146 protein-coding genes, 2 tRNA genes, 2 rRNA genes and 1 pseudogene (1 of these 151 running past the window's edge) are annotated in these 182,424 nt (G+C 42.2%); 81 read left to right on the top strand and 70 right to left on the bottom strand.

Annotated elements, in window-relative coordinates; all coding sequences use genetic code 11:
- A 23S ribosomal RNA gene (locus HMPREF1532_RS19095) occupies positions 1 to 1,568 on the top strand; the annotation flags it as partial.
- Between the two features lie 82 nt (positions 1,569 to 1,650).
- Positions 1,651 to 1,761, top strand: a 5S ribosomal RNA gene (rrf, locus tag HMPREF1532_RS19090).
- A gap of 185 nt (positions 1,762 to 1,946) precedes the next feature.
- On the opposite strand, the gene HMPREF1532_RS19085 is transcribed toward rrf, so the two are convergent.
- On the bottom strand, positions 1,947 to 2,831 hold the full coding sequence (locus HMPREF1532_RS19085) for an NAD kinase (RefSeq protein WP_005933699.1): 885 nt from the start codon (positions 2,829 to 2,831) through the stop codon (positions 1,947 to 1,949).
- Between the two features lie 103 nt (positions 2,832 to 2,934).
- On the opposite strand from HMPREF1532_RS19085, the gene HMPREF1532_RS19080 reads away from it, so the two are divergent.
- The 14 genes from HMPREF1532_RS19080 (at position 2,935) to folE (ending at position 14,823) form a co-directional block, all read left to right on the top strand.
- Complete coding sequence (locus tag HMPREF1532_RS19080) at positions 2,935 to 3,648, top strand: pyridoxine 5'-phosphate synthase (protein ID WP_005933696.1); 714 nt, start codon at positions 2,935 to 2,937, stop codon at positions 3,646 to 3,648.
- Positions 3,648 to 4,370, top strand: coding sequence for a MotA/TolQ/ExbB proton channel family protein (locus HMPREF1532_RS19075; RefSeq protein ID WP_005933693.1), 723 nt, complete (start codon positions 3,648 to 3,650; stop codon positions 4,368 to 4,370). Before HMPREF1532_RS19080 ends, HMPREF1532_RS19075 begins: the two co-directional genes overlap by 1 nt.
- A gap of 29 nt (positions 4,371 to 4,399) precedes the next feature.
- Entirely contained in the window at positions 4,400 to 4,819 is a 420-nt protein-coding gene (locus tag HMPREF1532_RS19070) for an ExbD/TolR family protein (protein WP_005933690.1), read from the top strand.
- Complete coding sequence (locus HMPREF1532_RS19065; RefSeq protein WP_005933687.1) at positions 4,819 to 5,655, top strand: TonB family protein; 837 nt, start codon at positions 4,819 to 4,821, stop codon at positions 5,653 to 5,655. Before HMPREF1532_RS19070 ends, HMPREF1532_RS19065 begins: the two co-directional genes overlap by 1 nt.
- 134 nt (positions 5,656 to 5,789) lie before the next feature.
- Positions 5,790 to 6,341, top strand: a complete 552-nt coding sequence (locus HMPREF1532_RS19060; protein ID WP_005933684.1) for a DJ-1 family glyoxalase III — start codon at positions 5,790 to 5,792, stop codon at positions 6,339 to 6,341.
- A gap of 4 nt (positions 6,342 to 6,345) precedes the next feature.
- The gene (locus tag HMPREF1532_RS19055) at positions 6,346 to 7,008 is read left to right on the top strand and encodes a 2-C-methyl-D-erythritol 4-phosphate cytidylyltransferase (protein ID WP_005933681.1); all 663 of its coding nucleotides are present in this window, start codon (positions 6,346 to 6,348) and stop codon (positions 7,006 to 7,008) included.
- Positions 7,001 to 9,097: an ATP-dependent DNA helicase RecG gene (gene recG, locus HMPREF1532_RS19050; RefSeq protein ID WP_005933678.1), complete on the top strand. Its 2,097-nt coding sequence runs from the start codon at positions 7,001 to 7,003 to the stop codon at positions 9,095 to 9,097. Before HMPREF1532_RS19055 ends, recG begins: the two co-directional genes overlap by 8 nt.
- Before the next feature lie 220 nt (positions 9,098 to 9,317).
- Positions 9,318 to 9,782 carry a nucleoside-diphosphate kinase gene (gene ndk, locus HMPREF1532_RS19045; RefSeq protein ID WP_005933677.1) on the top strand — a complete coding sequence of 155 codons (465 nt, stop codon included), beginning with the start codon at positions 9,318 to 9,320 and terminating at the stop codon, positions 9,780 to 9,782.
- An 18-nt stretch (positions 9,783 to 9,800) separates the two neighbouring features.
- Positions 9,801 to 10,679, top strand: a complete 879-nt coding sequence (locus tag HMPREF1532_RS19040) for a M23 family metallopeptidase (RefSeq protein ID WP_025818993.1) — start codon at positions 9,801 to 9,803, stop codon at positions 10,677 to 10,679.
- A gap of 109 nt (positions 10,680 to 10,788) precedes the next feature.
- Positions 10,789 to 11,331 carry a DUF1599 domain-containing protein gene (locus tag HMPREF1532_RS19035; RefSeq protein ID WP_005933673.1) on the top strand — a complete coding sequence of 181 codons (543 nt, stop codon included), beginning with the start codon at positions 10,789 to 10,791 and terminating at the stop codon, positions 11,329 to 11,331.
- Entirely contained in the window at positions 11,321 to 12,724 is a 1,404-nt protein-coding gene (locus HMPREF1532_RS19030; protein ID WP_005933671.1) for a BT_3928 family protein, read from the top strand. The genes HMPREF1532_RS19035 and HMPREF1532_RS19030 overlap by 11 nt, the downstream gene beginning before the upstream one ends.
- Before the next feature lie 161 nt (positions 12,725 to 12,885).
- A complete protein-coding gene (gene tpiA / locus HMPREF1532_RS19025) occupies positions 12,886 to 13,641 on the top strand; it encodes a triose-phosphate isomerase (RefSeq protein WP_005933667.1) in 756 nt (251 codons plus the stop codon).
- 147 nt (positions 13,642 to 13,788) lie between these two features.
- Positions 13,789 to 14,235 (top strand): SPOR domain-containing protein, encoded by a 447-nt coding sequence (locus tag HMPREF1532_RS19020; RefSeq protein WP_025818994.1) that lies wholly within the window; start codon positions 13,789 to 13,791, stop codon positions 14,233 to 14,235.
- 6 nt (positions 14,236 to 14,241) lie between these two features.
- Positions 14,242 to 14,823, top strand: a complete 582-nt coding sequence (gene folE, locus HMPREF1532_RS19015; RefSeq protein ID WP_005933661.1) for a GTP cyclohydrolase I FolE — start codon at positions 14,242 to 14,244, stop codon at positions 14,821 to 14,823.
- A gap of 36 nt (positions 14,824 to 14,859) precedes the next feature.
- Here folE and dnaG read toward each other — a convergent pair whose 3' ends face one another.
- The 10 genes from dnaG to HMPREF1532_RS18965 all read right to left on the bottom strand — a co-directional run bounded on the left by dnaG (position 14,860) and on the right by HMPREF1532_RS18965 (position 27,687).
- Complete coding sequence (gene dnaG / locus HMPREF1532_RS19010; RefSeq protein ID WP_005933658.1) at positions 14,860 to 16,881, bottom strand: DNA primase; 2,022 nt, start codon at positions 16,879 to 16,881, stop codon at positions 14,860 to 14,862.
- 110 nt (positions 16,882 to 16,991) lie between these two features.
- The gene (locus HMPREF1532_RS19005) at positions 16,992 to 17,438 is read right to left on the bottom strand and encodes a chitobiase/beta-hexosaminidase C-terminal domain-containing protein (RefSeq protein WP_224203425.1); all 447 of its coding nucleotides are present in this window, start codon (positions 17,436 to 17,438) and stop codon (positions 16,992 to 16,994) included.
- Positions 17,439 to 17,643: 205 nt separating this feature from the next.
- On the bottom strand, positions 17,644 to 18,417 hold the full coding sequence (locus tag HMPREF1532_RS19000; protein ID WP_005933653.1) for a prephenate dehydrogenase: 774 nt from the start codon (positions 18,415 to 18,417) through the stop codon (positions 17,644 to 17,646).
- A 231-nt stretch (positions 18,418 to 18,648) separates the two neighbouring features.
- On the bottom strand, positions 18,649 to 19,710 hold the full coding sequence (locus HMPREF1532_RS18995; RefSeq protein WP_005933649.1) for a bifunctional 3-deoxy-7-phosphoheptulonate synthase/chorismate mutase type II: 1,062 nt from the start codon (positions 19,708 to 19,710) through the stop codon (positions 18,649 to 18,651).
- Positions 19,711 to 19,821: 111 nt separating this feature from the next.
- Positions 19,822 to 21,003, bottom strand: coding sequence for a pyridoxal phosphate-dependent aminotransferase (locus HMPREF1532_RS18990; protein WP_005933647.1), 1,182 nt, complete (start codon positions 21,001 to 21,003; stop codon positions 19,822 to 19,824).
- On the bottom strand, positions 20,978 to 21,826 hold the full coding sequence (locus HMPREF1532_RS18985) for a prephenate dehydratase (RefSeq protein WP_005933644.1): 849 nt from the start codon (positions 21,824 to 21,826) through the stop codon (positions 20,978 to 20,980). Before HMPREF1532_RS18985 ends, HMPREF1532_RS18990 begins: the two co-directional genes overlap by 26 nt.
- A 390-nt stretch (positions 21,827 to 22,216) precedes the next feature.
- On the bottom strand, positions 22,217 to 23,179 hold the full coding sequence (locus tag HMPREF1532_RS18980; RefSeq protein WP_005933641.1) for a tetratricopeptide repeat protein: 963 nt from the start codon (positions 23,177 to 23,179) through the stop codon (positions 22,217 to 22,219).
- Between the two features lie 109 nt (positions 23,180 to 23,288).
- A complete protein-coding gene (locus HMPREF1532_RS18975; protein WP_005933639.1) occupies positions 23,289 to 25,187 on the bottom strand; it encodes a RecQ family ATP-dependent DNA helicase in 1,899 nt (632 codons plus the stop codon).
- Between the two features lie 159 nt (positions 25,188 to 25,346).
- On the bottom strand, positions 25,347 to 27,065 hold the full coding sequence (recJ, locus tag HMPREF1532_RS18970) for a single-stranded-DNA-specific exonuclease RecJ (RefSeq protein WP_005933637.1): 1,719 nt from the start codon (positions 27,063 to 27,065) through the stop codon (positions 25,347 to 25,349).
- A gap of 184 nt (positions 27,066 to 27,249) precedes the next feature.
- The gene (locus tag HMPREF1532_RS18965; protein ID WP_005933635.1) at positions 27,250 to 27,687 is read right to left on the bottom strand and encodes an acyl-CoA thioesterase; all 438 of its coding nucleotides are present in this window, start codon (positions 27,685 to 27,687) and stop codon (positions 27,250 to 27,252) included.
- A gap of 78 nt (positions 27,688 to 27,765) precedes the next feature.
- Here HMPREF1532_RS18965 and HMPREF1532_RS18960 point away from each other — a divergent pair, with 78 nt between their 5' ends.
- The 11 genes from HMPREF1532_RS18960 (at position 27,766) to glmM (ending at position 39,394) form a co-directional block, all read left to right on the top strand.
- Positions 27,766 to 28,329 (top strand): L-threonylcarbamoyladenylate synthase, encoded by a 564-nt coding sequence (locus tag HMPREF1532_RS18960; protein ID WP_025818995.1) that lies wholly within the window; start codon positions 27,766 to 27,768, stop codon positions 28,327 to 28,329.
- Entirely contained in the window at positions 28,330 to 28,899 is a 570-nt protein-coding gene (locus HMPREF1532_RS18955) for a sugar transferase (protein WP_005933629.1), read from the top strand.
- Positions 28,900 to 28,906: 7 nt separating this feature from the next.
- A complete protein-coding gene (locus HMPREF1532_RS18950; RefSeq protein WP_005933626.1) occupies positions 28,907 to 30,697 on the top strand; it encodes a chloride channel protein in 1,791 nt (596 codons plus the stop codon).
- 184 nt (positions 30,698 to 30,881) lie between these two features.
- A complete protein-coding gene (gene fmt, locus HMPREF1532_RS18945; RefSeq protein ID WP_005933623.1) occupies positions 30,882 to 31,850 on the top strand; it encodes a methionyl-tRNA formyltransferase in 969 nt (322 codons plus the stop codon).
- Between the two features lie 304 nt (positions 31,851 to 32,154).
- Positions 32,155 to 32,748, top strand: coding sequence for an RNA polymerase sigma factor (locus HMPREF1532_RS18940; protein WP_005933619.1), 594 nt, complete (start codon positions 32,155 to 32,157; stop codon positions 32,746 to 32,748).
- Positions 32,749 to 32,826: 78 nt separating this feature from the next.
- Positions 32,827 to 33,000 (top strand): hypothetical protein, encoded by a 174-nt coding sequence (locus HMPREF1532_RS21580; RefSeq protein WP_005933617.1) that lies wholly within the window; start codon positions 32,827 to 32,829, stop codon positions 32,998 to 33,000.
- A 69-nt stretch (positions 33,001 to 33,069) separates the two neighbouring features.
- Positions 33,070 to 33,720 (top strand): ribulose-phosphate 3-epimerase, encoded by a 651-nt coding sequence (rpe, locus tag HMPREF1532_RS18935; protein ID WP_005933615.1) that lies wholly within the window; start codon positions 33,070 to 33,072, stop codon positions 33,718 to 33,720.
- Between the two features lie 6 nt (positions 33,721 to 33,726).
- Positions 33,727 to 35,835: a ComEC/Rec2 family competence protein gene (locus HMPREF1532_RS18930; protein WP_005933613.1), complete on the top strand. Its 2,109-nt coding sequence runs from the start codon at positions 33,727 to 33,729 to the stop codon at positions 35,833 to 35,835.
- Between the two features lie 45 nt (positions 35,836 to 35,880).
- On the top strand, positions 35,881 to 36,915 hold the full coding sequence (locus HMPREF1532_RS18925; protein ID WP_005933610.1) for a DHH family phosphoesterase: 1,035 nt from the start codon (positions 35,881 to 35,883) through the stop codon (positions 36,913 to 36,915).
- 321 nt (positions 36,916 to 37,236) lie between these two features.
- Positions 37,237 to 37,935, top strand: coding sequence for a BamK family beta-barrel-assembly machinery protein (bamK, locus tag HMPREF1532_RS18920; RefSeq protein ID WP_005933607.1), 699 nt, complete (start codon positions 37,237 to 37,239; stop codon positions 37,933 to 37,935).
- A 46-nt stretch (positions 37,936 to 37,981) separates the two neighbouring features.
- Positions 37,982 to 39,394 (top strand): phosphoglucosamine mutase, encoded by a 1,413-nt coding sequence (gene glmM / locus HMPREF1532_RS18915; RefSeq protein WP_005933605.1) that lies wholly within the window; start codon positions 37,982 to 37,984, stop codon positions 39,392 to 39,394.
- Between the two features lie 209 nt (positions 39,395 to 39,603).
- Here the strand turns inward: glmM and HMPREF1532_RS18910 are convergent, their stop codons facing one another.
- Entirely contained in the window at positions 39,604 to 40,125 is a 522-nt protein-coding gene (locus tag HMPREF1532_RS18910) for an NUDIX hydrolase (RefSeq protein ID WP_005933603.1), read from the bottom strand.
- 50 nt (positions 40,126 to 40,175) lie between these two features.
- On the bottom strand, positions 40,176 to 41,396 hold the full coding sequence (locus tag HMPREF1532_RS18905) for an S-adenosylmethionine:tRNA ribosyltransferase-isomerase (protein WP_005933601.1): 1,221 nt from the start codon (positions 41,394 to 41,396) through the stop codon (positions 40,176 to 40,178).
- A gap of 80 nt (positions 41,397 to 41,476) precedes the next feature.
- Here HMPREF1532_RS18905 and HMPREF1532_RS18900 point away from each other — a divergent pair, with 80 nt between their 5' ends.
- Positions 41,477 to 42,529, top strand: a complete 1,053-nt coding sequence (locus tag HMPREF1532_RS18900) for a DUF2027 domain-containing protein (RefSeq protein ID WP_005933599.1) — start codon at positions 41,477 to 41,479, stop codon at positions 42,527 to 42,529.
- Between the two features lie 84 nt (positions 42,530 to 42,613).
- Here HMPREF1532_RS18900 and HMPREF1532_RS18895 read toward each other — a convergent pair whose 3' ends face one another.
- The 10 genes from HMPREF1532_RS18895 to HMPREF1532_RS18850 form a co-directional block, all read right to left on the bottom strand.
- Complete coding sequence (locus HMPREF1532_RS18895) at positions 42,614 to 42,970, bottom strand: hypothetical protein (RefSeq protein WP_005933596.1); 357 nt, start codon at positions 42,968 to 42,970, stop codon at positions 42,614 to 42,616.
- Positions 42,971 to 43,218: 248 nt separating this feature from the next.
- Complete coding sequence (locus tag HMPREF1532_RS18890; protein WP_005933593.1) at positions 43,219 to 43,821, bottom strand: LysO family transporter; 603 nt, start codon at positions 43,819 to 43,821, stop codon at positions 43,219 to 43,221.
- On the bottom strand, positions 43,818 to 44,099 hold the full coding sequence (locus tag HMPREF1532_RS18885; RefSeq protein WP_005933591.1) for a LysO family transporter: 282 nt from the start codon (positions 44,097 to 44,099) through the stop codon (positions 43,818 to 43,820). Before HMPREF1532_RS18885 ends, HMPREF1532_RS18890 begins: the two co-directional genes overlap by 4 nt.
- A gap of 81 nt (positions 44,100 to 44,180) precedes the next feature.
- The gene (locus HMPREF1532_RS18880; RefSeq protein WP_005933589.1) at positions 44,181 to 45,209 is read right to left on the bottom strand and encodes a DUF4249 domain-containing protein; all 1,029 of its coding nucleotides are present in this window, start codon (positions 45,207 to 45,209) and stop codon (positions 44,181 to 44,183) included.
- Positions 45,210 to 45,214: 5 nt separating this feature from the next.
- On the bottom strand, positions 45,215 to 47,857 hold the full coding sequence (locus HMPREF1532_RS18875) for a carboxypeptidase-like regulatory domain-containing protein (protein ID WP_259029340.1): 2,643 nt from the start codon (positions 47,855 to 47,857) through the stop codon (positions 45,215 to 45,217).
- 165 nt (positions 47,858 to 48,022) lie between these two features.
- Positions 48,023 to 48,898, bottom strand: a complete 876-nt coding sequence (locus HMPREF1532_RS18870) for a FecR family protein (RefSeq protein ID WP_005933585.1) — start codon at positions 48,896 to 48,898, stop codon at positions 48,023 to 48,025.
- A 6-nt stretch (positions 48,899 to 48,904) separates the two neighbouring features.
- Positions 48,905 to 49,330 carry a hypothetical protein gene (locus HMPREF1532_RS18865; protein ID WP_005933583.1) on the bottom strand — a complete coding sequence of 142 codons (426 nt, stop codon included), beginning with the start codon at positions 49,328 to 49,330 and terminating at the stop codon, positions 48,905 to 48,907.
- An 87-nt stretch (positions 49,331 to 49,417) separates the two neighbouring features.
- On the bottom strand, positions 49,418 to 49,972 hold the full coding sequence (locus HMPREF1532_RS18860) for an RNA polymerase sigma-70 factor (RefSeq protein ID WP_005933581.1): 555 nt from the start codon (positions 49,970 to 49,972) through the stop codon (positions 49,418 to 49,420).
- Positions 49,973 to 49,980: 8 nt separating this feature from the next.
- Positions 49,981 to 51,114, bottom strand: a complete 1,134-nt coding sequence (hemW, locus tag HMPREF1532_RS18855) for a radical SAM family heme chaperone HemW (RefSeq protein WP_005933578.1) — start codon at positions 51,112 to 51,114, stop codon at positions 49,981 to 49,983.
- 273 nt (positions 51,115 to 51,387) lie between these two features.
- Positions 51,388 to 55,464, bottom strand: coding sequence for a hybrid sensor histidine kinase/response regulator transcription factor (locus tag HMPREF1532_RS18850; protein ID WP_005933577.1), 4,077 nt, complete (start codon positions 55,462 to 55,464; stop codon positions 51,388 to 51,390).
- Between the two features lie 365 nt (positions 55,465 to 55,829).
- On the opposite strand from HMPREF1532_RS18850, the gene HMPREF1532_RS18845 reads away from it, so the two are divergent.
- The 6 genes from HMPREF1532_RS18845 to rprY all read left to right on the top strand — a co-directional run bounded on the left by HMPREF1532_RS18845 (position 55,830) and on the right by rprY (position 66,712).
- Positions 55,830 to 56,081 (top strand): hypothetical protein, encoded by a 252-nt coding sequence (locus HMPREF1532_RS18845; RefSeq protein ID WP_005933574.1) that lies wholly within the window; start codon positions 55,830 to 55,832, stop codon positions 56,079 to 56,081.
- Positions 56,082 to 56,088: 7 nt separating this feature from the next.
- The gene (locus tag HMPREF1532_RS18840) at positions 56,089 to 59,217 is read left to right on the top strand and encodes a glycoside hydrolase (protein WP_005933572.1); all 3,129 of its coding nucleotides are present in this window, start codon (positions 56,089 to 56,091) and stop codon (positions 59,215 to 59,217) included.
- A 56-nt stretch (positions 59,218 to 59,273) separates the two neighbouring features.
- A complete protein-coding gene (locus tag HMPREF1532_RS18835) occupies positions 59,274 to 61,766 on the top strand; it encodes a glycoside hydrolase family 2 TIM barrel-domain containing protein (protein ID WP_005933569.1) in 2,493 nt (830 codons plus the stop codon).
- 267 nt (positions 61,767 to 62,033) lie between these two features.
- Positions 62,034 to 64,190, top strand: coding sequence for an elongation factor G (locus HMPREF1532_RS18830; RefSeq protein WP_005933566.1), 2,157 nt, complete (start codon positions 62,034 to 62,036; stop codon positions 64,188 to 64,190).
- Positions 64,191 to 64,455: 265 nt separating this feature from the next.
- Entirely contained in the window at positions 64,456 to 66,006 is a 1,551-nt protein-coding gene (locus tag HMPREF1532_RS18825) for a sensor histidine kinase (RefSeq protein ID WP_005933563.1), read from the top strand.
- 4 nt (positions 66,007 to 66,010) lie between these two features.
- Positions 66,011 to 66,712, top strand: a complete 702-nt coding sequence (gene rprY, locus HMPREF1532_RS18820; RefSeq protein WP_002562540.1) for a response regulator transcription factor RprY — start codon at positions 66,011 to 66,013, stop codon at positions 66,710 to 66,712.
- Positions 66,713 to 66,775: 63 nt separating this feature from the next.
- Here rprY and HMPREF1532_RS21575 read toward each other — a convergent pair whose 3' ends face one another.
- Positions 66,776 to 66,952, bottom strand: a complete 177-nt coding sequence (locus HMPREF1532_RS21575; RefSeq protein WP_005933561.1) for a hypothetical protein — start codon at positions 66,950 to 66,952, stop codon at positions 66,776 to 66,778.
- Positions 66,953 to 67,083: 131 nt separating this feature from the next.
- Entirely contained in the window at positions 67,084 to 67,530 is a 447-nt protein-coding gene (locus HMPREF1532_RS18815) for a MarR family winged helix-turn-helix transcriptional regulator (protein WP_005933559.1), read from the bottom strand.
- Positions 67,531 to 67,691: 161 nt separating this feature from the next.
- Here HMPREF1532_RS18815 and rpsF point away from each other — a divergent pair, with 161 nt between their 5' ends.
- Genes rpsF through rplI form a run of 3 tightly spaced genes read left to right on the top strand, consistent with a single transcriptional unit; the run spans position 67,692 to position 68,769 of the window.
- Positions 67,692 to 68,036, top strand: a complete 345-nt coding sequence (rpsF, locus tag HMPREF1532_RS18810) for a 30S ribosomal protein S6 (protein WP_002562537.1) — start codon at positions 67,692 to 67,694, stop codon at positions 68,034 to 68,036.
- A gap of 2 nt (positions 68,037 to 68,038) precedes the next feature.
- Entirely contained in the window at positions 68,039 to 68,311 is a 273-nt protein-coding gene (gene rpsR, locus HMPREF1532_RS18805) for a 30S ribosomal protein S18 (protein ID WP_002562536.1), read from the top strand.
- A 14-nt stretch (positions 68,312 to 68,325) separates the two neighbouring features.
- Entirely contained in the window at positions 68,326 to 68,769 is a 444-nt protein-coding gene (rplI, locus tag HMPREF1532_RS18800; protein ID WP_005933552.1) for a 50S ribosomal protein L9, read from the top strand.
- A 205-nt stretch (positions 68,770 to 68,974) separates the two neighbouring features.
- Here rplI and HMPREF1532_RS18795 read toward each other — a convergent pair whose 3' ends face one another.
- Together HMPREF1532_RS18795 and HMPREF1532_RS18790 are read right to left on the bottom strand one after the other, a co-directional pair.
- Entirely contained in the window at positions 68,975 to 69,190 is a 216-nt protein-coding gene (locus HMPREF1532_RS18795; RefSeq protein ID WP_005933549.1) for a hypothetical protein, read from the bottom strand.
- Positions 69,191 to 69,347: 157 nt separating this feature from the next.
- Positions 69,348 to 71,021 carry a long-chain fatty acid--CoA ligase gene (locus HMPREF1532_RS18790; RefSeq protein WP_005933546.1) on the bottom strand — a complete coding sequence of 558 codons (1,674 nt, stop codon included), beginning with the start codon at positions 71,019 to 71,021 and terminating at the stop codon, positions 69,348 to 69,350.
- A gap of 204 nt (positions 71,022 to 71,225) precedes the next feature.
- Here HMPREF1532_RS18790 and mtaB point away from each other — a divergent pair, with 204 nt between their 5' ends.
- Genes mtaB through HMPREF1532_RS18775 form a run of 3 tightly spaced genes read left to right on the top strand, consistent with a single transcriptional unit; the run spans position 71,226 to position 74,104 of the window.
- Positions 71,226 to 72,545 (top strand): tRNA (N(6)-L-threonylcarbamoyladenosine(37)-C(2))-methylthiotransferase MtaB, encoded by a 1,320-nt coding sequence (gene mtaB / locus HMPREF1532_RS18785; protein WP_005933542.1) that lies wholly within the window; start codon positions 71,226 to 71,228, stop codon positions 72,543 to 72,545.
- A complete protein-coding gene (locus tag HMPREF1532_RS18780; protein WP_005933540.1) occupies positions 72,546 to 73,577 on the top strand; it encodes a glycosyltransferase family 2 protein in 1,032 nt (343 codons plus the stop codon). It abuts the gene before it with no gap.
- Positions 73,578 to 73,582: 5 nt separating this feature from the next.
- Positions 73,583 to 74,104: a methylglyoxal synthase gene (locus HMPREF1532_RS18775; protein WP_005933538.1), complete on the top strand. Its 522-nt coding sequence runs from the start codon at positions 73,583 to 73,585 to the stop codon at positions 74,102 to 74,104.
- 425 nt (positions 74,105 to 74,529) lie between these two features.
- Here the strand turns inward: HMPREF1532_RS18775 and HMPREF1532_RS18770 are convergent, their stop codons facing one another.
- The 5 genes from HMPREF1532_RS18770 to HMPREF1532_RS18750 form a co-directional block, all read right to left on the bottom strand.
- Positions 74,530 to 75,489 carry a hypothetical protein gene (locus HMPREF1532_RS18770; protein WP_044097587.1) on the bottom strand — a complete coding sequence of 320 codons (960 nt, stop codon included), beginning with the start codon at positions 75,487 to 75,489 and terminating at the stop codon, positions 74,530 to 74,532.
- A gap of 283 nt (positions 75,490 to 75,772) precedes the next feature.
- Entirely contained in the window at positions 75,773 to 76,144 is a 372-nt protein-coding gene (gene folB / locus HMPREF1532_RS18765) for a dihydroneopterin aldolase (protein ID WP_005933534.1), read from the bottom strand.
- 56 nt (positions 76,145 to 76,200) lie between these two features.
- Positions 76,201 to 77,211 carry an acyltransferase family protein gene (locus HMPREF1532_RS18760; protein ID WP_005933530.1) on the bottom strand — a complete coding sequence of 337 codons (1,011 nt, stop codon included), beginning with the start codon at positions 77,209 to 77,211 and terminating at the stop codon, positions 76,201 to 76,203.
- A 124-nt stretch (positions 77,212 to 77,335) separates the two neighbouring features.
- Positions 77,336 to 80,038, bottom strand: a complete 2,703-nt coding sequence (locus tag HMPREF1532_RS18755; protein WP_025818998.1) for a 4-alpha-glucanotransferase — start codon at positions 80,036 to 80,038, stop codon at positions 77,336 to 77,338.
- Positions 80,039 to 80,806: 768 nt separating this feature from the next.
- The gene (locus HMPREF1532_RS18750; RefSeq protein ID WP_005933524.1) at positions 80,807 to 83,344 is read right to left on the bottom strand and encodes an adenosylcobalamin-dependent ribonucleoside-diphosphate reductase; all 2,538 of its coding nucleotides are present in this window, start codon (positions 83,342 to 83,344) and stop codon (positions 80,807 to 80,809) included.
- Positions 83,345 to 83,630: 286 nt separating this feature from the next.
- Here HMPREF1532_RS18750 and HMPREF1532_RS18745 point away from each other — a divergent pair, with 286 nt between their 5' ends.
- On the top strand, positions 83,631 to 84,371 hold the full coding sequence (locus tag HMPREF1532_RS18745) for an NADPH-dependent oxidoreductase (RefSeq protein ID WP_005933522.1): 741 nt from the start codon (positions 83,631 to 83,633) through the stop codon (positions 84,369 to 84,371).
- Positions 84,372 to 84,422: 51 nt separating this feature from the next.
- Here HMPREF1532_RS18745 and dnaA read toward each other — a convergent pair whose 3' ends face one another.
- From dnaA to HMPREF1532_RS18730, 3 genes are all read right to left on the bottom strand, one after another.
- Positions 84,423 to 85,844: a chromosomal replication initiator protein DnaA gene (gene dnaA, locus HMPREF1532_RS18740; RefSeq protein WP_005933520.1), complete on the bottom strand. Its 1,422-nt coding sequence runs from the start codon at positions 85,842 to 85,844 to the stop codon at positions 84,423 to 84,425.
- Between the two features lie 348 nt (positions 85,845 to 86,192).
- Positions 86,193 to 87,086 (bottom strand): MlaD family protein, encoded by an 894-nt coding sequence (locus tag HMPREF1532_RS18735; RefSeq protein ID WP_005933518.1) that lies wholly within the window; start codon positions 87,084 to 87,086, stop codon positions 86,193 to 86,195.
- Positions 87,087 to 87,095: 9 nt separating this feature from the next.
- A complete protein-coding gene (locus HMPREF1532_RS18730; protein ID WP_085930825.1) occupies positions 87,096 to 88,313 on the bottom strand; it encodes an N-acetylmuramoyl-L-alanine amidase family protein in 1,218 nt (405 codons plus the stop codon).
- 147 nt (positions 88,314 to 88,460) lie between these two features.
- Here HMPREF1532_RS18730 and HMPREF1532_RS18725 point away from each other — a divergent pair, with 147 nt between their 5' ends.
- Positions 88,461 to 89,357: a bile acid:sodium symporter family protein gene (locus HMPREF1532_RS18725; RefSeq protein WP_005933514.1), complete on the top strand. Its 897-nt coding sequence runs from the start codon at positions 88,461 to 88,463 to the stop codon at positions 89,355 to 89,357.
- A 141-nt stretch (positions 89,358 to 89,498) separates the two neighbouring features.
- Positions 89,499 to 91,040 carry a Gfo/Idh/MocA family protein gene (locus tag HMPREF1532_RS18720; protein ID WP_005933511.1) on the top strand — a complete coding sequence of 514 codons (1,542 nt, stop codon included), beginning with the start codon at positions 89,499 to 89,501 and terminating at the stop codon, positions 91,038 to 91,040.
- A gap of 463 nt (positions 91,041 to 91,503) precedes the next feature.
- Here HMPREF1532_RS18720 and HMPREF1532_RS18715 read toward each other — a convergent pair whose 3' ends face one another.
- Positions 91,504 to 92,667 (bottom strand): exo-beta-N-acetylmuramidase NamZ family protein, encoded by a 1,164-nt coding sequence (locus HMPREF1532_RS18715; RefSeq protein ID WP_005933509.1) that lies wholly within the window; start codon positions 92,665 to 92,667, stop codon positions 91,504 to 91,506.
- Between the two features lie 74 nt (positions 92,668 to 92,741).
- Between HMPREF1532_RS18715 and HMPREF1532_RS18710 the strand changes: the two genes are divergently transcribed.
- Entirely contained in the window at positions 92,742 to 93,278 is a 537-nt protein-coding gene (locus HMPREF1532_RS18710; protein WP_005933506.1) for an HD domain-containing protein, read from the top strand.
- A gap of 88 nt (positions 93,279 to 93,366) precedes the next feature.
- Complete coding sequence (locus tag HMPREF1532_RS18705) at positions 93,367 to 96,087, top strand: putative LPS assembly protein LptD (RefSeq protein ID WP_005933503.1); 2,721 nt, start codon at positions 93,367 to 93,369, stop codon at positions 96,085 to 96,087.
- 116 nt (positions 96,088 to 96,203) lie between these two features.
- Here HMPREF1532_RS18705 and ung read toward each other — a convergent pair whose 3' ends face one another.
- A complete protein-coding gene (gene ung, locus HMPREF1532_RS18700; protein WP_005933500.1) occupies positions 96,204 to 96,866 on the bottom strand; it encodes a uracil-DNA glycosylase in 663 nt (220 codons plus the stop codon).
- A gap of 14 nt (positions 96,867 to 96,880) precedes the next feature.
- Entirely contained in the window at positions 96,881 to 97,918 is a 1,038-nt protein-coding gene (gene asnA / locus HMPREF1532_RS18695; protein ID WP_005933498.1) for an aspartate--ammonia ligase, read from the bottom strand.
- 214 nt (positions 97,919 to 98,132) lie between these two features.
- Here asnA and HMPREF1532_RS18690 point away from each other — a divergent pair.
- The 3 genes from HMPREF1532_RS18690 to HMPREF1532_RS18680 all read left to right on the top strand — a co-directional run bounded on the left by HMPREF1532_RS18690 (position 98,133) and on the right by HMPREF1532_RS18680 (position 99,591).
- A tRNA-Arg gene (locus HMPREF1532_RS18690) sits at positions 98,133 to 98,204 on the top strand.
- Between the two features lie 491 nt (positions 98,205 to 98,695).
- Positions 98,696 to 98,974: a LysO family transporter gene (locus tag HMPREF1532_RS18685; RefSeq protein WP_005933496.1), complete on the top strand. Its 279-nt coding sequence runs from the start codon at positions 98,696 to 98,698 to the stop codon at positions 98,972 to 98,974.
- The gene (locus HMPREF1532_RS18680) at positions 98,971 to 99,591 is read left to right on the top strand and encodes a LysO family transporter (protein WP_005933494.1); all 621 of its coding nucleotides are present in this window, start codon (positions 98,971 to 98,973) and stop codon (positions 99,589 to 99,591) included. Before HMPREF1532_RS18685 ends, HMPREF1532_RS18680 begins: the two co-directional genes overlap by 4 nt.
- A gap of 51 nt (positions 99,592 to 99,642) precedes the next feature.
- Here the strand turns inward: HMPREF1532_RS18680 and HMPREF1532_RS18675 are convergent, their stop codons facing one another.
- The gene (locus tag HMPREF1532_RS18675) at positions 99,643 to 100,335 is read right to left on the bottom strand and encodes an inorganic diphosphatase (RefSeq protein WP_005933492.1); all 693 of its coding nucleotides are present in this window, start codon (positions 100,333 to 100,335) and stop codon (positions 99,643 to 99,645) included.
- Between the two features lie 154 nt (positions 100,336 to 100,489).
- On the opposite strand from HMPREF1532_RS18675, the gene HMPREF1532_RS18670 reads away from it, so the two are divergent.
- Positions 100,490 to 100,966 carry a DUF5035 family protein gene (locus HMPREF1532_RS18670; RefSeq protein WP_005933490.1) on the top strand — a complete coding sequence of 159 codons (477 nt, stop codon included), beginning with the start codon at positions 100,490 to 100,492 and terminating at the stop codon, positions 100,964 to 100,966.
- Between the two features lie 84 nt (positions 100,967 to 101,050).
- On the opposite strand, the gene HMPREF1532_RS18665 is transcribed toward HMPREF1532_RS18670, so the two are convergent.
- The 3 genes from HMPREF1532_RS18665 to lysS all read right to left on the bottom strand — a co-directional run bounded on the left by HMPREF1532_RS18665 (position 101,051) and on the right by lysS (position 105,378).
- A complete protein-coding gene (locus HMPREF1532_RS18665; protein ID WP_005933489.1) occupies positions 101,051 to 102,388 on the bottom strand; it encodes a glucose-6-phosphate isomerase in 1,338 nt (445 codons plus the stop codon).
- A gap of 177 nt (positions 102,389 to 102,565) precedes the next feature.
- Complete coding sequence (locus HMPREF1532_RS18660) at positions 102,566 to 103,561, bottom strand: NAD(P)H-dependent glycerol-3-phosphate dehydrogenase (RefSeq protein ID WP_005933488.1); 996 nt, start codon at positions 103,559 to 103,561, stop codon at positions 102,566 to 102,568.
- Between the two features lie 89 nt (positions 103,562 to 103,650).
- Entirely contained in the window at positions 103,651 to 105,378 is a 1,728-nt protein-coding gene (lysS, locus tag HMPREF1532_RS18655; RefSeq protein WP_044094122.1) for a lysine--tRNA ligase, read from the bottom strand.
- A gap of 204 nt (positions 105,379 to 105,582) precedes the next feature.
- Here lysS and HMPREF1532_RS18650 point away from each other — a divergent pair, with 204 nt between their 5' ends.
- Positions 105,583 to 106,941 carry an MATE family efflux transporter gene (locus HMPREF1532_RS18650; protein ID WP_005933486.1) on the top strand — a complete coding sequence of 453 codons (1,359 nt, stop codon included), beginning with the start codon at positions 105,583 to 105,585 and terminating at the stop codon, positions 106,939 to 106,941.
- A 213-nt stretch (positions 106,942 to 107,154) separates the two neighbouring features.
- Here the strand turns inward: HMPREF1532_RS18650 and HMPREF1532_RS18645 are convergent, their stop codons facing one another.
- Together HMPREF1532_RS18645 and HMPREF1532_RS18640 are read right to left on the bottom strand one after the other, a co-directional pair.
- Entirely contained in the window at positions 107,155 to 107,733 is a 579-nt protein-coding gene (locus HMPREF1532_RS18645) for a Crp/Fnr family transcriptional regulator (protein ID WP_044097586.1), read from the bottom strand.
- Positions 107,720 to 109,102, bottom strand: coding sequence for an MATE family efflux transporter (locus HMPREF1532_RS18640; RefSeq protein ID WP_025818999.1), 1,383 nt, complete (start codon positions 109,100 to 109,102; stop codon positions 107,720 to 107,722). Before HMPREF1532_RS18640 ends, HMPREF1532_RS18645 begins: the two co-directional genes overlap by 14 nt.
- Positions 109,103 to 109,514: 412 nt before the next feature.
- Between HMPREF1532_RS18640 and HMPREF1532_RS18635 the strand changes: the two genes are divergently transcribed.
- Positions 109,515 to 110,144 carry a cytidylate kinase-like family protein gene (locus HMPREF1532_RS18635; RefSeq protein ID WP_005933481.1) on the top strand — a complete coding sequence of 210 codons (630 nt, stop codon included), beginning with the start codon at positions 109,515 to 109,517 and terminating at the stop codon, positions 110,142 to 110,144.
- Positions 110,145 to 110,839: 695 nt separating this feature from the next.
- On the opposite strand, the gene HMPREF1532_RS18630 is transcribed toward HMPREF1532_RS18635, so the two are convergent.
- On the bottom strand, positions 110,840 to 112,507 hold the full coding sequence (locus tag HMPREF1532_RS18630) for a putative transporter (protein ID WP_005933479.1): 1,668 nt from the start codon (positions 112,505 to 112,507) through the stop codon (positions 110,840 to 110,842).
- Positions 112,508 to 112,738: 231 nt separating this feature from the next.
- Here HMPREF1532_RS18630 and mutA point away from each other — a divergent pair, with 231 nt between their 5' ends.
- Both mutA and scpA read left to right on the top strand, forming a co-directional pair.
- Positions 112,739 to 114,637 carry a methylmalonyl-CoA mutase small subunit gene (gene mutA / locus HMPREF1532_RS18625; RefSeq protein WP_005933476.1) on the top strand — a complete coding sequence of 633 codons (1,899 nt, stop codon included), beginning with the start codon at positions 112,739 to 112,741 and terminating at the stop codon, positions 114,635 to 114,637.
- Positions 114,638 to 114,680: 43 nt separating this feature from the next.
- Positions 114,681 to 116,828, top strand: coding sequence for a methylmalonyl-CoA mutase (scpA, locus tag HMPREF1532_RS18620; protein WP_005933475.1), 2,148 nt, complete (start codon positions 114,681 to 114,683; stop codon positions 116,826 to 116,828).
- A gap of 253 nt (positions 116,829 to 117,081) precedes the next feature.
- On the opposite strand, the gene HMPREF1532_RS18615 is transcribed toward scpA, so the two are convergent.
- Complete coding sequence (locus tag HMPREF1532_RS18615) at positions 117,082 to 120,441, bottom strand: exo-alpha-sialidase (RefSeq protein ID WP_244266446.1); 3,360 nt, start codon at positions 120,439 to 120,441, stop codon at positions 117,082 to 117,084.
- 561 nt (positions 120,442 to 121,002) lie between these two features.
- On the opposite strand from HMPREF1532_RS18615, the pseudogene HMPREF1532_RS18610 reads away from it, so the two are divergent.
- From HMPREF1532_RS18610 to HMPREF1532_RS18600, 3 genes and pseudogenes are all read left to right on the top strand, one after another.
- A pseudogene (locus tag HMPREF1532_RS18610) lies at positions 121,003 to 122,884 on the top strand (DNA topoisomerase 3); the annotation flags it as partial.
- Positions 122,885 to 123,306: 422 nt separating this feature from the next.
- Positions 123,307 to 125,280, top strand: coding sequence for a PorE family type IX secretion system protein (porE, locus tag HMPREF1532_RS18605; RefSeq protein WP_005933469.1), 1,974 nt, complete (start codon positions 123,307 to 123,309; stop codon positions 125,278 to 125,280).
- Between the two features lie 175 nt (positions 125,281 to 125,455).
- Positions 125,456 to 126,511 carry a linear amide C-N hydrolase gene (locus tag HMPREF1532_RS18600; protein ID WP_005933468.1) on the top strand — a complete coding sequence of 352 codons (1,056 nt, stop codon included), beginning with the start codon at positions 125,456 to 125,458 and terminating at the stop codon, positions 126,509 to 126,511.
- A 142-nt stretch (positions 126,512 to 126,653) separates the two neighbouring features.
- On the opposite strand, the gene HMPREF1532_RS18595 is transcribed toward HMPREF1532_RS18600, so the two are convergent.
- The 3 genes from HMPREF1532_RS18595 to HMPREF1532_RS18585 all read right to left on the bottom strand — a co-directional run bounded on the left by HMPREF1532_RS18595 (position 126,654) and on the right by HMPREF1532_RS18585 (position 130,148).
- Entirely contained in the window at positions 126,654 to 128,015 is a 1,362-nt protein-coding gene (locus HMPREF1532_RS18595) for a dipeptidase (protein ID WP_005933467.1), read from the bottom strand.
- 123 nt (positions 128,016 to 128,138) lie between these two features.
- Positions 128,139 to 129,215, bottom strand: a complete 1,077-nt coding sequence (aroC, locus tag HMPREF1532_RS18590) for a chorismate synthase (RefSeq protein WP_005933466.1) — start codon at positions 129,213 to 129,215, stop codon at positions 128,139 to 128,141.
- A gap of 75 nt (positions 129,216 to 129,290) precedes the next feature.
- A complete protein-coding gene (locus HMPREF1532_RS18585; RefSeq protein ID WP_005933465.1) occupies positions 129,291 to 130,148 on the bottom strand; it encodes a helix-turn-helix domain-containing protein in 858 nt (285 codons plus the stop codon).
- Between the two features lie 229 nt (positions 130,149 to 130,377).
- On the opposite strand from HMPREF1532_RS18585, the gene HMPREF1532_RS18580 reads away from it, so the two are divergent.
- A complete protein-coding gene (locus tag HMPREF1532_RS18580) occupies positions 130,378 to 134,718 on the top strand; it encodes a fibronectin type III domain-containing protein (protein ID WP_005933462.1) in 4,341 nt (1,446 codons plus the stop codon).
- 217 nt (positions 134,719 to 134,935) lie between these two features.
- Here the strand turns inward: HMPREF1532_RS18580 and HMPREF1532_RS18575 are convergent, their stop codons facing one another.
- Genes HMPREF1532_RS18575 through HMPREF1532_RS18560 form a run of 4 tightly spaced genes read right to left on the bottom strand, consistent with a single transcriptional unit; the run spans position 134,936 to position 138,673 of the window.
- Positions 134,936 to 136,156, bottom strand: a complete 1,221-nt coding sequence (locus tag HMPREF1532_RS18575; protein ID WP_005933457.1) for a lipoprotein N-acyltransferase Lnb domain-containing protein — start codon at positions 136,154 to 136,156, stop codon at positions 134,936 to 134,938.
- Between the two features lie 56 nt (positions 136,157 to 136,212).
- On the bottom strand, positions 136,213 to 136,914 hold the full coding sequence (locus HMPREF1532_RS18570; protein ID WP_005933455.1) for a calycin-like domain-containing protein: 702 nt from the start codon (positions 136,912 to 136,914) through the stop codon (positions 136,213 to 136,215).
- Between the two features lie 25 nt (positions 136,915 to 136,939).
- On the bottom strand, positions 136,940 to 137,713 hold the full coding sequence (locus HMPREF1532_RS18565; protein ID WP_005933452.1) for a porin family protein: 774 nt from the start codon (positions 137,711 to 137,713) through the stop codon (positions 136,940 to 136,942).
- Between the two features lie 12 nt (positions 137,714 to 137,725).
- Positions 137,726 to 138,673, bottom strand: a complete 948-nt coding sequence (locus HMPREF1532_RS18560) for a PCMD domain-containing protein (RefSeq protein WP_244266445.1) — start codon at positions 138,671 to 138,673, stop codon at positions 137,726 to 137,728.
- Between the two features lie 660 nt (positions 138,674 to 139,333).
- Here HMPREF1532_RS18560 and HMPREF1532_RS18555 point away from each other — a divergent pair.
- On the top strand, positions 139,334 to 140,620 hold the full coding sequence (locus HMPREF1532_RS18555; protein WP_005933446.1) for an L-cysteine desulfidase family protein: 1,287 nt from the start codon (positions 139,334 to 139,336) through the stop codon (positions 140,618 to 140,620).
- A 97-nt stretch (positions 140,621 to 140,717) separates the two neighbouring features.
- On the opposite strand, the gene HMPREF1532_RS18550 is transcribed toward HMPREF1532_RS18555, so the two are convergent.
- Entirely contained in the window at positions 140,718 to 141,293 is a 576-nt protein-coding gene (locus HMPREF1532_RS18550; RefSeq protein WP_005933444.1) for an FKBP-type peptidyl-prolyl cis-trans isomerase, read from the bottom strand.
- Positions 141,294 to 141,754: 461 nt separating this feature from the next.
- Here HMPREF1532_RS18550 and ilvD point away from each other — a divergent pair, with 461 nt between their 5' ends.
- From ilvD to ilvC, 5 genes are all read left to right on the top strand, one after another.
- Positions 141,755 to 143,554, top strand: a complete 1,800-nt coding sequence (ilvD, locus tag HMPREF1532_RS18545) for a dihydroxy-acid dehydratase (RefSeq protein ID WP_005933441.1) — start codon at positions 141,755 to 141,757, stop codon at positions 143,552 to 143,554.
- Between the two features lie 24 nt (positions 143,555 to 143,578).
- On the top strand, positions 143,579 to 145,273 hold the full coding sequence (gene ilvB / locus HMPREF1532_RS18540) for a biosynthetic-type acetolactate synthase large subunit (RefSeq protein WP_005933438.1): 1,695 nt from the start codon (positions 143,579 to 143,581) through the stop codon (positions 145,271 to 145,273).
- A gap of 44 nt (positions 145,274 to 145,317) precedes the next feature.
- On the top strand, positions 145,318 to 145,887 hold the full coding sequence (gene ilvN / locus HMPREF1532_RS18535) for an acetolactate synthase small subunit (protein ID WP_005933435.1): 570 nt from the start codon (positions 145,318 to 145,320) through the stop codon (positions 145,885 to 145,887).
- The gene (locus tag HMPREF1532_RS18530) at positions 145,880 to 146,623 is read left to right on the top strand and encodes an acyl-[acyl-carrier-protein] thioesterase (RefSeq protein WP_005933433.1); all 744 of its coding nucleotides are present in this window, start codon (positions 145,880 to 145,882) and stop codon (positions 146,621 to 146,623) included. The genes ilvN and HMPREF1532_RS18530 overlap by 8 nt, the downstream gene beginning before the upstream one ends.
- Positions 146,624 to 146,685: 62 nt before the next feature.
- The gene (ilvC, locus tag HMPREF1532_RS18525) at positions 146,686 to 147,732 is read left to right on the top strand and encodes a ketol-acid reductoisomerase (RefSeq protein WP_005933431.1); all 1,047 of its coding nucleotides are present in this window, start codon (positions 146,686 to 146,688) and stop codon (positions 147,730 to 147,732) included.
- A 76-nt stretch (positions 147,733 to 147,808) separates the two neighbouring features.
- Here ilvC and HMPREF1532_RS18520 read toward each other — a convergent pair whose 3' ends face one another.
- Positions 147,809 to 149,713: an AAA domain-containing protein gene (locus tag HMPREF1532_RS18520; protein ID WP_005933429.1), complete on the bottom strand. Its 1,905-nt coding sequence runs from the start codon at positions 149,711 to 149,713 to the stop codon at positions 147,809 to 147,811.
- Between the two features lie 96 nt (positions 149,714 to 149,809).
- Here HMPREF1532_RS18520 and HMPREF1532_RS18515 point away from each other — a divergent pair, with 96 nt between their 5' ends.
- From HMPREF1532_RS18515 to HMPREF1532_RS18490, 6 genes are all read left to right on the top strand, one after another.
- Positions 149,810 to 152,068 carry an aconitate hydratase gene (locus tag HMPREF1532_RS18515; RefSeq protein WP_005933428.1) on the top strand — a complete coding sequence of 753 codons (2,259 nt, stop codon included), beginning with the start codon at positions 149,810 to 149,812 and terminating at the stop codon, positions 152,066 to 152,068.
- A 44-nt stretch (positions 152,069 to 152,112) separates the two neighbouring features.
- Complete coding sequence (gene icd / locus HMPREF1532_RS18510; protein ID WP_309569259.1) at positions 152,113 to 153,321, top strand: NADP-dependent isocitrate dehydrogenase; 1,209 nt, start codon at positions 152,113 to 152,115, stop codon at positions 153,319 to 153,321.
- Between the two features lie 27 nt (positions 153,322 to 153,348).
- Entirely contained in the window at positions 153,349 to 154,692 is a 1,344-nt protein-coding gene (locus HMPREF1532_RS18505) for a citrate/2-methylcitrate synthase (RefSeq protein WP_005933424.1), read from the top strand.
- A 136-nt stretch (positions 154,693 to 154,828) separates the two neighbouring features.
- The gene (locus tag HMPREF1532_RS18500; RefSeq protein ID WP_005933422.1) at positions 154,829 to 155,590 is read left to right on the top strand and encodes a DUF1295 domain-containing protein; all 762 of its coding nucleotides are present in this window, start codon (positions 154,829 to 154,831) and stop codon (positions 155,588 to 155,590) included.
- A 54-nt stretch (positions 155,591 to 155,644) separates the two neighbouring features.
- Positions 155,645 to 156,901, top strand: a complete 1,257-nt coding sequence (locus tag HMPREF1532_RS18495) for an NADH:flavin oxidoreductase (protein WP_044094148.1) — start codon at positions 155,645 to 155,647, stop codon at positions 156,899 to 156,901.
- Positions 156,898 to 157,746 (top strand): SDR family NAD(P)-dependent oxidoreductase, encoded by an 849-nt coding sequence (locus HMPREF1532_RS18490; protein WP_025819001.1) that lies wholly within the window; start codon positions 156,898 to 156,900, stop codon positions 157,744 to 157,746. The genes HMPREF1532_RS18495 and HMPREF1532_RS18490 overlap by 4 nt, the downstream gene beginning before the upstream one ends.
- A gap of 446 nt (positions 157,747 to 158,192) precedes the next feature.
- Here the strand turns inward: HMPREF1532_RS18490 and pfkA are convergent, their stop codons facing one another.
- The 4 genes from pfkA to porQ all read right to left on the bottom strand — a co-directional run bounded on the left by pfkA (position 158,193) and on the right by porQ (position 161,839).
- Positions 158,193 to 159,173 (bottom strand): 6-phosphofructokinase, encoded by a 981-nt coding sequence (gene pfkA, locus HMPREF1532_RS18485; protein WP_005933413.1) that lies wholly within the window; start codon positions 159,171 to 159,173, stop codon positions 158,193 to 158,195.
- A 98-nt stretch (positions 159,174 to 159,271) separates the two neighbouring features.
- A complete protein-coding gene (locus HMPREF1532_RS18480; protein WP_005933410.1) occupies positions 159,272 to 160,150 on the bottom strand; it encodes a 4-hydroxy-3-methylbut-2-enyl diphosphate reductase in 879 nt (292 codons plus the stop codon).
- A gap of 44 nt (positions 160,151 to 160,194) precedes the next feature.
- Complete coding sequence (cmk, locus tag HMPREF1532_RS18475; protein WP_005933406.1) at positions 160,195 to 160,884, bottom strand: (d)CMP kinase; 690 nt, start codon at positions 160,882 to 160,884, stop codon at positions 160,195 to 160,197.
- A 16-nt stretch (positions 160,885 to 160,900) separates the two neighbouring features.
- On the bottom strand, positions 160,901 to 161,839 hold the full coding sequence (gene porQ / locus HMPREF1532_RS18470; RefSeq protein ID WP_005933403.1) for a type IX secretion system protein PorQ: 939 nt from the start codon (positions 161,837 to 161,839) through the stop codon (positions 160,901 to 160,903).
- A 141-nt stretch (positions 161,840 to 161,980) separates the two neighbouring features.
- Here porQ and HMPREF1532_RS18465 point away from each other — a divergent pair, with 141 nt between their 5' ends.
- The 9 genes from HMPREF1532_RS18465 (at position 161,981) to HMPREF1532_RS18425 (ending at position 167,912) form a co-directional block, all read left to right on the top strand.
- Complete coding sequence (locus tag HMPREF1532_RS18465; protein ID WP_005933401.1) at positions 161,981 to 162,667, top strand: energy transducer TonB; 687 nt, start codon at positions 161,981 to 161,983, stop codon at positions 162,665 to 162,667.
- An 86-nt stretch (positions 162,668 to 162,753) separates the two neighbouring features.
- Entirely contained in the window at positions 162,754 to 163,728 is a 975-nt protein-coding gene (locus HMPREF1532_RS18460) for a polyprenyl synthetase family protein (RefSeq protein ID WP_005933399.1), read from the top strand.
- 15 nt (positions 163,729 to 163,743) lie between these two features.
- Complete coding sequence (locus HMPREF1532_RS18455) at positions 163,744 to 164,445, top strand: hypothetical protein (RefSeq protein WP_005933397.1); 702 nt, start codon at positions 163,744 to 163,746, stop codon at positions 164,443 to 164,445.
- Between the two features lie 12 nt (positions 164,446 to 164,457).
- Entirely contained in the window at positions 164,458 to 165,234 is a 777-nt protein-coding gene (locus HMPREF1532_RS18450) for a TatD family hydrolase (RefSeq protein WP_005933395.1), read from the top strand.
- A 121-nt stretch (positions 165,235 to 165,355) separates the two neighbouring features.
- Positions 165,356 to 165,443 (top strand) — tRNA-Ser (locus HMPREF1532_RS18445).
- An 85-nt stretch (positions 165,444 to 165,528) separates the two neighbouring features.
- Positions 165,529 to 166,326 (top strand): MotA/TolQ/ExbB proton channel family protein, encoded by a 798-nt coding sequence (locus tag HMPREF1532_RS18440; protein WP_005933393.1) that lies wholly within the window; start codon positions 165,529 to 165,531, stop codon positions 166,324 to 166,326.
- A gap of 6 nt (positions 166,327 to 166,332) precedes the next feature.
- The gene (locus HMPREF1532_RS18435) at positions 166,333 to 166,821 is read left to right on the top strand and encodes a hypothetical protein (protein WP_005933390.1); all 489 of its coding nucleotides are present in this window, start codon (positions 166,333 to 166,335) and stop codon (positions 166,819 to 166,821) included.
- A gap of 36 nt (positions 166,822 to 166,857) precedes the next feature.
- Entirely contained in the window at positions 166,858 to 167,448 is a 591-nt protein-coding gene (locus tag HMPREF1532_RS18430) for an ExbD/TolR family protein (RefSeq protein ID WP_005933387.1), read from the top strand.
- Entirely contained in the window at positions 167,448 to 167,912 is a 465-nt protein-coding gene (locus HMPREF1532_RS18425; protein WP_005933384.1) for an ExbD/TolR family protein, read from the top strand. The genes HMPREF1532_RS18430 and HMPREF1532_RS18425 overlap by 1 nt, the downstream gene beginning before the upstream one ends.
- A gap of 99 nt (positions 167,913 to 168,011) precedes the next feature.
- On the opposite strand, the gene HMPREF1532_RS18420 is transcribed toward HMPREF1532_RS18425, so the two are convergent.
- Complete coding sequence (locus HMPREF1532_RS18420; RefSeq protein WP_005933381.1) at positions 168,012 to 168,548, bottom strand: GNAT family N-acetyltransferase; 537 nt, start codon at positions 168,546 to 168,548, stop codon at positions 168,012 to 168,014.
- A 32-nt stretch (positions 168,549 to 168,580) separates the two neighbouring features.
- Entirely contained in the window at positions 168,581 to 169,861 is a 1,281-nt protein-coding gene (locus HMPREF1532_RS18415; RefSeq protein WP_005933379.1) for an IgA Peptidase M64, read from the bottom strand.
- Between the two features lie 151 nt (positions 169,862 to 170,012).
- Here HMPREF1532_RS18415 and HMPREF1532_RS18410 point away from each other — a divergent pair, with 151 nt between their 5' ends.
- Complete coding sequence (locus tag HMPREF1532_RS18410) at positions 170,013 to 170,489, top strand: Lrp/AsnC family transcriptional regulator (RefSeq protein ID WP_005933376.1); 477 nt, start codon at positions 170,013 to 170,015, stop codon at positions 170,487 to 170,489.
- A gap of 9 nt (positions 170,490 to 170,498) precedes the next feature.
- Here HMPREF1532_RS18410 and HMPREF1532_RS18405 read toward each other — a convergent pair whose 3' ends face one another.
- From HMPREF1532_RS18405 to HMPREF1532_RS18380, 6 genes are all read right to left on the bottom strand, one after another.
- Entirely contained in the window at positions 170,499 to 170,996 is a 498-nt protein-coding gene (locus tag HMPREF1532_RS18405; RefSeq protein WP_005933374.1) for a dihydrofolate reductase, read from the bottom strand.
- Between the two features lie 288 nt (positions 170,997 to 171,284).
- Positions 171,285 to 172,079 carry a thymidylate synthase gene (locus HMPREF1532_RS18400; protein ID WP_005933372.1) on the bottom strand — a complete coding sequence of 265 codons (795 nt, stop codon included), beginning with the start codon at positions 172,077 to 172,079 and terminating at the stop codon, positions 171,285 to 171,287.
- 175 nt (positions 172,080 to 172,254) lie between these two features.
- A complete protein-coding gene (gene cls, locus HMPREF1532_RS18395; protein WP_005933370.1) occupies positions 172,255 to 173,529 on the bottom strand; it encodes a cardiolipin synthase in 1,275 nt (424 codons plus the stop codon).
- Between the two features lie 475 nt (positions 173,530 to 174,004).
- A complete protein-coding gene (locus tag HMPREF1532_RS18390) occupies positions 174,005 to 174,334 on the bottom strand; it encodes a DUF5056 domain-containing protein (RefSeq protein WP_005933368.1) in 330 nt (109 codons plus the stop codon).
- The gene (locus HMPREF1532_RS18385; RefSeq protein ID WP_005933366.1) at positions 174,318 to 174,866 is read right to left on the bottom strand and encodes an RNA polymerase sigma factor; all 549 of its coding nucleotides are present in this window, start codon (positions 174,864 to 174,866) and stop codon (positions 174,318 to 174,320) included. The genes HMPREF1532_RS18390 and HMPREF1532_RS18385 overlap by 17 nt, the downstream gene beginning before the upstream one ends.
- Positions 174,863 to 175,507: a DUF6249 domain-containing protein gene (locus HMPREF1532_RS18380; protein WP_005933362.1), complete on the bottom strand. Its 645-nt coding sequence runs from the start codon at positions 175,505 to 175,507 to the stop codon at positions 174,863 to 174,865. The genes HMPREF1532_RS18385 and HMPREF1532_RS18380 overlap by 4 nt, the downstream gene beginning before the upstream one ends.
- Positions 175,508 to 175,616: 109 nt before the next feature.
- On the opposite strand from HMPREF1532_RS18380, the gene HMPREF1532_RS18375 reads away from it, so the two are divergent.
- Both HMPREF1532_RS18375 and HMPREF1532_RS18370 read left to right on the top strand, forming a co-directional pair.
- Complete coding sequence (locus HMPREF1532_RS18375) at positions 175,617 to 176,072, top strand: ORF6N domain-containing protein (protein WP_005933359.1); 456 nt, start codon at positions 175,617 to 175,619, stop codon at positions 176,070 to 176,072.
- A 5-nt stretch (positions 176,073 to 176,077) separates the two neighbouring features.
- Positions 176,078 to 177,559, top strand: a complete 1,482-nt coding sequence (locus HMPREF1532_RS18370; RefSeq protein ID WP_005933356.1) for a methyltransferase RsmF C-terminal domain-like protein — start codon at positions 176,078 to 176,080, stop codon at positions 177,557 to 177,559.
- 39 nt (positions 177,560 to 177,598) lie between these two features.
- Here HMPREF1532_RS18370 and HMPREF1532_RS18365 read toward each other — a convergent pair whose 3' ends face one another.
- The 3 genes from HMPREF1532_RS18365 to HMPREF1532_RS18355 form a co-directional block, all read right to left on the bottom strand.
- Positions 177,599 to 178,417, bottom strand: a complete 819-nt coding sequence (locus HMPREF1532_RS18365) for a hypothetical protein (RefSeq protein ID WP_005933353.1) — start codon at positions 178,415 to 178,417, stop codon at positions 177,599 to 177,601.
- A gap of 92 nt (positions 178,418 to 178,509) precedes the next feature.
- Complete coding sequence (locus HMPREF1532_RS18360) at positions 178,510 to 179,688, bottom strand: TolC family protein (protein WP_005933350.1); 1,179 nt, start codon at positions 179,686 to 179,688, stop codon at positions 178,510 to 178,512.
- Between the two features lie 135 nt (positions 179,689 to 179,823).
- A protein-coding gene (locus HMPREF1532_RS18355) for an efflux RND transporter permease subunit (protein WP_005933348.1) crosses the window boundary here: on the bottom strand, positions 179,824 to 182,424 show its 3' portion. It continues 480 nt past the right edge of the window; only the last 2,601 of its 3,081 coding nucleotides appear in the window; its start codon lies off the right edge, out of view — the gene reads right to left on this strand; its stop codon occupies positions 179,824 to 179,826.

The following is a 182,424-nucleotide window of genomic DNA, read 5'->3' as shown; positions in this document are numbered from 1 at the left end:
CCCCCTCGCCGAAAGACTAAGGTTTCCTGATCAACGCTAATCGGATCAGGGTTAGTCGGGTCCTAAGGCTCAGCCGAACGGTGATGCCGATGGCAGAACAGGTTAATATTCCTGTACTACCTTAAGGAGTGACGTGGAGACGGAGTCGTGACAGCGCCGCGGACTGACGGAATAGTCCGTTGAAGGGTGTAGATGTTGATTGCGGCAGGCAAATCCACCGCAAGAGTCGAACCTGATAGTATGGAGCGTTCTTCTGAACAATCCAATAGTGCGTGTAAGCATACTCCCAAGAAAATCCGCTAAACTTAATCCTTGAGGTACCCGTACCGTAAACGGACACACGTAGTCGGGTTGAATATACTAAGGCGCTTGAGTGATTCACGGTTAAGGAACTAGGCAAATTGACCCTGTAACTTCGGGATAAAGGGTCCCTGCTGAGAGGTAGGGCGCAGAGAATAGGTCCAGGCAACTGTTTAACAAAAACACAGGGCTGTGCAAAATTGAAAGATCACGTATACAGCCTGACACCTGCCCGGTGCTGGAAGGTTAAGAGGAGATGTCATCGCAAGAGAAGCATTGAATTGAAGCCCCAGTAAACGGCGGCCGTAACTATAACGGTCCTAAGGTAGCGAAATTCCTTGTCGGGTAAGTTCCGACCTGCACGAATGGTGTAATGATCTGGACACTGTCTCAACCGTGAGCTCAGTGAAATTGTAGTATCGGTGAAGATGCCGATTACCCGCGATGGGACGAAAAGACCCCGTGAACCTTTACTATAGCTTAACATTGAATTTGGGTAATTGATGTGTAGGATAGGCCGGAGACTTTGAAGCGGGTACGCCAGTATCTGTGGAGTCGCTGTTGAAATACGGCCCTTTGATTATTTGAGTTCTAACTCGTTGTTACGAGGACACTGTTTGGTGGGTAGTTTGACTGGGGTGGTCGCCTCCAAAAGTGTAACGGAGGCTTCTAAAGGTGCCCTCAGGACGATTGGTAACCGTCCGCAGAGTGTAATGGCATAAGGGCGCTTGACTGGGAGACTCACAAGTCGATCAGGTAGGAAACTAGAGCATAGTGATCCGGTGTTTCCGCATGGAAGGGACATCGCTCAAAGGATAAAAGGTACTCCGGGGATAACAGGCTGATCCCTCCCAAGAGCTCATATCGACGGAGGGGTTTGGCACCTCGATGTCGGCTCGTCACATCCTGGGGCTGGAGAAGGTCCCAAGGGTTGGGCTGTTCGCCCATTAAAGTGGCACGCGAGCTGGGTTCAGAACGTCGTGAGACAGTTCGGTCTCTATCTATCGTGGGCGTATGAAATTTGCGTGGCTCTGACACTAGTACGAGAGGACCGTGTTGGACTGACCTCTGGTTTACCGGTTGTGCCGCCAGGTGCATTGCCGGGTATCTAAGTCGGGATTGGATAAGTGCTGAAAGCATCTAAGTACGAAGCCAGCCACAAGATTAGATTTCTCAGGGTCGTCAGAGACGATGACGTTGATAGGAGGCAGGTGTAAAGGTAGTAATATCAAAGCCGAGCCTTACTAATTGCCCGTTGACTTTCTTTTTGTCACGATGGTTTCATATATACGTTTAGCCTGCTGCTGCTGCGGCTTTTGAATTTACTTTTTTCCGTCATGTCTACCTTATTCAGGTGACTATAGCACCGGGGTTCCACCTCTTCCCATTCCGAACAGAGAAGTTAAGCCCGGTCACGCCGATGGTACTGCGTAACAGTGGGAGAGTAGGTAGTCGCCGTTTTTTTTGAAGGATCCCCTTGCAACCCGGAATACGGGGGCAAGGGGATTTCTGTGTTTAGGGGTATTGGAAGGAATTGGGGGGGAGAGAAGAAGGATGGGAGATGTGAGAATGGAGAGGGGAGAAATGCTATGCAGCGTGACAGCGCAGCCTGCTTCTCACATCTCAATTCTCACATCTCCCTTTAATTAATTCTTCCTCCCTTCTCTCGTGTCCGCCCCCCACATTAATTTAGAGCGGAGTGTATCGAAAAATATATGGTCGTAACGTTTAACGACTTTTATTGCATAGGAAGCTTTACGGATGGTTAAGCGAGTGGTTTCTTTACATGTTTCGCTCCGTCCGTCAATGGCTATGAGAAAGTTGTGGCTACGGCTTTCCACATCAAGGGTTATTTCCCAATCATCACGAATGACGATTGGTCTTACATTAAGACTGTGTGGAGCGACGGGAGTAATGGCTATTGTTTTTGAATGCGGCACAATGATAGGACCTCCTACACTTAATGAATAGGCAGTAGATCCGGTAGGAGTGGCGATAATCAATCCATCCGCTTGATAAGTAGTGAGGAATGCACCGTTTATTGCAGTTCGTATACTTATCATAGACGAGCTATCACGTTTTAGTACGGCTATTTCATTCAATGCAAACGGGGAACATTGTAGATGTTTATCTTCACAGATTAATTGGAGCACACTTCGTTCTTCTACCGTATAGTGTCCGGCATAAATTTCCTCGAAAGTGGCTTCCATTTCTGCCGGAGATATATCAGCTAAAAAACCTAAACGTCCGGTATTTATACCCAAAATGGGAATATTCTTGTCACCTACTCTGCTGGCAGCCTTCAAGAAGGTACCATCTCCCCCAATACAGATAACCATGTCTACAGAAAAATTGTTTCCATCAAACAAACCGGCCGGATGGATGTTAAGTTTCATATCCGACACCAGAAAGCGATAGAATTCTCTGCATAAATACACCTCTGCTCCATGTTTTTCTAATATATGAAACAGAGTTTCTGCATGTGATGATTTTTTGGCTTGGTATGTGTTTCCGAAGATAGCAAATTTCATACTGAACAACATTAGTTAGGGTGCAAATTTGGGATTTTTTTTCCGTATTGCTGTTATGGTGTTACTAATATTTGTATTTTTGCAGCAAACAATTCATGTAATGATGACCAGATTAAGTGTGAACATAAATAAAGTGGCTACTTTAAGAAATGCTCGTGGAGGGGATATCCCTAATGTAGTAAAAGTGGCACTTGATTGTGAGACTTTCGGAGCGGATGGGATAACTGTTCATCCTAGGCCGGATGAACGGCATATCCGTAGAGCCGACGTATATGATTTACGTCCGTTATTACGGACAGAGTTTAATATTGAAGGATATCCTTCTCCTGAATTTATCGATCTTGTATTGAAAGTGAAACCTCATCAGGTGACTTTAGTGCCCGATTCTCCTACTCAGATTACTTCAAATTCCGGTTGGGATACAAAGACCAATATTGATTTTCTGACAGACGTACTTGATCAATTTAATACTGCCGGTATCCGTACCTCTGTGTTTGTTTCGACAGATACGGAGATGATAGAGTATGCAGCTAAAGCCGGAGCCGACCGGGTTGAACTTTATACTGAACCTTATGCCACAGCTTTTCCTAAAGATCCGGAGGTAGCAATAGCTCCTTTTGTAGAAGCTGCGAGGGTGGCACGCAAATTGGGACTGGGATTGAATGCCGGTCATGATTTGAGTCTGTTGAATCTAAACTTCTTTTATAAAAACATACCTTGGCTGGATGAAGTGTCTATTGGACATGCTTTGATTAGCGATGCACTTTATTTGGGACTTGAGCGTACTATTCAAGAATATAAAAATTGTCTCCGTTAATGAATACACTGTTGTTATTGGCCCAAGGGGCTGCAAATATGGCTGATTCACTGGCAACAGCCAATCCGGTGCTTACCACTGTAAATGCACCGGCAGAAATGAATATGCTTGATATGGCTGTGAAAGGCGGCTGGATCATGATAGTGCTTGCAGTATTATCTGTGGGATGTTTCTATATTTTATTCGAGCGTATGTATGCTATTCGGAAAGCCAATAAGGAAGATCCGATGTTTATGGATAAAATCAAGGATTATATTCATAGTGGGGAGATCAAATCGGCCATTAATTATTGCCGTACGGTAGACACTCCTTCGGCACGTATGATCGAGAAAGGGATTAGCCGGCTCGGCCGTCCGGTGAATGATGTGCAGGCTGCTATTGAAAATGTCGGGAATATCGAAGTGGCAAAATTGGAAAAAGGTTTGCCTGTGATGGCTACGATTGCCGGCGGTGCTCCGATGCTCGGTTTCTTAGGTACAGTTACCGGTATGGTGCGTGCTTTTTATGAAATGGCCAATGCAGGTAGCGGTAATATTGATATTACCCTTCTTTCCGGAGGTATCTACGAGGCTATGATTACTACTGTAGGAGGTTTGATAGTGGGGATCATTGCTATGTTTGCTTATAACTATCTTGTAATGTTGGTGGATCGTGTGGTGAATAAGATGGAAACGAAAACGATGGCATTCATGGATTTACTTAATGAACCTGCGCAGAAATAAGGTATTAAACACCTATTGAATAAATTAATATGGCATTAAAACGAAGAGCTAAAATATCGCCCAACTTTAGTATGGCCTCCATGACGGATGTGATATTTTTGTTGTTGATCTTTTTTATGATTACTTCCACTGTGGTATCACCCAATGCTATTAAAGTACTGTTGCCTCAAGGAAAACAGCAGACTTCTGCAAAACCTCTGACAAGGGTGATCATTGATAAGGATTTGAACTTTTATGCAGCTTTCGGAAATGAGAAAGAGCATGCTCTGACGTTGGACGAATTGACTCCTTTTTTGCAGAGTTGTGCAGAAAGAGAACCGGAAATGTATGTAGCACTTTATGCAGATGAGACGGTACCTTACCGTGAAATAGTAAAAGTGTTGAATATTGCGAATGAGAATCATTTTAAAATGGTGCTGGCTACACGGCCGCCCGAAACAGGTAAGTAATGAGCGGAAAGAGAAAGGGTGAATACGTAGGAGTGCTGGGTGCGCTGTTGGTGCATGTGGCGATTATTGCTCTTTTGATTTTGGTGAGTTTTACTGTTCCCAATAATCAGGATGAGGGAGGGGTGCCTGTCATGATGGGGGATGTGGATGTCGCACAAGGAAATTATGATCCTGCCACAATGGTGGATGTGGATGTACTGCCCCCGGAGGAAGTTCCGGAAGTAGAGCCACAGGAAACAACAGAGCAGGAAATGATAACACAGACGGATGAAGAGACTGTTGCTATAAAACCTAAAACGGAGCCGAAGAAAGAAAAACCTAAGGAGGTGAAAAAGCCTGAGAAAACAGCTGCGGAAAAAGCGGCGGAAGCGAAGAAACTTGCAGAAGAGAAAGCTGAAAGAGAACGGAAAGCTGCTGCGGAAGTCGCTGCCAAACGGGTGTCAGGAGCTTTCGGTAAGGGTGCACAGATGGAAGGAAGCAAGGGAACTTCTGATAGCGGAACGGGTGTGGAAGGTAGTAAAGACGGAAATTCTTCAACGGGTTCTAAAACAGGAACAGGCGGTTATGGAACATTTGACCTTAATGGACGTTCTATAGGAGAAGGAGGGTTACCTCGCCCTGTATATAATGTCCAGGAAGAGGGACGTGTAGTCGTTTCTATTACTGTGAATCCTGCCGGACAAGTGATTGCTACAAGCATTAACCGGCAGACAAATACGGTTAATGCCGCTTTGCGTAAAGCAGCGTTAGATGCGGCCAAGAAAGCTCGTTTTAATGCAGTCGAAGGCGTAAACAATCAGACAGGAACAATCACCTATTATTTTAATTTGCGATAAAAATCTTGATGCAATGAGTGGATTGCCGGTGTATCAATGAAAGAGAATAAATTTGATTTATTAGATATAAACTAATTAACGTGCCGATTGGCCGGTGTTTTTTATCATTGGCGTATTGACACATCATTAACATTATGGGAACTGTATATGCCTTTTTTGCAGACGGTTTTGAGGAAATTGAAGCCTTTACTGCCATTGACACGCTGAGACGTGCCGGATTGAATGTAGAGATTGTATCTGTGACACCGGATGAGATTGTCGTTGGTGCACATGATGTTTCTGTACTTTGTGATGTGAACTTTGTAAATTGCGACTTCTTTGATGCTGAATTGTTGCTCTTGCCTGGTGGTATGCCCGGCGCGTCGACTCTTGATAAGCATGAAGGCTTGCGTAAACTAATTCTGGATTTTGCAGAAAAGAATAAACCGATAGCTGCTATTTGTGCGGCACCGATGGTGCTTGGAAAATTAGGACTTCTTAAAGGCCGTAAGGCGACTTGCTATCCGAGCTTTGAACAATATCTGGAAGGTGCCGAATGCCTTGATGAGCCGGCTGTAGTAGATGGGAATATTATCACAGGTATGGGACCGGGTGCTGCTATGGATTTCGCATTGGCAATCGTAGAAAAACTTGTAGGCAAAGAGAAAGTGGATGAGTTGGTAGAAGCAATGTGCGTAAGACGCTGATAGAATGACTCGTACCGCCTTGATCGTAGCCGGTGGCAAGGGTTTGCGTATGGGAAGCGATCTTCCTAAACAATTCCTTCCTATTGGTGGGAAACCTGTGTTGATGCATACCATCGAAGCGTTTTATCGTTTCGATGAAGAAATGAAAATCGTCCTTGTGTTGCCGCAAGAACAGCAGACCTATTGGAGAGAACTTTGTCAGAAGTATCATTTCTCGATTGGACATGTGCTCGCCGATGGCGGTGAGACTCGCTTCCATTCGGTAAAGAACGGTTTGGCATATGTTGAGCCGGGACTGGTAGGCGTGCACGATGGAGTACGCCCGTTCGTTTCACGACAGGTCATCGAGCGTTGTTATCAATTGGCTGAAACAAAAAAAGCGGTAATTCCTGTCGTTGACGTGGTGGAAACGATTCGTCATCTTACGGATACGGGGAGCGAGACTGTATCTCGCAGTGATTACAAGTTGGTTCAAACTCCGCAAGTTTTTGATGTGGAGCTATTGAGACGAGCTTATGCACAGGAATATACTTCGTTTTTTACGGATGATGCTTCTGTGGTGGAAGCGATGGGAGAGTCTGTTTATCTGGCGGAAGGCAATCGTGAGAATATCAAGATTACCACTCCTTTTGATTTGAAAATAAGTAGTGTTCTGGTGAATGTTTGATTTAACTACACGTGACATAAAATATATATCCGGCGTAGGGCCACAGAAAGCGGGTGTACTCAACAAAGAGTTGGAGATATATTCCGTACATGATCTTATTTACTATTTCCCTTATAAATATGTAGATCGCAGCCGTATCTATTATATTCATGAAATAGACGGGAACATGCCTTATATACAACTTAAAGGGCAGATCTTGGGTTTTGAGACTTTTGGTGAAGGACGTCAAAGACGATTAGTCGCTCATTTTTCGGATGGTACCGGTGTGGTGGATTTGGTGTGGTTTCAAGGAATCAAATTCATTTTCGGTAAATATAAAGTTCACGAAGAATATATCGTTTTCGGTAAACCGACGGTTTTTGGCGGACGAATTAATGTGGCGCATCCCGATATAGATAAGACGGCAGAGCTTAAGTTGACGGCTACCGGTTTGCAGCCTTATTACAATACGACGGAGAAGATGAAGCGGAGCTTTCTCAACTCTCATGCAATAGCCAAAATGATGGCGACGGTGCTTCAACAGATACAAGAACCGCTTCCTGAAACTTTATCCTCAAAGATATTAGCCGATCATCACCTGATGTCACTTACGGATGCTTTGCAAAATATTCATTTCCCTGTCAATCCGGAGTTCTTAAGAAAAGCACAGTATCGTTTGAAGTTTGAAGAACTTTTTTACGTGCAACTTAACATCCTGCGATATTCTAAAGATCGGCAACGGAGATATCGGGGCTTTGTTTTTGAGACGGTAGGCAAGGTATTCAATACCTTTTATTCCCGCAACTTACCTTTTGAATTGACAGGAGCCCAAAAACGAGTGTTGAAGGAGATTCGGCAGGATGTAGGTTCGGGACGCCAGATGAACCGTTTGTTGCAGGGAGATGTAGGTAGCGGTAAGACCTTGGTAGCATTAATGAGTATGTTGATGGCACTTGATAATGGTTATCAGGCTTGTATGATGGCCCCTACGGAAATTCTTGCCAACCAGCATTACGAAACGATAAAGGAGCTTCTTTTCGGTATGGATATCCGTGTGGAATTGCTTACCGGTTCGGTGAAAGGGAAGAAACGTGAAGCCATCTTTTCCGGTTTGCTCACAGGGGATGTACGTATCCTGATCGGTACTCATGCCGTCATAGAGGATACTGTCAATTTTTCTTCCCTCGGTTTTGTCGTTATCGACGAACAGCATCGTTTTGGGGTGGCACAACGTGCCCGCCTATGGAGTAAGAATATCCAGCCTCCCCATGTGCTTGTGATGACGGCTACTCCTATACCGAGGACTTTGGCTATGACTCTTTATGGTGATTTGGATGTTTCTGTCATTGATGAGTTACCTCCGGGACGGAAGCCGATTACTACTATTCATCAATTTGATAATCGTCGCGAAAGTCTTTATCGTTCCGTACATAAGCAGATAGCTGAAGGACGCCAGGTTTACATTGTCTATCCGCTTATAAAAGAAAGTGAAAAGATTGATTTGAAAAACCTTGAAGAAGGGTATTTGCAAATATGTGAAGAGTTTCCGGATTGCAAAGTCTGTAAAGTGCATGGAAAGATGAAACCGGCTGAAAAAGACGGGCAAATGCAGCTTTTTGTCTCGGGAGAGGCACAGATAATGGTGGCTACTACGGTGATCGAGGTAGGAGTAAACGTACCGAATGCCTCTGTGATGATTATAGAAAATGCCGAACGGTTCGGATTGTCGCAGTTACATCAGCTTCGGGGACGTGTCGGCCGTGGGGCGGAACAGTCTTACTGCATTTTGGTGACTAATTATAAGTTGACGGAGGAAACACGGAAGCGCCTTGAAATAATGGTGCGTACCAATGATGGTTTTGAGATAGCGGAAGCCGATTTGAAATTGCGTGGCCCCGGAGATTTGGAAGGCACTCAGCAGAGTGGCATTGCTTTTGATTTGAAAATAGCCGATATAGCACGGGATGGACAATTGCTGCAATATGTTCGTAATATTGCTCAAGACATTGTGGACGCTGATCCGGAAGCATGCCATCCTGAAAATGATATATTATGGCAACAGCTTAGGGCACTTCGCAAGACGAACGTTAACTGGGCTTCGATAAGTTGAAAAACGGTTAAACATGCAGCTTATTTGCAGAATATGTTGCAAAACATATATTCTTCATAGACCTCCTATTTATAGTACTTTAAAGCCTGTTTTTCTCGTTTTTCCTTTCGGAGGATACAAAAAAAAGTTAAGAGACTACCCAGTATTTCGAAGGAAAATACTATCTTTGGAAGAATTTTATAATAAATGTATCGTTTAACACTTTGATAACAGTCATATTATGATTGAAAAAACACTGGTGATCTTGAAGCCCTGCACCGTACAACGGGCGTTGGTAGGTGAGATTCTTCACCGTTTCGAACGTAAAGGTTTACGCTTAGCCGGGATGAAGATGATGCAGTTGACAGATGAAGTGTTGAGCGAACATTACGCCCATCTCAGTACAAAGCCGTTCTTTCAACGTGTAAAGGATTCTATGATGACAGCTCCTGTTGTCGTTTGTTGTTTTGAGGGTGTAGATGCAATTCAAGCAGTCCGTACGTTGGCAGGTCCTACTAACGGACGTCTGGCAGCACCGGGAACTATTCGGGGAGATTACAGCATGAGTTTTCAAGAAAACATTGTTCATGCTTCTGATTCACCGGAGACCGCGGCGGCCGAATTAAACAGATTTTTTAAACCGGAAGAAATATTCGACTATAAGCAGGCTGTATTCGACTACCTGTATGCAAATGACGAATATTAATTGAATTTGACGAAGCGAATGAATTTCAATTGTATTAAAACCGTAATGATTGCCGCGGCGGCTATGATCAGCCTGAATTCTTTCTCTCAGGATTTGATCGCCCGACAGGCACCGATCGATAAGAAATTAAAATCAGTAGACTCTCTCGCATTGCAACGGCAGATCCGTGCGGAGCAATCCGAATATCCTGCATTAAGTCTTTATCCTAACTGGAGTAATCAGTATGTACATGCATATGGTAAGGAAGTCATCATTCCGGAATCATATACAATTGATTTGACAGGCTTTCATATGCCGACTCCGAGCACACGCATCACTTCGCCTTTCGGTCCCCGTTGGAGAAGAATGCATAATGGATTGGATCTGAAAGTAAATATCGGTGATACGATTGTCGCTGCATTCGATGGAAAAGTACGTATTGTGAGATATGAACGTCGCGGGTATGGTAAGTATGTAGTCATTCGCCACGATAATGGATTGGAAACCATATACGGGCATTTGTCAAAACAGCTGGTAGAAGAAAATCAATTGGTAAAAGCTGGTGAGGTTATTGGTTTGGGCGGTAATACAGGACGTTCTACCGGTTCACATCTTCACTTTGAAACCCGCTTCTTGGGAATTGCTATCAATCCGGCTCTTATGTTCGATTTTCCTAAGCAGGATATTGTGGCAGATACTTATACATTTAAAAAGACAAAAGGTTATCAGCGTGCTGCCGGTTCGCATGACACTCAGTTGGCAAGTGACGGAACGATCCGGTATCATAAAGTAAAGAGCGGAGATACGCTTTCGCGCATTGCTAAGTTGCGTGGAGTTTCTATCAGTACGCTTTGTAAGCTGAACCGTATTACAACAAAGACCATTCTTCGTCCCGGACAGGTTTTGCGCTGTTCTTAACGAAATAGACCCTATTTAGATCACAAGTAGCCAGGTAGTTATACATTGCCTGGCTATTTTTTTCTTTTTTCTTCAATTATTGTTACCTTTGTGCTCTATTTGTAAGGATATGAAAGATACCAAGCAACAATTTGAGCATGTCATCGCTTTATGCCGTGACTTATTTTCCAAGAAACTGCATGATTACGGTCCTGCATGGCGTATTCTGCGTCCGGCTTCCGTGACTGATCAGATTTTTATTAAAGCCAACCGTATTCGCAGTATCGAGACCAAAGGTGTGACACTGATAGACGAAGGTATTCGTTCGGAATTTATTGCAATTGTCAATTATGGTATTGTCGGACTTATACAGTTGGAACTCGGTTATGCCGATGTTGCCGATATCAGTAATGAAGAAGCAATGGCCTTTTATGATAAATATGCTAAAGAAGCATTGGAACTGATGCTTGCCAAAAATCATGATTACGACGAGGCGTGGCGTTGCATGCGTGTCAGTTCTTATACCGACCTGATTCTGATGAAGATTTACCGTACTAAACAGATTGAGAGTTTGGCAGGACATACATTGGTTTCGGAAGGTATCGATGCAAATTATATGGATATGATTAATTATTCCGTTTTTGGTTTGATTAAGATTGAATTTGAAGGTTAGGAATTTACATATTATTCAAAAGACGTGGGTCAATGCCTGCCGCTTTTTGTTGGCAGTGGCATTTATATTCTCAGGATTTGTGAAGGCGGTTGATCCTTTAGGGTTCCAGTATAAAATACAAGATTATCTGGAAGCTTTCGGTATGCTGTCTTGGTTTCCCTCTTTTTTTCCTTTGTTGGCAGCGGTTATCTTATCAGCCATAGAGTTCTCCATCGGGGTCTGTTTGTTTTTCGGGATTCGAAAAAAGACGACTACTCTGTTGGCTTTCCTACTGATGATATTCATGACTCCGCTTACCCTTTATCTGGCATTGAAGAACCCGGTTTCCGACTGTGGTTGTTTTGGTGATGCATGGGTGCTGACGAATTGGGAAACTTTTGGGAAGAATATTGTGTTGTTTATTGCAGCCTATTCTACTTTTCGGTGGAAAAAGGAGATTATACGTTTCATCTCGGCTAAGACGGAATGGTTAGTTTCGTTATATACCATATTGTTTGTGTTTGCACTTTCGTTTTATTGCCTGGCTCATTTACCTGTTTTGGATTTTCGTCCTTATAAGATAGGTAAGAATATTCTTCAGGGGATGGAAATACCGGACGGGGCAAAGCCGAATGTGTATGAAACGACTTTTCTTATGGAGAAGGATGGTGAGAAAAAAGAGTTTACACTCGAGAATTATCCGGATAGTACCTGGACATTTGTGGATACACGTACTGTTTTGAAAGAGAAAGGGTACGAACCGCCCATCCATGACTTTTCACTGGTGGAACAGAGTACCGGTGAGGATATAACGGATAAGGTTCTGACAGATATAAATTATACTTTTCTGTTGGTGGCACATCGGATAGAGGAAGCGGATGATAGCAATATCGATCTCATAAATGAAATATATGACTATTCGGTGGAAAACGGTTATGGTTTTTATTGTCTGACCTCTTCTCCGAGCGAAGAGATAGAACTTTGGCGTGACAAGACCGGGGCTGAGTATCCGTTCTGCCTTGTAGACGACATTACGCTGAAGACTATGATACGTTCCAATCCGGGATTGATGTTGATAAGGAACGGTGTGATTCTAAATAAATGGAATGATGCGGATTTGCCGGATGAATATGCCTTGACCGGTAAACTCGAGACTCTTGAGCTGGGAAAACTGAAGAAAGTGACTGATAGTTATACCATTGGTTATGTCTTTTTATGGTTTGCTATTCCTTTGTTGTTCGTATTGGGTATGGATATTCTGGTAGTGAAACGGCGGGAAAAGAAAAGTGAAGCTCTTCGGAGGCGAAATGCTGAACTGCTAAAAGCTGTGAAGCTTTCTACACAGGAAGAGACGCCAAGCGATGAAGGTAGTGATGGCAGTGAGACGAAAAGCGATAGCGATAAATCTTCATAGCGTATGAAACTCTAAATCACTATAATGCAAATCGGAAATAAGGTAGTTTAAGTGGTAATTCATCAATCGTGTAGCCTAATAAGTATATCGTGTAATTTAAATCGTTAAATCGTAAATCGTTAAATCGTAAATATATTAACCCTTTTAATAATAAAAACAAAATGAGAAAGAACATTGTAGCAGGAAATTGGAAAATGAACAAAACCCTTCAGGAGGGTATTGCTCTTGCAAAAGAATTGAATGAAGCATTGGCTGCTGATAAGCCTAATTGTGATGTAGTAATTTGTACTCCGTTTATTCATCTGGCTTCTGTTACTCCTATCGTTGATGCTGCGGTTATCGGTGTAGGTGCAGAAAACTGTGCAGATAAAGTGGAAGGTGCTTATACAGGTGAAGTTTCAGCCGCTATGGTTGCTTCTACAGGTGCAAAATATGTAATCTTAGGTCACTCTGAGCGTCGTGCTTATTATGGTGAAACTGTTGAAATCTTGAAAGAGAAAGTTAAATTGGCCTTGGCTAATGGTCTGACTCCGATTTTCTGTATCGGTGAAGTGTTGGAAGAACGTGAAGCAAACAAGCAAAACGAAGTGGTTGCCGCTCAATTAGCTTCTGTATTCGAATTGTCTGCCGAAGATTTCGCAAAGATTATTCTGGCTTACGAACCGGTTTGGGCTATTGGTACAGGTAAGACTGCTACTCCTGCTCAAGCACAGGAAATTCACGCTTTCATCCGTTCGGTGGTTGCTGAGAAATATGGCAAAGAAATTGCTGATAACACTTCTATTCTTTATGGTGGTAGCTGCAAGCCTTCCAATGCTAAAGAATTGTTCTCAAACCCGGATGTTGACGGTGGTTTGATCGGTGGCGCTGCTTTGAAGGTTGCTGACTTCAAAGGTATCATCGATGCTTTTAAATAATTAGCAGACTATGAGTTACAGGCTGCGGGGATACTCCGATGTAGGGATGTTTCATGGCTTGTAACTCGTAGTTTATAATTATTGTAGTCTTTATCATTTGTGGTTTATAACTGTGTTGCAGTTTACGAACCGCCCAAAACTACTTTTATGAGAAAACTCAGTTTACTTTTGTTGTTATTTGCTTTTACAGGTATAGTTCGGGCTCAGAATATAGTAAAGAGTTTAGAGCGATATGTGCCCGGGCAGGGTAAGGTAACCATTCATCAGGATCCACGGATAGAAGCGTTGTTGGGGACGGAATATGTTGCTACCGGAGAACAGACGATTTTGAAGTCTCCCGGTTATCGTGTACAGGTGTATGCCGGTAATAATTCGCGTACAGCCCGTAATGAAGCGACTAATATGGCTTCAAAAGTGAAAGAATATTTTCCGGATTTGAAAACATATGCCTTTTTTACTTCTCCCCGTTGGCTTTGTCGTGTGGGAGATTTCCGTAGTATCGAAGAAGCGGATGCTATGATGCGGAAGTTAAGAGCGACCGGTGTATTCAAGGAAGTTTCTATTGTAAAAGATCAAATAAATATCCCCTTATAATTTCGTATGTTAGAAAAAGAAGAAATCGTCTCTCCGGCATTGGAGGATTTGAAAAGTCATTATCGTAGTATTATTACTTTGTTGGGCGAAGATGCTGAAAGAGAAGGTCTGCTGAAAACTCCGGAACGTGTAGCCAAAGCAATGTTGAGTCTGACTAAAGGCTATCACATGGATCCTCATGAAGTATTGCGTTCGGCTAAGTTTAAGGAGGAATATAGCCAGATGGTGATTGTGAAAGATATTGATTTCTTCTCTCTTTGTGAGCATCACATGTTGCCCTTCTACGGGAAGGCGCATGTAGCATATATCCCTAACGGCTATATCACAGGTTTGAGCAAGATCGCTCGCGTAGTCGATATTTTTTCTCATCGCCTGCAAGTACAGGAACGCATGACACTGCAAATCAAGGAGTGTATTCAGGAAACTCTCAACCCGTTAGGAGTAATGGTAGTGGTAGAGGCAAAGCATATGTGCATGCAGATGCGTGGGGTGGAAAAGCAGAACTCGATAACTACTACTTCTGATTTTACCGGAGCTTTCAATCAAGCTAAAACCCGGGAGGAATTTATGAATCTGATCAATCGGTGAGTTTAGCGAGTAGTGATAAGTGATTGGCGCTTATCACTAACGAAGCACCACCCTGTCTCCCAGTCTTTTGGCCATTAAGCTTTCTATTTGTTTCATCTCTTTATAGCGTTGCATAAGGGCGGCGCATTTCTCATCATCGGCTTCATTGGCAGGATCTTGCAGGGCATACATGATATGTTTTAACTCTGCAGCTACAATGGCATTCTTAAAGTTGATCATCAGTAGGGGAACTAATTCGAAAAGACGTTCCTCGTCTGTGGTTATTTTCTGTGTTTTTGAGTGGAACTTGCTCAGTTGATACCGGTCACTGGCCAATTCCGTGGCAATGGAACTGAGTTCCGGATCGGAATGAGCTATGAAGTAACGTTCGGCAATGAAGCCCGAATCATGGACATGGGTCATTGCTTCGGTAAGAATACGGCGGTGCATCGGATTATGGAAGGCAAGATCGTCTTCTTTCAAGTCATTGACTACATATTCGATGACGCTAACCGGAATTTCTTTTCCTTCTTCATCTTCCATGTTACACATGATCTTCTCTCCATAACGTATTATTGCCTGGATAACCAAACGTTCATATCGATAAAATTCTTGCCCCTCTTTTCCTTCCTGCGGGATATAGGACCGGTAAGGATCTTCCACATCATCTGGAAGAAACGGCGGCGGGAAATCTCCGCCCGATACATCAGCCGGCATTCCGGAAGGCGCATTGTTGGGGTTATTAAGGGTTGGCTTGTTTTCTTTTTCCGCCTGTATTTCCCTTCGTTTGGCAACTTCCGAAACGAGTAGTTTGTCTTCCACGCGCAATAGTTGTCCGCACTCTTTGATATATACGTCGCGTACAATGGCTTCCGGGATTACCGAGATGCTTTGCACGATGTTGTTTATCAGTTCTGCCCGTTTGATGGGATCTTTACCGGCGTCTTCCAGCAATAGATTGGTTTTAAAGCGGATAAAGTCCGTTTCATGTTCTTTGATGAACTGTTGAAACTCGGTGGCATTGTGTTTACGGGCAAAAGAATCCGGGTCGTCGCCGTCGGGCAGAAGGCAGACTTTAATGTTCATTCCTTCTTCCAGCAGCATGTCAATACCACGGATGGAGGCTTTGATGCCGGCCATGTCACCGTCGTAGAGTACAGTAATGTTATTGGTAAAACGGTGGATAAGGCGTATCTGGCCGGGAGTCAGAGAAGTTCCGGACGAAGCGACCACATTCTCCACACCTGATTGATGCATGGAGATAACGTCTGTATAACCTTCTACAAGGAAACATCGGTCTTGCTTTACAATTGCTTGTTTGGCAAAGTAAATCCCGTATAGTTCGTTGCTTTTATGGTAAATTTCCGATTCGGGAGAGTTTACGTATTTGGCCAGTTTTTTGTTTTCTGTGCTGAGCACACGTCCACCGAATGCTACAACTTTACCCGAAAGTGTATGTACAGGAAACATGACACGTCCCCAAAAGCGGTCGCGCAGACGGCCGTCGTCTGTTTCGTAACAAAGCCCGGTTTTAACGAGATATTCCTTTTTGAATCCTTTACGGATAGCCTCTTGGGCCAGTGCATCGTGGCTTTCCGTACTGAAACCCAATTGGAATTTTTCAATAATATCGTCCCGGAAACCCCGTTGACGGAAATAAGCCATACCGATACTTCTACCGTCTACGTGATTCTTTAGTATATTTTGAAAGTAGTCACGGGCAAAGTTGTTGACAATGAACATACTTTCACGCGTACTTTGCGCTTGTTTCTCTTCATTGGTCAACTCCCGTTCCTTGATTTCGATGTTATACTTTTTAGCCAGATATTTTAGTGCTTCGTAGTACGACATCTGCTCGTGTTCCATAACGAAGTGTACGGCATTTCCTCCTTTCCCGCAGCTAAAGCATTTACATAGCCCTTTCGAGGGGGAAACGCTGAAAGAAGGGGTTTTTTCATTATGGAACGGGCACAAGCCCACATAGTTCACCCCGCGTTTGCGTAGTGTGACGAATTCGGATACTACGTCTACAATTTGTGCAGCATCGAGTATACGGTCTATGGTTGCTTGATCTATCATGGATTCTCCTTTGTTTTTTGCGAACACAAAGGTACAAGATATTTCCGGGATAATCAAGTTAATTAATATTCATACCAGATAAGGAGGGGTTTCCTTAGCTTAAAAATAACTTATGGTTTCCATATCATTTTGTGAGTCTCCAATTGTCCGTCTTCATAGGTTGTGATAACAATATTCATTCCTTCGGTTGGTGAGAATAGGGGGGTACCGGATAGCGGTAGATAGATGCGTGAGATAATCTTTTTATCTGTTTGCTCATTTATAATGCCAGAACCTCCATACATATATTCTGCTATTGGTGAATCAAGATAGCCATCCTTTGTTGTAATGGCTTTTATGGTTACGCTGTGGCTATTACCGGTAATCTCCTCTGTGTAAAGGGGGGATTGTTTGGTAGGAATAGTACCGTCTAATGTGTAGTGGATTTCTGCATCTGCTGTTTCGCAAAACATTGTGATACGCATATATCTTCCTCCATCTGTGCTTGTAGCTACCTCAATAATAGGAGCTGGAAGGGTTTCCGTTGGGAGATTTTCATTGTAATTAGTCGTGACCATTTTTTCTTGAGAATGCCCTTGCATACAGGTAGCCAATAATAGACAACAGTAAATCGTTAGAGAAGTAATATGTTTCATACGCTTGTAAAATATAAGGTGTAGTACAAATGTATGAATATTTTTGATACTATGTTCTTTTTTTACATAAAAAACTCTGGTATCCAATATAAATGACACCAGAGTTGGTCGTTTAAAATTAGATATATTATTTAATCTTTTCCCGTATCTTCGTCAGATATTTCTTCATTCCTTCGGCATCCTTATTCTCTATAATCTCCAGAAGATTCTTCAATTCCGTCCGGATATTGGCTACTTGTGCCGGGGTACGAGGGTTGAAAAGAATTTCCTGCAAGAGATAATCGTCTTCGCTCAGAAGTCCTTTAGCAATGGCCATATGCTTCTTGAAAGTCGTTCCCGGAGCTTCTTGATGCTTCATGACGGCAGCAAATACAAAGGTGGAAACGAAAGGGATGGAGAGTGAATAAGCTACTGTTTCATCATGTTCGTCGAAAGTATATTCGAATATGTTCAACCGGAGACTGTTGTACAAATCCTTGAAGAATACTTTCCCCAAATGATCACTTTCGCTAATGATAATGGCACTCTCACTGCTCAAGTTGCTGAGACTGGCAAAAGTGGGACCGAACATCGGATGGGTGGAGACATAACGGAAGCCGCTCTCTTCATAAAATTTCTTCAGTCCGGTTTTTACGGAAGCAATGTCGCTTAGGATACAGTCTTTAGGCAATACAGGCAGAACTTTGCGGAAAGCGTCCAGCGTATATTTCACTGTAGCTGCATTGATGACTAATTCCGGTTCAAACTCTTTGATTTCTTCCAGAGTTGTGAAACGATACGTGTTGTAGACAAAACGCAACTGATGCGGGTTGACGTCGAACACGGCCGTCTCGTGCTGAAAACTCAGTATGTCAGTAAAAAAAGAGCCCATTTTTCCGGCTCCGAGAATTAAGATTCGCATACGATATGATTGGTTTAAAAAGGCTTTGCTTTCTCTTGACAGTAAAAGAAGCGGAGCCAAAGATGTAGGAACAATTATCGTTTCACAGCTGTGAAACGGTTTTCTCACAGTTGAGAGATACTCGTCTCACAAATGAGAGAAGAGCGTCGCACGAATGTGAAACGCTACATACTCATTATGGTTTTTATCTTTTTCTAACTGTGACGGGTTCTTTTTCTCGTAATGAACTGTCTATTTATTAATAATCTCCATTTGCTGACGAACCGATTCTTCGTGTATCGCTTCGAAGATGGTTTTCATGAATTCGGCTCCCATTCCGCATTGCTCGCCTTGTGCACCGCGTTTTTCCAGAATTTCGTTATAACGTCCTCTTTGGAGTACGGTGATGCCATGCTCTTTTTTGTATGTGCCTATTTCGCGTGCCACGCGCATACGTTTTGCCAGTTCTTGGATGATGTTATCATCACATTCGTCAATCTGCTTGCGTAGCTGGCTCAGGTTTTCAGTAGTTTGTGTTTCCTTACGGATGACGAGCAGGTTCAGGATGTAGTCCAATACATCCGGAGTGACTTGCTGGGCAGCGTCGCTCCATGCGCAATCCGGATTACAATGGCTTTCTACGATCAGACCATCGAAGTTAAGGTCCATCGCCTGTTGGCAAAGCGGTGCTACCAGTTCGCGTTTTCCACCGATGTGGCTCGGGTCGCAGAAGATAGGCAGTTCCGGTAGACGACGGCGCAACTCGATGGGGATGTGCCATTGCGGAAGATTACGGTATAGCTTTTTATCGTAGCTGCTGAAACCGCGATGAATGGCTCCCAAGCGTTTCAAACCTGCGTTGTTGATACGTTCCAGTGCACCGATCCATAGTTCGAGGTCGGGATTTACCGGGTTCTTTACCAACACGGGGATATCTACTCCTTTCAGCGCATCGGCAATTTCCTGTACGGCAAAGGGGTTGGCGGTGGTGCGTGCACCTACCCATAGGATGTCGATACCGGCTTTCAGACATTCGTATACATGTTTTGCAGTAGCTACTTCGGTAGAAACATACATACCGGTTTCTTTTTTCACCTCTTTCAGCCAGCTCAGTCCTTCTACACCGATGCCTTCGAAACCGCCCGGTTTGGTACGTGGTTTCCAAATTCCGGCACGGAATATTTTCATTCCTTTAGAGGCCAGCTCTTTGGCGGTAGTCATTACTTGTTCTTCTGTTTCTGCACTGCATGGACCGGCGATAACGATCGGTCTTTTGGCTTCAACGCCCGGCAATAAAATTGATTCGAGTTCCATAATTTAATAATTTGCTTATAGGTCAATGCGCCGATGTGGTGATTGACTGGAGCTTTTGTTTATTTGTTATTTGTTTTTGTTATTCTCATTCTCTGAACGGATGCGTCGGCATTAAACTGCTTTTCTTATTCTTTCCAATGCTTCTGCAAGTTTGGCGTCTTTGCAACAAAGGGAGATACGGATGTATCTTGCACCATTGCTTCCGAAAATGAATCCCGGAGTGATAAAGACGCGTGCTTCATGTAGAATCCTCTCGGTCAGTTCTTCGACATGGGTGTATGTATCGGGGATTTTTCCCCACAGGAACATGCCTACTTGGTTTTCATCATAACTACATCCTAACGTTTTCATGATCTCTCCGGCCAGATGACGGCGGTTGCGGTAGTTACGATTGTTACTTTCGTACCATTCGGCATCCGCTTCCAAAGCTTTGGCGGCTGCCAGTTGCATGGCACGGAACATACCACTGTCGATGTTGCTTTTCACTTTCAGTATCCATTGTACGAATTGTGCATTGGATGCCAGCATACCGATGCGCCATCCCGGCATATTGTGGCTTTTACTCATGGAGTTGAATTCAATGCAGCACTCTTTCGCTCCCGGTACGCTGAGAATGCTCAACGGATGGTTGTTCAAAATGAAGCTGTAAGGGTTATCGTTCACGATGATAATGTTTTTGCGACGGGCAAAGTCCACCAGGCGTTCATACATTTCTATGGTAGCGTTTGCTCCCGTGGGCATATTCGGATAGTTGGTCCACATCAGTTTCACCCGGCTCATATCCGTTTTTTCCAGTTCATCGAAATCGGGCATCCATCCTGCGTCTTCTTTCAGATTGTAGTTCACGATCTCTGCCCCTAATATTTTGCTCAATGAAGTATAGGTAGGATATCCCGGATTGGGAACCAGTACCTGCTCTCCCGGATTGACGAAAGCCAGTGTTACATGCAGGATTCCTTCTTTCGAACCTATCAACGGCTGTATCTCTGTTGCCGGATTCAGTTCCACATTGTACCATTTCTGATACCAGGCGGCAAAACTTTTACGTAATTCCGGGATGCCGACATAAGGTTGATAGCCGTGTCCGTCCGGATTTTGTGCTTCGTTGCACAATGTCTGCACGGTTTCTTCGGACGGTGGCATGTCGGGACTGCCGATACCCAAACTGATAACGTCTTTACCTTCCGCATTCATTTGCGCTACTTCTTTCAGTTTTTTCGAGAAATAGTATTCGCTTACGCCAGCCAGCCGGTCGGCAGGAGCTACATTATATGTTTGATTTTCCTTCTGCATATTCGCCTAATATTTTAAGTTCTTTCGTTAATGGAGTAATTGCGGTAATTGCCTGTTTATATCTCAAATAGTCGTTGAATGACACGTCTACATAAAATTGATATTCCCATTCCCGGCCGATGATGGGAAGTGACTGTATCTTGGTCAGATTGATGTTGTAGAAAGACAGGATGGAGAGCACTTGAGACAGGCTGCCTTCCGTGTGGGGTAAGGTGAATACCATACTCGCTTTGTTTATATCTGATGACTGACAACGGCGAAGTTCGTCCACTTGCCAGGGATCGGCTACCACGAGGAAACGGGTGAAGTTGTGTTTATTGGTCTCGATGCCTTCTTGTAGAATTTTCATGCCATAGCGTTCGGCGGCTACTTTAGAACAGATAGCGGCGTGTCCTTTCAGGTCTCCGGTTTTTATCATTTCGGCACTTAGGGCGGTGTCTTCGCCTTCCACCACTTTGATGTCGGGATGCTGTTGCAGGAATTCGCGGCATTGCATTAATGCGATGGGGTGGGAGTTGACTTCTGTGATATCGTCCCAGTCCTCTTCGGGCAGGCAGACAAAACTGTGTGATATGCGTAGTTTATATTCTCCCATAATCTGCGTACCGCTTTGACGCAGCAGTTCGTTGTTATGCAGCAGGCTCCCCGCGATGGTATTCTCGATGGCCAGCATACCGATGACCAGGCTGTCTTTGTGAATCGCTTGAAACACATCCTCGAAAGTGGCGCAACAGATTAATTCTATTTCTTCCCCTTCGAAATACTTGTGTGCGGCGATATCATGATAAGAGCCGAGCGTTCCTTGAATTGCTATCTTCTTCATTTCTTTCAGTGTATGATATAAAAAAATCCCGCATCCATTATGGAGCGGGATTTATATGATTACTTTCTTCATTCAGTCCTTAAGCATCACTGTCACTTGATACATACAAACTCCCGCTCTACTTTCTGGCTAAAGTAAAAGTAAAAAAAGAAGTAATATGTAAAGCTAAATGCGTTCATACTAACAGTTGTTTCTGTTTTAATTCGGGGACAAATGTAATACTTTTCTTTTAAACACAAGCAAAAAGAGAGTTTTTTTTGCATTTTCCTAAGAATATGTTTGTTTTTTGCCTTGCCGCCGCAGTGATATGGCTATTTGTCAAAGCTTCCTCTCTTTTTTATTTAATGTTCTCGCCACTTGTCGTAGCTTTCCGAATGGAGGTACGAGGCATCAGAATATGCCGGGCATCGTTTCTTGTTTGGGAGCCAGATTATTGAATTGGCCGTTTACGTTTTCTCCCTCCTTAGGATTGATTTCGAGAGCTTTTTTCATATCTTCGATGGAACCGTCCTTGTCACCGTTCAGCAGTTTGGCACGACCACGTTCGTGATAGGCTTTTCCGAAGTTGGGATTTAATTCGATTGCTTCGTCGAAAAGACTGATAGCCTCTGTCAGTTTCTTCTGTGTGATAAAGAGTTGTCCGAGATAGAGGTAAGCCTGTTCGTTGAATGGATTTACCTCCGTGACTTTCAGATAATCGGTCTCTGCTTCTTCGGGCTTTCCTTCGGCTTCCTGTAGTTTTCCATGTAGCAGGATGGCAGCCTCGTCGTCCGGGTTTTGGGCAAGAACCGCTTCGATGTCTTCGGCGGCTTCTTTGAGTTGGTTCATTTTTACCAAGGCTTCGGCGCGTAACAGGTGCGCTTCTATGAAATCATCTTTCAAAACGATTGCTTTAGTCAGGTGCCCGATAGCCATGAGGTCATCATTCATTCCTTGTGTAGCCTTACCGAGCAGGTAGTGTGCCATGGCGTTACCTTCTTCTATTTCGATAGCTTTTTGGGCGGCAGTCTCCATGCTTTTATAGTCTTCCTGCATGTAGCATACATTGGCCAGAGCAAGATAGGTGCTGGTCAGTGTAGGCTCCAGTTCCACCATGCGGTTCAGTATTTCGCGGGCTTTGTCCAGTTCGGTTAGTTGCACGTAGAGTTGGCTAAGATAACTTAGTGTTTCAAAATCCTCTTCTATGGCGAGGGCTTCGGTAAAACATTTTATGGCATAATCCGGTCTGCCCATACGTTGGGCGCGCAATCCATCGTATTTGAATATCTCAAAGTTCTTTTTGGCAGTTTTCTGTTTCTCGTTTTCCGGGTCTTCGGATTTACCCGAAAAGAATGATTTGAAGAAGTTCGGCATATGTATATGTGTTTATAAGATTATTGATTGCAAATGTAGTAATTCTTGTTTGATTTACCGCATCGAATAGCGTGGAGTTTCGTGTGAGGGGATATTCTCGTGTGTGTCGTCAGCCGATGCTCAGTATACCGTCTTTTATTTTTATCTCCCCTTCTTCGAGCAGATATTGAATGGCATGTGACAGTAGGTCCCGGTCTGCTTCTGTTTTTTCAGCAACTTCGGCAGGGGTGAGAACTTGTTCTTGGAGTATGGTTAATAGTTCTTTTTTCAGCTTTTCGAAAGTATCGGTGGGTAATTCATGGGCTGCATGTCCACTGAGACATACATCGCATTGTCCGCAATTGTTCTCATTCTTTTCACCGAAATATCGAAGAAGCATGCGGCTGCGGCAAGCGGTTTCGGAGGTGACGTAATCTACCATTGCACGGATACGTGCTTCATAACGCTCTTTGCGTTCTTCGTATACGGCGGGGGAGATGTGCAGATGGTTGAGTTCGACACGCTCACGCGTATATATAATATAAGGTGTCTTTTTGCGTGGAATGTAATCAATGATGCGGCGTTTGGACAATGACATTAAAACGTTATAGATTTGTTGGCGTGTCAATCCTGTACGCAAGCTAAGGGCTGTTTCGCTGATATAGGCATAATCGGTGAAGAGGCCGGTATAAGAACGGAGAATGGTTTGCACCAATGCTTCCGTTTCATTTCCCATTTCGCGCAATTTATATAATTCGTCACGGCGGATGGTAAAGATAATGCGTGAAGCATTGTCCTGTTCATCGGTGTATTCTATGTATCCGGCTTGGGTAAGTATTTTCAGTGCACTGTCTGCCGGTACGGGGAAATGTTTGAATTTGCGGCAAAACTCCTCCAGATTAAACTCTTTTGTACAGCCCAATCCATCTCCCATTGCCATCTGATAGTAGTATTGGAGATGTTCGTATACCTTTTTTATGTAATCTTTGTCGGGAAAGGTGTCCGGGATGCGTTTGTGCAGAGTTACTTTGTCCGATTTTGAATACAGGATTACGGCATACGCTTTTTCACCATCACGTCCGGCGCGTCCGGCTTCTTGAAAGTAAGCTTCGGGAGAATCTGGAAGGTCGAGGTGAATCACCAGACGCACATCGGGTTTATCGATCCCCATCCCGAAGGCATTTGTTGCCACCATGACCCGGCATTCGCCATCCTGCCAACGTTTCTGACGGATATCTTTAACGGCATTATCCAGACCGGCATGGTAGAAGTCCGCAGTAATGCCTTCATGGGTTAACAGTTCGGTCGTCTCTTTCGTACGCCGGCGACTACGGACATAAATAATGGCGCTACCCGGCATTCTGCGGAGAATATGCAATAATTCGGCGGTTTTGTTATCTGTCTTTCGTACGATGTAGGCAAGGTTTTTCCGTTCGAAACTCATGCGGAATACATTCTTTTCTCTGAATTTCAATCGGCTTTGAATATCTTGCACTACATCGGGAGTGGCTGTGGCTGTCAAGGCCAGCAAGGGAACACTCGGCAATAATTCGCGTATATCGGCAATCTTGAGATAAGCGGGGCGGAAGTCATATCCCCATTGAGAGATACAATGGCTTTCATCGACAGTAATCATGTTGACTTTCATGGCACGGAGTTTCTGCTTGAAGATATCCGTATCCAACCGCTCAGGAGAGATATAGAGGAATTTATAGTTACCGAAAATACAATTCTCGAGTGCAATGAGTATCTCCTGCCGGGTCATGCCCGAATAAATGGCTACGGCTTTAATTCCTCGTTGCCGGAGGTTCTGCACCTGATCTTTCATCAGGGCGATAAGTGGAGTTATAACAATACACAGACCGTCTTTGGCAAGGGCCGGAACTTGAAAAGTAATGGATTTCCCGCCACCCGTAGGCATGAGGCCCAATGTATCCCGTCCTTCACCGATACTTTTTATGATCTCCTCCTGTATGCCACGGAAAGAGTCATATCCCCAGTACTGTTTGAGTATTTCGTGGTAAAACATTTATTTAGTTGAAAGTTGAGAGTTGAGAGTTGGCTGCGCGATCGTCTTAGTTAAGAGCCTTTTTTTAGTTGAAAGTTTGCTGCGTAATCACGCTGAATAGTAATTTTCAACTTTCAACTCTCAACTTTCAACTGAAAAAGGGCTTTTAACTGAATAAGGTTATTCAATGGGTTTTATATCTTCAATCTGCAATTGCACTTCACCTCGTTTATGAGTATTCTCTTCGATGGTGTAGCAGATGTCAAACGAACGTTTGGTTTTGATATAACGTACGTGTGAACTCTGTCCGAAAGCAATACCGTTCATTACATTGTTCGATTTGTTGTCTACCAGTTCGAGCTTGATGTGTTCCTGATCGCGACCTACCACTTTACTTGTACCATAGTCGTAGACGTGATGTGTGCAGAATATGGGTTTTTGATTATCGGGACCGAATGGGTTGAACTTCTTCAGATCATTAAAGAATTTCGAAGTGATGTCCCGAAAGTCTATCTCTGCATCGATATCTATGACAGCGCTGGTCTGTTCCGGAAGGATGTGTTTTGAAACGAACTCTTCAAAGCGCTGGGTAAATGCCTGTACGTTTTCTACCTTCATGGATAGTCCGGCGGCATAGGTGTGTCCTCCGAAGTTTTCCAATAAATCCCGGCAGTGTTCTATTGCCTTGTATACATCAAAACCGGAAACGGAACGGGCAGAACCGGTGGCCATATCATCGGTTCGGGTTAATACTACGGCGGGGCGATAGTATATTTCCGTCAGTCGCGAAGCTACAATGCCGATGACTCCCTTGTGCCATTCTTCGTTGTAAAGAACGATGGAGCGGCGGTCGGCCAGACCTTCGAGGTTAGCTACGATCTGGTTGGCTTCTTCCGTCATGCTTTTATCCAGGTCTTTGCGGGTTTCATTGTATTGGTTTATCTGGTTGGCTTTTTCCAAAGCCATTGAGAAATCCTTTTCCGTCAACAAGTCTACTGCTTCTTTCCCGTTTTGGATACGGCCGGATGCATTGATACGCGGTCCGATTTTGAATACGATATCACTGACAGTAATGTCCTTCTCTGCCAAACCACATACATCGATGATGGCTTTCATTCCTACACTGGGGTTGCTGTTGAGCTGTTTCAGACCGTGATGTGCCAAGATACGGTTTTCTCCCATAATCGGCACGATGTCCGAAGCGATACTGACCGCTACGAGATCAAGCAATGGGATGAGATGATGAAATTCGATACCGTTGCTGATAGCAAATGCCTGCATAAATTTGAAACCTACCCCGCATCCCGATAAGTGTTCGTACGGATAGGTATTATCCAACCGTTTTGCATTGAGAATGGCTACGGCGGGTGGCAATACATCATCGGGTACGTGATGATCGCAGATAATGAAATCAATACCTCTTTCGCGGGCATATGCAATTTCATCAACGGCTTTGATGCCGCAGTCGAGTACGATTATCAAGCCGACACCGGTGTCGGCGGCATAATCCACTCCTTGGCGCGAAATCCCGTAACCTTCGTTGTAACGGTCGGGGATGTAATAGTCTAAGTTTGAATAAAACTGTTGGATAAACTTATAAACCAGTGCCACGGCTGTGGTACCGTCTACGTCATAATCTCCATAAATCAGAATGCGCTCTTTCTTTCCCATCGCCCTGTTCAGACGTTCCACTGCGATATCCATATCCTTCATTAAGAACGGATCGTGCAGGTCGGGTAGTTGCGGACGGAAGAATTTCCGGGCTTCATGTACCCGCGTAATCCCCCGCTGCACCAAAAGTCGTCCTAAGATAGGGCTAATCCCTAACTCTTGGGCCAATGTCTGGCTTATCTCTACCTGTTCTGATGTGATGGGTTGATAATTCCATTTGTGATTCATTTTATATATTGTTTTTTCTTTTTCTTATCTCAAGGGTGCCGGAGAAGCACTTTTCTCCAACAAGCTGTAAAAGTACGAAAAAAACAGGAAGCACAGATAGAATGTAGCGAAAATATTTCATGGGATGATATTTTCGCTTTGCAGAAACTTTGTCCGGTTGGACGTTTTGAGGTAGCGGAAGATTCTATGCTTTTTTCTTTCTTACATCTCTTCCTTCGTATTCGCAGATGGCATTTATCCACTCTTCCGGCAGTGGTTTGGATTCGTGCTTATCCAGATCAAACGCTACCATGACGGAGGTACAGATGCATTTTACTTCTTCGGTTTCCACATCGATTACCCGTTGGATGAGGTGGAAACTTTTAGTGCCGATTTCCGATACGGCCGTTTGTACGGCAATCCGGTCCGATGCAAAAATCTGAGTGAGGAAGTTTGCTTCGATGTGAACTACTACAATACCATCTTTTTCCCAATCTACTCCTGGGCAGACAGAAGCGAAATATTCTGTTTTTCCAAGATCGTAAAATGAAAAGTAAACCGTGTTGTTGACATGACCGAATTTGTCTACATCATTGAAGCGTAGTTGTATAGGCAGGGTGTGGCGAAATTTAATTTCTTCCATTGTTTTCTCTTAAACTTTGTTATTACCATGCAAAAGTAGTATTTTTGCGCGTTATTCTCATCAGATATGAATCAAGAAATGATAGAAGATATTAAAAAAGCTTGCCAGGTAATGCAGGAGGGGGGAGTCATCCTTTATCCTACAGATACCGTTTGGGGATTGGGGTGCGACGCTACCAATCCGGATGCTGTGCGTAGGGTATATGAGATTAAGCAGCGTGCTGACAGCAAGGCGATGCTGGTATTGGTCGATTCGCCCGTAAAAGTAGATTTCTACGTACAGGATGTTCCTGATGTTGCATGGGATTTGATCGAGGTTGCTGATAAGCCGTTGACTATCATCTATTCCGGTGCACGTAACTTGGCTCCCAATCTGCTTGCTGAAGATGGCAGTGTAGGTATCCGTGTGACCGGTGAAGATTTTTCACGTCGCCTTTGTCAGCAATTTCGCAAAGCCATTGTTTCAACCTCGGCAAATATAAGCGGGCAACCGGGTGCAGCTAATTTCAGCGAGATAAGTGATGAGGTTAAATCACAAGTAGATTATGTTGTCGGTTTTCGTCAGGATGACATGAGCCGTCCGAAGCCGTCGAGTATTATTAAACTCGAAAAAGGTGGGGTAATAAAGATAATACGTGAATAGATGAAGCAGTTGATGGATTATATAGTGGCGGCGTTGGTGTTGCTGCTGTGTTGGCCATTACTGCTCTATATTGCTATTCGTATCCGCATGCAGGGAACGGGTAGTGTTTTTTACCAACAGGAGCGGTTGGGAAAGGGAGGTATTCCTTTTCGGATGGTGAAGTTTCGTACGATGGTGGCGGATGCCGAAGACGGCACTCCTTTGCTCGCTGTCTCCGATGATTGTCGTGTGACACCTTTCGGACGTACGTTGCGTAAACATCATCTGGATGAATTGCCACAATTTTGGAATGTGCTGAAAGGAGATATGTCCATTGTAGGCCCCCGCCCCGAACGTGCTTATTTCGTACAGCAGATTCTAAAGAAAGAACCCCGTTATAAACAGGTGTTCCGTTTGAAACCGGGAATTACTTCTTTGGGAATGGTGAAATTCGGTTATGCTAACACGACAGAGAAAATGGTTGAACGTGCCCGTTACGACCTTTATTATTTAGAACATTATAGCTTTTGGCTCGATATCAAAATTCTGCTGGCAACGGTCCGGGAGGTTTGGATCGGCAAAGGCATTTAAAAATAAGATGGAAAAAGAAAAGATTACTCTGATCCAACGTTTTATCCGTTGGCGTGAAAACAACATTAAGGAGAAACAGTTTATTCTGATTCTCAGTTTTCTTGTAGGTATTTTCACAGCATTTGCTGCACTGATTTTGAAGTTCTTTATCCATTCGATACAGAATTTCCTCACTGATAATTTCAATGCTACGGAAGCGAACTACCTTTATTTGGTTTACCCGGTGGTGGGTATCTTCTTGTCGGGATGGTTCGTGCGGAACATTGTGAAAGATGATATCAGTCATGGGGTGACAAAGATTCTGTATGCTATCTCTCGCCGGCAAGGACGTATTAAACGCCATAATGTGTGGTCGTCTACGATTGCCAGTGCCATTACTATCGGTTTTGGCGGGTCGGTCGGAGCAGAAGCGCCTATTGTACTGACAGGTTCGGCCATCGGCTCTAACTTAGGAAGTGTGTTCAAGATGGAACATCGTACGTTGATGCTGCTTGTGGGGTGTGGTGCTGCCGGGGCCATTGCGGGCATTTTCAAAGCGCCGATTGCAGGACTGGTGTTCACGCTGGAAGTACTGATGATCGATCTTACGATGTCGTCTTTGTTGCCTCTGCTTATTTCTGCCGTAACTGCTGCAACGGTTTCCTATATTGTTACCGGCACGGAAGCCATGTTTAAATTCCATCTCGATCAGGCGTTTGAGCTAGAACGTATTCCTTTCGTTATTTTGTTAGGAATCTTTTGCGGACTCGTTTCTCTTTATTTTACCCGTGCCATGAATTCGGTGGAAGGGGTTTTTGGAAAACTCAACAATCCGTATAAGAAATTAGCTTTAGGCGGTGTGATGCTGAGTGTACTCATCTTTCTTTTTCCTCCGCTTTATGGTGAAGGTTACGACACAATTGAACTGTTGCTGAATGGAACGAGTAATGCCGATTGGGATACGGTACTGAACAATTCTTTGTTTTATGGTTATGGCAACCTTTTGCTGGTCTATTTGTGTTTGATTATCCTATTGAAAGTTTTTGCTTCCAGTGCTACAAATGGTGGTGGCGGTTGTGGTGGTATTTTTGCGCCTTCGCTTTATTTGGGTTGTATTGCCGGGTTTATCTTTTCTCATTTCAGCAATGACTTTGAGTTCTCTGCTTATTTGCCCGAAAAGAATTTCGCACTCATGGGGATGGCGGGTGTGATGAGTGGAGTAATGCATGCCCCATTGACAGGGGTGTTCCTTATTGCCGAGTTGACAGGCGGCTATGACTTGTTTTTGCCGTTGATGATTGTTTCCGTCAGTTCTTATTTGACTATTATCGCTTTTGAGCCGCATAGTATTTATTCCATGCGTTTGGCAAAGAAAGGCCAGTTGCTGACTCATCATAAAGACCGTGCCGTACTCACATTGATGAAGATGGAAAATGTGGTTGAAACAGATTTTGTAACTGTTCATCCGGAAATGGATTTAGGGGAATTGGTGAAAGCGATAGCTTCTTCTCACCGTAATGTTTTTCCGGTAACTGATAAAGAGGGTGTTCTGATTGGCATTGTCCTGTTGGATGACATCCGGAATATAATGTTCCGACAAGAACTTTATCATCGTTTTACGGTTAGTAAATTGATGACATCCGCGCCGGCTAAATTGTTTAATACCGATGGTATGGAGCAGGTAATGCAGACTTTTGATGATACAAAAGCATGGAATTTACCTGTGGTGAACGAAGAAGGTAAGTATTTAGGATTTGTATCAAAGTCGAAAATATTCAATTCATATCGGCAGGTACTGGTGCATTTCTCGGAAGACTAAGAAATAATGTGCCAATATAATAATGTGCCAATGTGGCAATATGCTAATGTGCCAATTGGCTGCGCTATGTAGGGGATATAAAACAAATTGGTGCATTTCTGAATTAGTATATTGGCATTTTATTGGATAATTGTTATTTCATTCCTTAATTGGCATATTAGCACATTATTTAATTATTTATAGTATGAAGAAAGAAGATCTGAGAATCGTTTATATGGGTACGCCCGAGTTTGCGGTGGAAGGCCTGCGTTGCCTTGTAGAAGGCGGATACAATATAGTCGGTGTTATTACGATGCCCGATAAACCTGCCGGGCGTGGACATAAAATTCAATATTCTCCAGTCAAGCAGTATGCATTGGATCATGATCTCCCCCTGTTGCAGCCGGAAAAACTAAAGGATGAGGCTTTTGTACAGGCTTTGCGTGATTGGAAAGCCGATTTGCAGATTGTAGTTGCCTTTCGTATGTTGCCCGAGGTGGTATGGAATATGCCCCGTTTGGGAACTTTTAACTTGCATGCTTCTTTGCTTCCTCAATATCGTGGAGCAGCTCCGATTAATTGGGCGGTGATTAACGGTGATACGGAAACAGGTATTACTACTTTCTTTTTGAAACATGAGATAGATACGGGAGAAGTTATTCAGCAAGTTCGTGTTCCTATTGCCGATACGGATAATGTAGGTGTCGTACACGATAAATTGATGGTGTTAGGTGGCCGTTTAGTTGTAGAAACGGTAGATGCAATATTGAATGATGAGGTAAAAGCTATTCCACAAGACGAAATGGCTGTTGTTGGCGAACTCCGTTCTGCACCGAAGATATTTAAAGAGACCTGTAGAATCGATTGGAATCAACCGGTGAAACGTATTTATGATTTTATTCGCGGACTTTCTCCTTATCCGGCTGCATGGTGTGAACTTACCGACGCTACCGGTGAAGCGGTTGCCGTAAAAGTGTTTGAGACAGAAAAAATACAGGAGACTCATCAGTTGGTTCCCGGCACGATTGTTACAGACGGTAAAAACTATCTGAAAATAGCTGCGACTGATGGTTTTGTAGGTATCCTGACTCTTCAGCTTCCCGGCAAAAAACGACTGAGAACAGATGAACTATTGCGTGGGTATAAAATAGATAAAACGGCATTGATGAGGTAATAATTGGAGAATGAAAGAATTAAGGAATGAAGAGAATGAAGAAATTCATCTGTTGACAATATTAGCCGATTATTCAATTGACATATTTCACGTTATTTTACAACGCAGTCCATTGGCCCACTTTCATTCTTTCATTGATCATTAACTTCGCCAATGAGTTAATATTGTTGTCTCCATTAAAAATATTTCTCTTTTCTTTTGGTTCTTTCATTGGGATTCCTTTTCTTTGTCCCGAGTTATTAATCCTTTAAATATGAATGCCTATAGAAACACGTTACGCTAATTATATCTAATCGCATACGTAATGGACACATGGAATAACAAGGCTGACGAAACGTTGGTCGCTCTCTATGCTAAAGGAGAGAATCAGGCATTTAATGTTCTTCTGAACAGATATAAGGATAAGCTATATACCTATATTTATTATATAGTACGCAACTCCGAGATGACAGAAGACATTTTTCAAGAAACATTTATGAAGGCAATTATCACAATTCGCCAAGGACGTTATAATGAGAATGGCAAATTCTCAGCATGGTTGCGCCGTATTGCCCATAATTTGATTATTGACTCTTTCCGCCAAGAAAAATCCGAGAATCTGGTATCTTGCGATGAACCGGAAGTGAACATTCTGAACAATATAGGCTTGGCCGAAGGTACGATAGAAAATACGATTGTCAACCGGCAGATATTGGCGGATGTACGTCGTTTGATGGAATTTTTGCCGGATGAACAGCGCGAAGTGGTGTATATGCGTTTCTATCAAGATCTTAGTTTTAAAGAGATTGCCGAGCAAACAGGTGTAAGCATTAATACTTCTTTGGGTCGCATGCGCTATGCCATCCTTAATTTGCGTCGTATGGCAGAAAAGAATGGAGTCGTTCTTACCGTAGACTAAATTTAATTGAGTACCTATATACTAAAAGGTTTGTTTCCTACGTTCTAAAGGAAACAAACCTTTTGATATATAAGGCCTATGAATAAAAAAACTACTCCCTCTCATCAGCAGTGTCCCGAAGAAAAGCATTTGCCGGAAAGTAAGAGACTCCGGGTCAGTGAACAAACATTGGCTTTTCTGCGTTCTTTTGCAAGTAACTATTATGTAGAACAGCAATTGCCGCAAGGGTTGCAGGGGATTATTTTGGGATAAATTTGTTACTTCCGTTTATTCCCCCTACTTTTGTATCATTGTACTAAATTCTTAAAAAAAGACGGACTAATGAAACCAATGATATCACCATCTATTCTCTCGGCAGACTTTGCTCATTTGGCTAAGGATGTTGAAATGTTAAACCGTAGTGAAGCCGATTGGGTTCATATCGATATTATGGATGGGGTATTTGTTCCTAACATTTCCTTTGGATTTCCTGTATTGAAATATGTGGCAAAGTTGAGTGAGAAACCGCTTGATGTGCATCTGATGATCGTGCAGCCCGAGAAATTTATTCAGGAAGTGAAGGCATTGGGTGCTCATGTGATGACTGTACATTATGAGGCATGTCCTCATTTGCACAGGGTGGTACAGCAGATTCGGGAGGCCGGTATGCAACCGGCTGTGACCATTAATCCTGCTACTCCGGTGGCAATGCTCCAGGATATCATCCGTGATGTGTACATGGTGCTTATTATGAGCGTTAATCCCGGTTTTGGCGGGCAGAAGTTTATAGAGCACTCGGTTGAGAAAGTTCGTGAACTTCGTGCTTTGATAGAACGTACAGGCTCTAAGGCTTTGATCGAAGTAGATGGTGGTGTAAATGTGGAAACCGGTGCACGTTTGGTGGCTGCCGGAGCAGATATCTTAGTGGCAGGAAACGCAGTATTTGCCGCTGAAGATCCCGAAGGAATGATCCGTCGTTTGAAAGAGCTATAATAAATAATGCTCTTTGCCTGGCTACATCGCTATCCTTTTTTTCGCTTGTTAGGCCCTTTGATTGTGGGCATTTATTGCAGCGATGAACTTATTTTCCAGGGGCAATCCGGTTGGGTTGCCTCTTGTGTTTTTCCGCTATTCTTTTCTTTTCTCGGGATATTGATGCTTTCTTCTTTTCAGAAATGCTATTCCAGACGTTGGATATTCGGTGTTGTTCTTTTTTTCTTTTGCTTTGTTTTAGGTTTTATGAGGATGAATTGTCAAATGCAGGCGGTTGAATTTGCTTTTGGCAGTGAAGAAACGACTTATCGAATGTTTCTTGTAGAAGAACCACAGATAAAAGAACGAAACGTTTTCTGCCGGGTATTATTGACAGAACGGATTGATTCATCTTATCGAAAAACAACGCTGAATCACAAAGCTATTGTTTATTTGAGTAGGGATTCGCTTAGTGAATGTTTAGGTTGTGGTGACGAATTAATTGCCTATACCGGGTTTTCTACTCCTGCCAATAATGGGAATCCGGATGAGTTTGACTATGCCCGTTTTCTTCTTCGGCATCAGGTTAGTGCCATTGGAAATGTTCATACGGGTAAGTGGAGAAGAATTTCACAAGATGCTGTCCATTCGTTTCGGCAAAAGGCATTTGATTGCAGAGAGCGGGTATTGGCCATTTATCGTCATCTGGGATTCCAAGGAGATGATTTTGCGGTACTTTCTGCCCTTACCGTGGGGTATAAAGAGGGGTTGAGTGAGGAAATACGCGAGAGTTTTTCGGTATCCGGTTCCAGTCATGTACTGGCGTTGTCCGGTTTGCATATCGGTTTTTTGTATGCGTTGCTTTGGTTTTGTCTACGGTGGTTGCCGGGGCGTTGGCGGGCAATGGCGGTGTTGCGTACCTTATTGATCATTGCATTTCTTTGGGGATTTGCTTTTTTCACAGGACTGTCTGCTTCGGTGGTTCGTTCGGTATTTATGTTTTCTTTATTTGCTTTGTCGGGGCTGAGCCGGCGAAAGAATTTTTCTTTGAATACGCTTTTTGCGGTGGCTTTCTTTATGCTTCTCTGTCGGCCTGTCTGGCTGTTTGACGTTGGTTTCCAGCTTTCGTTTTGTGCAGTGACGGCTATATTGCTATTACAACCGCGGATATACAGGTGGTTTCCCGGAGTACATTCCCGCATCGGTCATTATCTGTGCAGTTTGATGAGTGTCTCTATTGCGGCGCAGATTGGTACGGCTCCGTTGGTACTTCTGTATTTTTCTCGATTCTCTACACATTTTTTGCTGACCAATTTATTGGTAATACCTCTTGTTTCCTTTATTATGTATGCAACTGTCATCATGTTGTTGTTTACGCCTTATTTTCCTCTTCAATCGATTATTGCGATAGGAGTAAAGTGGCTGATCGGATTGTTGAACTTTTGCGTCCGTTGGGTAGAGCAACTTCCCTGGGCATCCTTTGATGGCATATGGCTTTACGGTACAGATGTATTGGGTATCTATCTTTTTCTCTTTTTATTAGGATACTATTTGAATACATGCAAAGCGAGGAATTTGATTCTTAGTGTTTTCTGTTTGTTGGCTGTTTGTACTTGCCATATGGTACGGCAGGCTAATGATCGTCCTAAACCGGGTTTTGTGTTTTATAATGTTCGTAACTGCCCTGCGGTTCACTGTTTGGCAGCCGATGGGCATTCCTGGCTGATTTATGCAGATAGCATTCCGGATACTTCCCGCTTGCGTAAAGCTGTTTCCGGATATTGGAATCGCTTGCATCTGGAGCCACCACAAGCTATAATTACGGACTATACAGGGGATATGTTGGCTTATCGTGATCATATTCTTTCTTATTCCGGTCAGCGCATTTGTGTGGTTAGTGATAACCGTTGGCGGAACAAATGGGCGGCTCAGCCGTTATCTATAGATTATCTTTATTTGTGTAAGGGGTATGATGGCTGTTTGAAAGAACTGTTGGAGTTGTTTACGGTTCGTACTGTAATATTGGATGCTTCCCTTTCTGATCGTCGCCGGCAGGCATACGGGAAAGAGTGCAGACAGTTGGATCTTCCTTTTATATCACTGCCGGATGAAGGTTCTGTGAGCTTTATGCTTTAAGTATGAAGAAATATCGTAATTTTGCCGTGAAATAATATATAGTATATGTTGACTAAAGTAATTGAACAAGCTAAGATAGATCATTTTACGAAATGGTTTGAACGTGCTGATAAGATAGTGATTGTGTCTCATGTGTCGCCCGATGGTGATGCGATCGGTTCCTCTTTAGGGTTAGCCCAATTTTTGGATTCACAGGATAAAACCGTCAATGTTATTGTACCCAACGCTTTTCCCGATTTCCTGAAATGGATGCCTGGCAGTAAAGATATTCTGCTCTATGACCGCTATAAGGAGTTTGCTGATAAATTGATAAACGAGGCTGATATTATTTGTTGTCTCGACTTTAATTCTTTGAAACGTATTGAGGAAATGGCGGATTCGGTAGCAACTTCTCCCGCCCGTAAAATCCTGATTGATCATCACCTTTATCCGGAAGATTTTTGTCGGATCGTCATTTCTCATCCGGAAATTTCTTCCACTTCCGAACTTGTTTTCCGTTTGATTTGTCGTATGGGGTATTTCAGTGATATTTCTCGTGAAGGTGCCGAATGTATCTATACAGGTATGATGACCGATACCGGAGGGTTTACATATAATTCCAATAACCGTGAGATTTACTTTATTATAAGCGAATTGTTGTCTAAAGGAATTGATAAGGATGATATTTATCGAAAGGTGTACAATACTTATTCGGAGAGTCGGTTGAGATTGATGGGATACGTATTGTCAAATATGAAAGTCTATCGTGAGTACAATTCCGCATTGATTTCTTTGACTAAAGAAGAACAAGGTAAGTTCGACTATATTAAAGGTGATAGCGAAGGATTTGTCAATATCCCTCTTTCAATAAAGAATGTTCGTTTTTCTTGTTTCTTACGGGAAGATACAGAGAGAAGGATAATTAAGATCTCCTTGCGTTCTGTCGGAACATTCCCTTGTAATAAGTTAGCTGCGGAATTCTTCAATGGCGGTGGACATCTGAATGCCTCAGGCGGTGAGTTTACCGGTACGATGGCCGAAGCTAAGCAGGTTTTTGAAGAAGCATTGAAAAAATATAAAACGTTGCTGACGGAAAACTAAAAAAGAGATGAAGAGATTAATGGGAGATGAAAGAAGTAAATGAGCCTTTTAGGCGATGAGTTTTATCTTATTGGAACGATGAGTTTCATTCTGTTGCAACACTAAGTTTCATTCTATCGGAACAATGAGTTCCAATAGAATGAATCATAGTGTTTCTCCCATCTCTCATCTTCCATCTTCCCTTAATCCTCCTTCTTCTCTTAATTCCCTCCTTTCTTTTGAACTAAATAAGTTAAAAGTGTTGAACTTTCAACTCTCAACATTCAATTTTCAACTAAATTGCGGTACATTTGTACGGACATATAGTTAAGATACAGACGAATGAAGAAACTTATATTATTATTTATCTCTCTGCTGGCTGTTGGAGCCGCTTTTCAATCATGTGATAATACGAAGACCTATGCCGAGATGCTTGAGGAAGAGAGAGATGGTGTGAATGATTTTATTAATAAGTATAATATTCAGGTAATCTCCGAAAGTGAATTTCTGGTGGATACCATCACTAAATGTGAACCCGATTATCCGGGATACAATCAATATGTCGGTTTTTCGAATGGTGTCTATATGCAGATTGTGAAACGTTTTGGAACTCCGCGTGCATCATCTGTTCCTTATCCGAATCTGGAGTCTGCTCTTCCTTTTGAAAACAACAATCTGATCCTTGTACGCTTTATAGAGAAAGATATTCTTACGGACTCTATTACATTAGCTTCTAATGTTGATAATCCTTATTTGGATGCTTTGAATATTTATCCGGCAGGCTTCCGCTATACGGTTAGTGGGACTACTATTTACGGGCAGTTTGTGCAGGAGCCGGGGATTTCTTCTTACTATTATTATGACTATACCATAGATGGCATGTATGGTACTTCTGTTCCTGCAGGCTGGCTTATGGCGTTGCAATATGTGAAAGATGGTGCGCACGTAAAGTTGATTGTTCCTTCGAAGAGCGGACACTCGATTGCACAGCAGAAAGTATATCCTTACTTCTATGATATACGGGAACTTTCTATCGATTAATACAACACTGATACAACTAACTTTAATTTTTGATATTTAAATCCTTATGACTCTAATCAAATCTATCTCTGGTATCCGCGGAACGATTGGCGGAGGGGCAGGCGAGGGATTGAACCCGCTTGACATAGTGAAATTCACGTCGGCTTATGCCACTTTGATTCGTAAAACATGTAAATCGACCAGTAATAAAATCGTTGTAGGCCGTGATGCACGTATCTCCGGTGAAATGGTGAAGAACGTAGTAGTCGGTACTCTTATGGGTATGGGTTGGGATGTAGTAGATATTGATCTTGCTTCTACTCCTACTACCGAGTTGGCTGTAACGATGGAGGGAGCTTGCGGAGGTATTATCCTGACCGCTTCGCATAATCCTAAACAGTGGAATGCATTGAAACTTCTCAACGAGCATGGCGAGTTCCTGAATGCAGCCGAAGGAAATGAAGTTCTTCGCATTGCCGAAGCGGAAGAATTTGATTATGCCGATGTAGACCATCTCGGTTCTTATCGCAAAGACCTTACTTATAACACAAAGCATATTGACAGTGTGCTGGCACTCGACTTGGTGGATGTGGACGCTATAAAGAAAGCAGACTTCCGTGTGGCGATCGATTGTGTAAATTCGGTTGGTGGAATTATACTTCCCGAGTTGTTGGAACGTTTGGGCGTGAAGCATGTAGAAAAGCTCTATTGTGAGCCTACCGGAAACTTTGCACACAATCCGGAGCCGCTTGAAAAGAATTTGGGAGATATCATGAATCTTATGAAAGGCGGTAAGGCAGATGTGGCTTTTGTTGTAGATCCGGATGTGGATCGCTTGGCTATGATTTGTGAAAACGGTGTGATGTATGGCGAAGAATATACATTGGTAACCGTAGCCGATTATGTATTGAAGCATACTCCGGGCAATACGGTTTCTAATTTAAGTTCTACCCGCGCTTTGCGTGATGTGACTCGTAAATATGGTATGGAATACAATGCTTCGGCGGTAGGCGAGGTTAATGTGGTGACTAAGATGAAAGCTACCAATGCCGTTATTGGTGGTGAAGGCAACGGTGGAGTTATTTATCCGGCCAGTCATTACGGACGTGATGCTTTGGTAGGTATCGCCCTTTTCCTCAGCCATTTGGCTCATGAAGGTAAAAAGGTGAGCGAGTTGCGTGCTACTTATCCTCCTTACTTTATTGCCAAGAATCGTGTAGATCTTACTCCGGAAATAGATGTGGATGCTATTTTGGCTAAGGTGAAGGAAATCTATAAGAACGAGGAGATTAATGATATCGACGGTGTGAAGATTGATTTTGCCGACAAATGGGTACACTTGCGTAAGAGTAATACGGAACCGATTATCCGTGTGTATAGCGAGGCATCTACAATGGAAGCTGCCGAAGAAATCGGGCAGAAGATCATGGATGTCATTAACGATTTGGCAAAAAATAAAACTGTATTTAGTTTTAGCTAATACAGTATTTATTGTTGTAATCATAAAGTAACTCAGTTAAACTACACATATTAAAATTAAAGAGGAGGTCAGTGACTTCCTCTTTTTTATATATACCTGTAAGAATCTCTTTAGGAAGTATTCTTAGTATACTTTTAAAACGGTTTTTAGTAAAGATAGGTTAGTATATAACGATATGTTTCATTATCGGTTGTGATAACATTTCGCTATTATACTTTGTTCGAAGTGTGTAACGCAATGACTTTCTCTATCTCTCCTTCAAAATTTGGAGTAAACACCTCTTTTCCCAAGTTCTCTTTTATCTCTTCCAAACTCCAGAATCGGCCACCATTTAATTCATCGCTGGGGTGTATTTCTCCGTCGTATATGGTTTTGTGTACGAAGACGAGCTCCCGTTCGCGGGTAGATTCAAAAATATAACTGGTTAACTTTTCCGGCATAAAATCCGTGATACCTAATTCTTCCTGTGTTTCGCGTCTTAGGGCAATATCTACACTTTCCCCCAAGTCGATGTGCCCTCCTACAGAGGTATCCCATTTCCCCGGCTGTATGTCTTTCCAATCCGGACGTTTCTGTAAATATAGTTCTCCTTTACTATTGAAAACATGCAGGTGTATTACCGGATGGAGCAGTTTGCTGCCGTTATGGCATTCGCCACGGGTGGCGGCAGCGATGATGTTTCCTTCTTCGTCTACAACGGGGAACATCTCTTCGTTATTATCGCTTTGCATCTTTATTGTCTTTTAAAAGGTTTAGTTCGCCTTGAATGGCATATGAATGTTTATGGGATCAGCAACGATGAATCTCCGTAACTCAGAAAACGGAAATCGTGACTGAGTGCATAGTCGTATATCGTTCGCCAGTTTCCTTTTACAAATGCTGAAACCAAAAGCAGCAAGGTACTTTGCGGCTGGTGGAAATTGGTTATCATTGCTTTTACTATCTTATAGTCGTATCCGGGGGCGATGATGATCTGTGTACTGGTGTGCAAAGTCTCCATACCGTTGTAATCAAGGTAATCCAGTATTTTCTGAAGCGCCACGACCGGCGGAATCTCATCGTATTTTTCGTAGGGTTGCCATTGGCGTACGTGGAGTTCCTCTTCTGTTGCTTGTGGATTGGCAGCCAGAGTTACTCCGATATGATACAGACTTTCTAAAGTACGTACCGAGGTTGTTCCCACGGCAATGGCACAGGCGTTATGGCCGATCAACTTCCGGAGGGTCGAACGTGAGACGGAAATGTATTCCGTATGCATTTCGTGTCCTTCAATTTCTTCACTTTTTACCGGTTTGAATGTTCCTGCGCCCACATGCAATGTCAGTTCTTCCAGATCGACTCCTTTTTTTCGGAGAGTATCCAGTACCCGTGGTGTAAAGTGAAGTCCTGCTGTCGGGGCGGCTACGGAACCTTTTATTTTTGAATATACCGTTTGATAAGTCTCCTTGTCGCTTTCCTGGGTTTCCCGGTTCAGGTAGGGCGGGATGGGCAACTCTCCGAAAACCTCTAAGATATCGGCAAAGGTGACTTCGGAATTATTCCAAGAGAAGTCTACCCAGTGGCTTGTTCCCCGGCATTCGCCACGTGTGGCGGTAAGTGTGAGCGGATGTCCCTTTACCGTCAGTTCTCTGTGGAGCGGGCCCTCTTTCCATTTCTTCAGGTTGCCGATCATGCAGAGCCATGCTGCATGTTCCGTTTGCTGAAAGTTCAGTGCGTAGTCATTCGGTTGGACAGGCTCGAGACAAAACACCTCTATCAGTGCTCCTGTTTCTTTACGGAAGTGGAGGCGGGCCTGAATGACTTTCGTGTTGTTGAATATCATCAGGCTGTCTTTGGCGAGGTATTTGGGAAGAGAGGTAAACACGTCTTCGGTTACTGCACCTTGACGGTATACGAGCAGTTTTGACTGGTCACGTACGGGAAGGGGAAATTTGGCGATACGTTCCTCCGGCAGGGGATAGTTGTATTCGCTAATACGGATATGTTTAGGGTTTTCTTTCATCTTTTCTTTCATTGCGATCGCAAAAGTAACTATATTTGCCCTAAATTGTAGTTTGTAAACGGTAAATTGTAAATAGAAAAATGAAAATAGGTGATAAAGTGCGCTTTCTCAGTGAAGTAGGCGGGGGAATTGTGAAAGGTTTCCAGGGAAAAGACATTGTGTTGGTGGAAGATGCGGACGGATTTGATATCCCGATGCAGGTTCGTGAGTGCGTGGTGATTGAAACGGACGACTATAACATAAATAGAAAACCGGCTGCGGCTCCTAAAAAGGCTGAAGAACCTGCCAAGCCCGTCAAACCGGAAATTCCTGTTCTGCAGCGTCGACCGGAAATGCGGGGTGGGGATGTTCTGAACGTTTTTTTAGCTTTCGTGCCCGAAGATGTCAAGGCTATCAGCAGCACTGCTTTCGAGGCTTATCTGGTGAATGATAGTAATTACTATCTTTATTATACTTACCTCAGTGCTGAAGGCAAGGCTTGGAAAACTCGCTCTCACGGATTGGCAGAGCCTAATACGAAGCTGTTTCTTGAGGATTTTACCAAAGACGTATTGAATGAATTGGAGCGTGTTTCCATACAGTTTATTGCTTTTAAGGACAGCAAGACTTTCTCTGTGAAACCGGTGGTCAGTGTGGAGCTTCGTATCGATACGGTAAAGTTCTATAAACTGCATACTTTCCGTGAATCGGATTTCTTTGAAGAGCCGGCATTGATTTATGATATCATAACAAATGATGTTCCGGCTAAGCAGGTGTATGTTTCGGCCGAAGAAATACAGGCGGCTCTGTTGCAGAAAAAAGATGTGGAGAAACCTAAATCACAGCCGATCGTGAAACGGGGTGTTTCCAATGGTATTGTGGAGGTAGATCTGCATATCAATGAATTGTTGGATGATACTCATGGTATGAGTAATGCCGAGATATTGAATTATCAGTTGGATAAGTTTCGTGAGGTGATGGAACGGTATAAGACAAAGCGCGAACAAAAAATAGTTTTCATTCACGGTAAGGGAGATGGAGTACTCCGCAAGGCCTTACTCGATGAGTTAAAGCGCAAATATAGCACTTGCCGTTATCAGGACGCTTCTTTTCAGGAATATGGTTTTGGAGCTACATTGGTAACTATCCGTTAGGTTTCGTTACGAAGTAATGATAGAAAAAAAGGTGCCGACGCATAAAACTGTCGACACCTTTTTCACATTTATGTATTAATCAATTTACTTGCTCAGTTCAATGCCTTTATTCTTTAAAGTGATGTTCAGTAAAGCTGTGTATTTGGCATACTGTTCATCGGTGAGCGTTCTTTTCATCAATTTCAGGTTTCCGTAAACGGCGTTGTGCAACTTTGTTTCCTTATTTTTTCTGGCAACAGTAGCACGTCCCATCTGTTCTGTGAAATATTCACAGATATTGGAAACCTCTTCACTTTGTACTGAATTTAAATTCAGATACTGACTCAACTTATTTACGTTGATGTTTCCTTCCCATTTTGCAGTCGTAGGTTGGTTTCCTGCTGCAAAAGTCATAGCAGCCAGGCAGAATGCTGCCACGAATGTTAATCCTAATCTTTTCATAATACCTACTTTTTAATTGTTATACCTAAAAACTAATCCTAAAAACTAAATCTAATACCTATTGAAAACGTAGTTAAGCGCTTAATTTTTCTTTTTACCTATGCAAATATAAGAATATGTTTTATAGCATAAAAATAAAATAGGGATAAAGTGCATATTACACCTGCATTTATTGATGTACATCAATAAATGAGCATTAAAAAGTAGAAGATATGCCTTTAAATGTAATCTATTTGAAATACGTTTGCCTACACGGAACAGAATAGTGTCACAAGAAACGGTACGCTGAAATCTACAATAAAGCCATGAAAGATGGAAATTATGACAAATTCTTTTCCGCAATAGCGGGTAATGATGGGTAGAGTAGTATCCATGGTGGTAGCACCGCCTACGGAGATGGGAGCCAGCCGGCCGAAAAACTTCACGAAAAGTGAGGCACCTAACAGGGCTATAATTTCACGAAGAATATTCGATAGCAATGCAATCGTTCCTAATTCTGCCCCTTTATATTCGGTGATGAAGATACTGGAGAGGGAATAATAACCGAATCCGGCACCTACCGCCATACAATCTGTGGCCGAACGATGGGGCAGGAACAAGCTGGCAACAGCACATCCGGCTAACGTACCCAGTATTGTCATGACAGGTAGAAAGAGCAACCGTGGATTGAGCGAGCGGAAACTTTTCAGGGTATTCGGATCGTTACCGATACTGATTCCGACACAGAACATCAGGCCGCACAGGGCATAATAACTTAGATTGCTGTGAGTGAATTCATACGGAATCAGATGATATAACCCGCAAAAGGTTCCTACGATAAAGAATGAAACGATAATGAGACTCCCTTTCATTGCTTCGCCTCCTTATTCCTTATATATACAAGGTACCACAGTCCCCATGCTGCCAGTACGCTTCCGGCAACGGCGGCGAATGTGATGGCAAGAGCTTCCAGGCCGATGGCATGCAGGCTCCTGATGATCGTTTCGTTTCCTCCTACGTCGATGCCTAATAGAAAAAGCAGCAGCCATATCAGTAGGGTGATCACTTTATGAATCCATAAAAGACGTTTGCTCCGCAACAGATAGCCGACGAGCATTCCTGTGAGCATTATTCCGATAATAGTAAACATGATTTCCGTACTTTTAGGCTGCAAAGATAATGTTTTCTTATGGTGTAGGCAGTGCAAGGTTCATTCTTTGACCGATATTTTTTATCGTTCGTCATACTTTTCATCTGTGAGATTGATCTTTACGCTTGTTTCTGTGCTGATGCTCACGATTCCGAGTCCGCCGTGCACATTACTGGCAAAGACAATCGGTTCCATGATGGTTTCATCGTACACATCGGAGTCGATTAGATTCAGTGCTTTAAAATACAGAAAATCCGTTTCGTTGATACTGAGCAGCCGGACGTGGCAATCGCTGATTTTCCGTTTGACAGTGTGAGGCGGAAAGAGATCCGGCCACTCTTCATAACTTGTAGCATAAACTGTCATCGTATAACTTTGTCCGGCGAAGCGGCTGTTATCGAATACTCCATAGATGTTTTCTGCTTGTTCGAACAGGTCGTTGTCATTGCCCGACATGGATGGGTGTCCGTCAGTAAGGACTACATCTTCGCGAGAAAGCATTCGAAAGTTCTGGCTGGTAAGTATTGTGTCTTTTAGTTCGGGACTGAAAATGGTAGCGTAGATCGTGTTACGGCGATCCAGAACGAGCCGGTAATAATTCCTCGTATTATCAGTGCGGTCAGAAAATGTGATACGGTAACGCAGGCGGTTTGTATAATAGTTGTCGTACTCATTGACCGGGACGGTTGCTGTGTCTACCCGTACGATGGGCATTGGTGGCTGTGGGACAATTACTTCTGCCCAAGCATGATGGACACTGTCTCCGGTCATGGCATCGATACGTACTTTGTCTCCAGGGTGGAACTTTGTGGTAATAAGAAAGCGTTTCTGAAGGGAGGTAAATTCCCCTTCGGGTATCGGCAATGCTTCCGGAGTCTCTACCAATGCGTCATTCACCCGGATCTCTACGCTGGCGTCAGTGACGTGGCTGATTACATTCTGCCCGCTTTTATTGAGATAGAGCACATTGTTTGTGCTGTCGGCATTAATGAGTGCGTTCATTATTAGCTTGGGCGGGTTGGCTTCTTTGTTAAAAGGGATTTCATTTTCACAACTGCTGATGAATGTCGATAGCAGAAAAAGAAGCAACAGGTTCTCTCTTTTTATCATAATGCTTAGAATTTATAAGTGTAAGTGACGGAAGGAATACAGGGTAATATGGTCAGCTTGGTTATTTTCCGTTTCCCGGGTATATATTGATAGTAGACTTTCCCATTTTCCTGATTTTTGATATATGTGGCGTATCCACCGCTTCCGTTACTGTATACCAAGGTCGGATTCATTGCATTATAGGCGTTGTAAAGGCTGATGTTCCAGGTACGGATACCGTGTTTGGTCTTTTTATTGAAATTGACACCTATGTTGAGGCGGTGACTGGCGGGAAGCCTGTAGTTATTGCGATGTTCAACGTAATCTTCCTGCCGGACAAAATTTTCTCCGGGACGGATTACAGCCGTTACCTCTTCGGGAATGGTAGCTGTTCCACCGGTAGCAAATATCCATGAAACTCCTATGTCGATCCGGTTATTGAATTGATGATTGGCTACTAAGGTGAGATTATGCCTCCGGTCATACTTATAGGGAAATCGTATTCCATTATTGATACTGCCCGGAGAGAACTTACGATCGCTTTTCGCCAGTGTGTAGGCTATCCATCCGGTTGTTTTTCCGGTAGCTTTCTGTACCATGAACTCTATTCCCATGGAGCGCCCTTTTCCCATTTCTACCTTGTTCTCCCAGCCGGAAGAAGATCCTAAGAAACTGACTCCTTCTTTATATTCCAGAACATTACGCATTTGCTTGTAGTAACCTTCTACAGAAAACTCCCATCCTTTCAGGCCCGTATAATAACTTCCCAATGAATATTGATGAGCTTGCATCGGTTTGATTTTGCTGGTTACGGGCACCCACAGGTCTGTCGGCATGGAGATGGGAGTTGATGAAAGCAGATGTATATACTGGCTCATTTTGGTATACGACGTTTTCAATGCGATGTCTTTATTCAATTGATAACGGGCGGATACACGGGGCTGTGCGGAGAAATAACTCTTTTTCTGCACATAAAATGTGGATAGGTGTAAACCGATATTCATGCGCAGGCGCGAACCGATATCGAAATTGTCTTCTATGTATGCTGATATTTCGTGTGCCCGGACTGTACTATTGGAGATACTGTTGTAGGTGGTATCCTGTGCAATGTCGCCCTCTTCCTTTTCTGTGATTTTGGAGGTTGCCACTTCCGGGTGAAAATTGTGGCGGAGGTAACCTGCACCGAATTTGATGTGATGCGTGGGAGTCGGATTGTAATCGAAATCCATTTGATAATTCCAGTCGCGGATACCGGAATGATAGTTGGCAAGGTAGCTGTTTTCGTTTACTGCATTGCCAACCCAGTTGCTGCTGTATGTGCCGGAGTTGGCATCCATTTGATATTTGTTGTAAGCGATGGTGGTGTTGCAGAACAATTTCTGGTTGAAGATATAATTCCAGCGGACGGATGCAACAGTGTTTCCCCAGTCGAGCGACATTTTATTTTCATAGGTGTTGCCGAAATCATAATCATTGCCCCATGTGGTGGTAGAAAATACACTTTTACTTTTGAAAGAGTAATGATCTTTTCCTTTATAAAAACTGAGAAAGAGACGGCTTCGGTCTGAAAATTTGTGGTTGACCTTTGCGTTGATATCGTAGAAATAATAACTCATTTTGTCATCTTTGGGCATAAAAGGTTTGGCTACCAGATCTATATAAGAGCGTCGTGCCGAAAGATTGAAGGACGTTTTGTCTTTGATGATAGGACCTTCCAATTGTAGTTTGCTTGCGAGCAGTCCTACGCTGAGCGTACCATGAAATTTCTTCATGTCTCCGTCGTTGCTACGTACGTCTACTACTGATGAAAGGCGGCCGCCAAAACGTGCAGGAAAGGAACTTTTGAAAAATGTTACTTTTTTTACGGCTTCCGGTGTAAAAACCGAGAAGAAACCGAATAGGTGATCTACATTGTATATGGGTATTCCATCCAGAAGAATCAGATTTTGATCCGGACCGCCGCCACGTACGTACAATCCGGCCGAACCCTCGACTCCAGCTTGTACTCCCGGCATCAACTGGATGGTTTTCATTACATCCGCTTCTCCCAAAGCACCGGGTGTATTCTTTATTTGTGCCATCGGGATTTCTATGGCTCCCATTTGTGTGGCAGTAATCCCTGCTTCTGTCTTGTCGGATACAATCACTACTTCTTCCAATTGGTTATTGTCTTGCATGAGGACGTTGAGTACTGTGTCTTTATTCAGTGCCAGCGTGTGATGCTGGGTTTCGTATCCCAAATAAGAGAAACTGAGTTCTGTTTCTCCCATGGGCAGGGTGATGCTGTAAAAGCCGTAAGGATTGGTAGTAGTGCCTTGTTTGTGACGACTCTCAAGGATGTTAGCGCCAATCAACGTCTCGGCGGACGTCCCGTCTGTCACATATCCGCTGATTGTGAACTTGCGGCTTACCGGCTTTTGTTTTTTCTTTTGCAGAAGAATGTGCCGTCCGGCAATCTGATAACCTATCGGTTCATTTTTAAAAGCTTGGTCGAGAATTTCCCGTATCGTCTTTTGTTTTACTTCGAGTGTGATGCGGCGGTTGATTTTCACCTCTTCACCGTAGATGAATGAGAAGCCGGTAGAATTTTCCAAGTATTTGATAAATTCTTCAAGGCTGGCATTACGAATGCTGAATGATAATTGGGTATCGTTTTTTTGCGCTTGCATTTGTAATGAGAAAAAAAGTATTCCGCATGTCAGAATCAGATTCTCGACATACAGGGGTATATGAGATTTGTTCATATTTTCTTGTGAGTGGCTTGTTTTATAAGTCCGTGCATTCATGTGCCGGTCGGGATGTCTGGTGTGATATTACCATGATCCGGTGGCACATCAATTGATTGTTATTCCTTTATCGGTTTGTTTATATTTGAAATCCCTTCCTTGTTGCAACAGATACAGAATGTCTTCCAGGCTTTCTCCATCGGTAAATTTGGCAGTAAGCCGGTAGTTGCGCAGCTTCTCATTTTCTATCTTTATTTTTACTCCGAATGAGTTGCTCAACTCCCGTACGATTTCCTGCAGAGGGAGATGATTGAAAATGAATATACCGTTTTGCCATGCGATTTCTTCAGAAACATTCTTCTCTGCTTCACGGGTCAGACTTTCTTTCTTCTTATTATATATGGCGCTCTCGTTGGGACGTAGTACGATGCCTTCCGGATGACTGGCGGTGCTTACGGCAACGGATCCTTCGAAAAGAGTTGTCTTTACTTCCGGATCACCGGGGTAGGCTTCAATATTGAAGTGTGTGCCCAATACCCGTACTTTGACAGCTTCGGCTTGCACGATGAACGGGTGCTCTTTGCTTTTGCTCACTTCGAAATAGCCTTCACCTTTTAGCGTCACTTTACGATGTTTGCCGCGAAAACGTTCCGGATAAGTGAGTGAAGAAAAATGGTTTAAAGTCACTTCTGTTCCATCCGGCAGTTTTACGTTTTTGCATTCGGTCAGAGTGGAGATCGTATACAGGCCGACCGGGAGCATGTATTCATAGACGACCCATCCCATTGTACAGAATAATGCCACGGTGGCAGCTATTGCGAAAACGCGCACTTTACGCATGCTCAACATGCGTTGTTCTTTTTGCGGAAGCCGTTTTTTTAGCAATGCGTAACTTTTTTCTGCCGAAAAGCGTCCTCTGGGCGAACGGGTGGAGGCGATGAGCTTTTCCAGTATTTTTTCTGCTTCTGTTGCTGTATATTTCATTGTTTTCTATTTGGGTATCAGCTCGATAGACATTTTTGATGTTTGTCCGCCTTCCCATAAAGGTGTACAGACTATCTGGATGATTTCCCCTTTAATGGCCTTTCCCGGAAAAAGTGTGATAGTGGCTTTGGCTTCTTTCTTTCCGGCTTTTATTATTAACCGGTCATTATTTAGCTTGCACACCACGCCTATTCCCGGTATAGCAGACCGGTTGATACTTAATTTAACTTCTCTATCCTCTTTCTTTTTATCAACGGCAATCACTTTTACTTCTATTGTTTCTTCTTTGTCACTTTTGCTGTAGAAGTGAGATTGCATAGAATGCTCGAAGCCTACATAGTCGGTAGGGTAGTTCTTGTTTTTGTCATCACATGCCAATAATAAGAGGCTTACTAACAACGCTACGGTTGTTTGAAAATAGAATCGTTTCATACGTTAGTCTAATAAATAATAAACATTGTTCATTGATAAAGACAGTGGGACGATGATAATTCCCTATCCTTTATCTCTAAATAAATGTTAATCTATTTCGACAGACATAATCATCTCTTTCAATCGCCCGGTGGCTTTCTGCAATTGGGCATCTACTGTTTTAGTACTGATACCTAATTCTTCGGCCACTTGTGCATAGCTCTGTTTTTCTTCCCGTATGCGGATAAATACCTCCCGGCAACGCTCAGGCAGACGGTCCAATGCTTTTACATAGCGGGCGAACAACTCTTCGCTGATAAGTTCGTCTTCGGGGCTATAGTCGCTTTCCGGCGATTCGGGAAGTTCGTTGTCGGTATAAGCACTTCGGCGCATTTCCTTCTCCAGATAGTTGAGGGAAGCATTCTTGGTGATAACAAAGCAATAGTCTTCAATATTTCTGACTTCGGGCAATGTGTTGCGTTGCTCCCAAAGTTTTAGGAAAATATCGAGTACGATTTCCTGTGACCATTCCTCCCGTTTTACGTAATAGTAGGCAATACGAAACAGGCGGTCGTAGGTTAAATCGTAGAATTTGCGGAATGCGGTCTGAGAGTCCCATTCCTTCATTTGTCGCAATAGCTTTCGTACTTCGGATTCGGTCATGGCTCTTTCTACTCCTCTATTTTGAGCAGGTCGCTCATGATACTGTCGGATATGAATATCCCTTCCCGCGTAAGGCGCAAGGCATTGTCTTTCTCGATTAACTTCCCGTTTTTAAGGGATAAGGCAGCCGAGTCGAGGCAATATTGCCACAATCCGGTACCGAATTCTTCTTTTAGTTTCGCGAGAGGAATGCCCCAACAAGTGCGTAATGAGGTAATGATAAACTCATTGTATCGTGTCACTGTGTTCAGATCTTCCGTCTCGTAAATTCGTTTCCCGTTTTCTATGCCGTTTATATAATCATTCAGTGAAGCTATGTTCCATTCTCGTTCCTGGCGGTTGAAAGAGTGCGCTGACGGTCCGCAGCCTAAATAAGGAATGTTTTTCCAATATGCCGTATTATGCTGCGAGTGATATCCGGGGCGGCTGAAATTGGATATTTCGTAATGCTCATATCCGGCGGTCGTTAATTGGTCAATAAGTTCGGAAAAGAACCCGACACTGCTTTCCTCGTCTACTTCGCTGATACGATGCTGCTGTAACATATTATACATGGGGGTACCTTCCTCATATATCAGATGATAGGCCGATATATGTTCCACATTCAAGGCGATAGCCTGCTTCAGATCGTATTTCCAACTTTCTGCTGTTTCTCCGGGGAGTCCGTAGATGAGGTCGATACTTATATTTTGGAACCCTGCTTTCCTGCAATGCTCTACGGCTGCGATGGCTTGCGGGGCGGTGTGACGTCGCTTAAGCAATTGCAAAGTTTTCTCATTGAAAGTCTGTATCCCCATGCTGATACGGTTGAAAGGCAGGGTGGCAAGCATCCGTGTATACTCCGGAGTAAGGTCGTCGGGATTGGCTTCAAGGGTAATCTCGCGTACCTGCTTCATACCATAAACTCTTTCGATTGTTTCGAAAATCTGTAAGAAGTCTTCTTGTGTTAGTTGCGATGGAGTACCTCCTCCTAAATAAATTGTCTCGATGGGGGCACCTTGCAGATAGTCCCGGCGTATTTCCAATTCCCGGCAAAGGGTTTGGATATATCGTCCTTTGAATTCACTGAGGGTAGTGGAATAGAAATCACAATAAATACAACGGGTTTTACAAAAAGGGATATGAATGTAGATACCTGCCATAATCCGGTTATGTTGTTTACTTTTGCAAATGTAAGACTTTAGGTTCAGAAACCGGTTATCGCTTCTGCTTATTTATGTGAACGCTGTAATTTAGTACATTTATTGTGGATAAGGTATTGGAAGAAAAATCTCTTATCATTCGGTATAAACTTCCTGTTGGTAGGTAGAAAGCTTTTATTCTTTCCTACTTGCTTACTACTTAACTACTTAACTGCTTACTACTTAACTACTTAATAACCATTTATTTACTGTTGGTTATGAATTGTTCAGGCTCTAAACTGTTTCTTCTCCTTTCAATCCTTTTAAGTATTCCGATGGCGATATTCCGAATTCCTCTTTAAAACATTGCCTGAAATAGACCGGACTGTTTACTCCCACCTTGAAAGCTATTTCAGAAATGGTATATCTACCTTCCAGTATCAATTTTTCTGCATTCTTCATTTTTATTTTCCGTACATATTCATTTGTTGAAATTCCGGTCAAGGCTTTCACTTTTCGGTAGAGAGTAGATTTGCTCATGCATAGTTTGTCTGATAGATAGGCTACGTCTATTTTTTCCGATTGCAGATTATCTTCAATGATTTGCGTTATCTTTTGTATGAACTCGTCATCCAGTCGGTTCAGAGACTCATGGAGCATTATACATTTATCAGAATTTATATTTAAGTTGGAGTTAAACTGATTGGCTAATTTTCTGCGGGATTCCAATAAGTTGTAGATACGGCTTCTCAATAAACTTGCACTAAATGGTTTTGTCAGATAAGAGTCGGCACCTGCCTGATAACCTTCCTCTTTATTCTGCAAAGAGTCTTTTGCGGTAAGCATTATGACTGGGATATGACTTGTACGTACATCTTCTTTTATGATTTTACAGAAAGTGATACCGTTCATTCCGGCCATCATGATATCCGTTACTATAATGTCGGGGATATGTGCGATGGCGGCACGGCAACCGGCTTCTCCTTCGCTTGCGGTTACTACATCAAATGAGTCGGAGAATGATTCTGATATATATTCGCATATATCAGAATTGTCTTCTACCACCAGCAAGATTGGTTTTTCGCAAGGAATATCATCAGTGGGCACTACCTCTGCCGATTCTATTTCCGTATTGCCTTTCGGGGCCTTTTCACCAGAATCTGTATGTAGGGCATTGGGGTATATGTTATGCATAATAAGAGAAAAGTAGAAGCTGCTCCCTTCACCCGGAACGCTTTCTGCATATATTTCTCCTTGATGTAGTTTGGCAAGGTTTTTAACTAATGCTAAGCCGATACCGGTACCCGATGCCTGGCGGTCACTTCTGGCCTGATAATATCTTTCGAAAATATGTGGTAATTCATCTGCGGATATACCTTGCCCCGTATCAGAAACTTTGATTTCTACATAGTCCGTATCATTTTTTCGGGTAGTATAGAGTGAGATATTGATATAACCTTTTTCAGTATATTTGGCGGCATTGGAAATTAGGTTATCAAGTATCATAGTTACTATTTCTCTGTCGAAATAGAGCGAAAGCGGTTCAGGCTTAATTGTTATGTTAAATTCAACTTCTTTATTCAAGTTCAGTTCTTTATATCTCAGACTGACCTCTGTAACCAGTGCAGCAAGATTGTCTTTACTCACACAAAGTTTTTTATTTTGCGTCTCTGTTTTACGGAATTCAAGTATCTGATTAATCAGGTTTAAAAGCCGAATAGCACTGTTGTGAATGATAGATATTTTCTTACGTTGATGTGGAAGCAGTTCTTTGTCTTCCTGAAAATCTTCCAGTGGTCCCAGAATTAGGGTTAACGGGGTGCGTAATTCATGAGTGATATTGGTATAAAAGCGTAAACGTTCGTTGTTAAGTTCCTGTTCCTGTTCATGATTCTTCTTTTCCAGTTCATAAAAACTTTGCATATCTACTTTTTTCTTATAAAGATTAAGAAGATAGAAAATGATATATCCTGCGAGAATAAAATAAAGCACTTTTGCCCACCATGATAGCCAGATGGGGGGAGTAATGTGAATAGGAAGAATATTGATCTCGCCAGACCATTTCTGATTATGTATCCGTGTTTTCACTTGAAATTCATACTCTCCCGGTGGAATGTTGTGGAACATTACCGTATTTTCGTTGACGGTGTACCATGAGTCATCAAAACCTTTCAAACGGTATGCGTAATCTATCCAATTAGCTTGAGAATAATCAAGAACGCTATATGCCAGATTAAAAGTGTTTTGTTTGTAAGTTAGTTGTATGGTTTCATTGTTTTGGCCATAAAAGTTTATAGTGTTATTATCTTTATGTGCGGATTGTTCTTCGAATATTTTCATCTCGGTGATGATGACAGGAGATACCTCACGGTTACTTAATACGGTAACCGGATCAAAATAGCGGGCACCATTTATTGAGCCGAAATAAATGATACCATTTTCATCTTTTGTTACGGCTGCGCTGGAGAAATTGCCTATTGGCGTTTTGTCGAAATAGTTGTAGTTTATGAATTGTCCGGTTGCCGTGATATAGCAACTGATACCTGCATTGGTGCTAAACCAGATGTTACCCTCACCATCTTCGGTAATGGCACGAATATAGGAGTTATAAATGCCGTCTTGCCGGTTATAAACTTTGTATTCGTGAATTTTATTGGCTGGGAAACAGACTAATCCATCGCCTGTCGCTATCCAGATTCTACTCTCAGAGTCTCTGAAAATATAATTTATGCTATTGGAACAGAAGCCGTTGTATTCATTGAAATGACAGATGGATTTCATTTCGTTGGTGAGGATGGATAATCCTTGTCCGAAGGTACCTATCCAGATTCTTCCTTTTGTATCTTGAATGAGGCTGCGTATGGTATTTTCTGGAAGAGAAGAATTCTCAGTGGTATAATGCATTATGTTTTCATAAGTTTGAGTGTTAACAATAAATATTCCCGAACTGGTTCCTATCCACATATTGTTTTTGTTGTCTTCATAAAAACAACGGGCGTCACAGGAAGAAATCTCTTTAAGGCTGGCATGGGAAAAGTTTTTTTTATTATAATCGTAGATATCTACACCACCCATGAAGGTTCCTATCCATATATTGTTTTGAGAATCGCAATATTCGCTTATAATAGAATTATGGCTCAGTTTCCCATTTTCTTCGTTATAGATGACCGTGCGATTGTCTTTTTCAAAGACATTGATTCCCCCTCCGTCAGTACCGATCCATAACTTATTGTCTTTGTCTGTACATAAACTCAATACGACCCGATTACTAAGACTGTTTTTATAATCTTTAATTGGAGAATAGCTGTGGCTTTTGAAAAAAGGCGGAGTGTGGCCTATAAAATTAATACCGCCCCCATAGGTGCCTATCCAGATGTTTTTGAAAGAATCTTGAAATAAACACCTCGCTGTCGGATTGGATAAACTATAATTATTGCTTCCCACTGTGAGATGTTCTAGATTAAACTGATTTTGCGGGAGGAATAATTGTTGCTTGATATCTACGATAAAGATACCGTTTAGTTCGGTGGCCATCCAGATTTTTTTATTATCCATTTGCCGGATATCGAAAACTGTAGACGTTGAGGGAATATTAGCTATTTGATTTATGGAGAAAAATTGTTCTGTTTGGGTGTCGAATAAAGCAGCTCCCCTTTCAGTTCCTATCCATATATTGTCGGTACTATCTTTGTATATGCAGTGAACATGATTTCCGGGTATACCGTTTTTATTGTCGGGATTATACTTGAAATTCTTTACACGTTTGGTTTTCAATGAAACAATACTCATTCCATGTTCTACGTGGCCAATGTATATTTTTCCATTGCCGTCTTCTACTACCGTCCAAACATTGTTGGATGGTAAATTGGGCAAAGTCGTGGTATTGTAATGAGTAAATTCTCCGGTGTTCTTATTGAAGTATTCTATTCCCCTATGATAAGTACTGAGCCATAAATTGCCGTCACTTGCTGGTGAGATATGTGTAACGTCGTTTGTGATGAGGCTATTAGGATTGGAGTCGTCATGTGTAAATACGGTTAATTCATCTTTTTCATAATTGTATGCATTCATGCCCGCCCGTTGAGTTGCTATCCAGATAATCGGTTCTGTAGGATCGGCATAGATACTGTTAAGTTCATTACCACTAATATGGTTCGTGTGTTTGTAATAGTTAATGAAACGGTTTCCGTCAAATTTATTGAGCCCTTCCTCGGTGGCAAACCACAGAAAACCGTCTTTATCCTGAGTGATGTTTACAACACTGTTATTCGATAAGCCTTGTTCTATTCCCAATTGTTTGACATAATAATTTTGAGAATATAGAAAAGAGGAGAAAATAAGGACGAGACTTGTCAACAGGCTTTTCATCATTTGCATATGTGTTTGGAAATAAGTACTTAACTTCTTTAATTATTGACCGTCAAATATACTATTTAATTTCTATTTCACTGATGATAAAAACTTCTTTGCACGATTCACTGTCTATATTTGAATGATTTGGTATGTTTCAGGGGCGCGATGGGGATGAATCTGATTTCTGAAAGACCGATTCATTTTGTATGCACGATTTAGCGCTTATCGTTGCACGATTTTTGGTCTATTGCTTTGCTGTTAAATACATAGATTTGCAATAATAAAACAGAGGGTGAGGGAGATTAGGTGATCTTGGATTTAAGATAAACTGTTTTGGACAACGCTTTGTTTGAATAAATTGTTTCACTTTAATTTTAATATGTATGAAAAAGAGTTTAGCACTATTGGGGAGACTGACCGGCATTTCTCCTGTAAAAGACATTTGTCCTGTACCGAAATCTGATAGAGATTTCTCTATTGAAGGAGTTGTGATTGAACAGACTGAGCTGTATAATAAAAAAAATGAATCGGGAATTGATGTTTCTGACCTGAATACAGGCATTTGCATTATGTACACTGAGAATATTGATAATATGATAATGTCAGTGAAAATAGTAAACAATATAAATATCTAATACAAATATGACCTTTAAAAAAATACTCATATATCTCGCCTTGGTTTTGCCGCTATGTTTGTCTGCACAAAATTATGCTGATTATAAACTATATGCTTCATATGACTTTGAACAAGGCGTGATCGACAGACAGGCTAATACAAGCTTGGAGTTGAAAAATGGTGCCAGGATTGTGGAAGACGCTGTCCGTGGAAAAGTTCTTTATTTTAGTGGCGATAAGCGTCAACATGCTGTAATGGTGCCCGCACCTGTTATGGGAGACACAATGTCCCTTTCTTTTTGGTATAAGCGTAGTTCACGGGATGATTCTAAGGTTAGTTGGAAACAGATCTTTGAATTCTATAATTCCGTTGACGGTAGCAATATTTATTTTATGCCTGTATATGGATTTGATGATTCGCTAAGTGGTGTTGTTTGCGATGCCAGAACATTCAATTCGGGTGTTTGGGAACCGTTGTACGGTCCGTGTATAGATGCGAATGATGCGTGGCATCATGTTGTCTTAGTAGTACACGAAACCTCTTGGAGTTATTATCTGGATGGTGAGAAAGTGGGAACAAAGAATATTTTTGTCTCTTTATCTCTTATGAATCTGACACATCTGTTTTTTGGAATGAATCCTAACCGTGAGCTACATCCGTCGACTGGTTCGATAGATGATATTAATATTTATCATTATCCGTTGAGCCAGAGTCAGGTTTCCCAAATATATGCAGGTGAAGCTATCACGGAACCACTTGGAGAAGGGCCTCTTACCTTTCATTTTGATAATAATTTGAATGAAGAAGGCAGGCGTATAACTCTTGATGGCTTTAAATATTCATTTGTTCGTGACGGTCAAAGAGGGCCGGCCGTAAAAATAGATGCAGGGGGACAACTGAATTTCTCTGATAATATCTTATCTAACGGTTCGTCAACCATAAACTTTTTGTATAAAAAAGAATCGATTGGTGCCACCGATGATGGAAAATATATCTATCAGGCTTCAAAAGACGATGACAACAGCTATGGTATTAAAATAAAAGTCGATGGTGATGCGGCTTACCTTGTACTGGAAACGATAAAGAATGGTGTAAAGAATGAAACAGTAAGCCAGGAAAAACTTGAATCTGATGAATGGAATGCCATAAGTATTTTCTACTCCATGACTGCCCAGAATAATATGCGAATTTATCAGAATGGCAAACAAATCATTGTAAACGCAGGGGTGGAAACTTATAGTTTGGGATTGAATCAGTGGAGCTTGGGAAGTACCACTGATTCAAAAAGTGCAGGTGGGCTTTATGATGAATTCGTAGTGGAAAATTATGCAATGAGACCGGACGGGGTAAACGAATATTATAAAAGTAATCTTACTTCCTTAAGTATAACTGTTGATTTTGCCAATAAACATCAAACTATACGTAATTTTGGTGCTTCCGATGCTTGGGATGCCGACGTATTAGGTAAGTACTGGCCCGAAGAAAAAAAGAATCGGCTCGCGGAACTGCTTTTCAGCAAAGAATTTGATAACGAAGGAAATCCTAAGGGGATCGGATTGTCTTGCTGGAGGTTTAATATCGGTTCGGGGTCTGCGGAGCAGGGCGAAGAAAGCAAAATAGCGGGACCCAGTAAGCGTACTGAATGTTTCATGAATCCTGATGGTACTTACAATTGGGAGAAACAAAAAGGACAACAATGGTTTCTCAAGAAAGCTGTACTGGATTATGAAGTAGAAGATATTGTCGGTTTCATGAATTCTCCCCCCGTATATTTTACTAAACACGGATATGCTTTCAATCAGGAAAACGGATGGGATTATATTCTTGCATCTGATAAATACGATAATTTTGCATCGTTTACTGCCGATGTCGTAGAGCATTTTGATAAGGAAGGCATTCATTTCGATTATATCAGCCCGATAAACGAACCGCAATATCAATGGGGACCCGGAGGTGACGGATGGGCCGGTCAGGAAGGATCGCCTGCTACTGACCAGCAAATTGCAGATGTTACGAAAAGTATGAGTAGGGTAATTGCTTCCAGAAAGCTCACAACGGAAGTGTCTATTGCAGAAGGCGGTGCGATTGGCAGCTTAATAGCTCAAATACCGAAATTCTGGGGTAACGAAGAACCGGATATGAAAGTAGGTGGGTTACCGAATGTTTCTTATGTGGCATCCGGACATAGTTATTGGAGCGACCGTAATCCGGAAGATATGTATAATAGCCGTGTACATCTTCGGGAAGTAATGGAGGCGACAGATGACAAGCTCGAGTATTTTCAGACCGAATACAGTCTTTTAGACGGCGGTTATACTTGGGGACATCCTGGTGGCATAGTAGGAAACTTTCGTGAGATAGAGTGTGCAATAGCCCTTGCCCGTATGTTGCATGTCGATTTATCAGTGGGTAATGCTACCGGATGGCACTGGTGGACTGCTTTCAGCCAAGGAAAACATTTGGGAGAAAGCCGCTTTGCATTGCTTGAGACGATGACAACAAAAGATATGACAGATGGTTTTTACAACGATACAAAACTTCTTTATACACTTGGGCAGTACTCCCGCTTTGTACGTCCGGGAATGAAACGGGTGGAGGTAAATCGTTCTGATAATTTAAGCGTCATAGCAGCGCTGAGAAATGATATGTATTCTGCATATATTGATGAAGAAACCAATCAGGTTATTATTGTTGCGGCAAATTCAAAGATCACTCAAAGCAGGATTGAGTTGGCAGTAGAAAATCTGCCTGTATCTGCTAATAGCGGTTTAGAATTTACTCCTTATATTACTTCTGATAATGATGATATGAGAGCTTATCCGAAAATCAAGGAAGGGGAAACATTTATCTTGCCTCCTCTTTCTATAGTAACATTTGTTTCGGAATCTACCGTTCCTTCTTCAATAACAGAAGAACCAGAGGAGATAAATATCCATATTTATCCTAATCCTATCGTTGATGAAGCAACTGTCAACAGTAGAAATACGATACGAAATATCACAGTATATGATGTTTATGGAAAAGTAGTTTATCAGCAGGCAGGTATCAATGATAATATGTGCAAGTTGTTTTTGCCGGGATTGTCTGCCGGTATATATATCGCAAATATAGAAACTGATGAAGGCTATAGAATACAAAAGATCGTGAAGAAATAATTTTAAAGATGCGGTTTTAAAAAGAAACCGCATCTTTAGACACAAAAACAATAGGTATGAAAAGAAAATTAAGTGCATTGATATTGATAGTTCTATCAATATTTCTATCTGATGATCTATTTGCCGATCCGATGTTTGGAAAAAAAGAATTAATAACGGACGATTGGCAGTTCATCTTAAATGATTCTCCGGAGCTTCCTGACGCAAATCAGAATTGGTTAAAAGTTGACTTGCCGCATGATTGGAGTGTGCGAGGACAATTGAGTCCTACATTAGCCAGTTGTACGGGATATCTTCCCGGAGGAACCGGCTGGTATAAGAAAAAATTAAAAATAGCAGATGAATTAAAGGGTAAAAAGCTTTATGTATATTTTGAAGGTGTGTACAACAGGAGTGAGGTCTACATTAACGGACACTTATTGGGTAAACGTCCGAATGGTTATATTTCTTTTATGTATGATATTACCTCTTATGTAAAGTATGATTCGGATAACATGCTTACGGTTAAGGTAGATCATAGTCGGCGGGCTGATTCTCGCTGGTACACCGGATCTGGTATTTACCGGAACGTCTATTTGGTGGAGGCCAATCCTGTGCATATTGCTCAATGGGGAGTATATACTTATCCGAAGTCGGTAGCAGAAAAACAAGCTGTTCTTCATGTCGAAGTGGAAGTAGAGAACGAGTCGGACGTAAATTCTACTGTAACTGTAAACAATGAATTGATTGATACTGAAGGAAATACGGTGGCAAGGAAATCTGGGAAATTATCCATACAATCCGGTCTGAGTGAAAAGATCCGGTCTGATTTAAAAGTAAATGCCCCTCGACTTTGGGATATCGACCATCCCAATCTTTATCAACTGAAAACCACTGTTTCTAAAAATGGAGAAATCATTGGTGAAACAGTGGCCAAAGCCGGTTTACGATCTTTCACTTTCGACCCTGATAGAGGATTCGCACTCAATGGCAACTGGATGAAAATGAAAGGAGTGTGCATTCATCATGATGCCGGAACTTTAGGAACGGTTGTTCCACGGGACGTTTGGAGGAAAAGGTTACTGAATCTGAAAGAGATCGGTTGTAATGCCATTCGTACGAGCCACAATCCGCAAGCTCCCGATTTATATGATTTATGTGATGAATTGGGGCTTCTGGTTTTGAATGAGGCTTATGATGAATGGGAGTTTCCTAAACGTAAGTGGATAGAAGGCTGGAACGTAGGCGTACCCGGATTTCAAGGTTCATACGATTTCTTTCGGGAGTGGGGTGAGAAAGATCTTGCCGATATGGTACAACGTGACAGAAATCACGCATCTGTATTTGCATGGAGCATAGGAAATGAGGTTGATTATCCGAACGATCCTTATTCGCATCCCATACTTGATGGAGATGGAGGTTTTACTCAGGCCATGTATGGCGGTTATAAAAAAGATGCACCCGACGCGATGCGTCTTGGGGATATAGCGAAAAGGCTTGTAAAAGTAGTAAAACAGTATGATATTTCTCGTCCTGTTACTGCTGGTTTGGCCGGAGTAGCGATGTCTAACGAAACGGAATATCCCGGTGCTTTGGATATTGCCGGATATAACTATACGGAAAGCCGGTATGATTCAGATCATTTAAAATATCCCGGTCGTGTGATTTATGGAAGTGAAAACCGGCACGATATGGAAGCATGGAGAGCGGTTAGGGATAAAGAACACATATTGGGGCAATTTTTGTGGACTGGTATCGACTATTTGGGGGAATCCGGCAGATGGCCTTCGCGTGGATTCTATTCGGGGCTTTTGGATTTTAGTGGAGAGATCAAACCGCGCGGTTATTTTCGTCAGGCACTTTGGTCGACAAAACCGATGGCTTATATTGGAACTTATCCCACTCCGGGAATGAGAAGCGGGAGTTTGATGAAAGATGTTTGGTCTGGGTTGGAGGCATTGAATAGCGGAAGCGGTTATATCGAGAAGACGCCTTCTATGGATGCGTGGCCCATCTGGAATTATATTGTCGGACAGTCTGTTCGTGTGGTTTGTTACACGAATGCTGCAAAAGCCAGATTGGAATTGAATAATAAAATTGTCGGCCAAACAAAAGATTATGATGATAATACGGGAATTATCTATTGGGATATTCCTTTTGAGTCTGGTAGATTGGAGGTGATAGGGCTGGATGTTAATGGCAATGAAGTCATACGTCATGCGATACAATCTTCAGGCCGGCCTTATGCATTGAAAATTGTACATCAGAATAATGTTATATCCAAAGATAAGGGGCTGGCTCAGGTAAGTTTAGAGGTGGTAGATGAAGAGGGTATTCCGGTGATGATTTCAGATGATGAAATAACGTGTCATATAGTTGGCCCTGCACGGCTTTTGGGATTGGAAGCGAGTAATAACTCTGATATGGGAGATTATACAGATCACGTTCAGCGTGTGTTTCATGGACGGTTGCTGGCATATATACAGGCTTCCGGAGCAGAAGGAATAATAAAAGTAAAATTCACATCCCCCTGGCTTAAGGAAATACAAACTGAAATTGCGACAAAATAGGATAATTGAATGCCTGTTTAAATTTCACATCCTTCGTAGAGGTTGTATGCCATGCACCTCTACAAAAAGTGGTCGTTCGGCATTTAACCTTTTTTACTCTGCGAACAGTTTCTTCCCGTTTTGTTTATTTCCATAACGTGTTACATAACATTGTTTAGTAACACAGTGCTCTTTGTTGCTTTTCCCCTTATTAATTCCTAATTTGCGCCACACTAAAATAATGGTATGCGAGAACATACTGAGTAATTCATTTAAATCTTATATATTATGAAGGTATATCAGACTAACGAAATTAAGAACATCGCCTTATTGGGAAGTTCTGGCTCTGGGAAAACCACTCTCGTGGAAGCAATGCTTTTCGAGAGTGGTGTTATAAAACGTCGCGGAACAATTGCCGCAAAAAATACAGTTAGTGATTATTTCCCTGTTGAACAAGAGTATGGCTACTCCGTTTTCTCTACCGTATTCCATGTAGAATGGAACAATAAAAAGCTGAATATGATAGACTGTCCGGGTTCGGACGACTTTGTAGGAGGCACAGTTACTGCACTTAATGTGACCGATACAGCAATTCTTCTTCTTAATGGCCAATATGGCATCGAAGTCGGTACACAGAATCATTTCCGTTACACTGAAAAATTGAATAAACCCGTTATTTTCCTTGTCAACCAGCTTGATAATGATAAATGCGACTATGATAATATCTTGGAACAGTTAAGAGAGGCTTATGGCTCAAAAGTTGTTCCTATCCAGTATCCTATTGCTACAGGTCCCGGCTTTAACGCCCTTATCGATGTTCTGTTGATGAAGAAGTATTCATGGAAACCCGAAGGAGGTGCTCCTATCATTGAGGATGTTCCGGCCGAAGAAATGGATAAGGCTATGGAATTGCACAAGGCGCTTGTAGAAGCAGCTGCCGAAAATGATGAGGGACTGATGGAAAAATTCTTTGAACAGGATTCATTGACCGAAGATGAAATGCGTGAAGGAATCCGTAAAGGGCTTGCGGCTCGTGGAATGTTCCCTGTCTTCTGTGTATGTGCGGGTAAGGATATGGGTGTACGCCGTTTAATGGAGTTTTTGGGTAATGTTGTTCCGTTCGTTTCTGAAATGCCTAAAGTAACGAACACCGAAGGCAAAGAGGTGGCACCCGATGCTAATGGCCCTACTTCCCTCTATTTCTTTAAAACCAGTGTCGAACCTCATATCGGAGAGGTGTCTTATTTTAAAGTAATGAGTGGAAAAGTGCACGAAGGCGATGATTTGGTTAATGCCGACCGTGGATCAAAAGAGCGTATGGCGCAGCTTTATGTGGTAGCTGGTTCCAATCGTATTAAAGTGGAGGAACTTTTAGCCGGTGATATCGGAGCTACTGTAAAATTGAAAGATGTTAAAACCGGTAATACGCTGGATGGTAAGGATTGTGATTATAAATTTAATTTTATCAAATATCCCAACTCGAAATATTCACGTGCCATCAAACCTGTCAATGAGGCTGATGTGGAGAAGATGATGAGTATTCTAAACCGTATGCGTGAAGAAGATCCGACTTGGGTGGTTGAGCAGTCTAAGGAATTGAAGCAGACGATTGTACACGGACAGGGAGAATTCCATCTGCGTACTTTGAAATGGCGCCTGGAAAATAATGAAAAACTTCAGGTGAAATTTGAAGAGCCGAAGATACCTTATCGCGAAACGATAACCAAGGCTGCCCGTGCCGATTATCGCCATAAAAAGCAATCCGGAGGTGCAGGCCAGTTTGGTGAGGTACATCTTATTGTTGAACCATACAAGGAAGGAATGCCTGTGCCGGATACTTACAAATTTAACGGGCAGGAATTTAAGATCAATGTAAAAGGTACTGAAGAGGTACCATTGGAATGGGGAGGAAAATTGGTTTTTGTCAATAGTATCGTCGGAGGTTCTATCGATGCCCGTTTTTTACCTGCTATCTTGAAGGGAGTGATGGCACGCATGGAGCAAGGGCCGTTGACCGGTTCGTATGCCCGTGATGTACGTGTGATTGTGTATGATGGAAAAATGCACCCGGTAGATTCCAATGAAATTTCTTTTATGCTGGCGGGACGTAACGCGTTTAGTGAAGCCTTTAAGAATGCCGGTCCGAAAATTCTGGAACCTATTTATGATGTGGAAGTATTTGTTCCGTCGGATAAGATGGGTGATGTAATGGGCGATTTGCAAGGACGCCGTGCTATGATTATGGGCATGAGCAGTGAGAAGGGATTTGAGAAACTCATAGCTAAAGTGCCTCTCAAAGAGATGGCTTCTTACTCTACGGCCTTGAGTTCTTTGACTGGTGGGCGTGCTTCGTTTATTATGAAATTCGCAAGTTACGAACTGGTACCTTCCGATGTACAGGATAAGTTAATTAAGGACTTCGAAGCCAAACAGGTAGAGGAGTAATTATTATTCGTTTATAATGCTTTAGCCGCTTTTCTTTCTTTTGAAAGAGAAGCGGCTTTTTTACTTAACAATGATTAAGAAAAGTGGAATTATTCAAGAGAAAGATTTAATTTTTTATTAAATTTGCAAACCAAAGGGTAGAATGTTTTGTTATAGTCGTCAGAACATGAGCTAAATATCGCCTTTCGGTTAATTTACGAGAATGTACGGTTAAAACAGGTTAATGTGTTAGGCGTGTTAATTAGGGAGTGTTAATTTTGTTGCTATGAAAAAGTCAACAATCTGGATATTAGGTATTGTAATGGGTCTTTCCTTCCTCGGATTACTTTACTTGCAAGTGAGTTATATAGAGGCAATGGTAAAGATGCGCAAAGAACAATTTGATAATTCTGTGCGGAATAGTCTGTATCAGGTATCAAAAGATGTGGAATTTGCGGAGACGGACCGTTGGCTGAGAGAGGATATTTCTGAAGCCGAACGGAAAGCACTGACAGCTTCTTCTACTATACAAGGAGAGGATTTGGTTCAGCAGACGCAACGTTTTACGGTGAAATCACCGGATGGAAGAATAATGACGGACTTTGAATTGAAAGTGATGACGAACAAACCGTCGGAGTTACCCAAAATGATGATTTCACGCAGGCATGGTGGAAATACGATTCCGAAAACATCGAAGTCATTGCTCGATGCGGTTAAGAATCGTTATATGTATCAACGGGTTTTGCTTGACGAAGTAGCATTGCAAATGGTTTATCGTGCCAGTGACAAGTCGATAGGCGAACGCGTAAGATTTAAGGATTTGGATGATTACTTGAAGTCGGCCCTACTTAATAATGGTATAGAATTGCCTTACCACTTTACAGTAATCGATAAAGATGGACGAGAAGTATACCGTTGTGCGGATTTTGAAATGAAAGGAAGCGAGGACTCTTATACCCAACCTCTTTTTCAGAACGATCCGCCGGCCAAGATGAGTATTGTAAAAGTGCACTTTCCCGGAAAAAAAGATTATATTTTTGATTCGGTGAGTTTTATGATTCCATCTATGATATTTACTTTCGTGTTGTTGATAACGTTTATTTTCACGTTGTATATTGTTTTCCGTCAGAAGAAACTGACAGAAATGAAGAACGATTTTATCAACAATATGACACATGAGTTTAAGACGCCGATATCGACTATCTCGCTGGCAGCACAAATGCTGAAAGATCCTGCGGTGGGCAAGTCTCCACAGATGTTCCAGCATATATCGGGAGTGATCAATGATGAGACGAAGCGACTGCGTTTCCAAGTGGAAAAAGTGCTTCAGATGTCAATGTTCGACCGGCAGAAAGCAACGCTTAAGATGAAGGAAATCGATGCGAACGAGTTGATAACAGGGGTGATAAATACTTTCACTTTAAAGGTGGAACGATATAATGGTAAGATAACATCGAACCTTGAGGCCACTGATCCTGTTATATTTGCAGATGAAATGCATATCACCAATGTGATCTTCAATTTGATGGACAATGCGGTGAAGTATAAGAAGCCGGAAGAGGACCTGTTGCTAAATGTCAGAACTTGGAATGAACCGGGAAAGTTGATGATTTCTATACAGGATAACGGTATCGGTATAAAAAAAGAAAACCTTAAAAAGGTATTTGATAAGTTCTATCGCGTGCATACAGGTAATCTGCACGATGTAAAAGGATTCGGATTAGGGTTAGCCTATGTGAAGAAGATTATTCAGGATCATAAGGGAACTATCCGTGCCGAGAGCGAATTGAATGTGGGAACAAAATTTATTATTGCATTACCTTTATTAAAAAATTAATGATATGGACGAGAAACTGCGTATTTTATTATGCGAAGATGACGAGAATCTTGGCATGCTTTTAAGAGAATATTTACAGGCAAAAGGTTATTCTGCTGAGTTGTATCCGGATGGAGAAGCTGGTTATAAGGCTTTCTTGAAGAATAAGTATGATTTGTGTGTGTTTGATGTAATGATGCCTAAGAAAGACGGATTTACATTGGCGCAGGATGTACGTGCTGCAAATGCGGAAATTCCTATTATTTTTCTGACAGCAAAAACACTGAAAGAAGATATTTTGGAAGGTTTTAAGATTGGTGCGGATGACTACATAACCAAACCTTTCAGTATGGAAGAACTGACTTTCAGAATCGAGGCTATCTTGAGACGTGTGCGTGGAAAGAAGAACAAAGAAAGTAATATCTATAAAATCGGTAAGTTTACTTTCGATACACAGAAACAAATTCTTGCCTCGGAAGGGAAGCAAACGAAACTGACTACAAAAGAATCGGAATTACTTGGTTTGCTTTGTGCACATGCAAATGAAATCTTGCAACGTGATTTCGCTTTAAAGACTATCTGGATTGATGATAACTATTTCAATGCTCGCAGTATGGATGTATACATCACTAAATTGCGTAAACATTTGAAAGAAGATGACTCTATCGAGATTATCAATATTCACGGAAAAGGGTACAAACTGATTACTCCTGAAGTTGAAAACTAAACGGAGGATAAAATAAAAAAGTCCGGGAATATTCATTCCCGGACTTTTTTATTTCCATTAATATCAATCTGCGATTCTCTTGTTGATTACAATATAAGAGATAAGACCTAAAACTACCAAGACTACAGAAGTTCCTAAGATGGCATTGTTGTTTACATTGCCAGTAAAAGAACAAGCAATCAAGATGATTACTCCAGCCAAGATCAATATTAATCCTAAATTCTTTAATAAGCCTTTCATGTGTGTGTATTTTTATAGATTATTTTATTCTTAGCCACAAATTAAAGCATAATTCTTTAACGGGCGAAATTATTTATGCAAAAAAACTATTATTCAGTGTAAATAGTCAGTTTTTGCATATTTATAAACATCTAATCTTTGGTATTAAAGAATATTTTTCTCAGAACTTCCTGGCTGACGCTTAGCTCTTCAACGGTAATACCTTGTAAGGCTTCCATGAGAGTCCGGTTGGCTATAAGACGTGCCTTTTCTTCCAGTTCCTTACCGGTTTTTGTTAAGTGGATGAGGTTGGTACGGCGGTCTTTCTTGTCTGAGATGCGAACTACAAGATGCTGACGTTCCATATTGTCTATCAGCCGGGTCATGCTTGGCTTATCTTTAAAAGTTGCATTACACAACTCTTGCTGGGTCACACCGTCTTTTTCCCAAAGAAAAATGAGTACGGTCCATTGTTCTGGACTGATTTCCAAACCGCCTTGGCGGAAGTTACGGTACAGCTTTCGGTTAATAGCAGCAGAGACTTTGCCATTCAAAATGGCAAAAATAAGTCGGATGTCAAAGTTAAACTGTTCTATCATGAAATTATTGTTTCAACAACTTTGCAAAGGTAGGATGCTTCTTCGATAAATCCTATTTTCCGGGTATAAAAAAAGATTAAATGTTTGTTGTTCAAAATAAAATGTCTAACTTTGCACCCGCATTTTTAAATCAAATAAATTATTTATTTAATTAAACGAGTATGAATCAATACGAAACCGTTTTCATTTTAACTCCCGTTTTGTCTGATGTTCAGATGAAGGAAGCGGTAGAAAAATTCAAAGGCATTCTTCAGGCTGAAGGGGCTGAGATTATTAATGAAGAGAACTGGGGACTGAAGAAGTTGGCTTATCCTATCCAGAAGAAGTCTACAGGTTTTTATCAGTTGATCGAGTTCAATGCAGATCCTACTGTTATCGACAAGTTGGAACTGAATTTTCGTCGTGACGAACGCGTGATCCGTTTCTTGACTTTCAAGATGGATAAGTACGCTGCAGAGTATGCTGCTAAAAGAAGAAGTGTTAAATCAAGCAAAAAGGAGGATTAATCATGGCACAACAAGTTCAATCAGAAATCAGATATTTGACTCCGCCTTCAGTAGACGTAAAGAAGAAAAAATACTGCCGTTTCAAAAAAAGTGGTATCCGTTATATCGACTACAAAGATCCTGAATTCTTGAAGAAATTCTTGAATGAACAGGGAAAAATCCTTCCTCGCCGTATTACTGGTACTTCTTTGAAGTTCCAACGTCGTATTGCGCAGGCTGTGAAGAGAGCACGTCACTTGGCATTGTTGCCTTATGTAACTGACATGATGAAATAAGAAGGAGGAAAAGTATGGAAATTATATTGAAAGAAGACGTAGTAAATTTGGGTTATAAGAATGACATCGTAACTGTTAAGTCTGGTTATGGTCGTAATTATTTGATCCCGACTGGAAAAGCCATTATTGCTTCTCCTTCTGCAAAAAAAATGTTGGCTGAAGAACTGAAACAGCGTGCTCACAAACTTGAAAAGATCAAGAAAGATGCTGAAGCTATGGCTGCTAAGTTGGAAGGTGTATCTTTGACTATTGCTACTAAGGTTAGCTCTACGGGTACAATCTTTGGTTCTGTAAGTAATATCCAAATTGCTGAGGCATTGGCTAAATTGGGTCATGAAGTAGACAGAAAGATTATCGTAGTGAAAGATGCTGTGAAAGAAGTTGGTTCTTACAAAGCTGTCGTTAAACTGCATAAGGAAGTTGCTGTAGAAATTCCTTTTGAGGTAGTTGCTGAATAATAAGATACTTATTATATAAAAAGAAAAGCCTGTTCTCTCAAAAACAGGCTTTTCTTTTTATATAATCTTTTATTGTGTCCTTTTACACGTTTTTTTATCACTTATTCGTTGTGCTTCCTTGATATTTTATTGGGAAAGGGAACATAAAAAAAGTCTGTCCGTGATTTTTCACGTCAGACTTTCAATTCTCTCTAAACTGTAGAAATTATTCAGCTACAGTTTCTGTTACTGCTACGCTATCAACTACTTCTACTGTATCAATTGCTGCGGCTGCTTCAGCTGCAGCTGCTTCTACTGCTTCAAGTGAATCAGCGATACGGATAGAGTCTGCTTCTGCTTTTGCTGCATCAGCTGCTTTATTACCACAAGATGCCAACGATACTGCTGCGATAGCTGCGAACATTAAAACTAATTTTTTCATTTTCTTTGCTTTTTAATCTATAATACAATCAATTGCTTATTAAAACGCTGCAAAGATATAGACTTTTGGAATACGTTGTTCTCGATATACCAACTTTTTTTATATTTTTTTTCGAAGATCGCTTTCTATTTGTCTCACAATATGTTTTACAACATGGTTAGTTTACTGCTATGCTATTGTATAAGTAGCGTTTAATACTTCTTTTAGGAGTTTTTTCAAATTCCGTGGGATAGAGTTGGATCTGGCTTATCTTCTCATAGTTGGCTACGCTTGCATTTAGATTCTTCAGGTTTTCATCCATGATCGTTTTTAAATTCTCCGGTTGGTTGAGTCCTAACGAATCTAATGATTCATAATCTGCATATACCAAAGCCACTAACTTTTTGTTTCGTTCGATAATAAGGCTTTCAAGAATGAAAGGCAAGTTATTCAGTTTGGCTTCAATTTCTTCCGGGAATATATTTTGCCCGCTTGAACTCAGAATCATTGTTTTCAAACGTCCGCGTATAAAGATATTGCCATTGGCATCCATTGTTCCCAAGTCACCGGTGCGCAACCAGCCATCTTCGGTGAATACCTCTTGGGTTGCTTCCGGGTTTTTGTAATAGCCGGTCATTACATTTTCGCCGCGTACTTGAATTTCTCCGGTTTCCGCTTCCGGATTTTCTTTATAGATGCGTGCTTCCATAATGTCGAGTATCTTACCGGAAGAGGTTGGGATAAATTCGTTCCATGGTGCGTAGCTGATGAGCGGACCACATTCTGTCATTCCGTATCCGATGGTAAACGGAAATTTTATTTTATGGAAAAATTCCTCCACTTCCGGATTCATAGCCGCTCCGCCAATGATTATTTCTTTGAAACGTCCTCCCAGAGCATCGATCAGTTTTTTACGGATCTGTGCATAAATCTGTCCGTCGAGTAGTGGAATGCTGAGTGCCCATTTCATTCCTTTCTTATTAATGAGAGGTTGAATGGTGTTTTTATATATTTTCTCAATAACGAGCGGAACAGTGATAATCAAATTGGGTTTCACTTCTTCGAAAGCTTTCATGATGATTTTCGGAGAGGGGGTTTTGCCGAGCAGTGTGACATGGGTGCCTACAGCTGTAGCTGTCAAGAAGTCGAAAGCACAGCCATAGGCATGTGCCAGTGGGAGGAAAGAAAGTACTTTATCTCCTTTTTTCAGTAGCTCGGTACGGATACCGAAAGTAACGTTGCCTGCCAGATTGTTTCCGGTTAACATTACTCCCTTACTGAAACCGGTAGTGCCGGAAGTATAGTTCAATAGCATTACCTTGTCATTGGAAAGCGTGGTATATTGTACGTTTTCGCGGTGGAATCCTTTGGGATAGGTGTGATGCATCTCTTCATCCAGATGTTTGATGAATTTCTGTATGGTTTCTCCATCCCGCTGATATAGACAGCGGAAGTCTGATAAAGAAAATACTCCACGAAGTCCTGTGAGTTTTTCTTCTTCCAGATTTTCCCAGATGCTGTCACTGGTGAAAAGGAATACGGATTCGGAATGATTGACAATGTGGTGTACGTCGCTCGGATTGAAATCCTGAAGGATGGGAACAATAATGGCCCCATAAGTAATTGTGGCCATGTAAGCAATGCACCAACGGGCATTGTTTTTTCCGATAACCGCAATTTTGTCACCACGTCGCAGGCTACAATGTTTGAACAGCAGGTGAAGGCGGGCTATCTCTTCGGCAACTTGCCCATAGGTATAACTGATGTTGTCACCATAATCGGTATAACAAGGTAAATCCCAATTTTCGTGAAAACTGTTCTCGTATAATTTGATGAAATTCTCTTTTATCATTGCACGTTTTTTAGTAAACTGTGCAAAAATAGGAATAATAATTTAATTAGGAACCAAAAAATAAGATTTAACCACTGTGCGGAGGTTAAATTTTTTAATTTAAGTAAACGCTTAATTCTCTGTTTTTAATCCTTAATTCACATAGAATGCATTACTTTTCTTATATAATATGTAACTTTGTCACAAATATGCGTTTATTAAAATATGATAGATACCACTGTATTTCAAAATAAGACAGCTGTTTACTATACGTTAGGCTGTAAGTTGAATTTTTCTGAGACCTCGACTATTGGTAAGATTTTGCGGGAAGCAGGTGTACGTACGGCTCGTAAGGGAGAACATGCGGATATCTGTGTTGTGAATACATGTTCGGTGACCGAAATGGCGGATAAGAAGTGTCGTCAAGCTATCCATAGACTGGTGAAACAGCATCCGGGCGCTTTTGTTGTGGTCACAGGATGTTATGCACAGCTTAAGCCGGGTGACGTGGCGAAGATTGAGGGTGTAGATGTGGTATTGGGTGCTGAACAGAAAAAAGATTTGCTTCAATATTTAGGTGATTTGCAGAAGCATGGAGAAGGAGAAGCTTATACTACGGCAACCAAAGATATCCGTTCGTTTGCACCGTCTTGTTCGCGGGGAGATCGTACCCGCTTTTTTCTGAAGGTACAGGATGGCTGCGATTATTTTTGTTCTTATTGTACCATTCCTTTTGCTCGTGGGCGTAGCAGAAACGGAACGATTGCTTCGATGGTGGAGCAAGCTTGTCAGGCTGCTGCCGAAGGCGGTAAGGAGATTGTGCTTACCGGTGTGAATATCGGTGATTTCGGTAAGACGACCGGAGAAACTTTTTTTGATTTGGTGAAAGCCCTTGATGAAGTGGAAGGCATTGAGCGCTATCGTATTTCTTCCATCGAACCGAACTTGTTGACAGATGAGATTATAGAATTTGTATCCCGTTCCCGTCGTTTTATGCCTCATTTTCATATTCCTTTGCAATCGGGCAGTGATGAGGTGCTTAAACTGATGCGCCGTCGCTACGATACGGCTTTGTTTGCTTCTAAAGTAAAAAAAATAAAAGAGATAATGCCAGATGCCTTTATCGGTGTGGATGTGATTGTGGGTACACGCGGTGAAACCGGAGAGTTCTTTGAAAATGCCTATGAATTTATTGCCGGGCTGGATGTGACACAGCTTCATGTATTCAGTTATTCGGAACGTCCGGGTACACAAGCGCTGAAAATAGAGCATGTGGTAACTCCCGACGAGAAACATAAACGTAGCCAGAGGTTGCTGACTCTTTCTGATGAGAAAACGCGCTCTTTTTATGTCCGTCATACGGGGCAGGTGATGCCTGTTTTGATGGAAAAGACTAAGGCTGGTTTGCCGATGCATGGTTTTACTACTAATTATATACGGGTAGAAGTTGAAAATGATCCTTCTCTTGATAATAAAGTGGTTAATGTTTTGTTAGGTGAACTTAATGAGGAGGGAACGGCATTGAAAGGCACTATTCTATCATAAATGAAAAAGATATCGATTGTTATATTGAATTGGAATGGCTGTGAGATACTCCGTTCATTTCTTCCGTCGGTAATTCATTATTCGGATGGAGACGATATAGAGATATGCGTGGCAGATAATGGTTCTACGGATACTTCTGTTACCATGTTGCGGGAGGAATTTCCTGCTGTCCGTTTGATTCTGTTGGAACAAAATCACGGTTTTGCAGAGGGGTATAATCTTGCTTTAAATAAGGTAGATGCGGAATATGTCGTTTTGCTGAATTCGGATGTGGAGGTAACGGAACATTGGCTCGAACCACTTGTTGCCTATATGGATACTCATCCCGAAGTGGCGGCTTGCCAGCCGAAAATTCGCAGTTGGCATCAAAAGCAGATGTTTGAATACGCTGGTGCGGCAGGTGGCTACATTGATCGTTATGGTTATCCTTTTTGCCGGGGGCGCATGATGGGGACGACGGAAAGAGATGAAGGACAATATGATACCGTTGTTCCGGTCTTTTGGGCTACGGGGGCTGCTTTGTTTATTCGTCTGACGGATTATACGGATGTAGGCGGGCTCGATGCACGTTTTTTTGCGCATATGGAAGAGATCGACCTTTGTTGGCGGCTTCGTTCGCGGGGAAGGGGCATTGTCTGTATTCCGCAAAGCGTAGTTTATCATGTAGGTGCGGCAACACTGAAAAAAGAGAGTCCGCGTAAGACTTTTCTCAATTTTCGTAATAACCTTGTCATGCTTTACAAAAATCTTCCTTCTGAAGAATTAAGTGAGGTAATGCGTGTTCGTACGATTCTTGATTACATCGCTACCTTTCAATTTTTGCTTAAGGGACAGTTTGGGAATGCCAAGGCGGTGCTTCATGCACGAAAAGAGTATAAGCGGCTTCGTTCTTATTTTAGTAAGGCCCGGGAGGAAAATTTACGAAAAACTTATGTGAATCCGATTCCCGAACAGATAAAAAACTGTATCTTGTGGCAGTTTTATGCGAAAGGGCGCAAGCGTTTTTCGCAATTGTCTAACTTTAAAGGATAGCATAAATGGAAAAAAGGTTGGTTAGAAAGATCGGTTTGGTGGCACATGATGCTATGAAGAGAGATCTTATTGAATGGGTACTTTGGAATTCCGAATTGTTAATGGGGCATAAGTTCTATTGTACGGGGACGACCGGAACACTGATTTTGGAAGCTCTTAAAGAAAAGCATCCCGATGTAGAGTGGGATTTTACTATTTTGAAATCCGGTCCGTTGGGGGGTGACCAACAGATGGGATCACGCATTGTGGATGGGGAAATTGACTATTTGTTTTTCTTTACCGATCCAATGACACTGCAACCTCACGATACAGATGTTAAAGCCTTGACCCGCTTGGCCGGCGTGGAGAATATCGTGTTTTGCTGTAACCGTTCTACGGCCGATCATATCATATCCAGTCCATTGTTTATGGATCCCGACTATGAACGGACTCATCCCGATTATTCCGGATATACCAAGCGGTTCGAGAACAAACCGGTGGTAACGGAAGCAGTGGCATCTGTCAATAAGCGTAAGAAAAAGAAATAACGGATTTGAGAAAAAAGATGTAGCATCTTTTAAAAAAGGATGTAACAGGTTTCAGTAAAAGATGTAACGGGTTTTAAAAAAAGATGTAGCAAGCTTCTTCGGAAAGATGCTATATCTTTTTTTGTAAACGACATTTTGATGTGAAGTAGACAGAATTTATATTCCCAAATAACTTGTTTTTCAGTTTGATTTCCCCCTTTCACCTTCTTCACCTTCTGGTTGTATCCCCTTATTGATGGGTAATACGAGGTGAAAGCTTTCTTGATACTGTTCTTGTGGAAAGCAGTTAGGATGTTTAGTGCACTTGTGTAGCCGATTCAGCCGTCTTAGGCATGATGTATAAGAGACGGGGATACCGCCTTCACCTTGTATTGCCCATCAATAAGGGGATGTAGTGAAATGGTGAAGGAAGTGAAGGGGGTGAATTATAGGGCTGCAATAATGTTTTTCTGTTTTTCAAGAAAAGCGATACGTTGTGTTTCTCCACTTTCTGATATCTGCGTAGAATGTCGTTTCAGAGATTGAATCCATTTCTTTTGCATCTGGCAGATATGAGGATTTTGCGAATCCATGGAATTGAGAGAGTAGATGCTGAAAAGGCTGACCTCAAAGTTCTTTTTGGAGATGTAGCTGTAAGTCGTTTCAAAATTAATGTTTGACAGATAAATGGATAATTTATTACCATTATTGAACTCCCCTTTGACAGACAGATATTCCAGATCGGTGAGCAGTTGTTGCAACTCTTTTTTTAGCTGGATGACATCCTTTGCAGATATTAGCTTTAGTCCGGCAAAGTATTGTATTTCTTTTACGAAAGAATGAAAGATACTGTTGTCCCATATAAAATAGGTCTTTCCACTTTTTTTTGCACTTTCACTTAATCTTTTATGGGCTATAATAAGCTTTTCCGGAATTTGTACTTCAGATAGGGAATTGGGAGCTTTTATTTCTCCGTTTTGGTAAATCCATTGGCACAGGCGGAATTTTGTGAGGTATTCGTATGATGAATAGAGTACAAATGGAATTGTATTGGAGGCAGTATATATTTCAGTATTATCATCTCCTTTTATAAGATAGAGGAGTTGGTGATAGCGCTCTATAATTTCATGATAACTTTCTAACAGATCGGATTTATGTAATAAATTCATATTAAAAGTTACCCGGTTTGCTAAGTGGTTTCCGATAATCTGGTCGATAGATATTCCCAAGTTGCAAGAGATTATGGCTATTTCGTCAAGAGTGAATGCTACTTCTCCCCGTAATCTACGGTAGGCAGCTTCTTTTCCTATGCATAATGTATTTATCAGATAACTTGCCAGACTTTGATCTTGCGGCATTCTATCTTTCATTTCATTAATCAATTCTTTTACGATATAGCTTTTTATCATGTTTTTTTCTTTACTTTTATTAGTAGTCAGGAGATTGTTTATGGGTTGAGACTTGCATTTGCTACAAATTTAGGAATAGAAAATAAAAATTAAATGATTCTTATCATGTGCACAATTAAATACTTTTTCTTATTAAGTAATCCGGAAAAGCAAATTGGTGTAAAGCGAAAAACGGATGCGTAGTTTATCGGGAATTTATAGAGAGAGGAAAAGAATGTTTACCGGATATTCTCTTTTCGTGCATGAAATAAATACTGGAATCATGAAATGGAATGCAAAATTAGCTTCTGGTACAGTGCATTTCTACTCCTGCAGAATCAATGTCTGCTCCCATTGGGGGATTTCTTTTTGACAACTTGATTTCTATCTCTTCAATGCCCGGAAACTCTTGAAATAATCTGGTCGCGATACGTCCGCATACATGTTCTAATAATTTGGACGGTATTTCCATCTCCTGTTTCAGTATTGCATAAATGTCCGCATAACTGATTGTATCGTCTAACTCGTCTGTGACGGCAGCATGTTTGAAATCTGTTTTTAACCTTAGATCGATGTAAAATTCATTACCTGTAACCATTTCCTGCGGGGCCACTCCGTGGTGGGCAAAGAAAAGTACATTTTTCAGGAGTATATGGCAACTGTTTATATTCATGATAATGTTTTTAAGATGATCTTTTTTGCAAAGATATAATAAAACTCGGGTTTTCTTTATCTGATTTTAATCAAATCTTTTTGTGCTACTACTTGCGGCATGACTTTTAGAAAAAATGGGGTCAATACAATACAAATGGCAAGGGTCACGAATAACAAAGTAAAGGCGAGTACCCATTCGTTGTGGATGTATCGCGATACGAATTGTCCGCCAAAGTGGAGTATGGGGCCGTGAATGCCGAGTGTGATGACCGAATAACGTCCGAGATAGGATATTACGGAGATGTGCTTGAGCCGTTTGCAGAAAAGCATGATCATAAAGATGCCGGCAAGCGCGGCTATATAGAATTGAGCGATATTTCCTGTATAGCTGTTGGTACGCATTCCGGGGGTGGTAGCGGTAAAATACATGATGGTAAGGGCCATTGCCATAAACAATGGGATCCATTTATCGAAACGGTGAGGAAATAAGAAGAAATTATAACGCCGTATCCAGAATCCGGCTGCATAAAATGGGAGGGCGGTCATTGCCACATCCATGTAAAATGGCAGTTCGAAGCGATATTTTCCCATATAGAATCCCGCAGCCCCTATGAGCAGGGTAGAGGCAAACATCAAATTCAAATGTTTGTTGCGTAAGAAATGGATCAGGTAAAACAGGATGTTACAGTTAAACAGGGCTATTAGAAACCAGATAGGCGGATTGAATTTAATCAAGTCGTGACCGTGGAAGATGACGAGCATTTCACTCCACTGAACCGGTAAATGGAATACTCCCGGAGCGATTTTCCATACGACGTATTTTAGTAGGAAAGCGGTTATATAGAAGAAAGTGAAAGGGATGAGCAATTTGTTTATTTTGCGGATAAGAAAACCTGCAAACCCTTCATAGGATTTAAAGAAGATGCCGGATATAAAAAAATAAAGCGGCATGCGAAAGCAGGATATCATTGAACTTTCATCGAATTTGGCAAATGCCCCGTCAATGTGTGCCATAACCACCAGAATGATGCAGATCCCTTTGGTAAGGTCTACAAAATCAATCCGTTTATTTGTGTTGTCGTTCATTATCTGCTTTTTAAAGTACACAAAGATACAGGATATCTATTAAAAAACAACGCCTCCTCCGGATTGATTTATCGAGAGAAGGCGTATTGATGATTTTAGAATGAACTTGTTGTTGAACGGACTGTTATTTTTCCGGTTTTCTTCCGGTCTGTTTCACGAGCTCTTTTATTTTTTCATTCAGACTTTCTGCTTTCATCAGTTGTTCTAATGTCAGATGCATGCGGTAACGCCAATAATGGCGCGGGTTGGCAGGTACGTTGATACGTTCTTCTTGTACATTCGGATTGCGCCATCTACCGTCTATCGACAACCAGTCTTGCAACGAGAGGATGCAAAGGATAGAGTTGCTATACAGATGTTTGCGTACTACCTCTTCGCACAATTCCGGAGTGGCTGTCGATGGAGCGGAACCGTAATGTCCGAGCATCGTATTATAATACCTTTGTGTCTGCTGATAGTCCTCTTCCCACCATCCGCGGAGCGTCGACATGTCATGTGTGGAAATGGTACAGACCGAACGATACGGATACTCATCCAGATGTCCGAATTCATAAGCCGGATTTTTAGGCATGCGTTGTATCTCCAAGCTGAGGATACGTAAATCGTTCATCACCCAGGCTACGCAATCAGGAATCATACCAAGATCTTCACCACATACCAGCATGCGGGTGGACTGTGTCAATTGAGGCAACTTCTTCATGGCTTGTTGTTGCCAGAATTGATTGTGACGATGGTAGTAATATTGATCGTACAAACGGTTGAAAGCGGCTTTTTCCCAATCGTTCAAGGAGCGATAGATGAAGTCGTGCTGTACACCGATACGCGGATGATATTTATGGGCTTCTTGTCGGTCCGGTACAAACAATACGTCACTGATAAGTGCATAGAGTCCGTCACGAATCCAGATGCTGTCATCATCGGTTTTTCCGGTGAAGAAAGCTTCTACTTTACGTTGGGTATCGAATTCGGGACGCATGCGGTACACCTCCCACGTTTCGGTAGGCTCGATAAAGGTCTGTTTAACATAATCGGTATGTGGACCGAATAATTGCCCCAGGAAATATTCATGGATATAAGGTTTTAAAAACTCTTCACGGAAAGGCAATCCGTAACTTTCTATCTCTTCGCGGCTCATGGGCAATGAGGGCACAAACTGGCCTAACAATCCATGAACTGCATGCATGGGTATTTCCCAGATGCGGAAGAATCCGAGTATATGGTCGATACGGTAAGCGTCGAAGTATTCGGACATTTTTTTGAAACGCTTCATCCACCAGCTATAACCGTCTTGTTCCATCACTTCCCAATTATAAGTAGGAAATCCCCAATTTTGTCCGTTTACAGAGAAGTCATCGGGCGGTGCACCGGCCTGACCGTTGAGGTTGAAATAATAAGGCTCTGTCCAAGCTTCTACACTGTTGCGACTGATTCCGATAGGAATATCCCCTTTAAGTACTACACCGTTTTCGCGGGCATAAGTGGTTGCTTCCAGCAGTTGAAGATGAAGATTAAATTGGATATAGAAATAGATAGAGATGAATGGATAATCTACTGAATCCGGTTGGCACATCTTTTCTATTTCATCTGCATTGTACGTGGCATGGCGCGGCCATTCACGGAAATTAGGCGTTTGGAATGCGTCACGTAAATAGCTGAAAACAGCATAGGGTTGTAGCCATTCCTTATTGGCATCGAAGAAAGTTTTGAAAGCTTTGGATGCTAATACTTTTTCACCTTCCTGGAGGAAGATAAGGCGGAAATACTCCCATTTTGTCCGATTTACCGCCTCATAGTCGATGGTAGGAAGTGTATTCAGCTCTTTTTGTTTTTTGTTGAAAGCCGAGGCTGCTTCTTTGTTCTTTAACGTACCCATTCTTTTGAGATCGGCGTACATCGGATGAAATGCATAGATGGAGATACTGTTGTATGGATAAGAATCTGTCCATGTATGCGTCATGGTAGTATCGTTGATCGGTAGTATCTGTACTACTTTCTGGTCGGTGCTGACCGCCCAGTCGATCATACGTTTCAGGTCGCCAAAGTCGCCTACGCCGAAGCTCTTTTCTGATTTCAGTGAGAAAATAGGAACGGCTACTCCTGCACCTTTCCAGGCAGGAATATCAAAGTATGCATAACGGTCGGAAATGACAAGTGTCTCGTTGGCTTTTAGTTCCGGCTTTGCCATATAACGGTTGGGATTGTTTTCCCATACTTCGACATGTTTTTCTTTTTTGTTGTAGAGTACGAATTTGTACTCGATAGGGAAACTCAGTTTACCGGCATCCAGTTCTGTTTGCCATTCCGGAAAATTGATATCGCTCATCAATAACGCTTTATCCGGATTCCAGTCCCCCAATATCTTTTGATTACCACAAATAGCCAGGCAATAATCTTCGTTGACACGTGGAGCATATGCTTTTATCATCAGCCCCTTTTTATAACTTTTGGGTATTTCCATTCTGTTTCGGTGCGCCAAAAGTGATTCGGTGAAAGCCGAGCTATAAAAATATTGCTGTTCAGGAAGATTTTTCCAACTGTCATTTATGAGGTATCTCTTTTTGCTGTCTCCTATAAGATAAAGACGACGGGGAAAGCTGTCCCATTCACGACGAACTGCTTTTCCGTCTTGCCAGATGAGATAGCTATAGTCTACTATTCCTCTTTCGGAAATCTGTATTTCAGTTTCTACTGTCCAATGAATCCCATCTACGGTATGGAGAGGAATGGAATGTTCGGGCTGATTATTTCCCAATTCGGGGGCAGAACCTGTAATCCTTACTTCTTCTCCCCAGTTGGTACGGTATTCAATATTAAACGATACTGTCATATATATTAGATTTTGATTATAGACGATTGATTGATAATGCAAGTATAAGACATTCTTTTTATATATTATGTATTGGGATTATTGGAAGTAATTTAAAATGTTATGCAAACGTTTGTGTTGAGGTGTACTTTTCTTTTGTCTTGATACAAAAGAAAAGATACCAAAAGAAAAAATCAAGGCTGCATTTTTTCTCCTACTCTCTTCCTTCGTTTCGCTAAAGGGGCTCGAACTCGCTTTGCTCAGACAATCGCCCCTTTTTACGCTACACTGCGGGCGTTCGCTTGACGGAGAAAAAATGAGGCCGCTGCGGTTACCGTAGAGCAGTGAGGCATTTGCTCGTTTTTTCGATTGTATGTTGTGCATATTTGTTTTTTGTATGATTCTTATATATGATTCCCATATATACTTTTCCTATATGATTCTTTAGTATGACTTATCTATGCTCTTTTATATCAAGTTTTTCCTTTGTTATATTTAATGAAAGGACTTTGCCCTTTTCGTTTTCGATTGTTTTTATATGATAAAAGTTTATTCTTATTATATTCCTGTGCTTATGTCATTATTTTTCATTTCCACGCCGAATGGTTCCCCGGCCTCATTTATGTAGCGTAAAACGGAACTCCGGTAAAAAGCGTAGAAAGGGCGATTGTTTGAGCGAAGCGAGTTCGAGCCCTTTTAGCTTTTTGCCGGAGTGCAGTAGCTACATAAATGCAGCCTTGATTTTTTCTTTGGTTCTTTCTTTTGCATCAAGGCAAAAGAAAGAATAGTTTATCCACAGCGCGATGCCCCACACGTCGTACAAATAAGGCATCCCTCCTGATAGACGAGAGTTTCGTTTCCACAGTTCGGGCATTTCTTACCTTTAGCTTCCGTACCGTCCTGGATATATTTTTTCAACGCACGTTCTACACCATTTTTCCAGGTATTGATATTTTCACTGTCTAACTGTAATGAACTTACCAGTTTGATAACTTGTTCGATAGGCATTCTGTAACGAAGTACTCCTGAAATTAGTTTTGCATAATTCCAGTATTCTTTATTGAACTTTTCGGACAAGCCTTCGATAGTCATTTTATATCCGCGTTTGTTCTCAAACTGGAAGTCGTAGCGCTTGTTTCCATTTTCATCTACATTTTTGATGATACGTCCGCTTACTACGCTTTTCGGGATGAATATCCCTTCGTCGTCGTCTTGCAAACCGGTAAATATCTCGTAAGGATGTCCGTCGAGTAGACCGACCAAGGCTACCCATTTTTCCTTATTGTTTTGAAAACGAACGACGTCTGCTTCAAGTACCGTCGGACGGGTTTCTACAATCGTAGGCGGTTTACATGGAGGTAGTTCTTCTTTCTTATCCGATTTGGTTGAAATCAATACTCCCGAACGTGAGCCGTCACGATAGACCGTACAACCTTTACATCCGGATTTCCATGCTTCTACATATAAACGGTTTACAAGGTCTTCATCCACGTCATTAGGCAAGTTGATCGTAACACTGATTGAATGATCCACCCATTTTTGGATGCGTCCTTGCATTTTTACTTTCATTAGCCAGTCAACATCGTTGGACGTTGCTTTATTATAGGGTGATTGGGCAACCAAATCATCGATCTCTTCCTGTGTGTACCGTTTGGACGGATCGTAGCCGTTGGCTTCCATCCAAGTGACAAATTTATGGTGGAATACGATGTATTCCTCGAAAGCGTCTCCTGTTTCATCCACGAAGTCCACATGTACATTTGTGTCGTTCGGATTTACTTTTCTGCGGCGTTTATATACCGGTAAGAAAACAGGCTCGATACCTGAGGTGGTTTGTGTCATCAAACTGGTTGTTCCGGTCGGGGCAATGGTAAGGCAAGCTATATTGCGGCGGCCGTATTTTTTCATCTCTTCGTAAAGTTCCGGATCTGCTTCGCGCAGGCGATTGATGAATGGATTTTCTTTTTCACGTTCCGTATCGTATATTTCGAAAGCGCCACGTTCTTTTGCCATCTCTACAGAGGAACGGTAGGCACAAAGAGCCACTGTTTTATGGACTTGTTCGGAAAACTCGGTAGCTTCCTCTGTTCCGTATCGCAGTCCCAATGCGGCAAGCATATCACCTTCGGCGGTGATACCTACACCTGTACGTCTTCCCTGACCGCTTTTCTTATATATTTTTTCCCATAACACACGTTCGGTACGTTTTACCTCTTCATTTTCCGGATCTTCATTTATCTTTTGCATGATCCGTTCTATCTTCTCCAGTTCCAGGTCGATGATATCGTCCATGATACGTTGTGCCAATGCTATATGTTTTTTGAAGAGATCGAAATCAAAATAAGCATCCGGCTTGAACGGATTTACTACGTATGAGTATAAATTGATGGCCAACAGACGGCATGAGTCGTAGGGACATAAAGGAATTTCTCCACATGGGTTGGTAGAAACGGTTTTATAGCCGAGATCTGCATAACAGTCAGGGACGGATTCACGAATGATCGTATCCCAGAACAGTACACCCGGTTCTGCTGATTTCCATGCATTGTGCACAATCTTTTTCCACAGAACGGAAGCGTCAATTTCTTTTGTTGTTGTCGGATTAGCGGATTCAATCGGATATTGTTGTACATAAGACTGATTGTCTATGGCAGCTTGCATGAAAGCATCGTCCAGTTTTACGGAAACATTGGCTCCGGTTACTTTTCCTTCCGTCATCTTGGCGTCGATGAATGCCTCAGAGTCTGGGTGTTTGATAGATACGCTTAACATTAATGCTCCCCGACGTCCGTCTTGTGCAACTTCTCGTGTAGAGTTGGAGTAGCGTTCCATAAAAGGAACCAAACCGGTAGAAGTCAATGCGGAGTTTTTGACAGGCGATCCCTTAGGGCGGATATGTGAAAGATCATGACCCACACCACCGCGTCTTTTCATTAATTGTACCTGCTCCTCGTCAATTTTGATAATAGCACCGTAAGAGTCGGCCGATCCGTCTACACCGATTACAAAACAGTTGGATAATGAAGCTACCTGATAGTCATTACCGATACCGGTCATCGGGCTACCTTGTGGAACAATGTATTTAAAATGATCGAGCAGTTTGAATAATTCTTCCGCACTAAGGCCGTTAGCGTACTTGGCTTCGATACGTGCCACTTCGTTTGCAATTCTCCAATGCATATCTTCCGGAGATTTCTCGTAAATATTTCCGAAAGAGTCCTTAACTGCGTATTTGTTTACCCAAACCCTGGCAGCAAGTTCATCACCTTGAAAATATCGTAAAGATTCTTCAAAGGCTTCTTCATAAGAATAAATTTGTTCTTTCACGTTAGTATGTGTCTTAGATTTCTTTATTTAATAAGTAAATGTGTAGAAGCTTACTTATCATTAACAAACGTGCTTGCAAAGCTATGAATGTTTTTTGGTATATCAAAATAAAAATGAGATAATTTATATATAGATTATAAGTTTCCCGTTTTAAAATAGTAAGTTATTGAAAAACAGTACAATGATGATTTTGTCTGCCGCTTGAAGTTTTCTAAAAAGAAAATTAATCTATTTATAGAAATAATGAATTGAATATTCTTTTTGTTATCTTTGCAGGAAAAAAGATATGATTGATACCGTTAAGAACAGAAGAACAATTAGAAAGTATTTACAAAAAGATATTCCATCTGATTTGTTAAATGATTTGCTTGAAACTTCTTCTCGTGCTTCTACTATGGGAGGAATGCAGTTGTACAGTGTCGTTATCACGCGTAATGCTGAAATGAAGGAAAAACTTTCACCGGCACATTTTAATCAACCCATGGTTAAGGGGGCTCCTGTTGTACTTACATTTTGTGCAGATTTTCGTCGTTTTAGTAAATGGTGTGAACAGCGTAACGCAGTGCCCGGGTACAATAATTTGATGTCGTTTATGAATGCGGCAATGGATACATTGTTGGTTGCACAGACTTTCTGTACATTGGCGGAGGAAGCAGGTTTGGGAATTTGTTATTTGGGGACTACCACTTACAATCCTCAAATGGTTATTGATGCTTTGCAACTTCCTGAACTTGTTTTTCCTATCACTACGGTAACGGTAGGTTACCCGGATGGTATTCCTGCCCAGGTAGACCGTTTGCCGTTAGAGGCGACTGTTCACGAAGAGTATTATCATGATTATTCCAAAGCCGATATTGATAAACTGTATGCTTATAAAGAATCATTGCCGGAAAATGAGCAGTTTGTGAAAGAAAACCGGAAGGAAACATTGGCGCAAGTATTCACAGATGTTCGTTATACGAAGAAAGATAACGAGTTCATGTCTGATAATTTATTGAAAGTGTTGCATCAGCAAGGATTTATGTGATTTATCATATGAAAAAAGAGAGACTGGAACTTTCATAGTCTCTCTTTTTTATTAACTGTTTTTCTTTTTCAGTGAAGATTCTATAGTTTCCAGATCGGCACGGAATCCCTTATCGACTTCGCATTGCCCTTTTACGGTTTTGCATGCGTGGAGTACGGTGGCATGATCTTTGTTTCCAATAAATTTCCCAATTTTCGAAGTAGAGAAATCTGTGTATGTCTTTGCCAAATACATCGCTACTTGACGTGCTTGTACCACTTCTCTTTTTCTTGATTTGGTATGAATGGCGTTGGTCTCAAGGCCAAAATGTTTGCAAACAGTATTGATAATGTCGTCAATACTGATACTTTTGGTCTCATTACGGACAACACCGCGAACGATATGTTGCGCCAAGTCGAGATCTATCTCCTTATTGAAGATTGTAGAACGTGCCATAATAGCGATTACGATACCTTCCAGGTCACGAACGCTTTCATTGACATTTTCCGCAATATAGTCTATAACCTCCGGTGGAAATTGCAATCCGTCACGATGGATTTTATTTCGTAAAATATTCTTCCGCAATTCTACTGTCGGTTTTTCCAACTCGGCTACCATTCCCCATTTGAAGCGGGTCAAAAGACGCTCTTCCATTCCTTGTAATAACACAGGAGCACGGTCTGAAGTCAGAATTAATTGTTTGCCGTTTTGATGCAGATGATTGAAAATATGAAAGAAGGTATTTTGAGTCTTGGTGACGCCTGCAAATTCTTGAATATCATCAATAATTAATACATCGATCGTCTGGTAGAAGTTGATGAAGTCATTGGTCGTATTGTTACGTACAGAATCTGTGTATTGCACCTGAAAGAGATGGGCCGATACGTATAACACTCTTTTTTCGGGGTATATCTCTTTGATTCTTGTACCGATGGCGTTGGCAAGATGCGTTTTTCCCACTCCGGATGCACCATGCAGGAATAAAGGGTTAAAAGCTGTACCGGCCGGGTTTTGGGCAACGGCTTCAGCGACGCTTCTTGAAAGTTTATTGCTATATCCTTCGATGAAGTTTTCGAAATTGTAGTTCGGATTCAGATGGGGATCCAAATCTTGAGGAGCCGGAGCGTGTAATATATTCGGTGCTTTATTACCGTTACCGCGAATAATACTTGGTTGCGGTACGGCTATAGAACGGTTACTGGCTTCAAGATTTACCGTTTTATTCGGTATTGAAGTCCGGTCTACCATTACATTATACATCAACTTGGTTCCCTCGCCAATGACTTTATATAACGTTTTTCGTAGCAAGTCCACAAATTTATCTTCCAGAAACTCGTAAAAGAACTGGCTGGGTACTTGTACAATCAACGTTTTGTCCTCATATTTTAATGGTACAATGGGAACAAACCAAGTTTTATATGTCGAATCGGGAACATTGTCTCTAATAATTTCAAGACAGCGGTTCCACAGCCCGACATGATTCGATTCACTCATAACGGCTACAATACATTTATTAATTAAGCAAAACTTCTACGGTTGCAAAATTGGGAATCTTATTTGAGAAAAACAAATCTGTTTTTTCTTGTATTTCTCGTTGGAAGAATAATACCTTTACTTTCAGCTACTTATGATAACCCAATAAAATAGCCCCTTGAAAGAGGCTATTGTTTTTTTATAATGCTCTGTTTACTAATGTTTTAATTTAATTTTGATGCTCTGTTTTTATTTAGGCAAATGCCTCTCTGTTTTATTTCTTTTGGTCTGTATATGCACTTTACGAGACTTTTCAGTTTTCTGTTTTTAAGTTCTGTTATTTAGATGAAATCTATATAATACAGAAAACTACTTCTCTTTTTTCCCGAATAAAGAGAAGTGTACATAGCGTTTGGGATGTTCTTTCAAATCTTCAAGCAAACTTGCTGCATTGGCAGTAGTTGCGTTTAAATTGTTATATAATTGCGGATCATTTAAGAGTAATCCTACGGTGTTGTCTTTACTGTTTAATTTTTCTGTAACGATTTTTACATTAGCCAAGGTCTGTTCTATCTCATTAAAAGTGTTGGCATAATCTATTTTTTTCAAATTGTCGCTAATGCTTATGAAGTTATCTCCCAATGTGTTCAACTTACCGGTTAGCTGTGGAATGTCTCTTCCCATCAATACTTTCAGTTGTCCACTGGTCACTTCAAGATTAGCAGCCATTTTCTCTACGGAATGTAAAGTAGCAGGAATGCTTTGATCTCCCAGTATTGTATTTAATGAAGTCATTATGGAATCGAGTTTTGGGAGCATTTGCTCTATTTGCGGCATGAGAGCTGCCACACTTTCCATCATGCCATTATTTAATTTTCCGGGTATTGTATCTCCTATAGCATATTTTTCGCGAGGATTATTAGCCAGTAGAATGTCCATTCTTACCCCTCCCATCAGTTCGGATGTCAACTCTGCAGAACTTCCTTTGGGGATACGGAGCTCCGTATCCAGTTCTACTTCTACGACTACATTTTCGGCTTGATTGTAATCGTAATAAATATCCCGCACGATACCTACACGTACTCCATCTGCAAAAACAGGACTCGATTTAGCCAGTCCGTTCACATTCTTGAATTTTACATAGAAATAGCTTGAAGGTTTAAACATGTTTATTCCCTTCAAATAATTGATGCCGTAAACAAGTACGCACAAAGCAATAATTCCTGCAATACCTATTCTTACTTCTTTTGTAATGTATTTCATTTCAGTACTTTATTTATTTCGTTTCTTTTTGAATTCTGCAATAGCAGCGTTTATATTTATTTTCTCTCCATCACGGAAAGCAATGATAAAAGCATCTTTAAACTTGTCGGTGATGGTACGTTTGGATCGTAATACTTTATTATAGTCTGATGAAGCACCATAAGTGTATTTATACAATCCTCCTTCTTTATAGTAATCTATATCTGTCAATCCCTTTAAGCGCTTGTCATTTTTGGCTAACGGCTTTGAAGAGGTTAGTATTTGTATTTTAAACGTTATTTCTCCATCATTTGTTGCACTTTCTACTGTAATGGGGCGTTGTGGGGAAGCTTTTGTTGTCGGATTGGTCTTGGTGTTTTCCTGTTTGGGAACGGCGGCTATTACTGTTTCAGGGGTCTCAGTACTCTCTTCCGGAATGATGGTGCGACTGGCACCGGTCAACCGTATTTCTTGCTCCCGTTTATAGGTAAGGAAAGCGCGATAAATTCCTTTTGCCAAAGTGCTGGTTCCTGCTTCCGTATTGAGGTAACGTTCTTCTTCGGGAGTCGATATAAATCCTAATTCCACTAAAATGCTGGGCATGGCACTTGCTTTCAATACGAGGAATCCTGCTTGGTGTACGCCACGGTCCACCCGTTTGCACGTATGGCGGAATTGTTTCTGTACAAGAGAAGCCAGATGTACACTTTGTTCCATATACTTGTCTTGCATGAACTCAAAAATGATGTATGATTCGGCAGAATTCGGGTTGAAACCGGCATAGCGGGTTTTATAATCGCTCTCGTAAAGGATTACTGAGTTTTCGCGTTGGGCTACGGCAAGATTAGCGTCTGATTTGGCAAGACCCAATGTCCAAGTGGATGCTCCTTTGGCAACACGGTTGTTGGCAAGGGCATTGGTGTGTATGGAGATAAACAGGTCTGCTTTTGCGCTATTGGCTATTTCAGCTCGTCGGTCTAATGGAATGAATACGTCCTTACTGCGGGTGTAGATTACTTTTACATCGTCGCAGTTCTTTTTGATCATGTTTCCTAACTTTAATGCCACATTCAGATTTATATTCTTTTCTTTCGAGATTTTGCCGACAGCTCCGGGGTCATGTCCTCCATGACCGGGATCAATGACGACAACAAAATCTTTGGCCCATGCACTACCGATACAAAGCGGAGAGTAGAGCAGTACAAGGCAGACGAATATATATAATATGTAATGTCTATTAAGTTTCATGTTATTGCAATGACGCTGCAAATGTAGTGGAATTTTGCTGAAAACTTGCTATTCGCCATTAAGTTTTGTGTTTTTTTCCATATTTCATGTCGTTTATTTCCGTGATTCGTTGTTACTTTGCATTTCAAAATAATAAATGATATAATAATGCTTAAGTTTCTGAAGAATTGGACATTGCCCATCGCCATGCTGTTGGGGGGCATAGGGTATCCTTTATTTATCAGACTTTCTTTTTTGACTCCGGCACTTATTTTCACGATGTTGCTGCTCACTTTTTGTAAGGTGTCTCCCCGCGATCTGAGACCGAAGCCTTTGCATTTATGGCTACTCTTGATACAAATATTCGGGGCGATAGCTGTTTATTTGCTCCTTTTTCGTTTTAATAAAATTGTGGCTGAAGGAGCGATGGTTTGTATTATCTGTCCTACGGCTACTGCTGCTGCGGTTATTACTTCCAAATTGGGCGGAAGTGCGGCAAGTCTGACAACTTATACTTTGATTGGCAATATAGGGGCGGCTGTTGCTGTTCCGGTTTTATTTCCGTTAATTGAGGTACATGCAGAGATCAGTTTTTTAGATTCTTTTCTGCTGATATTGAGTAAAGTCTTTCCTTTATTGATCTGTCCGTTTTTAACTGCGTGGCTGTTACGGCGGTTTCTCCCTCGTGTTCACCGTACTTTATTAAATTACCATGAACTGGCTTTTTATCTTTGGGCTGTGTCACTGGCTATTGTTACTGCGCAAACACTTTCTTCTCTGATAAATGATCCGGCCGATGGATTTACAGAAATAATGATTGCATTTGCCGCACTTGTAGCTTGTTGTCTACAATTCTTTTTAGGAAAAACTTTAGGTAGTTTGTACAATGATCGTATCAGTGGCGGGCAGGCATTGGGACAGAAGAATACAATTTTAGCTATCTGGATGGCACATACTTATCTGAATCCGCTTTCTTCCGTAGGTCCTGGAAGTTATGTGCTGTGGCAAAACATTATCAATAGCTGGCAGTTGTGGAAAAAGAGGAAGAAAGAGATGGAACAGTAAATAAAAGATCCGGAAATATATGGTTGTTTGTTAATATTGGTTATTTTTTTATTTTCTTTGTTACCTGCTTGTTACGCGAATTGTATGATATTATAAACACATCGTCTCTTATATTACATTTTAAACTATAAATTTTATATCATGAAAGGATTAAAGTTATTATTGTTGAGCTTTTGCGTCGCTTTTGCCGCATGTTCGGTACAATCGCCTTCCGTACAGGTTTCGGACAAGGGTACTAAATGGAGTTGGGATAAAGGAACTATCGTTGTGGAAACTCCTGAACGTCCTGCCGGTCAAACCAGTGTGATTGGTTTGACAGCTCCTAAAATAGAGGCCGTTCGTGTTGGTTTTGTCGGTTTAGGAATGCGCGGTCCCAGTGCTGTGGAACGTTTTACTTATATTCCAGGCGTGGAGATTGTGGCTCTTTGCGATTACGAACAGGAACGTGCCGAGAAGTGCCAGCGCTTTTTGAAGAAAGCTTCCATGCCTAAAGCTGCTGTCTATTCCGGTGAGAAAGGGTATGAAGAATTATGCAAGCGTGACGATATTGACTTGGTTTATATTGCTACTGATTGGTTGCATCATTTTCCTGTAGCCGTCTGTGCAATGGAAAACGGTAAACATGTGGCTATCGAAGTGCCTTCGGCTATGAGCCTGGAAGAGTGCTGGGCATTGATCGATTTATCGGAAAAAACGCGCAAGCATTGTATGATTCTGGAAAACTGCTGTTATGACTGGTTCGAAATGAATACGTTGAATATGGCTCAACAGGGAGTATTCGGAGAGGTAATTCGTGCGCAAGGTGCTTATATTCATAATCTGGAACCTTTCTGGGATCATTATTGGAAAAACGGTGAGGCCGATAAATTAGGATGGCGTCTGGACTATAACATGAAACATCGCGGTGACGTGTATGCCACTCATGGTCTCGGTCCTGTAGCTCAAGCACTGGATATTCATCGTGGTGATCGTATGAAGACGCTGGTGGCTATGGACACAAAGTCGGTAGTAGGTAAGGCACTTGTAGAAGAGAGAACAGGAGCCGGCTGCGATAACTTCCGTAATGGTGACCATACTACTACACTTATCCGCACAGAAAACGGAAAGGTGATCGAAATACAGCACAATGTGATGACTCCGCAACCTTATAATCGCCTGTATCAACTTACGGGAACGAAAGGGTTTGCTAATAAATACCCCGTAGAAGGCTATGCTCTGGATGCTAAACAACTGACTGCTTCCGGTATGGAGCCGAAAGTAGATGATTTAAGTTCACACAGTTTCTTGCCTAAGGATGAAATGAATGCTTTGGTAGAAAAATACCAGCATCCGATATTGAAAAAATATGGTGAAATGGCCAAAGAAGTAGGGGGACATGGCGGTATGGATTTTATTATGGATAGCCGTCTGGTATATTGCTTGCAAAATGGTTTGCCATTGGATATGGATGTGTACGACTTGGCAGAGTGGTGCTGTCTGGCAGAGTTAGGCGAGCTTTCGATGGATAATGGTTGTGCTTCTGTTGCATTTCCCGATTTCACCCGTGGCGAATGGAATAAGATAAAAGGTTATAAACATGCGTATGCTACTCCGGAAGAGGAGGCTGCAATCATGGAAAAAGCAAAAGCCTTTACGCAGAAGTTGAAAGAAAAGGGTGCTGAAGAGTGGGCTGAAGATAAGTAGCCTCATTCCTTCTTTATTCGGATTTACATGAATGTTCCGGAGGGGGCATGCTTGTGAATCCGGGTAAAGAACCCTGTATGTGAGGGATAGACATTGCATGACAGGAAAGTAAAATATTACATCCGGATTAGTAATGATAGAAAATAATCAGGTACAACTGAGATTGCTATTTTGACAAGTACAGGTAGGAGTTGTTCTTCGAACCGATGAAGGACATTTGATACGGAAAGATTATTCCGAAAGATATTAGGTGTTGTATATCAAAGATTTAATTGTTTATTTGATAAACGGATAAACCGATATTCTTAGTCTGCAAGAATACGTTTTTAATGCTGTGTTAAATACAATCTTTTGCCGACAAGAATACGTTTCTTTACAGACAAAGAATTAATGTTTTGCGACGGGAGAAATAATATGCCGGGAACGGAATTAACAATGTTAAAATCAGATGCGCGGTTTCGCGTCAATATAACAAGTACTTTTTTCGCATTTCTTTGTATTTTTGTAATTCTTCTTTCCATCCGGCACGGATAGCTGCTTCGTCTTTACCGGCAAGAATTGCCTTGCGAACCGTATCCGTTCCCATCAACAGGTCGAACCAACGTGCCTGGTCGAAAAAGCCGTTTCCTTCTCCCGATTTCCAGTAGAAACGAAGAAAATAACGCAGTGTGAATCCGTTCACATTGTTGACTCTTCTCAAATCTTCTCCATAACAAGTTTGGTTTTTGTGCATCGGGTTTTTATCGAAACCGGGCAATGCTTGTGGGGTGAAACTAAAATCTCCGTATTTCTTGTTGGGTGCTCCGAGCACTTGAAACGGGAATGTGGTCCCTCGTCCTACACTGATACGAGTTGCTTCGAAAGGGCAGAGGGAAGCATACAGACGGATTGACTGATCGTTGGGTAGGTTAGGAGAGGGTTTGATGGGTGGAGAATAAGGTTGTCCGTGTTCCCATCCCGTCATGGCTACTACAGTCAGCCGGCAAGCTTCCGAGGTTTTATTGATCCATCCTTCGCCGTTGATCATCAGAGCCAGTTCGCCGATCGTACAACCGTGAAGAACGGGGATAGGCAACATACCTACAAAGCTGCGGAAAGAAGGACGCAGTATAGGACCGTCTATGTAATCGCATGGGTTAGGCCGATCGAGTACAATCACTTCTTTGCCATTTTCAGCACAAGCTTCCATCACATAGAACAGGGTACTGATATAAGTGTAGAATCGGGCTCCGACATCCTGTATGTCGAACAAAATAATGTCGACATCCTGCAACTGGCGTACGGTTGGCTTTTTATTGTTTCCGTAGAGTGAGACGATAGGAGTACCCGTCCGGCTGTCTTTTCCGTCTTTTACCGTCTCTCCGGCATCGGCGTCGCCCCGAAAGCCATGTTCCGGAGCGAACACTTTCACCACGTTTATGTTTAAGCTCAACAGGGTGTCGAGCAGACAGGCCTGTTCTTCACCTATGACGGAAGTGGGGTTAATGACCATTCCTACCCGTTTTCCTTTGAGTAATGGCAGGTATTCTTCGGTACGTTCTGCTCCGGTGTTGAGAGTACCTTGTGCAAAAACTATGGTAATTCCAGCCAACAGGCAGGTGAGAATGAGGATTACTTTTCGGCGCATCTCGGTATTTTTTTGTAATATTGCACAAAAATATCCATTTGGATTGATTATTACAAGTTATAATAGATGAAGTTATGAATCCACTCGATTTAATTGATAAATATTATCCGCAGGATAACGAATTGAAACATATTCTGTTAGTACATAGCCGGTCGGTAGCCGATAAAGCTTTATGGATTGCCGCCCGGCATCCGGAACTGAAACTGGATGAGACCTTTCTGAATGAGGCCGCCATGCTTCATGATATCGGCATTTTTCTGACGAATGCCGCTCCCATCTATTGTTTGGGTACGGAACCTTATATTTGTCACGGTTATTTGGGTGCCGATCTGGTGCGTAAGGAAGGTTTCCCACAGCATGCTTTGGTCTGTGAGAGGCATACCGGAGCTGGGCTTTCATTGGAAGAAATCATTAATCAGCAACTTCCTGTCCCGCATCGTGAAATGTTGCCGGTGAGTTTGGAAGAACAGGTAATCTGTTTTTCCGATAAATTTTATTCTAAGACTCATCTTGACAGAGAAAAAACAGTAGATGCTGCCCGGAAGAGCCTGTCCAAATATGGTGAAGAAGGTTTAACGCGTTTTAATCGCTGGTGCGAACTTTTTCTATAGCACTAAAAAATAATTAAAAAGGGGGATTCCGATGTATAATTGGTGAAGATTGTGTACTTTTGCCCCTTCAAGCGTAAACTATTAGTTAATGGCGCCATTGAAAGCAAATACATTAATATCATTCATACTACTGTTTGTCTTACTGATGCTTCCTGATGAGGCACTGTCTCAGCGTCGCCGAAACAGGGGAGTGGAAGGAGGAAGAGAAAATTTTAATCCTCCTACGGTTCTGAACACGGACTCCTTGGGGACAGATTCAGTAAAAACCGATTCATTAGTTGTTGCTAAGCCTGCCAAAAAACAACCTTTGGATGCACCGGTAATTTATTCGGCAAATGACTCTATCGTTTTTGAGGAAGGAGGATATGCACATCTTTATGGGGATGGGAAGGTAAATTATCAAAGTATAGAATTGGGTGCGCAGATCATTACCATGAATATGGACAGCAGTACGGTATTTGCCCGTGGTGTGACGGATTCGTTGGGAGTGGAAACCGGAAAGCCCGTTTTTAAAGACGGTGATACTTCTTATGATACCGAAGCGATCCGGTATAATTTCAAAAGTAAGAAAGGGTATATCAATAATGTAGTCAGCCAGCAGGGAGAAGGATACGTTACCGGTAATAATGCCAAAAAAGGGGCTGAGGACGAACTTTTCATGCAGAATGGTAAGTATACTACTTGTGATCATCATGATCATCCCCACTTTTATCTCCAGTTGACAAAGGCCAAAGTCCGCCCGAAAAAGAATGTAGTGACAGGGCCGGCTTATCTGGTAGTAGAGGACGTGCCTTTACCATTGGCTGTACCATTCTTTTTCTTTCCATTTTCCAGCAGTTATTCTTCCGGTTTTATCATGCCTACTGTTCTTGATGATTCCTCCCGTGGATTCGGTTTGTCGGATGGTGGATATTATTTCGCCATCAGTGACATGATGGATTTAAAGTTGACGGGAGATATTTTCACGAAAGGTTCGTGGAGACTTGGGTTGGAGACGAATTACAACAGACGTTACAAGTTTTCCGGTTCTTTGATGGCCGATTATCAGGTGACAAAAACAGGAGACAAGAATATGCCGGATTATTCGGTTTCTAAGGATTTTAAAATAGTGTGGAGTCATCGGCAAGACTCCAAGGCAAATCCGAACGCTACTTTTTCGGCCAGTGTGAACTTTTCAACCAGTAGCTACGAACGTACCAATATTGGTAACCTGTATAATTCGCAGTTGTTGACACAGAATACCAAGACGTCCAGTATCAGCTATTCACGTACTTTTCCGGATATTGGTCTGACACTTTCGGGAACAACCAATATATCGCAGACGATGAAAGACTCTTCTGTTGCAATAACGTTGCCCGATCTTAATATTACCCTGACCCGACGTTTTCCTTTCAAAAGAAAAAAAGCAGTCGGGGCAGAGCGTTGGTACGAAAAGATTTCGTTTCAGTATACCGGACGTCTGACAAACAGTATCAAGACAAAAGATAATCTGCTGTTTAAATCGAATCTGATAAAAGACTGGAAAAACGCTATGCAACATCAGATTCCAATAAGTGCTACATTTACTCTCTTCAAGTATTTCAATCTGACTCCAACATTTAATTATACAGAGCGTTGGTATACTAATAAAACGGAAAATTATTACGATGAAGAGAAACGGCAATGGGTGGCAACGGATACTATCTATGGTTTCAATCGTGTATCTAATTATAATTTCTCATTGGGGTTGAGTACAAAACTTTACGGTATGTATAAACCTCTTTTTATGAAGAAAAAAGAGATACAGATTCGTCATGTGGTGACTCCGCAGATTAGTATAAGCGGGGCACCGGCGTTTGATAAATATTGGCAGGAGCACGAAGATAAGGATGGTAATATATACTATTTCTCTCCTTATTCCAATCAGCAATTCGGTACGGCACCACGTGAAAAGACGGGGTCGGTGACTTTCGACCTTTCTAATAATATCGAGATGAAATACCGGAATAGAAAAGACTCTCTTACTAAAATTAGTTTGATTGATGAATTGGGAGCTTCTCTTTCTTATAATATGGCGGCTAAAAAGCAACCGTGGAGCGATCTAACTTTACGATTGCGTTTGAAACTGACCAAGAATTATACGTTCAACTTGAGTTCTCGCTTTGCTACTTACGCCTACACGTTCGATAAGAATGGAGAAGTGACTACGGGAGATCGTACAGAGTGGTCTTATGGACGCTTCGGTCGCTTCTCCGGGTGGGGGTCTTCCTTTAATTATACCTTTAATAATGAAACTTGGAAAAAGTGGTTCGGGCCGAAAGATGATAAAGATCAGAAGGATAAAGATAAGGATCAGAATGGGGAGGATAGTGAGGATACGGCGGATACCGGCAGTGGTTCCGGAACAACTTCTAAAACAGTAGAAAAGGCGCAAGCCGATGCGGACGGTTATCAGGTATTTAATATGCCGTGGTCACTGAGTGTGAACTATTCATTTAATATCAGCGAAGACAGGAGTAAGCCCATTAATGTACATTCAATGCGTTATCCTTTTTCTTATACGCATAATCTCAATGCTTCTGGTAATGTGAAGCTTTCGAATAGATGGCAGGTGTCTTTCAGTACCGGTTATGATTTTCAAGCGAAAGAAGTTACTCAGACTTCGATGACTATCACGCGTGATTTGCACTGCTTCAATATGTCAGCCAGTCTTTCACCTTTCGGGCGTTGGAAATATTATAATTTCAAAATTAGTGCCAATGCCAGTATCCTGCAGGATTTGAAGTGGGAACAAAGAAGTCAGACTCAGAGCAATATACAATGGTATTAAAAAAAGGGCGAAAGCCCTTTTTTAGTTGAAAATTGAAAGTTGCTATGCAGCATAATATTTTTCTTATTTTCCTTTTCCCATCTCCATTCTCCCATCTCTCTTTTTTCCTTCTCTTCTTAGAAAATGATTTCTTTTTCTCCGTGTTCTCTTAAATATGCATTGGTCTTACTGAAATGCTTGTTTCCGAAGAAGCCGTTGTAGGCCGACAGAGGTGAGGGGTGGGCCGAACTAAGCACAAGATGCTTACTGCGGTCGATGAATGCTCCTTTACGTTGTGCATAACCTCCCCAAAGGATAAATACAAGATGCTCCCGTTCTTCTGCCAATGCGCGGATAGCTGCATCGGTAAATTCTTCCCATCCCCGGCGTTGGTGCGAGCCGGCTTGATGAGCGCGTACGGTTAATGTGGCGTTGAGTAATAATACGCCTTGTTCGGCCCACCGTGTCAGATTTCCGGTTGCCGGTGCTTCGATTCCCAAGTCGTCTTTTATCTCTTTAAAGATATTGACTAATGACGGCGGGAAAGGTACTCCGTCGTTTACCGAGAAACAGAGTCCGTGTGCCTGTCCTGGCCCATGATAAGGGTCTTGTCCGATAATGACAACTTTTACTTTGTCGAAAGGGCATAGGTTGAAAGCATTGAATATCAGCTTTCCGGGGGGATAAATGGTGTATTGGCTATATTCGCTTTTGACGAATTCTGTCAGTGTACGGAAGTAATCTTTTTCAAACTCCGGTTGCAGATGGGCTTTCCAACTTTCTTCTATTTGTACGTTCATAGTATATAATGTATTTATATAAGATGTATATCGAGTGCTTCACATTCTTTTCGCATGTCTTCTGGCCAGATACTTGCCTGGATTTCTCCGATATGAGCTTTGCGTAAATAGAACATACAGAGACGCGACTGGCCGATACCGCCTCCGATAGACAGGGGGAGCGTGTCGTTCAGCAGGCGTTTGTGGAAATAGAGTTCCAGACGTTGCTCTTGCTTCGCCTCTTTCACCTGGCGTAGCAAAGCTTCTTTATCGACGCGGATACCCATAGATGAAAGCTCGATGGAGCGTTGCAATACATTGTCCCATAAAAGAAGGTCACCGTTCAGGCCGGGTAAATCATTGAGCCCTTTTGTGGTATAATCGTCGTAGTCCGGAGCACGGCCATCGTGTTTCTTTCCATCACTAAGTTGGCAGCCGATACCGATAATAAATACGGCGCCGTACTTCTGGCAAATAGCGTGTTCGCGACATTTAGGTTCTAATGCCGGATATAATTGACGAAGTTCTTCTGCATGGATAAAGTGTAGTTTTTGTGGCAGGCAGGGTTTTATTTGCGGATACATTTCATACACCATGTATTCCGTACGTATCATAGCGGCATAAATGCGGTTTACTATCTCTTTGAGGAACTCTACATTACGTTCTTCTGCCGTCATTACTCGCTCCCAGTCCCATTGATCCACGTACAGCGAATGCAGGTTGCCCAGTTCTTCATCCGAGCGGATAGCATTCATATCGGTATAAATGCCATATCCCGGTTCAATATGATAATCGGCAAGCGTCAATCTTTTCCATTTGGCCAGTGAATGTACAACTTCTGCCTGTGCATCTCCAAGATCTTTGATGGGGAAGGATACCGGGCGCTCTATGCCGTTAAGGTCGTCATTGATACCCATACCTTTGAGTACAAAAAGAGGGGCTGTGACACGGCGCAGACGCAGTTCCGATGATAAATTCATCTGAAAGAACTCTTTGATCTGTTTGATACCGAGTTCCGTCTGTTTCAGGTCAAGAAGGGGTTTGTAATTCTGAGGTTTTATTAGATAACTCATAGGTTTATTATATGTTAATTGTCGACAAAGATAGGAATAATATCTATATATGTATTGGTTTTTGTCTGAAATAATGTCAATATGATAAAGATTTCCTTGAAGTTGGTTTCAAAATAACATATCATTGAGTGGGAAATTGAAGGTTGTATCAACAAAAATAGTAGAAAGATTAGGAAGATAAGAAGTTTTTGTCTATTTTTGTCGTCGCAAAACCGGCCCTGTAGTTCAACGAATAGAATGTAGGTTTCCGGTACCTAAGATAAGGGTTTGATTCCCTTCGGGGCTACTTATGAACGCTTGTAATCTTCGGATTATAAGCGTTTTTCTTATTAAATGCCTGTTCAATAGTGCCTTACGGTATGAGCCAATTTGTGAATTGGTATAAAATTCGGTAATGATGAATCTATTTTATTGAATATTTATTTGGTAAATATTCATAATTGTGCTATCTTTGCTGCCCAATTGATAAAAGCATGAACCGATTATTTACTATATATAGTGTATGTGGCATTGCATGGGATAGCAGAATCTTATGTAATCATTCTATTGTGCACGTACATTGGTTCAGTGGATTTGTTTGAGATACCCCTCCATTTTTTGATCATACATAAAGGACTGTTTAAGTTTTGCTCAGTATTATTTTAAGGGGAAAATTTAAACAGGTTTTAAGACTTTGCCCTTTGTCTGAAATTGTTCGGAGAGATTGAGCTCTGTGGTGACTTTCGGTTTGAAAAGTCATTGTATGGTATTATTGTTCAATTTTTAAGATTTCGCGTTATGTTCACAGTTATATCTATGATGTTTGGAGGAATTGGTATCGGTTACCTGTTTCGTAATTTGAAGTTTCTGCAAAATGTAGAAAAGACTACTTCGTTGACCATCTTTTTGTTACTTTTTATTTTAGGTCTTTCAATCGGATCTAATAGTTTGATAATAAATAATTTGGGGAGATTCGGATGGCAGGCTGTCGTATTGGCGGCATCGAGTATTCTGGGCAGTATGTTAGCTTCATTTCTGGTGTTTCGTCTGTTTTTTAGGAAAGGAGGTAAAAAATGAAAGGGAGTTTGATTGTAGTGGCATTTTTCTGTATAGGTTGTGTAGTTGGGACTTTTAATGATTCCCAACTGGAAGTGCACAATCTTTCTATGTACGTGCTTTATGCCCTTATGCTACAGGTCGGTGTCAGTATTGGCAGTAATAAAAATCTGAAAGTATTGGTTAAAAGTTTGCGTTTCAATATGCTTCTGGTACCTTTGGCTACAATTGTAGGAACCTTGCTTTTTTCTGCTTTTGCCAGTTTGTTGCTGAGTCAGTGGAGTGTGTTCGATTGCATGGCAGTGGGGAGTGGTTTTGCCTATTATTCGCTTTCTTCCATTTTAATTACACAGTTCAAAGAACCTTCCCTCGGGTTACAGCTGGCAACCGAGCTTGGTACTATTGCCCTGTTGGCAAATATCTTTCGTGAAATGATGGCTTTACTCGGGGCACCGCTTATCCGGAAATATTTTGGAAAATTAGCACCTATTTCTGCTGCCGGAGTTAATTCGATGGATGTATTGTTGCCGTCTATCACTCTTTATTCCGGAAAGGAAATGATTCCTCTTGCTATCTTCCATGGAATTCTCATTGATATGAGTGTCCCCGTTTTCGTCTCTTTCTTTTGTAGCTTATAAGAAGGCACCGGGCGGACTCTAAACGGGGATTGGAAAATCTCTCTCTTATTTTTATGCCAGGCTGTTTGTGAAAGTTTCCCATTCTTCGCAAAGAGCTTGCATGGAGGGATAGAGGGCATTTGCTCCCGCATCTTGCAACACTTTATTGTTTAAGGGTCCGGTATTGACAGCTATTGTGAAGATCCCTGCGGCTACTCCTGCTTGTACTCCGAGTGGTGCATTTTCTATGACTACTGCTTCGTTTGCTTCGAATCCTCCTTTTTCAAGCGCCATCAGATAGGGTTCGGGGTTGGGCTTGCCATGCTTTACATCGAAAGCAGTCACCATCAGTTCGCGGTGAAACATGCCGGGGAAGTTATGTTCCAGACGATCGAGCAGGGAGCGCTGTCCGGATCCGGTGACCACCATCGGTGTCAGTCCGGCGTTTTTTATTTTTTGCAGTAGTTCCCAAGCACCGGGCATCGGTTCCGGTTCGGGGAATTTATTGAATTCTTCACTCTTCTCGTGGTAGATGTTCTCTATCTCTTCGGGCGTTGCTTCCCGTCCTAATTGGCGTTGGCTTACAATGTTGATAGTACCGGCTCCTGTACGCCCTTCGTGTAAATAGGCTTCTTCACGGCTGAGGTTAAGGCCGTGAGCTAACATCACTTTGTGCCAAGCTTCTGCATGATAGGGCATGGAGTTGAACAATACGCCGTCCATATCGAATAGTACAGCTTTTAAGTGTATTTCTTTTTGAAACATTGCTTTATGATATTGAGAATTTGTTTAGATTTTCTATAAAAACAGTCTTAGGCAAAAGTCAAACAGACTGTGATTTTTTGCACAAAGTTACGATTTTTTTGCTAATTCGGATATAATGTGTATTTTTGCGGTGTAAACAAGAGATTTGTAATACATGAAAAAGCAACTTCTTGCACCGTTGTTACTACTGCTTTTGGCTGCATGTTCCGGCTCGGCAGAAAGTCCTGTAATTGAAATTACGGGTTTCTTTATTGAAGGTGATACTAAAGATTATAGTGAAGATATGGCTTCCATACCTTCATTAAAGGTGGGCGATGAGGTTACTGTCTCTCTGACACTGGATGGAAATGGAGAGGATCTGAATACATTTATCGTAAAAGAAGATCAGCAGCAATTGGGCATAAAAGATTTTGATTTGCCCAATGGGGTGTCTTCTGAGAAAAATTTCACAAGACCCGAAGAAGGTATTATCAAGTTTGAGGATGGCGTACGGAATACCGTATTGAAAGTGAAGATGCGTGTACAAACCGTGGCTGATGCCGATGCTATACTTTCTTTCTATCTTTCTTCGAAAGCGGAATGTGAAAGTGCGCAGGAAAAAATAGAATTGAAAACAGAAGATAAAGAGTGAGACAATCTCTGATCGGTATAAATCCAAATAATAAGGGGTGAAGCTTTCTAAGCTTCACCCCTTATTATTTGGATTTATCTTTGCTTACAGTTTGGCTTGTATTGCTTTCGATTCTTCTTCGTATCCCGGTTTGTTGAGCAAAGCAAACATATTCTTTTTGTATGCTTCTACACCTGGTTGGTTGAATGGATTGACACCTAACAAATAACCACTGATACCACAGGCTTTCTCAAAGAAATAAAGCAGACCGCCTATGCAATATTCGCTTAGTTCGGGAAGAACAATACGCATATTGGGTACGCCGCCATCCACATGGGCCAGTTGAGTTCCCAATTCCGCCATTTTGTTAACTTCGTCCACACGTTTGCCGGCCAAGAAGTTTAGCCCATCCAGATTTGCTTCATCCGAAGGTACTTCCAGTTTATGGTTTACCTTTTCCACAGAGATTACGGTTTCGAAAATCGTGCGTTCACCTTCTTGAATCCACTGTCCCATGGAATGAAGGTCGGTAGAAAAATCTACAGCAGCCGGGAATATACCTTTGTTGTCTTTTCCTTCGGATTCTCCGTATAGTTGCTTCCACCATTCACTTACATAATGCAGTTTCGGGTTGAAGTTCACCAGAATCTCGATTTTCTTTCCCTTTTTATACAGTTCATTGCGTGTAGCTGCATAAATAGCGGCAGGGTTTTCTGCGAAAGGAACGTTTGCGGCACAAGCTTTTTCCATATCGGCTGCACCGGCTACCAGTTTTTCAATATCGAATCCGGCTACTGCAATGGGTAATAAACCTACCGGAGTAAGTACGGAAAAACGTCCTCCTACATTATCCGGGATGATGAATGATTTGTATCCTTCTTTGTCGGCAGTAACACGTGCTGCACCTTTCCGGGCATCGGTTACGGCTACGATTACTTTCTTGGCCATATCTCTGCCACGTTGATCTTCACATTGTTTTTTCAACAGGCGGAATGCAAGGGCAGTCTCGGTAGTAGTTCCGGATTTGGAGATATTGATAACACCGAATTTCTTGTCTTTCAGATACTCGGTAAGTTCGTATAGATAATCCTCGCCGATATTGTGTCCAGCGTAGATGATGACCGGTGCTGTTTTCTTATCCTGCAACCAAGTGAAACTGTTTGATAATGCTTCAATCACTGCACGTGCACCCAGATAACTTCCACCGATACCGGCTACGATAACTACTTCACAGTTATCACGAAGAACTTGTGCGGTGGCTTTAAGGTCGGCCAGATGTCCCGGAGTGATAGAAGAAGGCAGATGCAACCATCCCAGGAAATCGTTTCCTTTACCGGTACCGTTTTCCAATGCTTCCTGCGCTGCTTTCACTTGAGCGTCGTAAGCGAAAACAGTTTCTTTTGAGATGAATCCCAACGTTTTTTCAATGTTCAAACTAATCATAATATATAAGTTTTTAAAAAGTAGTCAAGTAGGTGAATGACTGAGTAGTCAAGTAGTTAAGTAGTCAAGTAGTAAGTAGGAGTTAGTCCAGTTTATTATTACTAAAGCCATTCTCTACTTACTACTTGACTACTTAACTACTGACTACTTAATTGCCATACTCCTCCATCGCATTCCTCATCTGAATGAATCAGTGAGTAGTTTTATTTCGATCATCGGTGATATGCGTTCATATAGGATATTGTAAACGGCATCGAGTATCGGCATATTAACATGATAATGCTTGTTGATTTCTTTGATACATTTTGTACCGTAGTATCCTTCCGCGATCATTTCCATCTCTATTTGTGCGCTTTTTACCGAATATCCTTTACCGATCATGGTACCGAATGTGCGGTTCCGGCTAAAGTTGGAATATCCTGTTACCAATAGATCTCCCAAATAAACAGATTCATCTACGTTTCTGTTCAATGGATGTACGGTATCAAGAAAACGTCTCATTTCCTGTATTGCATTGGAGATGAGTACCGCCTGAAAGTTATCGCCATATTTCAAGCCACTGCAAATGCCGGCGGCAATGGCATATACGTTTTTCAAAACAGAACTGTATTCAATGCCTACTACATCATCGCTGACGGAAGTTTTGATAAAGCTGCTTCCCAGTCTGCGGGCAAAAATGCGGGCTTTGTCCTTGTCCGGACAAGCGATGGTGAGGTATGAAAGGCGTTCCAAAGCAACCTCTTCTGCATGACAGGGACCTGCCAATACTGCTATATTCTCGGGAGGGACACCATATTCTTTTGTGAAATATTCCGATACGATAAGATTATCGTCGGGTACAATTCCTTTGATAGCGGTGATAATGAATTTGTCTCGTATGCGTGTCTTCAGTTTTTTAAGATGAGCTTTTAAGTAGGGGGAAGGAGTGACGAAGACGAGCGTATCCGATTCCTTTACGATGTCGTTGATGTTCGAGCCGAAATTGATACGTTTCATGTCAAACTTTACACCTGTGAGGTAAGCCGGGTTGTGTCCTAAACGTTTGAAGTCGGCTATACGATCGTCACGACGCATATACCAATTGATGGAATCCTCTTGTGCGAGGAACATTTTGGCAATGGCTGTGGCCCAACTTCCGCCGCCCATTATCGCTATCTTACCGGGTAGTTTCATATATATGAAATTAAAGATTAAAAATTAAAAATTAAAGGGAGAAAGCGAGGGGCGCTCCTCCCAGATATTTAATTCTTAATTTCTCATTTTTAATTGATTTTCTGTATCCATTCGGTTACATCATTTACAGAAGGGTTGGTAAGTTCCAACTTATGCTTCTTATTAAGTCCGCAAATTTCTTGATGCAACTTTTGTGGGTTTACGTCTTTCATCTCCTCTACCAAGTTATAGCCGGCTTTCTGAATTACCGGAACCCAGTCTTCAGGGATGCCCAGTTCCGTATATTTGACAACAGCATCTTTTTTAACAACTTTTTCCGGGCGCATTTGCGGGAAGAACAATACTTCCTGAATCGTTGTTTCTCCGGTCATCAACATCGTCAGACGGTCCATACCGATGCCCATACCTGATGTCGGCGGCATACCATATTCCAATGCACGTATGAAGTCCTTGTCGATAATCATGGCTTCATCATCTCCTTTTTCGCTCAGGCGCATTTGTTCTTCAAAACGTTCCAGCTGGTCGATAGGATCATTTAATTCAGAGTAAGCATTACACAATTCTTTGCCGTTCACCATTAATTCAAAACGTTCGGTTAGTTCCGGATTATCCCGGTGGCGTTTGGTCAACGGTGACATTTCAATCGGATAATCGGTTATGAATGTCGGTTGTATATAATTGCCTTCACAGAATTCACCGAAGATTTCATCGATCAACTTGCCTTTACCCATGGTGTCGTCAATCTCCATATTCAGTTTCTGGCAGATTTCCCGTATTTCGCTTTCGCTTTTACCGTTCAGATCATATCCGGTAAACTCTTTGATGGAGTCGAGCATAGTGACGCGTTTGAACGGAGCTTTGAAACTGATGATGTTATCGCCTACTTTTACTTCGGTAGTACCGTTTACGTCCAGACAGATTTTTTCAATCATGTTTTCCGTAAATGTCATCATCCAGTTGTAATCTTTGTAAGCAACGTATATTTCCATACAGGTGAATTCGGGATTGTGTGTACGGTCCATGCCTTCGTTACGGAAGTTCTTTCCGATTTCGTATACACCTTCAAAGCCTCCTACGATCAGGCGTTTCAAGTATAGCTCACTGGCGATGCGCATGTATAATGGCATGTCGAGCGCATTGTGATGCGTAATGAACGGACGTGCGGCAGCACCACCGGGGATGGCCTGCAAAATCGGAGTTTCTACTTCGATGTATCCTTTCTCATTAAAATACTCACGCATGGAGTTGTATACTTTGGTGCGTTTGATGAAAATATCTTTGATACCTTCGTTTACGGCCAAATCAACATAACGCTGGCGGTAACGCAATTCGGGATCTTCAAAAGAATCGTATGCCACACCGTCTTTGTATTTTACAATTGGCAACGGCTTGATAGACTTTGACAATACGGTGAGTTTCTTGGCGTGAATACTGATTTCACCCATCTGCGTACGGAATACAAAGCCTTCGATGCCGATAAAATCACCTAAGTCGAGCAGGCGTTTGAATACAGTATTGTACATCTCTTTGTTTTCTTCCGGGCAGATATCGTCACGGGTGATATACACTTGGATACGTCCTTTGGAATCTTGTAATTCAATGAAAGATGCTTTACCCATAACGCGGCGGCTCATCATGCGTCCTGCTATGGATACCATGCGGGGTTCGTCTTCATCTTTGAATTCCTGTTTTATATCTGTAGAGAAAGCATTGGTTACATACTCTGCTGCGGGATAAGGTTCGATACCCATCGCGCGAAGCTCATTCAGACTGTTACGTCGGATGATTTCCTGTTCACTTAGTTCTAATAGGTTCATTTCGTTACGTATTAACTCAATATTTGGTGGCAAAAATACGAAACATTTTTAATATTACGGCATGAATAGCTCTCTAATTTGCCCAAAGGAGAGATTGGGACAGGTGAACGGTTGCTAATAAAGAGGAAATTTTAAAGCGGCTTTTCATTTGCCGGGTTCTCGGAAAAACACTAATTTTGCATCCTCAAAATAAAAAGGACGAGTATGACTACAGGACAGAAGACCCCCACGGCGTTGGGGACGGAAAAGATTGGAAAACTTTTGATACAATATGCGGTACCGGCTATCATTGCCATGACGGCATCTTCTCTTTATAATATGGTGGACAGTATTTTTATCGGGCATGGTGTGGGACGTATGGCAATTTCCGGTCTGGCATTGACTTTCCCATTGATGAATCTTGCCGCCGCATTCGGTTCATTGGTTGGAGTAGGAGCGGCCACATTGGTGTCTGTAAAACTCGGTCAGAAGGATTATGACACGGCTCAGCGTGTTCTTGGCAATGTTTTGGTACTGAATATTATTATCGGTTTGGCGTTTACTGTTCTTACGCTTCTATTTCTCGACCCTATTCTCTATTTCTTTGGCGGAAGTGAGGCTACTATCGGTTATGCCCGCGACTATATGGAAGTGATTTTGTTGGGTAATGTCGTTACCCATCTTTATCTGGGGCTGAATGCTGTGCTTCGTTCTGCCGGTCACCCTCAAAAAGCGATGTATGCGACGATTGCTACGGTGGTGATTAACACGATACTCGATCCGTTGTTTATTTTTGTCTTCGATTGGGGGATTCGCGGAGCGGCCATTGCCACCATTGTGGCACAGGTTATTGCGCTGATGTGGCAATTTAAATTATTCAGCAATAAAGAGGAACTGCTGCATTTCCATCGGGGAATCTTTCGTCTGAAACGTAAAATCGTGTTTGATTCATTGGCGATCGGTATGTCTCCTTTTTTAATGAATCTGGCTTCCTGCTTTATCGTGATTCTGATCAATCAAGGTTTAAAACGTTATGGAGGAGATCTTGCTATCGGTGCTTTTGGTATTGTCAACCGGCTCGTGTTCGTTTTTGTGATGATTGTGCTGGGGCTGAATCAGGGAATGCAGCCTATTGCCGGTTATAACTTTGGTGCCCGTCAGTATCCCCGTGTTACCCAGGTGTTGAAACTGACTATTATCGGGGCTACCATTGTTACTACTACCGGATTTTTATTGGGGGTATTTATTCCCGAATTGATTGTATCCATATTTACATCGGATGCGGAGTTGATACGCCTTTCGGCAGAAGGGTATCGCATTGTGGTGATGTTTTTCCCCATTGTCGGTTTTCAAATGGTTACGTCCAACTTCTTTCAAAGTATCGGTATGGCCGGTAAAGCTATATTCCTGTCACTTACCCGTCAGATGTTGTTTCTTGTTCCTTGTCTGCTCATCTTGCCTCATTTCTATGGGCAGACGGGAGTATGGGTCAGTATGCCGGCATCCGATCTGGCAGCAAGTATTGTTTCCGGTCTTATGCTTTGGTGGCAGTTTCGCCAGTTTCGTAAAATGACCAACGGGTAATGCCGGCCGTAGGCATTTGGCTTGAATCATTCATATACAGTAGCGAGTAGCGTTAAGTAGTAAGTGGTGTTAAGTAGTAAGTGGTGTTAAGTAGTAAGTAGTCAAGTAGTAAGTAGTTAAGTAGTAAGTAGTTAAGTAGAAATGATTTGTTTGATGTACTTTCCTTGACTACTTATTGACTATTTACTACTTGCTACTTGACTACTTAACTACTTACCTACTTATTTTTTTTATTTCTGCTCTTATTCTGCTCAGTGATTGTGGGGTTATCCATAAATAAGAGGCGATGTACTTTAGCGGAACGTATTGTAAAAGTTCCGGTGTTTCTTTTATCAGTGTAAGATATCGTTCTTTGGCTTTGGGACTGCCGGCACTGATGAGCCAGTTTTCCGTAGTCAATAATTGGTGTTCCATGAGTCGTCTGCCTAAATTGGCCAACCCTACGGATGTGTAATATAATTCATTTAATTTTGCACCGGAGATACAATAGGCAATGCTGTCGGACATTACCTCTATGCTGATCTGCGAATAAGAATTGTCTGCATATCCCCAGATGGAAAAAGCGGCTTCTCCCTCTGAAGCGAACCAGATAGTCGTATCTATCCCGTCTTTCAGATAATGTGCTCGCCAGATTCCCTTTTTAATAAGATATAAATTAGTATTTCTGGAACCTTCGCGAACAATCACCTCCTTCTTTTTGAAGTATACCTCTTTCATGTGGCTTAATAAAGTCACTACATCTGTTTCGGATAAATGGTATCTGATCCGGAATTTTTCTTTAAATGTGTCCATGCTGCAAAGATACATTTCCCCGGTGGGGTAGGAAACGATCTTTCAGGTAAATTATTACAATATAAATAAATGTTAGTAATTCTGCCAAAGGGACTGCCAGCCATATGCCTCTGACCCCTAAAAAATGAGGTAATACTGTGAATCCGATGAGCATAAATACCACACCGCGCAGCAAGGTGATAACAGTAGCCCGGTGTGCTCGTTCTATACTCTGATAATAGCCTATACTAACCATGTTGAAAGCAAAAAAGAGATATCCGATGGCGAAATACGGAATTCCTGCTACTGCAATGTCGTAAGCACCGTAGCTACGATCGATGAACAATGACACGATGTCCCGATTACATATTACTGTCAGAATGAAAAAACAGATTCCACAGACGAGAGCTGTTTTTATGGATAACCGGAAAGCTTGATGTACCCGATCCTTACTGCCGGCTCCAAAATTATAGCTGATGATAGGCTGTACCGATTGCGCTATGGCATTGTATACCATGAATATAATGGGAAAGAAATAACAGACAATGCTGAAAGCGGCTACTCCGTCTTCACCCAAATGACGGATAAATACATAATTGCCTAAAAACATCATGCATGCTATCGAGGCTTCACTTATGAAGGCCGAAGAACCCAGTTTTACCATATAACCGATGTTACGTAAAGTTAGGCGAATGCTTTTAAGGCTTAGTTTGACAGGATGTAATCTAAATGATCGGGAAAAACACAACAGATAGATCAAGGTCATCAAGCCGCCTATCATCGTACCTATGCTTGTGGCAAAGGCTGCCCCCATCAATCCCCATCCGAAAATGAAGATGAAAATATAATCGAGTACGATATTGGCAATTGCTGCAATGGCATTGCACCACATGGCGTAATTCGGTGCGCCGTCAAGACGGACAAAGAACATCCCTGCATTGAGCAACAGGTAGAATACGAGAAATGGGACATACCAATTCATATATTCTGCAACCAACGGTAACAGCCGGTCCGAACTTCCCAATAATCTGCCGACAGGCTCTATCAGGAAGAAGCAAAAGGCAGATAGCAGGAATATCAGTAACGATGAAAAAACAAGCGCCTGCGTGATGTTGATACCGGCAACTTTTTGTTTCCCGTGCGATAAATGAATGGAAGCAACGACCGATGCTCCTACGCCGAACATCAATCCGATGCCGGTAGTGATCATAAACAGCGGTGCGGTAATGTTGACTGCTGCCAGCGCATCACTGCCTACCCCTTTACCTACGAATATACCGTCCGTTATTACAAATATAGCGGAGAAAACCATTCCCAATACTGTTGGAATCAATAATTTGCGAAACAGCTTGGAAATATTCATCGCTCCGAAGTCAATACTATCTTTCATTTCCATATTTTCTTTCTTTTTCATGTTGCAAAGATACGGCAGGAAATACAGGAAAAAATTACCAATTGGTAATAAATAATATGTCAATTAAATAATGTGCCAATGTACCGATTATTTGATATACCAACTAAGCCATGTACTGATTAGCCCCTATAAAATATCAGTATAGCACAGCCAATTGGCACATTGGCATATTGGCACACCGACACATTATTTAATTGACATATTATTATTTCTTTTTTTCAGAAATAATCCGTATGTTTGCTTCAAAACTAATAAAAATGAAGTCTCTCCCCAACCTTCTCCGTGGGAAAGGGAGTTAAGTTGGTTTTGTAACCGGTTAATAAACAACGGTATCTATCCCCCTCTCCCACGGAGAGGGTTGGGGAGAGGCTTCTAAACAAAATGTATTATGAACAGTAATTATGTTATTAATATCGGTCGCCAGTTGGGAAGCGGCGGAAAAGAAATAGGCGAGAAGTTGGCCGCCCGTTTGGGAATTGACTTTTATGATAAGGAACTGATAAATCTTGCGTCGGAAGAGAGCGGGCTGTGCAAGGAGTTTTTTGAAAAGGCTGATGAAAAAGCTTCTCAAGGTATTATAGGTGGCTTGTTTGGCATGCGTTTTCCTTTTATCAGTGATGGAGCTGTGCCTTGCACAAATTGCTTGAGTAATGATGCCCTTTTCAAAATCCAAAGCGATGTTATCCGTAATCTGGCTGCTACAAAATCCTGTTTGTTTGTAGGACGTTGTGCCGATTACATTCTGCGGGATCATCCGCGTTGTGTGAATATCTTCATATCCGCCTCAAAGGAAGATCGTATAGAACGTCTCCGGAACATGCATGGCATCAGTGAAGAAGACGCGGAAGGGATGATGGAAAAGGCGGATAAGAAACGTTCGGAATACTATAATTACTACAGCTATAAGACTTGGGGAGCGGCGGCTACTTATCATCTCTGTATCGACTCTTCTGCGTTGGGAATCGAAGGTACAGTGAGGTTTATAGAAGAGTTTGTAGTGAGAAAATTGGGATTATAAAACATTTGGCAGGTGTATGCTTTCTGAAAAAAGGAGCGTACACCTTTTTTAAAAGAAAACTTGGTTTGGCTGTCTTTTTGTTCTTATATTGTTCGTTTCTGTGACATGTACTTTTCAAATATAGATGTAATTAGAGAATAAACCGCATAATAAACTGAATAATATTTATTTCTTTATGCATATTGGGGCATTTTTGGGGATAAATATGTGGCTTTTCTCGGTAGGTTATTTCAATTATACCGGTGTGATAAATTCGGTTTCTCTACGAGGAACGACTCGAAACTCTACGAGAAACTATTAGAGACTCTACGGGAAAAATAAAATCTCCTTTAAAGATCGTTTTTGGAAGCTGACTGATGGTTTGCTTTTGATTGCTTTGGAATATTAAAAAGTGAGACGGATGCATGAATCAAGGCTCGTTTGTACGGTGATTTTTTTTAATGAAAGATATTTGTTTGCTATTTGTTTATAAACCGGATAATTTGATTTTATAAGTTTGGAAATGAAGGAGGTTTTAGAGAACATGGTTTAAAGAGTATGGATAGAACGAATTCTGCATGGGGTAGGAATATCTATTTGACATATTGATAAAATGAACTTTACTCGTTTCTCATAAAAATAATAAGAGCGTACATCTTGAACCGTTTCAAAGTGTACGCTCTTATTTTATAAAGAATGGAATGTGGGCGGTTAAGCTACATCATTAAAAGTAAGATCATTTGCCCGGCCAGAATACGCAGGAACATTGTCAACGGATATACGGTTGAGTATCCTACGGCTGGTGCGTCATTGTTTGAAGCCTGAGTAGAGTAAGCCAATGCAGGGGGATCGGTATTACTACCGGCGATAAGTCCCATCAGGGTAAAATAGTTCACCTTATAATACAGACGTGCAATTGCACCGATGATCAATAGTGGGATAACTGTGATGAGGAAACCGTAACCTACATACAACAAACCGTCTCCTTCGACTACTGTATGTACAAAGTTTGCTCCCGCCTCGATACCGACACTCGCAAGAAACAATACAATTCCTATTTCGCGCAACATCAGATTGGCACTCATTGTTGTGTAAGTTACCAAATGAAGTTTATATCCGAAACGTCCGATCAGGATGGCTACTACCAACGGGCCGCCTGCCAGACCTAATTTTACCGGAGTTGGCATGCCGGGGAAAGCAATAGGCAAACTGCCTAAAAAGATTCCTAAGAATATACCGACAAAGATAGTAACGATATTCGGGTGGTCAAGGCGTTTCAGAGAATTACCCAGTACATTGGCAACGCGTTCTACCGCATCCTGCTGGCCTACTACCATCACCCGGTCACCTACTTGCAGGGTCAGATGCGGGTCGGCAAACAGGTCCATTCCCGAACGGTTGACACGGGTGACATTAACACCAAACATGCCACGGAAGTGCATATCTCCCAACTTCTTTCCGTTAATTTCTGATTTGGTAATCAAGATACGGCGTGATACCATCGGCATATCCTGTTTTTCCCAATCCACTTGTACTTCTTTTCCTATGAAAGCGGTAATAGCTTCCGCGTCCTCTTCCGAACAGACGATGAATACTTGGTCGCCCATATGAAAGAGTGTCTCATGGTTGGGGATATTGACATGACCTTCGTGACGAATACGTGAACAAACAAAAGAGCGTCCTAAAAAGTCTTTTACTTGAACCAGGGTTTTGCCGTTGATCGATTCATTGCGTACCTCAAGGCTCATTAAATGCGGCTTGTGCTTCAGATGTTCCGCATCTTGATTTTTAAGCTCGTCTTCTTCTTTTGCCAAGTTGACACGGAAAATGTAACGGATGGCGATGATAGAACCGATAATGCCGACTACGCCTAACGGATAGGCACATGCATATCCCAGTGCAATCTGCGGTCCATTGTAGTTGAGCTGCGTCAATGCTTCCTGGGCGGCACCGAGTCCCGGTGTATTGGTAACGGCGCCATACAGGATACCGACCATCATCGGCAATTCAATACGTCCGTTGGCAAGGAAATAGATAGTCAATGCTACGGCGATGTTCAATACTACAATACCTACGGCGAGCAGATTGAGGGTCATCCCTCCTTTCTTGAACGAAGAGAAGAAGCTGGGCCCTACCTGAAGACCGATACAGAACACGAACAATATCAATCCGAACTCGCGGATGAAATGAAGAATGTGTGTGTCGCCGGTAAAACCGAAATGTCCCATCAGAATACCGGTGAACAGAACAAAGGTGACTCCCAATGACACTCCGAAGATTTTGATCTTACCTAAGAGCACCCCGGCAGCTATCACAAAAGCATAAAGAAAGACTATGTGTGCCACGGAGCTGGAGTCCCACAATAAACTTTGTATCCAATCCATAGTAGTTTTTTTATTAAAATTGCGACAAAATTAGCTATAACAACGGAGGTAATCAAATATTTTCTCTCTTTTATTTGTTGATGACACCCTGCTACCTCCCTGTGCGAATTTTCTCTAAAAAAAGTACCTCATTAGAACTATTTGCCTATCTTTGTCTCTCTAAAAGCAACACTTGGAAAGATTCATTAAGATAAAGATAATACTAATCTTATTTTAAATTTATAATAAACTATGGCAGACAGTAAAGAAAAACTCTTCTCGGATTTTTCTCCGGTATCTACAGAACAGTGGATGGAGAAAGTGACAGCCGACCTCAAGGGCGCTGATTTTGAGAAGAAACTCGTTTGGAAGACAAACGAAGGATTCAAGGTAAAACCTTTCTATCGGATGGAAGACCTTGAAGGACTGAAAACAACCGATGCGCTTCCCGGAGAATTTCCCTACCTGAGAGGAACCAAAAAGGACAATAACGAATGGTTCGTTCGTCAGGAAATTAAGGTGGAATGTCCGCAAGAGGCAAATGCCAAAGCATTGGATATATTGAATAAGGGAATCGATTCTCTTTCTTTCCATGTGAAAGCGAAAGAACTCAACGCGGAGTATATCGAAACTTTGCTGAATGATATCTGTGCGGAGTGTATAGAACTCAATTTCTCTACCTGTCAAGGTCATGTAGTAGAACTGGCAAATCTTCTGGTAGCTTATTTCCAGAAGAAAGATTATGATGTGAAGAAGCTGCAGGGTTCTATCAACTTTGATTATTTTAATAAGATGTTGTCTCGTGGAAAGGAAAAAGGAGACATGATTCAGACAGCAAAAGCATTGCTCGAAGCGATCCAGCCACTGCCTTTCTACCGGGTATTGAATGTAAATGCGCTTTCATTGAATAATGCAGGTGCTTATATTTCCCAGGAATTGGGTTATGCGCTTGCCTGGGGTAATGAATACATGAACCAACTGACTGAAGCCGGATTGCCTGCCGCCTTGGTAGCGAAGAAGATAAAATTTAATTTCGGTATCAGTTCCAACTATTTCCTTGAAATTGCAAAATTCCGTGCAGCACGCATGTTGTGGGCAAATATCGTAGCATCCTACCATCCTGAATGTCTGCGTGACTGTGAAAATAAAGGTCCGAACGGAGAATGCCGTTGTGCTGCGAAGATGAGAATCCATGCGGAGACTTCCACTTTTAATCTGACCCTGTTTGATGCCCATGTTAATTTATTGCGTACACAAACCGAGGCTATGAGTGCCGCTTTGGGAGGCGTTGATTCGATGACCGTAGTACCGTTTGATAAGACTTATGAAACACCGGATGAATTCTCTGAACGTCTGGCTCGTAACCAGCAGTTATTGCTGAAAGAAGAATCACATTTCGACAAAGTGGTGGATCCGGCTGCCGGTTCATATTATATTGAAAACCTGACAGTATCTATCGCAAAACAAGCGTGGGAGCTTTTCTTGGCTGTTGAAGAAGAAGGCGGTTTCTACGCTGCCCTGAAAGCCGGTACAGTGCAGGCTGCTGTAAACGAAAGCAACAAAGCCCGTCACAAAGCAGTAGCCCAGCGCCGTGAAATATTGTTAGGTACCAACCAGTTTCCGAACTTTAATGAGAAAGCGGGCGACAAAAAACCGGTGGAGGCAAAATGTTGTTGTGGTGGACACAATACATGTGAAAAAGAGGTCGCTACTTTGAACTTTGACCGTGCTGCCAGCGAATTCGAAGCATTACGTCTTGAAACTGAAGCATCCGGTAAGCGTCCGAAAGCGTTCATGTTGACAATCGGTAATTTAGCTATGCGTCAGGCACGTGCACAGTATTCATGTAACTTCTTGGCTTGTGCCGGATATGAAGTAATCGATAATTTAGGTTTTAAAACCGTAGAAGAAGGTGTGGAGGCAGCAATGGCAGCCAAGGCTGACATCGTGGTACTTTGCTCCAGCGACGATGAATATGCCGAATACGCTGTTCCTGCATTTGAAGCGGTGAATGGCCGTGCAATGTTTATAGTTGCCGGTGCTCCTGCCTGTATGGACGAATTGAAAGCAGCCGGTATCGAGAATTTCATTCACGTACGTGTCAATGTACTTGATACTTTAAAGGAGTTTAATGCCAAATTACTAAAGTGATTTCAGTCCTGAATCGTAAATCGCTAAATCGTAAATAAACAACATGAGAAAAGATTTCAAAAATTTAGATATATACGCAGCATTTCAGCCCGCTAATGGTGCTGAATGGCAAAAGGCAAACGGAATCGAAGCTAATTGGAAGACTCCGGAACATATCTGCGTGAAGCCTGTTTATACAAAAGAAGATCTGGAAGGAATGGAACATCTGGACTATGCGGCCGGTATTCCTCCTTATCTGCGCGGTCCGTATTCGGTGATGTATACGTTGCGTCCCTGGACAATCCGTCAGTATGCCGGATTTTCTACTGCCGAGGAGTCGAATGCTTTCTATCGTCGTAACTTGGCTTCCGGGCAGAAAGGTTTGTCTGTTGCATTCGACTTGGCTACTCACCGTGGCTACGACCCCGATCACGAACGGGTAGTAGGCGATGTTGGTAAAGCCGGTGTGTCCATCTGTTCGCTTGAAAATATGAAAGTGCTGTTCGATGGCATTCCTTTGAATAAGATGTCGGTATCCATGACAATGAACGGCGCTGTACTTCCGGTGCTTGCTTTCTATATCAATGCGGGGCTCGAACAGGGAGCCAAACTGGAAGAAATGGCAGGGACTATTCAGAATGACATTCTGAAAGAGTTCATGGTGCGTAATACTTATATTTATCCGCCTGCATTCTCTATGAAGATTATCTCTGATATTTTTGAGTATACTTCACGGAAGATGCCAAAGTTCAACTCTATATCTATTTCCGGTTATCATATGCAGGAAGCCGGTGCTACGGCCGATATCGAGTTAGCCTATACTTTAGCCGACGGTTTGGAATATCTTCGTGCGGGTGTGGCTGCCGGAATCGACATCGACGCTTTTGCCCCGCGTCTCTCTTTCTTCTGGGCTATCGGTACCAATCATTTTATGGAAATAGCCAAGATGCGCGCTGCCCGTATGCTATGGGCCAAGATCGTGAAACAGTTCAATCCGAAAAATCCGAAGTCATTGGCATTGCGTACTCACTCTCAGACATCAGGCTGGTCGCTGACAGAACAGGATCCGTTCAATAATGTGGGACGTACTTGTATCGAAGCAATGGCTGCCGCATTGGGACATACTCAATCATTGCATACGAATGCGCTTGACGAGGCCATCGCTTTGCCGACAGATTTTTCGGCACGTATTGCCCGTAATACTCAGATTTATATTCAGGAAGAGACGTATGTTTGTAAGAACGTTGACCCTTGGGGAGGTTCTTATTATGTGGAGAATCTGACGAATGAACTGGCTCACAGTGCTTGGGAACATATTCAGGAGATTGAAAAGTTGGGTGGGATGGCAAAGGCTATCGAAACCGGTATTCCTAAGATGCGTATCGAAGAAGCGGCTGCCCGTACGCAAGCCCGTATCGACTCCGGTTCGCAAACGATTGTGGGTGTGAACAAGTATCGTCTGGAAAAAGAAGCACCGATCGATATTTTAGAGATCGATAATACAGCCGTTCGTATTGAGCAGATTGAGAACTTGAAACGGTTGAAAGAGGGCCGGAATCAAGAAGAGGTTGACAAAGCGCTTGCCGCTATTACCAAGTGTGTGGAAACGAAAGAAGGTAACCTGCTCGAGTTGGCTGTAGAAGCCGCCCGTGTACGTGCCACATTAGGAGAAATCTCTTATGCTTGCGAGAAGATTGTAGGACGTTATAAAGCAGTAATCAGAACTATATCAGGCGTGTATTCATCAGAAAGTAAAAACGATAGCGACTTCAAACGTGCTTGTGAACTCACCGAGAAGTTTGCAAAGAAAGAGGGACGTCAACCTCGTATCATGATTGCGAAAATGGGACAGGACGGTCACGACCGTGGTGCCAAAGTGGTAGCAACCGGTTATGCCGACTGTGGCTTCGATGTGGATATGGGACCGTTGTTCCAGACTCCGGCCGAAGCTGCTCGTGAAGCCGTTGAGAATGACGTTCATGTAGTAGGTGTTTCTTCGCTGGCTGCCGGACACAAAACGCTGGTTCCACAGATCATTGAAGAATTGAAGAAGTTAGGACGTGAAGATATTGTAGTGATTGCCGGTGGTGTTATTCCGGCTCAGGATTACGATTTCCTTTATAAAGCGGGTGTGGCTGCTATCTTTGGTCCGGGTACTCCGGTTGCAAAGGCGGCTTGTCAGATTCTGGAAATCTTGATGGATGAGGAATAAAAGATATATCTTAATGTAGATAGGGTAGGAGTGGGATTGTGGGATATCCTGCTCCTATTTTTTTGTTTTCTTATGCGGGTTACTTCTTTGATTCCGATTTCCAGTGAGATCACTTCTGATTCATATAGTAGAAATCCCCTTACTTTATCCTTTGGACGTTTTAAGGATAAGAGTAAGGGGAAATTCTGATTACAGTCTGTAATTTGTAGGTCAAATATAGGCTATTGTTCTCGTTTTGAGAATCCTATTTCTATTACTTTACAATTACTTTTGCATTGTCTTTTCCATTACGGACAATGTAGAAGCCGGCAGAAAGGGAAACAAACGATCCATTTGCAACTGCTTTCTTTATAATTAGACGGCCTTGTCCATCGTATATGTTGGCTGTACAATCTTGTCCTTGAACCATAATACCTCCGGTTACACCGGTAAATGTTGTTTTCGGAGCGTCTTGTACGTCTTTAACGGCAACATCTCCCGACTCAATTCTAAGGGTGAAATCGACAATAGCTCCTCCATTGCTTGCAATATGGTTTCCGGAAATGACACTTCCACAAGGAGCAAGGCTGTTCCAGTCAATTTTGAAACGGATGCGATAGTCGCCTGCTGAAAGATTTTCCGGCAGAATGAAACGTGGGAGAGCACCATTGGCTCCAACATTATTTTTTTTCTGGTCTCCTAAACTATTTGTACCATCAGCACCTCCGTCTTCTGAATAGAATGTATATGATACTAATTCCCCTTCATTATTACCGTCTGCGTTGAGGGTGATGTCGAACTCTTTATCTTTATTATAATCTACATATACATAAGCATGCATCCATTCAAAGTTCCATACCGTACTCGGATTTAGCGTTGCACCGGCTTTAGTGGAGATTATTTCATCTGTTTTGTCAACGTATACCGGACGGGGAGTTTTTGCAGTCTGAATCTGACTGCTTGTAAATTCATTGGTACCATCGGTAACAGATATAGAGGTCAGATAGCGGGTGTGGTTTGATTCATAATCCGGAGTACAATAGGCAGGATATGTGAATTCTGCTGTTGCAACTTTACTGTTGGTCATACCTTCTTTGATAGCTATTGCTTTGATGGTGACTGCCGAAGATACTAAAATCGGTTCTGTATAGACTTCCGACTGGGCATTAGGCATTGTTCCGTCCAATGTATAATAGATTACGGCATCCGGAGTGCTGCATGTGATTGTAACTTCAGATGTTTCTCCCTCTTCCAAACGCGTACCGGCCGGATCGAAAACAGGAGTTTCTACCTGTTCCAGAATTTCACCGGCAGGAGTGTATACATCTTGGCCATCAGTCAGCCATTCCAGAGAGAAATTCATAAAATAGAGTGAGCAGGCTCCTTCCGGATTTTCTTCTACATATGCTCCGATTGTACCGTCGGGAAGGATGGTGAGAGATGAATATACAGAGTTGTATGGGCATATGGATTTTACTGTCGGCCATGTTTCCCCTTCATCATAACTGATAAATATACTTACGTTCTGGCGTGAAGAAGAATTAGGAATGGAATGTAACAGACGGTCTTTATTGAAGCCTTGATCTGTTGCTGTATAGCGGATGATATCACCGTTGCAGGCATTGGTATTGATTTCGTTCCAGTTTGATTGGGCTCCCCAGGTTTCTCCACCGTCTGTAGAGATGCTGTAACCACGGTAACCGCTTTGACGAACGCTCATTAATACACGGCCATCATTGAGTTCTACCACTTTCGCTTCATCTCCATTGCTGAATGCACGTTCTGATACTGTCCAGGTAGCACCATTGTCGTCTGAATAAACGGCATAATTGTGTAACTGGTTTCCGGAGCCCATTGCTGCAACAAACATGATGCGTCCTGCGTGTTCTCCGCGAGTCAGACGTAAACCGTTTCCGGAACCGAAGAAAGAGTGGGTAAAGGCTTTGCGTTCTGCATTATCACAATTGCTTCCCCATAACAGATCTGTAACGTTTTTAGGCTCTTCCCAAGTACGTCCTTTATCATGACTGATAGTGATATACGACCATTGAGGGTCGGATGCGGAAGAGGCCCAAAGTCCGTTTCCACCAACGAATCCGCACACTACATCGCCGTTGGCTGCCTCAACGATGACTGCATCACCGTATCCTTTTTTATATCCTTTACCTTCAGCAATGGTTACAGGTTCACTCCAAGTGAGACCACCGTCGGTACTATAACGCGAAACGATGTCAATGTCTTCCGGAAGGTCTGTTTCGTTATATTTGCGTTTGTCGGTAGTTGCTAATAATGTGCCGTCTGAAAGTTGAAGTAATGCCGGTATACGCCAGTTCTTTGAATCATAATCACCCGGGGCAAATACCAGGCGGCGTTTCAGCAATATTTCACGACTTCCGGTTGGAGCGGGATTTTCGATTTCGAAAGCTTGGCTTTCAGTGGTTATTTCATGCAGTTCTGCATCGATTTTTGAACCTTCGTTTGCTGTTTCCGATATTTCAGCGCATATCCACAAATAGCTTGTACCGGATTGGATGGTTGCATTTGTAAATTCGCATGTCATATCACCTTCAGCGGGAACAAATTCACCTAATAAAATGGCATCTTGGGCTGTGCGTTCATCGAATTTGTTTTCGGATGTTTTATAGATTTTTATTTTCGTGATATCTGCTAAATTGGTCGTTCCGTTTAAATTCATTTTCACAGAATGTAATGCCTGTGTAGCGTCTGTTCCTCCCATTGTTACAGTTGCTTTAAGGATCTGATCGTATGGATTTCCACGTCCGGTAAATTTGCTGTTCTGGGCAAGGGTTACCGAGGTGATTTCCGGAAGTTCGGTTGTAAAGCCGACTAATGTGCCGGTATGTCCGTTTCCGCTGATATCTGTTACTCTTAATCCTGTAATATTCTGAAAATCATAGGCTGCCACCAATCCGTCTGTCTCAGGGCCTACTTCGGCCGTTGCATCTGCAGTGATTTCCTCTGCCGAAAGAGCCCGTTTGTAGAAATGCAAACCGCCAATAGCACCGTTAAGGAAATAATTAGGTGTGTCTTCTTCAGAGAATCCGGCTCCGACAAGAACGTCATATGTATTAGTGCATTCCCAAGGAGCAATGGGCTTGATTCCGCTGTTGGCAACTGCTGTACCGTTGTGATATTCGTACATGATACCTGCTGTGCGATCAATGACGAAAGCGATGTGGTGCCATTCACCTGCATATCCGGGGATATTTGAATAGACAGATACGGAATTATTGTGGTCTCCTGTATTATTGGGACTATTCACAGCGAAAAATTGACTACTTATGCCATTTCCCCATAATTCATATCCCGATTTGATGGTGGCATTGTTTTTTACACGTTTCACGACGAAACGGGTATCTGCTTCTAAAACATTTCGTTTTACCCAGCATGAAACGGTAAATGATTCAGTAGTCGTTATGTTGAAATCGGCATGATGAGGAATCATCATATACTGATCGGAACCATTAAACTCAATAAAAGAGCTGGGGGCATTGTTTTCTGCCGTGGTTGATTGAGAATTAGTAGCAATACTACTTGTAGTCTGGTTATTGGCCAGGACTACTGGCAATAACGCTGTAAGCGCTGCCATAGTAAACAGTTTTTTTAAATTCATAATATTATATATTAAAGTTATAAAATAAATGACTATAGGTCATCTTGGACATACGTAACAGTCGTTCTCTATATTTTATAGGGTTGATATTTATAATACAGTTTATTGATGAGGGTTACTAAAACAAGAATAAAATTAAAAAGGTAGAATGTTGTTATTGAATACTTGTGTAGGGGATATTGAAGCCTCTCCCCAACCCTCTCCGTGGGAGAGGGCGTACAGATACTCTTGTTTATTAATTAGTTACAAAACCAACTTAGCTCCCTCTCCCACGGAGAGGGCTGGGGGAGAGGCTTCATTATCCACGCTTCAGATGTTAAAATCAGAGGTATATATTGTAAAAAACTCTACTGCTTCTCTTAAATAATGTTGTAAAACATACTTTTTTGCTTGGATTATTTGCAGATATCCTCAAAAGCCGTACATTTGCAATGTGTTTTTCATAGTATTAGATTTAAGGTTAACAAAGGTTGGAGCAAGGCGTTGCTCCTTTTTTTATGTCTATACCTCTCGTAACTTTCCCTGTTTTTGCTAACTTTGCATGATTTTAAAAACAAAAGAATGATAGTTTGTATTGCCGAAAAGCCCTCTGTGGCACGTGATATTGCTGATATTTTAGGAGCCAGAACCCGGAAAGAAGGGTATATCGAAGGAAACGGATACCAAGTGACTTGGACGTTCGGCCATCTTTGCACTTTGAAAGAACCGCATGAATATACCCCCGGATGGAAATCATGGAGCTTGGGTAGTCTCCCTATGATTCCTCCGCGTTTTGGCATAAAACTGATAGAGAATCCTACTTATGAGAAGCAGTTCCATATCATCGAAGGATTGATGCAACAGGCTGATGAGATCATAAATTGTGGTGATGCCGGGCAGGAAGGGGAATTGATTCAACGCTGGGTGATGCAAAAGGCCGGAGCACGTTGTCCGGTGAAACGTCTCTGGATCTCTTCATTGACAGAAGAAGCTATTAAAGAGGGTTTTGCGAAGTTGAAAGATCAATCGGACTTCCAGTCGTTGTACGAAGCCGGGCTTTCCAGGGCAATGGGAGATTGGTTGTTGGGGATGAATGCTACCCGTTTGTATACTATTAAGTACGGGCAGAACAAGCAAGTTCTTTCTATCGGCCGTGTACAGACTCCTACGCTGGCATTGATCGTCAACCGGCAGTTGGAGATTGAAAACTTCAAGCCGGAGCCTTATTGGGAATTGAAAACGGTCTATCGTGAAACTACATTCTCGGTGACGAAAGGAAAATTCACTTCCAAAGAGGAAGGACTGGAGTTTCTGGAAACGGTAAAACAATCGGATTTTGTGGTGACGGATGTTTCGGCAAAGAAAGGGGTGGAGTATGCACCCCGTCTGTTCGACCTTACTTCACTACAGGTGGAATGCAATAAAAAGTTTGCTTATTCCGCTGATGAGACTCTGAAACTGATCCAGTCGCTTTATGAAAAGAAAGTGACTACCTATCCGCGTGTCGATACGACTTTCCTTAGTGATGATATTTATCCGAAGTGTCCGGCTATTCTGAAGGGGCTGAGGGATTATGAAGTTTTGACTGCACCGTTGGACGGTGCCAAGCTTCCAAAATCCAAAAAAGTATTCGACAGTTCGAAAGTGACCGATCACCACGCTATTATTCCGACCGGAGTATATCCGCAGAATCTGACGGATATGGAACGCCGGGTGTTCGATTTGATTGCCCGCCGTTTTATTGCGGTATTCTATCCCGATTGCAAGGTGTCTACTACCACTGTATTGGGAGAAGTGGATAAGATCGAGTTTAAGGTGACCGGTAAACAGATTCTTGAACCGGGTTGGCGGGTTGTTTTTGCCAAAGAACAGGTTGAGGAGAAAGAGGGGGATGAAGAGCGGGTATTGCCGGTTTTCGTGAAGGGAGAGAGCGGGCCGCATGTGCCGGATTTGAATGAGAAGTGGACACAACCTCCGAAACCCTATACGGAAGCTACCCTGCTTCGTGCCATGGAGACTGCCGGTAAATTGGTGGATAACGATGAGTTGCGCGATGCTTTGAAAGAAAATGGTATTGGCCGTCCGTCAACACGCGCTGCCATTATCGAGACCCTGTTCAAGCGAAACTATATCCGTAAGGAGAAAAAGAATCTGATAGCTACCCCTACGGGTGTGGAACTGATACAACTTATCCATGAGGAACTCCTGAAATCTGCCGAATTGACCGGTATATGGGAGAAGAAATTGCGTGAGATTGAAAAAAGAACTTATGATGCCCGGCAGTTTCTGGAAGAATTGAAACAGATGGTTTCGGAGATTGTGACAAGTGTATTGTCTGATAATACCAACCGTCGCATTACCATACAGGAAGCTGCGGCACAAATAGCAGAAGAAAAGCCGAAGAAAGAGCCCAAAAAACGTACCCGCAAACCGGCTGCTCCAAAAGAAAAGAAGCAGGAAGAGAAGAGTGCGGAAAAGGCAGTTGAAGGATCCGGAAAGGAGGGAGTGCCAGTTACCGGTGAGACGGATCTCTTGGTCGGTCAGCCTTGCCCGGTGTGCGGTAAAGGCACTATTATCAAGGGGAAGGCGGCTTATGGTTGTTCTGAATGGAAGAATGGGTGTACTTTTAGAAGGGCATTCGATTGAGATAGCTTTACAATTACTTGGGAGTTTTGCACGTTTCATGGATGTGAGACGTGCGTCTCGCAACTGTGTGACGATCGTTTCATAATTGTGAAACATGCGTCTCTTAATTGTGAAACGCTTTGAAGAAAGGAGCGAATACGGAAAACATCCGGCAGGTATACCGAATGATCACATCGTTATAGCAAAAGATGATAACCGTTTACAATAAACCTCTCTTTTTTCTGTTTATATACTAAGATTATGTGCCGCAAACTTATCTATATACTTCTACTTTTCCTGCTGGCTTCCTGTGGTGCAGGACGCAGTTTGAAGAGAGCCGAGCAAAGTTATGCCCGCGGCGAATACTTTGATGCAGCCAAATATTATCGGAAAGCCTATGCGGCCACTCCCCCGAAGCAACGGAAACAGCGTGGAGAGATCGCTTATAAGATGGCCGGCTGTTATCGTCTCATCAATTATAATGTGCGTGCCAAAGGGGCTTACATGAATGCCATCCGTTATCACTATCCGGATTCGGTAACCCATTTCTATCTGGCAGAGAGTTTGCGGAAGAATGGCGAGTATAAACCGGCTATTGCCTCCTATAAAACCTATCTCCAATATCGTCCTAATGATACATTGGCGTTGAATGGCCTGCAATCCTGCACTTTGGCACAGGAATGGAAGGAGCACCCTACACGACATATAGTGAAACGGGAAGCCGTTTTCTTCTCCCGGCGCAGCGATTATTCCCCGATGTATGCCGGAGACGATACGGATATCATCTATTTTACTTCCACCCGGAATGAGGCAAAAGGAAATGATCTGAACGGTATCACCGGTATGAAAAGTGCCGATATATTCTCTTCCAAACGTGATGAGAAGAAAAACTGGCAAAAGCCCGAACCGTTGGAGTCGGAAGTGAACAGCGAGTTTGAAGATGGTGCCTGTTCTTTCTCGGCGGATGGTAAAACCATGTATTTTACCCGTTGCCGGACATCGCCCGAGGCACCTGTGTATGCCGAGATATTTGCTTCCGCACGTACCGGAGCCAATTGGGGGACACCGACTAAATGTGCCATTCTGAATGATTCTCTTTCTTCAGTGGCTCATCCTGCCATGTCTCCGGCGGGAGATTTTCTTTATTTTGTATCCGATATGCCCGGCGGATTCGGCGGACTTGATTTGTGGCGCATCAATGTAGTGAAGGACGGTTTCGGATATGTGGATAATCTGGGGCCTGATATCAATACGGCCGGTGACGAGATGTTTCCTACGTTCGGCCCTAAGGGGGAGTTATACTTTTCTTCGAACGGGCATCCCGGTATGGGAGGGCTCGATATATTCTGTGCAGTGCTCGACTCTGTATCCGGGCGGTGGAAAGTGGAAAATATGCGTTCGCCTATTAATTCTGCCGGAGATGATTTCGGTATGACTTATGAGCCGGGGCGGCAGCGTGGTTTTTTCTCTTCCAACCGGGGAGATGCGCGCGGATGGGATCATATTTATAGCTTTGAATTGCCGGAAGTGAATCATACTCTTACCGGCTGGGTATATGATAAAGAAGGCGATGCCCTGCCGGAAGCTATGGTAACCATAGTCGGTGACGACGGTACTTATCTGAAAATAGATGTGAAGAGAGACGGGTCATTCGTTCAACGTCTCAATTCCGGACAGCATTATGTAATGTTGGCCTCTTGCCGTGGTTATCTGAACGGGAAACAGGAACTTGTAACGGATACGGCCCAAGTTGACCGCAGTTATGAGGTTGAATTCCCATTGGCCTCCATTACCCGTCCGGTGCTAATCGAGAATATTTTCTATGAATTCGACCGGGCAGACCTTACCCCTGCATCGACTACTGCGCTTGACGAACTGATCGCTTTGTTGAACGATAACCCGAATGTAACCATCGAGCTTGCTGCTCATTGTGACTATAAAGGAAATGACGCTTACAATGAGCGTCTTTCGCAGAGACGTGCGGAATCGGTTGTTCGCTATTTGATTAAAGGAGGTATTTCCGAAGATCGCCTTACGGCAAAAGGATACGGAGAGAGCAAACCGAAAGTTGTGAATAAGTCGGTGCTGAAGACAGCTCCTTTCTTGAAAGAGGGGAATGTGCTGACAGAGGAATTCATTAAGACACTTACTCCGGAGCAGCAGGAAATATGTAATGCGATTAACCGCCGTACCGAGTTCCAAGTATTGCGTACCACCTACGGATTGTATAAATAAAACTATCTTTTCGAAAACTTGTTCTTCCTTCCATTTGTTCTTATTAAAGATAACGTTAATTCGATATAAGGAATCATGCTGCATCGTTTCTCCTCCTTTCCGGAAAGAGGGAAAGCCATGCGGGATAAGAGTTATGTCGGACTCAGGTTAAAGATTTAATAAAGATAGTAAAGTGATGAAGAAATCAAAAAAAGGAATGGCGGCCTTGATGGCGCTTGCTGCTGCATTTTTAATGTTTGCACAGAAGTCCGAAGCATGTACACGTGCGGTGTATCTTGGACCGGATAATATGGTGATAACCGGGCGTACAATGGATTGGAAAGAAGATATCATGTCCAATCTTTATTTGTTTCCACGTGGTGTAAAGCGGGTCAGTTATGATAAGGGAGAGGTGGTGAACTGGACTTCCAAATATGGAAGTATTGTTGCTTCTGCCTATGATCTCGGTATTTGTGACGGAATGAATGAGAAAGGACTCGTAGCAAGTCTGCTTTTCTTGCCGGAATCAATTTATACGCGTCCGAATGATGCACGTCCGGTGATGGGAATCGGGATCTGGACTCAATATGTGCTTGATAATTTTGCTACAGTGAGTGAGGCTGTGGCAGAATTGAAAAAAGAAACTTTCCGTATCGATGCACCTCATCTGCCCAATGGAGCGGCTTCAACGTTGCACATGGCAATTACCGATGAAACGGGTAATACGGCTGTTTTAGAGTATATCGACGGAAATCTGATTATTCACGAAGGTAAACAATATCAAGTGATGACTAATTCACCACGTTATGATCTTCAGTTGGCTGTGAATGATTATTGGAAGGAAGTGGGTGGTCTGCAAATGTTGCCCGGTACCAATCGTTCGAGCGACCGTTTTGTGCGTGCTTCATTTTATGTACATGCCATACCGCAGACTGCCGATCCGAAAATAGCAGTCCCCAGTGTACTGAGCATAATGCGGAATGTATCTGTGCCATTCGGTATTTCTACTCCGGATAAGCCATATATCTCGTCTACCCGTTGGCGCTCTGTTTCCGACCAAAAGGATCGGGTCTATTACTTTGAGTCGACATTGACTCCCAATCTTTTTTGGATTGATTTAAAGAAGGTAGACTTTAGTCCGAAAGTTGGTGTGAAGAAGTTAACACTGACTAATGGCGAAATTTATGCCGGTGAAGCGAATAAGGATTTTAAGGAAAGCAAAGGCTTTAATTTCCTGTTCAGACTTCCGTAGACAGGGAGTAGTTGGTAGTTAGGAGTTGGTAGTAAGTAGTAAGTAGTTAGTAGTAAGTAGTTAGTAGTTAGTAGTAGGCTGCGCTATATGCCGCATGGAACTTCTAACTCCTTACTCCTAACTACCAACTCCTCACTCCTCACTATTTTCCGTATTCCTTATAAAATTCTACTACCGCTTCGATTCCTTTTCGGAAGATATCCAATGAGAAATTTTCATTGGGAGAATGGATGGCATCTGATTCCAAACCAAATCCCATTAATACGGTTTTGATTCCCAATACCTGTTCAAAAGTAGAGATGATAGGAATGCTTCCTCCACGGCGTACTGCTAACGGTTTCTTGCCGAATGCAACTTCGAATCCCTTTTCAGCAGCTTGGTAAGCCGGAAGGGAAATCGGACATACATACCCTTGTCCGCCATGCATCGGAGTCACTTTAACTTGTACTGTTTCCGGGGCAATGGAACGGATGTAATCTGCAAACAGTTCTGATATTTTATGATGATCCTGGTGGGGAACTAACCGGCAGGATACTTTGGCAAATGCTTTCGAAGGAAGAACTGTTTTGGAGCCTTCACCCGTATATCCTCCCCATATACCGCAAACATCGAATGACGGACGGCAGCTATTACGTTCGAGGGTGCTGTATCCTTTTTCACCGAATAATTCTTTCACCCCGATAGCAGCTTTATATTTCTCTTCATTGAATGGGATGTGTGCAATCATTTCCCGTTCTGCTTGAGGTACTTCCTCCACATCGTCATAGAAACCGGGGGCAGTGATACGACCGTCGGCATCTATCACTTTGCTTATCATGCTACAGAGCACATTGACAGGATTGGCTACCGCACCACCAAAATGTCCGGAATGAAGGTCGCGGTTTGGTCCGGTCACCTCTATTTCCCAATAAGCCAGTCCACGTAGGCCGGTGGTTAATGAGGGCAGGTCGGCGCCCAGCATACTGGTATCCGATACCAATATGATATCTGCTTTCAGTAGTTCTTTGTGCTCTTCACAGAAGGCTTCAAGACTGGGTGAACCAATTTCTTCTTCCCCTTCGAAAATGAATTTCACATTGTTTCTTAATAAGTCGTTTTTGACCAGATATTCAAAAGCTTTCACTTGAATAAATGCCTGCCCTTTGTCGTCATCCGCGCCACGTGCCCAGATATGTCCGTCGCGTACTTCAGGCTCAAACGGTTTACTTTTCCACAATTCTAAAGGTTCGGCCGGCATCACATCATAGTGGGCATATACAAGCACTGTTTTTGCATTCGGGTCTACAATTTTTTGTCCGAATACGATCGGGTTTCCTTGAGAAGGCATTACGATAGCTTCATCAGCCCCCGCCTCCAGTAACAATTGTGTCCAACGTTGTGCACATGCCAGCATATCATCATGGTGCTCCGGTAGTGCACTGATACTTGGGATACGGATGAGGCTGAACAAATCTTCCATCATCTTCGGTTCGTTTACTGCAATATAATCTTTAATATAAGCCATTTTTTAGTAGTTAGTAGTTAGTAGCTGGAATTGGTAGTTGGTGGTTAGTAGTTAGTAGCTGGTAGTCAGTAGTTGGTCTTCAAACAACACGCTGCATAGATTCTAACTACCAGCTCCTAACTCCTAAATTTGTGTCATTCTATCCAATAAGTAATAATCGAGTATTGTCATGGCAGCCATTGCTTCCACGATAGGAACGGCACGTGGTAAAACGCAGGGATCATGGCGTCCGCGTGCTTTCAGAGTGGTGTCGATACCATCGATATTTACGGTTTCCTGTTCCATAAGCACAGTAGCTACCGGTTTGAATGCGACACGGAAAAAAATATCTTGTCCGTTGCTTATACCACCCTGAATTCCTCCTGAGTGGTTAGTACGCGTTTCGATGCGTCCGTTATGATTGTAGAATACATCGTTTTGTTCCGATCCTTTTTGTTTTAAGCCTTTGAAACCGTCTCCATATTCAAACGCTTTGGCTGCATTAATACTCAGCATGGCATTACCCAATGCCGCGTGCAGCTTACCGAACACCGGCTGTCCCAGTCCGATGGGGCATCCTTTGATAACACAAGTCAGTACTCCGCCAATGGTATCGCCTTCTCCTTTTATTTTATAGATAAGATCCTGCATCTCTTTTGCTTTTTCCGGATCCGGGCAACGTACCGGATTGGTCTCAATCAAGTCCAGATCGTAATCTGTATAATTCCCTTCCAACTTGATAGGGCCTACTTGTGATGTATAAGCCGTGATATGAATTCCTAATTGGTTTAATGCTAATTTGGCCAAAGCACCGGCTACAACGCGTGAAATCGTTTCACGGGCCGATGAGCGTCCTCCGCCGCGATGATCCCGGATGCCATACTTCACCTTATAAGTATAGTCCGCATGTGACGGGCGATATACATTTTCCAGATTGTTGTAGTCGTTGGAATGCTGGTTTTCGTTCCATACGATAAAGCCGATAGGGCAACCGGTCGATTTTCCTTCAAAGATACCCGACAGGAATTCCACCTTGTCCGCTTCTTTACGCGAGGTAGTGATAACCGATTGTCCGGGACGACGACGGTCGAGTTCCTTCTGTACGAACTCTTCATCGATCCTGATACCAGCCGGAAAACCGTCTATAACTCCACCGATACCTTTTCCATGTGACTCTCCAAAACTGGTTAGCCTGAATATATTTCCAAATGAATTAAACATGATGTTGTGTGATTTAAGAAATTGTATATTGCAAATATAACAATTTATCCGACACTAAAGTTATTACCTTTACTTTTATTTATCGCTGTTCCGATATTGTTGCGGACTCATACCTGTCAGGCGTTTGAAATATTTTCCAAAGAAAGATACGTTCGGGAAATTCAGAGATTCTGCAATTTCGTGTATCGGTATGTTAGTCGATTTCAATTGTGCTTTGGCATCTACTATGACAACTTCCGAGATAATATCCATAACAGTCTTGCCTGTAACATGTTTTACAGTGTTACTCAAGTGAGTAGGCGTTATATTCATTTGTTTTGCGTAATATGTAATATTTCGTTCTTGAGTATAATGCTGGATAACCAGATGACCAAATGTTTTACATATTTCCTCACTTCTGCTTGAACCTGTTTCGCTTCGGATGGGTTGTTCATGATACATATCACTCAACCTATATAGAATGGAAAGAAGCATGCATTTTAAAATTTCAGGATTGTAAGGAGACCGTTTTTTATAATATACTTTCATCATGAGCCAAAAAAACTCTTCGTAGATAGAGGCAAACTCTTCAGGCAGTGACAAAACCGGATGGCTCTTTGTAATATAAATTAGGTCGATAATAGACTTGTTTTTGTTTAACCCATTGATAAATTCAGAAGAAAATACCATGAAATAAAGTTTTAGATCTCCTTCTATTTTGTTTATCTGGATGATACTTCCTGGTGAAAGGGTTACGAAATCATTCTTCTTTATGGTATACTCGGACAAATTAATACTTGCCTCAATGCTACCATTCATGCACAATACAAATATTTCAGCCTTAAGTCTACACGGATATCGTGTGTATAAGTTCAATATATTAAGATCAATATCGGCATTACTACCTATAACAAAATCTTCTGTTATGTCTATTTTAGGTAATTCTTGTTCCATAATCTTTTGGTTTATTGATGCACAAATATAGGTATATTTTTATAAATAGACTACATTACTTGAGTTATAGAACATAAAAGAAGAAAGATATATTTCCATATACTAATGATTTATAGTTTAAAAAAGAAGGGATACTTTAGTAATAGGATATAAATTAGTAGAAATAGACCTTGTTTAAAAATGGAAACTGTTGTTACTTTGCAGCGTTTTTAATCAATAATGAAAGAATATGAATAAAAGAAGATTACTTTTTGTTGTTGTTTCTGTCTTTCTTTGTGCATTCCAGAGCATTTATGCCGGGAATAAAGACTTGACAAACTGGATAGATGGCGGTAAGGACTATGGAAATAAGTATGCTTATGACACAGGATGGTATGATGCTACTGCTTCAGAATATACGATTTCTACTCCGGCAGAAATGGGGGCTTTTGCGGTAGCAAGTGCAACTGATGCATTCGAAGGTAAAACAGTGAAATTAGCAGCAGACCTTGACATGTCGAAATATGGATGGGTGTCTCTCGGTGCAGCAGGCTTTAAAGGTACATTTGATGGTATGGGACATACCATTACTGCTATGTCGTATAAAGATGAAAGCCAGGCTAAGGCTTGGGGGTTATTTCATACGATCGATGGAGGTACTGTTAAAAATATCGTAATAACCGGAAGTACTTTTGCTAATGAAAAATCGGGTACCAGCTGCCCTTCTGTAGGAGGTATTGCTTCTATCTTAAAAGGGAGTGGTGTAATATCTAATTGCGGATTTTCGGGGACTGTGCATCTTCCGTTTGATAAAGGAGCTGATAATTTGGCTAAGCAAAATGGTTTGGTAGGCGGACTTGTCGGTGTTATCGAATCGGGTACGGTTGTCAATAGCTATGTGATAAATAATGAACCTACTCTTCCTGCTTCCAATGATACCATTTATGGAAATATTGCGGGAAAATCTAATGGAACGATTTCCAATTGTTATTATTTGGAAAATGAAATTTATTTGGGAGCAGTAAATTCAAATCAGGAACAAGGAATTCAAGAGCAAGTGCAGGCAAAAGCGGTTGCAAGCTTTGCTTCTGGTGAAGTGGCTTATTTACTGAATGCAGCTGATGGCAATGCAGGAACTTGGGGACAAGGTGAGAGTATGCCAGTATTTGCTGGAGAAAATATTTCTGCTGTTTACAAAATAAGTTATCCGGAAAAACAGGAATATGGAGTTGTGAATGGTCCGGAGTACGCTTCTGCAGGCGAAACTGTGACTTTGACATCTACAGTGGAGGACGGTTATCTTATTAAAGATTTGGCTGTAACTGGTACAAAATTAGTGAATTATTCTACTTTTGTAATGCCTGCCAGCGACGTGAATGTTACATATTCAGTTGAAGCATTCTCTTCCAGTAGTATTGTAGCTTTCCCGGCTGAAGATATAAAAGGTGCTTCGTTCGTTGCAAAATGGAACAAGGTGGATGGAGCGACCGGTTATAAGATCACAGTGAAAAAAGAAGGTGTTGTCTTGGATGCTTACAATGCACTTGCTGTAGGAGATGTTACTTCTGTTATTGTAGAAGGGTTGAGACAAAATACGACTTATACTTATACTGTACAATCTGTAAAAGGTGAAACAACTTCTTTGGCTTCAAATGAAATAGTTGTGACTACGGGTGAAGTGTCTGCAAAAGTGGTTTCGGTAGATGGACGGGAAGTTTTGGTTGCTTGGGAAGTTGTTGAAGGTGCTGATCATTATGGCGCTACCATTACCGGTAAGTCGGGTCTGGTTAGCAGTGTGGAAACAACTGATTGTGAATACTTGTTTAGAGGATTGGATATTTCTGTAACTTATACTCTTGTTGTTGTCGCTTACAATCAGGAAGGTGATGCTATAACTACTTCTTTGCCGGTTGCGGTAACTACTGGAGTAGATTATGGAACTCAGTTAACAAATAGTACTTTTGAAGCTTGGGAAAAAGAAGGGGATGAAGCCGAACCTGTAGGATGGAACTCATTTATGAGTGGTGGTGGTAGTTTGGCTGGATTTACGAAGAATGTGCATATGGAGAAATCTGAGATTGTGCGTCCGGGAAGTAATGGCAGTCAGAGCGTTCGTATTTGGACGAAAGCCGTATTCGGAGTTCCTGCTAATGGTAATTTGACTTGCGGTAAAATCAATTCCGGTAGTATGGTAGCAACTGATCAGGCCAATCATAACAGAACTATAATGGAGGAACCGGAGTTTAATCAACCATTGAATGGTGCTCGCCCAGATTCGTTAACTGTATGGGTGAATTTCTCTTATAGCGGCAGTACTGCATGGACGGCTCGTGTGGCAGCTACGATACACGATGCGTATAATTATGCTGATCCGTCTGCAACATTAGATTCTTTGCACGCTGTGGCAAAAGCGGAGATGAATTATCCGGCTGTGTCTCCAAGTGGTGGCTGGCAACGTCTTTCTATTCCTTTTGATTATGAATTGAAAAATTTTGATGCTTTCTATGAGAAGATGAATAATAGTCAATATTGGAAAGACTCATTGAAAGTAGATAAGTTTGAAAGACCGACTTCTGCTGATTATATGTTGGTTACATTTGCCACAAATTCAACTCCGGGTAAAGGAACAGATGGAGATCAGGTATTGATTGATGATATGTTGCTTATCTATAAACCGGTCTTGAAATTAACGAAGAGTGTTTATCAACCGGGAGAAAAGATAACTGTTGATTATACTTTGGTGGGTACAATGTCTCCTTCCAATATAGATAAGAAGGCTAATGTCGTTTCATTGGAATTGTCTGATGCAACAGGAAGCTTTGCAAATCCGAAAGTTCTGACTGAAATTGTAACAGATAAGAGCGGGCAACTTATTGCTGATATAGAAGAGGATTTGATGGCTGGCAATTATAAAGTTCGTGTGGTTACTACCAACTATCCGATGGTATCTGAAGAGTTTTGTGTTGCTACCGGAGTACCTGCAGTGAATGTGGCAGCTGCTACTGATATTGAAGGAAGTGCATTTGTTGCTAACTGGGAAGTACCTTCCGTAGAACCGACAAAATATTTGTTAACTGTTAAGCAGGGCGATATTATTGTTGGGGAATACAATGATAAAGAAGTAGGAAATGTGACAAGCTACAATGTAGAAGGTTTGACGGAAAATACCACTTATACTTATGTAGTGAAGGCTGTTTATGATAAGGTAACATCAGGTGCTTCACAAGCTATTGAGGTGGTTACTGTTCCTGTTATAAAAGGAGCGGTTGCTACGGACATTGAAGAAAATGCATTTGTTGCTAATTGGGAAGCTCCTGTTTCAATACAACCTACTAACTATTTACTGACAGTGAAAGAAGGGGATGCTGTGGTAGAAGCTTATGTGGAGAAAGAGGTTGGAACTGTTCTAAATTGTAAGGTAGAAGGTCTTAAAAAGAATACAGTTTATACATATACCGTAAAAGCCGTTTATGGTAAGAATGTAGCGAAAGCTTCCGAACCGATTGAAGTGAGAACTTTAGTCGCTACAACGAAAGCATTAGCCGCAACAGATATTGAGGAAAATGCCTTTGTTGCTAATTGGGAAGTTCCCGTTTCTATGGAACCGACAAACTATCTTTTGACGGTGAAAGAGGGGGATGAAGTCGTAGAGGGATATAAAGATTTAAATGTTGCTGCTGTAACAAGCTATAAGGTAGAAGGCTTGAAAGTAAATACGGCTTATACTTATACTGTGAAAGCTGTTTACGGTGAACTTATATCTAAGGTTTCTAATGAGATAACTGTTACTACATTGGTACCTGCAGTGAAAGCATTGGATGCAACTGAAATCGAAGAGAATGCATTTGTTGCTAACTGGACAGCTCCTGATTCTATGGAACCAACCCAATATCTTCTTACAGTGAAAGAAGGTGATGCCGCAGTAGAAGGATACAATGACTTGGAAGTTGGAACTGTAGTAACTTATAAAGTAGAAAACTTGAAAGTAAATACGGCTTATACTTATACAGTAAAAGCTGTTTATGGTGAACAGGTTTCGAAAGAATCTAATAGAGTTGAAGTTACCACTTTGGTGCCTGCTGTAAAAGCATTGGCTGCAACAGAAATAAATATTACAACTTTTGTAGCTAATTGGGAAACTCCTGCTTCTATGGAGCCTACCAACTACTTGCTCACAGTGAAAGAAGACGATGCTATCGTAGAAGGATATAATGATTTAGAGGTTGGAATAGTAACAAGTTATAAAGTTGAAGGTCTGAAATCGAATACTGCTTATACGTATACGGTCAAGGCAGTTTATAATGATAAACTTTCGTTAGCTTCCGAAGCAATAGAAGTGACTACTCTAAAAGCTGTAGGTATTGGAAATATGACGGCAAACAATGCGATTTCCGTTTATCCGAATCCGGCAGTTGAATCTCTTTATATTGATGGAGTAACCGAGAATAGCGAATATGTAATTTATGATATATCCGGTAAAGCTATTGATGAAGGAACTCTTTTAATTAATAAAGTAGATGTTAGTAGTCTTAAGACGGGTATGTATTTTATTGAAACAGAATCAGGTAAAACTAAATTTATTAAAAAATAAAGTAGAAAACTGATTTAGAATCTATATTATAAAAGAAAAATTCCCTCAAGTGCATTTCATTTTTGCACTTGAGGGATATTTTTTGTTGTAATGTATTGAAACCATTCGTTCCATATGGATGAAACTATTCGTTTCTACTATACGGAACCATTAGTTTCATCGTATTGCAACTAATAGTTTCATTACTGCAGAACTGATATGAAAGTTATTGGTAATATTAAATATATGTTTTTAAATCAGATAATATTCTGATAAAGATCGTAGCTGCGAATAGATATATCTCGATAGGGATAATTTGACCACTAATAACAACACTTATGGGAAATGCAAGGAGAGACAAGCAAGTGAGGCTTAGCCATATTTTTATCCATTTGGCAGTACTGTTTCTTTTGAAGACGAATGCCAACATTAAATTAGTAGGTAATGCCCATAAAATGTTGCAATTACTGTTTACTAATTCTATTTCTGAAGTAATGATGAGGCTGATCAAGAGACATCCGAATATTCCACTGAGAAAAAATAACAATCTGTCAAACCATATATATTGTTTTCCTTTTTTTAATTGTAAATAAGAGAGGATGCATGCAATCAATAGCAGTAGAGAAAAAAAACTTTGTGTAATGGCAGTATTGGGTGCTTGTTTGAATACGGTAGGAGAACAAATCTTGTGCGAAGCCATGAGTATTGGTTCATTATTCTGACGTACTTCTTTCAAGAGCTCTATTAGACCGCCAGGATTGAAGGCTGCTTGGTATAAACTTATTGGATCGTCTGCTTTAGGACCGATCACAACGTTAAATAATAGATGTAACCAGCTATTTTGTAATGGATCTGATTGCTCGATGTCTCGATAAGTCTGATTGATGTTATTCACTTGAAAAGCATCCTTATCCCATTTACATTGTTTGAATAACACGTCTCTTAACTGTGTGCTACAATTGTTTGTTGGAACTTTGAATTTGTAAAAGCGATCTCCACTAATGAGGATTCGGTTTAATTCTTCCCATAGGCTTTGTTTTTGTTCTTTGCTGATATTTAAATAGTATTCATTAATGCCTCTTCCATCGTTTTTATATCGATCGGCGAATTTCTTAAAAGGTTCTCCATCCAGATATGATATAACTGTTCCTTGGAGGATTTTGTACGCGAAGAAAGACTGTTTATCTGAATATGATCCGAAATTAAAGATTACATCTATATTTAAAGTGGCATCTTGAATGCGTAGTGCACTATGTCCAAAACCTCCTTCGTAATCCGGAGTAGCCGAACAGGTAATAACAGAAACAAAAGCTTTTTCAGAAAGCTGTGGGAGCGATATTGACTGGGCGGATAGAATAATAGGAAGGATGGCCAAAGTAAAGAAAAGGGCCTTGAAGAGAGTGCTTTTGTATGACATATCTATTCTTAATTGTGGATGATTATAAAAGTCAAACTCCATCTACAGATTGTAATTATAATCTGTGATGGAGCTTGATTTGGGAATGATTGTGAAATTTATTTTTTTATGAATTTCACCGTGTTATCTCCTATTTTGATCAGATATATACCTCTTTGTAAAGCTGTTACATTGATCTCTTTGGTATTTAAGATACCTGATAGAGTTTGTACACCGGTTATGTTATAAATGTTATATTTTTGATTTTCTGCTCCTTCTACGATAAGCGCATCTATTTCAGCATTGTAATACACAACTGGTTTTTCTGTAGTAGTGCTTTGTATTCCGCTTCCACTTGTTTGGGTTCCTTCAAATGTAACGTCGACTATTAATTGTGCGGGGTATGTCGTCTCTACAACAAGAATCAATGATATCTCTTTATCTACTATTGTGGATCTGTTTAGATCTACACTAACTTCACCGATAGGGTCCGGTAAATTGACTTTAACATCTTCTTTGGGAAGAAGGACGATTGTATTTCCGTCTTTCTGTAATTCTACACTTGGGATTATGATATCTCCGAGTTCTATGGTTGAACCCCCGACAGAAAACTTAAAATTTCTGATTTCTAATCTGATATGATTATCATCTTCTGCTATGATATAAATGTCTTCCGTACTGTCCCCTGCGGGCATTCCTCCTACTTTTACCCCCAATGTACCATTGTACGTACCAGCAGCTTCCTGGCTTTGTGCATAACTAAGATTAGGCATTACGATTGCAATAAAAGCAATCATTACTTTAAGTAATTTTTGTTTCATAATAATTCTTTTTAAACGTTTATGTTTAGAACACATAGGCGAATCCTAAGTTCGCATATATCGGATACATATCAAATGTGATAGTATCGAAATCTTTTTTAAAAATAGACATCATTCCCCATGTCACATTCCCAGTTACGTTCAAATGCGAAAATGCTCTCCATTGGGCTCCTAATTGTAGTCCCCACTGGAAAGAACGTAGGTCATTATTGAAATCATAGGTAGCGGATAGAACATTAACTTTCTCACCTGTAGGATCTACATCTCTGATATAGCCGTCATAAGCAGTTCCGAAGAATTCTCCGGAAGTAAGATAAGAAAACCAAGGACCTAACTCTAATTCCCATCGTTTACTGACTTTATAAATAGCCAGAACTGGAATTGTCAGTAAAGATTGCTTTACGGTAGTAGTTACTCCACCAGTCCATTGTCCTTCCATTTCCCCTCCGTCACTGGCTATCATTTTCATATGATAGTTTTTTACGGTAGCATCGGTTTTCATACCTTTTGTTTCTAAACGTATTCCGGTACTTATTCCCCATTTATTATTAAATGTCTTTACGACGTCTCCTTCAATAGAAAAGGCAGTTGTAGGATTATAACTGTTAATTTTTCTGATTTCTGCCGGTAGGGGCAGGGGAGAAGTGCCTCCAATGTTAAATCCGGCTTTTAATCGATATTCTAATCCTTTAGTCAACGATTTTAATATACTCTGGTTTCTTTCCTCTTGTGCTTGTACTATTGTTGTATAGCAACCGATACTAAGCAGAAGTAACAAGGAAATTATCTTTTTATTCATTTTATATTTGTATTATTCGTTATCACCTTCAAGTATTAATTTGGCTTCATCTATGATCAGTGTACTACCTACGGCACCTTCAAAGTAAGCTCCGTTCCGGCTCGATGAAAATACTACTGCCATATAATATTCCCCTTTTGATAACTTTTCACGATCAGGGTCTTTGCGATAGTCAAAAGGAATATATAAATTTTTATATTCTTTACTTGGCTCAGGAGCATTTACTCGCGCAATACCTATAATACAATCTTCATTGAAATTGATAGAGCCGTCCAGCTTTTTACCATCTGCTGACTCATAAAGTATGGCATATAAATCAAAAACATCGGTTTTGTTTTCAATGACATTTTGATCTTTATCTGTGAACTCTTTTCCCGGTGTATACTGATACCATACAGAAAATGCTATCGGTTTACGATTGAAAGCCATTGGCATACCGAATTGAGTTGCTTCCAGAGGCTTAGGTATAGCTATTTGTGTATCGAATGAACCTATGAAAAGATTTCCGGCGGCAATAGGCATACCTACCATTACTCCAAAAGCACCAGTAGTCTTAGTTTCGAGTTTCACACCTTTTCCTATATAACCTTTATCGTATGAAACGGTGGGATGTGTAAAAGGGTCATCGCTTCCTATAATTGCATATACGGGATTTGCTGTTGCCCATATTGGTTGTTCCTGTCCGGCATCGGTTATTTCATAAAATTCATACCATTTTTTACCATTGGTTCCTTCTTTGATTCTCCAATGCTCAAAACTGAATTGAGGTTTTACATTAGTGGTATCCACAAATACTTTATACTCCTTTTGCCATAGTCCGTCTTGAGAGGTGACAATGTAAGTTTGAGGTTCAGAGAAGTCTCGTACCGTACCATTCGGTGGATAAATAGTGGCTCCTTCAGTTAAAGAGAAAGAAGGCGCTATCTGTTTGATACCATCTTTTATATTCGAATAAGCCATAAGTATAACACTGTTATTTGTTATGGTAGGATCTGATTTTAAAATGCTGGGATCGGGCAGTACACATGATATAATATCTGCTTCTGCATTGGGTGCTTCGTCTTGGATACAAGAACCGAGGCATAAACTAATGCATATACTCGTTATTATTGTTTTTAATTTCATTATATTTTATTGGTTATGAATTTATTAAGATGGAATATTCGTAAAAAACTGTGGTGCAAAGTTAAGTTTAAAATTCTACTTATCAAATCTTGGTTTGTCTTTTTATGTTCTTTTTATACTATTTCTTTAAAAGTGGAGACTGAAAATCAATATAATAGGTCTATTTTTAAAATTTAGTGTTCCAATCCTAAAGTAATATGATTCTGATCGAATGATTCTACTTTCATCAATTCTTTATTTTTCTCGGTATTTCTGAACTAATTAGAGTTTATTGAGTTTTTATTAATGAAATAATTGAAGTAGCTTTTTATATTCTAAATGTTAAATTATCTATGGAATATTGAATAAATTTGAGATTTATAATGGAATATTTTGTATTGAAAAACTGGCAAAATTGTTGAGTGGTTTTAATCATATTCTGCTTATAAAATCTGAAACTTTAGTGTATATAAAGAGTATATTCATTACATTTGTAGCAATTAATATAGCAAAGTCATGATTGAATCGGAAAGGAAACAGATAATCGATTTGGTGAGGCGTGAGGTGATTCCGGCTATTGGCTGTACAGAACCTATTGCGGTAGCGTTGTGTGTGGCAAAAACTGTAGAAACACTGGGAACGAAGCCGGAGAATATAAAAGTGTTTTTGAGTGCCAACATTTTGAAAAATGCAATGGGGGTAGGTATTCCTGGAACGGGGATGATCGGTTTGCCTATCGCTGTGGCCTTGGGGGCTATTATCGGAAAGTCGGAGTATCAGCTTGAAGTATTAAAGGATAGTACACCGGAGGCTGTAAAGTTGGGAAAACAGTATATAAATGAGAAGCGTGTCTGTATTTCGTTGAAAGAAGGTATTGCGGAAAAACTTTATATTGAAGTGCTTTGCGAAGCAGAAGGGAAAGTAGCTACGGCAATTATTGCCGGTGGGCATACCACCTTTATATATATAGCACGCGGTGAAGAAATATTGTTTAGTAAACAACCTGTCGGAACAGAAGAACAGGACGAGCAGAACTTGGACCTGAACTTAAAGAAAGTTTATGATTTTGCTTTAACCGCCCCGTTGGAGGAGATCCGTTTTATTCTTGAGACAGCCCGGTTGAACAAAGCTGCTGCCGAGAGCTCTTTTCAGGGAGATTACGGGCATGCTTTGGGAAAGGTACTTCGTGGACGGTATGAGCATCAGATAATGGGCGACAGTGTCTTTTCTCATATTCTTTCTTATACTTCGGCAGCTTGTGATGCCCGTATGGCAGGAGCTATGATTCCGGTAATGAGCAATTCGGGTAGTGGTAACCAGGGAATATCAGCAACTTTACCTGTTCTGATTTTTGCAGAAGAGAATGGCAAATCGGAAGAGGAACTTATCCGCGCCTTAATGTTAAGCCATCTCACGGTGATTTACATAAAACAGAGTCTGGGGCGTTTATCCGCGCTCTGTGGTTGTGTAGTAGCAGCTACCGGTTCGAGCTGTGGCATTACGTGGCTGATGGGAGGAAAGTATGAACAAGTTGCTTATGCAGTACAAAATATGATCGCCAATTTGACGGGAATGATTTGTGACGGTGCAAAGCCCAGTTGTTCATTGAAAGTAACGACCGGTGTTTCTACCGCAGTTCTTTCAGCCGTAATGGCCATGGAAAATCGATGCGTGACATCTGTGGAAGGGATTATCGATGAAGATGTCGATCAAAGTATCCGTAACTTGACCCGTATCGGTTCGCAAAGTATGAATGAGACGGACAGGGTGGTATTGGATATTATGACTCACAAACGCTGTTAGCCAAAAGCTTGTTTTAGTTGAAAGTTGAAAATTGAAAGTTGAAAGTTAGCTGCGCTATTATGCTGCATAGTAACTTTCAATTTTCAACTTTCAACTATTAATGGCATCCGCAGCCTTCGCCGCATTCATGGTCACCGCAGTCGCTGCCACAATCACCACAACCGCAGCTGCAACCGCCGCCGCCCATCATGTTTACGATTTCCTGTATTTCTTCGTTGGTGGCCGGACGGCTTTCAATTACTTCACCGACAAAAGTCAGATCAGCACCTGCCAACGGGTGGTTCATGTCAACTACTACTACATCGGGTTTCACTTCCACTACTGTTCCGTTCATGCGACGGCCCTCGGAATCCATTAAAGGTACTACATTACCTGCAAAGATACGTTCGTTATCGAATTTGCCGTCGATTTCGAAAATATGTTTGGGTAAATCCAGTACATGTTCTTCGTTGTACTCGCCATAAGCATCCTGAGATGAAATGGTGAAGTCGAATTTATCTCCTTTATTAAGTGGGGCTATCTGGCTTTCAAAAGCTTCGAGTGTAGTACCCAAGCCGGAAATGAATTGGAATGGATGCTCTGCTTTGGCTTCTTCTACTAAATCTTTTTCTCCATCTTCTGTAGTGTACAGTTTATACGCTACGGTGATGTACTTGTTTTCTGCTGTTTCCATTTATTTTTGTATATAGTTAGTAATTGCGGATATCCGCGTAGCTGCAAAGATACGAATAATTTATTAGGCAGTCAGAATACACTATGTAAATTTCAGATTATTAAGCGCTTTTATCACAATTCGGTTGCACTTGAAAAATGGTTCCTTTTAGAACTATAAAGTGATAAAATTAGATATAAAACCCCTCTTTTCTTACGATTATTCAATTTTAGGTGATTTTTTTCTTCAATTTGTTTGGATATAATAAAAAAGCCCTTACCTTTGCAGCACAATTAACAGAAGAAATAAGATATGAATACTCGTACATCTATTAACCTGGCAGTCCTGCATATTATTCGCGTCGTGGTGGTCACATCAAGAGCGTGAGAAAGGTTGTGTATGTATTCGTACCATAAAATGAAATAATTAGAGCCTTTCTCACTATCGTGGGGAAGGCTCTTTAATTAAAAAGAAATCAGGAAATGAAAAAGCAATTACGCAGTTCATTCAGTACGCAAGGCCGCCGCATGGCAGGTGCCCGCGCTTTATGGGGGGCCAACGGTATGAAAAAAGAACAGATGGGGAAGCCCATTATCGCTATCGTGAATTCGTTTACGCAGTTTGTGCCCGGACATGTACATTTACATAAAATAGGACAATTGGTGAAAGCGGAGATTGAAAAATTAGGCTGTTTTGCTGCGGAATTCAATACGATTGCTATTGATGACGGTATTGCCATGGGCCATGACGGTATGCTCTATTCGCTTCCTTCCCGTGATATTATAGCAGATAGCGTAGAGTATATGGTGAATGCCCACAAGGCGGATGCAATGGTGTGTATCAGCAATTGTGATAAAATTACTCCGGGAATGCTGATGGCTGCCATGCGATTGAACATCCCTACCGTATTTGTATCGGGGGGGCCGATGGAGGCCGGTGAATGGAACGGTCAGCATCTTGATTTAATCGATGCTATGATCAAATCGGCCGATGACAGTGTAAGTGATAGCGATGTGGCTGATATAGAAAGAAATGCTTGTCCTACTTGTGGTTGTTGTTCGGGTATGTTTACGGCAAACTCGATGAACTGTCTGAATGAAGCCATCGGGTTGGCGCTTCCCGGCAACGGAACGATTGTAGCTACTCATGAGAACCGTACCGAACTCTTCAAGGACGCTGCTAAACTGATTGTGGAGAATGCTTTTAAATATTACGAAGAAGGAGACGAGAGTGTATTGCCCCGGAGCATCGCTACCCGTGAGGCTTTCTTGAATGCCATGACGCTCGATATCGCTATGGGAGGATCTACGAATACGGTTCTTCATCTGTTGGCCATTGCCCATGAGGCGGAAGTCGATTTTAAGATGGATGATATCGATATGTTGTCCCGTAAAAGTCCTTGTCTGTGTAAAGTGGCTCCTAATACGCAGAAATATCACATTCAGGACGTGAACCGTGCAGGAGGTATTATAGCCATTATGAACGAGTTGGCAAAAGGAGGGCTCGTAGATACGACTGTCCGTCGGGTGGATGGTATGACATTGGCCGGGGCGATTGATAAGTTCTGCATTACCAGTCCGAATGTTTGTGAGAAAGCGTTGAAAAAATATGCAAGTGCGGCAGCCGGAAAATTCAATCTCGTATTGGGCTCTCAGGATACTTATTATAAGGAGCTCGACACGGACCGTGCCGGCGGATGTATCCGTGATTTGGAACACGCTTATAGCAAAGACGGCGGATTGGCTGTCTTGAAAGGAAATATAGCTCAAGACGGTTGTGTTGTGAAGACAGCCGGTGTAGACGAGAGTATCTGGAAATTTACCGGTCCGGCCAAAGTTTTCGATTCGCAAGAAGCTGCTTGTGAAGGTATTTTAGGTGGAAAAGTGGTCAGTGGCGATGTGGTCGTCATTACGAATGAGGGGCCCAAGGGTGGTCCGGGAATGCAGGAAATGTTGTATCCCACCTCTTATATTAAGTCCAGACATTTAGGAAAAGAGTGTGCGTTGATTACTGATGGCCGTTTTAGTGGCGGAACATCGGGATTGAGTATCGGACACATTTCTCCGGAGGCTGCGGCCGGTGGGAATATCGGTAAGATACAAGACGGAGACTGGATTGAAATAAACATTCCTGAGCGTACTATCAATGTGAAACTGACTGATGAAGAACTGGCTGCGCGTCCGATGGCTCCGGTAACTCGGGAACGGTTTGTTCCGAAGAGTCTGAAAGCTTATGCCAGCATGGTGAGCTCTGCTGATAAGGGAGCGGTGAGAATGATTTAGAATTATGAATTTGATTTATGGATTATGAAAGACTTAATTTCGGGCGCAGAAGCATTGATGCGTTCTCTTGAATATCAGGGAGTAGAGACCATTTTTGGGTATCCGGGAGGTTCTATCATGCCGGTATTCGATGCTCTGTATGATCATCGGGATACGTTGAATCATATATTGGTTCGGCACGAACAGGGGGCAGCTCATGCGGCACAAGGTTTTGCACGCTCATCGGGTGAAGTGGGAGTCTGCCTCGTTACGAGTGGTCCCGGAGCTACCAATACGATAACAGGTATTGCCGATGCGATGATCGACAGTACTCCTATTGTAGTGATAGCAGGACAGGTAGGTACTGCATTTTTGGGAACGGATGCTTTTCAGGAAGTCGATCTTGTCGGTATTACCCAGCCTATTACGAAGTGGAGTTATCAGATCCGGCGTGCGGAAGATGTACCTTGGGCGGTAGCCCGCGCATTTTATATCGCAAAAAGCGGGCGTCCCGGTCCGGTAGTGCTCGATTTTGCTAAGAATGCACAAGTAGAGAAAGCCGGATATGTTCCGACGAAGTTAGATTATATCCGTAGCTATGTTCCTGTGCCCGATACAGACCCGGAGGCAGTGAGAATTGCTGCCGAGTTGATAAATAATGCGGAACGTCCGCTGGTACTGGTAGGCCAGGGGGTAGAATTGGGAAATGCCCAACAAGAGTTGCGTAATTTCATCGAGAAGGCGGGAATACCTGTCGGATGTACTTTGTTAGGATTGTCGGCATTGCCAACGGACCATCCTTTGAATAAGGGTATGTTGGGGATGCATGGCAACTTAGGGCCGAATATTAATACGAATAAATGTGATGTTCTTATTGCGGTGGGTATGCGTTTTGATGACCGGGTAACGGGAAATCTGGCTACCTATGCCAAGCAGGCAAAGGTCATTCATTTTGATATCGATCCGGCGGAAGTGAATAAGAATGTGCATGCAGACATAGCCGTGCTGGGTGATTGCAAAGAGACTTTGGTTGCCGTGACAGAGCTACTGCAAGCCAATACACATACCGAATGGCTGGAAAGCTTTACGGATTATGAACGGATGGAAGAGGAGAAGGTGATTCGTCCGGAACTGCATCCGATGTCCGATACACTCACTATGGGCGAAGTAGTATGCGCGGTGAGTGAAGCTACTCATAATGAAGCTATTTTAGTGACGGACGTCGGTCAGAATCAGATGATGTCTGCCCGCTATTTTAAATATAGTAAAGAGCGCAGTATCATCACTTCCGGTGGTTTGGGAACGATGGGGTTCGGACTGCCTGCCGCTATCGGTGCGACTTTCGGGCGTCCCGATCGCACTGTCTGTGTTTTTATGGGTGATGGCGGACTTCAGATGAATATCCAGGAATTGGGTACTATTATGGAACAGAAAGCTCCCGTGAAGATTATTGTGCTGAATAATAACTTTTTGGGGAATGTACGCCAATGGCAGGCGATGTTTTTCAATCGCAAATACTCTTTCACTCCGATGATGAATCCGGATTATATGAAGATTGCTTCTGCTTATGATATTCCGTCCCGGCGTGTGATGGCCCGTGAAGAACTGTCGGAAGCCATTGCGGAGATGATTAAGACGGAGGGTCCTTATCTGTTGGAGGCTTGTGTGATTGAAGAGGGAAATGTGTTGCCAATGACACCTCCGGGCGGCTCGGTGAATCAGATGTTGCTGGAATGCTGAGGGAGATTCGAGAGGGGAGAAGGTGAATAAAAAAATGGAAAGTTATGAGTGATAAGACATTATATACACTGATTGTACATTCGGAGAATATAGCAGGATTGCTGAATCAGATAACGGCTGTATTTACTCGCAGGCAGATTAATATAGAGAGCTTGAACGTGTCGGCATCTTCTATTAAGGGAGTACATAAATATACGATTACGGCATGGACGGATAAGGATACGATTGAAAAGGTGGTGAAGCAGATCGAGAAAAAGATCGATGTGTTGCAAGCGCATTATTTCACGGACGATGAGATTTATTTCCATGAAATTGCCCTATATAAAGTATCCAGTCCGGAGTTTCAGGCCAATCCGGAGGCTTCCCGGATTATACGCAGGTACAATGCACGTATCGTCGAGGTAAACCCGGTGTTTGCTATTGTCGAAAAGAATGGGATGAGTGAAGAAATTACAGCTCTTTACAGTGAACTGCGCCGACTGAATTGTGTTTTACAATTTGTTCGTTCGGGACGTGTGGCCATTACTACCAGTTGTTTTGAACGGGTGAATGAATTCCTTGCCGACCGGGAAACGCGTTATAATCAAAGTAAGAAACAACAGGAAGATGAGTGAAAATAATAAAATAGGAACTTACAGATTTGTTGCAGAACCGTTTCATGTAGATTTTAACGGACGTCTGACGATGGGAGTATTGGGTAATCATCTGTTGAACTGTGCGGGCTTTCATGCCAGTGACCGTGGTTTTGGGATTGCAACCCTGAATGAGGATAATTATACTTGGGTACTTTCGCGTCTGGCCATCGAGTTGGATGAAATGCCTTACCAGTATGAGGAATTCAGCGTTCAGACATGGGTGGAGAATGTGTACCGTCTTTTTACAGATCGTAACTTTGCAGTGATCAATAAAGATGGGAAAAAGATAGGATATGCCCGTTCCGTATGGGCAATGATTAATTTGAATACCCGTAAACCGGCCGATTTGCTGACATTGCACGGAGGGAGTATCGTTGATTATGTCTGTGACGAACCTTGTCCGATTGAAAAGCCGTCGCGTATTAAAGTGACTACAAAAGAACCTGTGGCGACGATTACTGCCAAATATAGCGATATCGATATAAACGGACATGTAAACAGTATCCGTTATATTGAGCATATTCTGGATTTGTTTCCTATAGAACTTTATAAAACAAAGCATATTCGCCGGTTTGAAATGGCTTATGTGGCCGAGAGTTACTATGGCGATCAATTATCTTTCTTTCAGGAAGAGGTTTCGGAGAATGAATATCACATAGAGGTAAAAAAGAACGGCGAAGAGGTGGTTTGCCGTTCGAAGGTATTATTTGAATAAGATAAAATTAGATTGTATAATAAACAGGTGGCTATGCCACCATTTAAAAATTAAAAACAAAAATGGCACAAATGAATTTTGGCGGTGTTATGGAAAATGTAGTAACCCGCGAAGAATTTCCGTTGGAAAAAGCTCGTGAAGTATTAAAAGATGAAACAATTGCCGTAATCGGTTATGGTGTACAGGGCCCCGGTCAGTCACTGAACCTGCGTGATAATGGTTTCAACGTGATTGTCGGACAGCGTAAAGGTGGTAAGACTTGGGAGAAAGCGGTAGCTGACGGTTGGGTGCCGGGCGAAACTTTGTTTGATATAGACGAAGCATGCCAGCGTGGAACCATTATCCAATATCTGCTTTCGGATGCGGCTCAGATCGAGGTATGGCCTACTGTGAAGAAGAATCTTACTCCGGGCAAAGCTCTTTATTTCTCTCATGGTTTCGGTATTACTTATAAAGAACGTACCGGTATCATTCCTCCTGCTGATGTGGATGTAATCCTTGTTGCTCCGAAGGGATCGGGTACTTCATTGCGTACTATGTTCCTCGAAGGCCGTGGATTGAATTCATCTTACGCTATCTTCCAAGACGCTACCGGCCGTGCTTATGATCGTGTGATCGCTTTGGGTATTGGCGTAGGTTCGGGCTATCTGTTCGAAACGACATTCAAACGTGAAGTTTATTCTGACTTGACCGGAGAACGTGGTTCATTGATGGGTGCTATTCAAGGTTTGTTGCTGGCGCAATATGAAACATTGCGTGAGAACGGTCATACACCTTCTGAAGCATTCAATGAAACAGTAGAAGAGTTGACTCAGTCTCTGATGCCTTTGTTTGCAAAGAATGGTATGGACTGGATGTATGCTAACTGTTCCACTACTGCTCAGCGTGGTGCGCTCGATTGGATGGGCCCGTTCCATGATGCCATCAAACCGGTGATGCAGCAATTATATGAGAGTGTAAAAACCGGTAACGAAGCACAAATCTCTATTGACAGCAATTCTCAACCGGATTATCGTGAAAAACTGAATGAAGAACTTCGTCAGTTACGTGAGAGCGAAATGTGGCAGACTGCTGTGACGGTTCGCAAACTTCGTCCGGAAAACAATTAAAATAATGATAAGTGATAAGTGATTAATGGCTGCGCTATAATCCGCATGGCACTAATCACTTATCGCTAATCGCTCATTATTCATCACTTATCATTTTTTCTACGTATTCCATCAGCTTTTTATAAAAGGCGTGCCGGGTCAGGGTTTGGGCTTCTCCCAATATGACTAATTTCATGCGTGCACGGGTGATGGCGACATTCATTCTTCGTAAGTCATTCAAAAAGCCTATCTGGCCATTTTCATTGGCTCGTACAAGGCTGATAAAGATGACATCTCTTTCTTGTCCTTGAAAGCCGTCTACGGTGTTTATAGTAATTAATTCACGAAAGGGGCGGAAAAAGCTGCTGCTTTTTATTTTGTTTCTTAGATATTGCACTTGGGCTTTATATGGAGAAATAAGCCCGAAGTCGATTCGCTCATCGAATACACGATTTTCACCTATTCTCTGAATGTAATTTTTGAGTTCCTGTATTAAAAGGTCTGCTTCGGGTTTGTTGATTCGTCCGAAACTTTCGCCTACAAATTCTTCATGAAATTCCAATTCCGAGGTATCGATCCAAACCATAGGGGTATCGTAATCGAGGATGCCACGATGGCGTACTTCGGGAGCAGATTCTAACTGGTTGTTATAAAACCATTCGGAAGGAAAGCGCATAATGGCTTCGTTCATGCGATATTGTACTTTGAGAAGGGAAACGGAAACAGGTTTGTTTGTTACGACCTTTTCCATTAAAGTCTGATCTAATCCTCCACGGGCAGCTTCGATGCATTTGATGGTAGGAGGGAGTTGGCAGTGATCACCGGCAAAAATAACGCGGTCGGCTTTACGGATGGCAATCCAGCAGGCAGCTTCCAATGCCTGTGCTGCTTCGTCGATGAAAAGAGTACTGAAACGGCGGCCTTCGAGAATGCGGTGATTGCTACTGACAAGTGTGGAGGCGATGACTCGTGCGGAAGAGAACAAATCTTCATTAATAAGTATTTCCAGTTCCGTGGCGCGGTCGCGCAGACGGCTGATGCGATTGCGCATACTTTCCCTCTCACTATACTTTCCCTTGCGGATATGTCCGCTTATCTCGCGAATGGATTTACGCACGCTCCATAGCTCTGTATAGGCCGGATGGTTTTCAAAGCGGCGTTCATACGTGAACGAAAGCATTTTATCATTCACGCGTGTCGGATTTCCGATACGGAGCACAGGGACACCGCGATCCACCAACTTTTCGGCAATCCAATCGACGGCTGTATTGCTTTGTGCACAGACGAGTACTTGATTTTCTCGATGTAGGGTTTCATAAATGGCTTCTACGAGAGTAGTGGTTTTTCCGGTTCCCGGAGGACCATGTACAATCGCTACATCTTTGGCGCAAAGTACTTTATTGACAGCTTCTTCTTGTGTAGAATTCAACCAGGGAAACCGGACCGGATAAAGTTCTCTCCGACGGATGGGAAGAGTTCCGAGCAATGTGTCACGTAATTTGGCAAGCCGGTTGCCTTTGGCGCGAAGAACATCTTCAAGTGCATTGAACATAGCGCGGTAAGAAGTCTCGTCAAAATATAACTGTACTCCTAAATAATCGGCATTTTGTACATCGAGCAGAGCACTCGTGCCGGGCAAAACCACTACCATTCGTTCTTCGTCGGCAAAACTTACAGTAGCGGTGAAGTTCATATATTTAATTTTCCCGTTGTAGTCCTGTTGGAAAAAGCAAACCGGACGGCCAAATTCAAAAGCGTGTTCAATATCCTTATCTTCCGTTCGGGTAATTTCTATGACGAGTTGGTTCAAGGAGTTGTAATAATTTCGACCTGTTTGTACCGGATACCAGCAGAGTCCGCGCTTTACTTTTCGGGCAATACCCATTGTTTCCGTCTGTCGTTGGAATTCCTCTTTCTCATATTCATATTCCATACGTAGCAAAATCTGTTGCTGTTGAAGGGCGAGAAGGGGAGAACCGGGATCAATTTTGTTATTATTCATCTGTGGCTAATGTTTGAATATTAAACATTGTTCGTTAAACATTATTGCGCGCTTGTTCGTTAATAATACATATACAGTTTTAAAATATAAATGCATATGGTGTATGATATAGACATGATAAGAAGCTTCTATTCAGCCTATAAAGGGAAAATGGAACGTGTAAGGAGTGTGCTGAAACGTCCGCTTACGTTAGCAGAAAAAATCTTGTATACTCATCTTTTTGAGGAAGCCCGTTTGAGGGATTATAAACGTGGGGAAGATTATGTGAATTTTCGTCCGGATCGGGTAGCTATGCAGGATGCTACTGCACAGATGGCTCTATTGCAGTTTATGAATGCCGGTAAGGAACGCGTTGCTGTTCCCTCAACAGTGCATTGCGACCACTTGATACAGGCTTATAAGGGAGCGAGCGAAGACATAGCTACTGCTACTAAGACGAACGAGGAGGTATACGATTTCCTGCGCGATGTTTCTTCCCGTTATGGAATCGGCTTTTGGAAACCGGGAGCGGGAATTATCCATCAGGTCGTATTAGAAAATTATGCATTTCCCGGAGGAATGATGGTAGGAACAGATTCTCATACACCGAATGCCGGTGGTTTGGGAATGGTTGCTATTGGGGTAGGAGGTGCCGATGCGGTAGATGTGATGACGGGTATGGAATGGGAATTGAAGATGCCCAAATTGATTGGTGTCCGGTTGACCGGAGAACTTAACGGTTGGACAACTCCCAAAGATGTTATTCTTAAATTGGCCGGTATCTTGACTGTGAAGGGTGGCACTAACGCCATTATTGAATATTTCGGTTCCGGTACGGAATCTATTTCAGCAACCGGAAAAGCTACGATTTGTAATATGGGTGCCGAAGTAGGGGCTACTACTTCGCTTTTTCCCTATGATGAACGTATGGGCGTTTATCTGCGTGCTACCGGTCGTGAAGAAGTTGCCTTGTTGGCGGAGTCCGTAACTGCCGATCTTCGTGCTGACGATGAAGTGATGGCGCTGCCCGAGAAATTTTATGACCGTATTATTGAAATAAATCTTTCAGAACTGGAACCTTATATCAATGGGCCGTTCACTCCTGATGCGGCTACTCCCATTTCTGAATTTGCAGAAAAAGTACTGCTGAACGGTTATCCCCGTAAAATGGAAGTAGGGCTTATCGGGTCGTGTACCAATTCATCCTATCAGGATCTCAGTCGTGCTGCTTCTATTGCCCGTGAGGCATTGGAGAAGGACGTGGCCATTGCTGCGCCGCTTATTGTTAATCCCGGAAGTGAACAAATCAGGGCTACTGCCGAACGGGATGGAATGATTACTCTTTTCCGCCAAATAGGGGCAACGATCATGGCAAATGCTTGTGGGCCTTGCATCGGGCAGTGGAAACGCCATACAGACGATCCTACCCGTAAAAACTCGATTGTGACCTCTTTCAACCGCAATTTTGCCAAACGGGCGGATGGTAATCCGAATACATTTGCTTTTGTGGCTTCCCCCGAAATAGTAATGGCACTCACCATTGCCGGTGATCTTTGTTTCAATCCCTTAAAAGACCGTTTGCTTACGCATGAGGGGAAGAAAGTGAAATTCAGTGAACCGGTGGGAGATGAATTACCTGTGTATGGTTTCACTTCGGCTGCCAGTGGCTACTTGGCCCCTGTTGGAACAGAAGTTGAAATCAGGGTCGATCCGCAGTCGAAGCGTTTGCAATTGTTGGCTCCTTTCCCGGCATGGGATGGAAACGACTTATTGAATATGCCTTTGCTGATCAAGACACAAGGGAAGTGTACTACTGATCATATTTCGATGGCAGGTCCGTGGTTGCGTTTTCGCGGGCATTTAGAGAATATTTCCGATAACATGCTGATGGGAGCGGTCAATGCTTTTAACGGTGAGACAAATAGTGTGTGGAATCGCTTGACAAATACTTATGGGCCTGTTTCCGGTACGGCTAAGATGTATAAGGCAGAAGGAATTGCTTCGATGGTTGTTGCCGAAGAAAATTATGGTGAGGGCTCCAGTCGTGAACATGCGGCTATGGAACCTCGTTTCCTGAATGTAAAAGTAATTCTTGCCAAGAGTTTTGCCCGTATTCATGAAACCAATCTGAAGAAGCAGGGTATGTTGGCTGTTACTTTTAAGGATAAGGATGATTATGATCGCATACAAGAACATGACCTGCTTTCTGTAACTGGTTTGCAAAACTTTGCTCCGGGACGCGACCTTGAGGTGGTGGTTCATCACGAAGATGGAACCAAAGAGAGTTTTGCCGTACAGCATACCTATAATGAGCAGCAAATAGCATGGTTCCGTGCAGGATCTGCCCTCAATAATAATTTGTCATTGTGTTATTAAAAAAAATACGTGTGCAGCCAATGGGTACATGAACATATTGGCAAATTGCCACATTATCGATTATGAACAAAATTACTAAACAACTTGACGGTACTTTGTCTGTACCGGATATTCCGACCGTTCCTTTTATTACCGGTGACGGTGTGGGTGAAGAGATAACTCCCGCTATGCGGGCTATTGTAAATGCGGCTGTTGATAGTTCTTATGGTGGCCGCCGTAGGATAGAGTGGCTTGAAGTGCTTGCCGGTGAACGTGCTTATCACTCTGTCGGTTCGTGGTTGCCCGACGAGACAATGGATGCTTTTAAAGAATATCTTATCGGTATCAAAGGGCCGTTGACCACTCCTGTGGGTGGGGGGATTCGTTCGTTGAATGTGGCTCTGCGCCAGACACTTGATTTATATGTATGCCTGCGTCCGGTGCGCTGGTTTGTGGGAGTACATTCTCCTTTGCAGGCCCCGGAAACAGTCAATATGACCATTTTCCGTGAGAATACCGAGGATATATATGCCGGTATCGAGTGGGAGGCAGGTACTCAGGAAGCAGAGAAACTTTATCGTTTTTTGCGGGATGAGATGGGAGTGACGAAAGTCCGCTTTCCCGAAACCTCCTCTTTTGGGGTGAAGCCTGTGTCTAAGGAAGGAACGGAGCGTTTGGTGCGTGCTGCCTGTCAATATGCGCTCGATCATCATTTGCCTTCCGTCACGTTGGTACACAAGGGGAATATAATGAAATTCACCGAAGGAGGTTTCAAAAAGTGGGGATATGAATTGGCACAGCGGGAATTTGGTGATGCGTTGGCGGAGGGGCGGTTGGTTGTCAAGGATTGCATTGCCGATGCCTTTTTGCAAAACACGCTGTTGATGCCTGAAGAATATTCGGTGGTTGCCACATTGAATTTGAATGGTGATTATATTTCCGATCAGTTGGCTGCCATGGTAGGCGGTATCGGCATCGCTCCGGGAGCTAATATCAATTATGTCAGTGGGCATGCTATTTTTGAAGCTACTCATGGCACTGCTCCCAACATAGCCGGACAAGATATCGTGAATCCTTGTTCGTTGATACTCTCTGCGGTAATGATGCTCGAATATATGGGTTGGCAAGAGGCTGCCGACCGTATAACGATGGCGCTTGAACATAGTTTTGGTGATGCCCGTGCTACGGCAGATTTGGCCCGTTTCATGCCTGGAGGCAAGTCTCTTTCCACATCTGCTTTTACCAGAGAGATTATAGAGAGAATAAGAAGTTAAGTAAATGATAATAAAATAAATACGGTTATGAAGAAAGAATATTTGGTCTATAAGCTCTCTGAGGACATGAAAGACTGTACCCGGATCGATAATGAGCTTTTCCCGAAGTATGATGTAAAGCGCGGATTACGTAATGAAGACGGTACCGGAGTATTGGTAGGCCTTACTAAAGTTGGCAATGTTGTTGGTTATGAACGTATTCCCGGAGGTGGTTTGAAACCGATTCCCGGAAAATTGTTTTATCGCCAATATGATCTTGAAGATCTGGCTCATGCCGCTATGAAAGAGAAACGCTATGGTTTTGAAGAAGTGGCTTATCTGCTGCTTTCCGGTCGCCTGCCCGATAAAGAAGAATTGGCTTCCTTTCGTGAACTGGTAAATGATAATATGCCGTTGGAACAGAAGACAAAAATGAATATTATCGAACTCGAGGGAAACAATATCATGAATATTCTGGCTCGCAGCGTGCTCGAGATGTATCGTTTTGACGCCAATCCGGACGATACATCGCGTGATAACCTGATGCGGCAGAGTATCGACCTTATCTCGAAGTTTCCCACTATCATCGCGTATGCTTATAACATGTTACGCCATGCAACTTTCGGTCGTTCGCTCCATATCCGTCACCCGCAGGAGAATCTTTCCATAGCCGAGAACTTTCTTTATATGCTGAAAAAAGACTACACTCAGTTGGATGCCCGTACGCTTGATCTTTTACTGATGCTTCAGGCAGAACACGGTGGTGGTAATAACTCTACGTTTACCGTTCGGGTAACTTCTTCTACCGGTACGGATACGTATTCGTCTATTGCCGCCGGTATCGGTTCATTAAAAGGACCGCTTCATGGAGGAGCCAATATTCAGGTGGTCGATATGTTTCACCATCTTCAGGAAAATATCAAAGATTGGACTAATGTCGATGAAATAGATACCTATTTTACCCGCATGCTTAATAAGGAGGTGTACAATAAAACCGGATTGATTTATGGTATCGGCCATGCGGTATATACCATTTCCGATCCCCGTGCGCTGTTATTGAAAGAGTTGGCTCGTGATTTGGCAAAAGAGAAAAAGCGTGAGCGTGAATTTGCTTTCCTTGAGTTATTGGAAGAACGCGCTATCGCCATGTTTGGCAAGATAAAAAATAATGGTAAAACCGTGTCGAGCAATGTTGATTTCTACTCTGGTTTTGTGTATGAGATGATCGGTTTGCCACAGGAAATTTATACTCCGTTGTTTGCTATGGCACGCATTGTGGGGTGGTGTGCGCATCGCAATGAGGAGTTGAACTTCGAGGGGAAACGTATTATTCGTCCGGCATATAAGAATGTACTGGAAGTGGGGCAATACATCCCTTTGAGTAAGCGTTGATTCTCTGAATGATTTTATTTTGGTTTGCTCTCATTCTGAAAAGGATGGGAGCTTTTTTGTGGCACTCTTCTGTAAGAAAACTCTTTGTAATAATCAGGTTTTTCTATATCTTTGCTTGTCGTAAAAACACATGACTATGGATGCGGAAACCTTTGGATCTTTTCTTTGGATAATGACTTTGGTAGCAGCGCTTGTTTTTATTGCGCTTTATTTTGTGAAGGCTGGTTATGGTATGTTTCGTAGTGCAGCTTGGGGGCTTTCTGTCAATAATAAATTGGCATGGATGCTAATGGAGGTACCGGTCTTTTTAGTGATGATATGGATGTGGTGGTATTCCGACCGTCGTTTCTTACCCGTGCAACTGACTTTTTTCTTTTTCTTTCAACTTCATTATTTTCAGCGTTCGTTTGTTTTTCCTTGTTTATTGCAAGGAAAAGGCCGAATGCCGGTTGCTATCCTTTTGATGGGAGTTCTTTTTAATGTTCTGAATGGTTTTATGCAGGGTGAATGGATATTTTATCTTTCTCCTGCAGATAGGTATACTTCTCAATGGTTTGCTGCGCCGCAATTTATATTAGGTACAGTTCTGTTTTTTGTAGGTATGGGTATTAATTGTCATTCCGACTATATAATCCGGCATCTTCGAACCCCGGGGGATACCCGTCATTATCTTCCTTTCGGAGGCTTGTACCGTTATGTCACTTCAGCTAATTATTTCGGTGAGATAGTGGAGTGGACAGGATGGGCCATACTTACATGGTCTCTTTCGGGAACCGTGTTTTTATGGTGGACTTTTGCCAATCTTGTACCTCGTGCCAATGCTATCTGGCATCGTTATCGCGAAGAGTTCGGTGAGGCGGTCGGTAGTCGGAAACGTATCTTTCCATTTATATATTAATTGATTCTTTTCAAGAAAACACGGATGCTTATGAATATAGATACAGATGTAACAATGAATTTCTTTTCCGGTGAAAGAAAATCGGGAACTGTTTCTAAACTTTTTACTCCTGTCCGTATCGGTCCGTTGACTTTGCGCAATCGTACTATTCGTTCGGCTGCTTTCGAAGGTATGTGTCCCGGAAATGCTCCTTCCCAGATGTTACTCGATTATCATCGTTCAGTGGCGGCAGGCGGTATTGGCATGACAACGGTGGCCTATGCCTCTGTTGCGAAAAGCGGACTTTCGTTTCCTCGTCAGCTTTGGCTTCGTCCGGAGATTATTCCCGGATTACGTGAAGTGACGAATGCCGTTCATAGAGAAGGGGCGGCTGCCGGCATTCAGATAGGGCATTGTGGTAATATGTCCCATAAGAGTATTTGTGGGGTGACACCTATATCTGCTTCTTCGGGTTTTAATATTTATTCGCCTACATGGGTTCGCGGGATGAAGAAAGAAGAGATACCGGAAATGGCACGCGCGTATGGTCGTGCAGTAAATATGGCTCGTGAAGCAGGTTTTGATGCGGTCGAAGTACATGCCGGCCACGGTTATCTTATTAGCCAGTTCCTTTCGCCTTATACGAATCATCGGAAAGATGAATATGGCGGTTCTCTTGAAAACCGGATGCGGTTTATGGACGAAGTGATGTTGGAGGTATTGAAAGCGGCCGGTGATGATATGGCGGTCATTGTGAAGATGAATATGCGCGATGGTTTTCGAGGAGGAATGGAAATAAACGAAACAATTGGGGTGGCTCGCCGGTTAGAGCAACTCGGAGCGCATGCGCTGGTATTGAGTGGGGGCTTTGTCAGTAAGGCGCCTATGTATGTGATGCGCGGAGCAATGCCGATAAAAGCATTGACATATTATATGGATTGTTGGTGGTTGAAGTTGGGTGTGAAATTGGCTGGACGAATGATGATTCCTTCCGTACCTTTCGAAGAGGCTTATTTTTTGGAAGATGCGTTGAAATTTCGTACGGCACTTCCCGCGATGCCGCTTATTTATGTGGGTGGTCTTGTGTCACGCACAAAGATAGATGAAGTATTGGGATATGGCTTTGAAGCAGTACAGATGGCGCGTGCACTACTTAATGAGCCTGGGTTTGTAAATCGGATGCATGCTGAAGAAAATGCCCGTTGCAATTGTGGACATAGTAATTATTGCATTGGGCGGATGTATTCCATTGAAATGGCTTGTCATCAGCATCTTCGGGAGAAGCTTCCTCCTTGTTTACAGAAAGAAATAGGAAAGTTGGAAAATAAATGATGGAACGGAATTTGGCGATCATAACTGGTGCCGATGGAGGAATGGGAACGGAAATAACCAAAGCCGTAGCCTTTGCAGGATATCATGTAATAATGGCTTGTTATAATCCTGTGAAAGCGGGACCGGTGAAGCAACGTATAATCCGGGAAACCGGAAATATGGATTTGGAGATACTTCCGCTCGATCTGGCATCTATGGAATCTGTATCGGCCTTTACCGGTTTGGTTTTGGAGCGTGCTCATAGAGTTGCTTTATTGATGAATAATGCCGGAACGATGGAAACTGGACTACATATCACTGTAGATGGTATGGAACGGACAGTCAGTGTCAATTATGTAGGACCGTATTTGCTGACCCGGAAGTTACTTCCTTTAATGGGTCGGGGAACACGTATTGTGAATATGGTATCTTGCACTTATGCTATTGGAAAATTACATTTTCCCGATTTTTTCTTTTTTGGTCGCAAAGGAAAATTTTGGCGAATACCTGTTTACAGTAATACTAAACTGGCTTTACTCCTTTTTACTTTAGAACTCGCCGAAAGAGTGGAAGAACGCGGAATAACTGTCAATGCTGCCGATCCGGGAATTGTTTCTACTGATATTATTACTATGCATCAGTGGTTTGATCCCTTGACGGATATTTTTTTTCGCCCTTTTATCCGTACTCCCATGCAAGGAGCTTCCACTGCAGTTGGATTATTACTTGATAAAAGACTGGCAGGGAAAACGGGAACGTTTAATCTGAATAACCATTCTAAACCACTTTCGGATAAATATATTAATCATGTGCAGAAACGATTGTTGTGGGATGAGACGGAAAAACAGGTGAAAAAATGGCTATAAGAATTGATCTGTTTAGATTTCAGAAGGTATTATTGTATTGAAAAGAAAAATAGATCGATTTATTTTTGAGAAAAAAAGATACAAACTAATATCGTTGTAATAGTCTGTATATCAATTCGTTGTGAGATGTATCTTTTTCTCTACGAGATTCGCTCTGTTTCTCTACGAAGAACCGATCGTTTCCCGTAGAGAAACAGGTTATTTCTCTACGAGATCTAAATGAAATATTTATAAAACTTTACATGGGAGATAAATGGAGAATGATTTTTTATTGTAGTAATAAAATGAAGGAGTTCGAAGAGGATATACGGTGTCTTTGGAAATTGAATCAGCTATAAAATTTTATTTTTAAGCAAATAGTATGTGTGTTTTTCTACGTGTCCGTATTGAATATAAAAAATGGCAGAGAGTACTCTCTGCCATTTTGAAACTTATCACTATCGTTGTTAAATAGAGAGCTCTCTTAGTACGTTGACCAGTTCTCTCTTGATCGGTTTATCATTTTTTATTGCTTTGCTGAAAGGTACATAAACAATTTCATCATGTTCAATACCGATCATTACATTACGCTGGTCTTCCATAATAGCATCGATGGCTGCCGCACCTAAACGGCTTGCCAAAATACGATCGTGTGCCGTAGGGCTGCCGCCACGTTGAAGATGCCCCAGAATTGTTACACGTACATCATATTGCGGATATTCATTTTTTACACGCTCTGCATAATGCATGGCACCACCTGTCAGCTCGCTTTCCGCTACTAATACGATACTACTGTTTTTGGATTTGCGGAAACCGCTTTTAATGAATTCTTCCAATTGATCGACTTCTGTACTGAATTCCGGAATGATGGCAGCTTCTGCTCCGGAAGCAATGGCACCGTTCAAAGCAAGAAAACCGGCATCACGTCCCATCACTTCTACGAAGAAAAGACGTTCGTGTGAAGTTGCTGTATCGCGTATCTTATCGACTGCATCTAAAATAGTGTTCAATGCCGTATCGTATCCGATAGTGGTATCTGTACCATATAAGTCGTTGTCGATTGTACCCGGCAATCCGATACAGGGTACATCGAACTCTTGTGCAAAAATGCGGGCACCTGTCAAGGAACCGTCGCCACCGATAATAACAAGAGCATCGATGCCTTCTTTCTTCATATTTTCGTAGGCGAGCTGACGACCTTCCGGTGTAGTAAATTCTTTGCAGCGTGCTGTTTTCAGAATAGTACCTCCCAGCTGGATGATATTACTTACATTCTGGCTTTTAAATTCACTGATTTCTCCTGTTACCAGCCCTTTATATCCTCTGTATATACCCTTAACTTGCAGTCCGTTATAGATAGCTGCACGTGTCACTGCACGAATTGCAGCATTCATTCCCGGAGCATCCCCTCCGGAGGTTAAAATACCTACACACTTAACTGTTCCCATTACAATCTTATTTTATATTTGACGCTGCAAAGATAGCAAAAAGTGTTAGGAAATGGATTGCATTCGTGTCAAACTGACGGTGCTATTAATAAATAACGTTAAAGACTTTCTTGCCCCAGACGTGCTTTTATTTCCATATAAATTTGCTCCATCAGCCATTTTGGGGTAGAAGTTGCTCCACATACGCCAATTGAGTCAATGTCGTGAAGCAGAGAATCATCTATTTCTTCTATACTGTCTATCAGATGAGAGTTCGGGTTGACTTTAAGACATTCACTGAATAACATTTTACCGTTTGAACTTTTTTTTCCGCTAACAAAAAAAATAAGGTCATGTGAAGCGGCAAATTTACGTAAATTGGGCATACGATTGGCTACCTGTCGACAAATGGTATCGTAATATTCGAATGTGGCGTTGGGAGAGATATGTGCCTTGATATAGTCGACAATTTCCCAAAATTCATCCAGAGATTTGGTGGTTTGTGAATAAAGACGGATATTTTTACTGAAATCGAGCCCTTTGGCTTCTTCCAGCTTTTCAATAACAATAGCTTGCCCTGTGGCCTGTCCCACTAATCCTAAAACTTCGGCATGTCCGTTTTGACCGTATATGACGATTTGTTTCTCTCCATTGTCTTCTTGTTGATACTCCTGTTTGATACGTTTTTGCAGGCGAAGTACTACCGGACAGGTCGCATCGATAATTTCAATATTATTTTTGTAAGCTGTTATATAAGTTTCGGGAGGCTCACCATGAGCGCGAAGCAATACTTTTGCGTTGTGCAATTGCTTGAACTCTTCATGATTGATGGTGATGAGTCCCATTGATTTAAGCCGTTCCACTTCCCGGCTATTATGTACAATATCACCCAGGCAATAGAGGGTTGCCCCTTTTGCCAATTCTTCTTCCGCTTTGTGGATAGCTGTTACTACTCCGAAGCAGAAGCCGGAACCTTCATCTATCTCTACTTTAATCATTCTTGATCTTCAGAATAATGAAAGGCCAAAATCCGAATAGGCCCTTATGCTTTTGTAACTTGATTGTATTGGTCGAACAACCATTCTTTTTGTTGTGGAATCGTCAGTTCCGTGTTGTCCAACAGTAATGCGTCATCTGCTTTTTTTAATGGACTTACTTTTCGGTTCTGATCGATGTAGTCACGTTGTTTCACATTCTCTAAAATCTCATCAAAACTGGCTTCCTGTCCTTTGGCTTTCAATTCATCATAACGTCGTTGAGCACGGATTTCGGGAGTAGCCGTAACAAATATTTTCAGTTCGGCATCCGGAAATACTGTCGTACCGATATCGCGGCCATCCATGACAATCCCTTTTTCACGTCCCATCGCCTGTTGTTGTTTTACCATGGCGGAACGTACGAAATCCAAGGCGCTGATCGGACTTACTTTGGAGGAAACTTCCATTGTGCGAATTTTGTTTTCTACATTCACATCATTTAAATAGGTATTCGGACGCCCGGTTTCCGGATCGATACGAAAAGAAATGTGAATGTCTTTCATCCGATGTTTGAGTTTCTCGGTATCGATTGCATCTCCGTTGAAAATACCGTTTTCTATACTGTAGAGGGTGACGGCACGATACATGGCTCCGCTGTCAATATAAATATACCCTATTTCGCGAGCCAGATCCTTGGCCATTGTACTTTTACCACAAGAGGAAAAGCCATCGATTGCTATGGTAATCTTTTTCATCTTATTCATTATTATATTATAGTGTCATAGAGAGGTTGAACAATAAAGACGAGGTGCTAAGATGGTATTTAGCATAGGCAGCTCCTAATTTGAAACGTTTGATTTGCAGGCCGGCTCCTGCTGTAAAACCTGCCCAATGACTTGAGTCAGCTACTTTCATCTCGTTTGTCCGACGGAAATTATATCCTAACGAAACGTAAAAATTATCAGTCGGCAAAAAGTCCATACCGATTACGGCATGATCAAAGAATTTGGAGTTTTTCCAATCGGTGAGATTATATAAAGTGGCGGAGATCCGGAAAGGGGCATGTGACAGGCGTTTGGTGATGCCCACTTGCACATCTACCGGTAATTTTTCGCGCTTATCTTCGAAAGCAACAATTTGTCCTCCCAAATTACGGGCTACCATAGAAAATGAGAAGTCGCTGTTTTGATGATAATAATTCAATCCTAAATCTACACCGATGGCAAAGGAAGAGAATTTATCATAATTGGAATAGATCAGATTGGCTTTCACTCCTCCACTCCAATAATCGCTCAGGTCATAAGAGTAAATGCCGGAAAATGCCATGTCTTTGGCAGAAAAGGTGCCTATTATTATGTTTTCACTGGTGGTTTCTTTCATCGTGCCATAATTCACGAATTGGGCTGTTACTGCCCAGGTAGAGCGGTCGCCGAGAACACGTGAAAAGGCGGCACTGGCTGCATTGACTCCCGCTATATATAAGGTATAATTTAAGTTGAGCGTTTTATCCGCTACACATGATAACAGGGCCGGATTGTGAACAGCCATTGTCAGATCGTCCTCGATGATTGAAATGTTTTCTCCACCTAAAGCGGCTGCATGTGAAGAAAAAGGTAGTTTGAGGAACTGGAACACGCTATTATCTTCCTGAGCCTGTGTCCGGACCCAAAAAAGTAGCAATAGTACTATGAATATATTCTTTTTTAACATTTTAGCAGAAAAAACTGTTCAAATATACTGTATTTCTCAAATATCTGCGTTATATTTGTGGCAGAAAAGCACGTGAGACTCAAAACACTGGGAAACACATCTGATTAAAAGAACGTATTATTAATATTTATATTATAATTTATGGAAGTTAAAAAATCACCCAAAGCAGACTTGGAAAGCAAAAAGTCTACATGGCTGCTTATCGGATACGTGGTTGTATTGGCTTTTATGTTCGTAGCGTTCGAATGGACCGAGAGAGACATAAAGATTGATACAAGCCAGGCTTTATCCGATTTAGTGTTTGAAGAGGAAATGGTTCCTATTACGGAACAAGAACAGAAAATTGAAGTTCCGCCTCCACCAGAGGTACCGGCAGCTGCCGAAATCTTGGATATCGTAGACGACGATGCCGATGTGGAAGAAACGATTATTGCATCAAGTGAGGAAGTAGGTCAGGCTGTTGAAGTAAAATATGTACCTGTACAGGTGGTTGAAGAAGAACCGGAAGAACAGGAAATCTTCGACGTTGTAGAGAAAATGCCTGAGTTTCCGGGCGGAAACGCTGCTTTGATGTCTTATTTGGCTAAGAATATCAAATATCCTACAATTGCACAGGAAAATGGTACTCAAGGTCGTGTTATCGTGCAGTTCGTTGTAAACAAGGATGGTAGTATTGTAGATGCGAAGGTGGCACGTAGTGTTGACCCGTATCTGGATAAAGAGGCTCTCCGTGTGATCAACTCCATGCCGAAATGGAATCCGGGTATGCAGAGAAACAAGCCGGTACGCGTTAAGTATACGGTTCCTGTAATGTTCAGATTACAATAATTTTTATGTAACATACGAAAAAGGCTGCCGTAAAAGCAGCCTTTTTCATTAGTTCTTCTTCTGTTTTCTTTTAATCCAAATTTACTATGTTTACTGCATTCCAATTGCTTGATAAAATTAATACTCATGTTTCTGAATTACAGTTTACCCGTAGCCCGAAAGGGTTATATGCGCCGGTGGGGTATGTGCTGTCTTTAGGAGGGAAACGTATTCGCCCCGTGTTGATGCTGATGGGATATAATCTGTATAAGGAGGATGTCAGCCGTATTTATGGACCGGCAACGGGAATTGAGGTTTATCATAATTATACTTTGCTTCATGATGACTTGATGGATCGTGCCGATGTGCGTAGGGGGAAGGCAACCGTGCATAAGGTGTGGGATGACAACACGGCAATTTTGTCGGGAGATGCCATGTTGGTGCTTGCATATCAATATATGGCCGATTGTCCGTCGGAATACTTGAAACAGGTAATGGATATCTTTAGTCTCACTGCTCTTGAAATTTGTGAAGGGCAGCAGATGGATATGGAATTTGAACGGCGTAGCGACGTCAGAGAAGAGGAATATATTGAGATGATCCGGTTGAAAACGGCCGTTTTGTTGGCTGCCGGTTTAAAGATCGGTGCTATTTTGGGAGGAGCGTCTTCGGAAGATGCGGAAAAACTTTATGATTTTGGAGTGCAGATTGGTATTGCTTTTCAGTTACAGGATGATCTGTTGGATGTGTATGGCGATTCTGCCGTGTTTGGTAAGAAGATCGGCGGAGATATTCTTTGTAACAAGAAAACATATATGCTGATTAAGGCACTGGAACGTGCGGATAAAGCTCAACTTTCAGAACTGAATGATTGGCTTGCGGCAGAATCCTTTTCTCCGGAAGAGAAGATTGCGGCAGTCACTGCCCTTTATAATCAGATTGGCATAAAGGCTATCTGCGAAAATAAGATGCGGGAATATTACACCCGTGCTATGGAGAGCTTGGAGGCTGTTTCTGTGGCCGAAGAAAAAAAGAAAGAATTGAAGAGTCTGATGAAACATCTGATGTATCGGGAGATGTAAATAAAGAATTGCCGGATGCCTTATAGACGATTACCAAATACAGATCAAGCCCGGATACGAGCGCTGAAGGCAGCGGTTGGTAAGGGTGATGTGTACAATGTGAGCGAGTTGGCTATTACTTTGAAATCTTTGGCTGAAGCACGGAACTTTCTTTCGAAGTTTGAAATTGCTCATAATTATTACGTTCAGTGCTATAATAATCAGGTAAAGGAGAGTCCGAGACATCAGGCGAATGTAAAAATGGCCCGTTTATATATTTCTCATTTTATTCAGGTTTTGAATCTGTCCGTGCTCCGTTCGGAAATTAAATCGGTTCACAAAAAACTTTATGATCTGCCGGTAGATAATGCTACGGTTCCGGATTTGGCATCTGAAGCGGCGATGGTAGATTGGGGAAAGAGAATTATAGAGGGGGAGAGGAGGAGAACTTCACAAGGTGGGGTGCCTATTTATAACCCTACTATTGCTAAAGTGAAAGTGCATTATGATATTTTTGTCGATAGCTATGAGAAACAAAGGGCATTGCAGGCATTGACCAACCGCAGTTTGGAGGAATTGTCTTCCATGCGTGCCCGTGCGGACGAGTTGATATTGGATATTTGGAACCAAGTGGAAGAAAAGTTCCAGAATGTATTTCCTAACGAAGCCCGCTTGGATAAATGTCGTGATTATGGACTCATTTATTATTATCGGACGGGAGAAAAACAATCGGAATAAATAAGATTAATTATGCTTGTCGATTCTCATTCACATCTTTTTCTGGAAGAGTTTGCAGATGATCTTCCTCAGGTTATGCAACGTGCCCGTGAGGCGGGTGTTACTCATATTTTTATGCCCAATATCGATAGTACCACGATTGAATCTTTGCTTTCGGTGTGTGCGGCTTACAAAGAATTTTGTTTCCCGATGATAGGATTGCACCCTACTTCTGTGAACGAAAATTATAAAAAGGAATTGGATATTGTTGCCGGACAGTTAGCATCCTCCAATGGATATGTGGCAATTGGTGAGATTGGCCTGGATCTCTATTGGGATAAGACCTTTTTGAGAGAACAGCTTTTGGCTTTTGAAAAACAGGTCGAATGGGCATTAGAGTATCATTTACCTATTGTAATTCATACCCGTGAGGCTTTTGATTATATATATAAGGTATTGCAGCCCTATAAAGAAACAGGGTTGACCGGGATTTTTCATAGTTTCACCGGCACTTCGGAAGAAGCTGCCAAACTGCTCGATTTCCCGGGTTTTATGATTGGGATAAATGGAGTGGTTACTTTTAAAAAATCTCAATTACCTGAAGTCTTAAAAGATGTACCATTGGCACGTATTGTTTTAGAGACCGATTCTCCTTACCTGACTCCTGTGCCTAACCGTGGAAAAAGGAATGAAAGTGCCCGTTTGAAAGATACCTTAATTAAGGTTGCGGAAATTTATCGGGAGTCTCCGGAAGTGGTTGCTGAAGCCACCTCTGAAAACGCTTTAAAAGTGTTTGGAATGGGCAAATAAGTTTCTAAAGGTTTTAAAATATATTAATTTGGAGTGTTTCTTTAAGATAAAAAAGGGATAATGCTTTAGAAGAAGAAAAAAAAGGATACATTTGTAGCTGAAAACGCTCAAACCCGTTTAGGGAGAGATGCTCGAGTGGTTGAAGAGGCACGCCTGGAAAGCGTGTATACGCCAAAAGTGTATCGCGGGTTCGAATCCCGCTCTCTCCGCAGGTGCAGTGAATGAGATCGGAAACAACTAAAATAAATACAATAACAATAATTTAATTAATTAATCTTAAAAATTAGACACACAATGAAAAAGTTATTTGCAATTGTTGCTGTGATGGGAGTCTTAACATTTGGCTCAACTCAACTCGTTCAGGCTCAAGATGCTCCTGCGGCTGAACAAACTGAACAGGCTGCACCTGCTGCTGTAGAATCTGCTGTTGCTGCTCCTGACGTTGAAGAAGGTGGTATCCACAAAGAGATTAAAGTAAAATTCATTGAAGGTACTGCATCTTTCATGAGTTTGGTAGCTATCGCATTGGTTATCGGTTTGGCATTCTGTATTGAGCGTATTATTTATTTGAGCTTGGCAGAAATCAATACTAAGAAATTTATGGCTTCTATCGAGGCTGCTTTGGAAAAAGGTGATGTTGAAGCTGCAAAAGACATCGCTCGTAATACCAGAGGTCCTATTGCTTCTATCTACTATCAGGGTTTGATGAGAATTGATCAGGGTATTGATGTTGTAGAAAAATCAGTAGTATCTTATGGTGGTGTACAAGCCGGTTATCTTGAAAAAGGATGTTCTTGGATCACACTGTTTATCGCAATGGCTCCGTCTTTGGGATTCTTGGGTACTGTAATCGGTATGGTGCAGGCATTTGATAAAATCCAGCAGGTAGGTGATATCTCTCCGACGGTTGTTGCAGGTGGTATGAAAGTTGCCTTGATCACAACTATCTTCGGTTTGATCGTTGCTTTGATTCTGCAGGTATTCTATAACTATGTACTTTCTAAGATCGAAGCTCTTACAAGCGAAATGGAAGATTCTTCTATTACTTTGCTTGACATGGTAATCAAATATAACTTGAAATACAAAAAATAATCTGAGATGAGTAGTAAGTTATCATATAAAGTATCGTACTATGTACTGTACGCAATGTTTGCTCTTATCCTGATCGTATTGGGACTGTTCTTCTTCGGAGGAGACGCTCAAGGTGCGGCAGTGATGGCAGGCGTTGATCCGGAGATGTGGCAACCTGCCAATACAGATGCATTGCTGTATTTGATGTATGGGTTGTTTGCTGTAGCGGTAATTGCAACCATTGTTGCTGCTATATTCCAGTTTGGATCTGCATTGAAAGATAATCCGGTGAGTGCTATTAAATCCTTGATCGGTCTTATTCTTTTAGTCCTTGTGATGGTTGTTTCTTGGGCTATGGGTAGTGAAGAAACTTTGAGAATGCCGGGATATGATGGAACAGAAAACGTTCCTTTCTGGTTGAAGTTGACTGATATGTTCCTTTATTCAATCTACTTCCTGTTGGGTGCAACTGTCGTTGCTATCATCTTGAGTAGTATCTGGAAGAAATTATCATAATCCAATTGAGCTTGCTCAATTAAATATAGTAATACTATGGCAAAAGGAAAAAGAAAAGTTCCTGATATAAATTCAAGTTCAACGGCTGATATAGCTTTCTTGTTGCTGATCTTCTTCTTGATTACAACTTCTATGGATACAGACCGTGGTTTGGCAAGACGTTTGCCGCCACCGCCTGAAAATACAGAGAAACCGGATGATCAGAAAGTGAAGCAGCGTAACGTTCTGCAGATCTACCTGAACATGTATGACCAGTTGATGGTTAACGGTGAGATCATGAACGTACAGCAGCTGAGAGCGAAGACCAAAGAGTTTATTGCTAATAAATACAATGATGAATCATTGCCTGAGAGAGTATCGAAAGATGTTAACTTCTTTGGGCCGATGATGATCACTGAAAAACATGTAGTCTCTTTGCAGAATGACCGTTCTTCTTCATATCAGGCATATATTGATGTACAAAATGAATTGGTTGCCGCTTATAATGAACTGAGAGATGAATTGTCTCAGGAAAAGTGGGGAAAGAAATACTCAGAGTTGGACGACGAACAACAGAAAGCCGTTCGTGAAGTCTATCCTCAGAAGATTTCTGAAGCTGAACCTAAAAAATATGGAGAAAAGAAGTAATGGGAAAATTTAATAAAACAGGTAAACGTGAAATGCCTGCGTTGAATACTTCTTCTCTACCTGACCTTATCTTTACACTGTTGTTCTTCTTTATGATTGTAACAACAATGCGTGAGGTAACGTTGAAGGTTGAATTTAAGATTCCGCAAGCAACAGAATTAGAAAAGCTTGAGAAGAAATCATTGGTAACATTCGTATATGTAGGAAAACCAATGAGAGAGTTTCGTCAAAAGATGGGTTCTGAGAGCCGTATTCAATTGAATGATGCTTTTGCAGAAGTTTCCGAAATTCAAGATTATATTATTGCGGAAAGATCAAGTATGAAAGAATCTGATCAGGCAATGATGACTGTATCTTTGAAGATTGATAAAGATACGAAGATGGGTATCGTAACTGATATTAAAAACGCGCTTCGTCAAGCTTATGCTTTGAAAATCAACTACTCTTCGCAGTATCGTGAATAAGAGTTGATTTAATATACTAAAAAGAAAAGGATGCTTAATTTTAAGCATCCTTTTCTTTTTAGTATATATTCTTGGGAGTAAAAGAACTTTGGTCAGGCTTTACTCTTTTACATTGTATACTTCTTTGTGAATCTTATTTTTTATCATTTCAAAGTCTTGTTCACATTGTAAATTGCCAAACACCATTAGATACATGGGTAGGAAGTCGTCTCCGGGCTTGTAAGGTGGTTGCTTGTATTCTTTTTCCCAAAGAACAAATCCTTGTCTCTGATAGAAATTGATACGGCGCTTTGCCATCTCTTCCACGGGCATCTCTACTTCCAGCACGATGGGGCGATCCAGTTTTTTGCATAGATAATCCAATGTCTTTTTGCCGTAACCGCCATTTCGAAGAGTGGGATCGATGGCAAAATGTTCTACATAATAAAAGTCGTTGAAATCCCAATATGTAATAAAACCTACCGGAGTCTCGTTGTCAAAGATGATGTTATTATAAAAATTACCTGTACGATCTGTATATTCGCGCAATTCTTTTAACTCACGATATTCTTCCGGAGGGAATGCGGCGATGAGCAGGTTTTCCATAAATTGATAATGCTGTACGTCAGACGTACTGATAGTTTGAAATCTAATCATAAAGGTTTGGGGTTTGATTGGTTATTAAAATGTTATTTGTTGGTATAGAATTCTATGATTCTGCGGATTGCACGCTGGCATACGGGGCAGAATTCCGGATATTCATTGGTTCGCATGCGGCAATCGAATGAAGGGCGGTAAATACCTTTGGCGGAATAACCTCCGCCCTCGTACACTCCTATCGGATATTTGCCGTTTGCTTGTTGTGGAGTCGGCACAGGTGTTGCTGCCGGCAGCATATCTTCCCATTTTGAAGAGAAGTCGGTCCGGGTAGTGATATTGGGTTCCCATGGCTCAACATTGAGAGGATAAGTATCGGTCATGACGTCATCCTCATAGAAATACTCATCGCCCAGACCGGCAAAGCTATGCCCGAATTCATGTACCACTACGGGTTTGAAGGTAGGATGATGAGCTGCAGTCAGTGTGTAGGAGTTATAGATGCCACCACCACCGTATTCTGCTGTATTGGCAATGATAATGATATGCTCGTAAGGAATGCCTGCCAGGGCATTGTGTATGGATTTTACACGGCATGTGGTGAGATAACGGTCCGAGTAAAACGTATCGAAATGAGAACCGAAAGCGGTGTGTTTCCAGTCATTTTTACGGGGAACGCTTACGCCACTGTCTTCTGAAAGGCTGGCAACAGCAATTATGTTGAACTTATGTCTCATAGATTTGAAGGGTTCGTAAAAGAAAAGGCTTTCACATGCTTTTCCGGCGTCTTTGTAGAACAGTTCCATCTCTGTTGCGGTATATCCTTCGGCCATGATAGCTACATCTATGCAGTCTGTTTCGTTTCCGCTTTTTTGTATGTACTGATGCGGGGTGACATGCGAAGTGCCTCTTTCATGGATGAGTATGTCGTCAGGACGTACCGTATGTTTTAAATTTGCTATCACTTTTCGTGATGGAGAGAACAGGATAATTTCTATCTCCGCCGGGCGTTGGGGATAGGGTACCAGAAAAGTATTTTCAAATCCTTTGGCTGTTTTTTGCGCTTCATCTGTGGAAAGCCATTCTTGAAAGAGAGACGAAAAGGATGTTTTATAGATACATTTCCCGGTTTCAAGATCGGTCATTATAATCTGCCCATTGCCTTCTAAGGGAAGTTCTGATAAGTGATGCCGGCGCCCGGCCCATGAGGGTAGGCGCGATAGCTCATCCAGATAGATGGCCTGATGTTTGGCATCTCCTGTGAAAAAATAGTCTATCCGTAAGGTTTTATCCTGAAAAAAATCAGTAAACTCTTGTGCATATGCATTTATTATCCATAAAAAGCAAAGCCCGACAATGGCATATCGTTTCATATTTAGCGTATATTTATGTTTTACAAAGATACATAAACCCTTGCTGACTTATTCTATTTTGGGAAATAAAAGTAATAAATCATAGTATTTATTGCCGAAAAATTATCTAACTTTGCAATAACATTCATGTATTAAAACAAATTGAATTAAAATGGGACATCATCAATTGGATTCTTTAGATGAGCAAATTTTGAAGTTGATAGCGGATAATGCGCGTATTCCTTTTTTGGAAGTGGCGCGTGCGTGTAATGTGTCGGGAGCGGCTATTCATCAGCGCATACAGAAGTTGACTAATCTGGGAATATTGAAGGGTTCGGAATTTGTTATCGACCCTGAGAAGATAGGATACGAAACGTGTGCATATATTGGAATTTACCTGAAGGATCCTGAATCTTTTGATTCTGTAACAAAAGCTTTGGAGGCTATACCCGAGGTGGTAGAATGCCATTTCACTACTGGGAAATATGATATGTTCATAAAGATTTATGCAAAGAACAACCATCATTTATTAAGTGTAATCCATGACAAGTTACAACCGTTGGGATTGGCACGTACCGAAACACTTATCTCTTTCCATGAGGCTATAAAACGGCAGATGCCGATTATTGTGGATACGGATGAGGAATAAGTGAAGAGTTTATAACTCTTTGATATAATCGACGAAAGAATAGGAGCAAAGATGTTTTTCATCGGCAAGATGAACTTCTTTGCTTTTTTTATGCCATATTTGAGGGTCTATCGCAGGAAAGAAAGCATCGGCTTGTGGAGCCTCATTATCTATCTCTGTAAGGCAGAGTTCATCGGCCAGTTCAATGGCTTGGCGGTATACGGTTTCACCACCGATGATGTAGACATGCTCTTTTTCATGGCAGCTTTGTAGGGCGGCTTCCAGAGAAGGGAATACTTCTGCTCCCGGGAAATTAGTTGCCGGATTAGTGGAAAGAACTATATTACGGCGGTTCGGGAGTGCTCCTTTGGGCAGAGATTCAAACGTCTTACGCCCCATAATGATTGTGTTGCCTGTAGTAAGTGCTTTGAAACGTTTGAGATCATTGGGTAACCAGAATAAAAGTTTATTTTGATAGCCGATACCCATGCGGCGATCTACGGCTGCTATGATACTGATTTTGCTCATAATAAAGTTGTTAAGTAGTAAGTAGTAATCAAGTAGTAAGTAGTCAAGTAGTAAGTAGTTAAGTAGTCAAGTAGTTAAGTAGATGATAGTCGAGTAATAGGTAGCAGATGGTTGAAGACCGTGCTGGATGACAATATTATTAAAGTTCTTATTATCATGAAGTCTTTATTTTATCTTCCATGCGTTCGAGTTGGCAAATCAAACTATCACCTACTTACTACTTACTACTTAACTACTTACTACTTGACTACTTACTACTTGATTACTACTTACTACTTAACTACTAATTTACACCGAAACTTTCCCGGCAATATGAGGATGCGGATCGTAGTTTACCAATTCAAAATCTTCATATTTGAAGTCGAATATACTTTTTACGTCCGGATTTATCTTCATCTGCGGCAATGGGCGTGGTTCACGGGTCAATTGTAATTTTACCTGGTCGAGATGATTCAGATAGATATGGGCATCTCCCAATGTATGTACAAAGTCACCGGCTTTCAGGCCGGTTACCTGTGCCATCATTTGCAGCAATAGGGCATATGAGGCGATGTTGAAAGGAACTCCTAAGAAAATGTCCGCACTGCGTTGATATAACTGCAGGCTGAGCCGGCCATCGGCTACATAAAATTGGAAGAAAGCATGGCATGGAGGTAAGTTCATGTTGTCCAGATCGCCTACGTTCCAAGCGCTGACAATAATACGGCGGGAGTCCGGATTGTGCTTGATGGTATCCACCACTTCGCTGATCTGGTCGATAAATCCTCCTTTATAATCGGGCCATGAACGCCATTGGTAACCGTAGATATGACCGAGATCACCGTTTTCGTCCGCCCATTCGTTCCAAATACGAACACCGTTATCTTGCAAGTACTTTACATTTGTATCTCCTTGCAGGAACCATAGTAACTCGTGTATTATTGATTTCAGATGTAGTTTCTTTGTTGTCAGACAAGGAAAGCCCTCTTCGAGGTTGAAGCGCATCTGATGTCCGAATACACTGATTGTACCCGTACCGGTACGATCACTTTTTTCGGTACCTTCGGCGAGTACACGACTGAGTAAATCTAAATACTGTTTCATGATTGCAAAGGTAGGAAAAAAGTAGTTAGAATTTAGTAGCTGGTAGTTAGAATTTGGAATTTAGTAGTTGGTAGCTGGTAGTTAGAATTTAGTAGTTGGTAGCTGGTAGTTGGAATTTAGTGGTTGGTGGCTAATGGGGTGATGGCGGGGAGAGTAGGCGGAAGAATCTGTTCGATTATAAAAATGGAGTGAACAGATTGGCAAACCAGCCGACAAACTTTTTCCATGGTGAACGCTGTTTCCAAACTTCCGGGGTCAGTCTGGTGCAATGCTGCGTGTCAGCTTGGAATACACTATCCAATTGGGCGGTGAATTCTTTGTTAAAAATGAAAGCATTGGTTTCATAATCGTAGCGCAGGCTTCGGCTGTTGAGATTGGCTGTGCCTACCGTGCAGAATGTTTCATCTACCATCATGATTTTAGAGTGGTGGAATCCTCCGTTATACAAATATATATCTGCTCCGCGTTTCATCAGTTTGTGGACTTTGTAGAGTGAAGCATCCGGGGTAAAGGGGATATCGGATTTGGAAGATATCATAATCTCTACTTTGGTTCCTTTTTCGAGGGCATGATTCAATGCCTTGCGTATGGAAGAGGTTGGAACGAAATAGGGGTTGACAATACGTACGTTTTCTTTGGCGGCATATATCGACATTGCGTAGGTGTGGCTCAACATTCGTGGATCTTTCTTAGGAGTACGGTCTACAATGGCTACGGTAATGCCGTCCGTACTGTCTGCCGGTGCGGGTCGCTCGGGGAAATATACTTCTCCTGTGATATTCTGCTTTGTCGTTTTATTCCATATCGTGAGGAAGATTTCTTGTAGGATATCTACTGCCGGACCTTCGATACGGATGTGCATATCACGCCATGTACCGATTTTGGGAAGTCCGTTGATGTAATAATCAGCAATGTTCATGCCACCGGTGTATCCTATCCGGCCGTCGATAACGACAATTTTCCGGTGATCCCGGTGGGCAGCGTGATTGATATAGGGGAACTTGAAAGGATCGAATTTTACAATTTCGATACCTCGTTCACGGATAGCCTTGAGATGGCGTTTCTTTAATGGTTTATTGTTGGACCAATTTCCGAAAGCATCGAACAATGCCCGGACTTCTACGCCTTCTTTTACTTTTTCGGCAAGCAGATCGAAGAGTGCATTGGCGATCGAGTCATTTCGAAAGTTGAAATATTCCAGATGAATGTGGTGTTTGGCACCGCGTATGGCTTCAAAAAGGTCATTGAATTTTTCACGCCCGCTGGTAAGCAGTTTTACTTTGTTGCCGTAAGTGATGGGAATGCCCGATTCCTGAAGGAAGTGGATCACCATTTGTTCGCTGGATAGTTCGGCAGTATCCTGTCGCTGTACCCATAAACTATCTGTTTCACCTGCCCTTGCGTTGCCTATTGTGAAAAGTAATAATATGAAGAATATATGTAGTTTCAAAGCGCTTTGTCTTTATTTAGTTCACCTAAGAAACAAAGATACAACATCTCTGTTCGGAGCTACTTTTTGTCAAGGGTATATTTACTATAATTTAACATGCGAGCCCTCCTGTGATAGCATTTGATGTAAAGTCTTTGGTGATTAAGAGATATTTTCTTATCTCCTGATGAAAAGTAGGTTGAAACGGTAGGCTATCAATGACAAGCACCCTGCTTATGAGTGACACGCACTATGCATAGGGACGATATGCACCGTGTATACGAGCGGTATCTACCTGTTTCCTTACCTTTATGGAGGGGGAGGTAAACAGTTCCCGTCGTTGGAAACAAAAAAAGAGAGAAGCCAAACTTCTCTCTTTTCCCTCATAATAATTTGAATATATGATTGTATTACGTTGACAAATATACTATAATTTATATCGAAAAACAAGCGTTTGATGCTTTTATATTCTTATGCCGGTAAATTCTATATCTCCTTATGCCATTGACCATGCTTTGCGGATACCCAGAAACATGAGTACCATTACAACGATAATCAGTGACTTGGGGTCGATGCCCGATGTTGCCCCGTTTTGTACCAAAGCGACGAATATATCACGTGCCGTGGTAACGATTGCCTGTAAACCGTCGAAGACCAGAAATAGTATTATAGCTACGAGCATGATGAACAAGCTCCATACCTTGATCAGTAAACTTGTGCGGCAAGGCAACCGGTTCATTACACGGCGGCTAAATCCGTTATCCGGTATCTCCTGCTTTTGTTCAGCGAAGAATGCCCGTATCAATTTATCATCTGTTTCCATCATAACCGTTTTGTTTTAAATACATTGCTAATTTTTCTTTTCCACGTGACAGGTGACTTTTGACGGTCCCTGCCGGTATTCCCACAATTCCTGCTATTTTATCTATGCTTACATCTTCCATGTAGAATAGCGTAATGCAGGTTCGCTCCACTTCTTTTAGCTTTTTGAGTGATTGATAGATGTCCATGCGTTGTCCTATATTGTCTTGTTCAACGCTGTTGGCGGCATCTACTTCTCTGGAATCCAATTCGGTTGTTTCCTTTCGGCTGCGAATATAATCATAAAATACATTATAAGCAATACGATAAAGCCATGTTGAGAAATTTGAAAGATTTTTAAAGGTTGCGATGTTCGTATAGGCTTTGATGAATGTATCTTGTGCCAAGTCGTCACTCAATTCGCTGTCGCCGCAAGTCAGGTTGAGGAAGAAACGCCGGATGGGCGATTGATACTTCTGCACCAACTGGTCGAAGGCCCTGGTGTTTTTGAACACCACGACCTGTGCGACTAACGATATATCGTTGAGTTGTTTCATTTCTGTTCGTCAGTGGGGCGTTGGTTACGGGCGACAAGCCATTGGCCAAGACCGGTAAACAGGATGAGTAGTCCGATACACCCCATGGCAAAACTGTCTGTAATGGCCCATAGGAAAATGAACAGCCCGGCACCGAGACACATGTTTTTGATTCCTTTGGCGGTGGTATCCGTATTCAGACTTTCTTTGAGAATGCCTTCCGGAATGGGCTGTCCGGCTGCAATGGCTTTTTCTACCAGTTTGTAGCGTTCGCGACGGCTTTTATAACGAAAGTAGAATGCAATGAAAATCACGAAGATCGGGAAGCCGAATGTGAGCAGCAGGACGAAGAATGCAAGCGCGATGCCTGCGCTGGCTGCACTACCGAGATCTTTGAGTAGTGAAAAGTCTTCTTTCGAGATAATGGAAGAATCGTCATAGGAGTCATCGTATGAATCGGTCGATTCACTTTCAACGGTAATTCCGTCTTCGGTCGTGTCGGTATATTCGGGAGTATAAACCGAGTCATCTTCAGTTTCCGTCTTACTGATCGTAATTTTTACATTTTCGGCACTGTCTTTGTAGATGGTACTCTTTTTCTGCGCAAGTGAGAGGGAGCAGAAAGCTGCTATCATCATCAGGGTGGTTAAAATTCTTTTCATATCTTGTAGTTTTTTTGTTTCTTTGATTGTTAGACGTAGTTAGTCTTACGGAAAGTTGCAAAGAGACGAAATATTTTTGATATTTGCAGGAATAAACAAAATAAAAGCAATGGAATTGCAAATAATTCAGAGCAAGATTTATGAGATACGGGGGCAGAAGGTAACAGAAGAAGAGTTTGAAATCTTGATGTCGCAATTTGCGATATCAAGTTGGGGTGGTGTACGTAAGTTGCCGTTTGCTTTTACGGAACAGGGGTTGGCCATGCTTTCCGGCATCTTGAATAGCGATGTGGCTATCGAGGTAAATATTTCGATTATGCGTGCTTTTGTGGCTGTTCGCCGGTTAATGGCTAATCCTCCGGTGAATGATTTGGCAAAGCTTCAATTGGAGATTCAGGAACTGAAAGCATATATCGAAGAAGTTTTTGCCGATTATAATGATATTAATGATGACACGCGAATGCAGATTGAATTGATAAATCAGACGATTGCCGAGCTACAGGCAAAGGATAAAGATGAGACTAAACATCGTAATCCGATTGGCTTCAATACCTATAAAAAATAGATATAATGAATTTACCAGCTCCTTTTACCGAATATACCCGTGCCTTGTTGGGCAACGAAGAATACGAAAAGTTATCTGCCGCTTTGGACCAGGCTCCCCCTGTCAGCATCCGGCTGAATCCATCGTTCCTCACCGATGCCAATTCCCTCAATTCTCCCGTCTCCCCTGTGCCTTGGTGTCCGGAGGGGCATTATCTCGGCCAGCGTCTGACGTTTACGTTCGACCCTCTTTTCCATGCCGGTTGCTATTATGTGCAGGAAGCTTCGTCGATGTTCGTTGGGCAAGCGTTGAAGCAGTATGTTTCCGAAGAACCGGTGGTGATGCTCGATCTTTGTGCCGCTCCCGGTGGAAAATCGACTCATGCCTGTAGCCTTTTGCCCGAGGGTAGCCTGCTGGTAGCCAATGAAGTGATTCGTAACCGTTCGCAGATACTTGCCGAGAATCTTACCAAATGGGGCTATCCCGGTGTGGTGGTAACCAATAATGATCCGTCCGATTTCTCTCGTTTGGGTGCTTTTTTTGATGTAATCTTGACCGATGTACCTTGTTCCGGTGAAGGGATGTTTCGTAAAGACCCCGGTGCTGTCGAAGAGTGGAGCCCGGAAAATGTGGAGATCTGTTGGCAGAGGCAGCGACGTATCATTGCCGATATCTGGCCTTGCTTGAAGCCCGGTGGCATCCTTGTTTATAGCACTTGCACGTATAATACGAAAGAAGACGAGGAGAATGTTCAATGGATTCTTGATGAATTCGGAGCAGAGGTGCTTCCGGTGAATGTTCCGGAAGGGTGGGGGATTACCGGCAATCTGCTTGCGGCAGCCGACTTCCCTGTTTACCGCTTCTTGCCTCACAAGACGATAGGAGAGGGCTTTTTTCTGGCCGTGCTCCGTAAACCGGAAGCAGAAAGGCAGGGCGGAATAGTTACTTCTATCAATCGGGAAGTTACAGTTTGTGGTGCGATGAACGAAAAACTTTCCCGTAAGAAAACGGCCGCCGCCCGCAATAATAGTAAACCGTCTTCTGCCCCGATGGGTAAAGAGCAGATAGCCGTGGCAAAAAGCTGGCTTCTTTCTCCCGAAGATTTTGAGGTGTCTGTCAATGGAAGCTTTATCACTGCTTTTCCAAAGGAATACACGGGTGAATGTTCTGTTCTTCAGCGATATCTCCGTATTGTTCAGGCAGGGGTCGTGCTTGGTGAGGTAAAAGGGAAAGATTTGATTCCGAATCATGCATTGGCTATGAGTCCTTCGCTTTTGCGTACGGAGGCTTTTGCTTCCGAAGAGATCGGTTACGAGCAAGCCATCGCCTATCTACGGAAAGAGGCTATTACCTTGCCGGCAACAGCCCCTCGCGGTTATGTTCTGCTTACTTATCGGAAAGTTCCTTTGGGTTTTGTAAAGAATATCGGCAATCGTGCCAATAATCTCTATCCGCAGGAGTGGCGTATTCGCAGTGGATATTTGCCCGATGAGATACGCATTTTGTGATGACGATTCGGGTATCGGAACCGTTCGGCTTCTTCTTGGTTAAGGCAATATCCCTTCCGGAATTTCCTGTTCGGTGAACGAAAAGCTCAACTGCTTTCCTGTCCCTTCTTCTTCCAGAATGTAAGAAGGGGGAGGTTCGGGTGATGTCCGTGTGTCCCCTATCGGAGGAGTATCCCAGTTCAGATTCAGGTTCTTATCCAACCGATGAAGTATATACGGATTGCCATGAAGGATAAATTTTTGTGAATCGGTCGAAGTTCCCACATACTCCATGCCCTCCGTAAAGGTGAGTGTCATATGGGCTTGGTTGCCATCACCCGGTTCGAGTGTATAAGTCCCTTTGGCTACCAGCACCAGCCCGGATGAAAAAGCGGTTGGAATTGTCCGATTGAAGAAATAGACATCCCGTGCCCGATTATTGATGAGAAATATATCCGAAATGCCGGGTAGTATCTCTGCGGTTCCATCCTCCAACAGTGAAGATCCGCGCCTGCGAAATAGTTGCATTGCTTCGTAATTGTCGACTACTTTAATTTTCAGAAGACAACTTTCCAACGTTGCGGCGTCTGTAACTTTCAAGGTCGTTTTTCCCGTAAGGATACCCCGTACGTAGATGGCGCTACCGCCCGGTGTCGACCATCCATGCTCCACTTGGGCACTGATAAGGCGCTGATCTTCTACTTCCAGTGAGTAGTCACCGTTTCCGCTTTCCAACCCCAGATAACGTATACCGCCCATAGGAACTTCGTACGTATCGTTGTAAAAACGTAGCGGGTTGTCATTGTCGTCCTTATTGCATGCACTCAGCAGAATAAGGATGCAGCATAAAGCTGCTGAACAGAAATGTTTAGGTTTCATAATCAGTATTTTATGTTTGCTGCAAATATAATGTATTCTTCTGTCTTTGTCAACAAAAAGCAACAAACAATGTTGGATAGAAATGCAAAGATTTATAATTGATTCTTATATATCTTCGCCATTGCTTTCTGATACTGGTTTTCCAGTTGCAGATAGTTCTGTTTGCTTTGATACACAACGGATACTTCCACAAAATACTCTATCATACTGATTTGCCCGCCTGTCAATGCCTGTTTCAGCATGTCGAGATCTTGCTGTGCCTGAAACGTTTTTTCATATTCGTCCATGGAGGAACGGAGGGTTTGCGCTTCACGGTAAAGTTGCGCCACTTGCGATTCCGCCTGCAACATAGCGCTTTCTTTCAGGAAATCGGTATTCATGGATTGTGCCTTTGCAATCTTAACTTTGCTTTTATTCTCGAAGATAGGGAAAGAAAAGCCTACCACCAACCCATTGAACGGTGTTCCCGATTCCGTGTTCCGGCGGTATCCCAATTCCAGTTTGGGCAACCAGCCTTGTTTGTTGACACCGATCTGTTGCCGGGCGGCGGCACTTTCGCTGGCAAGTGCCTGCAAGGTCGGATCGGCGGCCAGCACTTCCGTTTTCAACATCTGATAATCCGATGGAAAGATAACGGACGGATAGCTGTTTTCTTCAAAGACAACAGGAATGTTCCCGTTCAATGTGTTCAGTTCCTGTAGCTTATTCCGTAAGGCGGTTTCGTTCAGTGAAGCTTCCGTCTTCACGTTCAGTAATTCCAGATTGATCTTATTTGTTTCAATCACATTGGCATCACCGGTTTGCAGACGTTTTTTGTACATGGCCGCAAGCTCTTCGGCATTACGCAGCCGTTCCTGCAATATTTGCTGTTGTTGGCGAAGCATAATAATATCCAGACAAACCTCTTTGGCTTGCAACAGGATGCTCTGGCGAAAAACGCTTGCTTGTCCGTCAAAAGAGTTCGTTTTCAAACGATTCAATTTTGCCCGGCTGGCATAGAGACTGGGAAAGTCGAAACTCTGCGAAACAACGAGTTCACCGATTGTTTCACTCTTGTCCTTTGATCCCCACAGGTGTGCGTAGGAGAGGGTAGGATCCGCCAGATTGTTATCGGTTTTGGCTTCCAGTTTCTGCGAAGAGATGAGCCGGGCATTTGCCTGTAGCTCTTTATTGTTGGCCTCGATGTTCCGCAGTACCTGATCTATGCTGTTTTGTGCCTGCATTCCTGCAAAGGTGAGGAGTGCGGCAGTAAATAAAGTTATTCGTTTCATTTTATTCATTGTTTAGAAGCCTCTCCCCAACCCTCTCCGTGGGAGAGGGAGTTAAGTTAGTTTTGTAACCAACTAATAAACAAGAGTATTTCCCTGCTCCCTCTCCTGCGGAGAGGGTTGGGGAGAGGCTTTTTATTATTTTTTTCTCATCATCAGATAAACAATAGGGATGATAAATCCGTTCAGGAAAGTCGATGTTAAAAGACCTCCGAGGATTACTTTTGCCATCGGGCTTTGTATTTCGTTACCCGGCAGGTCGCCGCTCAGTGCCAATGGTATCAATGCCAATGCACTGGAAAGTGCCGTCATCAGAATCGGATTCAGACGGTCGAGTGAACCATGAATAACGCTGTCATATACTCCCATTCCCTCTTCCTGTTGCAGATGGTTGTAATGGCTGATGAGTAACATACCGTTACGGGTGGCAATGCCGAAAAGTGAAATAAATCCGATGATGGCCGGTATGCTGACTTCGCCTGTCGTGATAAGCAGGGCGAATACACCGCCGATCAAAGCCAAAGGCAGGTTGATAAGAATTACGGCAGACTCTTTCACATTTCGGAATTCATGATACAACAGCAGGAAGATGACAACGATGCTCATAAAAGAAGTCAGTGCCAATGTGCGGCTTGCGGCCTGTTCGCTTTCAAACTGCCCGCCATATTCGATATGATATCCTTCGGGAAGTTGCACCGAACTGTCTATCTTGTTTTGTATATCGTTTACCACGCTGCGCAGGTCACGATCTGCTACGTTGGCAGAGATCACAATTTTACGTTTTACATTTTCCCGGTTGATCGTATTCGGCCCCATTGCCGACACCACATCGGCTACGTAGCTTAGGGGAACTTTCTTGCCATCCGATGTATCCACCATCAGATTGCGTATCTTTTCCGCTTCGTCGCGGAAGTTATTTTTCACTTTGATGATCAGGTCGAATGCTTTCCCTTTCTCGTAGACTTGTGAAATCACCTCTCCGGCCAATGCCACATTGATATATTCCGAAAATTCGGGCAACGTGATGCCGTATTTGGCAAGCATTTCGCGTTTCGGAGTGATTTTCAGCTGCGGGCGTTCTATCTGTTGCTCCACATTCAGATCGGCAATTCCCGGAATGCCTTCGATGGCGCTTTTAATTTCATTACCTAAAGAAAACATTTTATTCAGATCATCACCGAACAGCTTGATAGCGATGTTAGCTTTTGTTCCGGATAGCATGGCATCGATGCGGTGGCTGATGGGCTGGCCGATTTCGATATTGGCTCCGGTGATGGTACCGAGCTTTTCGCGCACATCGGCCACAAGTTCGCTGCGCGAGCGGTCTTTCAGTTCGAATGGTGCTTCGATCTCCGAAGTATTCACTCCTAAGGCATGTTCGTCGAGCTCGGCGCGTCCTGTTTTCCGGGCCACGGTTTGTATCTCGGGAATACTTAGCAGGAGCATTTCTGCACGGTGCCCCATCTTGTCGCTCTCTTCCAGAGAGATACCCGGAAGTGAGGAGATGTTGATGGTGAACGAACCCTCGTTGAACGGTGGCAGGAAGGAGCGTCCCAATGTAAAGAAGCATCCTAAAGCAATGATGAACAGCGCAATGGTGCTACCCAACGTAATCCGCTTATGATTCAACACCCATACTAATGCCTTCTCATAGACTCCTTTCAGCCAACGTGCAACAAATGCTTCTTTGGGGAGCTTGTCGCTTTTGTTCCGTCCCAACAGATAAGAGCAGAGTACCGGTGTCAGTGTTAATGCCACTACCGTAGAAGCGAATAGTGCCACGATGAAAGCGATACCCAACGGTACCAGCATACGTCCTTCCATACCTGTAAGGAAGAATAGCGGCACGAAACTGACCACGATGATCAGCGTGGAATTCAAGATAGGCATACGCACCTCTTTCGAAGCGTTGAAAACGACATCGAGTACCGATAATTGTTCTTCTTTCGGTTTCATCCGGTTCTCCCGCAACCGTTTGTACACGTTTTCCACGTCTACGATCGCATCGTCCACCAGCGAGCCGATGGCGATTGCCATACCTCCTAAACTCATGGTGTTGATAGTCATCCCCATGTAATGCAGGGTAAGAATGGAGACGATGAGCGAGATGGGGAGTGTTACCAGTGAAATGACGGTAGTACGCACATTGGCCAGAAACAGGAAGAGAACGATAACAACGAAAATACCGCCTTCGAACAGCGACTTTTTCACATTACCGATAGAGCTTTCAATGAAACGACTTTGGCGGAAAATATCCGTAGACACCTTTACATCTGCCGGCAGATTCTTCTGCAAATCTTTTAAGGAAGCTTCTAACTTGTCGGTCAGTTCCAGCGTACTGGTAGCCGGTTGCTTGGTAACGGTCAGTAATACGGCCGGTTTTCCTCGTTCCGAGGCGGTACCTAACTTCGGAGCTTTGGGACCGATAGCTACATCGGCAATATCTTCGAGTAACACAGGCACACCATTGATACTTTTTACTACGGCTTTTCCCAATTGGTCTGCTTTATCCGTAGAGAGTACGCCGCGTACGATGTATTCGTTGCCGTATTCATAAAGCACGCCACCGTTGGCGTTGAGGTTCATATCTCGTGTGGCCGACATAGCTTCCCCCATCGACACACCGTAATGGCGCATCCGTTCCGGATCGAGTTGTATCTGATATTCTTTTAGTTCGCCACCGAGTACGGCTACCTGTGCTACTCCTCCTGTGGACAGCAGACGCGGACGGATGGTCCA

It is taken from the genome of Bacteroides salyersiae WAL 10018 = DSM 18765 = JCM 12988 (genome assembly GCF_000381365.1).
Lineage (GTDB): Bacteria > Bacteroidota > Bacteroidia > Bacteroidales > Bacteroidaceae > Bacteroides > Bacteroides salyersiae.
The sequence above is the reverse complement of the archived record's forward strand: the minus strand, read 5'-3'. Positions and strand labels throughout refer to the sequence as shown.

What these genes read in the sequence shown, in the direction of transcription:
- HMPREF1532_RS18830 (WP_005933566.1), top strand. Translation starts at nt 62,034, where the DNA reads ATGAAGGTATATCAGACTAACGAAATTAAGAACATCGCCTTATTGGGA.
- HMPREF1532_RS18370 (WP_005933356.1), top strand. Translation starts at nt 176,078, where the DNA reads ATGAATTTACCAGCTCCTTTTACCGAATATACCCGTGCCTTGTTGGGC.
- HMPREF1532_RS19080 (WP_005933696.1), top strand. Translation starts at nt 2,935, where the DNA reads ATGACCAGATTAAGTGTGAACATAAATAAAGTGGCTACTTTAAGAAAT.
- HMPREF1532_RS18850 (WP_005933577.1), bottom strand. Translation starts at nt 55,464, where the DNA reads ATGATGAAAAGCCTGTTGACAAGTCTCGTCCTTATTTTCTCCTCTTTT.
- HMPREF1532_RS18650 (WP_005933486.1), top strand. Translation starts at nt 105,583, where the DNA reads ATGACTACAGGACAGAAGACCCCCACGGCGTTGGGGACGGAAAAGATT.
- folB (WP_005933534.1), bottom strand. Translation starts at nt 76,144, where the DNA reads ATGAATATAAACAGTTGCCATATACTCCTGAAAAATGTACTTTTCTTT.
- HMPREF1532_RS18565 (WP_005933452.1), bottom strand. Translation starts at nt 137,713, where the DNA reads ATGAATAAAAAGATAATTTCCTTGTTACTTCTGCTTAGTATCGGTTGC.
- asnA (WP_005933498.1), bottom strand. Translation starts at nt 97,918, where the DNA reads ATGAGTTATCTAATAAAACCTCAGAATTACAAACCCCTTCTTGACCTG.
- HMPREF1532_RS19020 (WP_025818994.1), top strand. Translation starts at nt 13,789, where the DNA reads ATGAGAAAACTCAGTTTACTTTTGTTGTTATTTGCTTTTACAGGTATA.
- HMPREF1532_RS18640 (WP_025818999.1), bottom strand. Translation starts at nt 109,102, where the DNA reads ATGAAAGATAGTATTGACTTCGGAGCGATGAATATTTCCAAGCTGTTT.
- HMPREF1532_RS18585 (WP_005933465.1), bottom strand. Translation starts at nt 130,148, where the DNA reads ATGGAACAAGAATTACCTAAAATAGACATAACAGAAGATTTTGTTATA.
- HMPREF1532_RS18860 (WP_005933581.1), bottom strand. Translation starts at nt 49,972, where the DNA reads ATGACCGAATCCGAAGTACGAAAGCTATTGCGACAAATGAAGGAATGG.
- HMPREF1532_RS18905 (WP_005933601.1), bottom strand. Translation starts at nt 41,396, where the DNA reads ATGAAAGAAAACCCTAAACATATCCGTATTAGCGAATACAACTATCCC.
- HMPREF1532_RS19070 (WP_005933690.1), top strand. Translation starts at nt 4,400, where the DNA reads ATGGCATTAAAACGAAGAGCTAAAATATCGCCCAACTTTAGTATGGCC.
- HMPREF1532_RS18505 (WP_005933424.1), top strand. Translation starts at nt 153,349, where the DNA reads ATGAAGAAAGAATATTTGGTCTATAAGCTCTCTGAGGACATGAAAGAC.
- HMPREF1532_RS18880 (WP_005933589.1), bottom strand. Translation starts at nt 45,209, where the DNA reads ATGATAAAAAGAGAGAACCTGTTGCTTCTTTTTCTGCTATCGACATTC.
- HMPREF1532_RS18705 (WP_005933503.1), top strand. Translation starts at nt 93,367, where the DNA reads ATGGCGCCATTGAAAGCAAATACATTAATATCATTCATACTACTGTTT.
- HMPREF1532_RS19005 (WP_224203425.1), bottom strand. Translation starts at nt 17,438, where the DNA reads ATGGTCACGACTAATTACAATGAAAATCTCCCAACGGAAACCCTTCCA.
- ilvC (WP_005933431.1), top strand. Translation starts at nt 146,686, where the DNA reads ATGGCACAAATGAATTTTGGCGGTGTTATGGAAAATGTAGTAACCCGC.
- recG (WP_005933678.1), top strand. Translation starts at nt 7,001, where the DNA reads ATGTTTGATTTAACTACACGTGACATAAAATATATATCCGGCGTAGGG.
- HMPREF1532_RS18560 (WP_244266445.1), bottom strand. Translation starts at nt 138,673, where the DNA reads ATGGCTTATTCGAATATAAAAGATGGTATCAAACAGATAGCGCCTTCT.
- HMPREF1532_RS18670 (WP_005933490.1), top strand. Translation starts at nt 100,490, where the DNA reads ATGAAAAAGCAACTTCTTGCACCGTTGTTACTACTGCTTTTGGCTGCA.
- HMPREF1532_RS18930 (WP_005933613.1), top strand. Translation starts at nt 33,727, where the DNA reads ATGCTCTTTGCCTGGCTACATCGCTATCCTTTTTTTCGCTTGTTAGGC.
- HMPREF1532_RS18520 (WP_005933429.1), bottom strand. Translation starts at nt 149,713, where the DNA reads ATGAATAATAACAAAATTGATCCCGGTTCTCCCCTTCTCGCCCTTCAA.
- HMPREF1532_RS18365 (WP_005933353.1), bottom strand. Translation starts at nt 178,417, where the DNA reads ATGAAACCTAAACATTTCTGTTCAGCAGCTTTATGCTGCATCCTTATT.
- HMPREF1532_RS18635 (WP_005933481.1), top strand. Translation starts at nt 109,515, where the DNA reads ATGAACAGTAATTATGTTATTAATATCGGTCGCCAGTTGGGAAGCGGC.
- HMPREF1532_RS18400 (WP_005933372.1), bottom strand. Translation starts at nt 172,079, where the DNA reads ATGAAACAGTATTTAGATTTACTCAGTCGTGTACTCGCCGAAGGTACC.
- HMPREF1532_RS18975 (WP_005933639.1), bottom strand. Translation starts at nt 25,187, where the DNA reads ATGTTTTACCACGAAATACTCAAACAGTACTGGGGATATGACTCTTTC.
- HMPREF1532_RS18940 (WP_005933619.1), top strand. Translation starts at nt 32,155, where the DNA reads ATGGACACATGGAATAACAAGGCTGACGAAACGTTGGTCGCTCTCTAT.
- HMPREF1532_RS18730 (WP_085930825.1), bottom strand. Translation starts at nt 88,313, where the DNA reads ATGAAACTTAATAGACATTACATATTATATATATTCGTCTGCCTTGTA.
- HMPREF1532_RS18715 (WP_005933509.1), bottom strand. Translation starts at nt 92,667, where the DNA reads ATGCGCCGAAAAGTAATCCTCATTCTCACCTGCCTGTTGGCTGGAATT.
- HMPREF1532_RS18630 (WP_005933479.1), bottom strand. Translation starts at nt 112,507, where the DNA reads ATGGATTGGATACAAAGTTTATTGTGGGACTCCAGCTCCGTGGCACAC.
- HMPREF1532_RS18895 (WP_005933596.1), bottom strand. Translation starts at nt 42,970, where the DNA reads ATGAAAAGATTAGGATTAACATTCGTGGCAGCATTCTGCCTGGCTGCT.
- HMPREF1532_RS18725 (WP_005933514.1), top strand. Translation starts at nt 88,461, where the DNA reads ATGCTTAAGTTTCTGAAGAATTGGACATTGCCCATCGCCATGCTGTTG.
- HMPREF1532_RS18790 (WP_005933546.1), bottom strand. Translation starts at nt 71,021, where the DNA reads ATGATAAAAGAGAATTTCATCAAATTATACGAGAACAGTTTTCACGAA.
- hemW (WP_005933578.1), bottom strand. Translation starts at nt 51,114, where the DNA reads ATGGCAGGTATCTACATTCATATCCCTTTTTGTAAAACCCGTTGTATT.
- HMPREF1532_RS18530 (WP_005933433.1), top strand. Translation starts at nt 145,880, where the DNA reads ATGAGTGAAAATAATAAAATAGGAACTTACAGATTTGTTGCAGAACCG.
- HMPREF1532_RS18835 (WP_005933569.1), top strand. Translation starts at nt 59,274, where the DNA reads ATGAAAAGAAAATTAAGTGCATTGATATTGATAGTTCTATCAATATTT.
- HMPREF1532_RS18870 (WP_005933585.1), bottom strand. Translation starts at nt 48,898, where the DNA reads ATGAAATATACAGCAACAGAAGCAGAAAAAATACTGGAAAAGCTCATC.
- HMPREF1532_RS18660 (WP_005933488.1), bottom strand. Translation starts at nt 103,561, where the DNA reads ATGAAACTACCCGGTAAGATAGCGATAATGGGCGGCGGAAGTTGGGCC.
- HMPREF1532_RS19035 (WP_005933673.1), top strand. Translation starts at nt 10,789, where the DNA reads ATGAAAGATACCAAGCAACAATTTGAGCATGTCATCGCTTTATGCCGT.
- HMPREF1532_RS18795 (WP_005933549.1), bottom strand. Translation starts at nt 69,190, where the DNA reads ATGAAAAAATTAGTTTTAATGTTCGCAGCTATCGCAGCAGTATCGTTG.
- HMPREF1532_RS18675 (WP_005933492.1), bottom strand. Translation starts at nt 100,335, where the DNA reads ATGTTTCAAAAAGAAATACACTTAAAAGCTGTACTATTCGATATGGAC.
- HMPREF1532_RS18885 (WP_005933591.1), bottom strand. Translation starts at nt 44,099, where the DNA reads ATGTTTACTATTATCGGAATAATGCTCACAGGAATGCTCGTCGGCTAT.
- ndk (WP_005933677.1), top strand. Translation starts at nt 9,318, where the DNA reads ATGATTGAAAAAACACTGGTGATCTTGAAGCCCTGCACCGTACAACGG.
- HMPREF1532_RS18760 (WP_005933530.1), bottom strand. Translation starts at nt 77,211, where the DNA reads ATGAACGACAACACAAATAAACGGATTGATTTTGTAGACCTTACCAAA.
- HMPREF1532_RS18950 (WP_005933626.1), top strand. Translation starts at nt 28,907, where the DNA reads ATGGAAAAAGAAAAGATTACTCTGATCCAACGTTTTATCCGTTGGCGT.
- HMPREF1532_RS18405 (WP_005933374.1), bottom strand. Translation starts at nt 170,996, where the DNA reads ATGAGCAAAATCAGTATCATAGCAGCCGTAGATCGCCGCATGGGTATC.
- rpsR (WP_002562536.1), top strand. Translation starts at nt 68,039, where the DNA reads ATGGCACAACAAGTTCAATCAGAAATCAGATATTTGACTCCGCCTTCA.
- HMPREF1532_RS19075 (WP_005933693.1), top strand. Translation starts at nt 3,648, where the DNA reads ATGAATACACTGTTGTTATTGGCCCAAGGGGCTGCAAATATGGCTGAT.
- HMPREF1532_RS18755 (WP_025818998.1), bottom strand. Translation starts at nt 80,038, where the DNA reads ATGACAGTATCGTTTAATATTGAATACCGTACCAACTGGGGAGAAGAA.
- HMPREF1532_RS18555 (WP_005933446.1), top strand. Translation starts at nt 139,334, where the DNA reads ATGATTGAATCGGAAAGGAAACAGATAATCGATTTGGTGAGGCGTGAG.
- HMPREF1532_RS18595 (WP_005933467.1), bottom strand. Translation starts at nt 128,015, where the DNA reads ATGGCTTATATTAAAGATTATATTGCAGTAAACGAACCGAAGATGATG.
- rpe (WP_005933615.1), top strand. Translation starts at nt 33,070, where the DNA reads ATGAAACCAATGATATCACCATCTATTCTCTCGGCAGACTTTGCTCAT.
- HMPREF1532_RS18745 (WP_005933522.1), top strand. Translation starts at nt 83,631, where the DNA reads ATGATTGATACCGTTAAGAACAGAAGAACAATTAGAAAGTATTTACAA.
- HMPREF1532_RS18900 (WP_005933599.1), top strand. Translation starts at nt 41,477, where the DNA reads ATGAAAATAGGTGATAAAGTGCGCTTTCTCAGTGAAGTAGGCGGGGGA.
- cmk (WP_005933406.1), bottom strand. Translation starts at nt 160,884, where the DNA reads ATGAAAAAGATTACCATAGCAATCGATGGCTTTTCCTCTTGTGGTAAA.
- HMPREF1532_RS18720 (WP_005933511.1), top strand. Translation starts at nt 89,499, where the DNA reads ATGAAAGGATTAAAGTTATTATTGTTGAGCTTTTGCGTCGCTTTTGCC.
- HMPREF1532_RS21575 (WP_005933561.1), bottom strand. Translation starts at nt 66,952, where the DNA reads ATGAAAGGCTTATTAAAGAATTTAGGATTAATATTGATCTTGGCTGGA.
- ilvB (WP_005933438.1), top strand. Translation starts at nt 143,579, where the DNA reads ATGAAAGACTTAATTTCGGGCGCAGAAGCATTGATGCGTTCTCTTGAA.
- HMPREF1532_RS18410 (WP_005933376.1), top strand. Translation starts at nt 170,013, where the DNA reads ATGGGACATCATCAATTGGATTCTTTAGATGAGCAAATTTTGAAGTTG.
- dnaA (WP_005933520.1), bottom strand. Translation starts at nt 85,844, where the DNA reads ATGAGTGAATCGAATCATGTCGGGCTGTGGAACCGCTGTCTTGAAATT.
- HMPREF1532_RS18615 (WP_244266446.1), bottom strand. Translation starts at nt 120,441, where the DNA reads ATGAATTTAAAAAAACTGTTTACTATGGCAGCGCTTACAGCGTTATTG.
- dnaG (WP_005933658.1), bottom strand. Translation starts at nt 16,881, where the DNA reads ATGATAGATCAAGCAACCATAGACCGTATACTCGATGCTGCACAAATT.
- HMPREF1532_RS18890 (WP_005933593.1), bottom strand. Translation starts at nt 43,821, where the DNA reads ATGAAAGGGAGTCTCATTATCGTTTCATTCTTTATCGTAGGAACCTTT.
- HMPREF1532_RS18815 (WP_005933559.1), bottom strand. Translation starts at nt 67,530, where the DNA reads ATGATAGAACAGTTTAACTTTGACATCCGACTTATTTTTGCCATTTTG.
- rplI (WP_005933552.1), top strand. Translation starts at nt 68,326, where the DNA reads ATGGAAATTATATTGAAAGAAGACGTAGTAAATTTGGGTTATAAGAAT.
- HMPREF1532_RS18570 (WP_005933455.1), bottom strand. Translation starts at nt 136,914, where the DNA reads ATGAAACAAAAATTACTTAAAGTAATGATTGCTTTTATTGCAATCGTA.
- rpsF (WP_002562537.1), top strand. Translation starts at nt 67,692, where the DNA reads ATGAATCAATACGAAACCGTTTTCATTTTAACTCCCGTTTTGTCTGAT.
- HMPREF1532_RS18980 (WP_005933641.1), bottom strand. Translation starts at nt 23,179, where the DNA reads ATGCCGAACTTCTTCAAATCATTCTTTTCGGGTAAATCCGAAGACCCG.
- HMPREF1532_RS18600 (WP_005933468.1), top strand. Translation starts at nt 125,456, where the DNA reads ATGAAGAAATCAAAAAAAGGAATGGCGGCCTTGATGGCGCTTGCTGCT.
- HMPREF1532_RS18960 (WP_025818995.1), top strand. Translation starts at nt 27,766, where the DNA reads ATGATAGAAGATATTAAAAAAGCTTGCCAGGTAATGCAGGAGGGGGGA.
- HMPREF1532_RS18360 (WP_005933350.1), bottom strand. Translation starts at nt 179,688, where the DNA reads ATGAAACGAATAACTTTATTTACTGCCGCACTCCTCACCTTTGCAGGA.
- HMPREF1532_RS18580 (WP_005933462.1), top strand. Translation starts at nt 130,378, where the DNA reads ATGAATAAAAGAAGATTACTTTTTGTTGTTGTTTCTGTCTTTCTTTGT.
- HMPREF1532_RS18440 (WP_005933393.1), top strand. Translation starts at nt 165,529, where the DNA reads ATGAAAAAGTTATTTGCAATTGTTGCTGTGATGGGAGTCTTAACATTT.
- pfkA (WP_005933413.1), bottom strand. Translation starts at nt 159,173, where the DNA reads ATGGGAACAGTTAAGTGTGTAGGTATTTTAACCTCCGGAGGGGATGCT.
- lysS (WP_044094122.1), bottom strand. Translation starts at nt 105,378, where the DNA reads ATGAACCTATTAGAACTAAGTGAACAGGAAATCATCCGACGTAACAGT.
- HMPREF1532_RS18500 (WP_005933422.1), top strand. Translation starts at nt 154,829, where the DNA reads ATGGATGCGGAAACCTTTGGATCTTTTCTTTGGATAATGACTTTGGTA.
- HMPREF1532_RS18465 (WP_005933401.1), top strand. Translation starts at nt 161,981, where the DNA reads ATGGAAGTTAAAAAATCACCCAAAGCAGACTTGGAAAGCAAAAAGTCT.
- HMPREF1532_RS18910 (WP_005933603.1), bottom strand. Translation starts at nt 40,125, where the DNA reads ATGCAAAGCGATAATAACGAAGAGATGTTCCCCGTTGTAGACGAAGAA.
- HMPREF1532_RS18825 (WP_005933563.1), top strand. Translation starts at nt 64,456, where the DNA reads ATGAAAAAGTCAACAATCTGGATATTAGGTATTGTAATGGGTCTTTCC.
- HMPREF1532_RS19060 (WP_005933684.1), top strand. Translation starts at nt 5,790, where the DNA reads ATGGGAACTGTATATGCCTTTTTTGCAGACGGTTTTGAGGAAATTGAA.
- porE (WP_005933469.1), top strand. Translation starts at nt 123,307, where the DNA reads ATGTGCCGCAAACTTATCTATATACTTCTACTTTTCCTGCTGGCTTCC.
- HMPREF1532_RS18865 (WP_005933583.1), bottom strand. Translation starts at nt 49,330, where the DNA reads ATGAAACGATTCTATTTTCAAACAACCGTAGCGTTGTTAGTAAGCCTC.
- HMPREF1532_RS18515 (WP_005933428.1), top strand. Translation starts at nt 149,810, where the DNA reads ATGGTGTATGATATAGACATGATAAGAAGCTTCTATTCAGCCTATAAA.
- HMPREF1532_RS18550 (WP_005933444.1), bottom strand. Translation starts at nt 141,293, where the DNA reads ATGGAAACAGCAGAAAACAAGTACATCACCGTAGCGTATAAACTGTAC.
- HMPREF1532_RS18380 (WP_005933362.1), bottom strand. Translation starts at nt 175,507, where the DNA reads ATGAAAAGAATTTTAACCACCCTGATGATGATAGCAGCTTTCTGCTCC.
- HMPREF1532_RS18840 (WP_005933572.1), top strand. Translation starts at nt 56,089, where the DNA reads ATGACCTTTAAAAAAATACTCATATATCTCGCCTTGGTTTTGCCGCTA.
- HMPREF1532_RS19085 (WP_005933699.1), bottom strand. Translation starts at nt 2,831, where the DNA reads ATGAAATTTGCTATCTTCGGAAACACATACCAAGCCAAAAAATCATCA.
- HMPREF1532_RS18780 (WP_005933540.1), top strand. Translation starts at nt 72,546, where the DNA reads ATGAAAAAGATATCGATTGTTATATTGAATTGGAATGGCTGTGAGATA.
- HMPREF1532_RS18390 (WP_005933368.1), bottom strand. Translation starts at nt 174,334, where the DNA reads ATGATGGAAACAGATGATAAATTGATACGGGCATTCTTCGCTGAACAA.
- HMPREF1532_RS18450 (WP_005933395.1), top strand. Translation starts at nt 164,458, where the DNA reads ATGCTTGTCGATTCTCATTCACATCTTTTTCTGGAAGAGTTTGCAGAT.
- HMPREF1532_RS18495 (WP_044094148.1), top strand. Translation starts at nt 155,645, where the DNA reads ATGAATTTCTTTTCCGGTGAAAGAAAATCGGGAACTGTTTCTAAACTT.
- HMPREF1532_RS18430 (WP_005933387.1), top strand. Translation starts at nt 166,858, where the DNA reads ATGGCAAAAGGAAAAAGAAAAGTTCCTGATATAAATTCAAGTTCAACG.
- HMPREF1532_RS18645 (WP_044097586.1), bottom strand. Translation starts at nt 107,733, where the DNA reads ATGGACACATTTAAAGAAAAATTCCGGATCAGATACCATTTATCCGAA.
- tpiA (WP_005933667.1), top strand. Translation starts at nt 12,886, where the DNA reads ATGAGAAAGAACATTGTAGCAGGAAATTGGAAAATGAACAAAACCCTT.
- rprY (WP_002562540.1), top strand. Translation starts at nt 66,011, where the DNA reads ATGGACGAGAAACTGCGTATTTTATTATGCGAAGATGACGAGAATCTT.
- HMPREF1532_RS18415 (WP_005933379.1), bottom strand. Translation starts at nt 169,861, where the DNA reads ATGAAACGATATGCCATTGTCGGGCTTTGCTTTTTATGGATAATAAAT.
- HMPREF1532_RS18455 (WP_005933397.1), top strand. Translation starts at nt 163,744, where the DNA reads ATGCCTTATAGACGATTACCAAATACAGATCAAGCCCGGATACGAGCG.
- HMPREF1532_RS18955 (WP_005933629.1), top strand. Translation starts at nt 28,330, where the DNA reads ATGAAGCAGTTGATGGATTATATAGTGGCGGCGTTGGTGTTGCTGCTG.
- fmt (WP_005933623.1), top strand. Translation starts at nt 30,882, where the DNA reads ATGAAGAAAGAAGATCTGAGAATCGTTTATATGGGTACGCCCGAGTTT.
- HMPREF1532_RS18845 (WP_005933574.1), top strand. Translation starts at nt 55,830, where the DNA reads ATGAAAAAGAGTTTAGCACTATTGGGGAGACTGACCGGCATTTCTCCT.
- HMPREF1532_RS19055 (WP_005933681.1), top strand. Translation starts at nt 6,346, where the DNA reads ATGACTCGTACCGCCTTGATCGTAGCCGGTGGCAAGGGTTTGCGTATG.
- HMPREF1532_RS18995 (WP_005933649.1), bottom strand. Translation starts at nt 19,710, where the DNA reads ATGGAACTCGAATCAATTTTATTGCCGGGCGTTGAAGCCAAAAGACCG.
- HMPREF1532_RS18985 (WP_005933644.1), bottom strand. Translation starts at nt 21,826, where the DNA reads ATGAAGAAGATAGCAATTCAAGGAACGCTCGGCTCTTATCATGATATC.
- HMPREF1532_RS18925 (WP_005933610.1), top strand. Translation starts at nt 35,881, where the DNA reads ATGTTGACTAAAGTAATTGAACAAGCTAAGATAGATCATTTTACGAAA.
- HMPREF1532_RS18490 (WP_025819001.1), top strand. Translation starts at nt 156,898, where the DNA reads ATGATGGAACGGAATTTGGCGATCATAACTGGTGCCGATGGAGGAATG.
- glmM (WP_005933605.1), top strand. Translation starts at nt 37,982, where the DNA reads ATGACTCTAATCAAATCTATCTCTGGTATCCGCGGAACGATTGGCGGA.
- HMPREF1532_RS18735 (WP_005933518.1), bottom strand. Translation starts at nt 87,086, where the DNA reads ATGAAATACATTACAAAAGAAGTAAGAATAGGTATTGCAGGAATTATT.
- recJ (WP_005933637.1), bottom strand. Translation starts at nt 27,065, where the DNA reads ATGAATCACAAATGGAATTATCAACCCATCACATCAGAACAGGTAGAG.
- HMPREF1532_RS18480 (WP_005933410.1), bottom strand. Translation starts at nt 160,150, where the DNA reads ATGATTAAAGTAGAGATAGATGAAGGTTCCGGCTTCTGCTTCGGAGTA.
- HMPREF1532_RS18990 (WP_005933647.1), bottom strand. Translation starts at nt 21,003, where the DNA reads ATGCAGAAGGAAAATCAAACATATAATGTAGCTCCTGCCGACCGGCTG.
- mtaB (WP_005933542.1), top strand. Translation starts at nt 71,226, where the DNA reads ATGATAGATACCACTGTATTTCAAAATAAGACAGCTGTTTACTATACG.
- HMPREF1532_RS18965 (WP_005933635.1), bottom strand. Translation starts at nt 27,687, where the DNA reads ATGGAAGAAATTAAATTTCGCCACACCCTGCCTATACAACTACGCTTC.
- HMPREF1532_RS18685 (WP_005933496.1), top strand. Translation starts at nt 98,696, where the DNA reads ATGTTCACAGTTATATCTATGATGTTTGGAGGAATTGGTATCGGTTAC.
- folE (WP_005933661.1), top strand. Translation starts at nt 14,242, where the DNA reads ATGTTAGAAAAAGAAGAAATCGTCTCTCCGGCATTGGAGGATTTGAAA.
- HMPREF1532_RS18575 (WP_005933457.1), bottom strand. Translation starts at nt 136,156, where the DNA reads ATGGAGTTTGACTTTTATAATCATCCACAATTAAGAATAGATATGTCA.
- HMPREF1532_RS18435 (WP_005933390.1), top strand. Translation starts at nt 166,333, where the DNA reads ATGAGTAGTAAGTTATCATATAAAGTATCGTACTATGTACTGTACGCA.
- HMPREF1532_RS18775 (WP_005933538.1), top strand. Translation starts at nt 73,583, where the DNA reads ATGGAAAAAAGGTTGGTTAGAAAGATCGGTTTGGTGGCACATGATGCT.
- HMPREF1532_RS18385 (WP_005933366.1), bottom strand. Translation starts at nt 174,866, where the DNA reads ATGAAACAACTCAACGATATATCGTTAGTCGCACAGGTCGTGGTGTTC.
- HMPREF1532_RS18875 (WP_259029340.1), bottom strand. Translation starts at nt 47,857, where the DNA reads ATGCAAGCGCAAAAAAACGATACCCAATTATCATTCAGCATTCGTAAT.
- ilvD (WP_005933441.1), top strand. Translation starts at nt 141,755, where the DNA reads ATGAAAAAGCAATTACGCAGTTCATTCAGTACGCAAGGCCGCCGCATG.
- HMPREF1532_RS21580 (WP_005933617.1), top strand. Translation starts at nt 32,827, where the DNA reads ATGAATAAAAAAACTACTCCCTCTCATCAGCAGTGTCCCGAAGAAAAG.
- ilvN (WP_005933435.1), top strand. Translation starts at nt 145,318, where the DNA reads ATGAGTGATAAGACATTATATACACTGATTGTACATTCGGAGAATATA.
- scpA (WP_005933475.1), top strand. Translation starts at nt 114,681, where the DNA reads ATGAGAAAAGATTTCAAAAATTTAGATATATACGCAGCATTTCAGCCC.
- porQ (WP_005933403.1), bottom strand. Translation starts at nt 161,839, where the DNA reads ATGTTAAAAAAGAATATATTCATAGTACTATTGCTACTTTTTTGGGTC.
- aroC (WP_005933466.1), bottom strand. Translation starts at nt 129,215, where the DNA reads ATGTTTAATTCATTTGGAAATATATTCAGGCTAACCAGTTTTGGAGAG.
- HMPREF1532_RS18420 (WP_005933381.1), bottom strand. Translation starts at nt 168,548, where the DNA reads ATGATTAGATTTCAAACTATCAGTACGTCTGACGTACAGCATTATCAA.
- HMPREF1532_RS19065 (WP_005933687.1), top strand. Translation starts at nt 4,819, where the DNA reads ATGAGCGGAAAGAGAAAGGGTGAATACGTAGGAGTGCTGGGTGCGCTG.
- HMPREF1532_RS18425 (WP_005933384.1), top strand. Translation starts at nt 167,448, where the DNA reads ATGGGAAAATTTAATAAAACAGGTAAACGTGAAATGCCTGCGTTGAAT.
- HMPREF1532_RS18665 (WP_005933489.1), bottom strand. Translation starts at nt 102,388, where the DNA reads ATGATTAGTTTGAACATTGAAAAAACGTTGGGATTCATCTCAAAAGAA.
- HMPREF1532_RS19040 (WP_025818993.1), top strand. Translation starts at nt 9,801, where the DNA reads ATGAATTTCAATTGTATTAAAACCGTAATGATTGCCGCGGCGGCTATG.
- ung (WP_005933500.1), bottom strand. Translation starts at nt 96,866, where the DNA reads ATGAACGTACAAATAGAAGAAAGTTGGAAAGCCCATCTGCAACCGGAG.
- HMPREF1532_RS19000 (WP_005933653.1), bottom strand. Translation starts at nt 18,417, where the DNA reads ATGCGAATCTTAATTCTCGGAGCCGGAAAAATGGGCTCTTTTTTTACT.
- bamK (WP_005933607.1), top strand. Translation starts at nt 37,237, where the DNA reads ATGAAGAAACTTATATTATTATTTATCTCTCTGCTGGCTGTTGGAGCC.
- mutA (WP_005933476.1), top strand. Translation starts at nt 112,739, where the DNA reads ATGGCAGACAGTAAAGAAAAACTCTTCTCGGATTTTTCTCCGGTATCT.
- HMPREF1532_RS18710 (WP_005933506.1), top strand. Translation starts at nt 92,742, where the DNA reads ATGAATCCACTCGATTTAATTGATAAATATTATCCGCAGGATAACGAA.
- HMPREF1532_RS18375 (WP_005933359.1), top strand. Translation starts at nt 175,617, where the DNA reads ATGGAATTGCAAATAATTCAGAGCAAGATTTATGAGATACGGGGGCAG.
- HMPREF1532_RS18680 (WP_005933494.1), top strand. Translation starts at nt 98,971, where the DNA reads ATGAAAGGGAGTTTGATTGTAGTGGCATTTTTCTGTATAGGTTGTGTA.
- HMPREF1532_RS18460 (WP_005933399.1), top strand. Translation starts at nt 162,754, where the DNA reads ATGTTTACTGCATTCCAATTGCTTGATAAAATTAATACTCATGTTTCT.